Origin of the sequence: Pseudomonas sp. MWU349 (assembly GCF_017947325.1) — a bacterium.
GTDB classification, from domain to species: Bacteria; Pseudomonadota; Gammaproteobacteria; order Pseudomonadales; family Pseudomonadaceae; genus Aquipseudomonas; species Aquipseudomonas protegens.
The window spans coordinates 57249-287934 of the sequence record NZ_JAFEVP010000001.1; the positions used below are offsets into that span (position 1 = coordinate 57249).

General features: G+C 63.6%; 189 protein-coding genes, 3 tRNA genes and 3 pseudogenes (2 of these 195 only partly in view). 90 read left to right on the forward strand and 105 right to left on the reverse strand.

The window, feature by feature from the left end:
- The 4 genes from KCG88_RS00230 to KCG88_RS00245 form a co-directional block, all read left to right on the forward strand.
- A protein-coding gene (locus KCG88_RS00230) for a non-ribosomal peptide synthetase (protein ID WP_210711462.1) crosses the window boundary here: on the forward strand, positions 1-5707 show its 3' portion. It extends 3593 nt beyond the left edge of the window; 5707 of the gene's 9300 nt are visible here — the last part of the coding sequence; its start codon lies beyond the left edge, outside the window; the stop codon is at positions 5705-5707.
- 70 nt (positions 5708-5777) lie between these two features.
- The gene (locus tag KCG88_RS00235) at positions 5778-6836 is read left to right on the forward strand and encodes a TauD/TfdA family dioxygenase (RefSeq protein WP_047288044.1); all 1059 of its coding nucleotides are present in this window, start codon (positions 5778-5780) and stop codon (positions 6834-6836) included.
- Positions 6837-6846: 10 nt separating this feature from the next.
- The gene (locus KCG88_RS00240) at positions 6847-9918 is read left to right on the forward strand and encodes a non-ribosomal peptide synthetase (RefSeq protein WP_210711463.1); all 3072 of its coding nucleotides are present in this window, start codon (positions 6847-6849) and stop codon (positions 9916-9918) included.
- Complete coding sequence (locus tag KCG88_RS00245; protein WP_210711464.1) at positions 9918-20480, forward strand: non-ribosomal peptide synthetase; 10563 nt, start codon at positions 9918-9920, stop codon at positions 20478-20480. The genes KCG88_RS00240 and KCG88_RS00245 overlap by 1 nt, the downstream gene beginning before the upstream one ends.
- A gap of 412 nt (positions 20481-20892) precedes the next feature.
- On the opposite strand, the gene KCG88_RS00250 is transcribed toward KCG88_RS00245, so the two are convergent.
- From KCG88_RS00250 to pvdM, 6 genes are all read right to left on the reverse strand, one after another.
- The gene (locus KCG88_RS00250; protein ID WP_210711465.1) at positions 20893-23274 is read right to left on the reverse strand and encodes a TonB-dependent siderophore receptor; all 2382 of its coding nucleotides are present in this window, start codon (positions 23272-23274) and stop codon (positions 20893-20895) included.
- 210 nt (positions 23275-23484) lie between these two features.
- Positions 23485-25140, reverse strand: a complete 1656-nt coding sequence (locus KCG88_RS00255) for a cyclic peptide export ABC transporter (protein WP_047337369.1) — start codon at positions 25138-25140, stop codon at positions 23485-23487.
- A gap of 329 nt (positions 25141-25469) precedes the next feature.
- Positions 25470-26489, reverse strand: a complete 1020-nt coding sequence (locus KCG88_RS00260; RefSeq protein ID WP_210711466.1) for a GNAT family N-acetyltransferase — start codon at positions 26487-26489, stop codon at positions 25470-25472.
- A gap of 32 nt (positions 26490-26521) precedes the next feature.
- Complete coding sequence (locus tag KCG88_RS00265) at positions 26522-27412, reverse strand: formylglycine-generating enzyme family protein (protein ID WP_210711467.1); 891 nt, start codon at positions 27410-27412, stop codon at positions 26522-26524.
- 47 nt (positions 27413-27459) lie between these two features.
- Positions 27460-28746, reverse strand: a complete 1287-nt coding sequence (locus KCG88_RS00270; RefSeq protein ID WP_210711468.1) for an aminotransferase class V-fold PLP-dependent enzyme — start codon at positions 28744-28746, stop codon at positions 27460-27462.
- 33 nt (positions 28747-28779) lie between these two features.
- Positions 28780-30129 carry a pyoverdine-tailoring dipeptidase-like protein PvdM gene (pvdM, locus tag KCG88_RS00275; protein ID WP_210711469.1) on the reverse strand — a complete coding sequence of 450 codons (1350 nt, stop codon included), beginning with the start codon at positions 30127-30129 and terminating at the stop codon, positions 28780-28782.
- A 173-nt stretch (positions 30130-30302) separates the two neighbouring features.
- Here pvdM and KCG88_RS00280 point away from each other — a divergent pair, with 173 nt between their 5' ends.
- On the forward strand, positions 30303-31934 hold the full coding sequence (locus KCG88_RS00280) for a PvdJ/PvdD/PvdP-like protein (RefSeq protein ID WP_210711470.1): 1632 nt from the start codon (positions 30303-30305) through the stop codon (positions 31932-31934).
- Positions 31935-31986: 52 nt separating this feature from the next.
- Here the strand turns inward: KCG88_RS00280 and KCG88_RS00285 are convergent, their stop codons facing one another.
- The 5 genes from KCG88_RS00285 to KCG88_RS00305 all read right to left on the reverse strand — a co-directional run bounded on the left by KCG88_RS00285 (position 31987) and on the right by KCG88_RS00305 (position 37205).
- Positions 31987-32214 (reverse strand): hypothetical protein, encoded by a 228-nt coding sequence (locus KCG88_RS00285; protein ID WP_210711471.1) that lies wholly within the window; start codon positions 32212-32214, stop codon positions 31987-31989.
- Positions 32215-32242: 28 nt separating this feature from the next.
- Positions 32243-32542, reverse strand: coding sequence for a DUF3349 domain-containing protein (locus KCG88_RS00290; protein WP_047337364.1), 300 nt, complete (start codon positions 32540-32542; stop codon positions 32243-32245).
- A gap of 117 nt (positions 32543-32659) precedes the next feature.
- Positions 32660-34051, reverse strand: coding sequence for an efflux transporter outer membrane subunit (locus tag KCG88_RS00295; RefSeq protein WP_210711472.1), 1392 nt, complete (start codon positions 34049-34051; stop codon positions 32660-32662).
- Between the two features lie 7 nt (positions 34052-34058).
- Positions 34059-36032 (reverse strand): MacB family efflux pump subunit, encoded by a 1974-nt coding sequence (locus tag KCG88_RS00300; protein ID WP_210711473.1) that lies wholly within the window; start codon positions 36030-36032, stop codon positions 34059-34061.
- Positions 36033-37205 (reverse strand): efflux RND transporter periplasmic adaptor subunit, encoded by a 1173-nt coding sequence (locus KCG88_RS00305; RefSeq protein ID WP_047288033.1) that lies wholly within the window; start codon positions 37203-37205, stop codon positions 36033-36035.
- A gap of 275 nt (positions 37206-37480) precedes the next feature.
- Here KCG88_RS00305 and KCG88_RS00310 point away from each other — a divergent pair, with 275 nt between their 5' ends.
- The 5 genes from KCG88_RS00310 to KCG88_RS00330 all read left to right on the forward strand — a co-directional run bounded on the left by KCG88_RS00310 (position 37481) and on the right by KCG88_RS00330 (position 44700).
- Positions 37481-38014, forward strand: coding sequence for a sigma-70 family RNA polymerase sigma factor (locus tag KCG88_RS00310; RefSeq protein WP_277814379.1), 534 nt, complete (start codon positions 37481-37483; stop codon positions 38012-38014).
- A gap of 208 nt (positions 38015-38222) precedes the next feature.
- Positions 38223-39560, forward strand: a complete 1338-nt coding sequence (locus KCG88_RS00315) for a SidA/IucD/PvdA family monooxygenase (protein ID WP_210711474.1) — start codon at positions 38223-38225, stop codon at positions 39558-39560.
- Between the two features lie 679 nt (positions 39561-40239).
- Entirely contained in the window at positions 40240-43005 is a 2766-nt protein-coding gene (gene mgtA, locus KCG88_RS00320; protein WP_047288031.1) for a magnesium-translocating P-type ATPase, read from the forward strand.
- Positions 43006-43209: 204 nt separating this feature from the next.
- A complete protein-coding gene (locus KCG88_RS00325) occupies positions 43210-43926 on the forward strand; it encodes an MgtC/SapB family protein (RefSeq protein WP_047288030.1) in 717 nt (238 codons plus the stop codon).
- 327 nt (positions 43927-44253) lie between these two features.
- The gene (locus KCG88_RS00330) at positions 44254-44700 is read left to right on the forward strand and encodes a response regulator (RefSeq protein ID WP_047337361.1); all 447 of its coding nucleotides are present in this window, start codon (positions 44254-44256) and stop codon (positions 44698-44700) included.
- A gap of 76 nt (positions 44701-44776) precedes the next feature.
- On the opposite strand, the gene dkgB is transcribed toward KCG88_RS00330, so the two are convergent.
- Positions 44777-45580 (reverse strand): 2,5-didehydrogluconate reductase DkgB, encoded by an 804-nt coding sequence (gene dkgB, locus KCG88_RS00335; RefSeq protein WP_210711475.1) that lies wholly within the window; start codon positions 45578-45580, stop codon positions 44777-44779.
- A 222-nt stretch (positions 45581-45802) separates the two neighbouring features.
- Positions 45803-46711, reverse strand: coding sequence for a LysR substrate-binding domain-containing protein (locus KCG88_RS00340; RefSeq protein WP_210712119.1), 909 nt, complete (start codon positions 46709-46711; stop codon positions 45803-45805).
- A 97-nt stretch (positions 46712-46808) separates the two neighbouring features.
- Between KCG88_RS00340 and KCG88_RS00345 the strand changes: the two genes are divergently transcribed.
- The 3 genes from KCG88_RS00345 (at position 46809) to KCG88_RS00355 (ending at position 50033) form a co-directional block, all read left to right on the forward strand.
- A complete protein-coding gene (locus tag KCG88_RS00345; RefSeq protein WP_011062355.1) occupies positions 46809-47684 on the forward strand; it encodes a pirin family protein in 876 nt (291 codons plus the stop codon).
- A gap of 146 nt (positions 47685-47830) precedes the next feature.
- Positions 47831-48457, forward strand: a complete 627-nt coding sequence (ycaC, locus tag KCG88_RS00350; protein WP_047288026.1) for an isochorismate family cysteine hydrolase YcaC — start codon at positions 47831-47833, stop codon at positions 48455-48457.
- Positions 48458-48590: 133 nt separating this feature from the next.
- Complete coding sequence (locus tag KCG88_RS00355; RefSeq protein WP_047288025.1) at positions 48591-50033, forward strand: mechanosensitive ion channel family protein; 1443 nt, start codon at positions 48591-48593, stop codon at positions 50031-50033.
- A 328-nt stretch (positions 50034-50361) separates the two neighbouring features.
- Here the strand turns inward: KCG88_RS00355 and KCG88_RS00360 are convergent, their stop codons facing one another.
- On the reverse strand, positions 50362-51126 hold the full coding sequence (locus tag KCG88_RS00360) for a helix-turn-helix transcriptional regulator (RefSeq protein ID WP_210711476.1): 765 nt from the start codon (positions 51124-51126) through the stop codon (positions 50362-50364).
- A gap of 99 nt (positions 51127-51225) precedes the next feature.
- Here KCG88_RS00360 and KCG88_RS00365 point away from each other — a divergent pair, with 99 nt between their 5' ends.
- The 3 genes from KCG88_RS00365 to KCG88_RS00375 all read left to right on the forward strand — a co-directional run bounded on the left by KCG88_RS00365 (position 51226) and on the right by KCG88_RS00375 (position 54584).
- On the forward strand, positions 51226-52359 hold the full coding sequence (locus KCG88_RS00365; RefSeq protein ID WP_210711477.1) for an MFS transporter: 1134 nt from the start codon (positions 51226-51228) through the stop codon (positions 52357-52359).
- 149 nt (positions 52360-52508) lie between these two features.
- Positions 52509-53582: an NAD(P)-dependent alcohol dehydrogenase gene (locus KCG88_RS00370; RefSeq protein WP_047288084.1), complete on the forward strand. Its 1074-nt coding sequence runs from the start codon at positions 52509-52511 to the stop codon at positions 53580-53582.
- Between the two features lie 90 nt (positions 53583-53672).
- Positions 53673-54584 carry a universal stress protein gene (locus KCG88_RS00375; protein WP_011062349.1) on the forward strand — a complete coding sequence of 304 codons (912 nt, stop codon included), beginning with the start codon at positions 53673-53675 and terminating at the stop codon, positions 54582-54584.
- A gap of 14 nt (positions 54585-54598) precedes the next feature.
- Here KCG88_RS00375 and KCG88_RS00380 read toward each other — a convergent pair.
- The 5 genes and pseudogenes from KCG88_RS00380 to KCG88_RS00400 all read right to left on the reverse strand — a co-directional run.
- Positions 54599-54847, reverse strand: a pseudogene (locus KCG88_RS00380) (helix-turn-helix domain-containing protein); the annotation flags it as partial.
- Entirely contained in the window at positions 54829-55770 is a 942-nt protein-coding gene (locus tag KCG88_RS00385) for a T6SS immunity protein Tli4 family protein (protein WP_246882526.1), read from the reverse strand. The gene KCG88_RS00385 and the pseudogene KCG88_RS00380, both read right to left, overlap by 19 nt.
- A 123-nt stretch (positions 55771-55893) precedes the next feature.
- A complete protein-coding gene (locus KCG88_RS00390) occupies positions 55894-57174 on the reverse strand; it encodes a T6SS immunity protein Tli4 family protein (RefSeq protein ID WP_210711479.1) in 1281 nt (426 codons plus the stop codon).
- Between the two features lie 239 nt (positions 57175-57413).
- Positions 57414-58727: pseudogene (gene tssI, locus KCG88_RS00395) on the reverse strand (type VI secretion system tip protein TssI/VgrG); the annotation flags it as partial.
- Positions 58728-58880: 153 nt separating this feature from the next.
- A complete protein-coding gene (locus tag KCG88_RS00400; RefSeq protein WP_210711480.1) occupies positions 58881-59399 on the reverse strand; it encodes an Hcp family type VI secretion system effector in 519 nt (172 codons plus the stop codon).
- A 439-nt stretch (positions 59400-59838) separates the two neighbouring features.
- On the opposite strand from KCG88_RS00400, the gene KCG88_RS00405 reads away from it, so the two are divergent.
- The 4 genes from KCG88_RS00405 to KCG88_RS00420 all read left to right on the forward strand — a co-directional run bounded on the left by KCG88_RS00405 (position 59839) and on the right by KCG88_RS00420 (position 64705).
- Positions 59839-60222, forward strand: a complete 384-nt coding sequence (locus tag KCG88_RS00405) for a DUF2946 family protein (RefSeq protein WP_047288012.1) — start codon at positions 59839-59841, stop codon at positions 60220-60222.
- A 117-nt stretch (positions 60223-60339) separates the two neighbouring features.
- On the forward strand, positions 60340-62508 hold the full coding sequence (locus KCG88_RS00410) for a TonB-dependent receptor (protein WP_210711481.1): 2169 nt from the start codon (positions 60340-60342) through the stop codon (positions 62506-62508).
- 53 nt (positions 62509-62561) lie between these two features.
- Positions 62562-64040, forward strand: a complete 1479-nt coding sequence (locus KCG88_RS00415; protein ID WP_210711482.1) for a PepSY domain-containing protein — start codon at positions 62562-62564, stop codon at positions 64038-64040.
- Between the two features lie 134 nt (positions 64041-64174).
- On the forward strand, positions 64175-64705 hold the full coding sequence (locus tag KCG88_RS00420; RefSeq protein ID WP_047288010.1) for a DUF3087 domain-containing protein: 531 nt from the start codon (positions 64175-64177) through the stop codon (positions 64703-64705).
- A 25-nt stretch (positions 64706-64730) separates the two neighbouring features.
- Here KCG88_RS00420 and KCG88_RS00425 read toward each other — a convergent pair whose 3' ends face one another.
- Positions 64731-67331, reverse strand: a complete 2601-nt coding sequence (locus tag KCG88_RS00425; RefSeq protein WP_210711483.1) for a hypothetical protein — start codon at positions 67329-67331, stop codon at positions 64731-64733.
- Between the two features lie 331 nt (positions 67332-67662).
- Between KCG88_RS00425 and KCG88_RS00430 the strand changes: the two genes are divergently transcribed.
- On the forward strand, positions 67663-68445 hold the full coding sequence (locus tag KCG88_RS00430; RefSeq protein WP_047288008.1) for a sulfite exporter TauE/SafE family protein: 783 nt from the start codon (positions 67663-67665) through the stop codon (positions 68443-68445).
- 16 nt (positions 68446-68461) lie between these two features.
- On the opposite strand, the gene KCG88_RS00435 is transcribed toward KCG88_RS00430, so the two are convergent.
- Complete coding sequence (locus KCG88_RS00435; protein WP_047337349.1) at positions 68462-69082, reverse strand: LysE family translocator; 621 nt, start codon at positions 69080-69082, stop codon at positions 68462-68464.
- Between the two features lie 203 nt (positions 69083-69285).
- Between KCG88_RS00435 and KCG88_RS00440 the strand changes: the two genes are divergently transcribed.
- Positions 69286-71733: a PAS domain-containing protein gene (locus KCG88_RS00440; protein ID WP_210711484.1), complete on the forward strand. Its 2448-nt coding sequence runs from the start codon at positions 69286-69288 to the stop codon at positions 71731-71733.
- 116 nt (positions 71734-71849) lie between these two features.
- Here KCG88_RS00440 and pcsA read toward each other — a convergent pair whose 3' ends face one another.
- Positions 71850-72566, reverse strand: a complete 717-nt coding sequence (gene pcsA, locus KCG88_RS00445) for a phosphatidylcholine synthase (RefSeq protein ID WP_047288006.1) — start codon at positions 72564-72566, stop codon at positions 71850-71852.
- A 284-nt stretch (positions 72567-72850) separates the two neighbouring features.
- Positions 72851-74023, reverse strand: coding sequence for a class C beta-lactamase (ampC, locus tag KCG88_RS00450; RefSeq protein WP_047337347.1), 1173 nt, complete (start codon positions 74021-74023; stop codon positions 72851-72853).
- A 227-nt stretch (positions 74024-74250) separates the two neighbouring features.
- Here ampC and KCG88_RS00455 point away from each other — a divergent pair, with 227 nt between their 5' ends.
- A complete protein-coding gene (locus KCG88_RS00455; protein ID WP_210711485.1) occupies positions 74251-75126 on the forward strand; it encodes a LysR substrate-binding domain-containing protein in 876 nt (291 codons plus the stop codon).
- 3 nt (positions 75127-75129) lie between these two features.
- Here KCG88_RS00455 and KCG88_RS00460 read toward each other — a convergent pair whose 3' ends face one another.
- The 5 genes from KCG88_RS00460 to KCG88_RS00480 form a co-directional block, all read right to left on the reverse strand.
- Positions 75130-75348 carry a YXWGXW repeat-containing protein gene (locus KCG88_RS00460; protein ID WP_011062335.1) on the reverse strand — a complete coding sequence of 73 codons (219 nt, stop codon included), beginning with the start codon at positions 75346-75348 and terminating at the stop codon, positions 75130-75132.
- Positions 75349-75439: 91 nt separating this feature from the next.
- On the reverse strand, positions 75440-75919 hold the full coding sequence (locus KCG88_RS00465; protein WP_047288003.1) for a periplasmic heavy metal sensor: 480 nt from the start codon (positions 75917-75919) through the stop codon (positions 75440-75442).
- On the reverse strand, positions 75916-76347 hold the full coding sequence (locus KCG88_RS00470; protein WP_047288002.1) for a hypothetical protein: 432 nt from the start codon (positions 76345-76347) through the stop codon (positions 75916-75918). Before KCG88_RS00470 ends, KCG88_RS00465 begins: the two co-directional genes overlap by 4 nt.
- A complete protein-coding gene (locus tag KCG88_RS00475; RefSeq protein ID WP_047288001.1) occupies positions 76344-76925 on the reverse strand; it encodes an RNA polymerase sigma factor in 582 nt (193 codons plus the stop codon). The genes KCG88_RS00470 and KCG88_RS00475 overlap by 4 nt, the downstream gene beginning before the upstream one ends.
- A gap of 48 nt (positions 76926-76973) precedes the next feature.
- Positions 76974-77291, reverse strand: a complete 318-nt coding sequence (locus KCG88_RS00480; RefSeq protein WP_210711486.1) for a YXWGXW repeat-containing protein — start codon at positions 77289-77291, stop codon at positions 76974-76976.
- Between the two features lie 540 nt (positions 77292-77831).
- Between KCG88_RS00480 and KCG88_RS00485 the strand changes: the two genes are divergently transcribed.
- Together KCG88_RS00485 and KCG88_RS00490 are read left to right on the forward strand one after the other, a co-directional pair.
- A complete protein-coding gene (locus KCG88_RS00485) occupies positions 77832-78647 on the forward strand; it encodes a helix-turn-helix transcriptional regulator (RefSeq protein ID WP_011062330.1) in 816 nt (271 codons plus the stop codon).
- Positions 78648-78849: 202 nt separating this feature from the next.
- Positions 78850-79266 (forward strand): hypothetical protein, encoded by a 417-nt coding sequence (locus tag KCG88_RS00490; protein ID WP_047287999.1) that lies wholly within the window; start codon positions 78850-78852, stop codon positions 79264-79266.
- 17 nt (positions 79267-79283) lie between these two features.
- On the opposite strand, the gene KCG88_RS00495 is transcribed toward KCG88_RS00490, so the two are convergent.
- From KCG88_RS00495 to KCG88_RS00505, 3 genes are all read right to left on the reverse strand, one after another.
- Entirely contained in the window at positions 79284-79730 is a 447-nt protein-coding gene (locus KCG88_RS00495) for a GNAT family acetyltransferase (RefSeq protein WP_047287998.1), read from the reverse strand.
- 41 nt (positions 79731-79771) lie between these two features.
- Positions 79772-80218 (reverse strand): hypothetical protein, encoded by a 447-nt coding sequence (locus KCG88_RS00500; protein ID WP_047287997.1) that lies wholly within the window; start codon positions 80216-80218, stop codon positions 79772-79774.
- A 70-nt stretch (positions 80219-80288) separates the two neighbouring features.
- Entirely contained in the window at positions 80289-80864 is a 576-nt protein-coding gene (locus KCG88_RS00505) for an XRE family transcriptional regulator (protein WP_210711487.1), read from the reverse strand.
- A 124-nt stretch (positions 80865-80988) separates the two neighbouring features.
- On the opposite strand from KCG88_RS00505, the gene KCG88_RS00510 reads away from it, so the two are divergent.
- From KCG88_RS00510 to KCG88_RS00525, 4 genes are all read left to right on the forward strand, one after another.
- Positions 80989-81141, forward strand: coding sequence for a hypothetical protein (locus tag KCG88_RS00510; RefSeq protein ID WP_011062326.1), 153 nt, complete (start codon positions 80989-80991; stop codon positions 81139-81141).
- A 93-nt stretch (positions 81142-81234) separates the two neighbouring features.
- Positions 81235-81735: a sigma-70 family RNA polymerase sigma factor gene (locus KCG88_RS00515; protein ID WP_047287995.1), complete on the forward strand. Its 501-nt coding sequence runs from the start codon at positions 81235-81237 to the stop codon at positions 81733-81735.
- 43 nt (positions 81736-81778) lie between these two features.
- On the forward strand, positions 81779-82762 hold the full coding sequence (locus KCG88_RS00520; protein ID WP_210711488.1) for a FecR family protein: 984 nt from the start codon (positions 81779-81781) through the stop codon (positions 82760-82762).
- Positions 82763-82895: 133 nt separating this feature from the next.
- Positions 82896-85313: a TonB-dependent receptor gene (locus KCG88_RS00525; RefSeq protein ID WP_210712120.1), complete on the forward strand. Its 2418-nt coding sequence runs from the start codon at positions 82896-82898 to the stop codon at positions 85311-85313.
- Positions 85314-85680: 367 nt separating this feature from the next.
- Here KCG88_RS00525 and KCG88_RS00530 read toward each other — a convergent pair whose 3' ends face one another.
- Positions 85681-86832, reverse strand: coding sequence for an MFS transporter (locus KCG88_RS00530; RefSeq protein WP_047287992.1), 1152 nt, complete (start codon positions 86830-86832; stop codon positions 85681-85683).
- A gap of 232 nt (positions 86833-87064) precedes the next feature.
- On the opposite strand from KCG88_RS00530, the gene KCG88_RS00535 reads away from it, so the two are divergent.
- Entirely contained in the window at positions 87065-87535 is a 471-nt protein-coding gene (locus KCG88_RS00535; protein ID WP_210711489.1) for an Lrp/AsnC family transcriptional regulator, read from the forward strand.
- Positions 87536-87708: 173 nt separating this feature from the next.
- Positions 87709-88698 carry a diaminopimelate epimerase gene (locus KCG88_RS00540; RefSeq protein ID WP_210711490.1) on the forward strand — a complete coding sequence of 330 codons (990 nt, stop codon included), beginning with the start codon at positions 87709-87711 and terminating at the stop codon, positions 88696-88698.
- 83 nt (positions 88699-88781) lie between these two features.
- Here the strand turns inward: KCG88_RS00540 and codA are convergent, their stop codons facing one another.
- The 16 genes from codA to KCG88_RS00620 form a co-directional block, all read right to left on the reverse strand.
- Positions 88782-90038, reverse strand: a complete 1257-nt coding sequence (gene codA / locus KCG88_RS00545) for a cytosine deaminase (protein ID WP_047337342.1) — start codon at positions 90036-90038, stop codon at positions 88782-88784.
- Between the two features lie 171 nt (positions 90039-90209).
- Positions 90210-91481, reverse strand: coding sequence for a cytosine permease (codB, locus tag KCG88_RS00550; RefSeq protein WP_210711491.1), 1272 nt, complete (start codon positions 91479-91481; stop codon positions 90210-90212).
- A 172-nt stretch (positions 91482-91653) separates the two neighbouring features.
- Positions 91654-91851 carry a helix-turn-helix transcriptional regulator gene (locus KCG88_RS00555; RefSeq protein ID WP_011062315.1) on the reverse strand — a complete coding sequence of 66 codons (198 nt, stop codon included), beginning with the start codon at positions 91849-91851 and terminating at the stop codon, positions 91654-91656.
- Positions 91848-92222 (reverse strand): hypothetical protein, encoded by a 375-nt coding sequence (locus KCG88_RS00560; RefSeq protein ID WP_047287987.1) that lies wholly within the window; start codon positions 92220-92222, stop codon positions 91848-91850. The genes KCG88_RS00555 and KCG88_RS00560 overlap by 4 nt, the downstream gene beginning before the upstream one ends.
- 86 nt (positions 92223-92308) lie before the next feature.
- Positions 92309-92932 carry an NUDIX hydrolase gene (locus tag KCG88_RS00565; protein ID WP_047287986.1) on the reverse strand — a complete coding sequence of 208 codons (624 nt, stop codon included), beginning with the start codon at positions 92930-92932 and terminating at the stop codon, positions 92309-92311.
- A gap of 101 nt (positions 92933-93033) precedes the next feature.
- Entirely contained in the window at positions 93034-94005 is a 972-nt protein-coding gene (locus KCG88_RS00570) for an oligopeptide/dipeptide ABC transporter ATP-binding protein (RefSeq protein WP_210711492.1), read from the reverse strand.
- Positions 94002-94997, reverse strand: coding sequence for an ABC transporter ATP-binding protein (locus tag KCG88_RS00575; RefSeq protein WP_210711493.1), 996 nt, complete (start codon positions 94995-94997; stop codon positions 94002-94004). Before KCG88_RS00575 ends, KCG88_RS00570 begins: the two co-directional genes overlap by 4 nt.
- The gene (gene ddpC, locus KCG88_RS00580) at positions 94994-95893 is read right to left on the reverse strand and encodes a D,D-dipeptide ABC transporter permease (RefSeq protein ID WP_210711494.1); all 900 of its coding nucleotides are present in this window, start codon (positions 95891-95893) and stop codon (positions 94994-94996) included. Before ddpC ends, KCG88_RS00575 begins: the two co-directional genes overlap by 4 nt.
- 1 nt (position 95894) lies before the next feature.
- Entirely contained in the window at positions 95895-96911 is a 1017-nt protein-coding gene (locus KCG88_RS00585; protein WP_210711495.1) for an ABC transporter permease, read from the reverse strand.
- Positions 96912-97029: 118 nt separating this feature from the next.
- On the reverse strand, positions 97030-98604 hold the full coding sequence (locus KCG88_RS00590) for an ABC transporter substrate-binding protein (protein ID WP_210711496.1): 1575 nt from the start codon (positions 98602-98604) through the stop codon (positions 97030-97032).
- Positions 98605-98752: 148 nt separating this feature from the next.
- Entirely contained in the window at positions 98753-99310 is a 558-nt protein-coding gene (gene ddpX / locus KCG88_RS00595; RefSeq protein ID WP_015636370.1) for a D-alanyl-D-alanine dipeptidase, read from the reverse strand.
- Between the two features lie 32 nt (positions 99311-99342).
- Positions 99343-100203 (reverse strand): MurR/RpiR family transcriptional regulator, encoded by an 861-nt coding sequence (locus tag KCG88_RS00600; RefSeq protein ID WP_015636369.1) that lies wholly within the window; start codon positions 100201-100203, stop codon positions 99343-99345.
- Between the two features lie 128 nt (positions 100204-100331).
- Entirely contained in the window at positions 100332-100850 is a 519-nt protein-coding gene (locus KCG88_RS00605) for a nucleoside 2-deoxyribosyltransferase (protein WP_047337337.1), read from the reverse strand.
- 17 nt (positions 100851-100867) lie between these two features.
- Entirely contained in the window at positions 100868-101320 is a 453-nt protein-coding gene (locus tag KCG88_RS00610; RefSeq protein WP_210711497.1) for a GNAT family N-acetyltransferase, read from the reverse strand.
- Positions 101321-101403: 83 nt separating this feature from the next.
- Positions 101404-101760: a 6-carboxytetrahydropterin synthase QueD gene (queD, locus tag KCG88_RS00615; protein WP_011062303.1), complete on the reverse strand. Its 357-nt coding sequence runs from the start codon at positions 101758-101760 to the stop codon at positions 101404-101406.
- 130 nt (positions 101761-101890) lie between these two features.
- On the reverse strand, positions 101891-102970 hold the full coding sequence (locus tag KCG88_RS00620) for a patatin-like phospholipase family protein (protein ID WP_210711498.1): 1080 nt from the start codon (positions 102968-102970) through the stop codon (positions 101891-101893).
- 162 nt (positions 102971-103132) lie between these two features.
- On the opposite strand from KCG88_RS00620, the gene KCG88_RS00625 reads away from it, so the two are divergent.
- Genes KCG88_RS00625 through KCG88_RS00640 form a run of 4 tightly spaced genes read left to right on the forward strand, consistent with a single transcriptional unit; the run spans position 103133 to position 105736 of the window.
- Entirely contained in the window at positions 103133-103441 is a 309-nt protein-coding gene (locus KCG88_RS00625) for a PepSY domain-containing protein (protein ID WP_011062301.1), read from the forward strand.
- Positions 103441-103758, forward strand: coding sequence for a PepSY domain-containing protein (locus tag KCG88_RS00630; RefSeq protein ID WP_011062300.1), 318 nt, complete (start codon positions 103441-103443; stop codon positions 103756-103758). Before KCG88_RS00625 ends, KCG88_RS00630 begins: the two co-directional genes overlap by 1 nt.
- Positions 103758-104426, forward strand: coding sequence for a response regulator transcription factor (locus KCG88_RS00635; RefSeq protein WP_015636364.1), 669 nt, complete (start codon positions 103758-103760; stop codon positions 104424-104426). Before KCG88_RS00630 ends, KCG88_RS00635 begins: the two co-directional genes overlap by 1 nt.
- Complete coding sequence (locus KCG88_RS00640) at positions 104423-105736, forward strand: sensor histidine kinase (protein WP_210711499.1); 1314 nt, start codon at positions 104423-104425, stop codon at positions 105734-105736. Before KCG88_RS00635 ends, KCG88_RS00640 begins: the two co-directional genes overlap by 4 nt.
- A gap of 63 nt (positions 105737-105799) precedes the next feature.
- Here KCG88_RS00640 and KCG88_RS00645 read toward each other — a convergent pair whose 3' ends face one another.
- Positions 105800-107947, reverse strand: coding sequence for a methyl-accepting chemotaxis protein (locus tag KCG88_RS00645; protein WP_210711500.1), 2148 nt, complete (start codon positions 107945-107947; stop codon positions 105800-105802).
- Between the two features lie 347 nt (positions 107948-108294).
- Here KCG88_RS00645 and KCG88_RS00650 point away from each other — a divergent pair, with 347 nt between their 5' ends.
- Together KCG88_RS00650 and KCG88_RS00655 are read left to right on the forward strand one after the other, a co-directional pair.
- On the forward strand, positions 108295-109611 hold the full coding sequence (locus KCG88_RS00650; protein WP_210712121.1) for a Na+/H+ antiporter NhaC family protein: 1317 nt from the start codon (positions 108295-108297) through the stop codon (positions 109609-109611).
- 189 nt (positions 109612-109800) lie between these two features.
- Complete coding sequence (locus tag KCG88_RS00655; RefSeq protein ID WP_210711501.1) at positions 109801-111480, forward strand: methyl-accepting chemotaxis protein; 1680 nt, start codon at positions 109801-109803, stop codon at positions 111478-111480.
- A gap of 148 nt (positions 111481-111628) precedes the next feature.
- Here the strand turns inward: KCG88_RS00655 and yegQ are convergent, their stop codons facing one another.
- Complete coding sequence (gene yegQ / locus KCG88_RS00660) at positions 111629-112954, reverse strand: tRNA 5-hydroxyuridine modification protein YegQ (RefSeq protein WP_047287973.1); 1326 nt, start codon at positions 112952-112954, stop codon at positions 111629-111631.
- Positions 112955-113113: 159 nt separating this feature from the next.
- Between yegQ and KCG88_RS00665 the strand changes: the two genes are divergently transcribed.
- Positions 113114-114175 carry an AI-2E family transporter gene (locus tag KCG88_RS00665; protein ID WP_011062293.1) on the forward strand — a complete coding sequence of 354 codons (1062 nt, stop codon included), beginning with the start codon at positions 113114-113116 and terminating at the stop codon, positions 114173-114175.
- On the opposite strand, the gene KCG88_RS00670 is transcribed toward KCG88_RS00665, so the two are convergent.
- The 3 genes from KCG88_RS00670 to KCG88_RS00680 all read right to left on the reverse strand — a co-directional run bounded on the left by KCG88_RS00670 (position 114172) and on the right by KCG88_RS00680 (position 115273).
- On the reverse strand, positions 114172-114354 hold the full coding sequence (locus tag KCG88_RS00670) for a hypothetical protein (protein WP_210711502.1): 183 nt from the start codon (positions 114352-114354) through the stop codon (positions 114172-114174). The two genes, KCG88_RS00665 and KCG88_RS00670, sit on opposite strands and share 4 nt — an antisense overlap.
- 107 nt (positions 114355-114461) lie before the next feature.
- On the reverse strand, positions 114462-114656 hold the full coding sequence (locus KCG88_RS00675; protein ID WP_011062291.1) for a hypothetical protein: 195 nt from the start codon (positions 114654-114656) through the stop codon (positions 114462-114464).
- Positions 114657-114904: 248 nt separating this feature from the next.
- A complete protein-coding gene (locus tag KCG88_RS00680; protein WP_015636359.1) occupies positions 114905-115273 on the reverse strand; it encodes a hypothetical protein in 369 nt (122 codons plus the stop codon).
- A 249-nt stretch (positions 115274-115522) separates the two neighbouring features.
- Between KCG88_RS00680 and KCG88_RS00685 the strand changes: the two genes are divergently transcribed.
- Positions 115523-116341, forward strand: a complete 819-nt coding sequence (locus KCG88_RS00685; protein ID WP_047337332.1) for a shikimate 5-dehydrogenase — start codon at positions 115523-115525, stop codon at positions 116339-116341.
- A 103-nt stretch (positions 116342-116444) separates the two neighbouring features.
- On the opposite strand, the gene KCG88_RS00690 is transcribed toward KCG88_RS00685, so the two are convergent.
- Together KCG88_RS00690 and KCG88_RS00695 are read right to left on the reverse strand one after the other, a co-directional pair.
- A complete protein-coding gene (locus KCG88_RS00690) occupies positions 116445-117095 on the reverse strand; it encodes a DUF480 domain-containing protein (protein ID WP_011062288.1) in 651 nt (216 codons plus the stop codon).
- Between the two features lie 220 nt (positions 117096-117315).
- Positions 117316-119835 carry an alpha/beta hydrolase fold domain-containing protein gene (locus KCG88_RS00695; protein ID WP_210711503.1) on the reverse strand — a complete coding sequence of 840 codons (2520 nt, stop codon included), beginning with the start codon at positions 119833-119835 and terminating at the stop codon, positions 117316-117318.
- A 177-nt stretch (positions 119836-120012) separates the two neighbouring features.
- On the opposite strand from KCG88_RS00695, the gene KCG88_RS00700 reads away from it, so the two are divergent.
- The gene (locus KCG88_RS00700) at positions 120013-121035 is read left to right on the forward strand and encodes an AraC family transcriptional regulator (RefSeq protein ID WP_210711504.1); all 1023 of its coding nucleotides are present in this window, start codon (positions 120013-120015) and stop codon (positions 121033-121035) included.
- A 72-nt stretch (positions 121036-121107) separates the two neighbouring features.
- Positions 121108-121617, forward strand: a complete 510-nt coding sequence (locus tag KCG88_RS00705; protein WP_047337329.1) for a DUF1993 domain-containing protein — start codon at positions 121108-121110, stop codon at positions 121615-121617.
- 63 nt (positions 121618-121680) lie between these two features.
- Here the strand turns inward: KCG88_RS00705 and sstT are convergent, their stop codons facing one another.
- Complete coding sequence (sstT, locus tag KCG88_RS00710) at positions 121681-122910, reverse strand: serine/threonine transporter SstT (protein ID WP_047287966.1); 1230 nt, start codon at positions 122908-122910, stop codon at positions 121681-121683.
- Between the two features lie 341 nt (positions 122911-123251).
- Here sstT and KCG88_RS00715 point away from each other — a divergent pair, with 341 nt between their 5' ends.
- Positions 123252-124409, forward strand: a complete 1158-nt coding sequence (locus KCG88_RS00715) for an MFS transporter (RefSeq protein WP_210711505.1) — start codon at positions 123252-123254, stop codon at positions 124407-124409.
- On the opposite strand, the gene nhaR is transcribed toward KCG88_RS00715, so the two are convergent.
- The gene (gene nhaR, locus KCG88_RS00720) at positions 124410-125315 is read right to left on the reverse strand and encodes a transcriptional activator NhaR (RefSeq protein ID WP_210711506.1); all 906 of its coding nucleotides are present in this window, start codon (positions 125313-125315) and stop codon (positions 124410-124412) included. It lies immediately after the preceding gene.
- Positions 125316-125449: 134 nt separating this feature from the next.
- Between nhaR and KCG88_RS00725 the strand changes: the two genes are divergently transcribed.
- Both KCG88_RS00725 and KCG88_RS00730 read left to right on the forward strand, forming a co-directional pair.
- Entirely contained in the window at positions 125450-125701 is a 252-nt protein-coding gene (locus tag KCG88_RS00725) for a hypothetical protein (RefSeq protein ID WP_011062281.1), read from the forward strand.
- A 30-nt stretch (positions 125702-125731) separates the two neighbouring features.
- On the forward strand, positions 125732-126487 hold the full coding sequence (locus tag KCG88_RS00730; RefSeq protein WP_210711507.1) for a TerC family protein: 756 nt from the start codon (positions 125732-125734) through the stop codon (positions 126485-126487).
- A gap of 79 nt (positions 126488-126566) precedes the next feature.
- Here the strand turns inward: KCG88_RS00730 and KCG88_RS00735 are convergent, their stop codons facing one another.
- Positions 126567-126737 (reverse strand): hypothetical protein, encoded by a 171-nt coding sequence (locus KCG88_RS00735; RefSeq protein ID WP_199521985.1) that lies wholly within the window; start codon positions 126735-126737, stop codon positions 126567-126569.
- A 222-nt stretch (positions 126738-126959) separates the two neighbouring features.
- On the opposite strand from KCG88_RS00735, the gene KCG88_RS00740 reads away from it, so the two are divergent.
- On the forward strand, positions 126960-127634 hold the full coding sequence (locus tag KCG88_RS00740) for a peptidase C39 family protein (RefSeq protein WP_210711508.1): 675 nt from the start codon (positions 126960-126962) through the stop codon (positions 127632-127634).
- A gap of 53 nt (positions 127635-127687) precedes the next feature.
- On the opposite strand, the gene pbpG is transcribed toward KCG88_RS00740, so the two are convergent.
- On the reverse strand, positions 127688-128626 hold the full coding sequence (gene pbpG, locus KCG88_RS00745; protein WP_047287961.1) for a D-alanyl-D-alanine endopeptidase: 939 nt from the start codon (positions 128624-128626) through the stop codon (positions 127688-127690).
- A gap of 283 nt (positions 128627-128909) precedes the next feature.
- Positions 128910-129764, reverse strand: a complete 855-nt coding sequence (gene folD / locus KCG88_RS00750; protein ID WP_210711509.1) for a bifunctional methylenetetrahydrofolate dehydrogenase/methenyltetrahydrofolate cyclohydrolase FolD — start codon at positions 129762-129764, stop codon at positions 128910-128912.
- Between the two features lie 280 nt (positions 129765-130044).
- Between folD and KCG88_RS00755 the strand changes: the two genes are divergently transcribed.
- From KCG88_RS00755 to KCG88_RS00795, 9 genes are all read left to right on the forward strand, one after another.
- Positions 130045-130121: transfer RNA gene (locus KCG88_RS00755), tRNA-Arg, on the forward strand.
- Between the two features lie 32 nt (positions 130122-130153).
- Positions 130154-130229, forward strand: a tRNA-His gene (locus KCG88_RS00760).
- 57 nt (positions 130230-130286) lie between these two features.
- Positions 130287-130371: transfer RNA gene (locus tag KCG88_RS00765), tRNA-Leu, on the forward strand.
- A 411-nt stretch (positions 130372-130782) separates the two neighbouring features.
- Entirely contained in the window at positions 130783-132093 is a 1311-nt protein-coding gene (tig, locus tag KCG88_RS00770; protein WP_011062275.1) for a trigger factor, read from the forward strand.
- A gap of 92 nt (positions 132094-132185) precedes the next feature.
- Complete coding sequence (gene clpP, locus KCG88_RS00775) at positions 132186-132821, forward strand: ATP-dependent Clp endopeptidase proteolytic subunit ClpP (protein WP_011062274.1); 636 nt, start codon at positions 132186-132188, stop codon at positions 132819-132821.
- Positions 132822-132933: 112 nt separating this feature from the next.
- Complete coding sequence (gene clpX / locus KCG88_RS00780; RefSeq protein WP_011062273.1) at positions 132934-134217, forward strand: ATP-dependent Clp protease ATP-binding subunit ClpX; 1284 nt, start codon at positions 132934-132936, stop codon at positions 134215-134217.
- Positions 134218-134379: 162 nt separating this feature from the next.
- Positions 134380-136776, forward strand: coding sequence for an endopeptidase La (gene lon / locus KCG88_RS00785; RefSeq protein WP_011062272.1), 2397 nt, complete (start codon positions 134380-134382; stop codon positions 136774-136776).
- Between the two features lie 148 nt (positions 136777-136924).
- Positions 136925-137197 carry an HU family DNA-binding protein gene (locus tag KCG88_RS00790; RefSeq protein WP_011062271.1) on the forward strand — a complete coding sequence of 91 codons (273 nt, stop codon included), beginning with the start codon at positions 136925-136927 and terminating at the stop codon, positions 137195-137197.
- 226 nt (positions 137198-137423) lie between these two features.
- Positions 137424-139295 (forward strand): SurA N-terminal domain-containing protein, encoded by a 1872-nt coding sequence (locus tag KCG88_RS00795; protein WP_047287960.1) that lies wholly within the window; start codon positions 137424-137426, stop codon positions 139293-139295.
- Positions 139296-139364: 69 nt separating this feature from the next.
- Here KCG88_RS00795 and KCG88_RS00800 read toward each other — a convergent pair whose 3' ends face one another.
- On the reverse strand, positions 139365-140330 hold the full coding sequence (locus tag KCG88_RS00800; RefSeq protein WP_210711510.1) for an AraC family transcriptional regulator ligand-binding domain-containing protein: 966 nt from the start codon (positions 140328-140330) through the stop codon (positions 139365-139367).
- Positions 140331-140396: 66 nt separating this feature from the next.
- Between KCG88_RS00800 and KCG88_RS00805 the strand changes: the two genes are divergently transcribed.
- Positions 140397-141260 (forward strand): sterol desaturase family protein, encoded by an 864-nt coding sequence (locus tag KCG88_RS00805; protein WP_210711511.1) that lies wholly within the window; start codon positions 140397-140399, stop codon positions 141258-141260.
- Positions 141261-141318: 58 nt separating this feature from the next.
- Here the strand turns inward: KCG88_RS00805 and KCG88_RS00810 are convergent, their stop codons facing one another.
- Positions 141319-142524: an MFS transporter gene (locus KCG88_RS00810; protein ID WP_210711512.1), complete on the reverse strand. Its 1206-nt coding sequence runs from the start codon at positions 142522-142524 to the stop codon at positions 141319-141321.
- Positions 142525-142648: 124 nt separating this feature from the next.
- On the opposite strand from KCG88_RS00810, the gene KCG88_RS00815 reads away from it, so the two are divergent.
- Positions 142649-143545 carry a LysR family transcriptional regulator gene (locus tag KCG88_RS00815; RefSeq protein WP_210711513.1) on the forward strand — a complete coding sequence of 299 codons (897 nt, stop codon included), beginning with the start codon at positions 142649-142651 and terminating at the stop codon, positions 143543-143545.
- Between the two features lie 95 nt (positions 143546-143640).
- On the forward strand, positions 143641-144486 hold the full coding sequence (locus tag KCG88_RS00820; RefSeq protein ID WP_210711514.1) for a DUF2242 domain-containing protein: 846 nt from the start codon (positions 143641-143643) through the stop codon (positions 144484-144486).
- Between the two features lie 5 nt (positions 144487-144491).
- Here KCG88_RS00820 and aceE read toward each other — a convergent pair whose 3' ends face one another.
- A complete protein-coding gene (gene aceE, locus KCG88_RS00825; protein WP_210711515.1) occupies positions 144492-147167 on the reverse strand; it encodes a pyruvate dehydrogenase (acetyl-transferring), homodimeric type in 2676 nt (891 codons plus the stop codon).
- Positions 147168-147327: 160 nt separating this feature from the next.
- Here aceE and KCG88_RS00830 point away from each other — a divergent pair, with 160 nt between their 5' ends.
- Positions 147328-147798, forward strand: coding sequence for a MarR family transcriptional regulator (locus KCG88_RS00830; protein WP_011062263.1), 471 nt, complete (start codon positions 147328-147330; stop codon positions 147796-147798).
- Between the two features lie 11 nt (positions 147799-147809).
- Here the strand turns inward: KCG88_RS00830 and KCG88_RS00835 are convergent, their stop codons facing one another.
- Positions 147810-148898: a pyruvate dehydrogenase gene (locus KCG88_RS00835; RefSeq protein WP_210711516.1), complete on the reverse strand. Its 1089-nt coding sequence runs from the start codon at positions 148896-148898 to the stop codon at positions 147810-147812.
- A 214-nt stretch (positions 148899-149112) separates the two neighbouring features.
- Between KCG88_RS00835 and KCG88_RS31065 the strand changes: the two genes are divergently transcribed.
- Entirely contained in the window at positions 149113-149238 is a 126-nt protein-coding gene (locus KCG88_RS31065) for a hypothetical protein (protein WP_011062261.1), read from the forward strand.
- A 29-nt stretch (positions 149239-149267) separates the two neighbouring features.
- Here KCG88_RS31065 and KCG88_RS00840 read toward each other — a convergent pair whose 3' ends face one another.
- Both KCG88_RS00840 and KCG88_RS00845 read right to left on the reverse strand, forming a co-directional pair.
- Positions 149268-150308 (reverse strand): AraC family transcriptional regulator, encoded by a 1041-nt coding sequence (locus tag KCG88_RS00840; protein WP_210711517.1) that lies wholly within the window; start codon positions 150306-150308, stop codon positions 149268-149270.
- Positions 150309-150312: 4 nt separating this feature from the next.
- Entirely contained in the window at positions 150313-151443 is a 1131-nt protein-coding gene (locus KCG88_RS00845; RefSeq protein ID WP_210711518.1) for a carbon-nitrogen hydrolase family protein, read from the reverse strand.
- Positions 151444-151986: 543 nt separating this feature from the next.
- Between KCG88_RS00845 and KCG88_RS00850 the strand changes: the two are divergent.
- From KCG88_RS00850 to KCG88_RS00860, 3 genes and pseudogenes are all read left to right on the forward strand, one after another.
- Positions 151987-152367, forward strand: a pseudogene (locus KCG88_RS00850) (EstA family serine hydrolase); the annotation flags it as partial.
- A gap of 159 nt (positions 152368-152526) precedes the next feature.
- A complete protein-coding gene (locus KCG88_RS00855; RefSeq protein ID WP_210711519.1) occupies positions 152527-154566 on the forward strand; it encodes an NADPH-dependent 2,4-dienoyl-CoA reductase in 2040 nt (679 codons plus the stop codon).
- Positions 154567-154772: 206 nt separating this feature from the next.
- Positions 154773-155702, forward strand: a complete 930-nt coding sequence (locus KCG88_RS00860; protein WP_210711520.1) for a 1-aminocyclopropane-1-carboxylate deaminase — start codon at positions 154773-154775, stop codon at positions 155700-155702.
- On the opposite strand, the gene KCG88_RS00865 is transcribed toward KCG88_RS00860, so the two are convergent.
- The 3 genes from KCG88_RS00865 to KCG88_RS00875 form a co-directional block, all read right to left on the reverse strand.
- Positions 155693-156247 carry a cytochrome b gene (locus KCG88_RS00865; protein WP_047287946.1) on the reverse strand — a complete coding sequence of 185 codons (555 nt, stop codon included), beginning with the start codon at positions 156245-156247 and terminating at the stop codon, positions 155693-155695. The two genes, KCG88_RS00860 and KCG88_RS00865, sit on opposite strands and share 10 nt — an antisense overlap.
- A 199-nt stretch (positions 156248-156446) precedes the next feature.
- Positions 156447-157274 carry a phosphonoacetaldehyde hydrolase gene (gene phnX / locus KCG88_RS00870; protein WP_210711521.1) on the reverse strand — a complete coding sequence of 276 codons (828 nt, stop codon included), beginning with the start codon at positions 157272-157274 and terminating at the stop codon, positions 156447-156449.
- A 102-nt stretch (positions 157275-157376) separates the two neighbouring features.
- Positions 157377-158486 (reverse strand): 2-aminoethylphosphonate--pyruvate transaminase, encoded by a 1110-nt coding sequence (locus tag KCG88_RS00875; protein ID WP_210711522.1) that lies wholly within the window; start codon positions 158484-158486, stop codon positions 157377-157379.
- Positions 158487-158596: 110 nt separating this feature from the next.
- On the opposite strand from KCG88_RS00875, the gene KCG88_RS00880 reads away from it, so the two are divergent.
- On the forward strand, positions 158597-159457 hold the full coding sequence (locus tag KCG88_RS00880; RefSeq protein ID WP_210711523.1) for a LysR substrate-binding domain-containing protein: 861 nt from the start codon (positions 158597-158599) through the stop codon (positions 159455-159457).
- A gap of 169 nt (positions 159458-159626) precedes the next feature.
- Here the strand turns inward: KCG88_RS00880 and KCG88_RS00885 are convergent, their stop codons facing one another.
- Positions 159627-160514 carry a LysR substrate-binding domain-containing protein gene (locus tag KCG88_RS00885; RefSeq protein ID WP_047287942.1) on the reverse strand — a complete coding sequence of 296 codons (888 nt, stop codon included), beginning with the start codon at positions 160512-160514 and terminating at the stop codon, positions 159627-159629.
- 287 nt (positions 160515-160801) lie between these two features.
- On the opposite strand from KCG88_RS00885, the gene KCG88_RS00890 reads away from it, so the two are divergent.
- The 3 genes from KCG88_RS00890 (at position 160802) to KCG88_RS00900 (ending at position 164430) form a co-directional block, all read left to right on the forward strand.
- Positions 160802-162127 carry an MFS transporter gene (locus KCG88_RS00890; protein WP_019095130.1) on the forward strand — a complete coding sequence of 442 codons (1326 nt, stop codon included), beginning with the start codon at positions 160802-160804 and terminating at the stop codon, positions 162125-162127.
- Between the two features lie 98 nt (positions 162128-162225).
- Entirely contained in the window at positions 162226-163617 is a 1392-nt protein-coding gene (locus tag KCG88_RS00895) for an FAD-dependent oxidoreductase (RefSeq protein WP_210711524.1), read from the forward strand.
- Between the two features lie 108 nt (positions 163618-163725).
- A complete protein-coding gene (locus KCG88_RS00900; RefSeq protein WP_011062247.1) occupies positions 163726-164430 on the forward strand; it encodes a YebC/PmpR family DNA-binding transcriptional regulator in 705 nt (234 codons plus the stop codon).
- Between the two features lie 65 nt (positions 164431-164495).
- Here KCG88_RS00900 and KCG88_RS00905 read toward each other — a convergent pair whose 3' ends face one another.
- From KCG88_RS00905 to zapE, 4 genes are all read right to left on the reverse strand, one after another.
- Positions 164496-165809 carry a leucine-rich repeat-containing protein kinase family protein gene (locus KCG88_RS00905; RefSeq protein ID WP_047287940.1) on the reverse strand — a complete coding sequence of 438 codons (1314 nt, stop codon included), beginning with the start codon at positions 165807-165809 and terminating at the stop codon, positions 164496-164498.
- Positions 165810-165898: 89 nt separating this feature from the next.
- The gene (locus KCG88_RS00910) at positions 165899-166171 is read right to left on the reverse strand and encodes a hypothetical protein (RefSeq protein ID WP_246882528.1); all 273 of its coding nucleotides are present in this window, start codon (positions 166169-166171) and stop codon (positions 165899-165901) included.
- 82 nt (positions 166172-166253) lie between these two features.
- Entirely contained in the window at positions 166254-166868 is a 615-nt protein-coding gene (locus tag KCG88_RS00915; RefSeq protein ID WP_047287938.1) for a hypothetical protein, read from the reverse strand.
- Positions 166865-167995, reverse strand: a complete 1131-nt coding sequence (zapE, locus tag KCG88_RS00920; protein ID WP_210711526.1) for a cell division protein ZapE — start codon at positions 167993-167995, stop codon at positions 166865-166867. Before zapE ends, KCG88_RS00915 begins: the two co-directional genes overlap by 4 nt.
- Positions 167996-168235: 240 nt before the next feature.
- Here zapE and KCG88_RS00925 point away from each other — a divergent pair, with 240 nt between their 5' ends.
- The 7 genes from KCG88_RS00925 (at position 168236) to KCG88_RS00955 (ending at position 174767) form a co-directional block, all read left to right on the forward strand.
- Positions 168236-168736: a spore coat U domain-containing protein gene (locus tag KCG88_RS00925; RefSeq protein WP_210711527.1), complete on the forward strand. Its 501-nt coding sequence runs from the start codon at positions 168236-168238 to the stop codon at positions 168734-168736.
- 102 nt (positions 168737-168838) lie between these two features.
- The gene (locus tag KCG88_RS00930) at positions 168839-169375 is read left to right on the forward strand and encodes a spore coat U domain-containing protein (protein ID WP_047287935.1); all 537 of its coding nucleotides are present in this window, start codon (positions 168839-168841) and stop codon (positions 169373-169375) included.
- Positions 169376-169395: 20 nt separating this feature from the next.
- Positions 169396-169932 (forward strand): spore coat protein U domain-containing protein, encoded by a 537-nt coding sequence (locus KCG88_RS00935; RefSeq protein WP_047287934.1) that lies wholly within the window; start codon positions 169396-169398, stop codon positions 169930-169932.
- 4 nt (positions 169933-169936) lie between these two features.
- Positions 169937-170437, forward strand: a complete 501-nt coding sequence (locus tag KCG88_RS00940; RefSeq protein ID WP_210711528.1) for a spore coat U domain-containing protein — start codon at positions 169937-169939, stop codon at positions 170435-170437.
- Between the two features lie 39 nt (positions 170438-170476).
- A complete protein-coding gene (locus KCG88_RS00945; RefSeq protein ID WP_210711529.1) occupies positions 170477-171268 on the forward strand; it encodes a molecular chaperone in 792 nt (263 codons plus the stop codon).
- Positions 171269-171387: 119 nt separating this feature from the next.
- Positions 171388-173745, forward strand: coding sequence for a fimbria/pilus outer membrane usher protein (locus KCG88_RS00950; protein WP_210711530.1), 2358 nt, complete (start codon positions 171388-171390; stop codon positions 173743-173745).
- A gap of 32 nt (positions 173746-173777) precedes the next feature.
- A complete protein-coding gene (locus tag KCG88_RS00955) occupies positions 173778-174767 on the forward strand; it encodes a spore coat U domain-containing protein (RefSeq protein ID WP_047287930.1) in 990 nt (329 codons plus the stop codon).
- A gap of 3 nt (positions 174768-174770) precedes the next feature.
- Here KCG88_RS00955 and KCG88_RS00960 read toward each other — a convergent pair whose 3' ends face one another.
- Both KCG88_RS00960 and KCG88_RS00965 read right to left on the reverse strand, forming a co-directional pair.
- The gene (locus KCG88_RS00960; RefSeq protein ID WP_047287929.1) at positions 174771-175496 is read right to left on the reverse strand and encodes an anti-sigma factor; all 726 of its coding nucleotides are present in this window, start codon (positions 175494-175496) and stop codon (positions 174771-174773) included.
- On the reverse strand, positions 175493-175999 hold the full coding sequence (locus tag KCG88_RS00965; protein ID WP_047287928.1) for an RNA polymerase sigma factor: 507 nt from the start codon (positions 175997-175999) through the stop codon (positions 175493-175495). The genes KCG88_RS00960 and KCG88_RS00965 overlap by 4 nt, the downstream gene beginning before the upstream one ends.
- Before the next feature lie 167 nt (positions 176000-176166).
- Between KCG88_RS00965 and KCG88_RS00970 the strand changes: the two genes are divergently transcribed.
- Positions 176167-177252, forward strand: coding sequence for a catalase family peroxidase (locus KCG88_RS00970; RefSeq protein WP_047287927.1), 1086 nt, complete (start codon positions 176167-176169; stop codon positions 177250-177252).
- Entirely contained in the window at positions 177249-177788 is a 540-nt protein-coding gene (locus tag KCG88_RS00975) for a cytochrome b (protein WP_019095139.1), read from the forward strand. The genes KCG88_RS00970 and KCG88_RS00975 overlap by 4 nt, the downstream gene beginning before the upstream one ends.
- A gap of 21 nt (positions 177789-177809) precedes the next feature.
- On the opposite strand, the gene KCG88_RS00980 is transcribed toward KCG88_RS00975, so the two are convergent.
- Positions 177810-179030 carry an MFS transporter gene (locus KCG88_RS00980; RefSeq protein ID WP_210711531.1) on the reverse strand — a complete coding sequence of 407 codons (1221 nt, stop codon included), beginning with the start codon at positions 179028-179030 and terminating at the stop codon, positions 177810-177812.
- A gap of 104 nt (positions 179031-179134) precedes the next feature.
- Between KCG88_RS00980 and KCG88_RS00985 the strand changes: the two genes are divergently transcribed.
- Positions 179135-179590, forward strand: a complete 456-nt coding sequence (locus KCG88_RS00985) for a helix-turn-helix domain-containing protein (protein ID WP_011062230.1) — start codon at positions 179135-179137, stop codon at positions 179588-179590.
- A 38-nt stretch (positions 179591-179628) separates the two neighbouring features.
- On the opposite strand, the gene KCG88_RS00990 is transcribed toward KCG88_RS00985, so the two are convergent.
- Together KCG88_RS00990 and KCG88_RS00995 are read right to left on the reverse strand one after the other, a co-directional pair.
- Complete coding sequence (locus KCG88_RS00990; RefSeq protein WP_210711532.1) at positions 179629-180783, reverse strand: M14-type cytosolic carboxypeptidase; 1155 nt, start codon at positions 180781-180783, stop codon at positions 179629-179631.
- Between the two features lie 486 nt (positions 180784-181269).
- Complete coding sequence (locus tag KCG88_RS00995) at positions 181270-181617, reverse strand: DUF3077 domain-containing protein (protein WP_047287925.1); 348 nt, start codon at positions 181615-181617, stop codon at positions 181270-181272.
- A 131-nt stretch (positions 181618-181748) separates the two neighbouring features.
- Between KCG88_RS00995 and KCG88_RS01000 the strand changes: the two genes are divergently transcribed.
- Entirely contained in the window at positions 181749-182414 is a 666-nt protein-coding gene (locus tag KCG88_RS01000; RefSeq protein ID WP_047337307.1) for a LexA family transcriptional regulator, read from the forward strand.
- Between the two features lie 53 nt (positions 182415-182467).
- On the opposite strand, the gene KCG88_RS01005 is transcribed toward KCG88_RS01000, so the two are convergent.
- From KCG88_RS01005 to KCG88_RS01020, 4 genes are read right to left on the reverse strand one after another with little or no spacing between them, the layout of a single operon-like run.
- Entirely contained in the window at positions 182468-184414 is a 1947-nt protein-coding gene (locus KCG88_RS01005; RefSeq protein WP_210711533.1) for an acetyl/propionyl/methylcrotonyl-CoA carboxylase subunit alpha, read from the reverse strand.
- Positions 184414-185229 (reverse strand): gamma-carboxygeranoyl-CoA hydratase, encoded by an 816-nt coding sequence (locus KCG88_RS01010; protein WP_047287922.1) that lies wholly within the window; start codon positions 185227-185229, stop codon positions 184414-184416. Before KCG88_RS01010 ends, KCG88_RS01005 begins: the two co-directional genes overlap by 1 nt.
- Before the next feature lie 17 nt (positions 185230-185246).
- Positions 185247-186854 carry a carboxyl transferase domain-containing protein gene (locus KCG88_RS01015; RefSeq protein ID WP_015636317.1) on the reverse strand — a complete coding sequence of 536 codons (1608 nt, stop codon included), beginning with the start codon at positions 186852-186854 and terminating at the stop codon, positions 185247-185249.
- An 11-nt stretch (positions 186855-186865) separates the two neighbouring features.
- Complete coding sequence (locus KCG88_RS01020) at positions 186866-188029, reverse strand: isovaleryl-CoA dehydrogenase (RefSeq protein ID WP_041119085.1); 1164 nt, start codon at positions 188027-188029, stop codon at positions 186866-186868.
- Between the two features lie 228 nt (positions 188030-188257).
- Between KCG88_RS01020 and KCG88_RS01025 the strand changes: the two genes are divergently transcribed.
- A complete protein-coding gene (locus tag KCG88_RS01025) occupies positions 188258-189961 on the forward strand; it encodes an AMP-binding protein (protein WP_047287921.1) in 1704 nt (567 codons plus the stop codon).
- Between the two features lie 6 nt (positions 189962-189967).
- Complete coding sequence (locus tag KCG88_RS01030) at positions 189968-190189, forward strand: hypothetical protein (protein ID WP_144417773.1); 222 nt, start codon at positions 189968-189970, stop codon at positions 190187-190189.
- Positions 190190-190572: 383 nt separating this feature from the next.
- Here KCG88_RS01030 and KCG88_RS01035 read toward each other — a convergent pair whose 3' ends face one another.
- The 3 genes from KCG88_RS01035 to KCG88_RS01045 form a co-directional block, all read right to left on the reverse strand.
- On the reverse strand, positions 190573-191472 hold the full coding sequence (locus KCG88_RS01035; protein ID WP_047287920.1) for a hydroxymethylglutaryl-CoA lyase: 900 nt from the start codon (positions 191470-191472) through the stop codon (positions 190573-190575).
- A 63-nt stretch (positions 191473-191535) separates the two neighbouring features.
- Entirely contained in the window at positions 191536-191940 is a 405-nt protein-coding gene (locus tag KCG88_RS01040; protein ID WP_011062220.1) for a MerR family DNA-binding transcriptional regulator, read from the reverse strand.
- Between the two features lie 125 nt (positions 191941-192065).
- A complete protein-coding gene (locus KCG88_RS01045; RefSeq protein ID WP_011062219.1) occupies positions 192066-193001 on the reverse strand; it encodes a LysR family transcriptional regulator in 936 nt (311 codons plus the stop codon).
- Positions 193002-193180: 179 nt separating this feature from the next.
- Between KCG88_RS01045 and KCG88_RS01050 the strand changes: the two genes are divergently transcribed.
- A complete protein-coding gene (locus KCG88_RS01050) occupies positions 193181-194410 on the forward strand; it encodes an acyl-CoA dehydrogenase (RefSeq protein WP_210711534.1) in 1230 nt (409 codons plus the stop codon).
- Between the two features lie 46 nt (positions 194411-194456).
- On the opposite strand, the gene KCG88_RS01055 is transcribed toward KCG88_RS01050, so the two are convergent.
- Positions 194457-195839: a phosphate ABC transporter substrate-binding/OmpA family protein gene (locus KCG88_RS01055; RefSeq protein ID WP_210711535.1), complete on the reverse strand. Its 1383-nt coding sequence runs from the start codon at positions 195837-195839 to the stop codon at positions 194457-194459.
- 294 nt (positions 195840-196133) lie between these two features.
- On the opposite strand from KCG88_RS01055, the gene KCG88_RS01060 reads away from it, so the two are divergent.
- Complete coding sequence (locus KCG88_RS01060) at positions 196134-196466, forward strand: YegP family protein (RefSeq protein WP_011062216.1); 333 nt, start codon at positions 196134-196136, stop codon at positions 196464-196466.
- A 47-nt stretch (positions 196467-196513) separates the two neighbouring features.
- Here KCG88_RS01060 and xthA read toward each other — a convergent pair whose 3' ends face one another.
- On the reverse strand, positions 196514-197326 hold the full coding sequence (gene xthA, locus KCG88_RS01065) for an exodeoxyribonuclease III (RefSeq protein ID WP_011062215.1): 813 nt from the start codon (positions 197324-197326) through the stop codon (positions 196514-196516).
- A 176-nt stretch (positions 197327-197502) separates the two neighbouring features.
- Here xthA and KCG88_RS01070 point away from each other — a divergent pair, with 176 nt between their 5' ends.
- From KCG88_RS01070 to KCG88_RS01080, 3 genes are all read left to right on the forward strand, one after another.
- Positions 197503-198153, forward strand: a complete 651-nt coding sequence (locus KCG88_RS01070; RefSeq protein ID WP_011062214.1) for a GNAT family N-acetyltransferase — start codon at positions 197503-197505, stop codon at positions 198151-198153.
- A gap of 65 nt (positions 198154-198218) precedes the next feature.
- Positions 198219-199946 carry an autotransporter assembly complex family protein gene (locus KCG88_RS01075; RefSeq protein WP_047287918.1) on the forward strand — a complete coding sequence of 576 codons (1728 nt, stop codon included), beginning with the start codon at positions 198219-198221 and terminating at the stop codon, positions 199944-199946.
- Positions 199943-203620 carry a translocation/assembly module TamB domain-containing protein gene (locus tag KCG88_RS01080; protein WP_210711536.1) on the forward strand — a complete coding sequence of 1226 codons (3678 nt, stop codon included), beginning with the start codon at positions 199943-199945 and terminating at the stop codon, positions 203618-203620. The genes KCG88_RS01075 and KCG88_RS01080 overlap by 4 nt, the downstream gene beginning before the upstream one ends.
- A gap of 4 nt (positions 203621-203624) precedes the next feature.
- On the opposite strand, the gene KCG88_RS01085 is transcribed toward KCG88_RS01080, so the two are convergent.
- The 5 genes from KCG88_RS01085 to KCG88_RS01105 all read right to left on the reverse strand — a co-directional run bounded on the left by KCG88_RS01085 (position 203625) and on the right by KCG88_RS01105 (position 211546).
- Positions 203625-206105, reverse strand: coding sequence for a fimbria/pilus outer membrane usher protein (locus KCG88_RS01085; RefSeq protein ID WP_210711537.1), 2481 nt, complete (start codon positions 206103-206105; stop codon positions 203625-203627).
- 85 nt (positions 206106-206190) lie between these two features.
- Positions 206191-206940 (reverse strand): molecular chaperone, encoded by a 750-nt coding sequence (locus tag KCG88_RS01090; RefSeq protein ID WP_047337298.1) that lies wholly within the window; start codon positions 206938-206940, stop codon positions 206191-206193.
- A 72-nt stretch (positions 206941-207012) separates the two neighbouring features.
- Complete coding sequence (locus tag KCG88_RS01095) at positions 207013-207594, reverse strand: fimbrial protein (RefSeq protein ID WP_047287914.1); 582 nt, start codon at positions 207592-207594, stop codon at positions 207013-207015.
- 109 nt (positions 207595-207703) lie between these two features.
- Positions 207704-208351: a response regulator gene (locus KCG88_RS01100; protein WP_047287913.1), complete on the reverse strand. Its 648-nt coding sequence runs from the start codon at positions 208349-208351 to the stop codon at positions 207704-207706.
- A 21-nt stretch (positions 208352-208372) separates the two neighbouring features.
- Entirely contained in the window at positions 208373-211546 is a 3174-nt protein-coding gene (locus tag KCG88_RS01105; RefSeq protein ID WP_210711538.1) for a hybrid sensor histidine kinase/response regulator, read from the reverse strand.
- Between the two features lie 617 nt (positions 211547-212163).
- Between KCG88_RS01105 and KCG88_RS01110 the strand changes: the two genes are divergently transcribed.
- From KCG88_RS01110 to KCG88_RS01125, 4 genes are all read left to right on the forward strand, one after another.
- Entirely contained in the window at positions 212164-212646 is a 483-nt protein-coding gene (locus KCG88_RS01110; protein ID WP_210711539.1) for a MarR family transcriptional regulator, read from the forward strand.
- Positions 212636-214105 (forward strand): efflux transporter outer membrane subunit, encoded by a 1470-nt coding sequence (locus KCG88_RS01115; protein ID WP_210711540.1) that lies wholly within the window; start codon positions 212636-212638, stop codon positions 214103-214105. The genes KCG88_RS01110 and KCG88_RS01115 overlap by 11 nt, the downstream gene beginning before the upstream one ends.
- 14 nt (positions 214106-214119) lie before the next feature.
- The gene (locus tag KCG88_RS01120) at positions 214120-215322 is read left to right on the forward strand and encodes an HlyD family efflux transporter periplasmic adaptor subunit (RefSeq protein ID WP_210711541.1); all 1203 of its coding nucleotides are present in this window, start codon (positions 214120-214122) and stop codon (positions 215320-215322) included.
- A 77-nt stretch (positions 215323-215399) separates the two neighbouring features.
- Positions 215400-216929 carry a DHA2 family efflux MFS transporter permease subunit gene (locus tag KCG88_RS01125; RefSeq protein ID WP_047287908.1) on the forward strand — a complete coding sequence of 510 codons (1530 nt, stop codon included), beginning with the start codon at positions 215400-215402 and terminating at the stop codon, positions 216927-216929.
- Between the two features lie 193 nt (positions 216930-217122).
- On the opposite strand, the gene KCG88_RS01130 is transcribed toward KCG88_RS01125, so the two are convergent.
- Entirely contained in the window at positions 217123-217875 is a 753-nt protein-coding gene (locus tag KCG88_RS01130) for a UDP-2,3-diacylglucosamine diphosphatase (protein WP_011062202.1), read from the reverse strand.
- Entirely contained in the window at positions 217872-218375 is a 504-nt protein-coding gene (locus tag KCG88_RS01135; protein ID WP_011062201.1) for a peptidylprolyl isomerase, read from the reverse strand. Before KCG88_RS01135 ends, KCG88_RS01130 begins: the two co-directional genes overlap by 4 nt.
- Positions 218376-218645: 270 nt before the next feature.
- On the opposite strand from KCG88_RS01135, the gene KCG88_RS01140 reads away from it, so the two are divergent.
- Together KCG88_RS01140 and cysS are read left to right on the forward strand one after the other, a co-directional pair.
- On the forward strand, positions 218646-220346 hold the full coding sequence (locus KCG88_RS01140) for a glutamine--tRNA ligase/YqeY domain fusion protein (protein WP_047287907.1): 1701 nt from the start codon (positions 218646-218648) through the stop codon (positions 220344-220346).
- 18 nt (positions 220347-220364) lie between these two features.
- Entirely contained in the window at positions 220365-221747 is a 1383-nt protein-coding gene (cysS, locus tag KCG88_RS01145; protein ID WP_016965725.1) for a cysteine--tRNA ligase, read from the forward strand.
- Positions 221748-221815: 68 nt separating this feature from the next.
- On the opposite strand, the gene KCG88_RS01150 is transcribed toward cysS, so the two are convergent.
- The 10 genes from KCG88_RS01150 to nuoG all read right to left on the reverse strand — a co-directional run.
- The gene (locus KCG88_RS01150) at positions 221816-222133 is read right to left on the reverse strand and encodes a transcriptional regulator (RefSeq protein ID WP_210711542.1); all 318 of its coding nucleotides are present in this window, start codon (positions 222131-222133) and stop codon (positions 221816-221818) included.
- Positions 222120-222470, reverse strand: coding sequence for a toxin (locus KCG88_RS01155; RefSeq protein WP_210711543.1), 351 nt, complete (start codon positions 222468-222470; stop codon positions 222120-222122). Before KCG88_RS01155 ends, KCG88_RS01150 begins: the two co-directional genes overlap by 14 nt.
- 237 nt (positions 222471-222707) lie before the next feature.
- Positions 222708-224171 (reverse strand): NADH-quinone oxidoreductase subunit NuoN, encoded by a 1464-nt coding sequence (gene nuoN, locus KCG88_RS01160; RefSeq protein WP_210711544.1) that lies wholly within the window; start codon positions 224169-224171, stop codon positions 222708-222710.
- A gap of 7 nt (positions 224172-224178) precedes the next feature.
- Entirely contained in the window at positions 224179-225711 is a 1533-nt protein-coding gene (gene nuoM / locus KCG88_RS01165) for an NADH-quinone oxidoreductase subunit M (protein ID WP_210711545.1), read from the reverse strand.
- A 39-nt stretch (positions 225712-225750) separates the two neighbouring features.
- Complete coding sequence (nuoL, locus tag KCG88_RS01170; protein WP_011062194.1) at positions 225751-227604, reverse strand: NADH-quinone oxidoreductase subunit L; 1854 nt, start codon at positions 227602-227604, stop codon at positions 225751-225753.
- A complete protein-coding gene (gene nuoK / locus KCG88_RS01175; RefSeq protein WP_016964784.1) occupies positions 227601-227924 on the reverse strand; it encodes an NADH-quinone oxidoreductase subunit NuoK in 324 nt (107 codons plus the stop codon). The genes nuoL and nuoK overlap by 4 nt, the downstream gene beginning before the upstream one ends.
- A 4-nt stretch (positions 227925-227928) precedes the next feature.
- Positions 227929-228429 (reverse strand): NADH-quinone oxidoreductase subunit J, encoded by a 501-nt coding sequence (gene nuoJ / locus KCG88_RS01180; RefSeq protein ID WP_011062192.1) that lies wholly within the window; start codon positions 228427-228429, stop codon positions 227929-227931.
- A 9-nt stretch (positions 228430-228438) separates the two neighbouring features.
- Positions 228439-228987 carry an NADH-quinone oxidoreductase subunit NuoI gene (gene nuoI, locus KCG88_RS01185; RefSeq protein WP_003223795.1) on the reverse strand — a complete coding sequence of 183 codons (549 nt, stop codon included), beginning with the start codon at positions 228985-228987 and terminating at the stop codon, positions 228439-228441.
- A gap of 11 nt (positions 228988-228998) precedes the next feature.
- On the reverse strand, positions 228999-230006 hold the full coding sequence (gene nuoH / locus KCG88_RS01190) for an NADH-quinone oxidoreductase subunit NuoH (RefSeq protein ID WP_011062191.1): 1008 nt from the start codon (positions 230004-230006) through the stop codon (positions 228999-229001).
- Positions 230003-230686 carry the end of an NADH-quinone oxidoreductase subunit NuoG gene (gene nuoG, locus KCG88_RS01195; RefSeq protein ID WP_210711546.1) on the reverse strand. The gene runs 2031 nt beyond the window's last position, so 684 of the gene's 2715 nt are visible here — the last part of the coding sequence; its start codon lies beyond the right edge, outside the window; its stop codon occupies positions 230003-230005. The genes nuoH and nuoG overlap by 4 nt, the downstream gene beginning before the upstream one ends.

Below are 230686 nucleotides of genomic sequence, written 5' to 3' on the forward strand. Positions count from 1 at the left end.
GGCCCAGCGCAGCCTGGACCTACAGGCTGGCCCCCTGATGCGCGCAGTTCTGCTTGCGCACGAGTCCGGCCGCCAGCAACTGCTGTTGGTGATCCACCACTTGGTGGTGGATGGCGTGTCCTGGCGTGTGCTACTGGAAGACCTGCAACAGGTCTACCGGCAGTTGGCAGAGGCTCGGCCACTGCAACTGCCGCCCAAGACCAGCGCCTATCAGGCATGGGCTCGCCGTCTGCAGGAACATGCGCCACAGTGTGAGGCCGAGCTGCCCTACTGGCTGGCGCAGCACACCGGGGCGGTCGATCTGCCCTGCGACAACCCCGCGGGCGGTTTGCAGAACCGGCATGGGCGCAAGATCGAGTCGCGATTGCCGACGGGCTTGACCCAGCAACTGCTGCAACAGGCCGCGAGCGCCTATCGCACCCAGGTCAACGACCTGCTGTTGACCGCCCTGGCTCGCGTATTGTGCCGCTGGACCGGACAGCCTTCGGCGCTGATCCAGCTGGAGGGGCATGGGCGTGAGGACCTGTTTGATGAACTGGACCTGACCCGCACCCTGGGCTGGTTCACCAGCCTGTACCCGGTGCGCTTGCAGCCTGCAGAGCAGGTCGGAACCGCGATCAAGGGCATCAAGGAACAATTGCGCGCGATTCCCGGCAAAGGGCTGGGCTACGGCTTGCTGCGCTACCTGGGCAGTCCGGCCCAGCGTCAGGCCCTGGCGTCTTTGCCGGAGCCGCGGATCACCTTCAACTACCTGGGCCAGTTCGATCGCCAGTTCGACGAGCAGGCGCTATGGACACCGGCCCGCCAGAGCTGCGGCCAGGCCCAGGACCCACAGGCTCCTCTGGCCAACTGGCTGACCCTGGAGGGGCAGGTCTTTGGTGGCGAATTGGCTTTGCAATGGGGCTACAGCCAGGAGATGTTCAGCGACGCCAGTGTACAGCGGCTGGCTGATGACTACCTTGCCGAGCTGCATTCGCTGATCGAGCACTGCTGCGGCCTGGCCCAGGCCCAGGCTACGCCCTCGGACTTCCCGCTGGCGCGGATTTCCCAGCAGCAGCTCGACGAGCTGCCGGTGCCCGCGGCCGCGATCGAGGACCTTTACCCGCTGACGCCAATGCAGCAGGGCATGCTCTTTCATACCCTCTACGAACCCCAGGAGCAGGCGTACATCAACCAGTTGCGCCTGGACATCCAGGGCCTTGATCCGCAGCGCTTTGCCGATGCCTGGCAGGGCGCGCTGGACCGCCACCCGATCCTGCGCAGCAGCGTGCACTGGGAAGGGCTGGACACGGCTCATCAATTGGTCAGAAGCCAGGTCAAGGTACCGTTGCAGATACTGCAGGCGGCCCCGGTGGATCTCGACCTGTTGGCCGAGCAGCAGCGCCGCCAAGGATTCGAGCTGCACCGGGCGCCGCTGCTACGCCTGTTGCTGGTGCCACTTGGAGATAACAGCTGGCACCTGATCTACACCTGCCATCACCTGCTGTTGGATGGCTGGAGCAACGCCAGCCTGCTGGCCGAAGTGATCCAGTTGTACGCCGGCGCGCAGTTGCCGGTTGCCCCGGGTCGCTATCGTGACTATCTGGGCTGGTTGCACAAGCAGCCGGCCCAGGCTGCGCAACAGTTCTGGAGCCAGCGGCTGCAAACGATGGACTCGCCGACCTTGCTGGCCGATGCGGTACGCAAGCCGGTATCGGGCAGTGGCCATGGACAGCACCTGGAAGGGTTCGATCAAGCCATGACGCAGCGCCTGGCAAGCTTCGCCCGGCAGCAGAAGGTCACCCTCAACACCTTGCTGCAGGCCGCCTGGGCGTTGTTGCTGCAGCGTTACTGCGCGCAGCGGTGCGTGATCTTCGGGGCCACCGTGGCGGGGCGTTCGGCGCCGCTACCGGGTATCGAACAGCAGTTGGGGCTGTTCATCAACACCTTGCCGATCATTTGCCAGCCCCGCTCGGAGTGCAGCGTGGGGCAATGGCTGGAGCAGATGCAGGAAATCAATCTGGGCCTGCGCGAATACGAGCATGTGCCGCTTTACGAGGTCCAGGGCTGGGCCGGGCAGCAAGGCACGCCGTTGTTCGACAGTCTGTTGGTGTTCGAGAACTTTCCGGTCGCCCAGGCGCTGAAGGAGGGGGCGCCAGCAGGTCTGAAGTTTTCCGGCCTGGCCAACCACGAACAGACCAGCTACCCGCTGACCCTGGGCATCGAGTTGGGCGAGCACCTGAGCCTGGACTTCAGCTATGAGCGCAGTCGTTTCAGTGCCGATCAGGTCCAGGGCTTTTGTGCCCAGTTGCGGCATTTGCTGGAGCAGTTCATGGATGATCCCGGCACGGCGCTGGGGGCGCTGCAATTGCTCACCGAGCCGGTACGCCAGGACCTGCTGCAGCGCAGCGAAATGGGCGAGCTGATGGGCTCGCAGGCCTTGCTGGTGCACCAGAGGATCGCGGCGCAGGCTGCGGCCACGCCCGAGGCGCTGGCACTGGTGGTCGATGCCGAACGTCTGGACTACGGACAGTTGAACGCCCAGGCCAACCGCCTGGCTCATTGCCTGCAGGCCCAGGGGATTGGCCCGGGGGATCGGGTCGGCCTGGCGCTCAAGCGCGGGCCGCAACTGATCGTCAGCTTGTTGGCAGTGCTCAAGAGTGGCGCGGCCTATGTGCCGCTGGACCCGCAATACCCGCAAGAGCGCCTGGCGTTCATGATCGCCGACAGCCGCCTGAGCCTGCTGCTCAGCGATACCGGTTCCTGGGCCGCGAATCTGTTGCCCGACAGCGTGTTGCACTGGGACCTGCCGAGCCTTGCGCAACGATTGAGCCAGTGCTCTAGCGCCGATCCGCAGAACAGGGCCTGCCCGCAAGACCTGGCCTACGTGATCTACACCTCGGGCTCCACCGGGGTCCCCAAGGGCGTGGCCATCGATCACCGGGCCTTGTCGGCGTTCTGCGAGGCAGTGGCGGATTACTCGGCGCTCACCGCCACCGACAAGGTGCTGCAATTCGCCACCTTCAGCTTCGACGGTTTCGTCGAGCAGTGTTACCCGGCCCTGTGCCTCGGCGCGGCCCTGGTAATGCGCGGTGACGAGCCCTGGGCTGTGGAGCAGCTGGCTGCGGTGATCGTCAGCCAGGGCGTGACCCTGGCCGACCTGCCGGCGGCTTACTGGCACTTGCTGGCCAAGCAATGCATGGCTGACGGTATCCGCAGCCTGGGGCGCCTGCGCCAAGTGCATGTTGGCGGCGAGGCGATGTCGGTGGAGGGCTTGCGCCTGTGGCACGCCGCAGGCCTCGGGGCCGTGCGCCTACTCAATACCTACGGCCCGACCGAGGCCACGGTGGTCTCCAGTGTCCACGACTGCCGGGAACAGGATGCCAGCGAGGTCTACGGCATCCCGATCGGCCAGCCGATCATCGGCCGCGCCCTGCGGATCATCGATGGCGATGCCAATCTGCTGCCCGAAGGCGGCACCGGCGAGCTGTGCATTGGTTCTGCGTCGAGCCTGGCCCAGGGCTATTTCGATCGCCCCGGGCTGACCGCCGAACGCTTCATCCCCGACCCCTTTGCCCGTCAGCCCGGCGCCCGGCTGTATCGCAGTGGCGACTTGGCGCGTTACAACCCACAAGGGGCGATCGAGTACATCGGCCGCATCGATCATCAGGTGAAGATCCGCGGCTTCCGCATCGAACTGGGGGAAATCGAGGCGCGCCTGTCGGCTCGGCCGGATGTGCGTGAGGCGGTGGTGTTGGCCGTGCCGGCCAACAACGGTATGCAACTGGTGGCCTATGTGGTGCCCTCTGCGTTGCCTGGAGATACCAACGACGGCCTGGGCGATGCTCAGGCACAGGCCGAGCGTTGCGCGCTGATCAAGGCCGGGCTCAAGGAAAAGCTGCCGGATTACATGTTGCCGAACCACGTTCTGCTGTTGCCGCGCCTGCCGCTCAATCCGAACGGCAAACTGGACCGCAAGGCCTTGCCCAAGCCTGATTTGAGTGCCCTGCAACAAGCGTATGTGGCCCCCCGCAGCAAGCTGCAGCAACAAGTGGCGGCGATCTGGCAGAAGGTGCTTGAGGTTGAGCAAGTCGGCTTGCAGGACAACTTCTTCGCTTTGGGCGGGCATTCGCTGCTGGCCACTCAGGTCATCAGCCGGGTGCGGCATGAACTGGGCTTGCAGGCCGCGCTGCGGACCTTGTTCGACGCGCCGGAACTGCAGGCCTTTGTCGCCGCCCTGAGCGCCGGCGATGTTCCAGCATCGGCTCCGGCCCTGCTGCGGGTGGATGACTCGCGACCGCAGCCGTTGTCTTTTGCCCAGCAGCGCTTGTGGTTCCTCTGGCAGTTGGAGCCGCAGAGTTCGATGTACAACATTGCCCGGGCCCTGGAGCTGCGTGGAGAGCTGGATATCGGCGCGGTGCGGCAGGCTTTTGATTCGCTGATGCAGCGGCATTCGGTATTGCGCACTACCTACAGCGAGGTCGAAGGCGAGAGCTGGCAGCACGTCCATCGCTACCTGCCGCTGTCGTTCGCGTTCGATGACCTGTGCGCCTTGCCATTGGCCGAGCGCGAAGCCACGGCCCAACGGCATCTGCAGCAACAGGCCGGGGAGCCTTTTGACCTGATCGCCGGTCCGCCGATGCGTGTACGCCTGCTGCGGCTGGAGCCGCAACGCTACCTGCTGCTCATGACTGTGCATCACATCGTCGCCGACCATTGGTCGTTCGGCATTCTGCCGGCCGAGTTCGTGAGCCTGTACCAGGCTCATCGAACCGCCATTGCCAGTCCGTTGCCGGAGCCGGCCCTGCAATACGTGGATTTCGCCGTTTGGCAGCGCAAATGGCTCGAAGGCGGTGAACTGCAGCGCCAGCTCGATTACTGGCGTGAAGTCCTGGGCGATGACCATCACCTTACGCGCTTGCCCGCCAGTGCCACGGTGCAGCCCGGGCAGGCGCCTTCACCCTTGTGCGATCTCCATGAGTTCCATTTTTCGGCTGCCCAGAGTGAGGCGCTGCGCACCTTTGCCAGTGCCCAGGGCGTGACTCTGTACATGCTGTTGCTGGCAGGTTTTGCCTTGGTGGTGGGCCAGCGCAGTGACAGTTCACGGGTTCGTCTGGGGACCGATATCGCCAACCGCAATCACGCTGGCGTTGAAGATCTGGTGGGCTTCTTCGTTAACCAACTGGTATTGCAGATAAGTGTCGAGGAACAGCAGTGCGTCAGCGATTTGCTGCAGGTGACACGGAGTACGGTGATCGGTGCCTCGGATCACCAGGACCTGCCTTTCGAGCGCCTGGTGGAGGCGCTGCGGGTGGTCCGGCGCGCCGGTCGTTCGCCGTTGTTCAGCATCAAGTTCATCTATCAGGAAAGCCTTGACCAGCCGTTGTCGATCGACGGCCTGGACGTGCAGCCGGTGGCTGCCGGCAGGGCCGCGGCGGAGCTGGACCTGGTGGCCGAGTTCGTCAATGCGCCACAGGGCATCTACCTCGGCCTGAAATGCGATGCAGGGCTCTATACCGCGCCAGACATGGCGTGCCTGTTCGAGCAGTTGCAGGCGGTGTTCGAGCTGATGGTGGTCGATACCCAGGCGCCGTTGGCGGCGTTGCTGAGCAAGGCACGGGATATCCAATACCTGCGTGAGCGGGACCAGTTGCAGCAGCGCCAGGCCTTGCTCAAGCAACAGCACCCGATCCAGCGCCGCCGTCCAGGGCGCGTGCCGGTCGAGTGAAGCCAGTTATTGAAGAGTCATGCAGGCGCGTGCGATCGCCGCGCCTGATACCGCGAATCGGAGGTGGGTAATGTCGAAATTCGAGTCTCAAGCCATACCGGCATTGGGCAAAGGACGGCGCAAGAGCTTGAGCCTGGACCAATCCAGCCTGGTGACGTTCACGCCGCTGTTCGAGAACAGTTCGATTCCTCTGTTATGTACGCCGAACGTTCCCGGCGTGGGCCTGGCGCAGTGGGCGGGGGAAAACCGTGAGCTGCTCCAGGAAAAGCTCGATCGGCACGCGACGTTGTTGTTCCGCGGTTTCGCGGTGCAGGACATCAACGAATTCAACCAGTGCGTCGATTCGATTTCCGGTGGTGCCCTGGAGTACCTGTTCCGGGCTTCGCCGCGGACCCAGATCACCAAGAAGCTGAATGTCTACAGCTCCACCGACTACCCGGCCGTGGAAAAGATCTTCCCCCATAACGAGCACTCCTATTCCCCGGTATTTCCACTGCATCTGTATTTCTACTGCGATGTGCCATCGACCACCGGCGGCGAGACGCCATTCGGCGACACCCGGCATTTGCTGGCACGAATCGATCCGCAAGTGCGCGAGGAATTCCAGCGCAAGCGCGTGCTCTATGTGCGCAACTACGGTGATGGCATGGGGCTGCCCTGGCAGACCGTGTTTCAGACCGAAGACCGCGCCGAGGTCGAGGCCTATTGCGCGAAGATCGGAGTGGCCCCGGAGTGGAAATCCGGCAACCGCTTGCGCACTCGGCAACAGGGCCCGGCCATGGTCCGGCATCCACGTACGGGGGAGAGCGTGTGGTTCAACCACGCGACTTTCTTCAATGCCCTGACCCTGCCAGAAAGCATCCGCGACAGCCTGCTGGCGGAGTTCGCGCCCGAGGACCTGCCGCAAAACACCTTCTTTGGCGATGGCAGCCCGATCCCCGATGACTACATCACCCATCTGCAACAGCTCTATCGCGAGGTGATGGTGGAGTTTCCCTGGGAGAAGGGCGACGTCGTGATGCTCGACAACATCCTCACCCTGCATGCCCGCAACGAATATTCAGGCCCGCGCAAAATACTCACAGCCATGGCCGTCCCGCTGAAAAGCATCGACGTGGCCATTGGTTAAGGACATCAGCATGACCGACTTTTCCCCAGTAGAGACTTTTCAGATTTCGGCCCAGCAGGCCGCGATTCTTTCCCAGCAGCAGTACCTTGGCCACCCCCTGGCTGCCCAGGCGATCTTGTCTTTCGACACGCCTCCCGAGCGCGCAGTGTTGGAAGCCGCGCTAGGCGAACTGTGCCAGCGCCACGAAATTCTGCGCACGAGCTACCGCCAGATGCCCGGGTTCAAGCAGCCGGTGCAGGACATCGCCGCGCAGGTCCGTATGCGCCTGTCGATGGAGCCGGGGCGTAGCCTGCAACAAGCCCGTGCCGAGGATCGCCTGGCCCTGGCCGAAGTGCCCCTGGTGGCATCGCTGCTGGATCGTCAGTTGCTGATCAGCGTGGCCTTGGCCAGTTGTGACCGGCAGGCTCTGGCATTGCTGGTGACCGAACTGCAGCAGCTCTGTGCGGGGGTGCAGTTGCCACCGTTCGACAGCCTGCAGTACGCCGATTACGCCGCGTGGCAGGGCGAGCTGGGAGAGGAGGCAATCGGGCGCGAGGGCCTGCAATTCTGGCGCACCCTGTATGCCGAGCAGCCTAAGGGCGTGCGCCTGCCCTTCGAGCGGCGGCTGGATTTCGCCCCGCAGTTGCAGGAATGCCGCCTGGACACCGATCTGGCGCCGGCATTGCGCCAACTGGCCAGTGCGGCCGAGCTGAGTGTCGAGGACAGCCTGCTGTTCCTCTGGGCCGGTTTTCTCGCCGGGTTGAGCCAGCGGGACTCGCTGCTGGTGGCCCTGACCGTCGACGCTCGCAGCGATCAGTTGCAGCAGACCCTGGGGCATTTCAGCCGGCGACTGCCGGTGGCCGTCACGTTGCAGCCTCAAGCCACACTGCAGGACAACCTGCAGGCGTTCCGTCATCAGCTGGACCTGAGCCGTTCCTGGCAGGATTGCCTGAACGAGTTGGAGGTGTTCGGCGCCGAGGAGCCACGCCCCCTGGACCTGGGTTGCTCCTACAGCGAAGGCGCCGAGGCGCAGGCGTTGTTCCTCGATCAAGCGTACTTCGAGAAGCTGCACCTGCAGGCCCGGGCCGAGGCCGACCAACTGTCGCTGCAACTGAGCTGGCAGCCCGATCTGCTGCCTGACGGCCTGCCTGAAGCCTGGCTTGAACAATTCGCCCAGTGGCTCAAAGCGGCCGCTGCGGACAGCAGCCTGAGCCTTGAGCAATTGCCGTTGGTCAGCGCTGATCAGGCGCAGCGCCTGTTGCAGGATTTCGATCGCAGCGCGGACCTGAGCGCCGCCGATGCACCACTGCTGCACCAGCTGTTCGAAGAGGCGGCCCGGGCCTATCCCCAGCGTGCCGCGATCCATGTCGATGGCCGGGAAATCACTTACGCCGAACTCGACCGTCAGGCCAATCAGCTGGCCCACGCCTTGCGCGAGCAAGGGGTCGCCAGCGACGCCATCGTTGGCGTGTATGGCGCGCGTTCCATCGAGATCGTGGTGGCCCTGCTGGGGATTCTCAAGGCCGGTGGCGCCTACCTGCCGCTGGATCCGGCCTATCCCAGCGAGCGCCTGTCCTTCATGCTCGAAGACGCGGCGGTGCGCTGCCTGATCAGCCTGCAGCCCTTGCACCCGGACCTCGTCCTGGCGGCCGACCTGCCCCAGATCAGCCTGGACCCGCAGCTGTTGAGCGGCAACGCCCAAGCGCTGCAGAGCGGCAGCACTGGCGATAACCTGGCGTATGTCATCTACACCTCGGGTTCCACCGGCAAGCCCAAGGGCGTGATGGTGTCCCATGCCAATGCCAGCACCTCGACCCTGGCCCGGGGCTCGTTCTACCAGGCGCCCCTGAAGCGTTTCCTGATGCTGTCCTCGTTCTCCTTCGACAGTTCCGTGGCGGGGATTTTCTGGACCCTGAGCCAGGGCGCTACCTTGTACCTGCCTAGCGAAGAGCAGCACAAGGACCCGCAGCAGGTCGCCGAACTCATCTGTGCGCAACAGATTTCGCACTTCCTGGCCCTGCCGTCGTTCTACGCGCAGATCCTCGAAGCCCTGCAGCAACCGCAACTGCGCTGCGTAATCGTGGCCGGCGAGGCTTGTCCGGTGGAGCTGGCTCTGCGGCACCGAGAGTTGCTGCCCGGGACCTTGCTGGTCAATGAATATGGCCCTTCGGAAAGTGCTGTCTGGTGTTCGGCCTTCGCCGTGGCGCAGGCGCCTTTGGATGAGCGTGTGGCCATTGGTGGCGCCATCGCCGGTACGCGCCTGCGGGTGCTGGATGAAGAGGCCGGGCTGGCCGGTATCGGTCGCGAGGGCGAGTTGTTCATCGGTGGCCCGGGCCTGGCCCGTGGTTACCTCAAGCGTCCGGCCCTGACTGCCAGCCGCTTCCTCCCGGACCCGTTCGCCACTACGCCGGGCGCTCGTCTGTATCGTACCGGGGACCGGGTCAGCAGCCTGCCCCAAGGGGAACTCGATTATCTCGGACGGATCGACTTCCAACTGAAGATCCGCGGCTTCCGCATTGAGCTGGGTGAAATCGAGAGCCTGCTGGGACAAGCCGCCAATGTGCGCGAAGCCGCTGTAGTGGCGCGGGACACGGCCGCCGGCAAACAGTTGGTGGCGTATGTGGTGCTGGCCCGGGCCGACGATCGCGAGGCCCAGGAACAGGCATTGCTGGCCCAACTGCGCGAACAATTGCCCGAGTACATGGTGCCGTCTTTCCTCAGTGTCCTGGAGCGTTTCCCGCTGACCCCCAACGGCAAGCTGGATCGCAATGCCCTCAGCGCCTTGGAGTTGCAAGGCAGCGCCTACGTGGCGCCGCGCAACGAGCTGGAGGCCACCCTGACCGCCATCTGGCAAGAGGCTCTGCAACTGGAACGGGTGGGTGTGCATGACAACTTCTTCGCCCTGGGCGGCCACTCGCTGCTGGCCACGCGCATTCGCTCCAAGGTTCAGAGCGAGCTCAACCTGTCCTTGCCGCTGCGGGTGTTCTTCGAAGGCGAGACGGTGGAACTGCTGGCCAGGCAGGTCGAGCTGCATCGTGATTCCGGGGTGACAGGGGACAAGGTCGATGCCTTGGAAGCCCTGTTTGCGGAGGCCCAGGAGTGATGAATCCGTTACCCGAGCGCATGCTGGCGCTGTCCAAGCGGTTCGCCGCGTTCAGCCCCCAGGAGCGTAGCGCCTTGCAGCGCAAGATGATCGCGCAGGGGCTGTCCCTGGACCTGTTGCCGATCCCTGGGCGCAGTGAGGCCCAGACGCTGATGTGCGCTTCCTATGCACAGCAGCGCCTGTGGTTTCTCTGGCAACTGGAACCGACCTCCAGCGCCTATAACCAATTGGCGGTGCTGCGCTTGCAGGGCGACCTGCAGGACGCTGATCTGCAACGCAGTATCCAGTACCTGATCGATCGCCATGAAGTGCTGCGCAGCACCTTCAGCCTGCACGGCCAGCAAGTGATGCAGGTGATTCATCCCCAGCGTGAATTCCTCCTGCAACGCCTGGATTACAGCCACCTTGAGGACGCCGGCCCGCAGGTGTCCGAACAGGTGGCGGAGCAGGGCGAACACCCCTTCGATTTGGGGCACGATCTGCTGTTGCGGGCGACCCTGATCAAGCTCGGGCCCCAGGAGCATGTGCTGCTGTTCTGCACCCATCACATCATCAGTGATGCCTGGTCGCTGCCGATCCTGGTGGGCGAGGTGACCCGCGCCTATGAGCACTGGCGCCAATACCAGCGTGCGCCGGAGCTGGCGCCGCTGGCGGTGCAGTACGCCGATTTCGCCGTTTGGCAGCGCCTGTGGCTGGAAGCCGGTGAAGCCGAGCGGCAGTTGCAGTACTGGCGCGAGCGCCTGGGCAGTGAACCCTTGACCCTGGAACTGCCCCTGGACCGTCCGCGGCCGCCCGTGCGCAGTGCCCGGGGCGGACGTCACACCCTGGTCTTCGAGCAGGATCTGGACCGTGGTTTGCGGGAACTGGCCGCGAGTGCCGGCTGCACGCTGTTCATGGTGCTGCTGGCCTCCCTGCAGGTGCTGCTGCAGCGCTACAGCGGTGCCCGCAGCATTCGCGTGGGCACGCCTGTGGCCAACCGCACCCGGGCTGAAGTCGAGGGGCTGATCGGCTTTTTCGTCAACACCCAGGTGTTGCAGGCCGAGATCGACCCGCAGCAGTCATTCAGCGCCTTGCTGGCCCAGGTCAAGACCCGGGTGCTGGAGGCCCAGGCTCATCAGGATTTGCCGTTCGAGCAACTGGTCGATGCGCTGCAGCCTGAGCGCAGCTTGAACCAGAGCCCGTTGTTCCAGGTGCTGTATAACCACCTGGCGGGGGACAACGAAGGGGCGCGGGTGGAGATTCCAGGGCTGCGAATCGAGGCCCTGGCCAGCGACAGCGAATCCGTGCGGTTCGACCTGACCTTCAATACCCATGAAGAAGGCGGGCGTCTGCATGGGGCGCTGGTCTACGCCAGTGACCTGTTCGATCCGCAGACCATCGAGCAGATGGCCCGGCATTGGCACAACCTGTTGCAAGCTGTAGTTCGCGAGCCGCAGCGTCGCCTGGGCGAACTGCCCATGCTGGATGCGGCGGAGCGCGAACAGATATTGGAACACTGGAATGTCGGCACCGCCTTCGAGCGTCCACCCTTGTCGGTACCGGCCTGCGTCGAGGCGCATGCAATGCGCAGCCCGGATGCGCTGGCCGTGGTCTGCGCCGGGCGGCAACTGACGTATCAACAGCTCAACGCGCAGGCCAATCGTCTGGCCCGTCAGCTGCGTGGGCGCGGCGTGGGGCCGGATGTGCTGGTGGGTATCGCCGCGCATCGTTCGATCGAGATGATCGTGGGCCTGCTGGCGGTGCTCAAGGCTGGCGGCGCCTACGTGCCTCTGGACCCCGAATACCCGCAGGAACGCCTCAACGGCATGATCGAGGACAGCGGCATTACCCAGTTGCTGGCCCAAGAGCAGTTGATCGCGCGTTTTGCCGATCTTCCCGGGCTCTGTGTCGAGCCCCTCGAGGATTCGCCGGTGCGCCAGGCCCTGAGTGCCGACAACCTCGACCCGCTTACGGCCCCCGGGCACCTGGCGTATGTGATCTTCACCTCCGGCTCTACGGGCCGGGCCAAGGGGGTGACCATCAGCCACGGCGCCCTGGCCAACTACGTGGCGGCCATTCACCAGCGCCTGCCGCTGGCGTCGGCCCGCAGCATGGCGCTGGTGTCCACGCCGGCGGCGGACCTTGGGCACACGGTGCTGTTCGGTGCCCTGTGTGGCGGCCAGGCGTTGCATGTGATCAGCGCCGATCTGGCGGTGGACGGTGCGGGCCTGGGCCAGTACCTGCAACAGCAGCAGATCGATGTGTTGAAGATTGTCCCTTCGCACCTGGCGGCCCTGCTGGGCGAGGACAACGCTGCGGTGCTGCCTCGTCAATGCCTGGTATTGGGTGGCGAAGCCTGCCCGGTGAGCCTGGTGGAGCGCATCCAGCGCCTGGCGCCGCAGTGCCGGATCGTCAACCACTACGGGCCGACTGAAAGCACCGTGGGCGCCCTGACCCAGGCCGTGGACGGTGACTGGTCCCAGGCCGCGTCGATTCCCATGGGCCGGCCGCTGACCAATGTCCGTGCCTATGTGCTGGACAGCGAAGGCCAGCCGGCGGCCATCGGTAGCCTGGGCGAACTGTATCTGGCCGGTGCCGGGCTGGCCCGTGATTACCATCGGCGCCCCGAGCTGACCGCTGCGAGCTTCATCCCCGATCCTTTCGACCTGCAGGGCGGCGCCCGGCTGTACCGCACTGGCGATCAGGTGCGCTACCGCCGCGACGGCAGCATCGAGTTCTGTGGCCGCATCGACCAGCAGATCAAGATTCGTGGCTTCCGGGTCGAGCCGGGAGAAATCCAGGCCTGCCTGCATAGCCATCCCTGGGTTCGCGAGTGTGCGGTACTGGCGCTGGATGGCCCTCAGGGCAAGCAACTGGTGGCCTATCTGGTATGTCAGCCTGGGCTCGACCCGGAGCACTGCAAGGACGTCCTCAAGCAGCACATGAAGGCCCACCTGTCGGCCCATCAGGTTCCCAGCCATCTGCTGTTGCTGCCGGCGCTCCCCCTTAGCCCCAACGGCAAGCTCGATCGCCAGGCCCTGCCGCGCCCTGAGCAGGGTCCTGCGCAGGATCTCTACCGTGCGCCACACAACCCCGTGCAGCAGACCCTGGTGGATATCTGGCAGGAGGTCCTGAACCAGCCGCGGATCGGTATCAACGATAATTTCTTCGAACTGGGTGGCGACTCGATCATTGCCATCCAGATGGTCAGCCGGGCCCGTCAGGCTGGCTTGCAGATTTCCTCCAGGGACGTATTCCGTTGTCAGAGCATTCTTGAACTGGCGGCGGTGGCCAAGCAGGGCACGGCCTTGCGCATCGATCAGGGACCGGTGCGTGGCACGATGCCGCTGACGCCGATCCAGCAGGTGTTCTTTGCCAGCGACATTCCCCAGCGCCATCACTGGAATCAGTCGCTGCTGCTGACTCCGCGCGAGCCGCTGCAGGTACCGCTGTTGGAGCTAGCCCTGAACCAGCTGCAGGTGCAGCATGATGCGTTGCGCCTGAGGTATCGGCAGCACGCCGGCCTGTGGCAGGCCGAACATCTGGATCAAGCCGAACCAGTGCGCGTCTGGCAGCGGCGGGTAGCGGATGCCGGAGCGATCCAGGCCTTGGGGCAAGAGGCCCAGAGCAGCCTCGACCTGGAACAGGGGCCGTTGTTGCGCGCGGTGCTGATGGACCTGGCCGATGGCAGCCAACGCTTGCTGCTGGTTATCCATCACCTGGTGGTGGACGGGGTGTCCTGGCGGATTCTGCTTGAAGACCTGCAAAGCCTTTATCGGCAGTTGGCCGAGGGTGCAGCAGCGGTCCTGCCTTCCAAGACCAGTGCTTTCCAGGATTGGGCCGTGCACCTGCAAGACTGGGCGCAGCGCCTTGGGCACACCGACGAACTGGATTACTGGTGCCGACAACTGGAGCAGGCGCCTCAGGGCCTGCCTTTGGACTATCCCGCCGGGGCGAACCTGGCGTGTCATGGCACGGCGATCAATGCCCGACTGCCCCGGGAACTGACCACCCAGTTGTTGCAAGAAGCCCCCAAGGCCTACCGCACCCAGATCAATGACCTGTTGCTGGCCGCCCTGGCGCGAGTGATCTGCCGTTGGACCGGGCATTCGCAGATGCTGGTGCAGTTGGAAGGCCACGGACGCGAGGAGCTGTTTGCCGATGTCGACCTGTCGCGTTCGGTGGGTTGGTTCACCAGCCTCTATCCGTTGTGCCTGACTCCTGCGCAGCCACTCGCGGATTCGATCAAGGCGGTCAAGGAGGACTTGCGCCGGGTGCCGGCCAATGGTCTGGGTTATGGCGCGTTGCGTTACCTGGGAGAGGACGCGGCCCGCGAACGCTTGCAGGGGCTTGCGCAGCCGCGGATCACCTTCAACTACCTGGGGCAGTTCGACCAGAGCTTTGACTCGCAGTCACTTTTTGCGCCGGCCGCAGAAGCAGCCGGTGACGAACGTCACAACGAGGCGCCACTGAGTAACTGGTTGACGGTCAATAGCCAGGTCTATGGGGGCGAACTGTCCCTGAGCTGGACCTTCAGCGATCGGTTGTTCAAGCCGCAGACGGTTCAGCGCCTGGCTGATGATTACCTTCTGGAACTGCAGGCGCTGATCGAGCATTGCACCCTGGACACCTCGGCTGGTGTCTCGCCATCGGACTTTCCCCTGGCCGGGTTGAACCAGGCTCAGCTGGATGCGCTGCCGGTGGCTGCACGAACCATCGTCGACCTGTACCCCTTGTCGCCGATGCAGCAGGGCATGTTGTTCCACACCCTCTACGAGCAGGCCAGCGACGATTACGTCAATCAGGTCCGGGTGTCGGTGCAGGGCTTGGACCCGCAGCGTTTCCGTCGGGCCTGGGAGGATGCTCTGCAGGCCCATGACATTCTGCGCACCTCTTTTCACTGGCAAGCGGAGCTGGAGCAACCGGTGCAGATTGTCCAGCGTCAGCTGGCGCTGCCGTTCCGGGTGCTCGACTGGTCGGACGGGCAGGCCAGCGAGCCGGCCCTTGACGCGCTGGCCGGCGAAGAGCGCAGCCTGTGTGCGCATTTCGATCGTGCACCGCTGTTGCGCCTGTGCCTGGTGCAGACCACGGCCCAGGACTATCAACTGTTCTACACCAACCACCACATCCTGATGGATGGCTGGAGCAGTTCGCAGTTGATGAGCGAGGTCCTGCAACGCTACGCCGGGGTGGTGCCACAGCAGGCTCCGGGGCGTTATCGCGACTACATCCAGTGGCTGCAACGCCAGGATCTGGAGGCCTGTGAAGGTTTCTGGCGCGAGCAACTGGATCGCTTGGCGACCCCGACCCGCCTGGCGGGCAGCATTGCCCGGGAAAACCCTGGCACGGATTCCGGCCATGGTGAGTTCCACCATGACTGGACACAGCCGTGGACCGAGCGCCTGGTGGCCTTCGCCCGGCAGCAGAAAATCACCGCCAACACCCTGTTGCAGGCGGCCTGGCTCCTGCTGTTGCAGCGCTACACCGGACAGAGCACCGTGGCCTTTGGCGCGACGGTGGCGGGGCGTCCTTCGGAGCTGCCGGGGATCGAGCAGCAGATCGGTCTGTTCATCAATACCTTGCCGGTGATCGCCACCCCCGATGCGCAGATGACTGTGGCCCAGTGGCTGCAACAGGTTCAGGCGCAGAACCTGCAACTGCGCGAATACGAACATACGCCGCTCAACGATATCCAGCGCTGGGCCGGCAGCAGCGGTGACGCGCTGTTCGATACCCTGCTGGTCTTCGACAACTACCCGGTGGCCCAGGCCCTGGAGCAGGAGGAGGCTTCCAGCGTGCGTTTCGGTGCCGTGCACAGTCGTGAACGCACCAACTATCCGTTGTCGGTGGCGGTAGCGCTGGAGCAGCGCCTGAGCATCAGCTACGGCTATGCCCGGGAGGCCTTCAGCGCGGCGGTGATCGAGCGCCTCAACGGCCATCTGCTGCACCTGCTGGCGCAGTTGATCGATAACCCCCAGTTGCAACTGGGCGCCATCGAGCTGCTGACCCCGGCCGAGACGGCGAGCCAATGCGTAGCGCCCGTCGCGCCGGGGATCGAGCCGGCGGTACACGAGCGCATCGGTGCCCTCGCACAACGTTGGCCGGAGCGTCAGGCGGTGCTGTTTGCCGGGCAGCGCTTCACTTACGGAGAACTGGACCAGCGGGCCAACCGCCTGGCCCATGAACTGGTGGCCCGCGGGGTCGGGCAGGAGGTCCGGGTTGGCGTCGCATTGCCCCGGGGTGAAGGGCTGCTGGTGGCCTTGCTGGCGGTGCTCAAGGCCGGAGGAGCCTTCGTTCCGCTGGACCTGAGCTACCCGGCCGAGCGCCTCGCGTACCTCATGGCGGACTCCGGCATGGCCCTGTTGCTCAGCGACACCGAGTCGTTGCAGCGCCTGCCTTCGGCCGCGGGCCTGGCGGTCCTCGATCTGTCGGGCCTGGATGTCCGGCACCACGCGCCCACTGCTCCGGCGGTGACGGTGGCCCCCCAGAGCCTGGCGTATGTGATCTACACCTCGGGCTCCACCGGGCAGCCCAAGGGGGTGACCGTGGCCCATGGTCCGCTGGCGATGCACTGTCGCACCACCGGCGAGCGCTATGGCATGACCCCCGAGGACTGTGAACTGCACTTCCTCTCGTTTTCCTTCGACGGCGCCCATGAACGCTGGCTGACCGCCTTTGTCTGCGGCGCCAGCCTGCTGCTGCGTGATGACAGCCTGTGGACCCCGGAGCAGACCTGTGAAGCGATTCGCAGCCATGGTGTGACCATGGCCGGTTTCCCGCCGGCATACCTGCATCAGTTGGCTGAACATGTGCAGCGGGTTGGCAATCCACCACCTATGCGCCTCTACAGCTTTGGCGGCGATGCGATGCCTCAGGCCAGCTTCGAGCTGGTCCAGCAGGTGTTGCGCCCTCAGTACATGATCAACGGTTACGGTCCCACCGAAACCGTGGTCACGCCGCTGGTATGGAAAACCGCTGCCGGTGAACCCTGTACGGCAGCTTATGCGCCCATCGGCCATTGCGTCGGCGAGCGCAGTGCCTATGTCCTGGATGCCGATCTCAATCCCTTGCCGGTGGGTGTTGCCGGGGAGCTGTACATCGGCGGCAATGGCTTGGCGCGAGGCTATCTGAATCGTTTTGCGCAGACTGCCGAACGCTTTGTGCCCGATCCTTACAGCCCCCTTGGGGGGCGTCTGTATCGCACCGGGGATGTGGTGCGCCAGGGCAGTGATGGTGTGTTCGAATACCTGGGGCGTATCGACAACCAGGTGAAGATTCGCGGCTTCCGCATCGAGTTGGGTGAAATCGAAGCGCGGCTGATGGCCCATGAGCAGGTCAGCGAGGCGGTGGTCCTGGCCCGGGACACCGCCCATGGCCGGCGTCTGGTGGCTTATCTGGTGACGGCCGCGACCGCGCGTGAGGACGAGCAAGACCAGGAAAGGCTGCGTGAAACCCTGCGCCAGACGTTGAAGGCCTGCCTGCCCGACTACATGGTGCCGTCCTATTGGCTGTTCCTCGAACGCTTGCCGCTGTTGCCCAATGGCAAGCTGGATCGCAAGGCGCTGCCCATGCCGGAAATGGCCCAGGCCAGCCACGCCTATGTGGCACCGCGCAGCGATCTGGAGAAGCATCTGGTGCAGATTTGGCAAGACGTGCTGAAAGTGCCGCAGGTTGGTGTGAGCGACAACTTCTTCGAGCTGGGCGGGGACTCGATCATCTCCCTGCAACTGGTCAGTCGTGCGCGTCAGGCCTCGATCCGCTTCACCCCCAAGGACCTGTTCGAGCAACAGACCATCCAGGGGCTGGCCGCGGTCGCGCAGTGTGGGACGCAGGACGACATCGACCAGGGACCGGTGACCGGCGACATGCCGCTGCTGCCGATCCAGCGCCTGTTCTTTGCCGAGCCGATTCCCCAGCGGCACCATTTCAACCAGTCGGTGCTGCTGATTCCGGCTACGCCCTTGAACCCCCACGCGCTGGAGCGTGGCTTGCGCGCCTTGTTCGAGCATCACGACGGGTTACGTCTGCAATTCCAGCAGGGGAGCGCAGGCTGGAGTGCCAGCCATGGTTCGCTGGATCAGGCCGGGCCGGGCCCGGACCTGCTGTGGCAGGCCGAAGCCGCCGACGCCGATGAGCTGGAGCAGCTCTGCGAGAAGGTCCAGTGCAGTCTTGATCTGCAGCGCGGGCCTTTGTTGCGGGGGCTGTTGGTGACCCTGGCGGACTCGACCCAGCGCTTGTTGCTGGTAGCTCACCACCTGGTGGTGGATGGCGTGTCCTGGCGCCTGCTGTTCGAAGACCTGCAAAGTGCCTACACCCAGGCGTTGACCGGGCAAGCTGTGCAGCTGCCCGCCAAGAGCAGTTCTTATCAGGCCTGGGGGCGACGCCTGCAAGCGTATGCCCGTGGGCCCGAGGCACGGGCCGAACTGGCCTACTGGCGCGCGCAGCTGGAAGGCGCGCAGGCATCGTTACCTGGGGTTGAACCTGGCACCCAGGCCTTGAGCCGCGACGCCGGCAGCGTGCAGGTCCAGCTCGATGCCGCGACCACCCAACGCTTGCTGCAACGGGCTCCGGCCGCCTACCGGACCCAGGTCAACGACCTGTTGCTGGCGGCCCTGGCCCAGGTCATGGGGCAGTGGACCGGACAGTCCTCGACCCTGATCCAGCTGGAAGGGCACGGTCGTGAACAGCTGTTCGAGGATCTTGACCTGAGCCGCACCGTGGGCTGGTTCACCTCGGTGTTCCCGGTGCGCCTGAGCGCCGCGGACAGCGCCGAGTCTTCGATCAAGCGGATCAAGGAACAGCTGCGGGCGATTCCCAACAAGGGGATCGGCTACGGTGCCCTGCGTTACCTGGGCGACACCGCCAGTCGCGAGGCGTTGCAGGGGCTCGCCCAACCTCGGATCACCTTCAACTACCTGGGCCAGTTCGATGGCAGTTTCGACGATCCCCAGGCGCTGTTCATTCCAGCGCCAGAGGCCCATGGCGCGGATGCCAGTCTCGATGCGCCCCTGGGCAACTGGCTGTCCATCAGCGGCAAGGTGTACGACGGTCAGTTGCGCCTGGACTGGAGCTTCAGCCAGCGCATGTTCGACACAGCGCAGATCGAGTCGCTGGCCCGGGACTATGTCCAGGCGCTGCAGGCCCTGGTGGAGCATTGCTGCCAGGCTCGCGGCGGCGTCACGCCATCGGACTTCCCGCTGGCACGACTGAGCCAGGAACAGCTCGACGCCCTGACGCTGGTGCCAGCGCAGATCGAGGACATCTACCCATTGGCGCCTATGCAGCAGGCCTTGTTGCAGCATGAGCTGCATGCGCATGAGCAGGGCGATTTCGTCAACCAGATGTGCATGGACGTGCAAGGTGTCGACCCACAGCGACTACGTCAGGCTTGGCAGCAGGCCATGGATACCCATGAAATCCTGCGCAGCCGTTTTGTCTGGGGCGAGTCTCTGGCGCAACCGCTGCAGGTGGTTCACAAGCAGGTCGAGGTGCCGTTCCAGGTGCTAGACGGCATGGCGATGAGCAGTGATGAACTGGAGCGTCTGGCCCTGGCCGAACGACTCAAGGGGTTCGACCTGGCCCAGGCGCCGATGCTGCGTCTGCAAGCGATCAAGCTGGGCGAGGGACGCTACCGGCTGATCTGTACCAACCATCACATCCTGTTGGATGGCTGGAGCGGCTTCCAGTTGTTCAATGATGTGCTGGCGGCCTACACCGGGCACGCCATCAATCACCGGCCGGGTGGCTACCATGACTACATTGCCTGGCTGCAGGCCCGTGACCAGCAGGCGGACGAGCGCTTCTGGCGTGAACAGCTCCAACCCCTGAAGGTGCCGACATTGCTCAGTGCCTGCACGATGGCCCAGGGCGATCGGCAGCGGGGTGGGCATCGTCAGCATTACTTCGAGTTCGACGAGGCCCAGACCGAGCAACTGACCGCTTTCGCCCGGCAGCAGAAGATCACCGCCAACACCCTGGTGCAGGCGGCCTGGCTGTTGCTCCTGCACCTCCATTGCGGTCAGTCGACGGTGGCCTGCGGCGCGACCATCGCTGGGCGCCCGCCCCAGCTCAAGGGCATCGAGCAGCAATTGGGCCTGTACATCAATGACGTGCCGCTGGTGGCCAGTATCGAGCCAGAGCAGAGCGTGGGGGACTGGCTGCAGGCGCTGCAAGGGCGCAACGTGCTGATGCGTGAGCATGGCTACAGTGCCTTGAACGATATCGAGCGCTGGGCCGGTTTGCCGGGCGGGGAGTTGAGCGACACGGTGATCGTGTTCGAGAACTATCCGGTCAGTGCGGCGTCGGCCGGTGGTGATCTCGGTGATTTACGTCTGGAGAGCATGCACAGCTTCGAGCAGACCAGTTCGGCGCTGACCTTGTATGTCGAGCTCAAGGGGCAGTTGCAGTTCCACTACGACCATCGTCTTTCTGCCTTTAGCGAGGCGGCGGTAGAGACGTTGAACCTGCAGTTGGTGCAGTTGCTCTGGCTGTTGGCGGACGGTTCGCCGGGGCGCTCGTTGGCGCAGTTGCTGGCGCAGCCGGGTGGGGCGCGGGTTCAGCGGGAGGTGCGTGTGGAGGCTTAGGCACAGGAAGTTGGAGTGAAGGGCGGGAGGGCAGGTGACTGTTCTCCCGTTTTTTTTGGCGGTGGGGGTATATCCGGTGCTGCGGGTGTGGCGGGTGGCGGTTCCGCCCTCACTCCGGCCATCGCGGTCAACGGGGCGTTCAGATCAAGATCTAGAGCCAGACGGCGGCCTTGCGGCCGGCCTGAAGAGGGAGCGGTGCGTACCGCCACCCGTGTAGGAGCTGGCTTGCCAGCGAAGGTGTCGGCCCAGGCTCTGTATGGCGTGCGGGCCTTTTCGCCGGCAAGCCGGCTCCTACGAAAATCCAACGCCAACGCCGAAGACCGAGGGCGAAACATCAGGTCGATGCTGGCGCTGCGGGCAAAAAAATCCCCGCCGCGGTGACCGGGGCGGGGAGGGGTTCAAGCAGGGGGAATCAGAAGCTGTATTTGACGTTGAACATGACGTTGCGCGGGTCGCCGTAGTAGATCGAGTTGTAGGTGCCGATTCCGCTGTAGTAGGTCCGGTCGAAGACGTTGTTCAGGTTGACCGTGGCCTTGAGGTTCTGGTTGAAGTCATAGCTGCTCATCAGGCCCACCACCGCGTAGCTGGCACGGGTGAATTTGTGGCTGGGCAGAGGGTTGTAGTCGGCATCGACGAAGCTGTTGTCGACGAACGAGGTCGCGCTCTGCCATTGCATGTTGCCGCCCACGGTGACCTTGTTCAGCTCGGCAGGCAGGCGATAGGTGGTGGCGATTTTGAACAGATGCTGTGGCTGGGTGGTCGCCACACGCTTGTTCTTGGCGTCGTAGGACTCCTGATAAACGTAGCCGGCGTTGACGTTCCAGTCCGGCAGCACTTCACCGGCCATTTCCAGTTCGATGCCGTTGGTGGTGGCGCCCTTGATCGCGCGCATGGCCTCGAAGCCGTCAACGCCCATCACACCAGTATTCTCGCCAAGGTTGTCCTGCTTGAGCTGGAACAGCGCCAGGCTGGCGTTCAGGCGACGGTCGAAGTATTCACCCTTGATCCCCACTTCGTAGCTCTGCCCGGTCAGCGGCTCCAGGGACTTGCCGCTTACGTCCAGGCTGTAGGGCTGTGGCTTGAAGATGTCGGTGTAGCTGGCATAGACCGTGTGGTAGTCGTCCAGGTCATAGGTGACGCCGGCATAGGGAATGACTTCCCCGGAGTTGGTGGTGGAGATGCGTGGCAGTTGACGCAGGGCGTTGATCCGATCGATCTGCCAGTCGTAGTCGGTGACCCGGGCGCCGAGTATGAAGTTCAGGGCGTCGGTTGGCTTGAGGATCACCGCCGCGTAGGAGACTTTCTGGGTGCTCTTGATGTCGAAGGTCGACCACCAGGCCCAGTCGGTCGGGTAGGGCATGCTGTTGTTCCAGTTCAGCACGTCGTCGATGACTTTGGTGGTGGTGCCGTCGATACGCTTGGAGCGGGTGGTGGCGTGGGAATAGTTGTAGCCCAGCACCAATTCATGGGTACGCCCAAACAGTGAGAACGGGCCCTTGGCATAGGCATCGAAGGACTTCTCGTCGCTGTTGGAGCCGAAGTTGGCCACGCCACCCGGCGGCAGGTAGCCATAGTCCTGGCTGTTGTCGAGATTGACGTGCTCGCTGGACATGCCGGCGATGATTTCCCGCGAGGTGTACTTGCGCGTGTTGACCGTCGCCTTGAAGGTCCAGTCGTTGTCGAACTGGTGATCGAGGCCGACAAAGGCGTGCTGGGTTTCCTGGTTGCGGTAGGCGAACTTGTCCGCCGGGTTGGTGGAACGGGAAAACTTGATCCGATTCCCGTTCTTGTAAAACACCGGCAAGCTGGTGTTGGTCGTGGCGTCGTTGTTGTTGTTCTGGAAGTCGTAGCCGACGCTGAGGGTGGTGGAATCGCTCAGGTCGCCTTCGAGAATGCCGTAGAAGACGTTCTGTTCACCTTTCTGGTAGTCGATGAAGCTGTTGCGCTTGCCGGTCCCGGCCACCATCCGTCCGCGTATCGCACCGCCTTCCACCAGCGGGCCGGAGACGTCCACTTCGCTGGTGTAGCGGTCCCATGAGCCAGCGCCTGCGGCGATGTGGCCCTGGAATTCCCGGGTTGGGCGCTTGCGCACCATGTTGATCACCCCGGACGGATAACCGATGCCGTTGACCAGGCCGGTGGCGCCCTTGAGCACTTCGATGCGGTCGTAGATCAGGGTATTGCCGATGCTGTAGTTGTCGCGGATGTTGCCGCCGTCGGTGCCCAGGCTGGGAATACCGTCGTATTGGAAGTTCTGGATTTCAAAGCCGCGCGAGTAATACACGTAGCCTTCGGAACTCTCGCGGTTAACCGTGATACCGGGGGTCTGTTGCATGACTTGCGCCAGTTCGGTCAGCCCTTGATCATCCATTTGCTGGCGGGTGATGACGCTCACCGACTGTGGCGTTTCGCGCAGCGAAAGGTCCAGACGGGTGGCCGAATTGCTTTGCCCTGTGGTGTAGGAACCGGTCCCCTCAGTGGTGCTCCCCAGCCCCTGAGTGGAAATGTTCATGGTCCCCAACTGCACGGACCCGCCGCTTTGCCCCAGGGTCACGGTGTTGCCTTGCCGCTGGTAGGTCACCCCGGTTCCCTGTAGCAGCTGTGTCAGGGCCTGGTCGGGTTGCAACGAGCCCTTGATTGCCGTGCTGCGTTTGCCCTGAACGCTGTCCTGGTTGTAGAGCACCTGCAGGTCGGCTTGCTGGCCGAACGTCTGCAGGGCGTTGCCCAGGGACTGTGCAGGAATATCAAAGTTGGCTTGCTGGGCTTGTACCTGGGCGGCACAAGGCAGCGCCAATACGGCCCCAAGCAGATACGACCGCAAGTTCGGCCGCAGCGCATGACGCATGAGCAGGGCTTTTTTAAGGGGGGTGAGTCCAAGAGGTGCTGGCATGTTCATTTGCTCTTATTAAAGCGGCAATGGGAATTGATTTTAAATGTGAATGTTTCTCAAACTTACTATGAGACGTTCGACTTCCCGAAAACCGGAAAGCCGATACGTAAAAAATCAGGCGGGTTCGAGTTCGCAACTGACCTTGCCTGCCTCCATTCGGACCAACTGGTCAGCAATGTCGAAATAGCGATCGTCGTGGGAAATGACAATGATGGTCTTGCCCATGCGCTTGAGATCCGGCAGCAGCTCGGTGTAGAAAATGCGCCGGAAGGTCGGGTCCTGGTCAGCAGCCCATTCGTCGAACACCAGCACCGGGCGCTCCTCGATCCAGGCGTTGACCAGTGCCAGTCGCTTGCGTTGCCCGGTGGACAGGTCGGTGGTGGTGAAAGCCCCGTCGCGGATGCTCACCTTGTGCCCGATCTCCAGGCGCCGCAGGTACTGTTCGGCATCCGCGGGCAGTTGTTCGCCGCCCTGGACCAGGTCGTCGAACAGGTAGTAGTCGGCAAAGATGGTGGTGAACAGTTGCCGATAGTCGTCGCGGGTCTGGGCGGTGACCGCGCTGCCGTTAAGCCGGATCTCGCCTTCCTGGGGGCGGTACAGGCCCAGTAGCAGCTTGATCAGGGTGGTCTTGCCGCAGCCGTTTTCGCCGACGATGAAGACGATGTCGCCCTGCTTGATCCGCAGGTTCACCGGGCCCAGGGCAAAGGGCGCACAGCCTTCCACGGCAGGAAAGGCATAGCGCACATCGTGCAGTTCCAGGCTGTGCACCACCTGGGGCTGGGCCTCGGTTTCACTGAGCAGCAGGTGCGGTTCGGGCGAGGAGAAGCGCTCGGACAACTCGGCGATGCGGCGGAAGGCCACCTGGGCCCGGCTGACAATCGGCAGGTTGCCGATCAGCAACTCCAGGGGGCCCTTCATGTACAGCAGCACCAGGACGAAACCGCTCATCACCGCGCGGTCGTTGTTGGGCCAGAAGGACTGCAGGGCCAGCGCCAGGCCGATGACCACGAAAAACAGCATGGAGCCGAAGGTCTTGGCGACGATGAAAATGTTCACCGACTCGATCTGTTTGTTGCAGATGTGCTCGGCGCTGTGCCTGATCCGCTGGTTGAACATGCGGTTGCGGCGTGGCCGGTGGATGCGCAGTTCCTTGGCGCCGTCGGCAATGGCGTTGTAGTGCTTTTGCAGGTTGTCCTCTTCATCCCGGGCGTCCATGAAGCCCTTGATGCCCTTAGTCTGGGCGACAAACTGCACGCTGCAGCCAATCACGATGGCCACCAGCATCAAGAGGAACATCGGCCATGAGAGCAAGGCCAGGTAACCCAGGCAGCCCAGGGTCACGGTCAGGGAAATGGCCAGTGGCGCAAAGGCGAAGGCGAAGTCGCTGATGGTGTCGATGTCGTGGGTCAGTACCGGGATCAGGCGATGGCTGCGATAGCGTTCGATCTGCTCGATGGGCGCGCTGAGGACTTTCTCCCCCAGGTCTTTGCGCAGCTTGCTGATGATGTGCTGGCCGACGTAGTTGCTGCCGATGTCCGACAGAATCGAACACAGCAGCGCCAGCAGGCACAGCCCGGCGAAGGTCAGGACCACGCCGCGGCTGAGGCCGTCGGCGCCGTTCAGGGCCTGGTTGATGGTGGCCAGCAGGACAGTGATGCTCAGGCCACCGATGATGCCCAGCACGATCGAGACGGCCACTGTGGGCCAGAAAGGTTTGAGCAGGCCCAGCAGGTCACGGATGGCGCTGCGGCTACGCGGAGGGCTGTTCATGATGACTCCTGGTTCAAGCACGGATAAGGGCGGGTGAGAGGCGGTTGGCGTTGGTGCATGAGGGGCGGGGTGCAGCCGTCGGGTTCATCTGGTGCGCTTCCTCTGGAATAGATCGAAATACGGGCAATGGTCCGGGGTGCACAGCGCTGTGCGGCGTGCAGTGCTAATTGCTTCAGTGCCAGGCTTGAGGAGGCTGTCGCGCTCGGGGCGGGGCTTGACTCAAGACCGTTGCAGAGAAGACGAAGTGGCGCTGGGGGGATTTAGCGCCGGCCATGCGTTGGGCCATGCGCCGGTCGCTGCAGGGGGGCTGCAGCGACCGTGCGATCAGGTCAAAGTGGCCGATCGAAGAAGAACTCGCGCTCCAGGCGCAGCAGCGCCGCCTTCTTGTGAGCCAGCTGGATGTCCTTCAAGTGACCGAAGCCCTGGGACTTGAGGAAGTCGATCTGCCGGTCATGGTCGATGCGCGGTTCGCCGAGGATTCGTTGGGTGCGCGGGTCATCCAGAAACATGTAGTGCATCAGCGAATTGAACCAGCCCTTGAGCTTGCCGATGCCCTGGTGCTTGCTCTCGCCCACCACCACGTGCCAGCCGCGGTCATGGTCCTGCACGTCGTAGTAGGGGGCGATGCGGTCTTCCTTGCACCAGTAGACTTCGAAGTAGGCGAAAGGCTCGTCGTCGTAGCAGCCGATCAATGGGTGCACCCGTGGGTCGGCGAGCATGTCCTGCAGGTAGGCGGCGTGCTCGTCGAGGCTGCCGGCCTGCTCCCAGAAGAACGCCACCTGTTCCAGGTTCATCCAGCGGTTGAAGGCTTGCAGGTCACGGTCAGGGTCGATGGTGCGCAGGCTGAATTCGGTGTTCAGCCCTGGTAGCCGGCGACGGTAGACCTCGCCCTGGGGCAGCGGCGGGCGTTGCGGGTGACGTTTCTCGCCGCTGAACTGGTAGAAGGGCGCGGTGTGGGCGCTGGCCGGAGCGCTGAGCCAGGGCAGCGGGTGCTGCCAGAAGGTGCTGCGCCGGCACTGCAGTTCCACCTGGTGGGCGTCGGCGGCGAGCAGGGTGTCGAAGATCCCCAGGCGAATGGCCGAGACTGCAAAGTCGCGGCTGGCCCGCAGGCGAACCCGCACCTGGGCGGATTTCTTCCGGTAGCAGAAGTGCCCGCCCAGCAACGCCAGCAGCGCGCTGGCGGGGTAGTTGGGCGGCACTTCGCCGAGGATCTCGATCAGCTCGCCATCGCTGCGAAAGTTCAGCGCTGCGCAGCCCTCGGTGTGCAGGCTGCCCTGGTTCTCTTCGGCCTCATGCACGCTGGCGGTGGAACCGTCGCTTAGCGTCAGGGTGAACAGTGGGGCTTTCATGGTGTGTCTCCGTCAGGCGATGAGGGGGAAGTTCAAAGGTCGCGGGCAACTCGGAACCCCAGCCAGTCACCACGATCGGTGGGGTAGATGTTGTTGCGGTTGCCTGAGCGGGAAAAAATCGGCGCTTCGGTCCAGTCGTTGCCGCGCATCTGCAGGACGCTGCAGTTGGGCTCGGTCCAGGCGCTGCCATCGGTGGGGGCGCCGACATAGTTTTCATGCCAGCAGTCGGGGGTGAACTCGTAGACATTGCCGTGCATGTCGTAGACGCCGAAGGCGTTGGGGGGGAAGGAGCCGGCGGGCGAAGTGAAGCTGAAGCCGTCTTCCGGGCCGTAGGTGTTGGCGTGCTTGGCGATGCTGTACTCCTTGCCCTCGTCGAAAGGGAAGGGGAAGGGGCCAGTGCTGCCGGCGCGGGCCGCGTATTCGCGCATGGCTTCGCTGACGATGAAGTAATGCTGGCCGGTGCGCTTGGACAGCCAGGCGGTGTAGGCCTGGGCTTCGTTGAAGTCCATGCACACCGCTGGTTGGCGTGGGCCGACTTCGTAGCGGGGTTTGCCGGCCTTGCATTCACGACCGGGGCGAGTGTCGCCGTCGGGCATGCGGTAACCGGTTTCCCGCAGGTAGGTCGCCCATTCGCCGGCCAGGACCTGGAAACGCCCGATGGCGAAAGGTTTGGCGAAGGTCACTTCATGCATCGGACCTTCATCCTCCTGGCGGCCGACCTCGTCAGCGGGGGTGCCCATGGTGAAGGTGCCAGCGGGCAGCACCACCATTTCCGGGCAGTCCTTGCAGTCCTTGAACACCTTGCCCGGCTGGGGCGAGGTGGCGGCCTGGGCGGCGGTCGGCAGGAACAGGCTCAGCAGCAGGGCCAGGGAGAGGCTGGCCAGGGCCGGGCGGTGGGCGGTGCTCAGTGAATGCTGTTTCATCATGATTCTCTTTTTAGAAGTGACACAGGGCGCAAGAGGGGGCGGTTTCAACCCTTTTTGCGCAGCAGGTCCATGAGGCGATCGATCTGTTGTTCGTCGTTGAGCAGGCCAGGCGCGGTACGGATCACTGGGCCCACATCGCGGTCCACGGCATCGACCACCACCCGATTGGCCATCAGGTAGGCGGCGACCTTGTCGCAGTCCTGATTCTTGACCCGGAAGAAGGTGAAACCTGCCGACAGCTCGGGGCTCAGGGGCGTGACCAGTTCCACGTGGGGCAAGCCCTGCAGGCGCTGCTTGAGGTAGCTGTTGAGGGCGTGGATGCGCGCCTGGACCTCGGCCTTGCCCAGTTCCAGGTGCAGCTTGAAGGCTTCATCCAGGGCCCAGCGATGTTCAAAGGCGTGGTAGCCGCCGGGGGTCATGCTGGTGCCGAAATTGTTGTCCTCGGAAAAGGTCGGCACGCTGGGAGTGACGTTCTTGAGCTCCTCGGAGCGGGCACAGATGATCCCGGTACCGCGGGGGCCGAACATCCACTTGTGGGTGCCGGCGATGAAGAAGTCGCAGTGCATGTCGGGAAAGCTCAGGTCCTCCACGCCAAAACCGTGGACCCCATCGACCACGTAGAGGATCTGCTGCGGTTCATCACGCTGGCGATTGAGTTCCTCCACCAGTTTGCCAATCTCGCCGATTGGCAGTTTCACGCCGCTGCCCGACTGCACCCAGGTCATGCCCAGGACCCGGGTATTGGGGCGAATGCTGCGCTTGATCGAATCCAGGATTTCATCGCTGGAGACCCGGTGCGGGTCCTTGAACAGGCTGATCTTGCGCACCTGGGTGCCCTGTTTGCGTACCCGGTATTCCAGGCTGTACTCGGTGGCGTAGTGCTCGTGCACCGTGGTCAGGATTTCCTGCTCGGGCCTTACGTGAATACCGCCATAGATCATCGCCAGGCCTTCGCTGGTGCTGCCGGTGAGGGCGATCTGCCCGGGCTTGGCGTACAGGTAGCGGCCCGCCCATCGGCGCACCTCGGCCTCGCGTTTCCAGGGTTCCTGCAGGTCCCAGTCCATGGCCAGCCCCGGGTTGCGGTCGATATTGGCGCGATGGCGCGCGATGGCTTCACGCACGGGCCTTGGGTGCGAGGTCACCAGGAAGTTGGAGAAGTGCAGGTAATCCGGATCTTGGTCGAACAGCAGGCGCAGTTGTGCCCATTTGTCGCTGGGCATAGGGCTCGGGGTGCTGGTGCCGGAGCCGGATGCGGCCAGGGCACTGGCACCCAGGGGCAGCCCGGCGGCCAGGATGCCGGCCTGTTTGAGAAATGTACGGCGATCGGTCATGGGCTCAGTTCACTGGTTGGCAAAAGGGAAGCATCAACGGTTGGCCACAGGCTTGGCGGACTGCTGCACCTGTGCCCAGACCCGCAGGAAATTGCCGCCCCAGAGCTTGGCGATGTCCGCTTCGCTGTAGCCGCGCTGCAGCAGTTCGGCGGTGACGTTGCGGCCTTCGCTGACGTCCTTCCAGCCGTCCAGGCCGCCGCCGTCGTTGAAGTCCGAACTGATGCCGACGTGGTCGATGCCGATCTTCTTCACCGCATAATCGATGGCGTCGCCGAAGTCCTTGAGGGTGGCCTTGGGTTCCGCTTCGACAATGCTGTACAGCTCGCCGGCGTATTCGCCGAAGCGCTGCTCGGGCCACACGGTGATGATGGCGTCGCCGGGCATCAGGGCCATTTCCAGGCCGTTCAGGGGTTGCAGGTCGAAGCGGGCGCGCAGGGCGTTGAGCTTGTCCCGGGTCGCTTGGCTCAGGGGGCGCAGGTAAGTGGGGAAACCGACGATCTGCACCACGCCGCCGCTGTCTTTGATCAGCTGCATTTCCTTGTCGCTGAGGTTGCGCGGGATATCCACCAGGGCCCGGGGGGCTGAGTGCGAAGCGACGAAGGGCGCGCGGCTGAGCTGGCTGACCTGCTCCAGGGCCTTGGTCGACATCTGTGACACGTCGATGATCACCCCCAGGTCATTGAGCCGGTGCACCGCCTGCTTGCCGAGGTCGGACAGGCCACCAAGAGCATCCGGCGTGTCGTTGAAGAACGGCAGCGGACGCGAGGAGTCGGCCCAGGCGTTGTTGCCCACGTAGCTGAAACCGAACATGCGCATGCCACGGGCAGCCCAGTGATCGAGCTGGTCGAGATCGGTGCCCAGGGGGTAGGCGTTGAGCATGCTGAGGAACACCGCGAACTTGCCTTCGCCGTTGAGGCGGCGGAAGTCGTCCGGGGTATAGGCAATGCCCACTTGGTTGGGGAAGTCGCGGACCATGCCGGTGAGGATCTTGTAGCGTGCTTCCTGCTCGTTGCGCGCGGCGTCGACAAAGCCCGCCGTGGGGCGATGGGGGGCATTGGGCCCGTTCCAGATTTCCGGCCAGCCAAAGATCGTCAGGGCCGCGCCGGACAGGCGTCCGCGCCCGGCCTTGGCCAGGTCGAACTGGCCGCTGCCGTCCTTGTCGGCTTCGTTGCCGGCGCTGCCGAAATCCAGAGGCACGGTGATGTGGCTGTCGAAGGAGAGGATGCGCTCCTGCAGTTCTTCAGCCTGCTTCATCACCTTGATCGGGTAGCCGGGGTTGTCCCTGAACCAGTAGTCCCAGGCCAGGAAACCGACGCCGGCGCCAATCGCCAGGGCCAGCGGCAGGCCGATGTAAAGAGCCTTCTTCGAACGTGGTTTTGTCATTGCCATCTCAGTCGGGTTCGCCGTCAAGGTGCAGGCACGGGGGCCTTTGCTATCTGGGAGGAACGAGCGACGGTTGGGGAAATTTAACCGGCCTTGCAGGGCGGTAAATTTCCTTGGGCAACAAACGTCCTAGCTTGGATAAGGCCTGCATCAGGGCTGACACAGGTAGGGCAATGACGATTTCTCGACGAGGGTTCATGGCGGGCTTGGCGCTGACGGGCGCAGCCGTGCCGGCGGCGTTTTATGTGCATCGCGAGTTGACGCGCGAGGAGGCGTTTCCCATCACCCCGGGCGAGGCCACGGTGGATCTTGCCGATACCGACGGACAACGCCTGGCGGACCGCCTGCGGGGCATCTGGAGCATTCGTTTCGAGGGCGCCGATGCAGGGCTCGACGGCTTGCCGCAACAGGAGCTGGAGCTGTTCCTCGACATCGCCCAGCGCGGTCGCGGCCTGCGCGGCTACCTGGATACCGCCGAAGGTCTGCGTGGCGCGGCCGAGCCGCGTTACCGGATTGTCGGTGATCTGGTGAGCCCGCAGCCGGGTGAAATGTACTGGCGCCTGGTTCCGGTATCAGCGCTGGACGGTGCCGCCGCCTATGAATTCAGGATGACCCTGGATGAGGTCTGGGCCGATTTTGCCAATGCCGGCAGCGGCACCCTCAGTGGCCGTGTCGAGCGCCTGGACCGGCCTCTGGCGTTGCCTGCCCTAGATAACCGCTTTGTCGCCACCAAGCAGATGTTTCCCGAAGCCCGCCAGCGTATTGGCTTGAACCCGACGCTGCTGGCCTGGCTGGTGTCGCCCGAGCATCGGTTGTTCCACCAGCTGTGGCACGCGACCCGGGACAAGTGGCACCGGCTATCCGAGGACAAGCGCGACGCCCTGCGTGGCATCGGCTGGCAGCCCGGCCCCCGGGGGCAGGAGCGCGATGCGCGCGGGCCGAAGAAGGACCGCAACGGCTCGGGCATCGACTTCTTCTTCATGCACCGGCACATGCTGGGCACGGCGCGTTCCATGCAGGATTTGCCGTCCTGGCAGCATTTCCCCCTGCCGCAGCCGGAACTGCTGCGGGATCGCCTGGGGTTCGCCCGCTATTTCGACAACCATGACGGCGGTTCCCTGCCGCCGGCGTGGCTGGCCGATGACGATGACGACTACAGCCAGTGGGTCAGCGACATCAAGGCCGGCGAGACCTACCACAGCAACTTCCAGGTTTGGGAGTCGCAGTACCGCGACCCGCGCTACCTGGCGAAGCTGACCCTGGGCCAGTTCGGCTCGGAAATCGAACTGGGCCTGCATGACTGGCTGCACATGCGCTGGGCCTCGGTGCCCCGCGACCCTTCCAGCGGCGCTCCAGTGCCCATGGCCCGCGATCCGGCGGACTTTTCCCCGCGCTGGTACCAGCCGGAAAACGACTTTCTCGGCGATCCGTTTTCGTCCCATGTCAGCCCGGTGTTCTGGCGTTTCCATGGCTGGATCGATGACCGTCTGGAGGACTGGTTCCGCGCCCACGAGCGTTTTCACCCGGGCGAGCTCAAGCGCCTGGAAGTCAACGGCGTGCCCTGGTTCGCCCAGGGGCGCTGGGTCGAGGCCGGCGACCCCTGGCTGGGGCCGGTGACCCACGGTTGCAGCACTATCCCTGGATTGCAGACCGGCAAGACCGTGGAGATGGACCCGGAAACCATGAAGCTGGCCCTGCGCATCACCTTTATCGATGACGAGAAGCAATTGGCCGATCTGCTGCGCAAGGTGCCGCGCCGGCCCTGGTATGCGCGGCATCTGAAGGTCAGGCAGCGGCTGCTGTAGCCGCGCCGGACTGATCGTGAACTTCGAGTCTGGAGGTCGTTGCTAGGGGTGTTCAGATCGAAAGGGCCACTTCGGCCAGGAAGCTGAGCAGTTCTGGGTATCCGGTCTGCTGCCATGCTTGGGTTTCATGATCAAAAAAGCACACCTCTGCCAGGCATTGGTTATTTTCAATCCGGAATCCGTAGAAGTCGCCGCAGCCGTTCTCTGAAAACAACAGATGACACTTGCCAATCAGTAGGTGTTGTCGATTGATTCTGGCCAGGTTGAAACTGAAGTTCATTGTCCTGGTCTTCTTGAGGGGCGAGGCATCAGGTGTCGGCCAGTGTTTCAGACGCTCCGTGATGGTTCAGGAGCCGAGCTAGCGATTCTATGTCCTGAGCTTTCGGTTTCTTGCAGGTCATGGCCTCGTAGATCTCGTTGAGCACCAGATCCGGGTCCTTGTGGGTGAGCTGCGAGATGACATTCGCCAGGTTGCGATCTGACAGATGTTCATACAGCACTGCCAGAAGAGGAGGGTAATCGGTTGGGCTGACTCCGTTCGGGAATGCTCTTTTCAGCATCGACAGCACGTCTGCCAGGGCGGCGTCCAGCTCGGTTGCGAGGGGCATGGTGGGGGCGTTGCTCGCGTCTGTGGGTGGTCGGACGATTCTAGGTCATCAGCGCCCTGGCCGTCGCTGTGACGATGGCCAGTGGTGATACCGCTGGCCTTGCGAGCCTTTGGTGATTCATTGATTCCAGCCGCCACCCAGGGCCTTGTACAGGGCAATGCTCGACTGCAGCCGTGACAGCCGCAGTTGCACGTTCTGATCCTGGGCGGCGTACAGGGTGCGCTGGGTTTCCAGCACGGTCAGCAGGTCTTCGGCGCCTGCCTGATAACGGCTCTGGGCGATCTCGAAGGCCCGTTGCGCCTGATTCAACTCCTCGCTCTGCCACTGGCGTTGCTGGTCCAGGCCGCGAATGCTGTTGAGGGCTTTCTCCACATCGGCAAAACCATTGATGATCGCCCCGCGATAGCTTTCCAGCAGTTCTTCCTGCCGGGCTCTGGCCTTGTCCCGTTCGGCGCCCAGGCGCCCGGCATTGAAGATGGGCGCCACCAGCCCAGCGCCAAGGTTGTAGAAGGGGCTGCGCAGTATGTCCGGGGCGTGGCTTGCGCCCGAGCCGAGGCTGGCGGTCAGGGTCACGCTGGGCAGCATCGCCGCTCGCGCCACTTTGACGTCGGCCTGGGCTGCAGCCAGTTTGGCTTCGGCGCTGGCAATGTCCGGGCGCCGGGTCAACAGGTCGCTGGGGACTCCGGCGTTTATGTTCGGCCATTGCAGCTCGGCGAAGCCCAGGTTGCCCAGGCGCAGGTCCTGCACCGGTTGCCCGAGCAGGGCGGCCAGGGTGATCCGTGCTTCCTCGGCCTGTTGCTGCACCAGTGGCAACTGACGTTGCTGGGCGGCGACCAGGCTGCGTTGCTGGGCCAGTTCCAGGGCCGTGGCCGAGCCCGAGTCGTAGCGGGTTTGCACCAGTTTGAGCACGCTCAGGGCGTTGTCCAGGTTCAGCCGGGCGATTCGGCTTTGTTCGCTCAGCGCCAGCGCCTGCGTGTAGCTGTTGGCCACGCCACTGAGCAGGGTCAGTTCCACCGTGGCCTGGTCGAATTCGCTGGCCTTGACGCCCAGGAGGGCGCTGTCGCGGGCGGCGTGGCGGCCGCCCCAGAAGTCGATTTCGTAGCTGGCGCTGAGGCTGACGTCGAAATAGTCCACGGCCTTGCTGTCGCTGGTGGCGTCCAGTTGGCTGTAGCCCTTGCCGCGCAGCAGTTTCTGCCGGTTGGCGTTGAGCCCGCCCTTGAGCTCAGGCAGCAGTGCCGCGCCGGCGATCACCGCGCTGGCCTGGGCCTGGCGCACCCGCGTCATGGCTGCGGCGAGGTCGAAGCTACCATCGCGGGCCTGGGCGATCAGGCGGTCCAGGTCCGGGCTGGCGAACTGGCTCCACCATTGCCGGTGGTCGGCCTGGGCCGTGGGGGAGGCACTTGCATGCCAGGTGGTGGGGGCTTGCAGGCCGCTGTCCGGGCGTGATCCGGGGGAGCTGCAAGCCGCCAGCAAGATGCTGGCGGCAATAAGGGTCAGGGATGCTTTCATCAATCGATCATTCACTGGTAAGGGCCGTGACCGGGTCGAGCCGGGCAGCTTTGCGGGCCGGCATGAAGCCGAAGATGACACCGGTGGCCAGGGCGCAGGCGAAGGCGCCGAGCACTGCGGCCAGGGAGAAGGCCACCGCCACTTCGCTGAGGATCAGGATGCCGCCGATGATCAGGGCTACGCCGATGCCGGCCAGGCCGCCGACCACCGAGAGCATCACCGCTTCGGTGAGGAACTGGCGCAGGATGTCACGCTGGCGGGCACCGGTGGCCATGCGGATACCGATTTCCCGGGTGCGTTCGCGCACGGTCATGAGCATGATGTTCATCACCCCGATGCCGCCCACCAGCAGCGAGATCGCGGCGATGGCGCCGAGCATCAAGGATAGGGTGTTCTGGGTCCGGGCCTCGGCCTGGATCATCGCGGCGTTGTTGGTCAATTCATAGTCGCGCTGGCCGTTGTGCAGGCGCAGCATCAGTTGGTCGATGGCTTGTTCGGCTTCCTTGACCTTGCCGGCATCGGCGGCGGCGATGGCCACGTATTCCGGGTTGCGACTGCCAAACAGGCGAGTGCTGGCGGCGGAATAGGGCACGGCGATACGGTCGTCGCTGTCCTGGTCGCCGGAGCTTGCACCTTTGCCCATCAGCACGCCGACCACCTGGAAGGGCGCGTTTTCGATCAGGATGTACTGGCCGATGGGGTTGGCGACATCTTTTAGCAGTTTCTCCCGGACCTTCTTGCCGATCACTGCCACTGCGGCGCCGGCCTGTTCGTCGGCCTCGGTGAAGTAGCTGCCTTCCACTACCGGCCAGTTGAAGATATGCGGGAAGTTGGTGTCGTTGCCGCCGACATAGCTCATGTGATCGGCATTGCCGAAGCGCACGACGGCTTCCGATCCATTGACCGGCATGATGCGCTTGACCTGGGGCAGGGTGGCCACAGCGGCGACGTCGTCGAGGCTGATGATGCCTTGCGGCGCGCGCGGGTTGGGCGCGTGCCCACTCAGGTAAATGATGTTCGAGCCAAACGCCCCCATCTGCGCCATCACCTGGCGCTTGCTGCCTTCGCCCACCGCCAGCATCACCACCACCGAGGCGACGCCGATGATGATCCCCAGCAGGGTCAGGGCGGTGCGGAAACGGTTGATCCACATCACCCGCCAGGCGGCCTGTATGGCTTCCAGCAGTTCGCCTTTCCAGGCACCGGTGGGCTCGCTGCCGTCTGCCAGGCGCTGGCGCAGGTCCACCGCCTGCAGGGCGCCGGGGTTGGCGCTGGTCTGTACCGACGGGTCGTGGTGGGCGGTGTCGCTGATGATCTCGCCGTCGCGGATTTCGATGATGCGCTTGGCCCGTGCCGCCACTTCGCGGTCGTGGGTGATGAGGATCACCACGTGGCCCTGGCTGGCCAGTTCGTCCAGCAGGGCCATGACTTCGGCGCCGCTGTGGCTGTCCAGGGCGCCGGTGGGTTCGTCGGCGAGGATGATGTGGCCGCCGTTCATCAGGGCGCGGGCGATGGACACCCGCTGCTGCTGGCCACCGGACAATTGATGCGGGCGGTTGCCGCTGCGGCTGGCCAGGCCCAGGCGCTCCAGCAGGGCGGCGGCGCGGGCGTGGCGTTCGGCGGCCGGGGTGCCGGCGTAGATGGCCGGCATCTCGACGTTTTCCTGGGCCGAGCCGGAAGGGATCAGGTGGTAGCCCTGGAACACGAAGCCGAAGGCCTCGCGGCGCAGCCAGGCCAGTTCGTCGCTGTCCAGGTGAGCCACGTTCTCCCCGGCGAACAGGTACTCGCCCGAGTTCGGGCGGTCCAGGCAGCCGAGGATGTTCATCAGCGTCGACTTGCCGGAGCCCGAGGCGCCGACGATGGCAACGAACTCGCCGGCGTGGATCGACAGGTCGATGCCCCGCAGGACATCGACCTGCGGGCTGTCGCCGCCGCCGTAGGATTTGCGGATGTTCCTGAGGTCGATCAGAGGCGTCTGCATTCAACCCCCGCTGCTGTTGGCCGGGCCGATCAGCAGATGATCACCTTCGTTCAAGCCGTCGAGGATCTGGATGCGCAGGCGGTCGCTGATGCCGACCCGGACCTTGCGTTCGTCGATGGAGCCGTTCTTGGCCACTACCCGAGCCGTCTGCAGGTCCGGCTCGGTACTGCCGTGCAGGGCGGCGATGGGGGCGGTGAGTACATTTTTTGCCTGATTGGCGACGAAGAACACCTGGGTGGTCATTTCCGCCATCAGGGCATTGTCGGCGTTGTCCACGTCCAGCAGCACGGTGTAGAGCACCACCCGGCCGCTGCCGCTCTTGCTGGTGCTGTTGGGGCTGCCGCTGCCCTGGCTGGATTCGTTGAGGGGCTTGGGCGGGATCGGCAGGATCTGGCGCACGGTGCTGGTCCAGCGCCGGTTGCCGCCGCTCAGGGTGGTGAAGTAGGCGTGCATGCCGGGTTTGACGTGGCCGATATCGGCTTCCGAGACTTCGGCCCAGACGGTCATGGGCGAGAGCTTGGCGATGCGCAGGATCAATGGGGTCTGCTGCTGGGCGTTGAGGGTCTGGCCCTCCCGGGCGTCCACCGCGACCACGGTGCCGGACATGGGCGCATAGATGCGCGTGTAGCCCAGTTCGGCCTGGTCGCTGCGCAGGCTGGCCTGGGCCTGGCGGATCTGCGCCTTGTACATGTCGATCCGCGCCTGGGTGGCCTTGAGTTCGGCCTGGGCGGTCTGTACGTCTTCCTCGCGGGTGGCGCCGCCGGCCTTGAGGTTCTGCTGGCGCTGGTATTTCTGTCGGGCCAGCTGGTTCTGGGCGTATTGCTCCTGCAACTGGGCCTGCAGGTTCTCGATGGAGAAACGGCTGGCGTCGAGTTTCGCCTGCTGGGTGGAGGGGTCGATCTCCACGAGCAACTGGCCTTCCTTGACTTGATCGCCGGATTCGACGTGGATCTTGCGGATCTGCCCGGACGCCTGGGCGCCCACATCCACGTAGCGTCGTGGCTGCAGGGTGCCCAGGGCAGTGACGCTGCTTTCTATATCGCCGCGGCTCACTTGCACGGTGGCGAACTGGTCACGGCCCGCCGGAATGAACTTCCAGGCAGCGATGGCGACAACGGGGATCACACACAGTGCGGCAAGCAGGGCGCGTCGGGTAGGGCGAGGACGTTTCATGCAGGGTTCCGGCCAGGGGATATCGGCCCGTCACAATGGCCAGCCGCACAAGGGGCAGCCAGGCTTGCGGCTGCCGCAGGAACGGCAGAGACGGGGAGCTGTCAGGTAAACGAGAGGCCGGAGGCAGAATTTAACTGCCGACACATGGCGTTACAGCTGTCGGAATGCTGAAAATAAACCCACCGCGGTGCTGCGCTACTTTAAATCTATATGAGAATTACTATAAATTACGCCGCTACTAAACAGCCATCACGAATGACCGGGTGCAATCGGCCATTGCCGCCCTTGTTCAAGGACAGAATCGCCCCAGCGGGCGGTCGGGAGCCCTGTTGGAAAACTACTATCGCGAGCTGATGTGCTTCCTCAACGCCAAGCTGGGCAATCGCCAGGTGGCCGAGGATGTGGTGCATGACGCTTATGTGCGGGTCCTGGAGCGCTCCAGCGATACCCCCATCGAGCAGCCGCGGGCGTTTCTCTATCGCACGGCCCTGAACCTGGTGATCGACGGCCATCGGCGCAATGCCTTGCGCCAGTCCGAGCCCCTGGAGGTGCTGGACAACGAAGAGCGTTACTTCAACCCTTCGCCGCAGACCAGCCTGGATCACGGCCAGCGTCTGGAAATGCTGCAGCGGGCCCTGGCCGAGCTGCCCCGGCTGTGTCGCGAGAGCTTCCTGCTGCGCAAGCTCGAAGGCTTGTCCCATCCGCAGATCGCCGAGCAACTGGGGATTTCCCGCAGCCTGGTGGAGAAACACATCGTCAATGCCATGAAGCATTGCCGGTCGCGCCTGCGCCAGTGGGATGCCCAGTGATGAGCGGTGTTCGCCAACCGGGCAGAGCCCTGCACTGAATCTGACATACCGGCGGCTTGCTTTTGCCTGAAGCCAGCACCACCAGACGGTTAAATTTTTTTTCATCGTCCTCGTTCCTACTCAACAGACGACCTACTGGCCTGCATGGGCCGGCAAGGTCACCGGCGTAACTCCCCACGTTGAGGGGCTTCTCCAGAGGACACTGGAAATGACACAGGCAATGGCATCGGCCATCGTTCACGATTTGATTGGTATCGGTTTTGGTCCCTCTAACCTGGCGCTTGCTATTGCACTGGAGGAGCGTGGGCAGGTTCAAGGTCCTCTGAACGTGCTATTTCTCGACAAACAGGCCGATTATCGCTGGCACGGCAATACCCTGGTGGCCCAGAGCGAGTTGCAGATTTCCTTCCTCAAGGACCTGGTCACCCTGCGCAACCCCACCAGCCCCTATTCCTTCGTCAACTACCTCAAGCACCACGGGCGCCTGGTCGACTTCATCAACCTCGGGACCTTCTACCCGTGCCGAATGGAGTTCAACGATTACCTGCGCTGGGTAGCCGCGCAATTCAAGGATCAGAGCCGCTACGACGAAGAGGTCCTGGCTATCGAGCCGCTGTTGCACAACCACCAGGTCGAGGCGCTGCGGGTCATCTCGCGTAATTCCCAGGGGGAAGAGTTCGCCCGCAGCACCCGCTCGGTGGTGGTCAGCGCCGGCGGTACCCCGCGGATTCCCGACACCTTCAAGGCGCTCAAGGGCGATCGTCGGGTCTTCCATCATTCCCAGTATCTGGAGCGCATGGCTGAACAACCTTGTGTGGCCGGCAAGAAGATGAAGGTCGCGATCATTGGTGGTGGCCAGAGTGCGGCAGAAGCCTTCATTGACCTGAATGACAGCTTCCCTTCGGTACAGGTGGACTTGATTATCCGTGGTTCGGCACTCAAGCCCGCAGACGACAGTCCCTTCGTCAACGAAGTGTTCTCTCCGGAGTTCACCGACCTGGTGTTCCAGCAAGCGAGCAGCGAGCGTGAGCGCCTGGTCAACGAGTATCACAACACCAATTACTCGGTGGTGGACATCGACTTGATCGAGCGCATCTACGGAATCTTCTATCGCCAGAAGGTTTCGGGTATCGCCCGCCACACATTCCGTACCCTGACCCTGGTGGAAAAAGCCGCCGCTACCGATCACGGCATCGAGCTGGTACTGCGCAATAGCGCCACCGGAGCCTGCGCCACTGAACACTACGACGCAGTAGTGCTCGCCACCGGCTATGAACGCCAGATGCACCGTCAATTGCTGGCACCGCTCCAGGAGTACCTGGGTGATTTTGAAGTGGATCGGCACTATCGCGTGATTACCGACGAACGCTGCAAGGCCGGCGTCTACATGCAGGGCTTCAGCCAGGCCAGCCATGGCCTGAGCGACACCTTGCTGTCGGTGCTGCCGATCCGTGCCCAGGAGATTGCCGACTCGCTCTATGAACACGGCAAGAGCCGCGGTCACAGCCGTTCCGTACGCGATATGCTGCTGGCCACCGCCAGTTGATTGACCGCCGCTGCCGCAGTGTTGCGGCAGCGGTGGCTACTGCCACGAAAACGTCATGTTTTGCCTGTTCCTGAACCTTGGCTGAAGAACTTTTCGATTCTCCCTGCCAGGGTTTTCCCCCGGTTTACTCTGCAAATAGTGCGGCGTAAGCTTCGCGCGTTTTCAATCAGTGGAGACCCAGTGTGGGTACTTGTTCGAGTGACAGGAGTCGGCCGGTCTTGACCACCGGCGCAGTCCCGGCAAGATAGCGCGCAGCCTTTTTCCTGCCGCTGTCTCGCCGTACAGCGAGATTCGGCATCCCGATCGCGGCCCTCTGCGGCTCGCCTCCCGACGTCAATTCTTGATGACTCTGTTTCCCCCGGTTCGGCCTTGCGCCGCGTCGTGGTGGCATCGACGCGTGGGTCCTGTCGACCTGCGGGCCGGTTTTGCGTGGACGCTTGAAGCGTTGCGCAGTGTCCGGCCGTACCTGCCTGTGGTTGTCCTACGTCGTCCTTGCGGGGGAGCAGTCATGGGTTACATCAGCCAGCGTCACCATCGCCAGCAACATCGTCCTTCGCTCACGGCGCGATTGCCCCGGGCGTGAGCCCTGTCTCGTCCTTTTACCTACTACCCTGACTGTTTCGTTGCATCACTGACGCTCCCGTGCCCTTGGCCGGGCGTTTGTGCAGGAGTCATCACCATGAAGCTCACCCTGTTGAAAGAGTTCTTTGCCGGATTTCTCCGGACCCGGCATTTCTCCCGGCATTTTCGCCGCCTGGCACTGCTGGAAAGTTTCAGCGACGCCAGCGTCAGCCGCGATGTGCCGCCGACCCTGGCGCAAACCCTGGTGGAGGCGGCCAACAGCGACGCCGCGCAACTGCTCGACCGGCTTGGCAGCCACACCGACGGCCTGAGCACCGAGGAGGCCGATGCCCTGCGTGAGCGTCACGGTCTCAACGAGGTCGAGCACGAGCAGGCACTGCCCTGGTGGACCCACCTGTGGCACTGCTACAAGAACCCCTTCAACCTGCTGCTGACCCTGCTGGCGGTGATTTCCTGGCTGACCGAAGACATGAAGGCGGCCACGGTGATCTTCTCCATGGTGGTGCTCTCGACCCTGCTGCGCTTCTGGCAGGAGGCCAAGTCGAACAAGGCCGCCGATGCCCTCAAGGCCATGGTCAGCAACACCGCCACGGTCATGCGCCCAGGGTCGGCGCCCCAGGCCGCGCCGATGCTCGGTCGCCTGCTGGGGGCCGCCGCCGAGGTCAAGGGCGCTCAGCGCATCGAGTTGCCGATCAAGCAATTGGTGCCCGGCGACCTGATCGTGCTCTCGGCCGGCGACATGATTCCCGCCGACTGCCGCGTGCTCAGCGCCAAGGACTTGTTCGTCAGCCAGGCGGCCATGACCGGCGAATCCATGCCGGTGGAGAAATTTCCTCGCCAGCAGGACGCCGACACCAGCAACCCTCTGGACCTGGACAACATCCTGTTCATGGGCACTAACGTGGTCTCCGGTTCCGCCACGGCGGTGATCCTGACCACCGGCAACAGCACTTATTTCGGCGCCCTGGCCCAGCGTGTCAGCGCCACCGACCGCGCGCCCACCTCGTTCCAGAGCGGGGTCAACAAGGTCAGCTGGCTGCTGATCCGCTTCATGTTCGTCATGGCGCCCCTGGTGCTGTTCATCAACGGCTTCACCAAGGGCGACTGGATGGAGGCGCTGCTGTTCGCGCTGTCGATCGCCGTCGGCCTGACCCCCGAAATGCTGCCGATGATCGTCACCTCGACCCTGGCCAAGGGCGCGGTGTTCCTGTCGCGCAAGAAAGTCATCGTCAAGCGCCTGGACGCGATCCAGAACTTCGGCGCCATGGATGTGCTGTGCACCGACAAGACCGGCACCCTGACCCAGGACAAGATCTTCCTGGCGCGGCACGTGGACGTCTGGGGCGAGGATTCGGACGACGTGCTGGAAATGGCCTACCTCAACAGCTACTACCAGACCGGGCTGAAGAACCTGCTGGACGTGGCGGTACTGGAGCACGTCGAGGTGCACCGCGAGCTCAAGGTCGGCACGGCGTTCCAGAAAGTCGATGAAATCCCCTTCGATTTCACCCGCCGGCGCATGTCGGTAGTGGTGGCGGAACAGGACCGGCCGCACCTGCTGATCTGCAAGGGGGCGGTGGAGGAAGTGCTGGCGGTGTGCCGCAACGTACGCCACGGCGAGGCCGAGGAGGCCCTGACCGAGAACCTGCTGGCGCGGATCCGCCAAGTGACCGCCGACCTCAACGAAGAGGGGCTGCGGGTGGTGGCGGTGGCCGCACGGCCGATGATCGACGGGCGCGATACCTACAGCCTGGCGGACGAGTGTGAGCTGACCCTGATCGGCTACGTGGCGTTCCTCGACCCGCCCAAGGAAAGCACCGCGCCGGCCCTCAAGGCCCTGGCCGAACATGGCGTGGCGGTGAAAGTGCTGACCGGTGACAACGAACTGGTGACGGCGAAGATCTGCCGCGAAGTGGGCCTGGAGCAGCAAGGCCTGCTGATGGGCAACGACATCGAGCGCATGAGCGACGAGCAACTGGCCAAGGCGGTGGAAACCACCAACGTGTTCGCCAAGCTGACCCCGACCCACAAGGAGCGCATTGTCCGCCTGCTCAAGGCCAACGGCCACGTGGTGGGCTTCATGGGCGACGGCATCAACGACGCCCCGGCGCTGCGCACCGCCGACATCGGCATTTCCGTGGACAGCGCGGTGGACATCGCCAAGGAAGCAGCGGACATCATCCTTCTGGAAAAGAGCCTGATGGTGCTGGAGGAGGGCGTGCTGGAAGGGCGCCGGACCTTCGCCAACATGCTCAAGTACATCAAGATGACCGCCAGCTCGAACTTCGGCAACGTGTTCTCGGTGCTGGTGGCCAGTGCCTTCATTCCGTTCCTGCCGATGCTGCCGATGCACCTGCTGGTGCAGAACCTGCTGTATGACATCTCCCAGATCGCCATTCCCTTCGATAACGTCGATGAGGACATGCTGAAAAAGCCCCAGCGCTGGCAGCCGGCGGATGTGGGGCGGTTCATGCTGTTCTTCGGGCCTATCAGCTCGATCTTCGACATCACCACCTTTGCCCTGATGTGGTACGTGTTCGACGCCAATACCCCGGACCACCAGACGCTGTTCCAGTCCGGCTGGTTCGTGGTGGGGCTGCTGACCCAGACCTTGATCGTGCACATGATCCGCACGCCGAAGATTCCGTTCCTGCAGAGCCGTGCGGCCATGCCGTTGATGGTGATGACCGGCGTCATCATGGCGGTGGGGATCTTCCTGCCGATGGGCCCGCTGGCGCACTACTTCAAGTTGCAGGCGCTGCCTTCGCTGTACTTCGTGTTCCTGCCGCTGATCCTGCTGGCCTACATGGCCCTGACCCAGGCGGTGAAGGGCTTCTACGTGCGGCGCTTTGGCTGGCAGTAATGCCGCCCTGTAGGAGCCAGCTCGCTGGCGAAGGCGTCCTCACGGGCCTCTTCGCTGGCAAGCCAGCTCCTACGGTCAGCCGTGCGTCCACGGCAAGCCAGCTCCTACGGTCAGCCGTGCGTCCATGGCAGGCCACGAGACGTTCACAGACTGTTGCTAAAGTCCTTGGGCACCCTCCAACCGCCCCGCTCAAGGACCGTTGCCATGCAAGCCCTGCACACCATCAACCTGGACTCGCTGGTCGACACTCTGGTCAGCCTCAGTGCGGCCTTTATCCTTGGGGGCCTGATCGGCTTCGAACGCCAGTACCGTCAGCGCACCGCGGGTTTGCGCACCAATGTGCTGGTGGCGGTGGGGGCCGCGATCTTCGTCGACATGGCCAACCGCCTGGGGGGCGCCGAAGGGGCGGTGCGGGTGGTGGCCTACGTGGTCTCAGGCATCGGCTTTCTCGGCGCCGGGGTGATCATGCGCGAGGAGGGTAACGTCCGCGGGCTCAATACCGCCGCCACCCTCTGGGCCTCGGCAGCGGTGGGGGCCTGCGCCGGTGCCGACCTGGTCCTCGAGGCACTGCTGGGCACCCTGTTCGTGCTGGCCGCCAATACCCTGCTGCGGCCCATCGTCAACAACATCAACCGCCAGCCCCTGGACGTGGTGTCCGCCGAGGTCACCAATATCGTCTACGTGATCGCCCACCGCTCGAAGCAGAAGGCAGTGTTCGCCCTGCTGGAAGCGGAGCTGGCACGCTGCAACTACCCCGCCAGCGACGTTGATGTGCACGCCTTCGGTACGGAGGATGTGGAGATCGAGGCGACCCTGGCGACCACCTCGGTGGACGGTGACGAACTGGACGCACTGGTGGCTCGGCTGTCCACATCGCCCTGGGTGCAGCAGGCGTTCTGGAGCCCGAGCACCACCGACTGAGCATTTTTCGCCTCCGCCAGGGGAGGCATGAGATACGGCTCGGCTTCTCTCGGAAGGGGCTTACCGGACAACAAGACTTTTCCGCGGGCTGGCCCCTGCTAAAAGTCGTGGCCGGTGGTTATGGTAGGGCACGGTTGCACAGCGGGGCTGGAGGACGAGCCGCGAGCGCCAGGCGGCCGGGGTAGAGCGCCGTCCACCGGGGCGCCCTTGGCAGGGACTTTCAGGTTGTTCCTAGAGCCAACCTCCACGCACTGGCTTAGCCTTCCAGCGGCCCGGGAGTAGGGCCGGTATTCGCAGTGCCGAAGTCTTGTCAGCAGGATCAGAAAAATGTCCAACAGAGCATTGCGCATATTGATTGCCGATGATCAGCACTTTCGTCGCATGCAGATCGAAAGAGCCCTGAATCAACTGAACTATTACCGAGTGGCCCCGGTGCACAGGCTGGAGGAGCTGCTGACGCTGGTGGAGTATTCCAGCGAGTCGTTCGACCTGCTGATCATCAACGCGAACCTGGCTGTCCGCAGCGATTTCGACCTGCTGGCTTTCTGCCTGGACCACCCGCACATCGAGCATGCGCTGATCTACGGCAGCGAGCAGATTGCCGCCACTTCCGGCAGCCGGCGGTACAAGGTGCATGTCAGCCCGGCCGAATGGCCGGACAGTGCGGCGATCAAGCGCCTGATGCGGTGGGTGGACCCGCCATTGCCCGATGCCGCCGGGTCTTCCCGGCAACGGCTGGCGCATTTGCATGGCCATTGGGGCTGCCCGAACTGACCGAGCCCTGCGCACCCCACGCCAAACGGCATCCCCAGGGATGCCGTTTGGCGTTTTTGTCAGCGCCGTTCGCGCTTCAGTCCCACTGCGGGGCAATGCCTGCCGGGCTGGTCAGGCGTTGGCCGCGCTCCAGGCCGGCGATGCTCTCAAGCTCCGCGCTGCTCAGGGTCAAGGCGCAGGCGGCGAGGTTGCCTTGCAGGTTGGCCCGGCGGGTGGAGGAGGGGATCACCGCATAGCCCGATTGCATGGCCCAGGCCAGCACCACCTGGGCCGGGGTGGCCTGGCGTGCCTGGGCGATCTGCAGGATCAGTGGGTCCTTGAGCACTTCGCCATAGGCCAGGGTCATGTAGGAGGTGATGTGAATGCCCTGGCTGCGGGCGAATTCCACCACCTTGCGGTTCTGCAGGTAGGGGTGCAATTCCACCTGGTGGCTGGCGATCTGCTCGGCCCCGACGGCGTCAATGGCTTGCTGCAGCAAGGCGTTGCTGAAGTTGGACACGCCGATCTGCCGGGTCAGGCCCTGGGTCTTGGCTTCCAGCAGGGCCTGCATGAACTCCGCCACCGGCACCTGGTTGTCTGGCGAGGGCCAGTGGATCAGGGTCAGGTCCAGGTAATCGGTGCGCAGCTTGTGCAGGCTTTCCTTGAGGCTGGGGATCAGGCGCTCCCGGGACAGGTTGGCGATCCAGATCTTGCTGGTGATGAACAACTGGTCGCGGGCAATGCCGCTGGCGGCCACCGCGGCGCCGACATCGGCTTCGTTGTCGTAGATCTGCGCGGTATCGATGGCGCGATAGCCCAGTTCCAGGGCGCTGCTCAGGGAATCGATGAGCACCTGGCCCTGAAGGCGGAAGGTGCCGAGGCCAAAGGCGGGTACAGACATGGGGTCACTCCGGGCATTGCAGTGGGATTGGCCGGCAGTATCCGTACCTGCGTCGCCGAGAAAAACCGCCGCTGGCACAAAGGAGTAGTGCCCCGCGTTCACGAATCCACCTGCCTCCGTAGGAGCCGGCTTGCCGACGAACCGCGCAACCCAGGCACGAACCCCACAGGAAAGCTGCACAGCTGCCACAGCCTGGCCGTTCCAGGCGCTGGCTTCTGAGCCTCAGGCCATGTCGCTGTGGCTGAATTCCTCCCCGAGAAAGTCGATCAGGCTGCGTACCGAAGGCAGCAGCCCCCGGCGCGAGGGGAAGATCGCGTGCACGATGCCGCACCTTGGCGCCCAGTCGGGCACCAGTTCCAGCAGTCGCCCGGCCTCCAGGTCTTCACGCACTACCACCTTGGGCAGGTGGGCGATGCCGATGCCCGCCAGCACTGCATAGCGCAGCGCCAGCAGGTCGTCGGTGACCATCCGCGGTCGGTGGCGGATCAGCGCCTCGGCGCCGTCCGGGCCCAGCAATTGCCATTGATATTCACGTTGCGCCGCACCCCAGTGCACGCTCGGCAAACCGCTGAGGTCGGCCGGTGTTGCCGGGCCCGACAGGCGCTGGAGAAAATCCGGGTGGCCCACCAGGCACTGGGTGCTGTTGCCCAGCACCTTCATCACCAGGTCGGTGTTTTCCAGGGGCGGGAAGCGCACCCGCAGGGCGATATCGAACCCCTCGTGGATCAGGTCGACCCGGCGGTTGGTGCTCTCGATGAACAGTTCCACCAGGGGGTACTTGAGCATGAAGCGGGTAAGCATCGGCCCCACCCAGGAGTTGAGCAGGGCCGTGGGGCAAGCCACACGTACCAGCCCCTGGGGTTCGGAGCGGTTGCGTTCTATGACTTCCGCCGCGCCCTCGGCTTCCACCCGCATGGCCAGGCAACGCTGGTAGTACTCCTGGCCGATCTCGGTCAGCGAACAGTGGCGGCTGGTGCGATGGATCAGGCGTACTCCAAGGCGTTCTTCCAACTGGGAAATCCGCCGGCTGAGCTTGGACTTGGGCATGTCCAGGGCCCGTCCCGCGGCGGCAAAGCCACGGTGCTCCACCACCTGGGTGAAGTAGTAGAGGGTGTTCAGATCTTCCAAGATCGTTCTCCAGATAGAACGCTAAGGGTGATTTTTGCAGTCTAGCGCGGCAAAGGTCTGAGTTTTAAGGTGTGTCCATCAGATAGTTCTGGAGGACGACATGAAAAACATCATCGGCATCTACACCAGCCCACGGCCCCATTGGGTCGGTGACGGCTTCCCGGTCCGTACCCTGTTTTCCTACGACAACCTGGGCCAGCACATCAGCCCGTTCCTGCTGCTGGATCACGCCGGCCCCGCGCAGTTCAGCCCCACCAGCGCCCGGCGCGGTGTCGGCCAGCACCCCCATCGCGGTTTCGAAACCGTGACCATCGTCTATGACGGTGAGGTGGAGCACCGGGATTCCACCGGCAGCGGCGGCAAGATCGGCCCTGGCGATGTGCAGTGGATGACCGCGGCCTCGGGGATTCTCCATGAGGAGTTCCATTCCACGGACTTCGCCCGGCGTGGCGGCAACCTGGAAATGGTCCAGTTGTGGGTCAACCTGCCGGCGAAGGACAAGCTCGCGGCGCCCGGTTACCAGACCATCGTTGCGGCGGACATCCCGCAGGTCCCGCTGCCGGGCAATGCCGGCAGCCTGCGCCTGATCGCCGGCGAGTTCGATGGCCACCGGGGCCCTGCACGGACCTTCACCCCGATCGACGTCTGGGACATCCGCCTGCAAGCCGGCAAGCACCTGGACCTGCCTCTGCATTCGGGGCGTAACAGCGCCCTGGTGGTATTGCGCGGCACGGTGCAGGTCAATGGCCAGGAGCTGGTGCGCGAAGGTCAGCTGGCGCTGCTGGAGCGTGACGGCCAGGACATCAGCCTGGAGGCCAACAACGACGCGATCGTGCTGTTGCTCAGCGGCGAGCCCATCGACGAACCCATCGTCGGCCACGGCCCGTTCGTGATGAACAGCGAAGAAGAGATTCATCAGGCCTTCGTCGATTTCCAATCGGGACGCTTCGGCCAGATGGACGCAACCGGTCACTGACCGTTTGCACTGGCGCGGCTGGCACCGGCAACTAGGCTTTGCCAGTCGCGTGCAACTCCCCGGCGCCCGCCGTTACCCCGGCGGAGCGTGCCACGGGTTTCATCCAAGCCGGGTCTTCCGGCATCGATCATTAGCGAGGACTTCACATGACCACTGCATACAAGCGTCTGGACAAGGATAACGCCGCCGTTCTGCTGGTAGACCACCAGGCCGGCCTGCTGTCGCTGGTCCGCGATATCGAGCCCGATCGTTTCAAGAACAACGTGCTGGCCCTGGCCGACCTGGCCAAGTACTTCAAGTTGCCGACCATCCTCACCACCAGTTTCGAAACCGGCCCCAACGGCCCGCTGGTGCCGGAGCTCAAGGCGCTGTTCCCCGATGCGCCGTACATCGCCCGCCCGGGCCAGATCAATGCCTGGGACAACGAGGACTTCGTCAAGGCGATCAAGGCCACCGGCAAGAAGCAACTGATCATCGCCGGCGTGGTTACCGAAGTGTGCGTGGCATTCCCGGCGCTCTCGGCCCTGGAGGAAGGCTTTGAAGTGTTCGTGGTTACCGACGCTTCCGGCACCTTCAATGCCTTGACCCGCGACTCGGCCTGGAACCGCATGTCCAATGCCGGCGCCCAGTTGATGACCTGGTTCGGCCTGGCCTGCGAGCTGCACCGCGATTGGCGCAACGACGTCGAAGGCCTGGCGACCCTGTTCTCCAACCACATCCCGGACTACCGCAACCTGATGACCAGCTACAACACCCTGACCCAGGGCCGGTAACCCCTGAGTCGCGGCGGGCCCTGCGCCCGTCGCCCGATCCTGGCCCGGGGCGCATGCCCCGGGCTTTTCCAGCTATACCTGCTCCTGCGTCTTTCGTGCGATCGTGCCGTCTTCGTCATGCCGGAGTGCCTCGATGTCTTCCCTGTTCAGCGATCATCCGTTGTTGGCCGCGCTGTTCCTGCTGTTCCTGGATATGCTGCTCTGGCGCCTGATCGGCAGCCGTGGCGACTACTGGAAGCTGGCGGTACGGGTGCTGATCTTTTCCCTGTACAGCCTGATGCTGTTCAACCAGGGCATGAACCCGATGCAGGCCGCGCCCTGGCCCGACGATGTGCCCCTGCACCTGGCCGCCACCGGCCTGGAAATTGGCTGGTGGCTGTTTGGCGCGCGGACCCTGACGGTGTTGCTGGGCACCCTGATGATGCAGCGGGTAGGGCATACCGGGCGCCTGCTGCAGGACCTGATGGGGGCGGTGATCTTCCTCATCGCCATCATCGCCGCCCTGGCCTATGTGCTGGAACTGCCGGTCAAGGGGGTGCTGGCCACCTCCGGGGCCTTGGCGATCATCGTCGGCCTGGCCCTGCAAAGCACCCTCAGCGACCTGTTTTCCGGGATCGTCCTCAACACCACCAAGCCCTACCAGATCGACGACTGGATCGCCATCGACGGCACCGAGGGGCGGGTGCTGGACATCGACTGGCGCGCCACCCGGCTGCAGACCTCCCAGGGCAGCATGGTGGTGATCCCCAACTCCCTGGCGTCCAAGGCCAAGATCACCAACTTCAGCCGGCCGGTGGATGTTCATGGCCTGTCGGTGAGCGTGCAGGTCAGCCCCCACGCGCGCCCGCAGAAAGTCATCGAGGCCCTGGAACGGGCCACCCTGGGTTGCCGCCTGCTGTTGAGCACCCCGGCGGCCAGCGTGGCGATGAAGAGCACCAGCAGCAGTGGCGCGGAATACGAGATCAGCGGTTTTGTCGCCGACATGGGGCACAAGCGCGAAGTGCGCAACCAGCTGTTCGACCTGGCCTTCCGCCATTTGCAGGCCAGCGGCATCGGCCTGCTGTCCGCCGCCGAGCCGGTCCAGGCGGCGACCCTGTCGCGGCCCCGGGCGCTGCTGGACGCCTCGAGCATCTTTTCCACCCTGCGCCAGGATGAGAAGGACACCTTCAGCCAGAACATGCACCTGCAGACCTACCGTGCCGGCGAGACCATCCTGGCCCAGGGCGAGGTCAGCGATCACCTGTTCATCATCGAATCCGGGGTGGTTTCGGTGACCATGCAACGCGACGGCAAGCCCTTCGAGGCCGGGCGCATGGGGCCGGGGGAGGTCATCGGCGAAGCCGGCGTGGTGGCCGAGCAAGCCACAGTGGCGCAGTTTGCGGCCAAGACCTTCTGCAGCCTCTACCGCATCGACAACGAGTTCCTCAAGCCCTGCCTGGATGCGCGCCACGACATCAACGAGGCCATGAAGAACCTCCTGGATTTTCGCCGGCACATGGCCCAGACCCTGTCCCAGGCTGCGCCCAAGCCAGTGCCCAGGAAGGGCTTCCTGCAATGGCTGCGCAGCCGCACCTGAGGCGCCGGCCACCCCAAGCCAATATCCCTGATATTGCCGCGTCTGCGCGCAGCCGTTCGCCGCCTGCGGCAGCGGCTACAAACATCTCCGAACAGCACGGGCCCTGTAGCCGCTGCTGAGCCTGCGAAGCTGCGCAAAGGCCCGCAGGGCCTTGCCTGGCGATTTTCCGCCCTGCCTCGCCAAGGCGCCGGGCCGCGACGGCATTGGTTTCCTCAAGCTCCCCGGTAGCGGTCATGGGCCTGGGCGGGTGCAGCACGTAACGCCCCACCTCGACCGGTGCTATAGCGGTGGGCTTTCGCCACGTCCCCCAGGAATGAAACGTGCGGCCTTACTTCAAATACGCCCGCGGCGTGGTGCCGGTCATGGCCTTGAAGAAGGCGATGAAGATGCTGTCGCTGGCAAAGCCCAGTGCGCAGGCGCTGTAGCCGATGCTGCGGCCTGTGGCGAGCAGTTCGATGGCGCGCATCAGCCGCCACTGCTGGCGCCATTGCTGGTAGCTCAGGCCGGTTTCACGCTGGAAGATGCGGCCGATGGTGCGGCTGCTGGCGCCGACCCGGGTGGCCAGTACCTGCAATTGCGGCGGCAGTTGCTCCAGGTCCGCCAGCAGCGGTTGCAGGCGTTTGTCCCGCGGCAGGGGCAGCGACAGGGGCTGGTGCAGGGCCTGGCGGATTTCCTCGATGCACAGCCCCAGCAGGTGCGGGTAGCGGCCCTGGCTCCAGTCGCAGTCGAAGGCGGCCTGGGCCATGGGTTCCAGCACGGCCTGGAGCAGCGGGCTGACCTCGATCACCGCCACCTCGGCCGGCAGGCGCCGGCTCAGTTCGGCGTTGAAGTACAGCGAACGGTAGTCCACGCTCTGCTGCATTTGCGCGCGGTGCATGACCCCCGGTGGAATCCACGCCGCCCGCGAGGGCGGCAGCAGGCACAGACGATGGTCCAGGGTAATCCGCGTGCAGCCCTGGCGGGTGTACAGCAGTTGCCCGCGGCGGTGGCGGTGCAGGCCGGAGTCGTGGTCGCCGAGGGTCGCGGCGATGCCCAGCAGGGGGGCGTCGAAGCGGTCGGGGTCGAAGAGTGCCTGAGGTTCGAGCCAGGCCATGATTGGCGTATTTCCGATGTTTGTTGGCAAGGTTGCGATAATACGCCAGGCGCCGCTGCCTAGAATCGCCGGCATGTTTTTTTTGCCGAGCACTGCCTGATGAATCCCCATTCCCTGTTGCCCCTGGCCCTGGCCCTGCTGATGTTCCCGCAGCTCGCCCAGACCCTCTACAGCCCGGCCCTGGCCGATCTTGGCCGGGCCTTTGGCGTGGCCCCCGCCCAAGCGGCCCAGAGCCTTTCGGTGTTTGTTCTGGGGTTCGCCCCGGGGGTGCTGCTGTGGGGGCGCTTGAGCGATCTTTGGGGCCGGCGCCCGGCCTTGCTGGGGGGCCTGACGCTGTACGTCCTGGCCATCGGGCTGCAATTGCAGGTGCAGAGTTTTACCGCGCTGTTGCTGTACCAGGCCCTCGCCGCCCTGGGCGTGGCGGCGGGCTCGGTGGTGACCCAGACCCTGCTGCGCGACCTGTTTCGCGGCAGTGAACTGGTGCGGGTGTTTTCCCAGGTGGGCATGGTCCTGGCGGCCAGCCCGGCCATTGGCCTGTTCAGTGGCGCCGGGCTGGTGCGGGCCTGGGGCTACCAGGGCGCACTGGCCGGGTTGCTGGTGCTGGCCCTGGCCTTGCTCGGCTGGTGCGCCCGGGCCTTGCCGGAAACCCGTGCGCCGGCGCAGCACTTGGCGCCCCTGGCCGGGACCTTGTGGCACATGCTCAGGGACCCGGGCATCTGGCGCTCGGCGCTGCTGGTGGCGTTGTTCAATGTGGCCTTGCTCAGCTACTACAGCCTCGGGCCGTTCCTGTTTCGCGACCTGGGGTGGGGCGAGCAGGGCTTTGGTTACAGCGGTGCGGGCCTGGCCCTGGCTTCGGGGCTGGGGGCCTGGCTCAATCGCCGGCTGCTGGGGCGGGGCTGGTCCGGTGACACCCTGCTGCGGCTGGCGGCCCTGGCGGTGACCCTGGGTGGCCTCGGGGTGACCGCGCTTGGGCACAGCCTGTGGTTGCTGCTGCCCATGCTCGGCGTGGTGCTGGGCTTCGGCCTGGCCATTCCCAATATTCTCGGCTCGGCGCTGGCGGCCTACAGCGACCGGCTGGGCAGCGCCGGGGCCGGGTTCGGCCTGTTCTACTACCTGCTGATTGGCGCCGGGTTGCTGCTGGTGGGCTGGGGCCAGGCCCTGGGGCCGACCCTGGGCCTGTGCGGGGTTGCGGCGCTGTTGTTGTGCCTGGTGCGGCGCCGGCAGCAGGGCTGAAGGGCGAGTTTGCGACACACGGTCGCCCCAGCGGCCGCCAAGGGGCCATTGTTTGACCATGATCAAACCCTTCCCCGGGGTATCCGCGCAGTCTGTCAGCAGACCTGCGGATTCGCGCAGACCCCTTCCCGGCAATGGAGATCGGCAACATGGCCAAGATGAAAGCAGCGGTATTCGTGGAGAAGAACCGCATCGTGCTGGAAGACAAGGACATCCCCGAAATCGGTCCGCTGGACGCCCTGGTGCGGATCACCACTACCACCATCTGCGGCACCGACGTGCACATCCTGCGGGGTGAATACCCGGTGGCCAAGGGCCTGACCATCGGCCACGAGCCGGTGGGGGTGATCGAGCGCCTGGGTTCCCAGGTGCGCGGCTTCCATGAGGGCCAGCGAGTGATCGCCGGGGCCATCACCCCCAGCGGCCAGAGCTACGCCTGCCTCTGCGGTTGCGGCTCCCAGGACGGCCCGGACACCCGCCACGGCTTCCGCGCCACGGGCGGCTGGAAGTTCGGCAACACCATCGATGGCTGCCAGGCCGAATACGTGCGGGTGCCGGACGCCCTGGCCAACCTGTGCCCGATCCCCGACGGCCTGAGCGATGAAGAAGTGCTGATGTGCCCGGACATCATGTCCACCGGTTTCTCCGGCGCCGAGCGTGCCGAGGTGAACATCGGCGACAGCGTGGCGGTGTTCGCCCTGGGCCCCATCGGCCTGTGCGCGGTGGCCGGAGCCAGGCTCAAGGGTGCCACCACCATCATTGGCGTCGACACCGTGGCTGCGCGCATGAGCGTGGCGCGCGGGCTGGGGGCGACCCATGTGGTGGACTTCAAGCAGGGCGACGTGGTCAAGCAGATCATGGACCTCACCGACGGTCGCGGGGTCGATGTGTCGATCGAGGCCCTGGGCACCCAGGGCACCTTCGAGTCGGCGCTGCGGGTGCTGCGCCCGGGGGGCAAGCTGTCGAGCCTGGGGGTTTATTCCAGCGACCTGCGCATTCCCCTGGATGCCTATGCCGCCGGCCTGGGCGACCTGAGCATCCTCAGCACCCTGTGCCCGGGCGGCAAGGAACGCATGCGCCGGCTGATGGAGGTGGTCGCCAGTGGCCAGGTGGACCTCAAGCCGCTGGTGACCCACCGCTTCAAGCTCGACGATATCGAGGCCGCCTACGAGCTGTTCGCCAGCCAGCGCGACGGCGTGATGAAAATTGCCGTGACGCCATGACCCGCGCGCGGTGGGGCCTTGATGCATATCAAGGCCCCACCGCGCGTCTGCCTCGACACTCAGGCCCATCATCGTCCAAGGAGGTCCACCATGAGCCAGTACCAGCGTCTGTTGCTGATCGCCGATCCCCAGCAGCATCAGTCTCCCGCGGCGCGCCGTGCCGTTGCCCTGGCCCGGGCCAGCGGCGCGGCGCTGCACGCCCTGGTGTTCGTCGAACCGCCGGCGCGCACCTACCTGTGGGAAGAACACCTGGAAGACAGCGAGCGCGAAGCCTACCTGCAGCGCCACGAGCGCTGGTTGCAGGTGGAAGCGCAGTGGATGGCCGAGGAGGGCGTGCAGGTCACCACCCAGGTGATCTGGAGCACCCAGGTGCTCAAGGACATGCTCGCCTACATCGACGAGTTCCGGCCCGACCTGCTGATCAAGGACGTGACCCTGGAGTCGGCCCTCAAGCGCGTGTTCGTCACCCCGCTGGATTGCCACCTGCTGCGCGAGGCGCCGGTGCCGGTGCACCTGGTCAACGACGCGCCGCACAAACTGCCCCGGCGGATTGTCGCCGCGGTGGACCCGGCCCAGTCCGACACCCAGATCCGCGGGCTCAATACGCAGATCATCCAGACCGCCCACGCCCTGGCCCTGCAATGCGACGCCCAGTTGCACCTGTTGTACGCCTACGACCTGATGCCAATGCTCGATGGCGTGGCGCCGGTGGCGTCCACCGCCTGGAGCGTCAACTGCCTGGACGAGCTGCGCGACTCCCTGCACAAGGAATTCGAACGCCTGGGGGATGAGCACAACGTGCCCCAGGAATTCCGCCACTTCATCATGGGCCCGCCGGTGCCGGGCATCGCCCAGTTCGTCGACGAATACCTGGTGGACGTGGTGGTGATGGGCACGGTGCACCGCACCGGCTTTGGCCGCTTGATCGGCAGCACCACCGAACGCGCCTTGTACTCGATGCCGGGGAGCATCCTGGCGGTGAAGGCGTCTGGCGCGGCCTGACACCCACGCCCGTTTCAGTCCGGATCGGCGCGCTTGCTGCCAGGCAGGTACGGCAGCAAGCGCTCGGTTTCCTTGCGCACCACCCCATAGCACTCGCAGCTGTGCTGTTCCAGCCGCGGCCGGTCAAGCCCATTGATCCGGCCGCGGCTGTATTCGATGATGCCCTGGCGCTGCAGTTTGCCCGCGGCTTCGGTCACGCCTTCGCGATGCCCCCTGAGCATGTTGGCGATCAGTTCCTGGGTCATCACCAGCTGGTTGCCCGGCTGGTGGTGCTTTCGCCGCCCGTTACCGGACGCAGGCGAATCGAATCGATGATGGCGTCCCACAGTTCCAGTGCGGCTTTATCGGACTTGAAAGCAGGAGCCGGGGGAGCGGCATCGTCATCGATGTCAGCTTCCTCCACGCTCAGTTCTACCTTGAGATGGGGTTCGTTGATCGACTTGTCCTTGCCCTGGGCTTCCCAGAGGAAGGTGTAGGTACGTTGCCCCTTTGCGCTGCCTGCCAGCAGGTACTCATCGGCGGGAATGGCACCTCCGCGCTCTCTTTTGCGCAGGGTCTCGATGCCTGCAACCATCTTCGCCGCGCCCATCAGAAAGCCACTTACTCGATCCAGTAACCGATCTCGTTCGGCTCCGGTGCTGGATCTGAATGCCAAAAAGGCTCTAGGGTGTTCCGGGAAGGTCACGCCAATTCCGAAGTTTTCACTTTGAAAGCTGTCACCCGCAATGTAAGCCCGGTCGATACAGAATCCTGGTTCGGTGGGGATTTCGTTGGGGGCACGAGAGCGTAAGTTACGGGCCAGAGAGTTAGATATCTCCATAGCTCGACGCTCTCTATCCTCTGATATCTTTCCTGTCCAGCGATAAGCACGCCATGTTGGCTTCGAGATAACATAGGTATCAAGCAGATATACCTTGGAGGCAACTTCAGTAGACCAAGACATTAGTCCTACTGAGCCTTCACCAAAATCTATTCGCCGAAGAAACATACTGCCTTTCGTATCATGTTGCTGAGCTCTTAATTTTTGTTCGCGTCGATCAATCTGACTAGCAAGGGCCTCAGGGGTATCGTCGAGCGCTTCGATGTTGTCGCCCCACAGGTAGTACCCAGCGTTGATCTCTGCCTGGGGCGGTAAATCAATCAAAAAACGTCCGTAGCAATGAGTAACCCATCCACTCTTGTCCATGGCCGGGCTCCGAGAGGAAAAAATCGATGTGCAGCTGATAACGCTACCCAGGGCGATGAGGCCCAGGAGGGTTATTAGGCAACGAGCGCGCTTCATAAGCCCCTCTTTGGTTTTTTAAGTCTCTTACAATTCATCCATCCAATTCGACGATATTTGAGAGTTAATCAGGAACTCCTCTAGAGCATAATCATCCACTACTGGGGTAGGGGCATAAGAAGAGATCATCGGGCTCGAAGGTTTATTAACAGGGTTACCTCCACTTGGAGGTGGTGCTAGCGCTTCAGGTCGAAAGCGCACACTCTCAATGATGGCATTCCAGATTTCAAAGAACTGCTCTTCATTTGGTCCATCGGACAAATCATCATGAACGGGAAAGCCACCGCCAGGAATTGGAGCGCTTGTGGTGGAGTATTCAGGTGTAGTCAGTCGAACACTTACTCGAGGTTGGGGGCTTGGCATAATTAGTCCGGGAAACTCCCATACTCCGCTTATAGACGTCTTATATCCGAATTTTGATTCACCTTCAGTTGCTCCTGATACCCCTTCCTCTCCCTTAAGATCACCAACCTGACGCTCAGCACGACGGAATTCGTGTTGCTTGTACTTATCCTTAGACTCAGGTGTGAATGCCATATAAGAAATTGCTTCGCCGAGCGAGCGTTTATCACGTTGTAATAGTGACTCGGTAGGCTGCCAGATTTTGCTGTGATGGACAATTAAGTTGAGATTCAGAGGCAGAGAAAACCGCCAGCTCACCTCTTCCTTTCCACTATATGAAACATCATAGTAATCATCGACAAAAGCACCGCTTAGGCACAGTCCGGGACGAGTTGGGAATTCGTCGTCGGCCCTTGCATGCAAGCGTGGAAATAACTCTGGAATAATATCTTTGCTGTTGTTTGATTGTGTGAGTTTAAATAAGGTCTCGTTGCGTAGAAGAAACCCTTCTGCCTGATGAAATAGCTTCTTTACAACCGTTTTGTCATCCTCGGCCAAGCCGTCTATGTTTTCAAATTCATAAGCAAAGACAACTCCTCCCCCGGGTATCGCAACGCGCTCGGAAGGCCGTAAATAAGGAGTTCCAAAATTATCTAACTTAAGGATTTGAACCTCCTTCCAACGCGACTCTATTAATTCGTTGTATTGCTGAGCGCTCACTCCAGTTGTTACAGATAGTGTTAAGTTTGCCAGCTGCGCACCACTTGCTTGTGCGGCCCATGTAGTACCCGCAGGCAGATCAATGAGCAGCCGGCCTACACATTGAGTATGCATGCTCTGGGTTAACTTGCTCACGGTATGAGTTTGATCTGGAGGGGCCGGGTTCAATTGCTCCAAAGTGTAAAAGCAGGCCCATGCCGTCAATGCAGTAAGAATAGTAAATAGTTGATTGCGCCGAGCAATCATTGAACTAGCTCCTTGGCGGGTGTTGCCCTATGCAGAAACGAAGATGTCGATTGTTTAAGGCGCTTACTGTCTTAAGAGTTTTGATGCTCGTATCCACTTTTTTACACAGCGAAAATGGCGTGTTTAAGTTTCTACTCACGGTCATCGATTCTGATCGCTAGGGCTGTAGAGGGCGTCATCTGTTACTGACGTGTTGGCTACAAGGCTATTAGGATCGCTGGTAGTTTCACCTCCCTTGGGTAGTCGACTATGACTTCCTGGCCAATGCGCGGGATCGCCATATGGCCCCAGTCCGCCCCGGCCCAATTCTGTGAGACCCGGACCCAGCAGGAGCTGAAGCCGTTGTGCTTGCCCTCGCGGTCCCAGGGGAACTGGATTTTTACCCGGCCATATTCATCGGTGTGGATTTCCTCGCCTTCCGGGCCTACCACTGTGGCTATCTGCGGCCCGTCAATGACCGGCTTGGGCAGCGGCATCGGCCGCCATTCGCAGTCCTCGGCAATGATCTGGGCGCTGAAGTCGTAACTCACGCCCATCTCGGCGCCAGCGGCCTCCTCCTGCTGGCTGGCGTGCTGTATCCCTTTGTGAATGATGCGCACCGAGCGCCACCAGCGGTTGAAGTCGCCCCGGGGGTGCCCGGTCAGTTGAAAGGAAAACCCCGGAATCAGCCGCGGATCATCCCCTTGCACCGTCGCCACCCGGGCATCGCGACGATGGCCCAATAGGCGGTTTTCGGTGAAGTTCTTGCCGACGGCGCTGCGCTTGTAGCGGCCTGGGTAGTCGTAGCGCTCATAGCGCTGAGCCTGATGCCCAAGGTCATCGCCAAGCCGTCGCTGCTGCTGGTCGAAGGCCGGGCGCTTGAAGCTGTAGTCGCGTTGCGTCTGCTCGGCGGTACGCACGTTTTCCGTGTAGCTGAAGGCGTACAGCACAGGTTGGGTGGCATCCCCGGCCGGTTGGGTGCTGTACAGCACCGGCCCGCCCTGGATGCGCTCCTGGACGTACAGCTTGTCACCCTGGACCAGGGTGTGGGCATTGGCATCGTGTTTGAAGAAATAGAACAGGCCTTCCTCGGTGGACAGGCGGTTAAACAGATAGAGGTCGGTGTCTGCGGCCTGGACGCAGTATTCACGAGGCGCATGTTCGGTGTGGATGTAGGGTTGGTAGTCAAGAACGCCGTGCTCGTCGAGCACCGACTTGAGGATCTCGGGCACCGTTTTGTGCTGAAAAATGCGCCAGTCGGAACTCAGCGCCAGCCGGGCCAGTTGCGGCTCCACCAGCAGGCGGTAACGGGTGCGGCGAAAGCCGCTTTTACCCTGGGTGAAGCTGCTGACCCATCCATGGACATGCCGCACCTGCAGGCCGCCTTGCCAGATCGTCAGCAAGGCCGGCTGGTCGAGGATCTGGCCGAAGTCGATCGCACCGTTGTCGCTGGCCAGCTCAAGCGTCAAGCGAAAAGGCTCGGACAAGGCTTCTTCCAGGGTGAACTCTACGACCTCGAACGCCACCTGCGCGGTCAGCACAGAAAAAGTGAACTTCAAATCCATTTGCCGCATGACACACATCCCCACCCTGTGAAGTACACACTGCACGCTCTTGTTTGATCCCCACCCTATCCGGCTGAGGACCTGGGCGCCTTCGCTCTACCGCCCAAGAGCGCCCCCATCGACCCGCCTGGCTGGCCGATGGGTTGCAACGTTTCGCTGGAGTTAGCCGGCGACCGGGGTACGCCAGTCATCGGAGCCCGAAGTATCGGACACTTCGTGGGTCCAGGTGATCTTGCGGTAGGTGAACTCGACGTCCTCCAGGTGGGTGAAATGTGCGTTCGACGGATCCTGGCAGTTGTGCATGTAGTCCTTGATGTCGACGATGATCGCGTCTTCCAGGGTGGTGGTGAAGTAATGCTCCTGGGTGTCGGCGGCGGAGGTGCGGAACCACTGGATTTCGATCTTGCTCAGGCGCTCACCGGAGGTCAGGGCGGCGAGCAGCAGCGGCGAAGCCTTGTCGAAAACCTTGGTGATCTTCACCGGCTTGTGTACCCGCTGGCCGGTGGGCTGACCGGACTGCGGATCGCGGGGAATGATCACTTCATGGCTGAAGCCCTGGACCATGACCTGATCTTCGTGCCCTTCCTGGTAGGTGTTGCCAACGGAGTCAGCGGTGAAGGCACCGGCGGTGATCAGACCTTGTTTGGTACCGGTGACGGACATGTACGCTGGGGTTGCCATTGTTGCTCTCCTTGCTGGGATATACGGAAAAACCGGGGCCTGAATGGCCGGCCGGGCTCCAGGGCTATCTCAAGAGTCATGCCAACTTTCCAATACTCCTTGCCAATCAATGACTTGATAGAAATTCAAGGTTCAACAGGCGGTTTCCAGCCTGATTTCCCACTGAAAGTGCGCAAGAAGTTGCGCAGTACTGTGCAACTTCTTGCGCACTCCTCTGTACAGTCCTGTCCGCACTGCTTACAGCCATGTGTCCACAGGTTTATCCACATTGGAGTGCGCAACTTCTTGCGCATCAAGGCAAAAAGCCATTAGGGGCAATGCAGGTCGCCGCAAGTCGGCTATAAATCTCGCCACAACCTCACCGCTGGCAGGCCCATGAGTGTCGTTTGCCCTGCATGGGTGATTTTCCGCCGCTTTTTTCGCTGTTAATCTTGCCGCCATGACCCATGCCTCCCTCCATCGCCCCCACATTGCCTGGACGCTGTATTTCTGCGTGCTGTTCAACGTGTTCGTCTGTGGCCTGGGCCACGGGCAGATGGCCGGGCTGGAGCTCAATGGCGTCGGCGGGCAGTTCTGTTCCGCCATGGGCAACCCGGGCCCGGCCCTGGACGGCGACTTCAGCGATCAGGCCGCCGCCGGTGGGCTGAGCACGTTCATGTGCCCATTGTGCTCGGCCGTGAGCCTGGGCATCGCGCTGCTGTTTTGCCTGGGCTGGATGCTGCGCCGCCAACGCCCGCCACGGCTGGGGGGCGAGCAGCGCAGCAAGGCGCCGCCGCGTTCTTGCTGGCCTGCGCTCAATCCCCGGGCACCTCCTCTGGGCTGACTCGCTCCGGCGACCGTCATTGGCGGTCGCGCTTTCTCGTCCTCCGGCACTAGCTGCACGGTCGCTCCGGCGACTGCTGCCGGACGCTGTTCGATGATTTTTTTCGAGTCCGAGTCCATGAAACACCTCAATCGCTCCCCCCACTGCGCGGCGCTGTGCTGTGCCCTGTCGTTCAATGCCCTGGCCGACTCCCCGCTGGAGTTGCCGCAGATGCGCATCAGCACCGACGAAGAACGCAAGGTCGGCCTGCAACTCGATACCCAGGGCAGCACCGGCTCGCGCCTGGGCCTGACGCCCCGGGAAACCCCGGCTTCGGTCAGTGTGGTCAACCGCCAGCAGATCGAGCAGCGCGGCGCCGCCAATACCCAGGACATCCTGGCCAGCGTGCCGGGGATGAACGCGGCCTCGTCCCCCGGGGTGCCGGGCTTCGTGTCCTATCGCGGCTTCTCCGGGGCGCAGATCACCCAGTTGTTCAATGGCATCAGCGTGCAGTACGACTCCATCGCCGCGCGCCCGGTGGATAGCTGGATCTACGACCGGGTCGAGGCCGTCGGCGGGCCGTCGAGCTTTCTCTACGGCGCCGGCGCGGTGGGCGGTTCGATCAACTACATCACCAAGCTGCCGTCGCGCACCGAGTCGTTCAACGAAGGGCGGGTCAGCTATGGCTCCTACGACAGCACTGAAACCTCCTTCGGCTTCAACCACGCGCTGAACGAGGGGGCCGGCCCGCGCCATTACGCGCGCCTGGACCTCAGCCACACCACCAGCAACGGTTATGTCGACCGTGAACAGCGCGACGCCTGGACCACGGCCTTCTCCCTGCTGACGGACTTCAACGACCAGCTGTCCCACACCCTGGCCTACGAGTACCAGGACGAGCGCGTCGACAGCCCCTACTGGGGCACCCCGGCGCTGAACCCGTTGGGGGGCAAGATGGAGGTGGACAAGAGCCGGCGCTTCGAGAATTACAACGTCCGCGATGGGCGTTACGAACAGCGGGTGCAGTGGTTGCGCTCGATCATCGACTATCAGGTCGATGACCGTACTTCGCTGCGCAACACCCTGTACCACTACAACGCCGACCGCGAATACCGCAACCTGGAGACCTACGCCTACAAGAGCGACAACAGCCAGGTGGTGCGTTCCGGCATCCTGCTCCAGCGCCACGCCCAGGAACTCAATGGCAACCGCTTCGAGCTGCTGCATCACAACACGCTGTTCGGCCTGGACAGCCAATGGTCGGCGGGCATCGACTACAGCCACAACGTGATGAGCAACTTCCCGCGCTCGGTGTCGGGCTCACTGCCCGGCGTTGATCCGGGCGATTTCGACCCGGGCAGCTTCTGGGACTTGCCCGGCATGCAGCGCGGCTTCGACAAGAACCGCCGCAACCAGGTGGACACCTGGGCCCTGTTCCTGGAAAACCGCCTGCAACTGAGCGAGCGCCTGTCCCTGCTCAGCGGCCTGCGCCACGACCAGATCGACCTGCAAGTGACCAACTACCGCGCCGTCACCGAGGCCAACCCGGCGTTCTTCCAGCGTAAATACCGCCCGACCACCGGGCGCCTGGGGCTGGTCTATGAGCTGACCCCGGCGGCCAACGTGTACGTGCAATACAGCACCGCCGCCGACCCGCCGGCGGGCATCCTGACCACCGCCAGTTATGGCCAGGTGCGCGACTTCGACCTGAGCACCGGCAACCAGTGGGAGGTCGGCAGCAAGTTCGATTTCCTCGACGGCCGCGGCTCGGCGACCCTGGCCGCCTACCGCATCGAGCGCAAGAACCTGTCCACCGCCGACCCGAGCAACCCCGGCAGCAGCCAGCCGGTGGGGCAGCAGTCTTCCCGGGGCGTGGAACTGGCGGCGTCGCTGCGGGTGACCCCTAAGTTGCTGGCCGAAGGCAACTTCGCCTACGTCGATGCCCAATACGACGAATTCTATGAAAACGTCGGCGGGCGCCCGGTATCGCGCAAGGGCAACAGGCCCACCAACACCCCGGACAAGGTCGGCAACCTGTGGCTGACCTATGACCTGGCGCCGTCCTGGCAGGTGGGCAGCGACGTCCGCTACGTGTCTTCGATGTACGCCAATGCGGCCAACAGCCGCTACGCGCCGGCCTACACGATCTTCGGGGCCTTTGTCGGCTATCAGGTGAACGCCGATACGCGGATCACCGGGCGGGTGCGCAACCTCACCGATCAGGTCTACGCCCGCACCACCGCGCCGAGCCAGCTGTACCTGGGGGCGCCGCGGACCTTCGAACTGGCGCTGCAAACGCGCTTTTAACCTGAGCCAGCGGGGCGCCCGGTGGCGCCCCGCGCATCTGCGAGTTGCCTGTGATGAAGCGTTACCTGTACCTCTGGCACCGTTGGCTGGGCATCGTTGCCTGCCTGTTCATGGCCCTGTGGTTTATCTCCGGGGTGGTGATGCTGTATGTCGGCTATCCCAAGCTGACCCCGGCCGAGCACCTGGCCCACCTGCCGGTGCTGCAACTGGAGCCTGCCCCAGCCGACCTGGGGCAGGTGCTGCACGCCGCCGATCCGCACCAGCCGCCCACGAGCATCCGCCTGACCACGGTGGCGGGGCTGCCGCGCTACATCCTTGAATACCCCGGGCCGCGCAAGGTGGCGGTCGACTACCAGAGCGGCCTGCCGGCGGCGGCCCCCGATAGGGTCGAAGCCCTGGCCGCGGCCCGCCAGTTCGCCCCCGAAGCGGTGGCGCGTGATCGTGGCGTCGTGCAGGAGGACATGTGGAGCCTGTCCCGGGCCCTGGATGCCGACCGGCCGCTGCACCGGGTGGCCATTGCCGATGCCGACCGGCGCTTGCTGTATATCTCCGGCACCACCGGCGAGGTGGTGCGCGACGCTACTGCCAGCGAACGCGCCTGGAACTGGATCGGCGCCTGGCTGCATTGGCTGTACCCGCTGCGGGGCATCGGCATCGATGGCGCCTGGGGGCCGATCGTCACCTACCTGTCCCTGGCCGCCACCCTGATGGCGGTGCTCGGCCTGGCGGTGGGCGTGCTGCGCTGGCGCTTCAAGCGCACCTACCGCAACGGCTCGCACTCGCCGTACCAGGGTTTTGCCCGCTGGCATCACCTGGGGGGCATGCTGTTCGGCGTGCTGCTGATCACCTGGATCTTCAGCGGCCTGATGTCGATGAACCCGTGGAAGCTCTTCAGCAGCGCCCAGCCCTTGTCGGTGGCGGCATACCAGGGTGGCCCCCTGGGCGCCTCGGCGTTCCCGCTGAATGCCGGGCAGGTCCTGCAGCGCTTTGCCGATGACGGCCTGCAGGCCCGGGAACTGGAGTGGCGGATGATCGCCGGCAAGGGGTATGTGATTGGCTATGACGGCGCCGGGCGTACGCGGATCTTCGACATGGCCGGGGATCGGGTCCAGCGCCGGTTCCACCCCGACACCTTGCAGCAGGCGGCCTGGGCCATCCGGCCAGGGCAACCGATGCTCGTCGAGCAACTTGCCGCCTACGACTTCTATTACTACGCCCGGGAACCGCAAAGCATGATGGGCCACCTGCAGCAGCGCCTGCCGATGCTGCGGGTGCGTTTCGACGACCCGGCGCAGACCTGGCTGCACCTGGACCTGCACACTGGCGCCATCGTCGGTCAATTGGACCAGCCGCGCCGCGCCTCGCGCTGGCTGTTCGCCCTGCTGCACAGTTGGGACTGGTTGCCGCTGCTGGCCAACCGGCCGTTGTGGGATCTGTGGATGATCGCCTTCAGCGCCGGAGGTTTGCTGGTCAGCGCCAGCGGGGTAGTGCTGGGCTGGCGGCGCCTGGGGCGGTCGTTGCCGCGGCGTTGACGCGGGCGCAGGGGAATACACCGACCTGGATCAGCCTAATGGGATATTTTTCCCGTTTAACCCACCGGCGGCCGGTCCAGCGGTGATAATGCGCGCCAGCCACTCACGTTCAGCCATTGGAGCCCGTCGCGCCCATGTTCGTCATCACCCCGCAGGACCCTGAGACTTACCGTCGGCAAACCCGGCGCAGCACCTTGATCATCGCGCTGGTGTTCATTGCCCTGGCCATGCTGTTTTCCAGCGCTGCGGTGGCGCTGTTCGGCCAGCCCGGCGGGGACAACCTGCTGTGGAACGCGGCAGGAGTGTTCACTGGCCTGCTGATCAGCGCGGCGTTGTTGCGCAGTGTGTTCTGGAACAAGCCGTGGATGGCGGCGGCGGTCTATGGCTGGCGCCTCAAGCGCAGCCTGATGCGGGTGACCAACGTCATGCACCAGGTCACCGCCGGGGTTGCGGCGGGGGATCCTGCGGCCCTCAAGCTACTGCGCTTCTATCACCTGGGGCTGATCCAGATGCACCAGCTGGACGCCAACTCCAGCGCCCACGGGCAGATGCACGGTGAGGTGGAGCGGCATCTGGCGCTGCTGGCCGAGCATGGCATCGACCCGCACCAGGAACGCCTTGAAGCGCAATGGCTGGAAGCGGTGAAGCGGCACAAGACCCCTTGACCGGCAGGCCCCGGCGTTGCCGGGGCTATTGCAGATACCGCCACAACGCCTGGGCAATCTCGCTGGGCTGGCACTGGGTGCCGAAGACGGTCTGGCCAATGCTCAGGCCCAGTTGCCGGTAACTTTCGAACTGCGCCTCGTCGAAAAACTGATCCACGGTGCTCTGGTTGGGAAAGCCCGGATTGGCCCGGGCGTAGTTCAGTACGTCCGGCGTCAGCCCGGCGATCAGCCGGGGCTTGAGCACCAGGATCCGGCAGTGGGGCGTCTGGCACAGGTCATCGTCACTGCCCGGGGAGTGAGCATGGACGTTGAGCAGCAGGGCGCATTTCTGGTTCTCGGTGCTCGGTGGCTGGCGGAATTCCTCAAGGCTGGCAAACACCGTCTTGAGCTGCGGATGGCTCAGAACCCCCAGGTCTTCGCGGATCTCCAGCGCCTGGTCGATGCGCGCCAGGCGCACCAGGTTGGCCAGGTCGTCGAACTGGTAGTCGGGGTCGCAGCCGGCGTCGCAGGTGACGATCAATTCCACCTTGCGCTCCTTGCGCAGCAGTTCGTAGGTCCCGGTGTTTTCGAAGTGCCCGCCGTCTGACAGGTACTGGTAGTCGCGGCGGTAGCCGTGAAAGCGCGCCGTCAGTTCATAGAACAGGTAGGCCTGGGTGCCGTAGTGGGTCCAGGGCTTGAGGTCCCGCGGCACCCAGTGCTGTTGCCCGGGGTCGAGGAAGTGGCTGGGCCACCAGATGCCCAGGCGCACGTTGGCCAGCCCCAGCACCAGCGACATGCCGAGGCTGGTGGCGCGACCCAGGCCGGTGCTGAAGGCGGCGCCGGAGACGCCGATCCACTGGCCCAGGGTCAGCGGGCTCATGATCTCCGAGGCCGGGCCGTGGTCGAGGTCGCGACGATAGGCCGTGCCATCGAGAATGTAGCGTTCTGCCGGGCATTCGGCGCTGGGGGCCGGGCTGTCGGGGGCCCAGTTCGGCGCAATGCACAGCGGCTTGCCCTTGCGGTCGCGCTGCACCAGTTGTTCGGCCGGGTCGACGGTCAGGTTCATGGTGACGTTGATCAGGTGCACCGGGCCGGCGCTGGGGCTGGCGTAGTACTGCTGCAGCGACAGGTCGTCGCTGGACATGGGCTCGGCCACGCTCATGTAGGTGCGGCGCTGTGCGGCCGGGCCGTTGAAACGCCGGCCATTGGAGGCGCCCAGGTAGGCGCGGATCAGCCGCGCCGAGTAGAAGGCCTGCAGCGATGAGGTATTGAGGAAACCGATGAAGCGCCCGCTGATGTGGGTCAGCACGGCCGCCAGCAGGCTCAGCGCCGCCAGCCGCCAGGCCACCGCGTGGTCGCCGGACACCACCCCGCCGTCGTGGGCGATCCACTGCACCAGCAAGCCCCAGCACAGGCACAGCAGGCTCAGCAGCAGGCCGCCGGCAATCAGCGCGAGCACGTCCAGCGGCAGTTTGTGCATCCAGCCCGGCAGGTGCTTTTCATCCTTGAGCAGGGCCAGGCGCCGCACCAGCCACACCACGCTCACCAGCAACAGCAGGCTGCCCAGGGCTCGCAGGTCGTGCAGGTAGCTGTACAGCGCCTGGGCCGCAGTCACCAGCAGGGCGAGGAACCCCAGCACCGCCACCGCGGCCATCGCCCGGCCCAGGGCGCGGGTGATCTGCACCCGATAGTTGCGCACGCTGTTGGCGCAGGCATTGTCCTTGGCCGGGTCGCGGTTGTCGGCCAGGCGCCGCACCAGTTGCCGGGTGATCAGCAAGGCGCAGCTGCCCACCAGGGCACAGCCCAGGGTCAGGGCGCCCACCGCCTGCCACTGTGCCAGCCAGTAAGCCAGGGCGCCGCTGAGCCACAGGCTGATGACTATGCCGAGCATGATCCGGTACGCCGCGTTGCCCATGCTGGGCGGCCGGTCCAGGTCGCCCTGGGGAATGACCAGCCAGTACGCCACGGCGCAGGGCAGGGCGAACAGCACGCCGGCCATCAGCGGCCAGAGCAGCAGGCTGGCCTGGCTCAGGACCTGGAACAGGCTCAGCAGGCTGAGCAGCAGCACGATGGGCAGGCCGATCATGGCCTGCAGCGACAGCCAGTTGCGCCAGGTCATGGCCAGGGCGTAGAGCATGTCGCCGGAGCCGGTGGGGGTCAGGTAGCGGCCGTTTTCCCGCAGCCAGGCCGCGGGGCCCTGGCCCGGTGGCCGGGTAGCGTAGTCGACGCCGGTGCTGATGCGCCCCGGCGGCTCGAAGCGCAGCGCCTGGTAGGCGCTGTGGGCGGCATGGGCCACCGGGTCCTGGGGAGCCTGGGGTTGCAGGCGCCCGGGGAGGAACAGGCTGCTGAAGAAACTGCCGATATAGCCACCGCCGCTGACCGTGGACAGGTAGTCGATGCGCGACAGCAGGCTGTGTTCGCGTGCGCCCGCAGGCTGTGGTTGCGCCTCGGCGGGGGCCGGGGCCCGGGCCATGGCTTGCAGCACCCCAAGGCCGAAGGTTGCACTGCGAATGCCGCCACCGGACAGTGCCAGCCCCCAGTTGCCCCGGCCGGGTGCGCCGGTTTCGGGGGCTTCCTGTTGCAGGCTCAGGCGTCTGAAGCGGATGCGTTGGTGCTCGATCTGGTACGAGGTGTCGGCAGAGGTCATGGGCCTTCCTTGGAATCGGGTGTGGGGCACGAGCCAGGGGGAGTGCCAGGCCGGGGGCCCCGGCAAGCAACGGGCAGAATACCGGATGCCGTGGCCCTGATGTGCAGCACAGAGCGTTCGGCGTCTGCCGGCACGTGCTTTTTTAGCCGCGTGCCAGGGGCTCCATGGCATGTGGCGGCTGCAACTGCGCAGGGCCTGCCATGCGCCTTGTGCATGAAAAAAATGGGGCTGGTTATAACGTTAGATTTTATTCATATAAATGGACATAAGCTTTAGCCGCTATGCTGCCGCCAGTTTTTGACCTGGCCGCGTGATTTGTAGGGCTTTATTGATGGATGTGGGTAACTTCGGTTTTGTAGTCGCGGGCCTGGTAGTGGGTTTCATCGTGGGCATGACGGGTGTGGGAGGCGGTTCGCTGATGACCCCGATCCTGCTCTGGTTCGGCATCAACCCGGCCACGGCCGTGGGCACCGACCTGTTGTACGCGGCCATCACCAAATCCGGTGGGGTGCTGGTGCACCAGAAGAACCGCAACATCGACTGGCGCATCACCGGCTGGCTGACCCTGGGCAGCGTGCCGGCGGTGGCGGTGACCCTGTGGTTCCTGAAGAATCTCGACACCGACCCCCAGGCCCTGAACGCGGTGATCAAGCAGGGGCTGGGGTTCGTCCTGCTGCTCACGGCCCTGGCCATTGTCTTCAAGAAGAAACTCATGGCCTTCGCCCAGCGCCATGGCAGCGACTACCAGCCCAGCCCCGGCGGGCTCAATGGCCTGACCGTGGTCACCGGGGTGATCCTGGGCACCATGGTCGCCTTGACCTCCATCGGCGCCGGTGCCCTGGGCACCGTGGCGCTGTTCATCCTCTATCCGTTCCTGGCCACCAAGCGCCTGGTGGGCACTGAAATCGCCCACGCCGTCCCCCTGACCCTGGTGGCAGGCCTGGGCCACGCCAGCATGGGCAACATGGACTGGCACCTGCTGGGTTTCCTGCTGATGGGCTCGTTGCCCGGGATCTGGATCGGCAGCCACATGACCGGGCGCGTTTCCGACGAGATCCTGCGCCCGTGCCTGGCGGTCATGCTGTTTTCCATCGGTTACAAGCTGGCCTTCTGAAACCTGGCGCAGCCTTTCAGCTGCGCCGGTACAGCGCCAGAAACCCCGCCAGCGCCAGCATCGCCGCACCGCAGCATTGATTGAGCCGGCGCATGCCGCTGGCGGTCAGGAACTTCGCCGCCTGTACGCCACCGGCGGCGTACAGCCCCATCACCAGCACCTCCACCACCGCAGTGACCAGCGCCAGAGTGGCGTATTGGATGAAGACCGGCTGGGTGGGGTCGACGAACTGTGGCAGGAACGCGGTGAAGAACAGCAGCACCTTGGGGTTGGTCATGGCCACCGAGAAGCTGCGCCGGAACACCTCTGCGCGCCGTGACCCGGCCTGCACCTGCTGGGCTCCGAGGCCCTGGGGCGCACTGCGCCAGAGCTGGATGCCGAGCCAGGCCAGGTAGCACACCCCGAGCCATTTCAAGGCCATGAACCACTGCTGCGAGGCCATCAGCATGGCCCCCAGCCCGAGGCCCACGGCAGCGATTATCAGTACATCCGAGAGCGCCGCCCCGGCCATGCCCACCGCCACCAGCTGGCGATTGCGCGAGGTGCCGTTGGCCATGGCCAGGAGTGAGGTCGGCCCGGGAATCAGGGCACCGATAAAGCAACTGGAGGTGTAGAGCACCAAGGTGGTGGTATTCATCGCGCGGTTCTCGGCGGGCAGGTGGCAATGCCGATGCAGAATGCCCCAGGCCGGCGCGGGTTTAAAGGCATTCGCCGGGTACTTTGGCCGCTGTTGTCGAATCAGCGTTGCCGCTTGCCAACTTCTGCGGATCCACGGGGTCAGTTATCCTGCGCTGGCCATTGGATGGCAGTGTTGTCTTTTTCCTTTTCTGTGATGTGTTCATGACTACTTCCCCACCTCGTGGTGCAGCGCCCAAGACCTCCCGCGGCGGCGAGATCGGTGCTGCAATCCGTCGCTTCGACTGGTCGCAGACTGCGGTGGGCCCTCGTGAGGGCTGGCCCGGCCTGCTGCGCAGCACCTTGAGCCAGATGCTCGAATCCCCGGAGAGCCTGTACCTGCTGTGGGGGCCGCAGATGCAGTTCTTCTTCAACGATGCCTACCGACCGGTCCTCGGCCCGCGCCTGGCCAATGCCCTGGGGCAGACCATCCAGACCCTCTGGGCCGATGCCTGGCCAGATGTCCAGCCGATGGTGGAGCAGGCGTTTCTCGGCTACTCCTGCCGCCACGAAGACCTGCCGGTGAACATGCAGCGCTACCCCGGCGAAGAGCTGACCTGGTGGTCGTTCTCCATGAGCCCGGTGTATGACGAGGACGACGAACAGGTGCTGGGAGTGCTGTGCCACACCGTGGAAACCACCGATCGCGTGCTGCTGGCCCGGCACGCCCGGCAGACCGAGGCGCACCTGCGCGAAACCCGCGAGCTCAATACCCGGGTGCTGGCCGCCAGCAACGACTGCATCAAGGTGCTGGACCTCGATGGCCAGCTGTCGTTCATGAGCGAAGGTGGCCTGCGGGTCATGGAAGTCAGTGATTTCAATGCGGTGCGGGGCTGCCCCTGGCCGGACTTCTGGCAGGGCCAGGGCCACCAGGAGGCCCAGGATGCCATTGCCGCCGCGCGCCAGGGCCGTTCGGTGCGGTTCCAGGGCGCCGCCGATACCCTCCAGGGGCGCACCAAGTGGTGGGATGTGCAGGTTACGCCGATGCTCGACGCGGCCGGCCAGCCGGAGAAGATCCTCTGCATTTCCCGGGACATCAGCGCCACCCGCGAGGCGCAGGAGGAGTTGCGGCGGCTCAATGAGTCTCTGGAGCAGCGGGTCCAGGAGCGTACCCAGGAGCGCGACCGGATCTGGCAGCTGTCCACGGACCTGATGCTGGTGGCGGACTTCAATGGCCGCATCGTCGCCGTCAACCCGGCCTGGACCCAGCTCCTGGGCTGGCAGCGCGAGGAACTGGAAGGCAGCAGTTTCTACGATTTCATCCACCCCCAGGACAGCCTGGCCGCAGCGGGGGCGGCGGCCGATCTGTCTCGGGGCGAGAGCTTTTCGCGCTTCGAGAACCGCTTTCGCCACCGCGACGGTTCCTATCGCTGGATGGCCTGGAGCGCCGTGCCGGACCCGCACCACATTCACGCCGTGGGCCGTGACATGCAGGCCGAGCGCGAGGCCGCCCAGGCGCTGCGCAAGACCGAGGACATCCTGCGCCAGGCGCAGAAGATGGAGGCGGTGGGGCAACTGACCGGTGGCGTGGCCCACGACTTCAACAACCTGCTGACGGTGATCCGCTCTTCCACCGACCTGTTGCGCCGCAACCTCAGCGAAGAGCGCCGGCAGCTGTACATCAAGGCGATTTCCGACACCGTCGACCGCGCCAGCAAGCTCACCGGCCAGCTCCTGGCGTATGCCCGCCAGCAGAACCTGCGCCCGGAGACCTTCGACGTCGGCGCCAGCGTGCAGTTGCTGGCGCAGATGATCAATCCACTGATCGGCGCCTGCATCGAACTGCGTATCGAGTTGCCGCAGCAGCCTTGCTACATCCACGCCGATGCCGGCCAGTTCGACACGGCGCTGATCAATATGGCGGTCAATGCCCGGGACGCCATGCAGGGCGAAGGCTTGCTGGTGGTGGCCGTGGAGCGGGTGGCGCAGATTCCCCCCAGTGCCAGCCAGGGGGCCCAGGCCGGGGACTTTGTCGCAGTATCCCTGACTGATACCGGCGCCGGCATCGACCCCCAGCAGATCGAACGGATCTTCGAACCCTTCTTCACCACCAAGGAGGTGGGCAAGGGCACCGGCCTGGGCTTGTCCCAGGTGTTCGGTTTCGCCCAGCAGTCGGGCGGCGGCCTGGCGGTGCACAGCCAGCCGGGGCAGGGCACGCGCTTTACCCTGTACCTGCCGCGCGCGGAAGCCCTGGCCGGCTTGCCGGCGCCAGCCCAGGCGGTAGTGCCCATGATCGACGGCCAGGGCATGACCCTGCTGGTGGTGGAGGACAATCCCGAAGTCGGCGTGCTGCTGGCCCAGTCCCTGAACGAACTGGGCTACCAGACCGAATGGGCCACCAGCGCGGCCGAAGCCCTGCGCCGCCTGGGCGAGGAGCGGACCCGATTCCAGGCGGTGTTTTCCGATGTGGTGATGCCGGGCATGAGCGGCATCGAACTGGCCAGCCGGATCCGTCGCGACTACCCGCGGTTGCCGGTCATCCTCACCAGCGGCTACAGCCCGGCCCTGGCCCAGGGCCAGACCCGGGAGTTCGTGTTCCTGCAAAAGCCCTACTCGGTGGCGGAACTGGCCCTGGCCCTGAGCGCGGCGATCAGCCAGCCCGAGGTGCCCTAGGCACCCGTTCCCCCTCATCGGGCGGGCAAATAGTCATCAAGCCCCTGTTGCAGAGGCTTGGGCGCAGCAGTCTTGCATGCTCGCCGGGCCCCGGCATTTGTTCGCGGGGCACTGGTTCAACTGGCCTTGCTGAACCATTCCTGGGCCGAGCGCCACAGGCACACGCCGAGAAAGTAGGCCGAGGCCGCCAGCCACAGGCCCATGATCGACGGGCTGTGCAGCGGGTGGCTGAGAATCAGCAGCGCGCCACTGAGCAGCCAGACGAAGGTCACGATGATGTTCAGCCCCATCCACTTGCGTACCCGGAACGGATGCAGGAACTGCACCCGGGTGGCGGTCAGCAGGGCCAGGGCGAAGATGCTCAGCAGGCTCAGCCAGGGGCCGGGTTCGATCAGGTAGAAACACAGGGCAACCACGTTCCAGGCCGCGGGAAAGCCCTGGAAGTAGTTGTCGTGGCTCTTCATGTTGACGTTGCAGAAACACAGCAGCGACGACAGCAGGATCAGCGAAGTGGCCAGCAGCGCGCTGTATTCCGGCAGGGGAATGTAGCGGTAGATGAACAGCGCCGGGATGAACACGTAAGTCAGGTAGTCGATCACCAGGTCCAGCACCGAGCCGTCGATGTTGGGCAGCACCGAGCTGGTCTTGACCTTGCGCGCCAGGGAGCCGTCGACGCCATCCACCAGCAGCGCCACCCCCAGCCATAGCAGGCAGGCCTTGGGCTGGTTGTCGAACAGTGCCAGGGTGGCGAGCAAGGCACTGACCACCCCGGTGGCGGTGAAGCCATGGGCGCCCCAGGCTTTGATTCTGGCGATCTGCAGGGTCGATATCACGGACGTTTCTCCAGCGGCTGTGGTGCCCGGGCGATGACCGGCGCAGCAGCGCCGGCAAGCCTGGCCAGGTTGCAGTTATCGACCGGAAAGCCTGGCAGAAGGTTCAGCGCGAACCTTGAATCAGGCCCGGCGCCGCAAGCGCCGGGCCAGTGGCTGGCCTGGCCCGAGTGCGCGGTCGAGGGGCTGGTTTGAGTCTAGGCGCCACTTTGGCCGAGGCAACAGAAAAAACGCCACGTGACCGAAGGTCAGGTGGCGTTGCGGGCAGGCGCAGGCACCTGGGTTGATTACTTCCCGGTCTCCAGGGCCGTGAGGATGGCGTGGGCGGCCTTGATCCGTTCCTCGTTGGGGTAGTTCTTATTGGCCAGCAGGACAATGCCGATCTGTTGGCTCGGGATGAACATTACATAGGCGCCGAAACCGCTGGTGGAACCGGTCTTGTTGTACAGCGCGTCGGCCTTGGGGGCGGCGGCCGGGGTCAGCCATTGCACCGGGTGCGGCTCAAGGGCCATGGCCGATGAGTTGCCCGCCAGCAGGCGCGCCAGGGGCACCGGGTAGGCGTAGCGCTCCCAGCCCAGGCCCTGGGTCATGTCGCCGACCTGGTAGTAGCCGCTCTGGGTCGCCACCATGGCTTGTTGCAGGGGGCGCTCGAACTGGCCCGGTTGCAGGTTGCCGGCAATGAATTGCAGCAGGTCCGGGGCGCTGGTCTTGACCCCGTAGGCTTCGGCGTCCAGCGGCCCGGGGCTGAGGCGGATCGGCCGGTTCTGCTTGTCGTAGCCCTGGGCGTAGTGCCCCAGCTGGTCCTTGGGCAGATGGATGTAGCTGTGCTTGAGGCCGAATTTGGGGAACAGCGTCTGCTCCATCAACCGGTCGAACGGCTGGCCCAGGCTGCGGGCCGCCAGGTAGCCGAACAGCCCGAGGCTGGGGTTGGAATACTGGCGCTGGGTGCCGGGGCTGAAGGTCGGTTTCCAGGTGTTGTAGTAGTCCAGGGTCTTGTCCTCGCCCTGCACGTCATCGGGGAACTGCAAGGGCAGGCCGCCAGCGGTATAGGTGCCCAGCTGCAGCAGGCTGATGCCGTCCAAGGCACTGCCGCGCAGTGCCGGCAGGTACTGGCTGGCGTGGTCCTCAAGGGCCAGCTTGCCGCTGGCCTGGGCGTAGCCGGCGAGGGTGGCGGTGTAGGTCTTGCTTACCGAGCCCACCTCGAACAGGGTGTCGTTGTCCACCGGCTGTTGATTGTCCTTGGAGGCAACCCCGTAGTTAAAGTAATGTCGCTTGCCGTTGGCGATGATCGCCACCGCCATGCCGGGAATGCCCTGCTGGTGCATCAGAGGGCGGATGGTGGCGTCCACGGTGGTTTTCAGCGCGCTGTCCGCAGTGGTCTCGGCGAAGGCGCTGGAGGCGCCCAGTAGCAGTGCGCAGGCGCTGATGACGCCTAGTCCGGTCAAGGTTGTGTGCCGCATGATTGGTTGGTTTCCCTGGGTTCTGGTTATATGCGCCGCGTTTGTCCCAGCGGCTTTGCGGCCTGGGCGTTCTTCGCGGGAACGCTCCGGGCGGCCTGCCCGCGAAGCCTTCCTGGCACGGGAGGGCGTGGCCGATGCTGCGCGAGCGAGGCCAATGTAGGCAGTTTACGGCGCATCGACAAACGACCATATTTCGCACGAGCCATTAGAAAAACTAGGGAATACCCATGCTCCGTCCCCATCTGCCCCTGAATGCGCTGCGGGCGTTCGAAGCCTCGGCACGGCACTTGAGTTTTACCCGTGCGGCCATCGAGCTGTGCGTGACCCAGGCGGCGGTCAGCCACCAGGTCAAGAGCCTGGAGGGCCAGCTCAACGTCACCCTGTTCAAGCGCCTGCCCAGGGGCCTGATGCTCACCAGCGAAGGCGAGACCCTGCTGCCGGTGTTGCGCGAATGCTTCGACCGCATCGCCCAGACCCTGGGACGATTCGAGGGCGGGCACTATCGCGAAGTGCTGACGGTGGGCGCGGTGGGCACCTTCGCCGTGGGCTGGCTGTTGCCGCGGCTGGGGGACTTCCAGGCGCGCCATCCCTATGTCGATCTGCGCCTGAGCACCAACAACAATCGGGTGGATGTGGCAGCGGAGGGCCTGGACTACGCCATCCGCTTTGGCACCGGGGCCTGGCACGGCATCGAGGCGCTGGCGTTGTTGCAGGCACCACTGTCGGTCTTGTGCGTGCCGGAACTTGCCCGCCAGCTGCACAGCCCGGCGGACCTGCTGGGGCAGACCTTGCTGCGCTCCTACCGCACCGACGAATGGCCGCAGTGGTTCCAGGCGGCGGGGCTGGGGGCCAACAGCCTGTTGCCCCAGAGCGTGGTCTTCGACTCGTCCCTGGGCATGCTCGAAGCGGCGCTGCAAGGCCTGGGCGTGGCCCTGGCGCCGCCCTTGATGTTCCAGCGCCAGTTGGCCAGTGGCGCGGTGGTGCAGCCCTTCGACATCGGCATTGTCACCGGCAGCTACTGGTTGACCCGCCTGCAGTCCCGGGCCGAAACCCCGGCCATGGGCGCCTTCAAGACCTGGCTGCTGGAGGCGGTGGCCGGCTAGGCATCAATAGCGCCAATGCCCCGGTGTCCAGACCCATTGGCCGGCGTGCCAGCGGTAATGCCCGGCGACCCAGTGATAGCTCGGCGCGGGCGCCATCGGAATCACCTCGACAATGGGCGGCGGCGGTGGCGGCCGGCGAGGATGGGCCGGGGCCACTACACAGCCTGCCAGAGTGGTGCCAAGCAAGGTGGCAATGAGGATGCTTTGGATCGTGCGAAGCATGGTCGGTTTCCTGAGGTGGGCAGTGGGCCCGCGGCTATCGCGGGCGATCAAGGGTTGAACGTGGCCCGGGGCGAAATCCGTCGCCGGGCCTTCAATCTCTATTGGTTGCGCGGTTCTTTCCCGGGCCCCGCAGGTACATGGCCTCCACCAGTTGCTGGCGCTCCTTGAGCGACAGGTTGCCGGCAAAGTCGGCCAGGGCTTCGTCGACCCGGGCCCGCAGGGCGATGTCGGCATCCCGGGACTTGCCCAGTTGGGCATCCAGGGCATTGCGGTCCAGTGGTTCGGCCCCCAGTTCACGCACCACCGCCTGGCGCGCCTCGCGCCCGGCGATGATCAGCGGCTGGCTGTCGATGCGGGTCTGGCGCAGCAACTGGCGCAACTGGCGCCGGCGTTCTTCCGGCATCTGCGCCATGGCCTGGCGCAGGCCGTGCTGGGGCACGGCCAGGGCCTGGGCCGGCTTGGGGTGGCCAAGCCACTGATAGAGGCCGCCGGCCACGCCGCCGATGAGGAACACGTTGAACAGCAGCGACAGCACCAGGCAGGTTTTCAGCGTACGGATGGACAGGCTCACTGTTCGGCCTCCTCGGCATTGATGCTCAGGACGAATTCCGCGTCGCTCTGGTCGAACACGCTGGGCAGGGCCTCGGGGGAGGTCGACAGCGGCAGGCTCAGGGCCACCGCGAGCATGCCGGCGGCGACCCCGGTAAGGCCGACCCCGACCCAGCCCAGGGAGGCCAGCCAGCCGGCGTAGCGGCTCCAGAACGGCGCGCCGGGCTGCTGCGCGGCGGCGATGATGCGCTGGGCCAGGGCCGGGCTCGGTGCGGGCACCTGGTAGCGGTCCAGCTGGCTGTCGAGCCAGTGCGCCTGGCGCAGGGCTGCCACGGCCTGGGCATCACCGGAGCCGAGCAGGGCCTGGGCGGCGGCGCGTTCAGCGCTGGGCCAGCGTTGCAGGTCGGCGCCATAGGCATCGGCCAGGTGCACGAAGCGTTCGGGGGTCATGGTTTTCTCCTTCCTGAGAGGTCCGTGCCGGGGGCCTCGGCGAGGTAGCTGCGCAGGTTGCGCCGGGCCCGCGACAGCAGGCTTTCCAGGGCTTCGACGCTGATCTGCATCAGCGCCGCGGCCTCGGTGTTGGACAGTTCCTGGTAGTACTGCAGGACGATCGCTTCGCGCTGGCGATCCGGCAGTTGGTCCAGGGCCTGGGCCATGCGCCGGCTCTGCGCGCTGGCCTCCAGTTGTTCATCGGGCGCCGGGCGGGTGTCCAGGGCCTCGCAGGCGTGCTCGCTATCGACCGGCACATGCTCCTTGCGCCGGCGCAGGCGGTCGTAGCACAGGTTCAGCGCTACCCGGTGCAACCAGGTGTCGAACCGTGCCTGTTCGCTGCGCCAGCTGGCGGCCTGTTTCCAGATCCGCAGGAAGCTCTCCTGGGCGATGTCCCGGGCTTCGTCGGCATCCCCCAGCAGCCTGCTGGCCAGGGCCAGCAGGCGCGGCAGCTTGCGCGTGACCATTTCCTTCACGGCCTGCGCGTCGTTGTTGCCGATGCGTTTAAGCAACTCCAGATCCGGGTCGGTTTCGTTCAAATGGGCAGGTCTCGGTGCGCTAACGGGGTAGTCCAGGGCATCACGGCATCAGCGCACCCAGCGACCTTCGACCCAGTACCAGTGCGGCCCGTGGGCCTGCCAATGGCCGGGCATCCAGTGCCCGCGCTGCATGACCGGTTGCCAGTGGCCGGGTACCCAGACGTAGCCGTGCCCGCGCCAGCGCCAGTGGCCGCGGTCCCAGGCGTAGCCGGGGCGGGCCACGGGCATCGGCTCATAGCGCATGGGCGGTGGTGCCTGCTGGATGATGATGGTTTCGGCATAGGAGGGCGTACTCGCCAGCGCACCAAGTGCCAGGGGGATCAGCAGCAACGTGCGCAGACGCAGCAGGGAACGGACAAGCTTCATGATGACTCCTTCAGGCCTGCGTTCGCTGATGAACGCAGCTGATGGGTTCAACGATAGATGGGCGGGGAATCCGTCGCGGGCAAATGAAATTTTTATCCGCGCCTGGTTCAACCCGGGTTCAGCTGGCGGGGGCAGGGCGCTGGCAGCGGCGGCTGGAAATATTTGTGCAGGGGCGGCGACGGATCTCTGCGCGCTGCGCCGTTGAATCAGTAACCGTGCAGCCACGGCTGGCGATGGTCGCCAGCGGCGCTTGCCGGTCGTATCACTGAACCCATGAGGAATTCACCATGTCCCGTCGTATTGCACTGCTGATTGTCATGGCCACCATGCTCTCCCTGGGCGGTTGCGTGGTTTACCCCGGGCACTACCACGGCTGCTGCTATCGCTATGGCTACTACCGCTAGGGCGCAGGGATGAAGAGCCCCGTGCCCCGTGGTTCTTGGCTAACCCCCAGGGGCCCGGCACAATCCTCGACCTTGCAGGGCATGCCTGGCCGTCGGCTTGATGGCGGGCATGGCCCGATGCCGTGGAGGAAGGTGGATGCCCGTCTTGAACGAACAGGATCAGCCCCAGGATCCGGATGCGATTGCGCGCCCGGTGTGCGCCTTGCGCATCTCGACTCAGGAACAGCGCTGGGAGCGGCCGTGGCACAGCCACCGCAAGGCCCAACTGCTGTTCCCATTGTCCGGCGTGCTCAGTTGCGAGAGCGCCGAGGGCCTGTGGCTGGCACCACCGCAATGCGCGGTATGGATCCCCAGCGCCACCGACCATCGGGTCCAGGGGTTGGAGAACGCCCTGGGCTATTGCCTGTTCGTCGAACCCGAGCATGCCCGCTCACTGCCGCAGGCCTGCTGCACCCTGGCAGTGTCGCCCCTATTGCAGGAGCTGCTGCAACGCTGCGCGCAATTGCCCTATCTCTATGACCAGCAGGGTGCCGAGGGGCGGTTGATGGCTGTGGCTCTGGACGAGCTGGCGGCGGCGCCCCGGGAGCAGATCCACTTGCCCATGCCCCGGCATGAACAGCTGCGGCGCCTGGCCGGGCAGATCCTTGAACAGCCGGAACGCCGCCTGAGCCTTGGGCAATGGGCCGAGCAGATCGGCCTCAGCGAACGCAGCCTGAGCCGTCTGATTGTGGCCGAGACCGGCCTGAGCTTCGGTCGCTGGCAGCGCCAGTTGCACATTCTTCTGGGGCTCAAGCAATTGGGCCGGGGCGACTCGGTTGAGCGGGTCGCGCTGACCCTGGGCTATGACAGCGCCAGCGCCTTTATCCGCATGTTCAAGAAAGCCGTTGGCCAGCCGCCGGGGCGCTTCTTTGCCGAACGCCGCCAGGCCCTGGAGCACGACCTACCCCTGTAGCCGCCGAGCCCGCGAGGCTGCGCAAAGGCTCGCAGGGCCTTGCTTGACGAACACCAGCGCCTTCAAGGCCACCACGGCCACCTCCATCACTGCGGTCGTTTGGCCGGATTGATCAATAACTTGTCAATCTCGGCTGATGCGGACAGGTTTATACGGGAAGATGATAACCATTCTTGTTTATCGGCTTTCTGGAGGTGTTCCCATGTACTTCGATCATCAGCATTTTCCCCTGGTCTGGATGCGCCCCGCCAAAGGCGCCGGGCAGCCGGGAGTCGAGCCGTTCCAGCAGTTGGAGGCGCTGATGCAGCGCGGTCAGGCCTTTGTCCTGATGAGCGATGCCATGCCCGACCCTGCGCAGCGCAACACCGAGCAGAGCAAGGCATTGCTCAAGCAGGGGGCGTTATGGATGAAACGCAACAAGGCGGCGATCCGTCGCTGGATCAAGGCCATGATCGTCATCGCCCCGGAGCCCGAGGCCCAGGCCGGGGTCGAAGCCTTTGCCGAAACCTATGAAAAGTTCTGGGGTTATCCGCTGTTGCACAGTGCCTCGCCGCTGGCGGCCGCCAGCCTGGCCCAGCAACTGCTGGCGCCACCGCGCAGCAACCGGCACAACTGGTGAGGGCGGTGCGGCGGCCCCTAGCCACGCAGGTGTTCGGGGACGTTGGCGCGGATCACCTTGCCCATGCTGATCCGCGGTTCGACCTGGTAGCCCAGAGCCTGGTAGAAGCTTTGCACGGCGGCGTTGCTGCTGAGGATCTGCAGGTTGATCTTCAGGCAGCCGCGGCCCTGCAGGGCCTGTTCGCCATGGCGCACCAGGGCCCGGCCGGTACCGAGCCGGCGCTGTTGCGGGTCCACCGCCAGGGCGTAGAGCCAGCCACGGTGGCCGTCATAGCCGGCCATCAGGGTGCCTATGACCTGTCCTTGGTCCAGGGCGACGAAGAACAGAGCGTCATCCACCGCGAGCTTGCGGTCGATGGCCAGGCTCGGGGTGTTGTGGGCCGTGTCGTAGCCGAAGCTGCGGTTCCACAGGTCGATCACGGGCTGGCGATGGTGGGGGTTGCTGTATTCGACGATCTGGATCATGGCGTGGCTCGCTGAAGTGGGGGAGCACTGAGGGGCGGGTTTCAGTCTTGATGGCCGGGCCAGGTTTCGGTGGGGAAATAAGCCTCCAGCCCCGGTTCCTTGTGGTCCACCCCGTTCTGGGTCCAGTAGCAGCTCAAGCGTGCGTAGTTGTCCAGGTCGCCGCGTACCAGGCAGGTGGCGCCGTGCCCTGGCCAGCTGAAACGCAGCACATCGGCCTCGGCCATGGTGGCCCGCTCCACTTTGCCGGTGGCGGTGGTGGTCTTGCCGTCGATGGTCTTGACCAGGGTCAGGGCCTGGTTCTCGTAGCGGATCACCGCGGTGCCCGAGTAGGTCGGCCCGCCATCGGGCTCCTTGCCGATCAGCATGAACTGGCCCGGCACCATGCTGTAGTAGATGTGAAGGTCCTGGTCCTGCTTGGGCGCGGCCTGGGCGGCAAGGCTGGCCAGCAGCAGGCCGAGGAGGGGCGCGCGGCGGGAGAAATACGGCATTGATGCTCACTCCTGTTGAGGCGGGGGGGCCATGATTCCAGACTTGGCCCTGCAGATAAATGCCCGGGCTCTAGCGATGTTCGATGACCAGGATTGCCGTGGTGTCGGCCTCCAGGGCTTCGAACACGTGGGGCAGGTCGGCGCCGTAGCGGATGTAGTCGCCGGCCTCCAGGCTCACCGGGCTGTCCGCAGGCCCGGCCAGGGCCCGCCCGCTGCAGATCACCAGGTGTTCCACGGTGCCCGGCAGGTGGGCCTTGGACTGGCGCGCCTGGCCGGGTTGCGCCTTCAGGCGATACAGGTCGCGCTGCGCCCCCGGGGGGCAGTCATCGAGCAGGGTCGCCGCGTAGTGGGCATCCTCGGCATGGGCGGTGGTGCCTTCGTGGGCACGGATGAGCTTCAGCTGATGCGCCGGTTGCTGGAAAAACCGCGTCACCTGCAAGCCCATGGCCTGGGCCAGGGCCCACAGGGTCTCGATGCTCGGATTGCCCAGCCCGGCTTCCAGCTGGGACAGGGTGGACTTGGCCACCGCAGCCCGCTTGGCCAGTTCCGAAACGGAGAAACCAGCGTTCAGGCGCTCGCGCTTGATGGCCATGGCCAGCAGGCCGATGGGCGACAGGGCGGTTGGATCGTTCGTTTTATCGTTCATATCTCTATTAAATCATCCTTGATTATCTTGACGCTGATAAATTTTGCTGTTCATTATATCGGATAAATGTTCGGTATAAATAAAACAAGGGCGCCGAGATGAACCGATTGTACAAGGCGGACCCATGGGCCTGAGCCTGCGCCTGATGGTTATTCCGTACCACGAAATCTACCTGGCCGTGCATTGCCTGGCCCACCTGCAACAGTGCCTGGGGGACTGGCTGGTGGCGGGGCAGACCCACCTGTTTGTCGAGTCGCCGCGCTGGTACAGCCGCTAGGGCCGACCGCCGGGCAGGTGGTGGGCGGTGAATCCATTGCTTGCATTAATGCGAAGCATTACTATTCACGCTCCACTTCCCCAGCGCCCCGCGATGACAGCCAAGCCGCCCCGCAGACCAGGCTTTTTCGAGCACTACGAAGAGTTGATCGGCACCTGGACCCGGCGCTTGCGCAATCGCCAGCAGGCCGAGGACCTGGCCCACGACACCTTTGTCCGGGTGCTGGAATCCGACGCCGCCACGGTGCAGCAGCCGCGGGCCTACCTGCACCAAACCGCGCGCAATATCGCCGTGGATGCCTTTCGCCGAGAAGACCGGCGCGGTGCCCTGGAAGAACAGGGGGCCCACCTCAGCGTGTCGCCCAGCGGCGACCCGGAGCATTTCATGCACGCGATCCAGTTGGCCGATTCCATCGAACGGGCGCTTGGCGAGTTACCGGTGAACTGCCGCAAGGTGTTTGTCTGGCAGAAGATCGAGGGCCTGACCCAGGCCGAGATTGCCGAGCGCCTGGGGCTGTCAAAGAACATGGTGGAAAAGTATATGATCCGCACCCTGCGGCATCTGCGCGACCGTCTGGACGGGTCGGCCCCATGATCAGTCGTGGCGATTTCTCACCCTCTGCCAAACAGGAATTTGCATGATGGACAGCCGCGATTGCGCCAGCGCGCAGGCCAGGATTCGTGACGAGGCGGCGGCCTGGTTCACGCGGTTGCAGGAGCCCGATGTGAGCCCGGAGCAGCAACTGCAGTTCCAGCAGTGGCTGGCCGAGGATCCGCAGCACCGGCACGAGTTCCAGGTGCTTAAAGCCCTGTGGGCGGCCACCGACCTGGTGCCCAGGGCACGCCTGCAAGCGCTGTGCGCCCCCCCGCCGGCCAAGGCCCGGCGGCGCCCGCTGCTGCGCTTTGCCCTGGCTGCCGGGGTGGCGACGCTGGCCGTGAGCCTGGGGCTGTTCAGTGGCCTCAACCAGCCGGTTTCCTACAGTGCGCAATTCGTGACCGCCCTGGGCGAGCGCCGCCATGTGGCCTTGCCCGATGGCTCGCAGATCGACCTGAACAGCCGCAGCCACCTGCAGGTGCGTTATGCCAGGAACCAGCGGCTGATCGAGCTGGTGGAAGGCGAAGCCCTGTTCAACGTCGAGCACGACACGGATCGGCCCTTCGTGGTGGCGGCGGGAGCGGGCAAGGTCACGGTCACCGGCACCCGCTTCGATGTGCGCCGCGATGAGCGCCAAACCCGGGTGGCGGTGGAGCAGGGCCGGGTCAAGGTGCAGGGGCGCGACGCCGCGGCGGATGATTTCATTGCCCTGACCCCGGGCCAGGGCACCCATGTCGATGAGCACGGCAAGGTGGCTCAGGCCTACGCGGTGAACCCCGAGGCGCTCACGGCCTGGCGCAGCGGCAAGCTGGTATTCAACAACGCCTCCCTGGCCGAGGTGGTGGCCGAAGTCTCGCGTTATCGCGAACAGCCCCTGCGGGTGGCCAGCGCCGCAGTGGGTGAGCTGCGCCTGACCAGCGTGTTCAAGTCCGACGACACCCAGGCCCTGCTCAAGGCCCTGCCGAGCATCCTGCCGGTGGAGGTGCGGACCCTTGCCGACGGTAGCCAGGAAATTTTTTCACGTTAGATTCAGGTTTTTTTTCAGTTCATCGTCTTCTTGTCCAACTGCAACTGGTTTGCATTAACAGACGCACCTTAGTGTGATCGACAGGACTGCCGCCGACGTGAAAAAAATAGCCGTTTCTCCCGCCGTATCCCCGTTGCCCGCGCGCCGCTGGCTGCCCCTGCCCCTGGCCCTGGCCCTGGCCCTGGCGGTCAGTGCGGCCTTGCCCCAGGCCCAGGCCGGGCAAGCCGCCGCCATTCACATCCAGGCCCAGCCGCTGGGCCAGGCCCTGAGCCAGTTGGGCCTGCAGACCTCGTTGCAGGTGTTCTTCAGCCCCGAGCTGGTGGCCGGCAAGCAGGCCCCGGCGGTGGACGGCAACCTGTCCCCGGAACAGGCCCTGGGCCAGTTGCTCCAGGGCAGTGGCCTGCAATACCGGATCGACGGCGGTTCGGTGACCCTGAGCCCGGCTCCGGCAGCCACGGGCGGTGCCCTGGAACTGGGCACCAGCAGCATCAGCGTGGTGGGCGACTGGCTGGGCGATGCCGATGTGCAAAAGGTCCAGAACCACCCCGGTGCACGTACGGTGATCCGCCGCGAGGCCATGGTGGAGCAGGGCGCGATGAACGTCGGCGACGTGCTGCGCCGGGTGCCCGGGGTGCAGGTCCAGGATGCCAACGGCACCGGTGGCAGCGATATTTCCCTGAACGTCGGCGTGCGCGGTCTGACCTCGCGCCTGTCGCCGCGCTCCACGGTGCTGATCGACGGCGTGCCGGCGGCCTTTGCACCCTATGGCCAGCCGCAGTTGTCCATGGCGCCGATTTCCTCCGGCAACCTGGACAGCATCGATGTGGTGCGCGGCGCCGGTTCCGTACGCTACGGGCCGCAGAACGTCGGCGGGGTGATCAACTTCGTGACCCGGGCGATTCCGGAAAAGGCCACCGGGGAAATCGGCACCACCCTGGAAACCTCCCGGCAGGGCGGCTGGAAGCACATCGACACGGCTTTCCTTGGCGGCACTGCGGACAACGGCCTGGGGGTGGCGTTGCTGTATTCCGGGGTCAACGGCAATGGCTACCGCGAGGGCAACAACGGCAACGACATTGACGACGTGATCCTCAAGACCCACTGGGCACCCACCGAGCAGGACGAGTTCTGGTTCAACCTGCATTACTACGACGCCACCGCCGACATGCCCGGCGGCCTGACCCAGAAGCAGTACGACGCCAAGCCCTACGACTCCGATCGCGACTGGGACAACTTCAGCGGCCGGCGCAAGGATGTGTCCTTCAAGTACCAGCGCCAGGTCGACGACCGCACCCAGTTCGAAGTCCTGACCTACTACTCCGACAGCTTCCGCGGCAGCCACATTGCCGCCCGCGACCAGAAGACCCTGGTCTCCTACCCGCGCACCTACTACACCTTCGGCATCGAGCCGCGGGTGTCCCATGTGTTCGACCTGGGGCCCACCACCCAGGAGGTCAGCGTGGGTTATCGCTACCTCAAGGAAGGCATGCATGAACAGGCCAGCCGCGTGGCCCTGGTGAACAACCAGCCGGTGCTCACCGCGGACTCCGACGGCCATGTCTATCAGGACCGTACCGGCGGCACCGAGGCCAATGCCTACTACATCGACGACAAGATCGACGTCGGCAACTGGACCATCACCCCGGGCATCCGCTTCGAGGACATCAGCACCAATTGGCACGACCGGCCGGTTCTCGGCACCAACGGCGTGCGGGTGCAGGAGAAGCGCCGCAGCATCGACAGCAACGAGCCGCTACCGGCCCTGAGCGTGATGTATCACCTGTCCGATGCCTGGAAGCTGTTCGCCAACTACGAGACCTCCTTTGGCAGCCTGCAGTACTTCCAGCTGGGCCAGGGCGGCAAGGGCGACCAGACCGCCAACGGCCTGAGCCCGGAAAAAGCCAAGACCTACGAGATCGGCACCCGCTACAACGATGACGTGTGGGGCGGTGAAGTGACGCTGTTCTACATCGACTTCGACGACGAGCTGCAATACATCAGCAACGACGTGGGCTGGACCAACCTGGGCGCCACCAAGCACCAGGGCCTGGAAGCTTCGATGCATTACGACCTGGCAGCCCTGGACCCGCGCCTTGACGGCCTGACCGCCAACGCCGGCTTCACCTACACCCGCGCCAGCTATGAAGGGGACATCCCCGGCTTCAAGGGCCGTGACCTGCCGTTCTATTCGCGCCAGGTGGCCACTGTCGGCCTGCGCTACGACATCGACCGCTGGACCTACAACATCGACGCCTTCGCCCAGTCCAGGCAGCACTCGCCGGGCACCGGGGTGAACGCCAACGGCAGCTTCAATGGCAACTACATCACCGAAGGCAGCGCCGACGGCCAGTACGGCGACATGCCGGGCTATGTGTTGTGGAACATCCGTGGTGGCTATGACTTCGGGCCGCAGTTGTCGAACCTGAAGCTGGGGGCCGGCGTGAAGAACGTCTTCGACCGTCAGTACTTCACCCGTTCCAGCGACAACAATTCGGGAATTTACGTGGGCGCGCCCCGGACCTTCTTTGTCCAGGCCAGCGTCGGCTTCTGACCCCCGCAACAGGCGCCGGCTTGCCGGCGAATTCCCAGGGCGGCGCAGGTTCGGGGGGATGGGCCATGGCTGACGGCCTCTTCGCTGGCAAGCCAGCTCCTACAGGGAGGGTGGCGCTGTAGGAGCCGGCTTGCCGGCGAATTCCCAGGGCGACGCAGGTTATGGGGGATGGGCCTTGGCGGGCGGCCTCTTCGCTGGCAAGCCAGCTCCTGCAGGGAGGATGGCGCCTGTAGGAGCCGGCTTGCCGGCGAATTCCCAGGACGACGCAGGTTCTGGGGGATGGGCCATGGCGGGCGGCCCCTTCGCTGGCAAGCCAGCTCCTGCAGGGAGGGGGTGAATCCCTGGTGCAATGCTGTGCTTGAGTGGCTCAGACCTTGAGCACCTTGCCGCTGGCGGCCACCGCCAGCAGCAGGACGGCGATCAGGCCGAAGGCCGCGCTCAGGCTGCTGCCATGGGCAATGAAGCCGATCACCGCCGGCCCGGCCAGGATGCCGGCGTAACCCAGGGTGGTGATGGCCGGCACGGCGATGCTTTCGGGCATGACGTTCTGCTTGCCCACGGCGGTGTAGAGCACCGGCACTATGTTCGAGCAACCCGCGCCCACCAGGGCATAACCCACCAGCGCCGCTTCCCAGGCCGGGGCCAGGGTCGCCAGCAACAGACCAGCGGCGGCCGTGGTGCCGCCGATGATGATCACCCGGCGCGCACCCAGGCGATGGACGATGGCATCGCCCGTCAGGCGGCCCAGGGTCATGGTCAGGGCGAAGGCGGCGTAGCCCAGGCCGGCGTAGGCGGCATCCAGGTCGCGCTCGGCGGTGAGGAACACCGCGCTCCAGTCCAGCACCGCGCCTTCGGCGAGAAACACCACGAAACACAGGCAGCCGATGAACAGCACCACGCCATGGGGTACGGCAAAGGCCGGGCCCGAGCTCTGGCTGCCATAGGGCAGCATGTGCGGCGCGGCCTTGAGCAGCGCCAGCAGCATCAGGGCGATCACCACCAGGGTCGCACCCAGGGGCGCCAAGCCCAGGCCGAGCAGGGCACTGACCCCCGCGGCGCCGACGATCCCGCCCAGGCTGAACAGCCCGTGAAAGCCCGACATCATGGTCTTGCCGCTGGCCCGCTCGACAATCACCGCCTGCAGGTTGACCGTGGAATCCACGCCGCCCAGCCCGGCGCCGAACATGAACAGCGCGGCCATCAGCAGCGGAATCGAGGTCAGGGTGGCCAGCAAGGGCAGGGCCAGGCAGATCAGCAGGGTGCCGCCGGCCATCACTTTGCGGCAGCCGAAGCGCCCGGCCAGGGCGCCGGCAATCGGCATCGCAAGGATCGAGCCCACCCCCAGGCACAGCAGCAACAGGCCCAGGGTGCCTTCGTCGAGCCCGGCCCGGGCCTTGGCGTAGGGCACCAGCGGGGCCCAGGCGGCAATGCCGAAGCCGGCGATGAAAAAGGCGATGCGCGTGGACATCTGTTCGAGGCGGCCGGGGGTGGCCTGGAAGTGGGTGTTGCTGGCAGTCATAAAAATCCTTGGCGATCGAACTCGCTGCCGGCCGCCTGATGCCCCCATGGCGTGATGGCGGCCGGGTCGGGGATTGTGACAAATCCCGCCGGTGAAGGTTGCAGTAATCGCCGTGGCGGCGGGCCAGGGCGGCAAATAATCCTGCGCAAGCCGGTGGTTTGTTTCGCATAATCGAGCGCTTTGCACAAAAACATTGCAGTGCATGCCATTCCTTCCCGGAGTTCTCCTGCCCATGAATGCCAGCCTCGACGCCTACGACCTGAAGCTGCTCGCCGAGCTGCAGCGTGACGCCAGCACCGCGCAAAGCGAGCTGGGGTTGCGGGTCAACCTGTCCACCGCGGCGGTCAACCGGCGGCTCAAGCGCCTCTGCGACGAGGGGGTGATCGAGCGCTACAGCGCCATCGTCGCGCCGGATGCCCTGGGGCACGAACTGAGCATCATCGTCGAGGTGGAAGTGGAGAGTGAGCGCATCGACCAGATCGACGCGCTCAAGCGCTGTTTCCAGGCCTGCCCCCAGGTCCAGCAGTGCTACTACGTGGCCGGCGAGTGCGACTTCGTGCTGATTTTTTGCGTGCGCAACATGGCCCAGTACACCGAGCTGACCCGCGAGCTGTTCTTCGGCAACCCCAACGTCAAGCGCTTCAAGACCCTGGTGGCGATGAACCGGGTCAAGGTCGGCCTGGACGTGCCCACGACCGATTGACGTTCGGGGCGTTTGCCCGAGAAAAGCCACGGGCCCCGGACCTGCTGCGGCAGGTGGCGTTGGCTGGGGTACCGCGCACAGGTCGTCTTGCCGGCCTGTGCCGGCGTTGCCCTCTGGTGGAGCCGCTGCATTCTCCGTAATGTCAGCGGCTCGGTTTTCCAGGAGGCGGTGTGATGGCGGCGTTCTACGATGCACGGGGCAACATCTATGGGGTGGTGACACCCGCGCGGTTGCGCAGCCTGGGGGTCGCCTTGCCCGGCAGCGCCGCCCAGGCCGCGCGGGCCCGGCGCTTGTGGAGCGAGCAAGCCATCGCCGCCCTCTGTGACTGGGCTCCGGGCACCCGCCCGCCGGGGGCCAAGGCCCACCGTAGCGACGGTCTGCTGGTGGGGCCGTTCCAGGATGTGGCGCCCTTCGATCTGCTGATCGTCAACACCGATGGCACCCTGGCCGAGCGCAGTGGCAATGGCCTGACCATCTTTGCTCAGGCCCTGGCCGAGCAGGGGTTGCTGGCCGAGCAGGGGCCAACCCTGTTGCAGGTGCACCATGACCAGCCCACCGGTACCTCGCCGGTGGCCACCGTGGTGGAGTCGGCCCGGGTGGCGGGGGTGCCAGGGTTCTGGCTGGACCTCGGCCAGCCGTCCTTCGGGCCCGAGGCGGTGGCCGCCATTGGCGTCGAGACGGTGACCCTGAACGGTCGCGAGCTGAGCCGGGTGGCACCGTTGCAGGCACTCGACCCGCTGTGGGAGCACAGCCAGTTCGTGCGCATCGGCAACCCGCACTGCGTGACCCTGCTGGAAGATGCCGAGGCCTTGCCCAGCAACCCGCAGATGCTTGAAGCGCCCCTGGCCGAAGGGCTGACGGCCACTGCTTTTGCCTTGCCCCTGGGCAGCGGCGAACCCTGCCCGGCGGGGGTCAACCTGCAATGGGCGGCGCGGGAATCGGCGCAGCGCATCGTCGCCCGGGTGTTCGAACGGGGCGAAGGGCCGACCGCGTCGTCCGGCACCAGCGCCAGCGCCGTGGCCAGCGCGGCGTGGCGGGTGGGCTGGGTCAAGGCTGGCGAGGTGCAGGTGGTGATGCCCGGCGGCACCGCGCCGTTGCGCCTGGAGGAACAGGATGGCGAGCTGCGCCGGGTCTGCCTGTTTGGTCAGGCCGTGCGCTTGTAGCTTCTTGCAGGAGCCGGCTTGCCGGCGAAAGCGATCTGACGGGCGCCTTCGCCGGCTGGCCTGCGCCTACGGTTTTTTGCAGGTCATGCGTCTTGCCATTGCACCTGGGCCATCTGCCGTTGCATCAGCACTTTGCCGTGGCGGATGGAGTACAGCGCCAGGCCCTGGCTGCGGATCATTTCGTAATCGCTGTCGGCAGACAGGATCAGCAGGTTCGCCGGGCGACCTTCTTCAATGCCGTAGCGCTCGCCCAGGGCCAGGGCCTTGGCGCTGTTGTCGGTGACCAGGTCCAGGGCATTCTGCAAGTTGCGGTAGCCGAGCATGTGGCAGATGTGCAGGCCGGCTTCCAGTACCCGCAGGATGTTGCCGTTACCCAGGGGGTACCAGGGGTCGACAATCGAGTCCTGGCCAAAGCACACGTTCATCCCGGCCTCCAGCAGCTCATTGACCCGGGTCACGCCGCGGCGTTTCGGGAAGCTGTCGAAGCGCCCCTGCAGGTGGATGCTTTCGGTGGGGCAGGAGACGAAGCTGATGCCCGAATGCCCCAGCAGGCGGAACAGCTTGGCGCAGTAGGCGTTGTCGTAGGAGCCCATGGCCGTGGTGTGGCTGGCGGTGACCCGGGAGCCCATGCCCCGGCTGCGCGCTTCTTCGGCCAGCACTTCGAGAAAGCGCGAATGCGGGTCATCGGTTTCGTCGCAGTGCACGTCCACCAGGCACCCGCTGCGCTCGGCCAGGTCCATGAGGAACTTCACCGAGCTTACGCCCTGGTCGCGGGTGTATTCGAAGTGCGGAATGCCGCCCACCACGTCGGCACCCAGGCCAATGGCCTCTTCCATCAGTTCGCGGCCGTTGCGGAACGATTCGATGCCTTCCTGGGGGAAGGCGACGATCTGCAGGTCGATCAGGTGCGCGCTTTGCTCGCGTACTTCGAGCATGGCCTTGAGGGCGGTGAGGTCCGGGTCGGTGACGTCGACATGGGTGCGCACATGCTGGATGCCGTGGGCGGCCAGGGCGCGGATGGTCTTGTGGGCGCGGGCGCGGGTGTCTTCGGCGGTGATGGTGGCCTTGCGTTCGCCCCAGCACTCGATGCCTTCGAACAGGGTGCCGCTCATGTTCCAGCGCGGCTCGCCCGCGGTGAGGGTGGCGTCCAGGTGAATGTGCGGTTCGACGAAGGGTGGCACCACCAGGTTGCCGCCGGCATCCAGGTGCTCGGGGCCGAAGGCCGGCGCGGCGGTGGGGGCGTCCGGGCCCTGCTGGATGATGCGGGCGATGCGGCCGTTTTCCAGGTGCAGTTGGTGCAGGCCTTCACGGTGGCGCAGGCGGGCGTTGGTGATCAGCATCGGAGCGGTTCCTCGGGTCGGGCAATCAGCGTTTCAGCCGTGGGATCCGGGCGGAGGCCCTTGTCCCTCGGTCATTGGGCTGTGCTTCAACCGGTACCGGTCGAAGCAGGCAGGTGGTTCGGGGGCGGGTCATGATAGACCCGGAACGCGGCGGGAGGGCAAGGCCCGGGTTCAGGCCCGGGCGTCGAGGGTGGCGCTGGTGCGGGCGCCGAGCCAGGCGCTGAGCAGGACGTAGCTCAGGCTTGCCACGCCGATGCCCACCAGTGGCGCGACCCAGAGCGAGCAGAAGGCCGCCAGGGTGCCCAGGCCGTAGGCGGCCAGGCCCGGCCAGTTCCAGGCCGGCAACTGGCTGTCGGCCAGGCGCGGGTAGCGGCCGCGCCAGCGGTAGAAGAAGTCCGCCATGATCACCCCGCCGATCGGCGGAATCACCGTGCCCAACAGGATCAGGTAGGGCACCAGCAGGTCGTACATGCCGAGCATCGCCAACAGGGTGCCGATCAGCGCGCCCACCAGGGTCACGGTCTTGCGCCGGTCGGTGCGCAGCAGGTTGCAGCCGGCCACGGCGAAGTTGTAGATGGTGTTGTCCTGGGTGCTCCAGATGTTCAACAGCAGCATGGCCATGGCCGCCATGGCAAAACCCTGGAGCAGCAGCACTTCGACCACGTCCGGCTGCTGGTAGACGATGGCGCCGTAGGCACCGATCAGCACCATCAGGCCGTTGCCGATAAAGAAGCCGATCAGGCTGGCGCTCACCGCCACCCGTGCCGAGCGGGAAAAACGGGTCCAGTTGGTGGCCTGGGTGGCGCCGCTGACGAAGGTGCCGAACACCAGGGTGATGGCGCTGGAGAGGTCCAGGCTGGCGCTTGGCATCACCCCCAGCAAACCGTCGAGGCCGCCGATCTGCCGGGTGGCCACCCACATCGACAGCAGCAACAGCAGGCCCATGGCCGGCACCGCGATCCAGGACAGGATCTCCAGGCCGCGATAACCGATGTAGGCGGTGGCGCAGAAGGCCATGCCGAACAGCAGCATCAGCCCCAGTACCGCACCCGGATCCAGCTGGAAATACTTGCCCAGCACCACCGCGGCGGTGGCGGTGCCCCAGGCGTACCAGCCGATCTGGGTGAAACCCAGGATCAGGTCGCTGAGCTTGCTGCCCCGTTCGCCGAAGCAGAAGCGCCCCATCAGCACCGTGTTCAGCCCGCTCTTGAAGGCGATGTAGCCCAGGCTCGCGGCGTAGATCCCCAGCAGCAGGTTGCCGACGAGGATCACCGCCAGCAGGGTGGTGAAGTCGAAGGCCACCCCCAGCTTGCCGCCGGCGAACATGGTGGCAGTGAAGAAGGTGAAGCCCAGCAGCACCATGGCCATGGAGGCCAGGCCCTTGCGGGCGTGCTGCGGAACTTCGCTCAAGGGGTAGTCGTTGCCGGGTTCGTGCTGGGTCATGGGCCTGTCCCTGGTCGCAGTGATGCCACGCTATTGCAGGCGCCGTGCCAATCCTTGACGGCTGGGCCGGGCGCCCCAGCAGTTATAGCCGATGCCCATGCTCCTGCACCGGGTGCCTGTGGCCCAGGGGCGAAAGCGGTGCACCCTTGGGCCAGATTGGTTCACCGGCGGTTCAGTCCTCGTCGGGGCTGAAAATGCTTTCGATGGGCATCTCGAAGGCCCGGGCAATCTTGAACGCCAGGGGCAGGCTGGGGTCGTAGCGCCCGGTCTCGATGGCATTCACCGTCTGCCGTGACACCTCCAGCCGGGTGGCCAGTTCGGCCTGGGACCAGCCTTGCCGGGTGCGCAGTTCGCGCAGTTGGTTGTTCACCGGTAGCGCCGCACGCCGGCCACCGTGGCCAGGGCCCACACCAGGCCCATCACGGGCCATACGTAGAACATCGAGAGCCGGGGCAGGCCGGCGGTTTCCAGGAAGCCGTAGCTGAAGGTGATCAGCGCGGTGCAGACAAAGGACAGGCCCAGGGCTTCGAGCTGGATGCGCCGGGCCAGTTCGTCCATGCGCCGCAACTGGCGCACCACCGCCAGGGCCATGGCCACCATGGGGATCACCGGCACCAGGGCCAGGGCGATCTTGCCCGGGCCCGGGTTCAGGTCCGCCAGCCAGTGGCTGCTCAAAATCACACAGGCGATGTAGGCCAGCAAGGCCAGGCCGAATTCCCTGAAATAGCGTTTGGTGCCCATGGGCGATCTCCTTTTAGTAAAGTGTCCTTTACATTAGGCGGGGCGCTTTTTCGTGTCAAGGGTGCTTTACATCGGCGCCGTCACGCTCAGTCGAAGAGGGCCATGCTGCGCCGGCCTTCGTGGAAGTCGAAGGCTTCCTGTATATCCCGTTCCACGGTGCGTCCCTGGGACAGCGGCGGCAACTGGTCCGGGGCGAAGAACGCCGCGTCGCTGGTTTCGCTGCCGGCCATCGGGGCCTCGGCGTCTTGCCGTTCGCAGAGGAAGTAGAGTTTGTAGAAGTCCCGGTGATCGGGCTTGTAGGGCCCCTTGGCCTTGTGCCGCAGGCCGTACAGCTGGCGCACCGAAACCTGCAGCCCGGCTTCTTCGTGGATTTCCTTGATGATGTTCTGCGCCGCCGACAGGCCCACATCGGCGTAGCCCCCGGGCAGGGCCCAGAGGCCGTCGTGCTGCTCGCGCACCAGCAGGATCTTGCCGTTTTCGATCAGCGCGCCGCGTACTTCCACCATCGGTGTCGAGTAGCGCTGGGCGAAGTCCGAGACCAGTTCGTTGATGCGCTCCAGGGGCACGTTGCCCAGTTGCGCGAGCATGTCGTGGGCGATGTCGGCGACTTCCTGGTAGCGCTCGCGATCATGCACGTCGCGGCAAAAATGCAGGCCGGTGGAAGCGATGGCTTGCAGGCGTTTGGCGTGGGTCAGCCAGCGGCTTTCCATGAGAGAGGTTCCTGCGACGTCAGAGAGAAGGCGCTTGTTTTAAGCCCTTGGCACGCAGGGAGCAAGCACCACGCCGTGGTCGGCGGCGTGGTGCGGTGCAATCACCCGGGGAGCGGTTGCCGATGGCAACGCACTTGCTGCGTCGCATCGCCCAGCAGCTGTTGCGGCAGCTCGCAGCCCGGGCCGCGGCGGCTGCAGCGGTCGAAGAAGAAACAGCCGCTGGGCAGCTTACGGTTGCCCGGCAGCTCGGTGGGTGCCGACACCTGGCTGTCCGCCAGCGGCGCGCCGAGGCGTGGCACCGCCTCCAGCAGCAGTTGGGTGTAGGGGTGGCGCGGGCGCTCCAGCACCTGTTCGGCGCTGCCCAGTTCGACGATCTGCCCCAGGTACATTACCGCTACCCGGTCGGCCATGTGCCGCACCACCGAAACGTTGTGGGAGATCAGCACGAAGGTCAGGCCGCGGCTGCGTTGCAGGTCCGCCAGCAGGTTGAGGATCTGCGCCTGCACCGAGATGTCCAGGGCCGAGGTCGGCTCGTCGAGGACGATGATGTCCGGGTTCGACGCCAGGGCCCGGGCAATGGCGATGCGCTGGCGCTGGCCGCCGGAGAACTGGTGCGGGTAGCGCTCCAGGTATTCGCCGCGGATGCCCACCTGCTGGGCCACCTTGGCGGCGATCTCGCGCATCTGCGCCACCGGGGTGTTGCCCAGGGCGAACAGCGGCTCGGTGATGATCTTCCAGATCGGCAGGCGCGGGTCGAGGGACGACTGCGGGTCCTGGAACACGATCTGCACGTGGCTGTGGCGCTCGCGGTCGCTGGCGTAGGCCCAGCGCAGGTCGCCGCTGCTGGGCTTGACCAGGCCCATGAGCAGTTGCGCCAGGGTGCTCTTGCCGCAGCCGGATTCGCCGACGATGCCCAGGGTTTCCCCGGGGCGCAGTTCCAGGTCGATGCCGTTCAGCGCGTGGGCAAAGGCCCGGGGCCGGCCAAGCCAGTCGTTGCTCAGGGGGAAACGGACTTGCACGTCGTTGAGCCGCAACAGCGGCTCGTTGCCGGTGTGCGAAGCGGTGGTAGTCATTGGGCGGACTCCGGGGCGGCCAGCCAGCAGGCACTCTTGCGCTGCTCGCCGGCGTTGATCGAATGCAGCGGTGGCCGTTGGGCACACACCGCCATGGCCTGCGGGCAGCGCTCGCGGAAGGTGCAGCCAGCGGGCAGGTGGGCGAGGTTGGGCACCTGCCCGGGAATGGTCAGCAGCGGCGCGCCGGGGGCCACTTGCTCGGGCAACCCGCTGAGCAGGCCGCGGGTGTAGGGATGCTGCGGGTCGAGCATGACCTGGGCGGTGCTGCCTTGCTCCACCACGGCGCCGGTGTACATCACATAGACCCGGTCGCAGAACTGCGAGACCACCGCCATGTCGTGGGTGATCAGGAGGATCGCGGTGCCCCGTTGCCGCGCCTTCTCGCGCAGCAACAGCAGCACCTGGCGCTGCACGGTCACGTCCAGGGCGGTGGTGGGTTCATCGGCGATCAGCAACTGCGGGTTGCAGGAAAACGCCAGGGCGATCATCACCCGCTGGCGCATGCCGCCGGACAGCTCGAAGGGGTACGCCTGCAGCACCTGCTCGGGGTCGGCGATGTGCATGTCGCGCAGCAGGTCGATGGCCTTGGCCCGGGCCTCGTCCTGGCTCAGGCGCTGGTGATGGATGATCACGTCGAGCATCTGCCGGCCGATGCGCCGGGTCGGGTTGAGGGCAGTCATCGGCTCCTGGAAGATCATCGCCGCGTCGCGGCCGCGGATCTGCAGCAGCTGTTTTTCCGGGGTGGCGAGCATGTCGCGGCCCAGTAGGCTCAGGCTGCCGGAGGTGATGCGGTAGCTGCGCTCGGGCAGCAGCCGCAGGCTGAGCATGGCAGTCACCGACTTGCCCGAGCCGGATTCGCCAACCACGCCGACGATTTCCCCCGGGTTGACGTGCAACGAGACGCCGTTGAGGGCCTGCACATTGCTGCGGTAGGCGGGGAATTCCAGGCTCAGGTTGTCGATGTTGAGAACGGCGGATGAGCTCATGGTCATTTCCCCTGTTGCCGTGGGTCGAGCAGGTCACGGATGCCGTCACCCAGCAGGTTGAAACCGGTGGCGGTGAACAGGATCGCCAGCCCGGGAAAGGTCGAGTACCACCAGTTGTCGAGGATGAAGTTGCGCCCGGTGGCCACCATCGCCCCCCATTCGGCGGTGGGCTGTTGCGCCCCCAGGCCAATGAAGCCCAGGGCCGAGGCCATGAGGATGGCGCTGCCGATGTCCAGGCTCAGTTGCACCAGCAGCGGCGGCATGGCGTTGCGCCCCACATGCCAGCTGACGATGTGCCAGCGCCCGGCGCCGTAGGTCTGGGCCGCCTTGACGTAGCCCATCTGGCGGATGCTCAGGGCCTGGCCCCGGGCCAGGCGCACGTAGAACGGAATGCGCACCAGGGTGATCGCCAGCATGGCGTTGAACAGGCTCGGGCCCAGGGCGGCGGCCAGGGCCATGATCAGCACCAGCGACGGCACCGAGAGCATGATGTCCATCAGGCGCATGATCAGGCTGTCGAAGCGCCCGCCGATGATTCCCGACAGGCAGCCCAACAGGCCCCCGGCCAGGCACGAGGCGAAGGCCACGAACAGGCCCACGCCCACCGACTGGCGGCTGCCGTGGAGCACCCGGCTGAACAGGTCGCGGCCCACTTCGTCGGTGCCGAACCAGTGGCTGGCGCTGGGGGCGGCCAGGCGCTCGGCCAGGTTCAGGGCATTGGGGTCATGGCTCGACAGCCAGGGGGCGAAGGCCATGCACAGCAGCACCAGCAGGGTCATGCACAGCCCGGCGATGGTCAGCGGGCTTTGCCGCACGCGGTAGCCCAGGTAGGCCAGGCGGGTGCGCCAGCCGCTGGCCTGGGCGGTGGGTTGTGGCAGGGGAATGTTCAAGGGAGCGGACATCTCAACTTACCTCGCCAATGCGCGGATCGATCACCCGGTACAGCAGGTCGATCGCCATGTTCAGCAGCACATAAATGAACGACACCAGGATGGCGAAGCCCATCACCGCCGGGAAATCCAGGGCCTGGATCGACTTCACCACGTAGGCGCCCATGCCCGGCCAGGCGAATACCGTCTCGGTCAGTACCGCGCCGTACAGCAAATCGCCCAGGGTCAGGCCGAGCACCGTCACCGAGGGGATCAGGGCGTTGGGTAGGGCGTGGCGCAGGATCACCGCCCAGCGCGACAGGCCGTAGGCCCGGGCGGTGCGGATGTAGTCTTCGCCCAGTTGGTCGAGCATGGCCGAACGGATCTGCCGCGCCACCACCCCGAGGTTGACGAAGCCCAGGGTCACTGCCGGCAGGATCAGGTGCTGCAGGGCATTGAAAAACAGCGGGATGTCCCCGACCAGCAGCGAGTCGATCAGGTAGAAGCCGCTGACCGTGGGCGGCGGCTCCAGGCCTTCGTCCAGGCGCCCGCTGCCGGGCAGCCAGCCCAGGTGGCCGTAGAACAGCACGATCAGCCCCAGGCCCAGCCAGAACGCCGGGGTGGAAATGCCGGTGACCGCCAGGGTGCGGGCGATCTGGTCGATGAAGCGGTTGTGATAGACCGCCGACAGCACCCCCAGCGGCACCCCCACCAGCACCGACAGCAGCAGGGCGGCCAGGGCCAGCTCCAGGGTCGCCGGGAAGAAGCTCTGCAGGTCCTCCAGCACCGGGCGGCTGGTGCGGATCGAGGTGCCCAGATCGCCGTGCAGCAGGTCGAGCATGTAGCGCCCGTACTGCTGGTACAGCGGCAGGTCCAGGCCCAGCTGGTGGCGGATGTTCTGCACGATGGCATCGCTGGCCCGGTCGCCGGCGATCAGCCGCGCCGGGTCACCGGGAATCAGGTGCGAGATGGTGAAGGTAATCAGCGAAACCCCGACCACGACCAGCAACAGGCCGAGCAGGCGTTTGCGCAACATATTCAGGAAGGCCATGAGGCAACCTCGTTAACGCTTGACGAACGGCAGGGGGCGCGACGGCCCCTCGCCGGGGACACGGCAACCCGGCGCCGCCCCGTTTCAGGGGCCGACGACGGGGAATGCAGGGCCGGTCCTACTTGCTGATTTCAGCGATGTTGAACACCTGTTCCAGCATCGGATGGAACACGTAGCCCTTCACCGAATCGCGCATCGGCAGGCTGTAGTTCTTCTGGTACAGGTAGGCGTAGACGTTGTCCTTGAGGACGATCTTCTGCGCCTTCTGGTACAGCTCGATGCGCTTGGCGGTGTCGTTGGTGGCCGCCGCCTCGCGGATCAGGCTGTCCACCTCGGGGTTGCTGTAGAACGAGCGGTTGCCCGGCAAGCCCTGCAGGCTGGAGTCGAACCAGAAGTTCATGAACATGTAGGGGTCGGCGAAGTCCGGGCTCCAGGAGCCGATGGCCACGTCGTAGTCGCCCTTGCCGACCCGTTCACGCATGGTGGCGTTGGCCAGTTTTTCCATCTTCAGGTTGATGCCCAGCGGCGCCAGGCCCGCTTGCAGGGTCAGGCCGATGGACTCCCAGTTGGCGTCCTTGTCCGAGTACAGGTAGGTCAGGTTGCTGATCTTCTGCGGGACCTTGGCCAGGCTGGCCTTGGCGCCGTCGAGGTTCTGCTGCATCAGCGGCAGGCTCGGGTCGTGGGCCCACATGCCGTCGGGGATCGGCCCGTTCATCAGCTTGGCCTGGCCCTTGAGGATGCCGTCGACGATGCCCTTGTAGTCGATGGCCTGGACCAGTGCCTGGCGCGCTTCGACATTGTCCAGGGGCGCACGCTTGTTGTTCAGGTACAGGTAGTTGACCCGCAGCGAGGGGAAGGTCTGGATCACGATGCCTGGCTTGCCGGCCAGGGTGCCGAGCTGGTCTTCGGGCATGTCCTCGATGATGTCCAGGTCGCCGCGTTCCAGTTGCAGGCGGCGCACCGAGGCCTCGCTGATGATCTTGATCACCACCTTGTTCAGGCTCGGCTTGGGGCCGGCGTAATAGCTGTTGGGTTCCAGCGTCAGCGCCTGGCCCTTCTGCCAGTTGCTCAGGCGGAAGGCCCCGGAGCCGGCGGTGTGGGTCGAGAGGTAGGCGTTGACGTCCTCGCCCTTGTTGGCCACGTCCGGGTTGATGATGCCGCCGCCGTTGTGGGCCAGGGTGTAGAGGAAGGGCGCGTAGGGTTGCTTCAGGGTGAAGCGCACGGTCAGTGGGTCGACCACGGCCACGCTCATGTCATCCGGGAAGGCCCCGGACGGGCCTTGCTTGAGCTGCATCAGGCGGTCGAAGGAGAACTTCACCGCGGCGGCGTCCACCGGCTTGCCGTCGTCGAACTTGTTGCCCGGCTTGAGCTTGAAATCCCAGGTCAGGTTGTCGGCGGAGGTGCTCCAGCTCTCGGCCAGGTCGCCCTGGACTTCGGTGCTGCCCTTGCCGTTCTCGACCTTGTAGGTCACCAGCTTCTGGTAGGCCGGGTAAGTCACGGCCCAGTCGTTGTTGTCGATGGTCACGGCCGGGTCGAGGGTCTGCGGGTCGGCGGCCTTGCCGATCATCAGGGTGTCCTTGGGCGCGGCGGCGCTGGCCGCCTGCCACGCGCCCAGGCTCAGGGCGGCGCACAGCAGGGACAGGGCGACACGGGTGGACAGACGCACATCAGGGTGATTGCGGTTAGGGGTCATGCCGGTTTCCTTGATCATTCGATGTTGGGAAGTTCGTCAGGTTTTTTATAAAAGCTATAACCGGGCAGTTGTTGCTGAAGCAGTGTTGCAGTACGACCGGCTTGGGGCAGTTAGCTGCCTGTTGTTGTGGCCGGTGGGGAGCGGGACATCAGTGTTCGAAGGGCTGGTCGTGCTCCTGGATCAGGGGGAAGTCCTCGGCGTTGGGCAGCTCGTAGTGCCACCACTCGGTGGGGATCGCCTCGAAGCCGGCGCTGAGCATGATCCCCAGCAGCATCAGGCGGTTGCGTTGCACCTGGGGCGGCAGGTCGCTGTAGAACTGATGCGACTTGGGCTCCATGGCGTCGAAGGCGGTGCCCATGTCCAGCGGCTCACCGGTTTCATCCACCAGGGTCAGGTCCACGGCCACGCCCCGGGTGTGGTGCGAGCCCAGGCGCGGGTCGCGCACGTAGTCCGGGTTGGGCAGGGCCTGCCACAGCAGGTGCTGGGCGTAGGCCGGGCGGTAGGCGTCGTAGATGCGCAGGCCCAGGCCGGCCATGCGTGCCAGCTGGCTGGCCTTGTACAGGCAGGCTGCGGCGTCCTTGTGCAGCAGGCAGCGGGCGTTGCGATAGATCACCTGGCCGGCCAGGTTGTCGGCGCTGGCGTAGATCAGGTCGATCTGAAGCTGATGGCGCTGGGCGTCGATTTCGACAAGGGGGCTGTTGTTCACTCACTCACTCCATCTGGGTTAACGCTTGAAGGTCAGGACTCGAACTGGCCGAAGGCTTCCTGCAACTGTCGGTTCTTGGCCAGGCGCTGGTCCAGGCGCTCGCCATAGCCCTCGGCCACGGCGGACACCATCAGGTTGAACAGGCAGGTCAGGGGCGCGAGGGAATCCCAGAACTGGCCGACATCGGTTTTCAGTTGCAGCAGGTCCAGCGGGTAGTCCCGGGCCCAGGGGCATTGCAGGTCGGTGACCAGGGCCAGGGGCAGGGCGTTGGCATTGGCCACTTCGCAGAAGGTCTGGGTGATGCTGGAGTAGGCGCGAAAGTCGGAGATGATCGCGTAGGGCTTGGCAAAGCCGGAGTTCAGGGTCTCGGCGTAGATGCCTGAAAGCCCGTCCACGTAGTAGACCTTGGGCCGGATGTATTCCAGGTGGCTGTGGAAGGCGTTGAGGATGCCCCGGGTCGACTGGATGCCGATGATGAACACCGCGTCGGCCTCGACGATCTGTTGCACGATGGCGGCGAAGGGCTGGCTGCGGGCCAGGCCATAGACATGCTGGATGGCCTCGATCTCGCGATGCATCGAGCGCTCCAGGGCATCGTCCTGATGGGCCTCGCTGCGAAAGGCGCCGAGCCGGTCGGTGATCAGCCAGGAGGCCGGGGCATCGCCGCGCAGGCCTTGCTTGACGTCATCCAGGTTGCGATAGCCCAGCGAGCGCAGGAAGCGCCCCACGGAAATCCCCGTGGTGCCGGCTTGCTGGGCGATGCTGTCGGCAGTCTCGAAGGGCAACTGCTGGAGGTTGGCCAGCAGGTAGGTGGCGATACGCTTGCCGGTGGGGGTCAGGCTTGCAAACTGCTGTTCCAGGGTGACTTGGAAACTGTTCTTGTCCATGACCATCTCGCCGGGCGTATGCTGGAAATGTTAGTTATGTTTCATTTTTGCATTCAGTGTTAGAAACATAACATCGGCTTTCGCGACAAGACAAGGCTTTTGTCCGGGGTGGTCGTTTTCGGCAGAAAGTGACGTTACTGGCTATCTCTGCCCGATGGAGGGGAAGCGCCCAGCCAGCGCCCGAGGTCGAAGATGGCGGCTTCCACACTGTTGCTGCGGCCGCTCCAGCTGCAGGCCAGCATCAGGTTGCGCGGCAGGTTGAAGTCCTCCACCGCAAAGCCCTGGGCATCGCGTCCGGCGGCGTCGTGGGGCACCTGCCGGCGCAGGGTGGCGGGGCCTTGGAAGTAGGCCCACACCGGTTTGCCCAGGGCGACCGCCGCGCCCACTTCGAAGGCGGTGCCGGAATCCGGCTCCAGGCCGCGAAAATCATTCAGGTTGGCCAGCAATGCATCGCAGCCGCGGATCATCTGCAGGTTCTGCCGGTAGATCCACTGTGCGGTGGCTTCTGGCGTGAGGCGAGGTGGCGCCTGGTTATCCAGGGGAAACAGGCCGTGCAGGCCCTGAGCGCGGCACAGTTGCTTGAGGTATTCGCCATGGGCCGGGGCGTCGGCGCGAAACACATCGAAGCCGGCGAGGTAGATACGGGGGGGCATGGAGAGGGTTCCTGGGTTCAGGCCAGTGGCTTGCTCATGTACACCCGGTGCAGGCCGTGCTCCACGGCGCGATGGGTTTCCACGTAGCCGTGGCGGCTGTACAGGGCGATGTTCTCGCTCATGGCTGCGTTGGTGTACAGGCGCACGCAACGGTGACCGGCGGCCGCGGCCTGTTGTTCGGCAAAGGCCAGCAGTTGCCGGCCATGGCCCCGGCCCTGGGCCTCGGGGTGGACCGCCAGGTTGTCCAGCAGCAGGGCTTGCTGGGCGTCCAGCAGGACAACGAAACCGGCGATTGCCTGCTGCTCCTCCAGGACCCAGACCTGCCGGGCCAGCACCAGGCACGAATAGTCTTCGAGCATGGGCGCCGGTTCCCGGCCGATCCGCGCGATATAAGGTGCATAGGCGCGCTTGGCGATGCCTTCGATGGCGGCGAGGTCGGGCAGGGCAGCGGGGCGAATGGTCGGCGGCATGGGCGCGAGTGCTCGGGTAACGGCGGGGTGGGGCCATCATAGGCATAAAAAAACCACCCCGTGGGGTGGTTTTTTCGGCGGGCTTATTCGCCGCGGTAGATGCAGCCGCTGGTGCAGGTTTCGTGGATGCGGATCGCCGAGAGTTCCGGCAGCAGGGGCTTGAGCTCATTCCAGATCCATTTGGCCAGGACTTCGCTGGTGGGGTTTTCCAGGCCGGGAATGTCGTTCAGGTAGTTGTGGTCCAGGCGCTCGTACAGCGGCTTGAAGATCGCCTTGATTTCCGAGAAGTCGCGGATCCAGCCGGTGTGTGCGTCGACCTCGCCACTGAGGTGGATCGCCACCTTGAACGAGTGGCCATGGAGGCGGCCGCACTTGTGGCCCTCGGGCACGAAAGGCAGGCGGTGGGCGGATTCGAAGGTAAATTCTTTGAAGATTTCCACAGTGTCGGTCAGCTCTGTCAGATGGCTATCGCCCGGGGGCGAGTTGAGGCAGGCGGCGAGTTTATCAGCTTGCCCCGGCGCTTGCGGAAAAACCCTGACTAAAGGGTCAGTGCGCAGCGGCGGGCCTTCTCTAGAGGCTCTGCAGGCGCTCGCCGATGCGGTTCTGCGCGGCCAGTTCGAGGAACTCGTCCCCCAGGCGCCGGCTTTCGTCCATGGCGCTGCGCCAGTATTTCTGCCGGCTGGCATCGTCGCCCATGAAGCGCTTGAAGTCGTTGCGGTCCGGCAACTTGCCGTAGGGCAGGCGCGCCAGGTATTCCTTCGACGGCGCCAGCAGCAGTACGTCGCGCAGGCGTTCGGGGCTGGCCCGGCGCCAGGGCAGGGTCTTGTCGAACCAGCCGGGAATCACCCGGTCGGTGAAGTGCGGGTAGAGCACGATGTCGCTGCCGCTGTAGGGCAGGTCCAGGTGGTAGTCCAGCAGGCCGCCGTCGCGGAAGGTGCCGGCCCCGGCGCCGGGCAGTTCGCGCACGCCCTGCATGACCATGGGGATCGAGCCCGAGGCCAGCAGCGCCTGGCGCAGGTTGCCGCGGTCCAGGGGTACGAAGCGCGAGGGGAAGTCTTCCAGAGCGTGCAAAGGCGGGGCCAGGCGCGGGTCGTGCAGCACCAGGCGCTCGAAGTGCCGGGCCAGGCGCGCGCGGCCCCGCAGATTGTCGGCGATCACCGAGGACAGCCCCAGGCCGAGGCGCCCGCGATGGTCGTCGGCGAGCAGGCCGTGGCTTTTGACCACCATGATGTTCAGCCGGTAGTGAGGGTTGCCGAGGATCGAGGCGTCGCGGCCCTCCAGCAGCTCCTCGAGCATGCGCCGGGAGCTCTGGCTGATCTGCGCCATGGTCACGCCCTTGGCAAAGCTCTGGGCGTTGTACAACTGGCCGAGGCGGCGGATGCCTTCGGCGGCGTCCGGCAGGCAGGCGCTGGCGAAACGCCAGGAACCCACCGAGGCGCCGATCAGCGAGCGTTCCCGGGGCGCCGATGGCAGCCATTCACCGAACAGCGCCAGGTCCAGGCCCTGGATGCCCAGGGCCTTGGGGCCGCCGGCGGCGCCGGGCAAGGTACCGACTTCACGGGGGTGCAGGCCTTGCTGGCGGATGCGGGCCAGGGCGCGGGGGCCGGCCTTGAGGGTCAGGGCGGGAAACTTGATATGGATGGCAGTCATACCGGGCTCACTCTTGAATCAGCCGCCGAGTATAGAGAACCCAGGAGCCGGGGGCCGAGTGAAACTTATGTCGGGGGCCATGATGGCGATTCAGTTTCAATTAAGTTGCCTTGGGTATGGTCTGCGGCATCGGCCTTTGGCCATCGACTTTGGAGAACTGCCATGAAGACCCTTGCCGCGCTGTTCGGCGCCAGCCTTGTCGCCCTGACCGCCAGCCTGGCCCACGCTCGCGACCTGGGGCCGGACGAAGCCCTCAGACTGCGCGACGCTGGTACCATTGTGTCCTTTGAAAAACTCAATGCCACGGCCCTGTCCCGGCATCCTGGGGCGAGCATCAGTGAAACCGAGCTGGAAGAAGAGTACGGCAAGTACATCTACCAGGTTGAACTGCGCGACCCGCAGGGGCTGGAATGGGATCTGGAACTGGACGCGGTGAGCGGCCAGGTACTCAAGGATCATCAGGACACCTAATGAACCGCACTCTGCGCACCGCCGGTAGCCGTGCAGCCCTGGCGCTGCTGCTGTTCTGCTCCCTGGCCATGGCCCGCGACCTGGACCAGGACGAGGCCCTGCGCCTGCGCCAGCAAGGGGTGATCCTGCCCCTGGAGCAACTGCTCAAGCAGGCCATGGACCGTTACCCCGGGGCCAAGCTGCTGGAGGCCGAGCTGGAAGAAAAGCACGATGTGTACATCTATGAAGTGGAGCTGTTGACCGTGGACGGGGTGGTTCGCGAGCTGGACCTGGAAGCCGCCACCGGGCGTTTGTTGAAAGATGAGGAAGACGACTGATGCGCCTGCTTGTGGTGGAAGACCACGTATCCCTGGCCGATGAACTGCTTGAAGGCCTGAACCGCCAGGGCTACGCCGTGGACTGGCTGGCCGACGGCCGCGACGCGCTGTACCAGGGCGCCAGCGAACCCTATGACCTGATCATCCTCGACCTCGGCCTGCCCGGCGTGCCGGGCCTGGAGGTGCTGCGAAAGTGGCGCGCCGATGGCCTGGCCACGCCGGTGCTGATCCTCACCGCCCGCGGCTCCTGGGCCGAGCGCATCGAGGGGCTCAAGGCCGGCGCCGACGATTACCTGAGCAAACCGTTCCATCCCGAAGAGCTGCACCTGCGGGTCCAGGCCCTGCTGCGCCGCTCCCATGGCCAGGCCAACCAGCAGACCCTGCAGGCCGCCGGGCTGCACCTGGACGAGGGCCGGCAATGTGTGGTCCGCGACGGCCAGGATGTCTTGCTGACCGCCGCGGAGTTCCGCCTGTTGCGCTATTTCATGCTGCACCCGCAGCAGATCCTTTCCAAAAGCCACCTGGCCGAACACCTCTACGACGGTGAAACCGAGCGCGATTCCAACGTCCTCGAAGTTCACGTCAACCACCTGCGGCGCAAGCTGGGCCGCAGTGTGATCGAAACCCGGCGCGGCCAGGGCTATCTGTTCGGCGGAACCACTTCGTGAGATCGATCCAGCGCCGCCTGAGCCTGGGCCTGGTCACGGTGCTGGTGGTGGTCGGGCTGGTGCTGGCGCAGACCAGCCTCTGGCTGTTCGAGGTGGGCCTGCAACGCTACCTGGAAGCCGGCCTGCGCAACGACAGCGAGAGCCTGCTGCTGGCCCTGGTGCGCGGCCCTCAGGGGCTGCAGCTGGATGAGCGACGTCTGTCGCCGGCCTACCAGCGGCCGTTTTCCGGGCACTACTTCCGTATCGATTTTGCCGATGTGCACTGGCGCTCGCGCTCGCTGTGGGACCAGGAACTGCCGCAACTGGAGCGCGCCGGCCTGCAGGGCAACCTGCAACTGGGGCCAGAGGGCCAGCAACTGCTGGTGCTGCGCAGCGACTACAAGCGCCTCGGGCAGTTGATCTCCATCAGCGTGGCCCAGGACTACACCCCGGTGCGTGAAAGCTTCCAGCGCATGCGCCAGATCGGCCTCGGGCTGGGGCTGGCCGGGCTGCTGCTGATCCTGCTGCTGCAACGCCTGACCGTGCGCCGCGCCCTGCGCCCGCTGGAAACCGCCCGCGAGCAGATCGCCCAGTTGCAACAGGGCCAGCGTTCGCAACTGGATGCCCAGGTGCCGGTGGAACTGGAGCCCCTGGTGGCGCAGATCAACCACCTGCTGGCCCATACCGAAGACAGCCTCAACCGTTCCCGCAATGCCCTGGGCAACCTGGGCCATGCCTTGAAGACCCCGCTGGCGGTGCTCCTGAGCCTGGCGTCGAGCCCCAGGCTCGACGGCCACCCCGAGGTGCGCAGGATGCTCCAGGAACAGTTGGAGCAGGTGCAGCAGCGCCTCAATCGCGAACTCAACCGCGCGCGGCTGGCGGGGGATGCGTTGCCCGGGGTGCTGTTTGAGTGCGATGCCGAACTGCCGGGGCTCCTGGCGACCTTGAACATGATCCATGGCCAGCACCTGGATCTGAGCTACCAGGCGCCACCGGGGCTGCGCCTGCCCTGGGACCGGGAAGACCTGCTGGAGCTCTTGGGCAACCTGCTGGACAACGCCTGCAAATGGGCCGATGCCCAGGTGCGCCTGAGCGTGGAGGAGCGGCCCCAGGGCTTCTGCCTGGCGGTGGACGACGACGGCCCGGGCATTCCCCAAGCGCGGCGCGACGAGGTATTCGGCCGGGGCACGCGCCTGGATGAACAGACCCACGGCCACGGGCTGGGCCTGGGCATCGTGCGCGACATCGTCGACGCCTGCGGTGGCACCCTGAACCTGGGGGACAGCGAGTGGGGCGGCTTGCGGGTAGAGATCGAGCTGCCCAGGCGCTGAACTTGCCGGGCGCCAGGTTCGGCGCCCGTGAGGGCTATCGCAGCCTGCGGCAGCGGCTACAGGTCAGACGCGGAACTGGTCCATCAGGCTCTGTTGCTGGTTGGCCAGGCTGTTGAGCGACTGGCTGACCCGCGCCGATTCATTGGCCTGCTCCGACAGCGATTCGGTGACATCGCGAATGGTCGCCACGTTGCTGTTGATCTCTTCGGCCACCGCGCTCTGCTGTTCGGCGGCGCTGGCGATCTGCAGGTTCATGTCGCTGATCACGGTCACCGCATCGCCGATCTGGCGCAGGGCGGTGACCGCCTGGCCCACTTGTTCGACGCTGCCCTGGGCCTGGCGATGGCTGTTGTTCATCGAACCCACCACCTCCTGCGTGCCGTTCTGCAGTTGCTCGATCACCTGGCGGGTTTCTTCCACCGACTCCTGGGTGCGTTGGGCCAGGTTGCGCACCTCATCGGCCACCACCGCGAAGCCGCGGCCGGCTTCCCCGGCGCGAGCGGCTTCGATGGCCGCGTTCAAGGCCAGCAGGTTGGTCTGCTCGGCAATCGAGCGGATCACTTCCAGTACCGTGCCGATCTGCTCGCTGTTGGCGGCCAGGCCTTCGACCTGGGTCATGGCGGCGCTCATGTCGGCGGCCAGCTGGTCGATGCTGCGGGTGGTGCGGTCGATGACCGTCAGGCCCTGTTGCGTGGCCTGGTCGGCGTCCCGCGCGGCCTGGGCGGCCTGGGCTGCGCTGCGGGCCACGTCCTGGGCGGTGGCGCTCATTTCGTGGGAGGCGGTGGCCACCTGGTCCACCTGGCGATACTGCTGCTCCATGCCGGCGCTGGTCTGGGTGGCGATGGCCGAAGACTGGTCGGCGGTGCCGCGGGCGTCCTGCACCGAGCGTTTCACCTCGGCGATGATCGGTTGCAGCTTGTCCAGGAAGCGGTTGAACCAGCCGGCCAGCTGGCCCAGCTCGTCCTGCTTGTCGTAGGCCAGGCGCCGGGTCAGGTCGCCTTCGCCGCTGGCGATGTCTTCGAGCATGTGGGCCACGCCGAGGATCGGCCGGGTCACGCTGCGGGCCATCAGCCACACCAGCAACAGGCCCACCACCGCGGCCAGCAGGCCCAGGCCGAGTTCGATCAGGGTGCCGCTGTTGTTGCGTGCGTCCAGCTCGCTTTTCAGGGCTTCGGCCGGGCCTACCAGGACTTTTTCCGGCACATCCAGCAGTACGCCCCAGGCCTTGCCACCGGGGATTGGGGTGAAGGGCGCCAGCACCTTGAGTTCACGGTTGCTGTGCAGGCTCTGGGTCTGGATGCTGTTGGCCAGCAGGCGGATCAGCTCGGCGCCGTTGGTGGTGTCGACGCTGTCCAGGCGCTGGCTGAGTTTGCTGGCGTCCGGGCTGTAGCCGGCCAGCAGGCCCACCGGGCTCAGGATGCTGACGTTGGTCTGGCCGGCATAGAGGCGCTTGCTGGCGTTCTGGCTGATGGCCTGGAGGCTGTTGAGGTTGATGTCCACCGACAGCGAAGCGATGACTTTGCCGTCCACCATCAGCGGGAAGACGATGCTGGTCATCAGCACCTTCTGGCCGTCGATGTCATAGAAGTAGGGTTCGATCACGCAGGGCTTGAGGGTGCTGCGCGGGCAGGTGAACCAGGCGTTGGCCGGCTGGCCGCTGGGGCCGGTGCGGGTGTCGCTCATGTCGCTTTCGGGCAGTGACATGGAGGTCAACTTGCCCGGGGTGGGTTGGGACCAGTACAGGGCGAAGCGGCCCTTTTCGTTGCTGCCCAGTTCGCTCTGGCCGCCGAACAACTCGTCCTTGCCGTCCAGGGCGTTGGCTTCGAACACCAGGGACAGGCCCAGCAGGTCGGGGTTGGCCTGCAGCGCCGACTTGACCTGGCGGGTCAGGTCCTCGCGCAGGTCGAAGGCGTCGAGGAAGCGTTTCTCGGCCTGCTCCCGCAGGAACAGCACCTGGCGGGAGAAGCCGTGGCCGTATTGATAGGCGTCCATGAATTGCTGGCGAATGCCCAGTGCCTGCACCTCACCCTGGGCTTCGATCCGCGCCTGGGCGGCTTCGTTGAGCATCTCCATGCTCGAGGCCTTCACCAGCTCGGAGCTGTGCTCCATGCGATACAGCGAAAGCCCCACCAACAGCGACACGATGCCCAACAGGCAGAGTCCGGCCAGCAAGGTGATTTTCCATTGGATGGAAAGTTGTCTGAGCGACATGGAGACGTCCTTTATTCGATAAATATCTGAGACTTTGCACTGTAGCGGCCGACCAGCGGCGTTCTTTAAACGCTTGTTCGAAATAAACCGCGAGGCTCCGGGGCTGCTGTGCAGCCCGGCACGAGCAAGCTCCCTGGCCACGGGTACCGGGCGGGGCTTGGGGGCTTGGCGAGCCAGCTCGCTCCTGGGGGCGGCAGGGTGCGGGGTTTTGACAAGCCGGGTCGGCTGCTGCAAAGTGCGCCCCCCTAATAAGAACCTCTTTCATTTCGATGTCGGCAGCCCGCTGCCTTCCGGTCGGTCACAGGCTTTTGCGCCATTTTCAGCGGCGCAGTAACGAGGTAACGATGATTAACGCAGTAATTGCCGCGGTTGGCGTGATGTTGGTGCTCAGCCTGTCCCGCGTGCATGTAGTGATCGCCCTGATCGTTGGCGCGCTGGTGGGCGGCCTGACCGGCGGCCTGGGGATCGAGGCCACGCTCAAGGCGTTCAACAGCGGCCTGGGCGGTGGCGCCACCGTGGCCTTGTCCTACGCCTTGCTCGGCGCGTTCGCCGTGGCCATTGCCAAGTCCGGGCTGGCCCACGCCCTGGCGGACAAGATCCTGCTGCTGGTGGATCGCCAGGACGCCCACGGCGGCGGCCGGGTCAAGTGGCTGCTGATCGGCCTGCTGTGGGTGGTGGCGATTGCCTCGCAGAACATCCTGCCGATCCACATTGCCTTTATTCCGCTGCTGGTGCCGCCGCTGCTGTATGTGCTGACCAAGTTGCAACTGGACCGGCGGCTGATCGCCTGCGTCATCACCTTCGGCCTGGTCACCCCCTACATGTTCCTGCCGGTGGGCTTCGGCAACATCTTCCTCAACGAGATCCTCCTGGCCAACGTGGCCCGCAGCGGGGTCGATGTCAGCCAGATCAACGTCACCCACGCCATGGGCATTCCCGCCCTGGGCATGCTTTGCGGCTTGCTGCTGGCGTTCTTCAGCTACCGCAAGAAGCGCGTGTACGACCTGGACCGGATCGAGAAAGTCGAGCAGGTGGCGGTGCAGTACAACCCGCGGACCCTGCTGGTGGCCGCGGCGGCCATAGTCGCGGCGTTCGTGATCCAGCTGCTGCTGGACTCGATGATTATCGGCGCCTTGTGCGGTTTTCTGATTTTCTCGGTGTCGGGCATCGTGCGCTGGCGCGAGACGGACGAGCTGTTCACCGAAGGCATGAAGATGATGGCCATGATCGGCTTCATCATGATCGCCGCCTCGGGGTTCGCCGAAGTGATGAAGGCCACCGGCGAGGTCAATTCCCTGGTCCAGGCCTCGGCGGCCTGGATCGGCCACAGCAAGGGCGTGGGCGCCTTGCTGATGCTGCTGGTGGGCCTGCTGGTGACCATGGGCATCGGTTCGTCGTTCTCCACGGTGCCGATTCTCGCGGCGATCTTCGTGCCTTTGTGTGTGCAACTGGGCTTTAGCCCGCTGGCCATCGTCTGCATCGTCGGCACCGCCGGTGCCCTGGGCGATGCCGGCTCACCGGCCTCGGATTCGACCCTGGGACCGACCTCGGGCCTGAACATCGACGGCCAGCACCACCACATCTGGGACACCGTGGTCCCGACCTTCCTGCACTACAACCTGCCGCTGCTGGCCTTTGGCTGGGTGGCGGCCATGGTTCTCTGATTATCTTGCTCTCGTAGAAGCCGAGGGTTCTCGTAGGCGCTGGCTTGCCAGCGAAGGCATCGGCAAGGCCGGTACAAGGCGCGAGCCCCTTCGCCGGCAAGCCGGCTCCTAGGGGTTCAGGCTCAACTTTTTTTTTGGCGTGCCGTTAACGGCATATCACGCCAATAAAAAACCAAGAGTGAGCCCCCTATGCGCTTGAGCCTGAAGGCCAAAGTCCTGTCCCTGGCAGTACTCCCGGTATTGCTGTTCGCCCTGGTGATCAGCCTGAGCACCGTGCTCATGCTGCGCCAGCAGGCACAGAAGGAAGTCGAGGAAACCCGTCACCGCTTGCTGGACGAGGCCAAGGCCACGCTGCAGAGCTATGTCGAGGTGGCCCTGAACACGGTCAAGCCGTTGTATGACGCCGCCGCACCGGGGGATCAGGCGGCCCGGGCCGAGGTGGTCAAGCTGCTGTCCAACATCAGTTATGGCAAGGACGGCTACTTCTTCGCCTACGACTCCGAGACGGTGCGCCTGTTCAAGGGCAACAGCCCGGACGGTGTGGGCAAGAGCTTCAAGGACAACCGCGATCCCAATGGTGTGTACGTCAACCGCGAGCTGGTGCGGGTCGGCAAGGACGGCAGCCACTACGTGCAATACAGCTCGACCCAGCCGGGCAGCGACGTGCTGGTGCCCAAGCTGGGCTACACCGAGTACCTGCCCAAGTGGGACATGGTGCTGGGCACCTCGGTCAACCTCGATGGCATCGACGCCCAGGTCGCCGCAGTGCAGAGCAGCGTCAACCAGCGCATGGAAGGCATGGTCCTGAGCATCCTCGGGATCGCCACGGTGGTGCTGGTGGTGATCGCCGCCCTGGGCATGCTGGTGGCCAACACCATGCTGCGCCCGCTGAACCTGATGAAAGCCAACCTTGACGATATCGCCGCCGGGGAGGGCGACCTGACCCGGCGCCTGGCCATTACCAGCCAGGACGAACTGGGGCAGTTGGCCGGCTCGTTCAACCGCTTTGTCGACAAGATCCACGGCCTGGTGCGGCAGATCACCGAGATGACCGGCCAGCTCACCGAGCTGGTGACCCAGGTCTCGGATCAGGCCCAGCGTTCGGAACAGGCCATGGAGCGCCAGCGCCACGAGACCGATCAGGTGGCCACGGCGATCAACGAAATGTCTTCCGCAGCCCACGAGGTGGCCCGCAGTGCCCAGGGCGCAGCCGTTGCCGCCCAGCAGACCGATGAAGAGGGCCAGGCGGCCAAGCGCGTGGTGGACGGCAGCATCCAGCAGATCCATGCGCTGGTCAGCGATATCCGCAACAGCGGTACTTCCCTGGACAGCCTGCAGCAGGACGTGACGTCGATTGTCAGCGTGCTGGACGTGATCCGCTCGATCGCCGAGCAGACCAACCTGCTGGCCCTGAACGCCGCCATCGAAGCGGCTCGGGCCGGGGAGGCCGGGCGCGGTTTTGCGGTGGTGGCCGACGAAGTACGGGCCCTGGCCAGCCGCACCCAGCAGAGCACTCAGGAAATCCAGGGCATGATCGACCGCCTGCAGCAGGGCACTCGGGTGGCGGTGGACGCCATGCGCCGTTCCAGCGATGCCGGCGATGGCACCTCGGTGAAGGCCAATGAAGCCGGGGCGTCGCTGGACACCATGGCCCAGCTGATCGGTACCATCAATTCGATGAACGCGCAGATTGCCAGTGCGGCGGAAGAACAGACCGCGGTGGCCGAAGAGATCAACCGCAGCGTGCACCAGATCGCCGTGGCGGTGGACAGTGTGGCCGATGAAACCCAGCGCGGCGCCCAGACTTCCCGCAGCCTGGCGGACCTGGGCCAGCGCCTGGGGCGGTTGGTGGGGCAATTCCGTATCTGAGGGGCGCCGGGGCTGGTGTAGCCGCTGCCGAGCCTGCGAGGCTGCGAAAAGGCCCGAAGGGCCTTGTGTGATGGTCTTTTTAGCGGTCCATCAGAATGTCCCACCCCCCCCGCGTCAGCAGTTACATCAGGGGGGGCGCCTGCACGGCTCAGGCGCTGATATCGCGCATCAGCAGGCCAAAGCGCAGGTCCACCTGGTCAGGGATCGGCAGGTACACCGTATGGCCGTCGCCTGGCGCCACTTCGATGGCTTCGCCCTTGGCGTTCTGCAACTGGTGCAGGTCGAAGTGGAAGTTGCCCCGAGGGGTCATCAGTTCCATGTGATCGCCCAGGGCGAAACGGTTTTTCACCTTCACTTCGGCCAGGCGGTCGCGGCGTTCACCGGTCAGTTCACCGACGAACTGCTGGCGCTCCGACACCGAGCTGCCGTTCTGGTAGTTCTGATATTCGTCATGCACATGCCGGCGCAGGAAACCCTCGGTGTAGCCGCGCTGGGCCAGGGACTCCAGATCGCTCATCAGCTGACGGTCGAACTCGCGGCCAGCGGCGGCATCGTCGATGGCCCGGCGATAGACCTGGGTGGTGCGTGCGCAATAGAAGTGCGATTTGGTGCGCCCCTCGATCTTCAGCGAGTGCACGCCCATGCGGGTCAGGCGCTCCACGTGCTGCACCGCCCGCAGGTCCTTGGCATTCATGATGTAGGTGCCGTGCTCGTCCTCGAAGGCCGGCATCAGCTCGCCCGGGCGATTGGCTTCCTGCAGCAGGAATACCTGGTCGGTGGGGGCGCCCAGGCCCAGGGTCGGCTCCGGCTGGTAGCTCTGCACGATGTCGCCCACGGCATTCTCGGTGGCCGCCTGGGCGCTGTATTTCCAGCGGCAGGCATTGGTGCAGGTGCCCTGGTTGGCGTCGCGCTTGTTCATGTAGCCCGACAGCAGGCAACGCCCGGAGTAGGCCATGCACAGCGCGCCGTGGACGAAGACTTCCAGCTCCATGCCCGGCACCTGCTGGCGGATTTCCTCGATCTCTTCCAGGGACAGTTCCCGGGACAGGATGATCCGGGTCAGGCCCTGCTGCTGCCAGAACTCGACGCTGGCCCAGTTCACGGTGTTGGCCTGCACCGAGAGGTGGATCGGCATCTGCGGGAAGTGCCGGCGTACCAGCATGATCAGCCCTGGGTCGGACATGATCAGCGCATCCGGGGCCATCTCGATCACCGGCGCCAGGTCCTTGAGGAAGGTCTTGAGCTTGGCATTGTGCGGGGCGATGTTGACCACCACGTAGAAACGCTTGCCCTGGCCCTGGGCCTCGCGGATGCCCAGGGCCAGGTTGGCATGGTCGAATTCGTTGTTGCGTACCCGCAGGCTGTAGCGCGGCTGGCCGGCGTACACCGCGTCGGCGCCGTAGGCGAAGGCGTAGCGCATGTTCTTCAGGGTGCCGGCGGGGGCCAGGAGTTCGGGTTTGGCGAGGAGCGTCATGGGGCTGTCGGTCGCAAAAGGTCGCGAGGGTAAGCCAGTGCGCTAGGGTATTCATTGATCTGGATCTATGCCGACAGCAGAAAAAACGGCACTCGGCGCCGCGGCCGGGGACTAAGCCTCAGGACGCTGATTTTCCGCGTGACAGACCTGGACCTGTAGATGAACCAAACCAACCTGCAAAACAAAAGCCTGCTGCTGTTGCTGGCACTGGTGACCCTGGCCTTTATCTGGATTCTGCTGCCGTTCTACGGTGCGCTGTTCTGGGCCGTGATCCTGGGCATTGTCTTCGCCCCCTTGCAACGCCGGCTGCAGGCCCGCTTCGGCTGGCAGCGCAACTTGACGTCCCTGTGCACCCTGTTGATCTGCCTGGTGATCGCGATTCTGCCGGTGATCATCACCAGCGTGCTGCTGGTGCAGGAGGGGGCCGAGCTGTACAAGAAAATCGAAAGCGGCCAGCTGGATATCGCCGCCTACCTGGCTCAGTTCAAGCACAGCCTGCCGCCGTACTTCCAGCACCTGCTGGACCGCTTCGGCCTGGGTGAGCTCAAGGGGCTGCAGGAGAAGGTGGTCAAGAGCGCGATGCAGGGCAGCCAGTACCTGGCGACCCAGGCTTTCAGCTTCGGCCAGGGCACCTTCGAGTTCGTGGTGAGCTTCTTCATCATGCTCTACCTGCTGTTTTTCTTTCTGCGCGACGGCCCCGAGCTGGTGCGCAAGATCCGCACCGCCGTGCCCCTGGCGGAATACCAGAAGCGCCGCCTGCAATTGAAGTTCAACCGAGTGGTGCGGGCCACGGTCAAGGGCAATGTGCTGGTGGCGGTGACCCAGGGCGCCCTGGGGGGCTTGATCTTCTGGTTCCTCGACATTCCCAGCGCCTTGCTCTGGGCGGTGCTGATGGCGTTCCTGTCACTCTTGCCGGCGGTGGGGGCGGGGATTGTCTGGGGGCCGGTGGCGGCCTACTTCCTGATCAGCGGAGCGATCTGGCAAGGGGTGGTGCTGGGGCTGTTCGGGGTGTTCGTGATCGGCCTGGTGGACAACCTGCTGCGGCCGATCCTGGTGGGCAAGGACACCAAGATGCCGGATTACCTGATCCTGATCTCGACCCTGGGAGGGCTGGCGATCTTCGGCCTCAACGGCTTTGTCATCGGGCCCCTGATCGCCGCGCTGTTCATGTCCAGCTGGGCCCTGTTCGTCGAGACCCGGCCCCGGGTGCAGTTGCCTTAGGGCTGGACGGCGCGCAGCGCCAGTTGCCTGGACAGGGTCTGGGCGGCGGGCAGGGAGGTCAGCGGACCGCTGACCATCTCGCCGTCGCGCACCAGGTACCAGCAAGCCAGCAACCTCAGCTCCCTGAGCGATGCGGGGACCGCACTGCCAATGACGGACATGATCTGAACCTTGGGCATGACAACCTCCTCGATCTGAGGGGGTTACCTTACAAAGCCCCAAGTGCTACGAAAAATCACCCAACCTGATAGTGGACATTGATGTCGGTGCTACCGCAGACGGCACTTCAGTCCACCACCTGGTCGAGCATGTGCAGCACTTCCTGCTCGTTGAGCAGGCCCTTGCGCACCAGGTTCTGGGCCAGCAGCGAGAGGAACTTGGCGCTGCGGTGGCCTTCCAGGTGCTTGAGTTCGGTCAGGGCGTCGTACACCCGGCTGGAGGTGCAGAGGCCGGCGACGCGGTGCGGGTTTTGCGTGGGCATGGATTCGTCCTTGTTGTTATGGGCCTGTGGCGAGCGGACTGTGTCGATCTTGTCGTCCTTGAATGACACAAACATGACAGTCGCATGTCGCTCACGGCAGCCGTGGGATCAGTACACTATTGCCGGATTTAAACGCAAATACTGTTCCAGCCACGACATGTTCGAGAATTATTCAGACATTCGGATAGTGGCAAAATGCAACAAGCCCCGCTTTGGGGGCGGGGCCTGTTGTTTGATTCTGCTTGCGCTTACCAGCGGCCGGGACCCGGTCCGTAGTAGTAATGCGGATGGCCGTAGTAGCCGCGAGGTGGCCCGTAGTACACCGGTGCCGGGCGGTAGTAGACCGGTTGCTGCACATAGACCGGTGCCGGCTGGTAGTAGACCGGTGGCGGCGGTGCGGCATAGACCGGCTGCGGTTGGACATACACCGGCGCTTGCTGCACATAGACCGGGCGATCCTGGTTGGCGATCACCGAACCCACTACGGCAGCGCCGACAACAGCACCCAAGGCGGCGGGCCCGACCCAGCCACCACCACCGTGGGCTGAAGCCTGGCCTGCGACAGCGAGTGCACCAATGAGCAAGGCTATCTTGGGGATTTTGGAGATCATGGTCATTCCTCGGTTCAACCCCAGCGTTTATGGTCTGCACCAGACTCAAGAACTGACGCGGGGATACTTCTAAGACAGCGGTTCCTGCGAAATCTGCACAGGCGCTGAGTAAATATTGTGTAAGGTCTGTACCGGTCTCTTTACCGTCATCCCTGGGCGGTGGCGAAGGCCGGTGAGCACGCGCCGATATGATCAGGCCAAGCGGCGCGCCAGACCAATCCCGTCCATCTGAAAGTGCTGAGCGAGGAAACCGATATGCAAATGAACCCCAACAAAGACACTCAGTTGTGCATGTCCTTGTCCGGGCGCCCGGGGAATTTCGGCCTGCGTTTTCACAACCACCTGTATGAGCAGTTGGGGCTCAATTTCTACTACAAGGCCTTCAGCAGCCAGGACCTGCCCGGCGCCGTCGCCGGGATCCGGGCGCTGGGCATCCGCGGTTGCGGGGTGTCCATGCCGTTCAAGGAAGACTGCATCGCCCTGGTGGATGAGCTGGACGCCTCGGCCCGGGCCATTGCCTCGATCAATACCATCGTCAACACCAACGGCCATCTCAAGGCCTACAACACCGACTACATCGCCGTGGCGCAATTGCTCGCGGGCCACGGGGTGCCCCGAGAGTCGAGCTTTGCCCTGCGCGGCAGCGGCGGCATGGCCAAGGCCGTGGCCAGTGCCTTGCGTGATGGTGGTTATGCCAACGGGGTGATCGTGGCCCGCAACGAAGTGGCCGGGCGCGCCCTGGCCAGCTCCCTGGGTTATGAGTGGCAGGCCGAGTTGGGCAGCCTGCGGCCGCAGATGCTGATCAACGTCACCCCGATCGGCATGAGCGGCGGGCCAGAGGCGCAGCAGCTGGCGTTCGACGCCGAGGCGATCACGGCTGCGCGGACGGTGTTCGATGTGGTGGCGGTGCCACCGGAGACGCCGTTGATCCTGCGGGCCCGGGCCGAGGGCAAGCAGGTCATCACCGGGCTGGAAGTGATTGCCATCCAGGCCCTGGAGCAGTTCGTGCTTTATACCGGGGTGCGCCCGAGCGAAGAGCAGTTCCAGAAGGCCGTGGCCTTCGCCCGCCCCTGAGCCCGCAACCCTGTCGCCGCTGCCGCGGGCTGCGACAAGGCCCGCAGAGTGAAAGCGGCGCCCCCTTCGAGGTCGATCGCCGCCTGCGCAGCGGCTCCAGGGTTCAGCCTTCGAGTTGGGCCAGGCGCTCTTCCAGGGCAGCGATCCGCGCTTCCAGTTCTTCGATGCGTTCCACCGAAACCGCGCCGCCGGCGCTGCGCTCCACCGGGTTGCTGCGGGCGGCGAGGATTGCCTCGATGTCCGCCGGGTCACCCAGGGCGTGGGTATAACGGTCTTCGCGCTGGCCGGCCTGCCGCGGAATGTGCAGGGCCAGGCCCCGGGCAATCAGGCGTTCGAGCTGGTGCAGTACCTGCTCGCTGTCTTCGAAATCATGCATGCGCCCGCTACGGGTCAGCAGTTCGTTGACCGTCTGCGGGCCGCGCAGAAACATCAGGCCGCACAGGATCAGTTGCGCCGGCACCAGTTCCAGGGCCTTGTCCAGGCGCTGTTCCCAGCGGTCGGCGCGGCTGCCCATCACCAGGCGGGTGAAGCCCCGGGCTTCGAGGGCACGCAGGCTTTGCCCGACCTGGCCCTGGGTCAGGTTCATCACCGGTTCGCGGCTGGTTTTCTGATTGCAGGCAATCACCAGGGCGTTGAGGGTCAGGGGGTAGGTTTCCGGGCTGGTGGCCTGCTTTTCGATCAACGAACCCAGGATGCGGATATCGGTACTGCTCAAGCGCAGTGCTTCACCGGGTGTGTCGTGCTCGCTGCTCATAAGTGCTGGTCCCTTGGTCACTGATGGATGGATCGTGAAAAAAACGCCACCGGGCGCTGGAACAGCGTCCGGGTTTTCCGCGTGGCCGGGTCGGCCACTTTCGAGGGGCTCTGTTTTACCTCCAGAACCCGGATCTTGCCATCAGAACTTGGCGCGCCCCGCGCCGGCACTGGTTGACCGGGGCGCCCCCGCTACCATGCTTTGGGCGAGGGCGGCCGGTTCAGCTGGGTTGCGGATCTGTTGCAGGTTGTGACGTACGGGGTGAGTCGGCGGCCTGCGAGGTTTTGCCCGCGGTCTCCAGGCACTGGCGGGCAAACCGGGAGAGGCCCAGCAGGGCGTTTCTCGCCGAGCGCAGGTAGAACGCCTGCAACTGGAATACGTGCCAGCGGCCCTGGTGGATTTCCAACTGGCAAGCCACCCCGGATTGCCGGGCACGCTCGGCCAGGCGCGTGGAGTCGGACAGCAGCAGTTCCTGGTCGCCCACCTGGATCAGCATCGGTGGCAAGCCGCGCAGGTCTGCTTCCAGGGGGCGGTGGCTCAGTGCTTGAACGGGCGCTGCGTAGGCCTTGAGGGCTTGCTCCAGCCAGTCGCGGCGGATCATTGGGTCGGCCTGCTGGCGCGATTGCAGGCTGGCGCCGCCCAGGTCCGGATCGGTGACCGGCGACAGCAGCATCAGCCCGGCGGCAATCCCGTCACCACGCTCCTTCAGGGCCAGGGCCAGGGCCAGCACCAGGGCGCCGCCGGCGGAGTCGCCGGCGATCAGCAGCTTGTCCGCCGGGCACAGCTGGGCGCGGATCGCGTCATAGCAGGCCAGGCAATCCTCCAGCGCGGCGGGGTAGGGGTGTTCCGGGGCCAGCCGGTAGTGCGGCACCCACACCGCACAGCCGCTGTCCCTGGCCAGGCGGCTGGTGACGCTGTAGTGAGAGCGCGGGCTGCCCAGGCAGAAGGCGCCTCCGTGCAGGTAGAGAATCACCCCCCTGGGCGCCGTGCTTGCCGGTTCGACAATCTGCACCGAGAGCCCGTCCAGCGGCATGCTCCGGCGGTTCACGCCCAGGCAGCCGGGCATCAGCCATGACAGCAGGTCGACTATCTTGCGCTGGCTGGCCAGGGCCCGGGGCGGGCCGATCAAGGCCCTGAAACTGGCCCGCAGGAAAACCCGCAGGAAGGCTGCGTTGGCCCGCTCCAACCAGTCCCGGGGGGCGGCGATGCGTTGCCCGTCGCTGGCTGGGGACTGGGTGCCCAGCGGGCTGGACAGGCGATAGGCCGCCAGCCCGGCATAGCGCGCCAGCCAGCGGTAGGACCAGGTGAAGCCTGGCCAGTTGGTGCTGTTGTGCCCCCGTTCGTCGACATACCAGCTCTTGCAGCCGCTCCACACCGAAGTGGCCAGGCGGCGCTGGATGCCCAGTTGAAAGCGCTGGTGGCGGTGTTCATCCACTTCCACGTGGCTGGCGCCGCTGTCCAGCAGGGCCTGGCGGGCCTGCATGACGTGGGAGATCTGGCTTTCCAGCATATGGATGATGGAGTTGTGGCCCAGGTTGGTGTTGGGCCCGTAGAGCATGAAGAAGTTGGGAAAACCCGGCACGCTGATGCCCAGGTAGGCCGCCGCGCCACCTTGCCAGGCCTGGTTCAGGTCGAGCCCGTCGCGTCCGGTGATGCGCATGGGCGAGAGGAACTCGGTGGCGGCAAAACCGGTGCCATAGATGATCGCGTCCACGGCGTGTTCTTCGCCGTCCAGGGTTTCGATGCCGTGCTCGGTGATCTGCCGGATGCCTCGGGTCAGCAAGTGCACGTGGGGCTGGTCGAAGGTCTTGAGGTAGTCGTTGGACAGCAGGATGCGCTTGCAGCCGATGGGATAGTCCGGGGTCATCTGCCGGCGCAGTTCGGGGCTGGCGACCGAGGTGTGCAGTAGCTTCTTGAACGGACCGCCGACCACCCACTTGGTCAGGCCCTGCAGGCGCGTGAAGCCCAGCGCCCGGGATTCGAAGTGCAGGTAGTGGGCCGCACGCACCAGCTTCATCTTCCAGGGCTGGCGCAGGAAGCGCTGTTTTTCCTCGGCGCTGTAGGGGCGGTCGGCCTTGGGCATGATGTAGGCCGGTGAGCGCTGGAAGACCTTGAGTTCGGCCACCTGCCTGGCAACCTCCGGGACGAACTGGATGGCCGAGGCGCCGGTGCCGATCACCGCCACCCGCTTGCCCGCCAGGGGATAGTCATGATCCCAGTGGGCGGAGTGGAAGACCTGGCCGCGGAAGTGGGCCATGCCCGGCAGGTCGGGCAGGGCCGGGCGGCTCAACTGGCCGGTGGCGCTGATCAGCAGGCGGGCGGCATGGTGCTGGCCATCGGCGCAGGTGACGTGCCAGCAGGCACTGGCGGTATCGAATTGGGCATGGCGCACCTCGGCGCCGAAGTGGATATGGGGTGTGAGCTCATAGACGCTGGCGCAATGTTGCAGGTAACCATGGATTTCTGCCTGGGGCGCGAAGACCCGGGACCAGTGCGGGTTGGGTTCGAAGGAAAACGAATACAGGTGCGAGGGCACGTCGCAGGCAGCGCCGGGATAGCTGTTGTCGCGCCAGACGCCGCCCACGTCCTGGCCTTTTTCAAGAATGACGAAACGGTGCACGCCCGCCTTGCGCAGGGCAATGGCCATGCCCAGGCCGCCAAAGCCGCTGCCGATGATGATGGCCTCCAGCGGTGCGGCCGAGTGGGGGGCGGGGTGTGTCGCAGGTGCGAATTCGGGCATGACGACCTCGTTGTTATTGTTGTGCGGCGTAGGGTTGATGCTCCCGGGGCCACTTCCTTGTTTCTGCGGTGCAGCCCCGACCAGTGAAGCATGCGGGGAATAAACCGTGGACCCCATGCTGCAACGGGACAAGTGCTTTAGTATTTGGGCCAACACCTTTCTTCGTGAGCCGCGCCCATGAGCACTCAGTCGTTCACCCGGGGACCGTCCAGCGCCTTGCTGCTGCTCGGTTTCGGCTGCGAAAAGGGCTTGGCGCCAGCGCGGTTGCTGGCCGGTTGCGGGCTGTCCCGGGAGCAGTTGCAAAACCCCAACAGCCTGCTGCCGGCGGCCCAGGAGTTGCGCCTGGCCAGTAACCTGCTGGCGCTGCTCGGCCAGCCCCGGGGCCTGGGGTATGCAGTGGGGGCGCGTTATCACTTCTCCACCTATGGCCTGTTCGGCTACGGCCTGATCAGCAGCGCCACCCCGGCGGATGCCCTGGCCCTGGCCTTGCGCTTCCTGCCGCTGACCTATGCCTTTGCCGAGATCGGCTACCGGGTGGAGCCGGGGCTCGGGGTGCTGACCTTTGCCGAGCCTCGGGTGGCGGACCCCTTGTTGGCGCAGTTCCTGTTACAGCGGGACATGGCGGCCGCCGCGACGCTGATGCAGGAAATAGTCGGTGCGGATTTTCGCCTGCTGCGTTTCGGCCGCAGTGTCAGCCCTGAGCTGGAAGGGGACGAGCCGGCGCAGATTCTTGGGGTGCCCGCCGACTATCGGGCCGACGCCAATACCCTGGCCTTCGACCGGCGTTTCCTGCACCGGCCCTTGCCCCAGGCCAACCCGCTGACGGTGGCCATGTGCGAGCAGATGTGCGCGCAGTTGCTGGAGCGGCGACAGGCCCATCAGGGAGTTGCCGCGCTGGTCCGCCAGCACCTGGATGCCCTGCCGGCGGCAAGCGTACCGGACTTGCCGGCCATGGCCCGGCTGCTGTGCATCAGCGTGCGGACCCTGAAGCGACGCTTGCAGGAGGAGGGCACCTGCTATCGGCAGGTACTGGCCGGGCATCGAGGCGCCCGGGCCCTGGAGTTGCTGGGCAATCCGCGGCTGAGCCTGACCCAGGTTGCCGAAAGGCTTGGCTTCAGTGATTTGTCGAGTTTCTCCCAGAGCTTCAAGCGCTGGTTCGGCGTGGCCCCCAGCGTATATCGCCAGGAGCGCTGCGGATAAAGGCCCCGTGCTGGCGTGCTGTGGCTATAATCGCTGCTTGCTGTATTCCCGCCATTCCCTGTCGAGACTGTCATGACTATTTCCCTGTACGCCGCTTCCGTTCCTGTCTTCAAGCAAATGCTCAATGCCTTGAGCGACGTGCTGCACAAGGCCGAAGCCCACGCCACGGCCAAGAACATCGAGCCCAACGCCCTGCTGCAGGCGCGCCTGTACCCGGACATGTTCCCGCTGGTGCGCCAGGTGCAGATCGCCGTGGACTTCGCCAAGGGCGTATCGGCGCGCCTGGCCGAAGTCGAGCTGCCCAAGTACGACGACACTGAAACCACCTTCGCCGACCTGCAGGCGCTGATCGCCAAGGTCCTGGCCTTTATCGACGGCCTCCAGCCGGCGCAGATCGATGGCAAGGAAGGCATCGAGATCGTGACCCGTCCGGGCACCCCGAAAGAGAAACGCTTCAGTGGCCAGTCCTACCTGTTGACCTACGGCCTGCCGCAGTTCTTCTTCCACGTCACCACCACCTACGCGATCCTGCGTCACAACGGTGTGGAAGTGGGCAAGCGCGACTACATGGGCGCGTTCTAAACCCCAGGCGATAAAAAAGCCCGGCCAGGGTCAACCTGGCCGGGCTTTTTTGTGGCCGTTGGATCAGGCGGCTTGCGCCTTGTCTTCCTGGGCCATGCACGCGGCGGCGGTGAAGAGTACGTCGGTGGAGGAGTTCAACGCGGTTTCCGCCGAATCCTGCAGCACGCCGATGATGAAGCCTACGGCCACCACCTGCATGGCGATTTCGCTGGGAATGCCGAACAGGCTGCAGGCCAGGGGAATCAGCAGCAGCGAACCGCCGGCCACGCCGGAAGCACCGCAGGCGCAGATGGCGGCGACCACGCTGAGCAGCACCGCGGTGGGCAGGTCGACGGCGATACCGAGGGTGTGCACGGCGGCCAGGGTCAGCACGGTGATGGTGATTGCCGCGCCGGCCATGTTGATGGTGGCGCCCAGCGGGATCGACACCGAGTAGGTGTCTTCATGCAGGCCCAGGCGCTTGCTCAGTTCCAGGTTGACCGGAATGTTGGCCGCCGAGCTGCGGGTGAAGAAGGCGGTGATGCCGCTTTCGCGCAGGCAGGTCAGCACCAGCGGGAAGGGGTTGCGGCGGATCTTCCAGAACACGATCAACGGGTTCATCACCAGGGCCACGAACAGCATGCAGCCGATCAGGACCGCCAGCAGGTGCAGGTAGCCGAGCAGGGCGTCGAAGCCCGAGTTGGCCAGGGTCGAGGCCACCAGGCCGAAGATCCCCAGCGGCGCGAAGCGGATCACCACACGCACGATGACCGTTACTCCGTTGGACAGGTCGTCGAGCACGGTACGGGTGGTCTCGCCGGCATGGCGAATGGCCACGCCCATGCCAATGGCCCAGGCCAGGATGCCGATGAAGTTGGCGTTCATCAGGGCGCTGACCGGGTTGTCCACCACGCTCAGTACCAGGCTTTGCAGCACCTCGCTGATACCGCCGGGCGCGCTGATGGCCACGTCGTGGGTCGACAGCACCAGGGCGGAAGGGAACAGGCTGCTGGCGATCACCGCTACCGCGGCGGCGGCGAAGGTGCCCAGCAGGTAGAGCACCAGGATCGGCCGGATATGGGTTTCCTGGCCGTGCTTGTGGTTGGCGATGGAGGCCATGACCAGCACGAACACCAGGATCGGGGCCACGGCCTTGAGCGCGGAGACGAATACCTTGCCGATAAAGGTGGTGGATTTCGCCACCTCCGGTGCCAGCAGTGCCAGGGCGATACCGGCGATCAGGCCGATAACGATCTGCGTGACCAGGCTCAGGCGTTTGAGGGAATGCAGGAAGGAAGGGGGTGAAGCGCTCATAGCGGTATCTCTGTTTTTTTTAATGTGCGGAGCCTGCCGGCCGCCAGTGCTGGTGGTTGAACCGCCAGGCACAGACACAGTCTGAAAAGGCGACGGGCGATCGAGACGTTTGAAGGGTAGACGAACTCGATAGGGCCTGTTTTTAGCAGGGGGCGGACTTTATCACAGCAGGCCGGGGTTACCGCGTCGATGTGACGATCTGCCACTTGCCCCTTGCAGAGCCGTGCACGCGGTGGTTGCCCGCAGCCGGGCGCACTCTGTTAAGATTCGCCATCCCCTTTTTCTATCCAGTCAGCGGGCCCTTCGGGCTGTCGCTGCTGTCGCTGTTTCTGGAGTTCTGCATGCTGTTGCCCATCCTGCTGTTGTCGGCCGCCGGTTTTACCGTGCTGACTACGGAGTTCATCATCGTCGGCCTGTTGCCCTCGATTGCCCGCGACCTGCAGGTCAGCGTGTCCCAGGCCGGGCTGCTGGTGACCCTGTTCGCCTTTACCGTGGCTGCCTTCGGGCCATTTCTGACCGCCTACTTCGCGCGCTTTCCCCGCAAGAAGCTGTTTATCAGCGTGCTGGTAATGTTCGGCCTGGCCAATACCCTGGCGGCGCTGGCACCGAACATCTGGGTGATGTCCCTGGCGCGGCTGGTACCAGCCCTGGGGTTGCCGGTGTTCTGGGCCCTGGCCAGCGAGACGGCGGTGGACATCGTCGGCCCGGACTACGCCGGGCGAGCGATTGCCAAGATTGGCTTCGGCATTGTTTGCGCCACGGTGTTCGGGATTCCCGTGGGCACCCTGATTGCCGATGCGTTCGGCTGGCGCAGCGCCTTCGGCATCCTGGCGGTGGTGGCGTTCGCCAAGGCCCTGTTGCTGTTTATCTACCTGCCGCAAACCCGCCAGCACAACGAGCAGGTGAGCCTGCGGGCGCAGTTTCGCATCCTGCGCAGCCCGCTGATGCAAGGGCATGTGCTGCTGTCGATCCTGGTATTTAGCGGCATGTTCACCGCCTACACCTACCTGGCGGACATACTCGAGCGCTTGGCCGGGTTCGACGGTGCGTTGGTGGGCTGGTGCCTGATGGGCTTTGGCGCCGTGGGCCTGATTGGCAATTCCCTGGGCGGCCGGGCGGTGGACCGTCACCCGCTGATCGCCTCCATGGTGTTCTGCGCACTGATGATCGGCGGCATGGTAGCCCTGGTGCCGAGCATTCATTCGACCCTGGGGCTGGCAGCGGCCATGGCCATCTGGGGCGTGACCCAGGCGGCGATGTTCCTGGTCAGCCATGTGCGCTTGATCAAGGCGGCCCCTCAGGCGCCGGCCTTCGCCGCTTCGTTGAACATCGCCGGGGCCAACCTGGGCATTGGCCTGGGGGCAATGGTCGGCGGCCGGGTGATCGATACCCTGGGCCTGGGCAGCCTGGGGTTCGCGGCCTCGGGTTTCATTCTGCTGTCGATCGCCTTGGCGCTGCTGCTGATGAAGCTCAAAGCGCCGAGTGCCTGCACTTCCTGATCAGGGATTGAGGGGGGTGAACAGTTCCCGTCGCGCCCCTTCGGTAATGGCCACGATGCCGGGGTGCTTGACCTTGCGCTCCACGGAAATGGCGTAGAACGACTCGGCCACGGCATCGGTCTGGCCAATCAGTTGCACCCCGTACTGTTGCATGACCTCGTCGGCAATCACGCTGGGGGCGATGAAGATTCCACTGCCGGATTGGCCAAAGGCCTGTATCAGGGCGCTGTCGTCGAATTCACCGATGATCCGTGGTTGCAACTGTTGCTCGGCGAACCAGCGCAACAGGCGGCTGCGGACCACGGTTTCCTGCCCGGGAATCAGCAGTGGCGCGCCGTGCAGGCCCCGGGGGAAGTCAGCGCCGTGCCGCCGCGCCAGCTCTTGGGTGGCGAAGAAACTGATGCCGCATTCCCCGAGCTTCTGGCTGTAGCCCTTGATGTCCAGGTGCGAGGGCATCGGGCTGTCGGAAATCACCAGGTCCAGGCGCTGGATGGCCAGGTCTGCCAGCAGGCGCTCGAGCTTGTCTTCGCGGCAGGTCAGGCGGATCGGTTCGCTGAGCTCCATGGTCGGGGCGATCAGGCGATAGACGATGGACTTGGGCACCACATCCGCGACGCCGACCCGGAACTGGATCTGCTGTTCGTCGGGGCGGGCGCGGAGCATGGCTTCCAGTTCGCCCCCGAGCTGGAACATCTGCTCGGCGTAGGGCAGGGCCTGGCGTCCGGCTTCGGTCAGCTCCAACTGGCGGCCAACCCGGCGAAACAATTCGATGCCGTAAGTCTGTTCCAGCAGGCTGATCTGGCCGCTGATGGTTTGCGGGGTCAGGTTCAGCTGGTCGCAGGCACGCACGATGCTGCCGGTCTTGGCCACAACCCAGAAGTAATGCAGTTGGCGGTAGTTGAGCATGGGTGCATTCAGTTCGTAAAAAACGAAGTATAACTGCTAAAAAAACGAATTTTCCTGAAGTATCACTCTCCTTAGAATGCGTCGCTATCGCCGGGGCCCTGCTGGGTCCCGTCCGTTCTATCGAGGAATACGGCATGTCATTCAAAACCTTGGGCGCAGCGTCGCTGCTGGCCCTGTCTATGCTGACCCTGGCGGGTTGTGACCAGGCGGAAAAAAGCGCGCAGCAGATGCTGGGCAAGGCGGCGGAGTCGGCCAAGCAGGCTATCGACGATACCCACAAAGCGGCAGAACAGGCGCTCAGCGATGCGACACAGAGCGTGACCGGCAAGGAAAAGCCAGAGGACGACAGCGAGAAGAAACCAGCGCCTGCGTCCCAGGAAATCTGATCTTTCATACAACCGAGTCAGGATTGACCCATGGATTACCTTTTACAGCTCGCTGCAAGCCCCACCGCCTGGGTCGCCCTGGCCACCCTGGTGGTGATGGAGATCGTGCTTGGCATCGATAACCTGATCTTTATCTCCATCCTCACCAACAAGTTGCCGCAAAAGCACCGGGCCAAGGCACGGCGCATCGGTATCGGCATGGCCTTGATCCTGCGCCTGGCGCTGCTCAGTACCATTGCGTTCATCGTCCAGCTCACTGAGCCGGTGATTGAAGTGATGGGGCAGAGTTTCTCCTGGAAGGACATGATCCTGATTGCCGGTGGCCTGTTCCTGGTGTGGAAAGCCACCACGGAAATCCACCACAGCATGGACCCTGAACCTGAGCAGGCCAAGAACGAGACTCCGGGCGTGGCGATCGGCTTTGCCGCGGCGATCGGTCAGATCCTGTTGCTGGACATGGTGTTCTCCATCGACAGCATCATTACTGCAGTCGGCATGACCGAGCATTTGCCGATCATGATCATTGCCGTGGTGGTGTCGGTGCTGGTGATGCTGCTGGCGGCCGAACCGCTGGCCAAGTTCATCAATGACAACCCGACTGTGGTGATGCTGGCCCTGGGCTTCCTGATCATGATCGGCATGACCCTGATCGCCGAAGGTTTCGGTGCCCATGTGCCCAAGGGCTATGTGTATGCGGCGATGGCCTTCTCGGCGGCCATTGAGAGTCTCAATATGCTGGCCCGCCGTGCCCGGCAAAAGCGCCAGGCGGCCCATGCCGACGCTTGATCCGCAGCCATGACTGGCGGCCGCCTGTACTCCTTGGAGTCGGGCGGCCGCTTTGTTTCAGGGGTAGGGGAAACCAGGATCAGTGGGCAGCGGCAGGGCGCCGGGCGCTCTTTTCGGCCTTGATGAGAGGGGCTGGCTGCTGGGGCTGATGATGGTGGCGGCGGGTAATGCGCAGCACGCCCCAGAGCATAGCGGCGGCTACCGCCAGCCAGCCGAGGATCAGCATCAGGATGGTCGTTGTCAGGCTCATAAGTGCCTCCTTTATGCCCCGTGCGGGGCACACACTCTTAACAATCGACAGTCTAGTAGCCTGTGTGTTTCAAGCTATTGACCAATAGTCGAGAGTCTTCGAACACTTCGCTCTATGGTTTTCAATTAACTGGCGCCTAACGCTATACCCTTGCCCGCGGGGGCCCTATTATCAGGGCCCCAGCCGGAGGCGGGTCGCCCGGTGTCTGAATAGAGAGCAAAGATGGTGCGGGTATTTCCTCGGTTTCGAGTGGCGCTGCTGGCCAGCGCCTGTGTCTTGGCCCTGGCCGGTTGTGCCGGTAGCGTGCAGCCCGACATCCAGCGCCTGCCGGAACGTGTCGAACTCAACAGCGTGCCGTCTTTCCGTGGCCAGATGTACCACAGCGGCCCAGGTGCACTGGCCAGCATGCTGTCACAGCAGGGCGTGGTGATCACGCCCGGTCTGCTGGACAAGCCATTGCATCTGCCGGGTGCCGAGGCGCAGTTGCAGCAGAACATGCAGAACCTGGCGCGTGAATACGGCATGGTCGTCTATCCCCTGGATAACCAACTGTCGGCGTTGCTGACGCAGGTGGCGGCGGGTTACCCGGTGCTGGTGCGCTTTACCGAGGGTTCGACATTCTGGGCTGAGCCGCGCTATGCGGTGCTGGCCGGCTATAACCGCGACAAGCAGACAGTGCTGTTGCGGGGGGCGAAAAGCCGTCGGCAACTGATGAGCTTCAGCGACTTCGAGTCATCCTGGAAGAGTGCCGGCAGCTTTGCGGTATTGATCCAGTCCCCCAACCAATTGCCGGCCAAGGTGGATCGCCAGCGTTGGTTGAAAGCCGTCAATGAACTGGCACGGGCCGGCCAGGAGCAGGCGGCAACCCGGGCGAGCAAGGCACTGGACGGTCAGTGAGTGTGCCACAGACAACAACGGCGCCTGAGGGCGCCGTTGTTTTTTACCGGGTATCAGTGTGAGGCTTGGGGAGCGGCGACCTGACGGTTCTTCAGATTCTTGTCCGCTTTGTAGCGCAGGGCGACGTCCGGTACCGAGCCGCTCTTACCGGTTTCGACCCAGTTGCGGATGCGGCTGGCATCGGCGAAGTGGGTGTATTTGCCGAAGGCATCGAGAATCACCAGCGCTACCGGGCGATTACCCATGCTGGTGACCAGCACCAGGCAGTGGCCGGCCTGGTTGGTAAATCCGGTCTTGGTGATCTTGATGTCCCATTTCTCCTTGTTCACCAGGTGGTCGGTATTACGGAAGCCCAGGGTGTAGTTGGGCTTGCGAAAGGCTACGGTCTTTTCCTTGGTGGTGCTCAGTTCGCTGAGCAGCGGGTACTTGCGCGAAGCCACCAGCAACTTGCTCAGGTCTCGGGCAGTGGAAACGTTGTGGATCGACAGGCCTGTAGGCTCCACATAGCGGGTGTGGGTCATGCCCAGGGACTTGGCCTTGGCGTTCATTGCGGCGATGAACGCCGCGTAGCCGCCCGGGTAGTGATGGGCCAGGCTGGCGGCAGCGCGGTTTTCCGAAGACATCAGGGCGATCAGCAGTGTGTCCCGGCGGCTCAGCTCACTGTTGAGCTTGACCCGGGAGAACACCCCTTTCATTTCCGGGGTATCGCTGATGTTCATGGTGATGTACTCGTCCAGGGGCAGCTTGGCGTCCAGGACTACCATGGCGGTCATCAGCTTGGTCACCGAGGCGATGGGGACTATCACGTCCGGGTTGCTGGAATAGATGACTTTGTTGGTCTGCAGATCCAGCAGCAGGGCGCTGCCGGACGCGATATGCAATTGTGAAGTGTCTCTTGGCGCCGCGGTGGTTTCGCTGGCGTCGACGCTGTGCACGATCAGTGTGCCGGACACAGCAAACAACAAGCTGAGAATGGAGAGACGAATTTTCACGCGGGCGGACTCGATAGAGAATGGATATGCCGTTGGGTAACGGGCTTTCTGGGAAAAACGTTACATTTTATGAGTATGGCTGAAGAACTGTCGATTGTTCTTCCACGGTCAGCCGAAAGCCCTTAAAAATAAAGAAAAAACACGTTTTTTTCCTGAACGGTAGGGCTTTGTGCAGCAATGGGCGTGGGCTAAGAGTCTGGGGTGATAAAGAGCCCGGAGCGGCCTTTAATTTCAGAATAAAAAAACCCGCCATTGGCGGGTTTTCTGTTGCTGGGCGGCAAACTCAGCTGTGCAGCGATTCGGCTGCATACAGTGTGTTTTCCAGCAGGCAGGCGCGGGTCATGGGGCCGACGCCGCCAGGTACTGGAGTGATCCAGCCGGCGCGGGGCTGGGCGGTTTCATACACCACATCACCGACCAGCTTGCCGTCGTCCTGGCGATTGATGCCAACGTCGATGACGATAGCGCCTTCCTTGATCCACTCGCCCTTGACCAGGCCCGGCTTGCCGGCGGCGACTACTACCAGGTCGGCACGGCCGACATGACCTGCCAGGTCCTTGGTGAAGCGGTGGGTCACGGTCACGGTGCAACCGGCCAGCAGCAGTTCCATGGCCATCGGGCGACCCACGATATTGGAAGCGCCGACAACCACTGCATCCATGCCGTACAGATCGGCACCGGTGCTTTCCAGAAGGGTCATGATGCCCTTGGGGGTGCAAGGGCGCAGCAGTGGAATGCGCTGGGCCAGGCGACCGACGTTATAAGGATGGAAACCGTCCACGTCTTTGTCCGGGCGAATACGCTCCAGCAATAGAGAAGCGTCCAGATGCTCGGGAAGCGGCAACTGCAGCAGGACGCCATCGATGTTCGGGTCATCGTTGAGGCGGTCGATCAAGCCGGCCAGGTCCTCTTGAGTGGTGTTGGCGGGCAAGTCATAGGCTTGGGAAAGGAAGCCGACCTCTTCGCAGTCTTTACGCTTGTGCGAGACATAAACTTGAGAGGCCGGGTCGCTGCCGACCAGAATCACCGCGAGGCCTGGAGTACGCAGGCCTTGCTGGCGACGCTCGGCGACGCGTTTGGCGATCTGCTGGCGCAGGCTAGCGGCGATCGCCTTGCCGTCGATTAGTTGTGCAGTCATGACGCGTGATTAACCATCGAGAGGGTGAGAAAAAGAGAACGCATTCTCGCATGTCGGAACGTGAGGGCAAAGGCGCTTGGTCTGCAAATTCCCCTAAGCCCTTTAATTAAATGAATTTTTTTCAAAAAAGAGTTGACGACCTAACGGACCGTCTATAACATTCGTCGCACTTGTCGGGCACAGCCTAGCACTGGTTAAGAAGGTCGGGCAGAGTTGATGTTTAACTCGTAACGACTGAAAGCAATTAGTTTGTAATCGTTAAAGAATACAGATTAATAAGGCGCCCGTAGCTCAGCTGGATAGAGCATCCGCCTTCTAAGCGGATGGTCGCAGGTTCGAGTCCTGCCGGGTGCGCCATTAGGCAGCTTTGGCACAAGTAACGCAATATGGTGGGCGTAGCTCAGTTGGTAGAGCACAGGATTGTGACTCCTGTTGTCGTGGGTTCGATCCCCATCGTCCACCCCATATTCGAAGAAGGCGCCAGATTAATAGTCTGGCGCCTTTGCTTTAAAAGCTTGTTACGCGGACGTGGTGGAATTGGTAGACACACTGGATTTAGGTTCCAGCGCCGCAAGGTGTAAGAGTTCGAGTCTCTTCGTCCGCACCAATAAAGTAGCTAGTTAATAGCAGATAACGGCGCAGCACCTGAAAAGGGCTGCGCCGTTTTCGTTTCTGGATTCGATACCTCTAAGTGGCTGCATCCGATGAGCTGGTTGAGTGGCAGGATGTTGTCCTTTGGTCGTTGAAGGTTCCGGGCTTCAGCTATTGGCTGGTGTTTTTCAGGGGTGTGCTGAACGACGCCTTCTATATATAGAAGGGTTGAAGTAGAGGCCCTGGTTTGGTTCGCAATATTTGCTCTCATGGCGAGGCTCAATCCTTTGTCCCCGCCTTCACATTGCCGGCGGTTTTTTACCCGTTTTCAGTAGGGTGACTTCTTGAGTTTGACCCTCTAGAATGCATGCCCTTGATTCTGGGGTCGGAAAACGGCCGGCTAACGTCTGTGCAACGAGGAATATCCATGCAAGTTTCTGTTGAAAATACTTCTGCTCTTGAGCGCCGCATGAGCATCACCGTGCCGGCTGAGCGCATCGAGAGCCAGGTCAACAAGCGTCTGCAGCAGACTGCCCAAAAGGCCAAGATTCCAGGCTTCCGTCCTGGCAAGGTTCCAATGAGCGTGATCCGTCAGCGTTATGAGGCTGATGCGCGTCAAGAAGCAGTAGGTGATGTGATCCAGGCTTCCTTCTATGAAGCCGTTGTCGAGCAGAAACTGAACCCTGCCGGCGCTCCTTCGGTCGAGCCTAAAGTGCTGGAGAAGGGCAAGGACCTGGAGTACGTTGCCACTTTTGAAGTGTTCCCAGAATTCACCGTTGCCGGTTTCGAAAACATCGCCGTTGAGCGCCTGAGCGCTGATGTGGCTGATGCCGACCTGGACAACATGCTGGAAATCCTGCGCAAGCAGAACGTGCGTTTTGAAGTGGCCGATCGTGCTGCGCAGAACGACGATCAACTGAACATCGATTTCGTTGGCAAGGTCGACGGTGAAGTCTTCGCTGGCGGTTCGGCCAAGGGTACTCAGCTGGTGCTGGGCTCGGGTCGCATGATTCCTGGCTTCGAAGAAGGCCTGGTAGGCGCCAAGGCGGGTGAAGAGCGCGTCCTGAATCTGACCTTCCCTGAGAACTATCAGAACCTGGACCTGGCCAACAAGGCCGCCGAGTTCACTGTGACTGTCAACAGCGTTTCCGAGCCTAAGCTACCAGAGCTGACCGAGGAGTTCTTCGCTCAGTTCGGTATCAAGGAAGCAGGTCTGGAAGGCTTCCGCGCCGAAGTTCGCAAGAACATGGAGCGCGAACTGCGTCAGGCCATCAAGTCCAAAGTGAAGAATCAGGTCATGGATGGTCTGCTGGCCTCCAACCCGATCGAAGTGCCGAAGGCGCTGCTGGACAACGAAGTTAACCGTCTGCGCGTTCAAGCTGTCCAGCAATTCGGTGGCAACATCAAGCCGGATCAACTGCCAGCCGAGCTGTTCGAAGAGCAGGCCAAGCGTCGCGTGGTACTGGGTCTGATCGTTGCCGAGGTTGTTAAGCAGTTCGATCTGAAGCCTGATGAAGACCGCGTTCGCGAGCTGATCCAGGAAATGGCTTCGGCTTATCAGGAGCCTGAGCAGGTCGTGTCCTGGTACTACAAGAACGAGCAGCAATTGAACGAAGTTCGTTCGGTTGTGCTGGAAGAACAAGTTGTGGATACTGTTCTGCAGAAAGCTAGCGTGACCGACAAATCGGTCTCCTACGAAGAAGCGGTCAAGCCGGTAGAAGCGCCTCAAGCCGACTGATTTTCTTCTCGTTCGAAGCACACACCATAAGCCAGCCTTCGCGCTGGCTTATGCGTATTCAAGACGTGACTATTTGGGAGTGACTGCAGAGCATGTTCCGTAATTCGTATATTCAGCAGAACTCTGATATCCAGGCCGCAGGCGGCCTGGTCCCGATGGTTGTCGAGCAGTCCGCTCGTGGCGAGCGCGCCTACGACATCTACTCGCGCCTCCTCAAGGAGCGAGTGATCTTTCTGGTGGGCCCTGTAGAGGACTACATGGCCAACCTGATCTGTGCGCAACTGCTGTTCCTTGAAGCGGAAAACCCGGACAAGGACATCCATCTCTATATCAACTCCCCGGGCGGTTCGGTGACAGCTGGCATGTCGATCTACGACACCATGCAGTTCATCAAGCCTAACGTTTCAACCACTTGTATTGGCCAGGCATGCAGCATGGGCGCGTTCTTGCTGACAGCCGGTGCTCCAGGCAAGCGTTTCTGCCTGCCAAACTCCCGAGTGATGATTCACCAGCCACTGGGCGGTTTCCAGGGCCAGGCATCGGATATTGAAATCCATGCCAAGGAAATCCTCTTCATCCGTGAGCGTCTCAACACGCTGATGGCCAAGCATAGCGGGCGCACCCTGGAAGAAATCGAGCGCGATACCAATCGCGATAACTTCATGAGCGCCGAAGCTGCGCGTGAGTACGGGTTGATCGACGAAGTCATCAACCAGCGCCCCGCTTAAAATAAGCAGCTCAAAATAGGCATGGTCGGTTGTTCCGATCAGTGGCGGGCTTGAAAAAGCCCGCAATAGCCTTCATCTTGTGTTGCAAGCCTATCGGATTTGGATCGAACGAATGACTGACACCCGCAACGGCGAGGACAACGGCAAACTGCTTTATTGCTCCTTCTGTGGCAAAAGCCAGCATGAAGTGCGCAAATTGATTGCCGGCCCCTCGGTCTTTATCTGCGACGAGTGCGTCGACCTGTGCAATGACATCATCCGTGAGGAGGTGCAGGAAGCACAGGCCGAGAGCAGCGCGCATAAATTGCCTTCGCCTAAAGAAATCAGCGGCATCCTTGACCAATACGTGATTGGCCAGGAACGTGCAAAAAAGGTTCTAGCAGTAGCGGTGTACAACCACTACAAGCGTCTGAACCAGCGTGACAAGAAGAGTGACGACGTCGAACTTGGCAAGAGCAACATCTTGCTGATCGGCCCTACAGGTTCGGGTAAGACGCTGTTGGCCGAAACCCTGGCTCGCCTGTTGAATGTACCTTTCACCATCGCCGATGCCACTACCCTGACCGAAGCCGGTTATGTGGGGGAGGACGTCGAGAATATCATTCAGAAGTTGCTGCAGAAGTGCGACTACGACGTAGAGAAGGCCCAGATGGGCATTGTCTACATCGATGAAATCGACAAGATTTCCCGCAAGTCTGACAACCCTTCGATTACCCGGGACGTTTCCGGCGAAGGCGTTCAGCAGGCCCTGTTGAAGTTGATTGAAGGCACGGTTGCCTCCGTTCCGCCACAAGGTGGTCGCAAGCATCCGCAGCAGGAATTCCTGCAGGTCGATACCCGTAACATCCTGTTCATCTGTGGTGGTGCGTTCTCCGGTCTGGAAAAGGTTATTCAAAACCGTTCCACCAAGGGCGGCATCGGTTTCAACGCAGAAGTGCGCAGCAAGGAAGAAGGCAAGAAAGTCGGTGAATCCCTGCGTGAAGTCGAGCCTGACGATCTGGTCAAGTTCGGTCTGATCCCGGAATTCGTCGGTCGTCTGCCAGTCCTGGCGACCTTGGATGAGCTGGATGAAGCGGCATTGATTCAGATCCTCACCGAACCGAAGAACGCCTTGACCAAGCAGTACGCCAAGTTGTTCGAGATGGAAGGTGTTGACCTGGAGTTCCGTACCGATGCCTTGAAGTCCGTCGCCAAGCGAGCCCTTGAACGCAAGACTGGTGCTCGTGGCCTGCGCTCCATTCTTGAAGGTGTTCTGCTCGACACTATGTATGAAATCCCCTCGCAGTCCGAGGTGAGTAAAGTAGTGATCGACGAAAGCGTTATTGAAGGCAAGTCCCAGCCACTGTACATCTATGAGAACAGTGAGCCGACGGCCAAGGCGGCGCCAGACGCGTAAGCGTCGCGCTGTTGGAATGAAAGAAGGGGCCTTCGGGCCCCTTTGTTTTTAGCGCCTTAAAGTGCTGTCTTTGAGCTTGTTTTTTTTCCAGGCAGCCCCCATCTTGGTTTCAAGCTTACTTCCATCTGTTTACGGCCTTACGGCCGCCGTAGAGGCGAAATCATGAAGACAACCATCGAATTGCCTCTCCTGCCATTGCGTGATGTTGTGGTTTATCCGCACATGGTTATCCCGCTGTTCGTGGGGCGCGAGAAGTCGATCGAAGCCCTCGAGGCAGCGATGACGGGCGACAAGCAGATTCTCTTGCTGGCGCAGAGAAACCCTGCTGATGACGATCCCGGTGAAGATGCACTCTATCGCGTAGGTACCATTGCAACTGTCTTGCAGTTGCTCAAATTGCCTGATGGCACCGTCAAGGTATTGGTTGAAGGCGAACAGCGTGGTGCTGTTGAACGCTTCAGCGAAGTTGATGGCCATTGCCGTGCCGAAGTTTCCCTGATTGACGAAGTCGATGCTCCTGACCGTGAGTCGGAAGTGTTTGTTCGCAGTCTGCTGTCCCAGTTCGAGCAGTACGTGCAACTGGGCAAGAAAGTCCCTGCCGAGGTGCTGTCGTCCCTCAATAGCATCGATGAGCCAAGCCGCCTGGTGGATACCATGGCTGCGCACATGGCGCTGAAGATCGAGCAGAAGCAGGAAATCCTCGAGATCATCGATCTGTCCGCTCGGGTCGAGCATGTCCTGGCATTGCTGGATGCCGAGATCGACCTGCTGCAAGTGGAAAAGCGCATCCGTGGTCGCGTCAAGAAGCAAATGGAGCGCAGCCAGCGCGAGTACTACCTGAACGAGCAGATGAAGGCCATTCAGAAAGAGCTGGGTGATGGCGACGAAGGGCACAACGAAATCGAGGAGCTGAAAAAGCGTATCGATGCCGCAGGCCTGCCAAAAGACGCGATGACCAAGGCTCAGGCCGAACTGAACAAGCTCAAGCAGATGTCGCCGATGTCTGCCGAGGCGACTGTGGTTCGCTCCTATATCGACTGGCTGGTTCAGGTGCCGTGGAAGGCACAGAGCAAGGTTCGTCTCGATCTGGCACGTGCCGAAGATATTCTCGATGCCGACCACTATGGCCTGGAAGAGGTCAAGGAACGGATTCTCGAATACCTCGCTGTACAGAAGCGGGTGAAAAAGATTCGTGGTCCGGTGTTGTGCCTGGTGGGGCCTCCTGGGGTGGGTAAAACCTCCCTGGCTGAGTCGATCGCCAACGCCACCAACCGCAAATTCGTACGCATGGCCCTGGGTGGCGTGCGTGACGAGGCGGAGATTCGTGGGCATCGTCGGACTTACATCGGTTCGATGCCAGGAAGATTGATTCAAAAGATGACAAAAGTGGGGGTGCGCAACCCACTGTTCTTGCTCGACGAAATCGACAAGATGGGCAGCGACATGCGCGGTGATCCGGCCTCGGCACTGCTCGAGGTGCTGGACCCCGAGCAGAACCACAATTTCAACGATCACTACCTGGAAGTCGATTACGACTTGTCCGATGTGATGTTCCTCTGCACCTCCAACTCGATGAATATTCCGCCAGCCTTGCTGGACCGGATGGAGGTGATTCGTCTGCCTGGCTACACCGAGGACGAGAAGATCAACATCGCGGTCAAGTACCTGTCGCCCAAGCAGATTCAGGCCAACGGCCTGAAGAAGGGCGAGCTGGAGTTCGAGCCGGATGCGATCCGCGACATCATTCGCTACTACACCCGCGAGGCCGGTGTACGCGGCCTGGAACGGCAGATCGCCAAGGTTTGCCGCAAGGCGGTGAAAGAGCATGCGATGGAAAAGCGTTTCTCGGTGAAGGTCACTTCCGACCTGCTGGAGCACTTCCTCGGCGTGCGCAAATTCCGCTACGGCCTGGCCGAGCAGCAAGACCAGATCGGTCAGGTGACCGGGTTGGCATGGACTCAAGTGGGCGGTGAACTGCTGACCATCGAAGCCGCTGTGGTTCCGGGCAAGGGCCAGTTGATCAAGACCGGTTCCCTCGGCGATGTGATGGTCGAGTCGATCACTGCAGCACTGACCGTGGTGCGTAGTCGGGCCAAGAGCCTGGGCATTCCCCTGGACTTCCACGAGAAGCGCGATACCCACATTCACATGCCAGAAGGGGCGACCCCGAAAGACGGCCCCAGCGCGGGTGTAGGCATGTGCACGGCGCTGGTTTCGGCGCTGACCGGCATTCCGGTGCGGGCTGATGTGGCAATGACGGGGGAGATCACTCTGCGCGGTCAGGTATTGGCTATCGGCGGGTTGAAAGAGAAATTACTCGCCGCTCATCGGGGTGGAATCAAGACAGTGATCATTCCGGAAGAGAATGTTCGCGATTTGAAAGAAATTCCTGACAATATCAAGCAGGATCTGCAGATTAAACCGGTTAAATGGATTGACGAAGTCCTGCAAATTGCGCTGCAATACGCGCCGGAGCCCTTGCCGGATGTGGCTCCCGAGATAGTCGCAAAGGACGAAAAACGCGAGTCTGACTCTAAGGAAAGAATTAGCACGCATTAGTACGCATTAGCCTGGGGGGCTTCCTTGACAGCTTTTTAGAGCCCTTGTTATAAAGCGGCTCTTAAGTGTCTGTAGGCCATTCAGCACTCGTTTTTGCTTTCACCAAAAAACTTAGAATCATACTCATAGATATATAAGGGGACTTAGAGTGAACAAGTCGGAACTGATTGATGCTATCGCTGCATCTGCTGATCTCCCGAAAGCTGCTGCTGGCCGTGCGCTGGACGCAGTAATCGAATCCGTTACTGGCGCTCTGAAGGCCGGTGACTCTGTGGTGCTGGTTGGTTTCGGTACTTTCTCCGTAACTGATCGTCCAGCGCGTATCGGTCGTAACCCACAGACCGGTAAGACTCTGGAAATCGCTGCTGCTAAAAAGCCAGGTTTCAAAGCCGGTAAAGCACTGAAAGAAGCCGTCAACTAAGTTTCTTCAGGGTCTTTGCCCATCCGGGTCGGGGTCATGCCTGATCTGGCAGCGGGGCGCTAGTCAACCGGTCTGACACCGGTTCACGCCGAGGGTCGCGGGTTTAACCTTCGTCCGCTCCGCCAGTTACGAGAAGGCGCATCCTCGGATGCGCCTTTCTTCTATCCGGACTCTACCCACGCTCCACGGTTGCTCAAATTGAAGTACAACCGTTTCTGGGGGACGCATGCTGCAGAATATCAGGGACAATTCACAAGGCTGGATTGCCAAAACCATCATCGGGGTCATCGTCGCGCTGTTGGCGTTGACGGGATTCGATGCCATTTTCAAGGCCACTACCCATAATCAGGACGCGGCCAAGGTCAACGGTGAGGAAATCACTCAGAACGAGTTGAGCCAGGCCGTCGACATGCAACGTCGTCAGTTGATGCAGCAGTTGGGCAAAGACTTCGATGCCTCCCTGCTGGACGAGAAGATGCTGCGCGAAGCTGCCCTCAAAGGGCTGATCGACCGCAAGCTGTTGCTGCAAGGTGCGCAGGATTCCAAGTTCGCGTTTTCCGAAGGTGCGCTGGACCAGGTCATTCTGCAAACGCCGGAGTTCCAGGTTGATGGCAAGTTCAGCCCCGAGCGTTTCGACCAGGTGATCCGTCAACTGGGTTACACCCGCCTGCAATTTCGCCAGATGCTGACTCAGGAAATGCTGATCGGCCAGGTACGCGCCGGTCTGGCGGGCAGCGGTTTTGTCACCGACGCCCAGGTGCTGGCATTTGCCCGTCTGGAAAAGCAGACCCGTGACTTTGCTTCCCTGACCATCAAGGCCGACCCGGCAGCCGTCAAGCTGACCGACGACGAGGTCAAGGCGTACTACGACCAGCACGCCAAGGAGTTCATGACGCCGGACCAGGTGGTGATTGATTACATCGAATTGAAGAAGGCCGCCTTCTTCGATCAGGTCAGCGTCAAGGACGAGGACCTGCAAGCGCTGTATCAGAAGGAAATTGCCAACCTGTCCGAGCAACGCCGCGCCGCTCACATTCTCATCGAAGTCAATGACAAGGTGAATGAGGCCCAGGCCAAGGCCAAGATCGAAGAGATCCAGGCACGTCTGGCCAAGGGCGAAAGCTTCGAGGCACTGGCCAAGGAGTTCTCCCAGGACCCAGGTTCGGCCAGCAACGGCGGCGACCTGGGTTTCGCAGGTCCTGGCGTCTATGACCCAGCCTTCGAGAAAGCCCTGTATGCCTTGAACAAGGACCAGGTATCGGCGCCGGTACGTACCGACTTCGGTTTCCACCTGATCAAGCTGCTGGGCGTCGAAGCGCCGGAAGTACCGAGCTTCGCCAGCCTCAAGGACAAGCTGACCCGGGATCTGAAGACCCAGCAGGTCGAGCAGCGTTTCGTCGAGGCCACCAAGCAACTGGAAGACTCGTCGTTCGAAGCGTCCGATCTGGCGCAACCGGCCCAGGACCTGAAGCTGACTGTTCATACTTCCGCGCCATTCGGCCGTGAAGGCGGCGATGGCATCGCAGCCAACCGCGCCGTGATACAAGCGGCGTTCAGCACCGAAGTCCTCGATGAGGGTGCCAATAGCACCGCCATCGAACTGGACCCGGAAACCGTGGTAGTGCTGCGTGCCAAGGAGCATCGCAAACCTGAGCAACTGCCGCTGGAAAGCGTTGCCAGTGCCATTCGCACGCAATTGGCCAAAGAGCACGCCAGTGCCGCGGCCAAGACCAAGGCTGAAGAGCTGATCGCCAGCCTGCGCGACGGCAAGACCGCGCTGAACAAACCGGTGGATGGCCAGGACTGGAAAGTCGCGCACGCCGTGACCCGTAGCCAGGAAGGGATCGATCCGACCGTGCTGCAGGCGCTGTTCCGCATGACCAAGCCTGAGTCCAAGGACAAACCGACCTTCACCAGCGTGACCCTGCCTAATGGCAACCTGTTGGTGCTGCAGCTCAATGGTGTCAACGAAGCCGCTGCGCCGACCGAGGAAGAGAAGGCTCAATACCGTCGCTTCCTGGCCTCGCGGGTAGGGCAGCAAGACTTTGCCGCCTACCGCAAGCAGCTGGAAAACCAGGCGGACATCAAGCGTTACTGATGCCTGACCCACAGTGTTGAAAAGACCCCGGCCGCCATGCCGGGGTCTTTTTTTGGGCTGGAAAAAACCTCAGCCAAGGGCGTTCTTCCAGCGTTTGCGTGCATGCAGGTAGGCCGCCTGATCGCTGTAGCCCAACTGCAGGGCAATCTGCGCCCGGGATTCGCCTTGCAGCTGCAGATGCATTTCCAGCTCGGCGCGGGTCTGGTCGAGCAATTCGCGAAAGCTCAACCCCTGTTCCTCCAGGCGTCGCCGCAGCGTTCGCGGGGTTTGATGCAGTTGCGCGCAAAGGCTTTCCAGGGTTGGTGAGTGGCCGGCGGCCAGGGCCTGGCGACAAGCCGCTGCCACCTTGGCGGCCCAACCGCTCTGTCGTCGGTGCAGGGCCACCCGTCGATCCAGCTCCTCGCTCAGCAGTTCCAGCATGCCGGCGTGGCGGGTTTGCAGCGGCAGTTGCAGGGTTTGCGGGTCGAAGTAGAAACGGTTGGCCGGGCAATCGAATTCGATCCGCTCGCCGAACCAGTGGTGGTACTGCGCGTGATAGGCCGGGCGCGGATGGCTGAAGCAGGCCAGTACCGGCTGCACCGCAACGCCGGTGCCACGGCGCAACTGAGTGATGGACATGACGCCATAGTGCTCGATCAGGTAGCGGCCGAGTGGCGCCGACGTGTCGATATCAACCTCGACACCGGCCCCCCGGGCATCCGCCACCGGCTGTACCCGGTCGGTATCCGAACCCAAGGGCGCGTAGCGCACCCAGAATGCCATGGCCGCGGCGACATCCGGGCAGTACAGGCTGGCGTGGGCGATCACGTGCCAGTCCTGGGGGGTGAAGCGTTCGAACAGCTTGAGGCCGATGGCCGGCTCCAGCGCTGCCGCGGCGCGCCACAGCTGCTCCAGCTGCAGCAGGTTGTAGTCCTGCTGGGGGCCGGAGTTCCGGTCATCGAGAAAGCGTTGCAGGACTTCACCCAGGCGCCCGCGATGAAAGCGCGGGGCCATGCCCTTGGCCGGATCTCGCGGAATTCTGTCCAGTTCGCGCATAGAGCGGGCTGCCTTGCTGATCTCTAATGGTGGGGCGTTGCCCATAAGGATAAGAGCGAGAATGCCATGAACCACGACCTGCTGACCAACAACCCGCTGCTGATCGTTTCGGCGATCTTTGTGTTTTTCATCCTCCTGGAAATCGCCTGTTCAGCTTTTCGCCAACCCCGCGGCCAGCGCCGTGATGTGTTGATCGAGGCAGTGGGCTCAAGCCTGTTGCTCGGTGTGACCTTTCCCCTGGTGATGTGGGCCAGCGGCGCGCTCATGCAGCTATCGCTGCCCGAAGCAAAGGGAGCGCTGTCACAGATCCCCTGGGCACTCGGCCTGCTGCTGTTCCTGATCTTCGATGACATGACCCAGTACTGGTGGCACCGCTTGACCCATCGCGTACCGGCGCTGTATGCGTTGCACCGCGCGCACCATTCCGCGCCCTACATGAGCATTCGCATCGTCTACCGCAACAACAGTTTCTATTACCTGCTGATGCCCGGCATCTGGTTCTCGGGAGTGCTGATTTATCTGGGGCTGGCGCCGGTCTACTACGGTTACCTGATCCTCAAGATGACGGTGATCTTCGCTGCTCACAGCAGTGTGGCCTGGGATGACAAGCTGTACCGCATCGGTTTTCTGCGGCCGCTGATGTGGTTGCTGGAGCGGGTCTTTTCTACGCCGTCCACCCATTCGGCGCACCACGGCCTGAGCGCCGAGGATGGTGTGACCCATTACAAGGGCAACTTCGGCAACTTGCTGTTCCTCTGGGATGTGCTGTTTGGTACGGCGAAGATCACTCGGCGCCGGCCCGTTGCCTATGGCATCGAACACTTGGCACCCGTGAGCTGGACGCAAGAGTTGTTCTGGCCGCTGGTACGCAGCCGTAAAGCCCGCTCCAGTGCAGGGGCGAAGGTGGCGAACCCTGCTGCGCAAGGCTAGCCATTCTTTCATGTGTCCCAATGCTGTAGCCCCGGCCACCCGAGCCGGAAGCCGGATTTTAAGCCCGGGCAGGGAAGCCCTGGCGCCGGGCGTTCATCGCCACTAGCAGGGTTACCAGCAACAGGGCGGCAATCACCCAGGGGAAGGTGGCCACGCCCGGCCCCTGCAGCAGCAACGCGCCGCCCAGGCCGCCACCGGCGATTGCCAGGTTCCACAGGGTTACCAGCATCGACTGCGCGGTATCGGCGTGTTCGCCGGCGGCCTTGGCCAGCGCAGTCTGCAGCAAGGTGGCCATGCCACCAAAGGACAGCCCCCAGATAGCGATTGCCCCATAGATTGCCAGTGGCCGGTCGCCGAGCAGGCCCAGCAGCAGGGTCGAGCCGATAAACAGCAGACAGCTGGCCAGTACCAGTTCGCGCAGCCAGCGGTCGATCAGCAGGCCCACCAGCCAGATGCTCAGCAAGGCGGCCAGGCCGAATACCAGCAACACCCGCTCGATTTCCCCGCCAAGCCCGGTCGGCTCAAGAAAAGGCGCGATGTAGGTGTAGAGAATGTTGTGGCCCAGCACATAGGCGAAGGTCACGAACAGCACCGGCCGGATCCCCGGCAGGGTCAGGACACGACTCAGCGACAGGCGCTTCTGCGCCCGCAGCCCGGGGAAATCCGGTACTTGCACCAGTACCCAGCCGATCAGGCCCAGGGTCAGTAGAGTCATCACGGCGAAACTCATGCGCCAGCCCAGCAGGGCGCCCAGCCAGGTCCCGGCAGGCATGCCCACCGACAGCGCCAGCGGCGCGCCGAGCATGGCCAGGGTAATCGCCCGGCCCTGCAAGTGTGGCGCCACCATGCGGCTGGCATAACCTGCCACTAGGGCCCAGAGCAAGCCGGCGAAGACTCCGGCAAAAAAGCGCGCCACCAGGATCAGGCTATATTCGGTGGAGAGGGCCGTGATGCTGTTGACCACGGCGAAACCGCCAATGGCGATCAGCAGCAGGGGCCGGCGCCGCCAGCCCTGGGTGAGAAGGATCAGCGGAATGGCCGCCAGCAGCGAGCCCAGGGCGTAGACGGTCACCAGTTGGCCGATCAGCGCTGCAGACACGCCCAGGTCGGCACTCATCTGCGGAAGTAGGCCGGCGGGCAGGGTTTCGGTCATCAGGGTGATGAACCCGGCAGTGGCCAGGGCCAGCAGGCCGCCGACAGGCAGGCGTTCGTGGGTGGTGGCAGGTGCTTGCAAGGGTTCGCAGGCATTGGCGCAATTGGTCATGGAAAGGCCCCGATGGGTGGGTGCGGAAGTGAGGGGCCTAGGGTAGGGCGCTGTTCATGGCGGAAAAATAGGCTAAGGTTCCGAACTTATCGGACACAGGTGTCCTTAATTTCGGAGCGGCGCGATGGACTGGCTCGGCAGTATCCCGGTGTTTATGCAGGTGGCGGAAACCCGCAGCTTTACCGAAGCGGGGCGCCTTCTGGGGGTCTCTTCTTCGGCGGTTGGCAAAAGTATCGCCCGTCTGGAGGAGCGCCTGGAGACTCGTCTGTTTCATCGCACCACCCGCAGCATCAGCCTCACCGCCGAAGGCGCCGGATTCCTCGAACGCTGCCGCAGGATCGCCGCCGAAGTCGAGGCGGCGGAGTTCCAGCTATGTGATTCTTCCAGCGCACCGGTGGGCAAGCTGCGGGTCAGCGCACCGCAGGTCCATGGGTTGTTGATGCCGGTACTGGCCGAGTTCATGCAACGCTATCCGCAGATCGAGCTGGATATCGACCTCTCCGATCGCATGGTGGATGTGGTGGAAGAGGGGTTCGACCTGGTAGTGCGCACCGGCCACCCCAAGGACTCTCGGTTGCTGGCCCGGCAGCTGGGGCGCTTTCGCATGGTGCTGGTGGGCAGCCCCGGTTATTTTCAGCAGCGCGGCGTGCCGCACACCCCGCAGGAGTTGCGCAGTCATTCCTGCCTGCGGCATACCTTTCATCACACCGGCAAGCTTGAGGCCTGGCCCTTCAAGATTCAGGCGGATGCGCCGGAGCCGGTGCTGCCCACTCGCCTGACCAGCAGCTCCATCGAGGCCGTGGAGCACGCGGCGCGCAGCGGGCTGGGCATTGCCTGCCTGCCGGACTTCATGGTCCAGGCCGCGGTGCGCCGTGGCGAGTTGCAAACCGTGCTCGACCCCTACCTGGAACACAACGGCGCCTTCTGGGTGTTGTGGCCCTCCAGCCGGCATGCAGCGGCCAAGCTGCGGGTGCTGATCGAGCACTTGAGCGAGCGACTTTTTCCGGCAAACAGTGGTTAGTAAACTGATGAGAAATTTAAGGCACCAATTACCCGCGCTGCGGGACGCTGATCTGTTGCACAATACGCGCCGGAGCGTTTTCCTCAGGATTCTCGATGTTTAAATCATTTCATCTGCGCGCCACGGCCGGGGCGTTGCTGCTGACTGCGGTGGCCGGCTGTTCGTCGCACAAGACCGCCATCTACGAGCACGAAAGCTTCGATGATTCCGGCACGTTTTCGCGCAATTATCCGGTGAGCGCTGCCGCCTCTTGTGAGGCCGCACGGCGTGCCCTGCTGAGCCAGGGCTACATCATCACCAGCAACGATCCGAAGCTGGTCAGCGGTCACAAGAGCTTCCAGCAGACCGGTGAGACCCACCTGGAAATCAGCTTCAACGTGGTTTGCGCCCAGGACGGCAGCGGTGACCATCGTTCGACGATGTTCGCCAACGCCCTGCAGGACCGCTATGCGCTGAAGAAGGTGAACAACTCGGCCAGCCTCGGCGTGGGCGTGCTGGGCTCGGTGTCGATGCCGATCGGCTCTACCGACGATTCGATGGTCAAGGTGGCCAGCGAAACCGTGTCCTCGGCCAAGTTCTATGACCGCTATTTCGCTCTGGTGGAGCTGTTCCTGCCCCAGGAAGCGAAGAAGGCGGCGCATATCGAAGAGAAACCCAAGGCCGACCTCGGGGTTCCCGAGAACAAGCCCGAGGCGCCAGCCAAGCCCGAGCCCAAGGCGCAGCCCGTGGTCGAGCCTGCTCCTGTGGCCGCGCCGGCACCCGTCACAGAGCCTGAGCCTGCGGTCTCGCAACCCCTGGCTCCTCCGGCCGAGGCGGCGCCGATAGTGCCGGCAGCCAGCAGCGAGCCAGCGCCCGCCACGCAAACCGTCACGCCGCCACCGGCCAGCAACCTGCCGCCGCCCAGCGAGCCGATTCCGGCCCTGCCGAGCAGCGGGCACTAAGGCACCTAGACCGAGCTAGGGTCGACTTTTTCAGCGTCGATCCGATAACGGCTCAAGGCTTCGCCGACCTGGCTGTAGGGAATCTCCCCGTCATCGGCCAGGGCTTTCAACGCCGCCAGGGCGATGAAATGCCGGTCCACCTCGAAGAACTGCCGCAGGTTTTCCCGGGTGTCGGACTGGCCGAAGCCGTCGGTGCCCAGGGCGACGAAGCGCCGACCCTCGACGAAGGGGCGGATCTGGTCGGCGAACAGTTTCATGTAGTCGGTGGCCACCACCAGCGGGCCTTGATGGCCTTCCAGGCATTGCTCGATATAGGCCGCTCGCCGAGGCTGCTGCGGATGCAGCAGGTTCCAGCGCTCCGCCGCCAGGCCCTGGCGGCGCAGTTCGGTGAGGCTGGTGGCGCTCCAGATGTCGCTCTGCACCCCGAAGTCCTTCTCCAGCAGCTGCCCGGCGGCGATCACCTCGCGCAGGATCGAGCCGCTGCCCATCAGTTGCACCCGCGGGGCTTTGGCGCCCTGGGCGGTGCTTGAGCTGAAGCGGTACAAGCCCTTGAGAATACCTTCGCGAGCGCCTTCGGGCATGGCCGGTTGCGGATAGTTTTCGTTGAGCAGGGTGATGTAGTAATACACATCCTCCTGCTGCACATACATGCGCTGCATGCCTTCATGGATGATCACCGCCAGTTCATACGCGAAGGTCGGGTCGTAGGAGACGCAGCAGGGGATCACCGAGGCGAGGATATGGCTGTGGCCGTCGTCGTGCTGCAGGCCTTCGCCCATCAGCGTGGTGCGCCCGGAAGTGGCGCCCAGCAGGAAGCCCCGGGCCCGCGCATCGCCGGCGGCCCAGGCCAGGTCACCGATCCTTTGGAAGCCGAACATCGAATAGAAGATGTAGAAGGGCAGGGTCATGACCTGGTGGTTGCTGTAGGAGGTGCTGGCGGCGATCCATGAGGAAATCGCCCCGGATTCGTTCAGGCCCTCCTGCATGATCTGGCCGTCCTTGCTCTCCTTGTAGTAGCTCAGTTGCCCGGCATCCTGCGGGGTATAGAGCTGGCCCACCGCCGAGTGGATGCCGATCTGGCGGAACAGGCTTTCCATGCCGAAGGTGCGCGACTCGTCAGGCACGATCGGCACCACCCGCTTGCCGATCTGCGGGTCCTTGAGCAGGGTGCCGAGGATGCGCACGAAGGCCATGGTGGTGGAGATCGCCCGGTCGCCGGTGTCCTTGAGCTGGGTGGCGAAGGCGTCCAGGGGCGGGATCTGCAGCGGTGCGCAGTCGTTGTAGCGAGCCGGCACATAGCCCCCCAGGCGGCTGCGACAGGCCGCGAAGTAACGGCCTTCAATACTGTCTGCCGCGGGCTTGAGGTAGGGCATTTCAGCCAGTTGCTCATCGCTGACCGGCAGTTCGAAGCGGTCGCGGAAGGCCTTCACTGCCTCGGCCCCCATCTTCTTCAGCTGGTGGTTGATGTTCTGGCCTTCGCCGGCCTCGCCCATGCCGAAGCCCTTGACGGTTTTTGCCAGGATCACTGTGGGCCGGCCGCTGTGGCGTACGGCGGCGGCATAGGCGTTGTAAACCTTGAGCGGGTCGTGGCCGCCCCGGGAGAGCTTCCAGATCTGCTCGTCCGAGAGGTCGGCCACCAGCTCCAGCAATTGCGGGTACTTGCCGAAGAAATGCTCGCGCACATAGGCGCCGTTCTGCGACTTGTAGTTCTGATAGTCGCCATCCACGCACTCCATCATGCGCTGGCGCAGCAGGCCGCTGCGGTCCTTCTCCAGCAGCGCGTCCCAGCCGCTGCCCCAGATCACCTTGATCACGTTCCAGCCGGCGGCGCGGTACAGGCTTTCGAACTCCTGGATGACCTTGGCGTTGCCCCGTACCGGGCCATCGAGGCGTTGCAGGTTGCAGTTGACGACGAAGATCAGGTTGTCGAGTTTCTCCCGCCCGGCCAGGGAAATCGCCGCCAGGGATTCGGGCTGGTCCATTTCACCGTCGCCGAGGAAGGCCCAGACCTTGCGCCCCTGGTGCTGCTTGAGCCCGCGCAGTTCCAGGTAGCGCATGAAGCGCGCCTGGTAGGCCGCGGTGATCGGCCCCAGGCCCATGGACACAGTGGGGAACTGCCAGAAGTCCGGCATCAGCCTGGGGTGCGGGTAGGAGGAAATGCCCTGGCCGTCGGCCTCGCGGCGGAAGTTGTCGAGCTGGGCGGCGCTGATCCGGCCTTCCAGGTAGGCGCGGCCGTAGATGCCTGGGGAGGAGTGGCCCTGGATGTACACCATGTCACCGTCGAAGCTGTCGCTGCGGCCGCGGAAGAAATGATCGAAACCCACGTCGTAGAGTACGGCTGCCGAAGCATAGGTGGCGATGTGGCCGCCCACGCCCGAATGCTTGCCGGCGCGCAGCACCATGGCCATGGCGTTCCAGCGGATCATCGCGTTGAGCTTGCGCTCGGTCTCCAGGTCGCCGGGGTAGGGCAGCTGCCGCTCGGGGGCAATGGTGTTGATGTAGGGCGTGGTCACCCGGCCATGGAAGTCGCCGTGGCGTGCCACGTCGAAATCCAGCAACTGGTCGATCAGGTAATGGGCCCGCGGGCGACCTTCCACCGTCAGCACCGACTCCAGAGAGTCGAGCCATTCGCGGGTTTCCTGGGGATCGTTATCGAGGGTTGCACTGTGGTTCTGGGTCATACCTGGCTCCGTGTTGGGCGGGGTTCCAGCGCACGGATTCTTGTGGAATCGGAGGGTATTCGGCGCCGGGAAAAGTAATTGCAATTGCAACTACGTGGCCGAATCTATCCCGGCATGCGCTACTATTGCAACCCTTCTTCAAACCTTCGGATGGTGTGGCATGTCTTCAAAAGAGCCCGATGTCTGGTTCCGTTTTGTCAGGGCTCACCGGACGGTGATTCGCGAAATCGAGCGCCGCCTGGCCCAGGCCGGCTTACCGGCGTATGCCTGGTACGACGCCCTCTGGGGCCTGGAAAGCGGCGCCGAAGGTACCCGGCGCATGCACGAATTGGCCGACGTGCTGGCCATCGAGCGCTACAACCTCACGCGCCTGGTGGACCGCCTGGAAAAAGACGGCCTGGTGCAGCGCTCGCGCTGCGAGGGCGATGGTCGCGCGGCCTTTGTCAGCATCACCGACGAAGGCCGAAAGCTGCGCAAGAAGATGTGGAAAATCTACGAGGCGACAGTGGCCGAGCTGTTTCTCTCGCAACTGGACAGCGAGCAGAAACACGCCTTTGCCGATGCCCTGGAACGCACCGCGACCCTGGCCCGGGCGGCGGCCAACGGTGGCGACACAGGCTCCAAAAGCTGAGCCCGGTACCGTCAGGGCAAGCCATAGGTCGCCATGGCCTGTTCCACGCAGCGCATGGGCAACTGCCCAGCGTCTGCCAGGCTCTTGAGCGCCAGCACGGCGATCCAGCGTGCCTCGGGGCAGCGGCCGCGTCGCGGATCGCGGGCGGCATCGAAGGAGTCGGTGCCCAGGGCCACCAGCTCGGCCTTGAGGTGAGGGCGTAGCTGTTCGGCCACCGCCTGGCCGTAACCGGTCACTGCAATCACCGGAGCCGAATCATCCGCCAGGCAGCGCAGCAGGTGTGAGTCGCGCTTCTCCTGCCCAGGATGCAGCCGGTTCCAATGCTGCGCCGCAGCCGCCTCCCGCGCCAGGCGGGTGTAGCTGGGGCAACTCCAGAGCTGGCTGGCCACTTTCCAATCACGCTGCAGCAGATCCGCCGCGGCCCTGACCTGGGCAAACGCCCGGCCGGCGCCCAGCAGTCGCACGCGCCCCGCCGCTGGGTGGGCAGTGGTATCCGTCACCTTGTACATGCCCTGCAATGCGGCTTGCCTTTGCTCGGGCGTCAGTTCCAGTTGCAGCTCATGGTCATGCAAGGCCAGGTAGTAGAAGCCTGGCTGGCCCTCGACATACAGGCGTTGCAGGGCCTCCAGGACAATCGCCTCGGCCTCCGCGCCAGTGGCCGGGTCGAAGGGCAGGCAGTGCGGGTTGTGGGCCAGCCATAACGCCAGTGACGGGTCGGCACCCTTGGGCCATGGGGAGGTTTGGGTCTCACTGTCGTTGCACAGGATGCCCCGCGCCGCGGTCTCGGCGCTGACCGCGCACAACTGCGCCGAAGAACTGCAGCGGTGCAGATAGAGCAGGGGTTTTTCCGTGCTATCGGTGGAGAACCACAACGGCCAGGCGCTGATCCGGGTACTCCTTTGTGGAGCGCCGTGGCTGCGCACCACAAAGGACTGGCGTGCGGTGCGCCCGTCCAGCTCCAGGATATTGGCCATCTCCAGCACGGTGTTGAGTGGCGAACCGCCAGGGTGGCGGGCGCTGCTGAGCAGGTCCAGGCAGGCCTGGGCCGCCTCTTGTGCGAGGGCCTTGTGGCGAGTGTTGAAAAGTGAGGGTGGGTTCATGCTCGGCGCCGTCCGCAAGGGGGGAGAGCGGCTACCCTAACGGATTGGCAAATATAATTGCAATTGCAATCGTTGCGGTTGCATCTGTATCCGAGGGCTAAATTCCTCACGGGCTGTTACGTTTTAATGATAGAAATCCTGACCTGGGGGGTAGTATTTTTTCTGTCATCCCGGCACTTTATGCTGATCCCGATGGTCATTAGGCACAGGGCTATTGAACAAGGTCTTTCAACAACGGAAAAAGGAGTCCGCCATGGACGAATACCAAGAGGAACTGCTGGAGTATCAGGCTTTCGAGCTGGATCCTCTGGAACCTGCAGAAGACGCCACCGAGCTGTAACGCCGGTGGCGTTTTTTTTTGCCGTTTCTCTAGCCGAACTGTCGGTGGCTGCGGCGAAAATCCCCGGGGGTCTGGCCATTCCAGCGCTTGAAGGCCCGTTGAAACGCCTCGGCTGAGGCAAAGCCCAGCAGATAGGCAATCTCCCCGAACGCCAGTTCAGTATCGCGAATGTAGGTCATGGCCAGGTCGCGGCGGGTGTCATTGAGAATCGCCCGGAACTGCGTCCCTTCTTCCGCCAGCTTGCGCCGCAAGGTCCAGGTCGGCAGCTTCAGGCGCATCGCCACTTCTTCCAGGTCCGGCTCGCGGCCGCCATTGAGCAACGGCCCCAGCATCTGAATGATGCGTTCGCGCAGGCTACGGGTGCGGGTCAGTTGTTCCAGTTCTCTCTCGCACAACTGCACCAGATGCCGCCAGGTGCTCGGGCAATGCTCCGGGTTGCGCAGGCCCAGGCTGGCCTGGCTGAGGCGCAACTGGTTCTGTTCGGCGCCGAACTGGATAGGCGTGGGGCCCAGCACCGCATAGGCCTCGTGGTAGTCCGGGCGCTGGAATTCGATATCGATCTGTTCGGCGTGGATCGCCTGGTCGGCGATGCTGGACAACTGCTGCAGCCAACCGGAGATGATCGAGTCCACCACGAAGCGGTTGTAGGCGTTGTACGGGCTGATGGAGTAGAAGCACAGCCAGGCGCCGCTGGCATCCTCGTGAAAGCTCGACTGGCCGCGATAGTTGGAGCCATACAGAGCTTCGAAGCGGGTCAGGCAGCGGGCGGCTTCGCGCACGGTGGGGGCCTGGGCTGCGGTCACTCCGGCCAGGCCGGCCTGGCTCAGCCGGCTCAGGCGGCCCATGCGCAAGCCCAGGGCCGGGTCACCGGTCAGCTGGATCGCCCCGTGGCCCAGGCGCATGTAGCGCGGGATTGACAGCCGGGCTCCGGCTTCGGCCAGGCGCGCGGCGTCCAGGGCGTACTGTTCCAGCAAGGGGGTGGGGTCCTGCCCGTAGCTGCGGACCGCGTCCACCAGGCTATGGACGAAGCCCACCGACAAGTCGCCCAGGCGCATCGGTGGGGTTTTCATTGGCCTACAACCAGATGTTCAGCAGGCGGGCGCCGCGGTTGCCGTCGTCGGCAAAGGTCTGGCCGTTGCTGTTGATGAAACTCTGGCCACTGCTGCGTTGGTCCCAGAACTGGCCGCGCAGGAACACGCTGACCCCGGCGCTGGCCAGGCTGCTGGGTGCACGGGCAGTCAGAGTCAGGCGATGCCAGGCCTCACCCTCGCTGACTTCCTCGGGCTTGAGGCTGACTTCGCTGGGGGTGGCGATGCTCTTGTATCCGCGCCAGGGTTTGTCCCAGCCATCACGGCCCATGACAAAGGCCGGAACCGCCACCAGTTGGGCGTGCTGGTCATTGAGCTTGCGGTAGTTGTCGGGGTACCAGCTGTCGCTGCCGATCAGTACACCGAGGCGCCCGGCCGGGGTGTCGATAACCTCCAGCGCTTTGCCGGCATCGCCCTTCACGTAGCCGCTTTCGGCATAGGTCGGATAGATCTGCCGCTGGGGCTGGCCCATGGGCAGGCCATCGCTGCCAAACACCAGGCTGCTGTTGTACAGGGCGCCGCTGCCGATCTGCAGGTTGCCCTGGCTGACACTGGGTTCTGGAAGAATGATGCTGCCGGCCACCAGGGTCACATGAAACTCCTTGGCCAGACCGCCGAATAGCACCTGATAGTCCCGAGCCATCCTCTTGGCCTTCATGCGCAGGTACGCATCGTCCAGGCGGCTGTCACCCCTGGCGCTGATCAGCGCCTTGAGAAACGGCAGCGGGTTGCTCACCGCCAGCCAGTTCATTGCCTCTTTCAGAGAGGTGGCCTGATACAGCTCATTTTTTTCGCCACTGACCATCAGCCAGGTGCCGACATGCTCGGGCAGCACGACGATGGTCTTGTCATTGACCAGGCCCTTGTCACGGGCTTGCTGCAAGTAGGCCGCAAGCTTGCGGTGCAGGCGCTCGATGCTCTGGTAGTCGGTGGGGAACAGCTCGGGCTGGATCGCCAGCAGGTTGCCGTGGTCGGCAGGCACACCCTGGTCCACCGCGAGCTGGATACGCAGGTCCGACAGGTAGTGCGCCCCTGGACGATCACGGGTCCAGATGGCGTAGCTGGTGATGGCGGCAAGCAGGGCCAGGGTGAGGGTGATGTAGAGAAGTCTGCGCATGGGAAAACAGTCAGCGGCCGTGTGCTGGATCGTGACATTTCTCGGATATTTGGGCCAAAGGTACAGGAAAACAGTGTGTTAGAGCGGTTTTTTACATGAAATGGGTCATTTTCCGTGGCGTCTCGGGCTTTTCCCTGGGCTGCGCCTGCGATGTCACCTCAGGGGGGAGAGGGCTAGCAGGTTGCTTCGTCCCAGCGTCGAGTGCGTCAGGTTCAGTGCAACTGCCCCTGCTTCGTTGAAGTTCCAGGTTTTGCAAGTTGACGGTTTGTTCGACAGTAAAGCAATTTTGAAAGTTCTTCGGGATTCATCCGGTTTTGCGTAACAGTGGCGAACTGGTGGTTCCCAAAGGGACCCCTGGGTCATTCATATCGTTTCAAGTTGGATACGGCCCAGTTTCAGTCCAGAGGCTGAAGGTCTTTTGCACCTCTATTGTTCTTGTTATTACAGGTTTGCATTGCCGTTGACGAATGCAACCGGTCTCTTGGTTTGGGTTTTCAACTCATGCTGACCCTGGCCGACTCTCGCCAGGGCGGCAAGGGGCGGGTCACCCGGCCCCATGACCTGGAGGTCGAGGAACAGGATTTTGAGCGTATCGCGCATTTCGATGCCGCCGGGGGGCGGGTGGGCGACTACTACTCGGAGGACCTGCGCAAGGTGATCATTGCCGAGCCGGAGCATGTCGCGGCCCTGGCCTTTACCAACCCGGACAGGGTGCCCCGGCGCACCCGCGCCCCCCGCTGGTGGGCCTATCGGCAGCCGGGGGACAGCGGCCACAGCACCGCCCATGGCCTGGGCGGCCCGATCAGTTTTGCCGACCCCGAACGCGAGGTGAGCTTGGGCTTTGTCGCCACCACCTCGGGCCGGCACACCATGATCGATCCTCGCCCGCAGCAACTGGCCGCGCTGGCCTACGCGGCACTTTAAGAGGAAGGGAGGATGGTAGAAGGGTGTTCGTTTTGATCATTAAGTTGTCAGTTACGGTCATTGAGTGCCCGATGTTCTGCTCTTAGTCTGTGCAGCACTACTGATGGAAGCCGCAGAGCTTCCGCATTTTTCCGTGATTGCCCGATCTGGAGTGACACCATGGCTGGAGCACCTTACCCGCATTTGCTGGCCCCCCTCGACCTGGGTTTCACCACCCTGCGCAACCGCACCCTGATGGGGTCGATGCACACCGGTCTGGAAGAAAAGCCCGGCGGCTTCGAGCGCATGGCGGCGTACTTTGCCGAGCGTGCCCGGGGCGGCGTGGGCCTGATGGTCACCGGTGGCATCGGCCCCAACGATGAGGGCGGGGTGTATTCCGGCGCCGCCAAGCTGACCACCGAAGAAGAGGCACTCAAACACCAGATCGTGACCCGTGCGGTGCACGAGGCCGGCGGCAAGATCTGCATGCAGATCCTCCACGCCGGGCGTTATGCCTACAGCCCCAAGCAGGTGGCGCCCAGCGCCATCCAGGCACCGATCAACCCGTTCAAGCCCAAGGAGCTGGACGAGGAAGGCATCCAGAAGCAGATCCGCGATTTCGTCACCTGCTCGACCCTGGCCCAGAAGGCCGAGTACGACGGTGTCGAGATCATGGGCTCGGAAGGGTATTTCATTAACCAGTTCCTGGCCGCCCACACCAACCACCGCACCGATCGCTGGGGCGGCAGTTATGAGAACCGCATGCGCCTGCCGGTGGAAATCGTCCGTCGGGTACGTGAGGCGGTAGGCCCGAACTTCATCATCATTTTCCGCCTGTCGATGCTCGACCTGGTGGAAGGCGGTAGCACTTGGGAAGAGATCGTGCAGTTGGCGCAGGCCATCGAGCGGGCCGGCGCGACCATTATCAACACCGGGATCGGCTGGCACGAAGCGCGGATCCCCACCATCGCCACCAAGGTGCCGCGTGCCGCATTCAGCAAGGTGACGGCCAAGCTGCGCGGTTCGGTGAGCATTCCGCTGATCACCACCAACCGCATCAACACCCCGGAAGTCGCCGAGCAGATCCTCGCCGAGGGCGATGCCGACATGGTCTCCATGGCCCGGCCATTCCTGGCCGACCCGGACTTCGTCAACAAGGCCGCCGAAGGCCGTGCCGACGAAATCAATACCTGTATCGGCTGCAACCAGGCGTGCCTGGACCACACCTTCGGCGGCAAGCTCACCAGTTGCCTGGTCAACCCGCGCGCCTGCCACGAGACCGAGCTGAACTACCTGCCGGTCAAGCAGATCAAGAAGATCGCCGTGGTCGGCGCCGGGCCGGCGGGCCTGGCTGCGGCTACCGTGGCCGCCGAGCGTGGGCATCAGGTGACCCTGTTCGATTCCGCCAGCGAGATCGGCGGCCAGTTCAACGTCGCCAAGCGAGTGCCGGGCAAGGAAGAGTTCTTCGAGACCCTGCGCTACTTCAAGCGCAAGTTGCAGACCAGCCATGTCGAGCTGTGCCTCAACACCCGCGTCGATGTGCAGCAACTGGTGGCCGGCGGCTTTGACGAAATCATCCTGGCCACCGGCATTGCCCCTCGCGTGCCGGCGATTCCCGGGGTGGAGCACGCCAAGGTCCTCAGCTACCTGGACGTGCTGCTGGAGCGCAAGCCGGTGGGCAAGAGCGTGGCAGTGATCGGTGCTGGCGGCATCGGCTTCGATGTTTCCGAATTCCTCGTGCACCAGGGTGTGGCCACCAGCCAGGATCGCCAGGCGTTCTGGAAGGAGTGGGGCATCGACACCCAGCTCCAGGCCCGTGGCGGCGTGGCTGGGATCAAGCCCGAGCCCCATGCACCCGCGCGGCAGGTGTTCCTCTTGCAGCGCAAGAAGACCAAGGTCGGCGACGGCCTGGGCAAGACCACCGGCTGGATCCATCGCACCGGTCTGAAGAACAAGCAGGTGCAGATGCTCAACAGCGTCGAGTACCTGAAGATCGACGATGCCGGCTTGCATATCCGTATCGGTGAGGCCGGCGAACCCCAGGTGCTGGCGGTGGACAACATCGTCATCTGTGCCGGCCAGGATCCGCTGCGCGAGCTGCAGGACGGTCTGGTGGCGGCAGGGCAGAACGTGCACCTGATCGGTGGTGCCGATGTGGCCGCCGAACTGGACGCCAAGCGCGCCATCAACCAGGGTTCGCGTCTGGCGGCCGAGCTGTAACGGCCTGCCATCCTGTAGTCGCTGCCGTAGGCTGCGCACGAGGCCGCAGGACTCGCCCAGCGGGCATTCGCGCTGCAACGAGCGAGCGTGGTGGCCTGTCTTGCGGGTTCTGCGAACCCGTTCGCAGCCTGCGGCAACGGCTACAAGGATGAGCCTGGGCCTGGAGCTGATAGACTGCGCAGCTTCTTTCCTGACCCCCGCTGCCGATGTCCATTCCCGAATCCTTCGACTGGTTACCCCACGCCCCGCTGCAACGGCTGGAGCTGGACTGGCTGTCGCGGGCCGGGGTCGAGGTGGCGGTGCTGCGCCTGGACCTGATCGACCCGCTGATCAGCGGCAACAAGTGGTTCAAGCTGACCGAGCACCTGGCGGCGGCACGTACCGCTGGTGCCCACGGCATCATCAGCCTGGGGGGCGCCCATTCCAATCATCTGCATGCGCTGGCCGCTGCTGGACGGCGTTTTGCCTTTCCCACCGTGGGTCTGTTGCGTGGCCATCCACAGGACACACCGACGGTGCTCGACCTGCAAGCCTTCGGCATGCGCCTGCACTGGCTGGGCTATGGCGGTTATCGCGCGCGCCACGAGGCGGGTTTCTGGACGCCCTGGCAGGCCCGGTATCCGGAGTTGTACCCGGTGCCCGAGGGCGGCGGTGGCCTGGCCGGCGCAGCGGGCTGCATGACCCTGCGCGATCAGGTGCGGCACCAGTTGCCGAGCCTGGGCTGGAGCGACTACCACGGCTGGTGGCTGGCCGCCGGCACGGGCACTACCCTGGCCGGGCTGGTACTGGCGGAGGCCGGAGCGCACCCGGTCTACGGCGCCCTGGCGGTCCCCGAGGATCACGGGGTGGCGCAGCAGGTCGAGGGGATCTTGCAAGAGGCCGGGCAGGGCCCTGGCGGTTATCAACTGCTGGACAGCAGCCGGGGCGGTTTCGCCAAGGTCGATGAAGTGTTACGCGGGTTTATCCAGCTCACCGAACAACAGTGCGCTCTGCCGCTGGAGCCCTTGTACACCGCCAAGGCCCTGCTGGCTTTGCAGGAACAGGTCCAGGCCGGGCGTTTCGCCCCGGGTTGCCGGTTGATCTTCGTGCATACCGGCGGCCTGCAGGGCCGCCGCGGGCTGCTGGCTCAGGCCTGACCGCGCTGGCGCCACATGCGTTGCAGAGTGTTGTCGCGCATCACGTAGTGGTGATAGAGCCCGGCCAGGGCGTGCAGCCCGATCAGCCAGTAGCCGACCGTGCCCAGCAGTTCGTGCCAGCCCTGGAGCTGCTTGGCCAGTGGTTTGTTCTCGGCCAGCAGCAGCGGCAGGTCGAGGCCGTAGAACATCACCTGATGGCCCTTGGCGCTGGTGGTCAGCCAGCCGAGGATCGGCATGGCGATCATGAACAGGTACAGCGCCCAGTGCATCAGGGTCGACAGCAGCCGTTGCCAGTGGGGCGGGGTGGGCAGGATCTTCGGCGCTACGCCCTGGGCACGAGCGAACAGGCGCAGCCAGACCAGGGCAAACACTGTCAGGCCGAGCATGAAGTGGGCTTCGACAATCAGCGTGCGACCACCGCTGCCCTTGGGGAAGATGCCGCGAAATTCGATACAGGCGTAAACCACGGCCAGTAGCACCAGCATCAACCAGTGCAGGGTGATCGTCATGGTGCTGTAGCGAGACTCAGTGTTTTTCCAGGGCATACGGGACATCCTCGGTCATCAGGTCTGAAGCCTCCGTTCTTGAGCGACGGAGTGCTTTAACTGTAATCCGCTTTATGCCGGTTTGCCTGGAGCTGTGGCGGCTTTTATCGCATCCCTGTGCAGCGCTTGGGCGGTGGGCGGGTAAAAAAAACGGCGGCCCCGAAGGCACCGCCGTTTTTGTTGTTGCCCTGCGCCTGAATCAGTTGCCCTGGGGCATTTCCCCCCGGGCCAGGCGCTGGTTGATGTCGGCGATCACTTGGGGCAGGTCGGCGATGGTGTCGATCAGGTAGTGCGGGCGCGAAGCCTCGAACAGCTTGTGGATGCGCTTGCGCTCGCTGGCCAGGGTGTCGCTGGCCAGGGCCCGGTAGCCTTCGTAGGTCAGGCCCAGGGCATTGCCCGAGCAGGTCAGCGCCACGGTCCACATGCCGGCGCGGCGGCCTTCAAGAATGCCCGGCACGGTGTCGTCGATCTTCACGCAGGCGGCCACGTCGTCGATGCCCAGGGCGATCACGTTGGCCAGGGCCTGGGCTGGCCATGGGCGGCCGTTGGGCACTTCGTCGGTGGCCACCACGTGGTCGGCGGTGTAGCCATTGGTGGCGGCCAGGGCTACCACCTTGTCCATCACCTGCTTGGGGTAGCCGGAGCAGGAGCCGATCTTGATCCCCTGTTCGCGCAGCTTGGCGATCACCTCCAGGGCGCCGGGGATCAGCGCCGAGTGCTCGGCGATCTTCTCGATCTGCAACGGCATGAAGCGTTCGTAGATGGCGGTCACATCGGCGTCAGTCGGGGTGCGGCCGAAGACCTTGTGATAGCGCTCGGCCACCTCCGGCAGGTCGCACAGGGTGCGGATGTGATCCCACTTGCCCATGCCCATGGGGCCGCGGGCTTCTTCGATGGAGACCTGCACGTCGAACTCGGCGAAGGCTTCGACAAAGATCTGGGTTGGCGCAAAGGAGCCGAAGTCGACCACGGTGCCGGCCCAATCGAGGATCGCCGCTTGCAGCTGAGAAGGGTTGCTGTAGTTCATGGTTTCGATGCCTGTGTAGGAGCGAGCTTGCTCGCGAAAAAAGGTTCGGTATCGCGTCGCCTGATTCGCGAGCAAGCTCGCTCCTACAGGCTCGGTGGGGAGTCAGATGTCGAGGACTTCCATCTCTTGCAGCACCTGGGCGATGGCGGCGACGGCCGCCTGCATGCCGCGGCGGTCGACATGGCCGATGCAGCCCACGCGGAAGGTTTCGACCTGGGTCAGCTTGCCCGGGTAGAGGATGAAACCCTTGGCCTTGACCCGCTCGTAGAAATCCTTGAACTGGTAGCGAGGGTCTTTCGGGGCGTGGAAGGTGACGATGATCGGCGCCTGGATCGCTTGCGGCAGAAAACTGCGCAGGCCCAGTTCGCCCATGCCATCGAGCAAGGTCTGGCAGTTGTCGGCGTAGCGGGCTTGGCGCGCCGGCAGGCCACCTTCCTCGGTGTATTGCAGCAGGGCTTCGTGCAGCGCGGCGACCACGTGGGTCGGCGGGGTGAAGCGCCACTGGCCGGTCTTGGCCATGTAGCTGTGCTGATCGTGCAGGTCCATGGCCAGGGAATGGGCATTGCCGCCGGCCTGGGCCAGGGACGCCTTGGCAGCGAAGACAAAGCCCATGCCGGGCACGCCTTCCAGGCATTTGCCGGAGGCGGCGATCAGCGCGTCGAAGGGGATTTCCCGGGCATCGATGGGCAATGCGCCGAAGGAACTCATGGCGTCGATGATCAGGCGCTTGCCATGGTTGGCCACCACCTGGGCGATTTCCGGCAGCGGATTGAGGATGCCAGTGCTGGTTTCGCAGTGGATCAGCGCCACGTGGCTGATGCTGCTGTCGGCCCCCAGCAGGCGCTCGACATCCGCGGCCGTGGTGGGCTGGTCCTCGGCGGTTTCGAAGGTGCTGAAATCCCGGCCGAGCACTTCGCAGATCTTCGCCAGGCGCTTGCCGTAGGCACCGTTGATCAGCACCAGGACCTTGCCGTCGCGGGGCACCAGGGTGCCGATGGCCGCTTCCACGGCGAAGGTGCCGCTGCCTTGCAGGGGCACGCAGTGATGGCTGTCGGCGCCCTGGATGATGGCCAGCAGCTGTTGGCACAGGCTGGCGGTCAACTGGTTGAAGCGGTCATCCCACGAACCCCAGTCCACCAGCATTGCCTGGCGGGTGCGGGCGGAGGTGGTCAGGGGGCCGGGGGTAAGCAGGATTGGCTCGGCGATGCTCATGCTGTGTCCTCGAAAAGGTGGGGATGACGCTACGGGGACTAAATTGCAGTTTGCCTTGTCATCAATCAAATTGTTTGTTGTTATGCCAGCCATCAGTGAGGCCGATAGCTATGAACCTGTTTCAACTCCGCGCATTCGACGCGGTGGCCCGGGAAGGCAGCTTTACCCGGGCCGCCGGGCGGCTGTTCATCAGCCAGCCGGCGGTCACCGGGCATATCAAGGCCCTGGAAGAGCACTACCAGATCACCTTGCTGCGGCGCACTGCGCGCCGGGTGGAATTGACCGAAGAGGGCACCAAGCTGGCCGCCATCACCCGAGCCATGTTCGGCCTGGCGGAAGAGGCCCAGGCCATGCTCGAGGCCAACCGGCAATTGCTCACCGGGCGCCTGGAAGTGGCAGCGGACGGCCCCCATCTGGTCATGCCGATGCTGGCCAGCCTGCGGGCGCGCTACCCGGGGGTGACGGTCAACCTGCGCCTGGGCAATGCCCAGGAAACCCTGGCGGCGCTGTTGTCCGAGCATGCCGACGTGGCGGTGCTGACCGAGGTCGAGCCGCGCAAGGGCCTGCACCTGCAAAGCCTGGGCGAGTCGCGGATCTGTGCGCTGGTGCCCGATGGGCACCCTTGGCTGGCGCTGGCCGAGGGCGTCGCCATCGAGCAACTGGACCAGGTGATCATGGTGCTGCGCGAACCGGGTTCGATCACCCGCCGCACGTTCGATGAGGCCTGTGGGCTGGCCCGGGTCCAGCCCCGGGTGCTGCTGGAGCTGGACAGCCGCGAAGCGGTGACCGAGGCGGTGGCGGCGCACCTGGGGGTGGGCATTGTCAGTTCGGTTGAGGTTGGCCACGACCCGCGGGTGCGCACGGTGCCGATCCGCGGTGCGGGGCTGGTCAACCGGCACATGATCGGCTGCGTGGAGCGGCGTCGTGACCTGCGCTTGATCCAGGCGTTTTTCGCCCTGGCTCCAGCCTGAGCCCACCTCCACTCTTGTAGGCGCTGGCTTGCCAGCGAAGAGGCCCGAAAGATCGCTTTCGCCGGAAAGCCAGGCTCCTAGGTAGTGGTGCCTGGGAGATCGCTTTCGCCGGCAAGCCGGCTCCTACGGTAGTGGTGCCTGGAGATCGCCTTCGCCGGCAAGCCGGCTCCTACAGGGCGGTGGGGGAGGCCAGGCTTTCGCGTACCAGGTCGAGGAAGGTGGCGACGATCCGTCGTGAACTTTGTTCGCGCAGGCACACCAGGGTTTCGGTCAGGCGCCGCTGGCAGTCGACGATCGGCAGGGCGCAGACCCTGGCGTCGGCGCCGAACTCCGCCGCCGAGACCACCCCCACGCCAATGCCCACCACCACCGCTTCGCGCGCGGCTTCGCGACCTTCCACCTGGATGGTCGGGCGGATGCGCAGGCCGGCGCGGTTCATTTCCTCTTCCAGGGTCTGGCGGGTTACCGAACCGACCTCCCGCAGCACCAGGGGCGTGTCGTCCAGGTCGGCGAGGCAGATGGACTGGCGGCCGGCCCAGGGGTGGTGACGGGAGACGAACGCCACCATCGGGTCGTTGCGCAGGGTCAGAGACAGCAGGCGCTCGTCGTCCACGTCCCGCCCCAACAGGGCCAGGTCGGCCTGGTAATTGAACAGGCGCAGCAGCGATTCATCGGTGTTGCCGGTTTCGATCTTCACATTGATCCCGGGGTACAGCTCGCAGAACCGGGCGATCTGCGGCAGCACATGCACCGGGGCATCCACCGCCAGTACCAGGCTGCCGGTCTGCAAGGCTCGGGACTCCTGCAGCAGCTCCTTGGCTTCGGCTTCCACCACGAACAGGCGCTGGGTGATGGCCAGCAGGCGCTCGCCCAGGTCGGTCAGGCGCACCGAGCGCTTGTTGCGATGAAACAGCAGCACCCCGAAGCGCTCTTCGAGCTTGCGCACCTGGTCGGAAATCGCCGGCTGCGTCAGGTACAGGCGTTCGGCCGCCCGAGTGAAGCTGCCGTGCACCGCCACGGCGTGGAAGGCTTTCAATTGGGCGTGGGAAACCGACATGGGCCAATCCTCTTACAACCTGAGCTTATATTTGAAATACGATAAATCGATTTCATTTATTAGTCAGTAATTGCTTCCATCCCTGCAAGCCCAGTGACCGGTCGGTCGACCGGCACCGGGCCCTGATGCCTGTGCGTGCAGCTCCGGTCCCCGAAAGGGGCCGGCAACAGGACTCATCTGACCAGCAGCGCCCGCCGCGAGGGCCCTGCTGCAGTGCTCAAGAATAAAAAAACACAGGCGCTTGCTTCGCATCCTGCCGGCACACTCACCCTGAGGTCAGAACCACAATGAACAAGCAGATCGGCACCATCAAACGTTGGCGCGTGCAGATTTTCGCCATCACCTGGATCGCCTACGCGGCGTTCTACTTCACCCGCAAAGCCTTTTCCGTCGCCAAGCTGGGGATCGCCGACGATCCCGACTTCACCCTCGACAAGATGGCCATGGCCAACCTCGACGCCATCTACCTGGCGGCCTACGCCGTGGGGCAGTTCACCTGGGGCATCTTCGCCGACCGCTTCGGCCCGCGGGTGGTGGTGCTGGGTGGCTTGCTGATTTCGGCCGCCGCAGCGCTGGTGATGGGCAGCTTCGCCACCTTGCCGGTGTTCGCCACCTGCATGCTGGTCCAGGGGCTGGCGCAGTCCACGGGTTGGTCGGGGCTGTGCAAGAACATCGGCAGTTTCTTTCCCGCCGGGCAGCGCGGCAGGGTGCTGGGGCTGTGGAGTTCCTGCTACGCCTTCGGCGGCCTGGTGGCCTCGCCCTTTGCCGGCTGGTGGGCCTATACGCTGATCGGCACCTGGCACGCGGCGTTCATTTCCAGTGCGGTGGTGGTGGGCCTGACCGCGGTGCTGTTCTTCATCTTCCAGCGCAATACCCCGGAGGACGTGGGCCTGCCGGCCGTGGAGCCGTTGCCCCCGCAGAGCGCCGAAGAAGACGCCGCCGAACGGCGCATGAGCGTCTGGGAACCGCTGCGCGAGATCCTGCGCAACCGCACGGTGCTGATCCTCGGGCTGTCGTACTTCCTGCTCAAGCCGGCGCGCTACGCGATCCTGCTGTGGGGGCCGGTGATCGTCTACGAACAGATGCCGTCGGTGGGCAAGGTGGGGGCGGCGATCGTGCCCACCAGCTTCGAACTGGCCGGGCTGCTGGGGCCGGTGATGATCGGCCTGGCCTCGGACAAGCTGTTCGGCGCCCGGCGCATGCCGGCCTGTGTCATCAGCCTGCTGGCGCTGACCCTGTCCCTGGCGCTGTTCATGGGGGCTCTGCATACCGGCAGCGTCGTGCTGGTGATGGCCCTGCTGTTTTTCATGGGCCTGACCCTGTACGGGCCTGACTCGATGATCTGCGGCGCAGCAGCCATTGATTTCGGCTCGGCCAAGGCCGGGGCCACCGCGGCCGGTTTCGTCAATGGCTGCGGCTCGGTGGGCGCGGTGCTGGGTGGCCTGCTACCGGGTTATTTCGACACGGTCACGGTGTTCATCGTGTTTGCCGCCTGCGCCCTGGTCTCGGCCCTGGTGCTGGTGCCGTACTGGAACAGCCGGCCCCAAGGGCTCGAGCCGGTGCGCGCACTCGTTCCCAATGGACCGTTGCTGATCAAACCGCTGCGTACCTGACTTTCGGGCTTCTTCGCCGGCAAGCCGGCTCCTACGAAGGCTTGTAGGCGCCGGCTTGCCAGCGAACCCACTCGCCGTTTTTTACCTGGAGACTCACCATGCGACCTTTCTGGCTGGAACAGGCCCTGCAACAGCAACCCTCATCGGCGTGCCCGCCACTGTCGGGCGATACCAGCTGCCAGGTGGCGATTGTCGGCGGCGGCTACACCGGGCTCTGGACCGCCATCATGCTCAAGGAGCAGAACCCCGGGCTGGATGTGCTATTGATCGAGGCGGATATCTGCGGCGCCGGTGCCAGTGGGCGCAACGGCGGCTGTGCGCTGTCCTGGTCGGCCAAGTACTTCACCCTGGAGCGGTTGTTCGGTGTCGAGGAGGCCGTGCGCCTGGTCAAGGAATCCGAGCAGAGCATCTATGCCATCGGCGCCTTCTGCGAGCGTTACGGTGTGGATGCCCAGTACCGCCTCGACGGCACTTTGTACACGGCCACCAACCCGGCCCAGGTCGGCTCCACCGATGGCGTGATCGCTGCGCTGGAGCGCCGCGGCATCAACTCCTTCGACAAGCGCCCCCTGGCCGACGTGCAGCGCATGGCCGGTTCCAGCCAGCATCTGGAGGGCTGGTATTCGCCGGCGGCGGCCAGCGTACAGCCGGGCCTGCTGGTGCGCGGGCTGCGCCGGGTGGCCCTGCAACTGGGCGTGAGGATCCACGAGAACACCGCCATGACCGGGCTGGAGGAGGGGCGCCCGGCGCTGTTGCGCACACCCATGGGGCAGATCCGCGCCGAGCGCGTGGTACTGGCGATGAATGCCTGGATGGCCCGGGCCTTCCCGCAATTCGAGCGCAGCGTGGCGATTGTTTCCAGCGACATGCTGATCACCGAGCCGCGCCCCCAACTGCTGCAGCAGATCGGCCTGACCAGCGGCGTGACGGTGCTGGATTCGCGGATCTTCGTGCACTACTACCACAACACCCCGGACGGTCGGATCATGCTCGGCAAGGGCGGCAACACCTTCGCCTACGGCGGTCGGATGCTGCCAGTGTTCGACCAGCCGTCGCCCTACGCCGGCTTGCTCAAGCGCAGCCTGGGGCAGTTCTTCCCGGCCTTTGCCGACGTGCCGGTGGCGGCCACCTGGAATGGCCCGTCGGATCGCTCGGTGACCGGCTTGCCGTTCTTCGGCCAGATGAGCCGCGCGGGCAATGTGTTCTACGGTTTTGGGTATTCCGGCAGCGGCGTCGGCCCCTGCCATATGGGTGGGCAGATCCTCGCCTCCCTGGTGCAGGAGCTGGACAACCCCTGGACTCGCTCGCCACTGGTCAATGGCCCCCTGGGCTACTTCCCGCCGGAGCCGATCCGCTACCTGGGTTCGCTGGTGGTGCGCAACGCCATCCGCCGCAAGGAACGGGCCGAGGACCACGGGCGCCGGCCGCGGCACCTGGATGTACGCCTGGCGCGTTTCGCTGCGGCGGCCGGCAAGGCCGACAAGGGCTGAAGCCTGCCGGCCACTGACTTTTTGGTCGATCAGGGCCTTGAGGACGTATAAACTTGCCCATCGCGTCGGCCAAATCCAACTCGACGCCATAGATCAAGAGAGTGAGTAATGGGCGCACAGTGGAAGGTTAAACACAAAGAAGCGGCAGCCAATGCCAAGGGCAAGATTTTTGGCAAGCTGGTCAAAGAGATCACCATCGCCGCACGTAACGGCGCTGACACCGCCACCAACGCCCACCTGCGGCTGGTGGTGGAACAGGCGAAAAAGGCTTCGATGCCCCGCGAGACCCTGGAGCGTGCCATCAAGAAAGGCTCGGGCCAGCTGGGCGAGACCGTGCAGTACCACCGCGTGACCTACGAAGGTTTTGCCCCGCACCAGGTACCCCTGATCGTTGAATGCGTGACCGACAACATCAACCGTACCGTGGCGGAAATCCGCGTGGCGTTCCGTAAGGGCCAACTGGGCGCTTCGGGTTCGGTGTCCTGGGATTTCAACCACGTGGGCATGATCGAAGCCTCGCCGGACAGCCCGGACGCCGATCCGGAGTTGGCCGCCATCGAGGCTGGAGCCCAGGACTTCGAGCCGGGCGAAGAGGGCGCGACCCTGTTCCTGACCGAGCCTGCGGACCTGGATGCGGTACAGAAAGCCCTGCCCGAGCAAGGTTTCACCGTGCTGTCGGCCAAGCTTGGCTACCAGCCGAAGAACCCGGTCAGCGGCCTGAGCGATGAGCAGATGGCTGAAGTCGAGGCCTTCCTCGAAGGCCTGGACAACCATGACGACGTGCAGGACATGTTCGTCGGCCTGGCAGGCTAAGGCGATTCGAAGGCCAGCCGGATCCTGCATCAGTCTGCAGGAGCCGGCTGGCCGGCGAAGCTGTTTTAAAGCCCCGCCAATTCCTCGCAGACCTGGGTAAAGCCCGGTCGCGCCAGTACCTGCGGCTGGCAGCAGCGCTGCACCAGCGCCGCCAGTTTCTGCTGCTGGTCCAGGCTCAGCGAACCATCCCCGCGCTCCAGCAATTCCTCCAGCAAGATACCGAAGGCCCGCACTTCCAGGCGTTGCAGCGCCCGGCTTTGCACGGTGTCGTCCTGGGCATGGAAGGAGGCCGCGCCAAAATCCCCCAGCAGGCAGTCGCCCTGGGCATTCCACAAGGTGTTGTGGCCATAGAGGTCGCCATGGGTGATGCCCTGGGCGTGCAGGTGCGCGCCCACCGAGGCAATGCCCCGGGCGATGCCCAGGGTTACGTCGGCGTTGAAGCGGGCGTCGTCCGGGTAGATGTCCCGGGAGCAGGAGTCCAGGCTGGGCAGCGCGGCCAGGTTGGCAAAACTTTTGTCGATCAACTGCATCACCAGGCCGTTCTGGCCCTGGGGATGGTCGAGGATGCGGCCTTCGACGCGGATCAGGTTCGGGTGCAGCCCGGCGCTGATACAGGCGTTCATTTCGTGCAGCGGCGAGCCGTCGCTGGTCATCTCGCCCTTGTACAGCTTGACCGCCACTGCCCGCGGCGGGTGCCCGGCGGGCTGCCACTGCGCCTGGTGAATCACCCCCGAGGCGCCTTCCCCCAGGCGTTGCGCCAGGGTCAGTTCGCTCCAGGGGATGGTCGGCGTGGACTCCAGGGCTGTGGCATCGGCTTCCGATTCCAGCGGGTTGCCGGCATAGGCCAGCCAGGTCAGGCGTGGCAGGGCCAGAAGGAAGGGCGGCAGTTCGGTCAGGCGGTTGGCGGCGATCCGCAGCAGTTCCAGGCGGTGGCACTGGCCCAGGCTTTCGGGCAGGCGGGTCAGGCGGTTGCCGGCGAGCATGAGTTTTTGCAGCAGCGGGCGCTGGCCCAGTTCTTCCGGCAGCTCAGCGATGCGGTTATCGGTGAGGATCAGCCAGCGCAGCTGCGGTGGCAGGGCGGCGGCCGGCACCCGCTCGATGCGGTTGGCCTTGAAGCCGATCATGCTCAGTTGCGGGCATTGGCCGAGGCAGGCCGGTACTTCACTGAACCGGTTGTCCGAGCAGAACAGGATGCGCAGGCGAGTGAGCCGGTGCAGGTCCTCGGGCAGACTGCTCAGGGCGTTGCCACTGAGGTTGAGGATCTCCAGGGAGTCGGCCAGATCGAAGATCTCCCGGGGGAACTCGGTCAGCCCGCAGGACAGGTCCAGGCGCTTGATGCCGGCCAGTTGGCCAGCCCGCAGTTGGGCAAGGGTATCCATGAACAGCGTCAACACTCGAAAGAAGAAAAAGGCGGGCAGAATAAAGCAGTTCAGCGGTTTTTGCTGCCTGCGCGGCCATGGGATGAGTGCTATTGGGTTTCCAGCAGCCTGAAGGCCAACGCGCCCGCCCCCTGAACGTAGTCGGCAATCAGGGTCAGGTCGGTCTTGCGGCCTTTGGACCACAGCTGGCAGGCCACTCTCATGGCCGATGGCTCGGTGTCCAGCGGGTAAAGGTCCAGGGCCGCCCGGCCGCTGCGGTCCGGCTGGAATGCCTGATCAAAGGGGGCAAGGGCCAGGTCCCCGGCTCGTTCTCCCGAGCTGTCCAGCTCTTCGAGGATTTCTGCATAAATGGCCGGGCTCACGCCAACTGCCGCCAATGCCCTCGGCTGGGCATGTTCAATGGCGCGCAAAAGTGCCTCTGCCAGTCGGTAAATCTCTAGGTGGTCAAATGCTTGCATCTTGCAGTGCTCCAGCCAGCCGGCGAAATGCCACGGGGTGCCTGGAGTTCCCGGCTTCAGCCAGCATCGACTCCAGGCTGTGGTGCTCCAGGGTATTTTTTACCGATCCGGTGGCGGCTCTGCCCAGCGGGGTTTCCAGGTCGAAGTCGCTCTCCAGGGTTGCAAGCAGGTAGGCGCCCTGGTGGCGCCATTGGTTGAACCGCATGACGTGGCGGTCATCCAGAATCACCGCGCCTTCCTGCTTGTCGTCCGAGAAATGGAACGCCAACTGCGAAGGGGGCAGGTTTTGCTGGGCCGCAAGGCGTTTCCTGTACTTGAGCACGGACGCCAGGCGGGCCCCGGGGGCCAGGCTGAAGCCACTGCCGATCAGTTGCCGGTCAAGGAAGTAGCACTTGAACAGCACCTCCAGGGTTCGCTGGTGGTAGCGCGTCGTACAGCTTTTTTCATACTGGTGAAAGTCCTGGGGCTCGCCGATCCGCTCATAGCCTTTGGCCGCCAGTTCGGCTGCCGAGAAACTCGCCAGGCCAAATAGCCGGGAGTGCTGGAGGGTTGAATCTTGCAGGTGCAGGCACACCAGCTCGCAAAAGCTGATCGAGCTCATGTAGCTACTCGCTCAAGCGGGTGCTCGGGGCCGATTTCCTGCAATTGCCCGAGGCGGCTGCGGGTGCGGGCCAGATCGATGGCTTGGCCGCCCAGGCTTTCGGCCAGCGGTCGTTGGCCTATCAGCAGCAGGCGCTTGTCCTGGTCGTAGAGCACGTCGATCAGGTTGACGAAGCGCTGCTGGGCGGCGATCGAGCACTCCGCCAGGGGCGGCAGTTCATCGATGATCCAGGTGTCGAACTGGCGGCTCAGTTCCAGGTAGTCCATGACTGCCGTGGGCTGCTGGCACAGGTCGTTGAATTCGAAGCGGATGCTGCGCTGCTGGCGCTGACGGGTGGTCAACTGGCGGTTGCCGACCTGCAGCAGCGTTGCCGGGGCATGGCGTTCGGGCAGCTGGAGCGCCTGGCGCTGGGCCGCGGTGCCGGGCCAGAGGTACTGCCCCCGGGTAAAGGCCTGTTGTTCGTGGGTTTGCGCGTGGGTCCGGTAATCCTCGGCGCCACCGACTTCCATGACCTGCATGCGCGCGTTGATCAGTTCGATCACCGGTTTGAAGCGGGCATGGTACAGCGGGTTGGGCAGCAGGCCTTCGGGGGCGTAGTTTGAGGTCACCAGCAGCACGATGCCGCGCTTGAACAGGGCCTTGAACAGCCGGGTGATGAGCATGGCGTCGCCGATGTCGTGGACATGGAACTCATCGAAACACAGTACCCGGCACGGGTGGAGCAACTCGTCCAGGGTGGCTTCCAGGGCATCGGCCTGCTGCTGGTGGCGAAACATGCCCTGGTGCAGTTGGGCGAAGAAGTCATGGAAATGCAGGCGTTGTTTCTCGGCGATGGGCAGGGCGCGGAAGAAGCCGTCCAGCAACCAGCTCTTGCCCCGCCCCACGGCGCCATACAGGTACAGGCTCGGCGCCTGCGGGGTGGCCTGCTCCAGGGCGTCGGCCAGTTGCCCCATGCGCTCGATCACCTGCAACTGGCCATGGCTCAGGGTGTAGCCCAGGTCCAGGGCCTTATGGCGAAAGTAGTCATGGATCAGCGCGCCAGCGGCGTTCGGGCGGCGGGCGGGCCTGGCGAACAGGCGACGCCAGGGAGATCGAGTCTGTGCAGATTTTGGCGGTAAAGCGGCCAATGTTGATTACCCCGATGGTTCCAGGCCGCTCACCTTAAGAGCGGCGCGCCAATTTAACCAATAGAAAATGCCCCGGCCAGTCATCTCGAAAAGGCATGGCTGAGACGGTTTCTGCGCAGTGCTCATGCCGTGAGCAATTAATACGCTAACTGGCGGTTTCCCCGCGGGTTGCTAACCTGACTTCAGCGAATGCTCCTCATAAGGATTGAGGCCTTGAATGGATATAAGGGTGTGGCAGTGATGAGCGCATTGCTCAGCGCGACAGCAGGGGCCGCGGACTTGCAGGTGCAGGTCCGGGTCGATGTGCTGCGCGGCTGCCAGTTGGTCGGCCAGCAGCGCGAAGCGGGGATCGAACAGCTCGGTACCCTGGACTTCGGCAGCGCGGCGCGCCTGGACGATCCGGCCGGGCCCTTGTCGGCGGCGCTGCCGGGTAGCCGCCAGCCGCGGCTGGAATGCAACCCCGATACCCCCTATCAGATGCGCATCGACGGCGGCCTGCACGGGGGCGTCGGCGAAGTGCGTTACCTGGCCAGCGACACCCGGGCCGGCAAACCCATTCCTTACCGCCTCTACCAGGACCCTGCCCGGCGGATTCCGCTGCCGGTGAATGTACCGGTCAGTGGCCGGGTGCCGGATTCCGGCACGGTGGACCTGCCCTTGTACGGGCGTATCGAACCTTTGGCCGAGATCCCCCGGGCCGGCGGTTATTCCGATGTATTGAAAGTGACCCTGACCTGGTAGGGCCGGGGCATGAAGGCTGCCACCAGTAACGGGGCAGAGCAGGGAGGGCGGTTCATGGTGAACGGCCCATGTGGGAGTCCTGATGGAACTGGGATGGCTGCGATGAAAGGCAGGACCTGGACGATTGTCGCCCTGGGTTCGTTGTGCCTGTTGGCGGACGACGCCCAGGCGGCAATCAGCGGGCAGATCCAGGCACGCCTGGTGATTACCGCTGCCTGCCAGGTCAGCAGCGGCGGCGATCCGTCGGCCAGCCCGATCGGCGACCCGGGCATGCTCAACTTCGGCCAGCAGGGCCCGACCTGGGTCGCGCCGATCAAGGCCAGCCTCACCAACAGCGCCGAGGGCCCGCTGCAGGTGGCCTGCAACTCCTCGGTCACCGGCTTCACCGTGACCATCAATGGCGGCCTCAACGGCGACGGCACGACCCGGCGCTTGAGCAATGGCCGCCAGACCATCCCCTATCGATTGTTCGTCGATGCGTCCGGTAGCGACAGCTACAGCATCGGCCAGCAGCGCAATTTCGCAGTGAGCAGCGGCGGACGGATTCCCATTCCGGTGTTCGGCTCTGTGGTCGCGAATACCCGCGCGGTTCCGGCAGGGCTCTATACCGACACCCTGACCATCACGCTGGATTGGTAAACCATGAGAGGACACACATCATGCACGCGCTTGTATCCAGAATCGGCTGGCCTCTGTTGGGGCTGGTCATGGCTTCAACGGCCAATGCCGCCACCACGGTCACCGGGCAGATCAGCTCGACCCTGATCCTCACCAGCAGTTGCCAGGTCAACGGCGTCGGCGGCAGCACCGGGCTGAACTTCGGTGCCCTGAACTTCGGCACCACCAACAGCCTGTTCACCACGGCCACCGGCCAGGTGCTGGGCGGCGGTGGCGGCGCGCTGTCGATCCTCTGCTCCACCGGCACCACGCCGACCCTGACCATCCAGGGCGGGGCCAATGACGGCAAGTCCACCGGTGGCACCCGGGCCCTGTACGACGGGGTGGCCAACTATGTGCCCTATGACCTGTACACCGACTCCGGGCATTCGCAGATCGTCGCGATCAACGGCGTGATCAACCTGGCGCCAAGCACCGGGGTGGCGCAAACCGTGAACCTCTATGGCCAGGCGGTGGGCAAGGCCGGGCTGCCGGCCGGTACCTACACCGATACGGTGTCCGTGCAACTGACCTTCTGATGCCATGGCCAGCCACGCTTGTGCGCTGCTGCTCCTGGCCTGCGCGAGTGCCTGGCCGGGGTGGATCGCTGCGGCCACCAGCCAGAGCTTCCAGGTCAGCGCCACCATCACCGCCGGGTGCCTGGTGGTGGGGGGCGTCAGCAACTACGGCAGCCTGGCCTTCGGCAGCCAGTCGGCGCTGTCCACCAGCACGGTCAACGTGGCGCTCACTGGGGGCGTGCAGTTGCAGTGCACGCCGGGGGTGACCCTGAACATGACGGTGGACGGAGGCCAGTACAACAGCAGCGGCCGGCACATGCAGCTCAATAGCGGCAGTGCGCGGGTGGCCTATCAGTTGTTTCGCGATGCGGGCTACAGCCAGAGCCTGGGGATAGGCCAGAGCGTGGCCGTGGCCTACAGCGATGCCAATAACATCAGCCTGCCGATCTACGGGCAGGTGCAGTTGCCGGGCAATCAGCCTGGGGGGACGTACAGCGATGTGCTGCAGGTGCAGCTGTCGTGGTGAAGGGGCGAATCGACCATCAGGCGGACAAGGAGTAGCAGTATGCATTTACTTTTGCGGGGCCTGCAGGCCACCCGTTACTTGATACTGGCCGGGCTGTTGTCCGGTGTGTCTACGGTACAGGCCGCCAGTTCGGTGCTGATCTGGCCCATCGACCCGGTACTGGAGGCCGATCAGCAGGCCAGCGCGCTGTGGCTGGAGAACCGCGGTACCGAGACCGCCAACCTGCAGATCCGGGTGTTTGCCTGGAGCCAGAGCGGCTTTGCCGACCAGTACCAGAACCAGCGCGATGTCATCGGCAGCCCGCCGGTGGCGAAGATCGAGCCCGGGCAGAAGCAACTGGTACGCCTGACCCGCACCCGCGAGGTGCCACCGGGACAGGAGCTGGCGTACCGGATCATCATCGACGAGATTCCCTCGGCCAAGCCCATCACCCCGGAAGGGGATGCCAAGAGCGCGGCAGCGATCCGCTTCCAGATGCGCTACTCGGTGCCTTTGTTCGCCTACGGCGCCGGGCTGTGGAGCAAGGAGGACACCTCCCGTCCTCGCGATCCCAAGGGCGCCGGCGTGCCGGACCTGAGTTGGCGCAAGGTGGCAGTGGACGGCAAGACGTTTTTCGAGCTGCGCAACCAAGGTGCGGTGCACGCCCGCCTGACCGATGTGGCCTTCAAGCAGGGCGGGCAGGCCCGGCCCGTGGCACCTGGGCTGTTGGGCTATGTGTTGCCCGGGGCGGTGATGCGCTGGCCGGTGCCGGAAACCCTGACGGCGGAGTCGACCCTGCAACTGCGGGTCAACGGAGCTCCGCAGGTACAGGACCTGGCGCCTACGCACTGAGCCTTGGGCGAGACGCGGCCGCCAGTCGGACGGCCGGTGGGGAGAGGTACGCACGGATGTGAACGCGGTGGCGCATCCGCCCCGGGATGGAGATGTCCATAGATGGACTTGAGCCCGCAATGAGCCAGGACCGGGCTCGGCGTTTTCGCAGGTGGCAAGGGCTGGTGACCGGCCTGTGTAGCCTGATGCTGGCCGCAGAGATGCCGGCGGGCGAACTGCCGCCGCCACCCAGCAGCCTGGAGTCGATGGCCGATGCACAGCTGTTTCTGGAACTGGTGATCAATCAGATGAACACAGGGAAGGTGGTGGCGGTGGAGCAGCGCTCCGGCCGGCTGTTTCTGCCGGCGCAGACCCTGCGTGAAACCGGGATCAAGCTGCCCGAGGGGCTGGGCGCCGAGGTCGACCTGGACAGCCTGCCGGGCCTGCACAGCGACTACGACAGCCAGGGCCAGCGGCTGCTGCTGGACGTGCCGCCCGACTGGTTGCCGGAGCAATTCATCGGCAGCCGCCAGGCCTACCCACGGACCCCGGCCCTGAGCAGCTTCGGCGGGTTGCTCAACTATGACCTGTACCTCAACGACACCGATGACGGCGGCACCTACCTGGCGGCCTGGAACGAGGTGCGGCTGTTCGACTCCTGGGGCACGCTGTCCAACACCGGGCAGTACCGCCAGACCCTGTCGGGGGGTGGGAACAGCTCCCTGAACAACGGTTACCGACGCTATGACACCACCTGGCGTTTTTCCGACGATGAACGCCTGCTGACTTACGAGGCCGGCGACCTGATCAGTGGCGCCTTGCCCTGGAGCAACTCGGTGCGCCTGGGCGGGGTGCAACTGTCCCGGGATTTCTCGGTGCGTCCGGACCTGGTGACCTACCCCTTGCCGCAGTTCGCCGGGGAAGCAGCGGTACCGTCCTCGGTGGACCTGTTCATCAACGGCTACAAATCCAGTAGCGCCGACCTGCAGCCAGGCCCCTACACCCTGACCAACATCCCCTTCATCAATGGCGCTGGCGAAGCGGTGGTGGTCACCACCGATGCCCTTGGCCGGCAGGTGTCCACCACGGTGCCGTTCTACGTCACCAGCACCTTGCTGCAAAAGGGCCTGACGGACTTCTCGGTGGCCGCGGGCACCTTGCGCCGGGACTACACCCTGCGTGACTTCGGCTATGGCCCGGGGGCCACTTCCGGCAGCCTGCGCTACGGCCTGAGCGACAGCCTGACCCTGGAAGGCCATGCCGAAGCCTCGGACTCCCTGACCCTGGGCGGGGTCGGCGGCAACCTGCGGCTGGGGCAGTTCGGGGTGCTCAATACCGCCTTGAGCCAGAGCCGTTTCGACGGCGACGGCGGCCAGCAGTTGAGCCTTGGCTATCAGTACAGCAGCCAGCGCTACAGCGTCGCCTACCAGCGGGTACAGCGGCGTGATCAGTACGCTGACCTGACGGTGGTCGACAGCCCCTACACCAGCCTCAGCCAGCGTAGCGAGCAACTGACCCTGAGCCTCAATCTGGAGCGCTTCGGCAGCCTGGGCGCCGGCTATTTCGACGTGCGCGCCGCCGACTCGACCCGTACCCGGCTGTTGAACCTGACCTGGAGCAAGCCGCTGTGGCACAACAGCAGCTTCTACCTGTCGGCCAACCGCGAGATCGGCGACAGCCACTGGGCCATGCAGGCACAGCTGGTGATTCCCTTCGACCTGCACGGCAGCCTGAGCCTGAGCAACGAGCGCAGCAAGACCGGGGAAAACCGCCAGCGGGTCAACTTCAGCCGCTCGGTGCCGATCGAAGGCGGGGTTGGCTACAACCTTGGCTACGCCACCGGCAGTGGCGCCGACTATCGCCAGGCCGACGTGACCTGGCGCCTGCAGTCGGTGCGCCTGCAGGCTGGGGTCTATGGCACCAGCGATGCCGAGACCCGCTGGGCCGATGCCAGCGGCTCACTGGTGTGGATGGACCGCCAGGTGTTCGCCGCCAACCAGATCGACGACGCCTTCGTGGTGGTCAGTACCGACGGCTACAAGGACATCCCGGTGCGCTATGAAAACCAGTTGGTGGGCCAGACCGACAAGAATGGCCATCTGCTGGTGCCCTGGAGCAGCGCCTATTACCGCGGCAAGTACGAGATCGATCCGCTGAACCTGCCGGCCAACGTGCAGAGCCCGAATGTCGAGCAGCGGGTGGCGGTGCGGCGTGGCAGCGGCTACCTGCTGGAGTTTCCGCTGACTCGGATCATTGCCGCCAGCGTGGTGCTGGTGGATGCCCAGCAGCGCGAGCTGCCCCTGGGCAGCAACGTCACCCATGAGCAGAGCGGGGCGCGGACGGTGGTCGGCTGGGATGGGCTGGTCTATCTGGAAAACCTCGCGGCCCAAAACACCCTGCACGTGGAACTGGCCGACGGCAAGACCTGCCAGGCGCAGTTCGACATCGACATGCAACAGCAGCAGGTGCCGTTGATCGGCCCGCTGGTCTGTCAGTAACGGCGGTATCACCGGATCAAGGAGCGTGGCGCGTGAATGCGGGCAAGGGATGGCGACAGGCAATACTGGGGCTGCTGGCGAGCGTGCTGTCGTGCGCGGCCCAGGCACTGTGCACGACGGTCCCGACCGCGCCGGCAGGGTTCGGCACCGTCAGCTCGATCCTGGTGCGCACCACCTCGCAGCCGGCTTCCACCACCAATGCGGGGCTGAGTTGCACCGGCTCGCTGCTGAGCGTTCTGGCCAGCAACGATCATTTCTACGCCACCATCACTTCCACCACCAGCGGCATGGTGGGACCTACCGGGGATGTCATCAGCTACACCCTGTACGCCAACAACAGCACCAGCTACCCGATCACTCGCGGGGTGCAGTTCGACTTCGCCCGCAACTCGATCATCGACCTGCTGGGCCTGCTGGGCAGCCCGACCGTAGCCAAGACGGTTCCGATCTACCTGGGCACCCTGACTGGCAGTAACGTTGCAGCGGGCATCTACACCGAGAGCCTGAGCATCTTCTGGAGCTGGAACTATTGTGCCGGGATCGGTGCTCTGGGGGCGTGCCTGGGCCGCGACATCGGTAGCGGTACCCAGAGCCTGACCGTGAACATGACGGTGTCCAACGACTGCGTGATTACCGCGCCGAACATCAGTTTTGGCAGCGCGCCGGTGATCAGCGCCTTCGCGACGGTGACCGGGCAGACCATCAACCTGGCCTGCACTAAGGGCAGTGCCTATACCGTGGGCCTGAGCGACGGCCAGCACCCGGTGAGTGCGGGGGGGCGCCGGCAGATGATTTCCGGCAGCAACTACCTGGCCTACGACATCTTCAAGAGTGCCGGCAGCACCCGCTGGGGCAGTGTCGGCAGTGCCCGGCGCTCCAGCACCGACGCCGAGGTGAACCCCGGCAACGGCTTGGGCACCGGCAGCCAGATCTTCAACTACAACGCCCGGATCTACACCGACCAGAGCACCCCGCCGGCCGGCACCTATATCGACAACGTGGTGCTGGATGTGGGCTTCTGAGAGCTACAGGGGAATTTCCGCCGGGCCGACCATGGCGTAGTTGTAGCCCTGGCCGGACCAGTACTGCGCCTGTAACGGGCCCTCGCGGCGGCTGCCTCGGGGCAGCAGCTTGTTCTGCGGCCCTGGCGGGCGGATGTAGAAGCTGACCTTGCGCCCCTGGCGATCCTCGTACAGCACCATGGCCGCCGGGCCTTGCTCGGTACTCAACAAGCGCCCGCTGACGGCCCTGAATCCGGCCCCCTGCAGATCCGGCAATGGGCTGGCCTGGGTGAAGTAGCGGTCCAGCCAGGCCTGCATGCTCTGATTGCCCTGTACCTTGAAGTCGGCGGGGAGCACGCCCTGCTCGGCAAACAGGTGATAGGCCTGCAAGGCGTCGGTCATGGGCAGCACGCTGCTGCCGGCCAAGGTCAGTTCCCGCGCCTGCCAGCCGCTCAGGCCGCCCACGCCCACCGCCACCAAGAGCACCGCGGCACTGGCCAGGCGGCGCAGCCTGCGCTGCTTCAGGCGCGCGCGGATCCGCACCGGGTCCAGCGCCGGGTTGGCCGGTTGCAGCAGGGCGCCACCCAGGGCCGCCCGCAGGTGCTGGGCGTCCTGCTGCCAGGCCTGGACCCGGGCCGCCACCTGTGGGTGGCTGGCCAGGTAGTGCTCCAGCAGCCGGCGGTCCTGCTCATTGAGCTGGTGATCGACATAAGCGTGCAGGTCGCTGTCGCTGGGGGGCAGGCTGATCATTTGAGTATCCGTAGAGAGGGGCTGCTGATTTCGCCGTCGCTGAGTTGGCGCAGGGCCTGGCGGGCCCGGGACAGGCGCGACATCACGGTGCCGGTGGGCACCTGGAGAATCTCGGCGATCTCCTTGTAGCTCAAGCCTTCCACCGACACCCAGAGCAGCAGGGCGCGTTGTTCGGCATTCAGGCGGTCGAAGGCTTCCAGGGTCGATTGCGCCATCACCGTGCGCTCCACCGAGGGCTGGCTGTCGTCATGGCCGGTGAAGAACTCCAGCATCCGCGCGTAGCGTCGGGAACGCCGGTGGGCATCGAGGAACTGCCGGTAGAGGATGGCGAACAGCCAGGCCCGCAGGTCGCCTTCGGGGCGTTTCTCGGTCCATCCGGCGAGGGCGCGTTCCAGGCAGGCCTGCACCAGATCGTCGGCGCTGCTGGGCTGGCGCGTCAGGGACAGGGCAAAGCGGCGCAGCCTTGGAATCAGTGGGCGTAGCTGTTGGTCGAGATCGTTCATGAAATCCTGCGGATGCGGGGCCAGTCACTAGGCTTGAGGCTAGGAAGACGCGCCGCACAGCAGGTTATTCCAGGTGCAGGAAAATAAATACCGGTCGTGGAATAACCCTGGGCGAGCTGCGTCTGACAGGTCCTTGCCCTCATGGCTATGCGTATTGGAGATGTCCCATGGTTGATCCTTCATCAAAGCCTGACCGCCCACCCCTGGGGCCCGTCAGCCTGACCCTGCGCCTGGGCGCCATTGCCCTGGTGGTGGCTGCTGCTGGGGCGGCTATGGCCTATGTGCATGGCCGCCTGGATCCCGGTCGCCTGACCCCCAAGGCCCTGGTGGATGTGCTGGAAACCAACAATGGCGTGCACCCGGGGTATCGCCGCAACCACGCCAAGGGGGTGTGCGTCATCGGCTACTTCGAAAGCAGCGGCGAGGCCCGGGCCTACTCCACAGCGCAGGTGTTCAATGAGGCTCGCACGCCGGTGGTGGGGCGTTTTGCCCTGCCCAGTGGCAACCCCTATGCGCCGGACAGCAGCGTGCCGATCCGCAGCCTGGCGCTGCGTTTCCTCCAGGCCAACGGCCAGCAGTGGCGCACCGGAATGAACAGCATGCCGGTGTTCCCGGTGGGCACTCCCGAAGCCTTCTATCAGTTGCAACAGGCCGGTTCCCCCGATCCGGCCACGGGCAAGCCGGACCCGAGCAAAGTGCCGGCATTCTTCGCCAGCCATCCCGAGGCGGCGCCGTTCCTGCAATGGGTCAAGGGCGCCAAGCCTTCGGCCAGCTATGCCAGTGAAAGCTACAACGGGATCAATGCCTTCTATCTGGTGGATGGCAGCGGTAAGCGCCAGGCAGTGCGCTGGGGGGTAGTGCCCGAGACCCGTGATGGGCCTGATGCAGGCAGTGCCCCGCAAGGCGCCGACTACCTGGAGCAGGACCTGGCTCGGCGCCTGGCCCAAGGGCCGCTGCGCTGGCGCTTGCAGATCACCCTGGCGGCGCCCGGCGACCCCACGGATGACGCCAGCAAGGCCTGGCCGGCGCAGCGGCCGGTAATCAACGCCGGGACCCTGGTGCTGCAAAGCACCCAGGCGCAGAACAGCGGCGAGTGTCGGGATATCAATTACGACCCGCTGATCCTGCCCAGCGGCATCCAGGCGTCCGACGATCCCCTGCTGGCAGCGCGCTCTGCGGCCTACGCCAGTTCCTATTTGCGTCGCACCAGCGAAGTCAGCCAATTGCCCGGCGCCCAGGAGCCACGTCCATGAATAGCCAACCTCGACATTTCGCTCCCCTGGCGCGCCTGCTGCACTGGCTGATGGCGTTGCTGATCATCGCCATGCTGTTCATCGGTGCCGGCATGGTGGCGTCGGTTTCCGCGCGTCATGAATGGCTGATCCACCTGCACAAGCCCCTGGGGATCGCCATCCTGCTGTTGGTGCTGGTGCGCCTCTGGGTGCGGTTTTACACCCGACAACCGCCGTTGCCGGCAGACCTGCCGGGCTGGCAGGTGCTGGCGGCCAAGGCCTCCCATGTGCTGCTGTACGCTTTGATGCTGAGCCTGCCGCTGCTGGGCTGGGGCATGATCTCGGCGGCCGGTGACCCGGTGATGCTCGGCAGTTCGCTGCAACTGCCGGCGATCCTGCCGGCCAATGCCCAGCTGTTTGCGGTGTTGCGCAAGGCCCATGGTTATCTGGCGTACCTGCTGTTTTTCACCGTGCTGGCGCACCTGGCCGCGGCGCTGTTCCACGGCTGGGTGCGTCGCGATGGCGTGCTGCAGAGCATGTTGCGCGGCCGTGGTTGAATGAGCCCGGCGGCGCCGGGCTCAAGTGGCGCAACGAACCCTGGCCGCGGCTTTGCCCGGGGCCAGGCTCCACAGCCAGTAGATCAGCGCCACGCCGTTGATCCCGGCCCCCAGCAGGCAGACCCCGCCCCAGCCGGCCCAGGCATAGGTGGCGGTGGCGGCGATGGAGCCTGCGGCGCTGCCCAGGGAATAGAACAGCATGTAGCCGGCGGCCAGTCGGCTCTGCGCCTCGGGGCGCACGCTGTAGATCAGGCTCTGGCTGGTGACGTGCACGGCCTGCAGGCCCAGGTCGAAGCTGATCACCCCCAACAGCAGGGCCCAGAGGGACGATTGAGTGAAGGCAATGGGCAGCCAGGACAGCAGCATCAGGCCCAGGGCCAGGCCGCTGGTCCACTGCGCCAGGCCGCGGTCGGCCAGGTGCCCGGCCCGTGCCGCGCCCAGGGCACCTGCCGCGCCGGCGAGGCCGAACAGGCCGATCTCGGTGTGGGACAAGGACAGTGGCGGGGCGCTCAGTGGCAACACCAATGGCGTCCACAGCACGGTGCCGGCGGCGAAGATCAGCATCGCCAGCACCGCCCGGTCCCGCAGCACCTTTTCCTCCCTGAACAGCTGCAGCAGCGAACCGAGCAATTGCCCGTACCCCTGGGTGGCCTTGGGTTGCTCGCGGGTAGGCAGGGTTTTCCACAGGGCCAGGGCCACCAGCAGGGTCAGCCCGGCGGACAACAGATAGACCGAACGCCAGCCCGCCAGGTCGGCCATGGTCCCGGCCACGGTACGGGCCAGCAGGATGCCTACCACCACGCCGCTGGTGACCATGCCCACGGTGCGGCCGCGTTGCTCGGCCGGGGCCAGGTTGGCGGCGTAGGCCACCAGTACCTGGGTGACCACTGCCAGCAGGCCGATGCAGGCCATGCCCAGCAGCAGCCAGGCGCTGCTCGGGGCCAGGGCCACGGTGAGCAGGGCCAGCACCGAGAGCAGGGTCTGGGTCACGATCAGCCGTCGTCGGTTGTACAGGTCCCCCAGGGGCACCAGCAACAGCAGGCCCAGGCCATAGCCGACCTGGGTCAGGGTGATGACGATGCCCACGGTGGCCGGCGCCAGGTCGAAGGTATGAGCCATGGCATCCAGCAGTGGCTGGGCGTAGTAGACGTTACCCACCGCCAGACCGCAGGCGATGGCGAACAGCAGCACCACTTTGGTGGGAAGACCGGGCGAGGCATGAGGGGACGCATTGGCTGACATGTTGGGCTCCGTATTTTGGTTTCATAATGAAACCAGTTGTACGGTAAAGATCGTGGTTTTATATTGCAACCACTTTCCTTTGGCCTGATCGGAGAATGCCCAGCATGGTCAAGCGCACCAGCCTGCAAGATGCCGAGTGCCCGGTTGCCCGCTCACTGGACGCCATTGGCGACTGGTGGTCGCTGCTGATCGTGCGGGATGCCTTTGACGGAATCCGCCGTTTTGGCGAGTTCCAGCGCAACCTCGGCATGGCCAAGAACATCCTCGCCACACGCCTGCGGACCCTGGTGGAACATGGGGTGTTCGAGGTTGTCCCGGCGTCCGATGGCAGTGCCTACCAGGAGTACGTGCTGACGGAAAAGGGCAGGGGGCTGTTTCCCCTGATCATCGGCTTGCGCCAATGGGGCGAAGCGTTTTTCTACCAGGAAGGGGAAGCGCATTCGCGGATGGTCGACCGGCAGACCGGGCAGCCGTTGCGGGCGCTGGAACTGCGCTCGGCGGATGGGCGCTTGCTGGGGCCGGAGGATTGCCGGCGGGTGCCGGTCGGGGAGGGTGACTGAGGGCTGCGCAACGGGGGGCGCGCAGCCCTGAGTCGGGTTCAGCGCAGGTGATCCACCAGGTCGGCCAGGGTGCTCAGCACATCCTTGCCCAGTTGCATGGAGCGCTTGCCCGACCAGCCGGTGAGCGGGTTGGGGTTGTCATCGTGGTCCTTGAAGGGCATTTCCAGGGTCAGGGCCAGGCAGTCGTACTTTTCCCCGACGGCATTGCAAGCCAGGGCCATGTTGGCCTGGCCGGGTTTATCCCGGGTGTAGCCGTGGGTGGTCTGGAAGTCCCGGGTCTGGCGTTTCAGGTGGCTGCGGAAATGCTCCTCGAGTTTCTCCAGGCGCGGGGTGTAGCCCGGGTTGCCTTCGCAGCCGGCGGTGAACACGTGGGGAATCTCTTCATCGCCGTGCACATCGAGAAACAGGTCGACGCCGTACTGTTCCATCTGCTGCTGGACGAACAGCACTTCCGGGCTGAGTTCCTGGCTGGCGGTCTGCCAGGCACGGTTCAGGTCCTGGCCCTGGGCGTTGGTGCGCAGGTGGCCGTGGAATGCGCCGTCGGGGTTCATGTTCGGCACCAGGTATAGGTCGGCCTTGGCCAGTAGCGCGTTGAGCTCCGCATCATCGTGACGGAACAGGCGCTCGATCACGCCCTCCATGAACCATTCGGCCATGTGCTCGCCGGGATGCTGCTGGGCGATGATCCAGATCTTGCGGTGGCCTGGCGCGCCGCTGCCTTTGCGCAGCAACTGGATATCCCGGCCTTCGACGCTTTTACCCACCGCCAGCAACTCGGTGCCGGCCTTGGTCAGGGCCTGGTCGATCAGCCAGTCGTGGCGGCCACGGCTGTAGGGTTCGAAGTAGGCGAACCAGGCGTGGGTCTGGGTGGCTTCCAGGTTGAAGCGCAAGGCGTCGCCTTCGAAGATCGTCGGTACGCGAAACCAGTTCACATGGTCGTAGGAGGCCACTGCCTGGTAGCCGGTCCAGGCTTTGTTGTAGGAGGACTGGCTGGCGTTGGTCAGGCGAAACCAGTGTTCCTGGCCGACATGCAGGCCGCTGACCTTGAAATGAAACCACTGGAAGTGCGGGCTGCGGGTATCCGGGCGGATGGCCAGCAGTGCCTGCAACGGGTTGCTGATATCCAGCACGTCGATGTTGCCACTGTCGAAATCAGCGCAAATATCAAAAGAAGTGTGATTGCCCACGGTCATAATCGATTCCTTATCAGGATTGTTATGAGCGCTACTCTACACAGAAGGGGGGGTAAAAGAAGGGGGGCGTCGTCCTTGACGCAGACGAAGCTTAGTGGCTATGCGATTGATTCTCAAGCGCTACTTTTTGATTTGCGGGGCTTTTACGACGGGCGTTTACTTGCAAAAAGACATTCTTTTGCTATCATCGCCGCCATTATTTTTTGCGACACCTACAGTCTTCATTAGCCTGAAGCCAAGCCAGAAAAACTGGCAAAAAAAAGACCCGGCAAAAAGCCGGGTCAAAAACCGTGATTAGCCTGATGAGGAGATAATCCAAAGGTCCGACCTAAGGTCCTTTGGGCTATCGACTGATCTCGCGACCAGTTGCTTGCAATAATAATCATTATCATTTGCAAGTCAAATGTTTTTCCCCGCCTTCCGGAAAATATTTTTCCACTTCCGCTATTCCCGCCGTTGGCTTCAGCCCCAGCCGGGCGCGAGGCTTCAGTTGGGTTCGAGGCGCTGGCTTTCCAGTGATTTGTCCACCAGCGCCTTGGCCAGATCAATCATGTGCACCACTGAAAACGCCAGGTCGCGATTGGCTCCCCGCAGATTGTCCGCTGCATCGTAGGCGGTGGCCGCTGCACAGCGCAGCAGATCGGAAGCGTGGATCATGGCTTCCTCGCTGCTGAGGCTGCGTCTGATTTCGAAGAACTTCTCTTCCTTGCCTGATTCGGTAACGGCCGGTTTCAGGTAATAGTCCATTGCGCGTCGGGCAGCTTGGCTGTCCTTGAGTGAGCTTAATGTGGCCTCTGTATCGAGTTCCGGCACGTCCTTGCTGCTTGTGTTCATGAAGTGTTCTGCCCTGTCTGAGAAAGGAAATAGGGGTAGAGCAATGTTAATACATATTGTAATTGTGACGGAATTTCAAATACTACAAGTTGTGTGTTGAGGCTGGAAATACACAACGTATTGTTCGGCCCATGGACAAATGGATCGAGTTGGTCAAAGCCAACATGAAAGGCCGCAAGGTCACGCAAGAAAAGCTTGCCGAGCGTCTGGGCATGTCTCAGGGGGGTATCGGTCACTGGTTGAGCAAGCGTCGCCAACCAAAGATCGAAGACATGAACCGGGTGCTGGAAGAGATCGGCATGGGCTTTCTCGAAGTGGCCCTGGTGGTCCGCGAGAAACCCGTGCTAGGTGACGATGGCGAGCCCTTGGCAGACGGGCCTGCGCTGCTCAACAAATACAACCCGTACTTCCGTTACCCGGTGAGCGATTGGCGGGTGGCCGGCGAGGTTCGCGAGGACGGGCAGCCTGCCTACGTGCCGGAGCGCTACGAGCTTTCCGACTATCAGGCCCGGGGCGCGGCATTCTGGCTGGTGGTAGTCGGCGACGCCATGATCGCTCCCAGCGGCCTGAGCATCAGCCAGGACATGCTGATTTTGGTGGATCCGGCGCTTGGCGCCGAACCCGGAAAGTTGGTGGTTGTACAGTGTCCTGGTAGTGACGAGGCGATCTTCCGCAAGTTGGTGCAAGAGGGTGGTTTGCGTTACCTGGTTCCGCTCAACCCTACTTATCCGAAGATGCTCTACAGCGACAAATGCCGGATTATTGGTGTAGTCGTACAAGCTACAGCGAAGTTTTAACTATCCCCAAAAGCCCCTTCCTGCAAATAAGAAGGGGCTTTCTTACTTGGGAGTTATTCCAACTCCACCAGTGCGCTGCCTTCGCTGACCATTTCGCCTTCCTGGCAATAAAGCGCCTTGATGACCCCGGCCTGGGGGGCACGAATGCTGTGTTCCATCTTCATGGCTTCCAGCACCACCAGTTGCGCACCGGCCTCGACGCTTTGCCCCGGGCTGACCACTATCCGAACGATGCTGCCATTCATCGGCGCAGTGAGCCCGCCTTGCTGGCTGTGGCTGGCCTCGGCCGCGGCAATCGGGTCATAGGCGCTGATGGCATGCGTGTCGCCCTGCCAGTTCAGGTACAGGGTGTCGCCGCGGCGGATGGCCCGGTGCTCGCGGCGCAGTCCCTGTTGCTCTGTCCATAGGCGCTCGCCTTGCAGCTCAAAGGCCGCCGTGCGAGCGCCAAGGCTGATGGCCTGATCCTGGCCGGCGCAGCTCAGGTGCAGGCTGGTTTGCGCTGGCAGGCCGCTGCGCCAGCCGTTGATGGCGGACCATGGCGAGCCGGGATCATCGCTTCGTGTGCGTGGCGGCTGGCTCTGGCTGAAGGCGTGGGCGGCCGCTTGCCAGAAGTCCGCGCTCAGCTCGCCTGCGGCTGGCAGCAATTGCTCCTGATAGCGAGGGATAAAACCGGTATCCAGCTGCGCTTCGGCAAAGGCCGGGTGGGCAATGATGCGCCGCAGAAACGCCAGGTTGGTCTTCAGGCCGCCGATGACGAACTCGTCCAGCATGCTCAGCAGCCGCAGGCGCGCCTGCTCGCGGTCTTCGCCCCAGGCAATGAGCTTGCCCAGCATCGGGTCGTAGAAGGGCGAAACGCTGTCGCCTTCCTCCACACCGCTGTCCACCCGCCGACCGGGGCCTGCAACCGATTCGCGGTACAGCTCCAGGCGCCCGGTGGCCGGAAGAAAGTCGTTGGCCGGGTCTTCGGCATACAGTCGGACTTCGATCGCATGCCCGCGCAGTGGCACCTGCTCCTGGCTGATGGGCAGGGCTTCGCCCCGGGCCACGCGGATCTGCCAGGCCACCAGGTCCAGGCCGGTGATGGCCTCGGTGACCGGGTGTTCCACCTGCAGTCGGGTATTCATTTCCATGAAGAAGAATTCGCCACGGGCATCCAGGAGAAACTCCACGGTGCCGGCGCCCACGTAGCCAATGGCCTGGGCCGCGCGCACCGCGGCTTCGCCCATGGCCTTGCGCAGTTCGGGGCTGAGGCCCGGGGCGGGAGCTTCCTCGACCACTTTCTGGTGGCGGCGCTGGATCGAACAGTCGCGTTCGTTGAGGTACAGGCAGTTGCCGTGCTGATCGGCAAACACCTGGATCTCCACGTGCCGTGGCTTGAGCAGGTACTTTTCCACCAGCATCCGCGAATCGCCGAAGGACGACTGGGCTTCGCGCTGGGCCGAGGCCAGGGCTTCGGCCAGTTGGCTGACGTCTTCGACGACTTTCATGCCCTTGCCGCCACCGCCCGCGGTGGCCTTGAGCAGCACCGGGTAGCCGATGCGTTCGGCGGCGTTGCGGAAGGTTTCCAGGTCCTGGGCTTCACCGTGGTAACCCGGAACCAGGGGCACCCCGGCGGTTTCCATCAGCGCCTTGGCTGCCGACTTGCTGCCCATGGCGTCGATGGCCGAGGCGGGTGGGCCTAGGAAAATCAGCCCAGCGGCTTCGATGGCTCGGGCAAAACCGGCGTTCTCCGAAAGAAACCCATACCCGGGATGGATGGCCTGGGCGCCGCTGGCCCGGGCGGCGGCAATCAGCTTGTCGATCTGCAGGTAGCTGTCGGCAGCCTTGCTGCCGCCCAGGTCCACGCGGATATCCGCTTCACGGCTGTGCCGGGCGTCGCGGTCGGTAGCGCTGTGCACGGCTACGGTGGTCAGGCCCAGGGCCTTGGCGGTGCGCATCACTCGGCAGGCGATCTCGCCGCGGTTGGCCACCAGCAGGGTGTCTAGAACAGGGGCGCTCATCAACGGGACTCCTTGGACGTGGTCTCGGCCTGCCAGCTGGGCGGGCGTTTTTCCAGGAATGCCCGCAGGCCTTCCTGGCCTTCGGCACTGACCCGGATGCGGGCGATGGCGTTTTCGCAATAGCGACGCAGGGCGGTGGTCAACGCGCCGTTGCCCACTTCGCGCAGCAGGTCCTTGCTGGCGCGCATCGCCTGGGGACTGTTGAGCAGCAGGTTGTCGACCCACTGCTGGACCTGTTGATCCAGCTCGGCGGCCGGATAGCTTTCTGCCAGGAGACCGATTTCCCGCGCCCGCTGGCCGCCAAAGCGTTCGGCGGTGAGGGCATAGCGGCGGGCGGCGCGTTCGCCGATGGCCTGGACCACGAACGGGCTGATGACCGCTGGTGCCAGGCCGATGCGCACTTCGGAGAGGCAGAACTGCGCCTCGTCACTGCCAATGGCCATGTCGCAGCAACTGATCAGGCCCAGGGCCCCGCCAAAGGCCGCGCCTTGCACCACCGCCAGGGTCGGGATCTTCAGCTTGGCCAGGTTGTACATCAGCTCCGCCAGTTCCCGGGCGTCGTCGAGGTTGGTGTGGTAGTCGAGCTCGGCCGATTGCTGCATCCAGGCCAGGTCGGCGCCGGCGCTGAAGTGCCGGCCGCGCCCGCGCAGCACTAGGAAGCGCAGGCTCGGATCGCCCTGCACCTGATCCAGGGCGAGGATCAGTTCACGGATCATTTCGGCGTTGAAGGCGTTGTTCTTGTCTTCGCGGCTGAGCCACAGGGTGGCGAAGCCTCGAGGGTCACGCAGCAGTTCCAGGGTATTGAAGTCGCTCATGTTCTTCTCGCGCAGGATTACATGCGGAACACGCCGAAGCGGCTCTGTTCGATGGGGGCGTTGAGGGCCGCAGACAGGGCCAGGGCCAGTACGTCGCGGGTTTGCGCCGGGTCGATGACCCCGTCATCCCAGAGCCGCGCGCTGGAGTAGTAGGGGTGCCCCTGATGCTCGTACTGGTCGAGGATCGGCTGCTTGATCTGGGCTTCCTGTGCGGCGTCGAAGCTTTGCCCGCCGCGCTCGGCCTGTTCGCGCTTGACCTGCACCAGGACTCCGGCGGCCTGCTCGGCCCCCATCACGCCGATGCGCGCGTTGGGCCACATCCACAGGAAGCGCGGGTCATAGGCCCGGCCGCACATGCCGTAGTTGCCGGCACCGAAACTGCCGCCGATGATCACCGTGAACTTCGGTACCTGGGCGCAGGCCACTGCGGTCACCAGCTTGGCGCCGTGCTTGGCGATGCCGCCGGCCTCATATTTCTGCCCCACCATGAAACCGGTGATGTTCTGCAGGAACAGCAGCGGAATCCCGCGCTGGCAGGCCAGCTCGATGAAGTGCGCGCCTTTTTGCGCGGCTTCGGCGAACAGGATGCCGTTGTTGGCGAGGATGGCCACCGGATAGCCGTGCAGGTGGGCGAAACCGCAGACCAGGGTGGTGCCGAACAGGGCCTTGAACTCATCGAATACCGAACCGTCCACCAGCCGGGCGATGACTTCACGTACATCGAACGGTTGCTTGGGATCGGCCGGGACCACGCCATAGAGTTCGTCGCGGGCATACAGCGGAGCGATCGGCGTGCGTTGTTGCAATTGGCCCTGTTTGTGCCAGTTGAGGTTGGCCACGCTGCGCCGGGCCAGGGCCAGGGCGTGCTCGTCGCTCTCGGCATAGTGGTCGGCGACCCCGGAAATCTTGCAATGCACATCGGCGCCGCCCAGGTCTTCGGCACTTACCACTTCGCCGGTAGCGGCTTTCACCAGGGGCGGGCCGGCGAGAAAGATAGTGGCTTGTTCACGGACCATGATGGCTTCGTCGGCCATGGCCGGAACATAGGCACCCCCAGCGGTGCAGGAGCCCATGACCACGGCGATCTGCGGGATGCCCTGGGCGCTCATGTTGGCCTGGTTGAAGAAGATCCGCCCGAAGTGCTCGCGGTCCGGGAACACTTCATCCTGGCGCGGCAGGTTGGCGCCGCCGGAGTCCACCAGGTAGATGCACGGCAGGCGGTTCTGCTGGGCGATGGTCTGCGCCCGCAGGTGCTTTTTCACCGTCAGCGGGTAATAGGAACCGCCTTTCACCGTGGCGTCGTTGGCCACGATCATGCATTCGACGCCTTCCACCCGGCCGATACCGGCAATCACGCCAGCGGCGGGTACGTCTTCGCCATAGACCTCATAGGCGGCCAGGGCACTGATTTCCAGGAACGGCGAGCCGGGGTCGAGCAGGCGGTTGATGCGCTCGCGGGGCAGCAGCTTGCCTCGCGAAGTGTGGCGCTCCTGGGCCTTGGCGCCGCCGCCTTGCTGGACCTGGGCGAGCAGGCTGTGCAAGGCGTCGACCTGGGCCAGCATCGCCTCGCTGTTGGCCACGAACTCCGCCGAGCGCGGGTTGAGCTGGGTATGCAAGATAGCCATGGACAGCTCCGTTAGCGGGTTTCGTTGAACAGTTCGCGACCGATCAGCATGCGGCGGATCTCGCTGGTGCCGGCGCCGATCTCGTAGAGCTTGGCGTCGCGCAGCAGGCGACCGGCGGGGAATTCATTGATGTAGCCGTTGCCGCCCAGGATCTGGATTGCGTCGAGGGCCATCTGGGTCGCGCGCTCGGCGCTGTAGAGAATCACCCCGGCGGCATCCTTGCGGGTGGTTTCGCCGCGCTCGCAGGCTTGGGCCACCGCATACAGGTAGGCGCGGCTGGCGTTGAGCTGGGTGTACATGTCGGCGATCTTGCCCTGGATCAGCTGGAATTCGCCGATGCTCTGGCCGAACTGCTTGCGATCGTGGATGTAGGGCACTACCAGGTCCATGCAGGCCTGCATGATCCCGGTGGGGCCGCCGGAGAGCACCACGCGCTCGTAGTCCAGGCCGCTCATCAGCACTTTGACGCCACCGTTGAGCGCGCCGAGGATGTTTTCCTCCGGTACTTCCACGTCATCGAAGAACAGCTCGCAAGTGTTGGATCCGCGCATGCCCAGCTTGTCGAACTTGTTGCTGCGGCTGAAGCCTTTCCAGTCGCGCTCGACGATGAACGCGGTGATGCCGTGAGGGCCTTTCTCCAGGTCGGTCTTGGCGTAGATCACGTAGGTGTTGGCATCGGGGCCGTTGGTGATCCAGGTCTTGCTGCCGTTGAGGACGAAATGGTCGCCGCGTTTGTCGGCCCGCAGCTTCATCGACACCACGTCGGAGCCGGCATTGGGTTCGCTCATGGCCAGGGCGCCGATGTGTTCGCCGCTGATCAGCTTGGGCAGGTATTTGCTCTTCTGTTCGTGGTTGCCATTGCGATTGATCTGGTTCACGCAGAGGTTGGAGTGCGCGCCGTAGGACAGCGCCACCGAGGCCGAGCCGCGGCTGATCTCTTCCATAGCCACCACATGCGCCAGGTAACCCAGGCCCGCGCCACCGTATTCTTCCGCCACGGTGATGCCCAAGAGGCCCATGTCGCCGAATTTGCGCCACATGTCGGCGGGGAACAGGTTGTCGACATCGATCTGGGCTGCCCGGGGTGCCAGCTCCGCCTTGACGAAGGCCTGGACCTGTTGGCGCAGCATGTCGATGGTTTCACCGAGGGCGAAGTTCAGGGTCGGGTAACTCATGGCGGGGCACCTTCAAACTTGTTTTTATTGAGGGAATAGGATGTCGAGAGCGGCGCGGCCTGGCTCTCACCTTTACGTTAACGTAAACCTGCGACCGATGGCTGTCAATCGCCCTTTACGTAAACGTCAACTTGCGCCAGAGTAGCGAGGCTTTCGATTGGAGCCAGGTTGTTTTGCACCTTTCGCCTGGCTCCTGCACACCCACTAATAAAGACAATAGGGGTCGTCATGGAACACTCGGGTTTCCAGCCGGATCGCAGTTACACCCGTGGTACGCAAGACCAGCCGCTGCTGGCGTTGACCATCGGCCAGGCTTTCGATAACACCGTCGCCGCCTATCCCCAGGGCGAGGCTCTGGTGGTGCGCCACCAGCAGTTGCGCTACACCTGGCAGCAACTGCGCGAGGCGGTCGACCTGCATGCCCGGGCGCTGCTGGCCCTGGGGCTCAAGACCGGCGATCGCCTGGGGATCTGGGCCCCCAACTGCGCCCAGTGGTGTATCGCCCAATTCGCCAGCGCCAAGATCGGCGCGATTCTGGTGAACATCAACCCGGCCTACCGCAGTTCCGAGCTGGAGTATGTGCTCAGGCAGTCCGGCTGCCAGTGGCTGATCTGCGCCGGAGCCTTCAAGACGTCCGATTACCACGGCATGCTCCAGGGCCTGGTGCCCGAGCTGGCGGAACAGTCCATCGGCCAATTGCACAGCGAGCGGTTACCCGAGCTGCGCGGGGTGATCAGCCTGGATGCTCAACCCCCCTCCGGCTTCCTGCCCTGGTCGCAACTGACGGCCCTTGCCGCTGGAGCCACCGCCGAGCAATTGCAGGCGCGCCAGGACAGCCTGGATTTCGACCAGCCGGTGAATATCCAGTACACCTCCGGCACCACCGGTTTCCCCAAGGGCGCGACCCTGAGCCACTACAACATCCTCAACAACGGTTACATGGTGGGGGAGAGCCTGGGCCTGACTGCTGCCGACCGTCTGGTGATCCCGGTGCCGCTGTACCACTGCTTCGGCATGGTCATGGGCAACCTGGGATGCATCACCCACGGCACCACCATGATCTATCCCAATGACGCCTTTGACCCGCTGCTGACCTTGACCGCGGTGGCCGAAGAGCGCGCCACCGGCCTGTACGGCGTACCCACGATGTTTATCGCTGTGCTCGATCAGCCCCGACGCAGCGAGTTCGACCTGTCGAGCCTGCGGACCGGGATCATGGCCGGGGCCACCTGCCCGATCGAGGTGATGCGCCGGGTGATCAGCGAAATGCACATGAGCGAAGTGCAGATCGCCTACGGCATGACCGAAACCAGCCCGGTGTCGCTGCAGACCGGGCCGGACGACGACCTGGAACTGCGGGTGACCACCGTGGGCCGGACCCAGCCACATCTGGAGAGCAAGATCATCGACGAAGCCGGCAATGTGGTGCCCCGCGGCACCATCGGTGAGCTGTGCACCCGGGGCTACAGCGTCATGCTCGGTTACTGGAACAACCCTGAGGGCACTCGCGAATCCATCGATCAGGCCGGCTGGATGCACACCGGTGACCTGGCCACCATGAACCAGCAGGGGTATGTGTGCATTGCCGGGCGCAACAAGGACATGATCATTCGCGGTGGCGAGAACATTTACCCGCGAGAGCTGGAAGAATTCTTCTTCACCCATCCTGCGGTGGCCGATGTGCAGGTGATCGGCATCCCCTGCGACAGGTATGGTGAGGAGATCGTCGCCTGGATCAAGTTCCACCCCGGCCATTCGGCCAACGAGCTGGAGCTGCAGACCTGGTGCAAGGAGCGTATCGCGCACTTCAAGACGCCGCGTTACTTCAAGTTCGTTGAAGAGTTTCCCATGACCGTGACCGGTAAGATCCAGAAGTTCCGCATGCGCGAAATCAGCATCGAGGAGCTGCGTGAGCGTATGAACAAGGGGTGAACCCGGATGGAGCGTGCATCGGCGACGGTGCACGCTTTAGAGGCAGCAAAGAGGGATTGCAGAAAGCACAAAGGGGAGCCGAAGCTCCCCTTTAATTTTGTCGTTGCGTGCTCTTTTTTTATTATTGAGGGGCGGTCTGTTGTTGTTTTTGGCAACCGTTGCCCTTTACTGCTGTTTTTGGCGATCCCCATCCGGGATCAAGAGCAAACGTATTTTTTTGAGCGCTGATTCAATGTGTCGCCAGGGCGATCCAACCAGTTCGGGAGCTACCTCAGGGTAGTTTTATTGTTCTCTGACCGGTTGCGGGTGGCTCTTGCAAGCCCTCCTGCACAGTGCATCCTCTCCAAAAAAATCTGTTAGCTGCGTCTCTGCCGTGTTGTTTTTGTTATCTCAGAGTCGTTACGTCTTATTTTTATTAGGTTTGCTGCTTTTTATTCTTGTTATGCCATAGAGATAGCAGAAGCCGTGCCAACTTTTTGAAATCCTTTAAAATCAACGGTTTGATAATTTTGTAGGACAATCTGTACCGCAACAAATTCGACAAACTGTTTCCGTGTTACTCGTTCCCGCCCCAGATCGGAGTGGCCGGTAACACCCGGCCGCACATTGCTTCAACTGGCGTTACGCGCCTTGGCCACGCGGGAGCCGGTGGGGCGTCCCAGCACGTTGCAGATCTGCCGGCCGGCGTCGATCAGGCGGTCCATGTCGACACCGGTATGGATGCCCAGGCCATTGAGCAGGTAGAGCACGTCTTCAGTGGCGACGTTTCCGCTGGCGCCCTTGGCATAGGGGCAGCCGCCGAGGCCGGCGATCGAGCTGTCGAACACCGCGATGCCTTCCAGCAGGCTGGCGTAGACATTGGCCAGGGCCTGGCCGTAGGTGTCGTGGAAGTGCCCGGCGAGTTTTTCCCGTGGTACCTGGGCGCCCACCACCTCGAACATGCGCCGGGTGGCACCGGCGGTGCCGGTACCGATGGTGTCGCCCAGAGAGACCTCGTAACAGCCCATGTCATGCAGCTCGCGGGCGACCATGGCCACCTGTTCCGGGGCCACTTCACCTTCGTAAGGGCAGCCCAGCACGCACGACACGTAACCGCGCACGCTGATGCCGTGCTGCTTGGCGGCGTCCATGATCGGCACGAAGCGCTCCAGGCTTTCGCTGATGGAGCAGTTGATGTTGCGCTGGGAGAAGGCTTGCGAGGCCGCGGCGAACACCGCCACTTCCTTGACCCCCGCCGCCAGGGCATCTTCGAACCCCCGCAGGTTGGGCGCCAGTGCGCCATAGACAACCCCGGGCTTGCGCTGGATACGGGCGAAGACCTCGGCTGAACCGGCCATCTGCGGCACCCATTTGGGAGACACGAAACTGCCGACTTCTATGTAGCCCAGGCCGGCGGCGGTGAGGGCATCCACCAATTGCACCTTGTCTTCGACGCTGATGGGCTGGGCTTCGTTCTGCAGGCCGTCGCGGGGGCCGACTTCGATCAGGCGTACATGGCTGGGGAGTGACATTCAGGTTCACCTTCTTATAAGGAGTGGCGGATACCGGCGCTCGGGGCGCAGGTGTGCCGATGATTATCGGGCGGTGCTTTTCTGGTTCAGGATGGTCTGTTCCAGCGCCTGGGTGCAGCGCTCTTCGGCGGTGTCCAGTTCCAGCTTCATCTGTTCGATGTCGAGCAGTTGCTGTTCGAGCTGTTCGCGACGCTCGGCGATTTTCGCCAGCATGCTGTGCAGCTGCTTCAGGTTGCCGCTGCTCGGGTCGTAGAGCTCGATCAGTTCGCGGCACTCGGCCAGGGAAAAGCCGATGCGCTTGCCCCGCAGGATAAGTTTCAGGCTGACCTTGTCCCGGGGCGAATAGATGCGCTCCTGGCCACGGCGTTCGGGTGCCAGCAGGCCCTGCTCTTCATAGAAACGGATGGCCCGGGTGGTGATGTCGAGCTCGCGGGCGAGGTCGGAAATGCTGTAGGTCTGGCTGCTCATGGAGGCGCTCAAGAGGGGGCTTGGCGCTAAGCTAAAGGCAGGTTGACGTATACGTCAAGCAGTCCGAGCCGATCCCGTTCGCCGGCAAGCCGGCTCCTGCAGTGAGGGCTTGCCGGCGAAAGGGCTCAGGCGGTCTGCTGGTCGAGCTTCTTTTCGTAGGCCGTGACCTGCTGGCAGAGCTCGATCATCTGCTCGCGCATCCAGCGGTTGGCCGGGTCCTGGTCGGTGCTCTCGTGCCAGTACAGGTGGGTTTCCACCGGCGGGACATCATTGACCGGCAGGTTGAACGCGTGCAGTTCATGGCGACGGGCAAAGCGCTCCGGCACGGTCATGACCATGTCGGTCTGTTGCAGCACCTGGGAAGCCATCAGGTAATGCTGGGAGCGCAGGGCGATCTTGCGCTGGATACCCATCTTGCCCAGGGCCAGGTCGACATGCCCGAGGCCGCTGCGGCGGCTGGAGATATGGATATGGGTCAGGGACAGGTAATCGTCCAGGCTGAATTTTTCCTTGCCCGCCAGCGGGTGGCCCTTGCGCATGGCGCACACATAGCGGTCTTCCATCAGCTTGACGTGACGCACCTGGGGGTCGGTATTGAGCGGTGCGTCGACGGCAAAGTCCAGGCGCCCGGCTGCCAGCTCCTTGGTGGTTTCCCGGCGCTTGGAGAGAAAGCTTTCGATGATCACCGCCGGCGCCAGGCGCCGCAGGCGCTGGAACAGCGGTGGCAGGATCACCGCTTCGGTGAGGTCGGTCATGCTGATGCGGTAGGTCTTGACCGCTTGCAGGGGGTTGAAAATACGACTTTCCTGGACCGAAACCCGCAGCAGCGACAGGGCATTGCGCACCGGCCCGATGATGTTCTGTGCCATGGGCGTGGGCACCATGCCTTGGGCGGTACGCACAAAGAGCGGGTCATTGAAGGTCTCGCGCAGGCGTGCCAGGGCGTTGGATACCGCCGGTTGGGTGATGCCGACGATCTGCCCGGCGCGGGTCAGGTTGGCTTCGGTGTAGATCGCATCGAAAACGATGAAGAGGTTGAGATCGACCTTGCTCAGATTCATTGCGCTGCACTCTTATTGTTAGGGCCTGTGGGAGGGCTCGGAAGCCTGTCGGATCAGCCGATCATATATCGGTGATGAATGTTAATACACGCCGAGAATAGGCTAGGTAAATTTTCGTAGCTGATCTAGCATCGATTTCAGTCTTCCAACACCCGATCGTCACAAAGGTAGAGCTGCCCATGGAATTCGCCTATTCCCCCAAGGTTCAGGAACTGCGTGAGCGTGTCACCGCGTTCATGGATGCCTATGTTTATCCGGCCGAAGCGGTCTTCGAGCGTCAGGTTGCCGAAGGCGATCGCTGGCAGCCGACCGCCATCATGGAAGAGCTGAAACTCAAGGCCAAGGAGGCCGGGCTATGGAATTTGTTTCTGCCTGAGTCGGAGTTGGGGGCAGGCCTGACCAACCTTGAGTACGCGCCGCTGGCGGAAATCATGGGGCGTTCGTTGTTGGGCCCGGAACCCTTCAACTGCTCGGCACCGGATACCGGCAACATGGAAGTGCTGGTGCGCTACGCCAACGAAGAGCAGAAACAGCGCTGGCTGGAGCCATTGCTGCGTGGCGAGATCCGCTCCGCGTTCGCCATGACCGAGCCGGACGTGGCCTCGTCCGATGCCACCAACATGGCGGCCCGTGCGGTACGCGACGGCGACCAGTGGCTGATCAACGGCAAGAAATGGTGGACCTCGGGCGCCTGCGACCCACGCTGCAAGATCCTGATCTTCATGGGCCTGAGCAACCCGGATGCGCCGCGCCACCAACAGCACTCGATGATCCTGGTGCCGGTGGATACCCCCGGGGTGAAGATCGTTCGCCCGTTGCCGGTGTTCGGCTACGACGACGCCCCCCATGGCCACGCCGAAGTGCTGTTCGATAACGTCCGGGTGCCCTACGAGAACGTGCTGCTGGGCGAGGGCCGTGGTTTCGAGATTGCCCAGGGCCGCCTTGGCCCGGGCCGGATCCACCACTGCATGCGCTCCATCGGCATGGCGGAGCGGGCGCTGGAACTGATGTGCAAGCGTTCGGTGAGCCGCACTGCCTTTGGCAAGCCGCTGGCGCGCCTGGGGGGCAACATCGACAAGATCGCCGACTCGCGGATGGAGATCGACATGGCCCGGCTGCTGACGCTCAAGGCCGCGTACATGATGGACACCGTGGGCAACAAGGTGGCCAAGAGCGAGATTGCCCAGATCAAGGTCGTGGCGCCGAACGTGGCCCTGCGGGTGATCGACCGGGCGATCCAGATTCACGGCGGGGCCGGGGTCTCCAACGACTTCCCGCTGGCCTACATGTATGCGATGCAGCGCACCTTGCGCCTGGCCGACGGTCCGGACGAAGTGCACCGCGCGGCGATCGGCAAGTATGAAATCGGCAAATATGTGCCCAAGGAACTGATGCGTAGCGGGCATTGAGGGCGATGCGGCCGGCCTGTCGAAAGGCAGGCCGGCCGCTGTGAGCTCAGTACACCCAGACCTCCACGCGGCGGTTCTTGATCCGCCCTTCGTCGGCACTGTTGGCTGCTACCGGCAGCTCGGCGCCAAAGCCGCGAATCTCGCGAAACACCACGCCGCTCTTCACCAGTTCCCGGCGTACCGCCATGGCCCGCAGTTTGGACAGCAGGGCCGCGCGGGCCGGATCGTTCTTGGCGTCACCGAAGCCGGCCAGGGTTACCTGGCGGTTCATCTTGCCGTGCTGGCGCAGGTAATCCAGTACCCGATTGAGGTCCTGGCGGGCCTTGTTGTCCAGGCTGGCGCTGCCTTCCTCAAAACGAAAGTTGACCGTCAGACGCTGCGCCTGGCGGGTGAGCGCCTGATAAGCCTCCGGCATCTGCGGGCTGGGAGCGACACGCATGGCCTGCACGGTCTGGGCGATAAAGCCGTTGGCGGCGACGATGGCCTGGCCCTTGCTGCCCTGGGCAAAGCTCACCAGGGCATCGGCCCAAGGGTTCTGCCCATTGGGCGGCAGGTACAGATACAGGCGCCGTGACAGCGGGTAATCCTCGGTGGCGATCAGGCTGTTGAGCGGCAGCATCGGCTGTGAGTCGCCGTCGACAATGGCCACCGCCTTGGCCTGGCGCACATAGGGCAGGCCGATGAAACCTATGCCCTGGGGGTCTTGGCTGACTGCGTCGGATAACTGTTCGCTGGATTCGAAACGTTTCGCGCCGGGGCTCAGGGCCTTGCCGCGACGGCTGAGTACCAGTTCCTTGAAGGTGTCGTAGGTGCCGGACTGATCATCCCGGGCATAGAGATGTACCGCGCCGCCGATGCCACCCAGTTCTTCCCAGGTCTTGGCTTCGCCGCTGAACAGCCGGGCCAGTTGCTCGGTGTCCAGTTGGTTCAGCGGGTTGCGCGGATGCAGGATGATTGCCAGCCCGTCGATGGCGATCACCTGTTCGGCGCTGGGGCTTTTCAGGTCCCCCAGGCTTTCAAGGTCCACCAGCTCGCTGTCCTTGATCGGTCGTGAAGCGGCAGCCAGGTCGGCCTGGGCGGTTTTCAGAGCGGCAAAGCCGGTACTCGAACCGTGGGCGGCCACCTCCACCCGCACCGTTCGGCCCTGGGCGGTTTGCCCCACCACCTGTTGTTCATTGTCTTTGCCACTGGCGGTGATCCTGATATCGCGCAGGCCCTGTTCTTCCATCAGGCCCTTGACTAGGGCCGGGCCCAGCCGGGCGCCGATGGTATTGGAGCCTTGGATGCGCAGGACCGGCGTATTGTCCGGGGCAAGGGGCAGGGCGGCGAATACCGACCAGGGCAGGGCGTAGCAAACGAAACCGATCAGAAACAGGCTGATGGTCCGGCACCAGATATCTCGTTCGCTGACGGTGGAAGCGCGGGGCATGGCGGCACTGGCCTTCTATATAGAGGGAGGAGGTAAGTGCTGGGGACATTAAGTCAGGGAGGTGACAGGGATGTGACGGACGGGGCTATTTGCAGAGAAATGGCGAAAGTCCTACATCATAAATAGCTGTTTTCTCTAGATTTTTTGAGATTTGTCCTAAAGACCAACCCCGGAACGGTGCGTAGAGTGGGCAACTTTGTCTGGCGGGGATTGGGGCGACTGCCAACGCGTCATCCCCCGCGGATGCCTCGGCAGTGTTGAGCTGCTATTTCGTAGTGTGCAAAGGAGTTACAAATGAGTGCCTGGTTCGAGCTGAAGCAGTATGGCAGTGGTGCATGCAGATTCTTGCTGAAGACAAAGGAGGCGCAGACCATGCTTCAAAGCGACCGCTACCCTTGCCGGGACAGTGCCGAGGCGGCTCTCGGCCTGTTCCGCGCACACTGCGCTTCCCCGGAACGCTACGTCAAGAAAATTTCGTCGGGCGGCAAACCTTTTTTCAAGCTCAAGTCCGGTAAGGAAGTGATTCTGGTCAGCCACTTGTACGATTCGGAAGCCACCCTCGAGAGCGCCATCAGCGCTATCGCCAGTGCCGGTACCACGGAGCGGGTCGAGCACATACAGCTGTAACCGCAAAAAAAAGCCCATCGGCAGATGGGCTTTTTTTTGCCTGTCGATCAGCCCAGTTCGAGCCAGATCGGCGCATGGTCCGAAGGTTTTTCCATGCCCCGCAGTTCATAGTCGACCCCAGCGTCCTTGACCCGTGGCAACAACCCCTGGGAGGCCATGATCAGGTCGATGCGCAGGCCGCGCTTGGGCTCATCCTCGAAGCCGCGGCTGCGGTAGTCGAACCAGCTGAAGCGGTCGTTTACCTCGGGGTTCAGGTGACGGAAGCTGTCCACCAGGCCCCAGTTCTTCAGGCGGGCCATCCACTCGCGCTCTTCCGGCAGGAAGCTGCACTTACCGGTCTTCAGCCAGCGCTTGGCATTCTCGGCGCCGATGCCAATGTCGCAATCTTCCGGGGAAATGTTCACATCGCCCATCACCACCAGGGGCTGGTCATTGCTGAAACGGCTTTCCAGCAGGTGCTGCAGATCCTGGTAGAAGCGCTCTTTGGCCGGGAATTTGGTGGGGTGGTCGCGGCTTTCGCCCTGGGGGAAGTAGCCGTTCATGATAGTTACCGGGGTGCCGTTGGCATCGGCGAAGGTGCCCCAGATAAAGCGCCGCTGGGCGTCCTCGTCGTCACCTTCAAAGCCTTTATGCAGGGCCAACGGTGCCTGGCGCGAGAGCAGGGCTACGCCGTAATGGCCTTTCTGGCCGTGGTAATGCACGTGGTAGCCCAGGGCCTGGATGTCGGCAAGGGGGAACTGTTCGTCGGCGACCTTGGTTTCCTGCAGGCCGATCACGTCCGGCTGGTGTTTGTCGATCAGCGCCGCCAGCTGATGGGGGCGGGCACGCAGCCCGTTGATATTGAACGAGACGATTTTCATGGTCGGCGGTCCTGGCAAAACAGCGATGCTAGCTGACAACGCCCGGGCCGGCCAGCGTGGCGGCGTGGCGGATGCGCTGCTAATGTCCCTGGGGCGCGGGAACGATCAGCGGCGCGCAGGGCTCGTACTAACAAGAACGCGGCCATTTGAGCCGGGTCCAGGGGAGAGTGACCGTCATGCCTGATTCCTCCAATGTCATCGCCGATATTCACCAGCTCGACAGCGGCTATTCCCGCGAAGCGCGGTCGCTGCTGTACCAGGCTTACCGCCATGAGCCGACCTTCGGTTTCATTTTCGAAGCCGATCGGCCCGGCTACGAACAGCGGGTACGGGCCACGGTGCGTGAGTTGGTGAAGCAGCATTTTCTTCAGGACCTGCCGGCCATCGGCCTGCTGGTCAATGACCGGCTGATCGGCATCGCCCTGATCGCGCCGCCGCAACGGCGGCTGGGCATCACCGAGAGTTGGGCCTGGCGCCTGCGCATGGTGCTCAGCACCGGGTTTCGCTGCACCCAGCGCTATCTGGAGTATCACCAGGCGGTGCAGGCCTGCCTGCCCAACGATGCGGTGCATGTGTTGCCGCTGCTGGGGGTGCATCCGCAGTTTCAGGGCCAGCATTTCGGCGAGCAATTGCTGGCGGCGGTGCACAACTGGTGCGCCGTGGACGAACATTCCCAGGGTGTGGTGCTGGACACCGGCAATCCGCGTTACCTGGAGTTCTACAAGCGTCAGGGCTATGAGGAGATCGGTGAGATTGCGGTGGGGCCGGTGCGTGAGCACGTATTTTTTCACCCCAACCCGCAGCACTTACAAAGAGCAACAGCCTGATATAGAACTTTCCGTGTACCTGAGCGCTCTATCGCCCTCCCAAGCTCGTGATAGCATCCGCGCCTATGAAGTTTCCAGGAAGATTTACCAGCGGCTTTTTGCTGTTGTTCACAAGCTGTGCGGCGCTGGCGCAGAGCGAATTGGATGTCAGGGTCAAGCCCGCCAATGATGAGCTGAAGGCCAATGTGGAGGGTTACATTGGCAGTGTCGGCGATCGCGATGAAGAAGCCTTGCTGCGGTTCAGCCGGGGTGCCGAGGAGCAGGCGAAGAAAGCCGCCCAGGCCCTGGGCTACTACCAACCGCATATCCAGAGCGAGGTGCGTGGCGGTGACAAACCGCGCCTGACGTTGCGGATCGATCCCGGCGAACCGGTGCACCTGCGCAACGTGACAGTCCGGGTCGAAGGCCCGGCGGCCTCCCTCAAGTCATTTCGCCTTCCCGACAGCGACCAGCTCAAGCCTGGCGCCGTGCTCAATCATGGCCATTACGAAGACGCCAAGCGCCTGATCCAGAACCAGGCTTCGCGCTATGGCTTTTTCAGCGGGCGCTTTACTCAGCAGAAACTGTCGGTGGACCCCCAGGCCGGTGTCGCGGACATCGACCTGGTCTATGACAGCGGCCCGCGCTACGCGCTGGGCAAGGTCAGCTTTAGCGGCGACTCCCTGTTCGATGAAGACCTGTTACGGCGCATGGTGCCGTTCAAGGCCGGCGCGCCCTATGACTCCGAACTGATCGCCGAACTCAACCAGGCCCTGCAGTCGAGCGGCTACTTCGAGGGCGTGCGGGTGGACGCCGCGCCTACTGCCGCCGAGCACGAGGTGATTCCGGTGGTGGTCCAGCTGGAAACCCGCAAGCCCCGGACCATGGGCCTCGGCCTCGGCTATTCCACCGACGTGGGGCCGCGGGTCAAGGCCAACTGGACCCGGCACTGGGTCAACCCCCAGGGCCACAGTTACGGCTGGGAGGCGGAAGTTTCTGCCCCGCGGCAGAACGTCGGCCTGTGGTACGACATTCCCCTGGACCCGCCTCTGACCGACAAGCTGCGGTTCGCCGGGGGTTACCAGAATGAAGAGATTGCCGGCACCGATACCCTGAGCAAATTGCTCACCATCGGTCCCGAGTGGCACAGCAAGCTGCCCAGCGGCTGGCAGCGGGTGCTGTCGCTGAAGTATCAGCGAGAGGAATATCGTCTCGGGGATGACTCGGGCCTGAGTAATCTGCTGATGCCTGGCCTGACTTATTCCTACCTGCGCAGCGACAATCGCATCGACCCGCATAACGGCTATCGCATTCAATTCGACACCAAGCTGGCCAAGGAAGGGGTCGGCTCCGACACCAACCTGCTGTATGGCACAGTGCTGCTCAAGGGCCTGACCACGGTCTGGGACAACCACCGCTTTCTCGGGCGAGTGCAGTTCGGTGGCAGTGCCACCAATGGCTACAAGTCGATTCCGCCGTCCTTGCGCTTCTTTGCCGGTGGCGACCAGAGCGTCCGGGGCTACGACTATCAGACCCTGTCACCGGAAAACTCCGAAGGCGATCGTATCGGCGGGCGCTACATGGTGGCCGGTAGTGTTGAGTACCAGTATTCGATCGCCGAGAAATGGCGGATCGCGACCTTTGTCGACCAGGGCAACTCTTTCAACAAGCTGGAACTGCCTAACCTCAAGACCGGTGTGGGCGTCGGCGTACGCTGGGTTTCGCCAGTGGGACCGATCCGGGTCGACCTGGCCCACGCCATGAATGACGACGGCGGCATCCGCTTGCACTTTTCCATGGGGCCAGAGCTTTGAAGCGTGGTTTGAAGATAACGCTGCTGGCGATTCTTGCGCTGGTGATCCTGATCATTCTGGCCGTGGCCAGCGTACTCGGAACCCAGGCTGGCAGCCGTTGGGCCCTGGCACGAGTGCCGGGGCTGAGCCTGGACAATTTCGAAGGCCGCCTTGGCGGGCACTGGAGTGCCGATCATCTGCTCTGGCAACAGGGGGGCAACCGGGTCGAGCTCAATGCCGTGCAGTTCGCCTGGTCGCCCGGCTGCCTGCTGCGCATGACCCTGTGCATCGAGCAGTTGGAAGCCGATCAGGTCAGCCTCCTGTTCCCTCCGAGCGGCGAACCCGAAACCAGTTCGGAGCCCCTCAGCCTGCCGGAACTGAAGCTGCCGTTGGCCATCGAGTTGGGCCAAGTGCGTCTTGGCAGCCTGCTGTTCAATGGCAGTGAAGAACTCAAGACCCTGCAACTGGCGGCGCACTGGACTGCCCAAGGCCTGCAGATCGACTCTTTGCACCTAAAGCGCGATGACCTGAGTCTGGACCTTTCCGGGCTGCTGCAACCCAGTGGCGACTGGCCCCTGACCGCCCAGGGCAACCTCGGCTTGCCCGCTCCCGGCGGTGGCCCCTGGTCCCTGGCGCTGAAGGTTGAAGGCGACCTGCTCAAGACTCTGCGGCTCAATGCCGACAGCAGTGGCTACTTGCAAGGACAGTTGAGCGGCCAGGTACAGCCCCTGGTGGAGAACCTGCCAGCCCAGGTGCGGATCACCGCCGATGGGTTCAAGGCCAGCGCCGATCTGCCGGACACCCTGCAACTGGATCAGCTGGAGCTGACTGGCAAGGGCGACCTGAAAAGCGGCTACCAGCTCGTCGGCAAGGCCAGCCTGCCGGCGGAGCAGGGCCCGGTGGCCCTGTTGCTGCAAGGCAAGGTCGACGCCAAGGGCGCACAGATTGCCGCCCTGGACCTGAGCGCCAACGACAAGCAGCAGCTCAAGCTCAGTGGGCAACTGGACTGGAGCGAAGGTTTCGCCGCCGAGGCCAAGCTGGCCTGGCTGGACTTCCCCTGGCACCGTCTGTATCCGCTGATTGACGAGCCGGCGGTGCAGGTCCGCAGTTTTGATGCTGAAGTGGCTTACCGTGACGGTAACTACCTGGGCAACTTCAAGGGCGAGCTGGACGGCCCGGCAGGCGCATTCAGCCTGAGCAGCCCGTTCAGCGGCGACCTGACGAAAGTCTATCTGCCGCAGTTCAAGCTGGCGGCGGGCCAGGGCAAGGCCGAGGGCCACCTGAACCTGCAGTTCGCCGACGGCATTACCTGGGATACCGCCCTGGATCTGTCGGCCATCAACCCCGCGTACTGGGTGGCGGAGCTGCCAGGAACCCTGGCCGGCCCCCTGCGCAGCCAGGGCGAAATGAAGAACCAGCAACTCAAGCTCAATGCCAACCTCGACCTCAAGGGACGCTTGCGCGGACAGCCGGCGGTTCTCCAGGCCAAGGCCGACGGAGCGGGCGAGCAATGGACCCTGGGCGCGCTGGACATCCGCCTGGGAGACAACCGGATCAACGGCTCCGGCAGCCTGCAACAGAAGATCGCCGGCCAGCTGGAGATCAAGATGCCGCGCCTGGGTCAGCTCTGGCCCGAGTTACGTGGGCAGCTCAACGGTCGGCTGGACCTGGCCGGCACCCTCAAGGCGCCACAGGGCAAGCTGGACCTGGCCGGGCAGCAACTGGCCTTTGCCGAAAACCGCCTGCAGAACCTCAAGTTGGACGCCACTCTGGATGGTGCGCAAAAGGCCCAGGTGGACCTCAAGGGCAGCGGGATTCAACTGGGCGACACGCAGTTGGGGACCCTGACCCTGGCCGGCCAGGGCGACATCAAGAAACAGAAACTGCAACTGGACCTGCAAGGGCCGCTGTTGAAGCTGGCCCTGGGGCTGGATGGCGCCCTGGACCAGGGCAACTGGCGCGGGCGCCTGGCCAGCGGTGATGTACAGACCGGCGGCCAGGATTGGAAGCTGCAGAGCCCGGCCCGGCTTGAGCGGCTGGCCAACGGCACGCTGAACTTCGGTGCCCACTGCTGGGCCAGCGGCGATGCCAGCCTGTGCGGTGAAGACCAGCGGCTGATGCCGGACCCGAAACTGCGTTATCACCTCAAGCGTTTCCCCCTCGACAGCCTGGCGCAATGGCTGCCCAAGGATTTCGCCTGGAAGGGCATGCTCAATGCCGATGTGCAACTGGACTTGCCGGCCAGCGGGCCGCAGGGCCAGATCATGCTGGACGCCAGCGGTGGCACCCTGCGGGTCAAGGAAAAGGACCAGTGGCTGGATTTCCCCTATCAGGCGTTGAAACTCAATACCCGCCTCACCCCGCGGCGCATCGACACGCAGTTGCAGTTCGATGGCGGCAAACTGGGTGAGCTGATGCTTCAGGCGCAAATCAATCCGTTGCCGAAAAGCAAACCGCTGTCTGGTGATTTCCGCCTCAGTGGCCTGGACCTGTCCGTGGCTCGGCCGTTCGTGCCCATGGTGCAAAAGCTCAGCGGTAGCCTCAATGGCAGCGGTCGCTTGTCAGGCGGCCTGCTGGCGCCTCAGGTCAACGGCAACGTGCAGTTGTCCGGGGGCGAGGTGTCTGGCTCCGAGTTGCCCATCAGCCTTGAAGACCTGCAACTGAGCGCGCAGATCGCTGGCGAAAGCGTACAGCTCAACGGCGGCTGGAAAAGCGGCAAGGCCGGGCAGGGCAGTCTCAATGGCAACATCGCTTGGGGCCGGGCGCTCTTGGTGGACCTGAGCCTCAAGGGCACCCAACTGCCGGTGACGGTGGAGCCCTATGCGGCGCTGGAGGTGGCGCCGGACCTGAAGATCTCGCTGCAGGATGAAAAGCTGGCGATTGCCGGCAAGGTGCTGATCCCCAAGGGCCAGATCACCGTGCGCGAATTGCCGCCCTCGACGGTCAAGGTCTCCGACGACACGGTGATCGTCGGCCAGCAGACCGACGAGGGTAAAAAGCCCATGGCCATGGCCATGAACATCGACGTGGAAGTGGGCCAGGACAAGCTGGCCTTCAGCGGTTTCGGCCTGACTGCCAACCTGCAGGGGCACGTGCACATTGGCGACAACATGGATACCCGCGGTGAGCTGTGGCTCAACGACGGTCGCTATCGGGCCTACGGCCAGCGCCTGACCGTGCGTCGTGCGCGGCTGCTGTTTGCCGGCCCCATCGACCAGCCTTACCTGGACATCGAGGCCGTGCGCCAGACTGACGACGTGATTGCCGGCATCCGCCTGAGCGGCAGCGCCGAGCAACCGGCAACGCAGATCTTCTCGGAGCCGGCCATGAGCCAGGAGCAGGCACTGTCCTATCTGGTCTTGGGGCGCCCGCTGACGTCCACGGGTGAAGACAACAACATGCTGGCCCAGGCGGCTCTCGGGCTGGGGCTGATGGGCAGCTCGGAGCTGACCGGCGGCATTGCCAAGAACCTGGGCATCCAGGACTTCCAACTCGATACCCAGGGCAGCGGCAACAACACCAGCGTGGTGGCCAGCGGCGCCATTTCCGAAAGGCTCAGCCTGCGCTATGGCGTCGGGGTCTTTGAGCCGGCCAGCACCATCGCTCTGCGTTACAAGCTGAGCAAGAAGGTCTACCTGGAAGCGGCGAGCGGTTTCGCCAGCTCCCTGGATATCTTTTACAAGCGCGATTTCTGAGGAATCAGGGGCGGCACACCAGTGTCGCCCGCTCATAGTTCAGCGCCTTGTTGCGTTCGGGCAACGCATAAGGCGCTTCACAGCGCTGGCCCTGCCAATTGATGGTCAGGGTCCCAGCGTCGGCTTCAACCAGTGCCAGAGCGTTGCCACCGGGGTCAGAGATCGCCAACTGTTTGCCGGTACTGTCCTCCAGGGACGCGCCAAACGGAATCGGCTGGTGTTGGGCGTCGAACAGCGCAAACTGCACCCGCCTTCCGGTCTTACCGGTGTAGCGCGCCAGCACCACGGCACCACGACGTGGCACCACTTGCCGAGTCGCACTGTCGATCTCGATATCGGCGCCCAGGTCACGAGTGTCGAGGTTGATCCAGTTCACGCGATAGGGCTGCGCGTTGGGTACCACGGCGAAGCCATTGCTGCCGGTCCTGGCTCCGGAGAAGCTGCCGATTTTCACCCCTTCCACGCCTTCGACCTGCGCCAGCGCGAACGTCTCGCCCAGGGTTTGTCCCAGGTTGATCCCGCCACCATGGCCGACGATCGAGCCTGACAGGTTAAGGTTTTGCGAGTTGTAGCCGCGCCCCTGGCTGTAGCCGGCATTGATATCCATTACCGAGGTGCGGGTGCTGAGGTTGACCGAGCCGGAGCGGCCGCCAGTGCTGCTGTTGCCGGCTTGCACCGAGTAATAGGTGTCGCTGTCTTGCGACAGATAGCCATTGATGCCCATTTGCGTGGTATCGCTGGATTTCTGCGTGCTGGCCGAGACGAAGGCGCGGGGTGCGCGAGGCTTGGAGCCCAGCGGGAACGATACGGACAGGTTCACCAGCGTGTCATTGTTCGCTGGCCCGTAGTTGCCGACATCCCTGGAGTAGGTGGCGCCGAGGTTGTAGCTCACATCGCCCCAATAGTTGCTGTAACCCGCCGACAGGCTTTGCGATCCGCCGCGTCCCCAGTAACGCTGGTCGCTGGCGTTGATGTAGACGCTGCCGTATCGCTGGTTTCGGCCCAGGCTTTGGTTAACGGTCAGGTCGGTGCGGGTTTTCGAGTTGCCGGTGAGCTTCCGGCCGTCGTTGCTCAGTTCCTCGACGTGCTCGGTGAGGGTCCGATAGCCCTCGGTCGAGTAGCGATAGGCGGCGAGGGTGAAGTTGGTGTCGGTGCCGGTGAACGTCTTCGCATACAGCGCGCGCAGGCTGTTACCGGCGATGGTTTCGCCGAAAGTGCTGCTCAGGGAGTGGGTCAAATCCAGGGATATGGCACCGATAGTTGTATTGCGGCCAGCTCCCACGGACAGCGCCTTGAAGTTTTCCGAGGCCTGCACCCCGACGATCCCGGACAGGTTACTGCTGATGCCGTACGCCACGCTGCTGCTGACAAACTGCGGAGTCTTCTGATCATCGCTGTTGCTGTTGTACTGGCCGACCGAGACGCTGTACTTCAACTGGCCCTCACGGACCATGATCGGCAGGCTGGAAAATGCCTGCACCGTCACCCGGCGGCGACCATCGGCTTCGATAATCGTCACTTCCAGGTCGCCGTTGGAGCCGCTGGGGTAGATATCGCTGATCTCGAATGGCCCCGGCGGCACATTGGCGCTGTAGAGGAGGTAGCTGTCCTGGCGAATCTCCACGGTGGCGCTGGACTGCGCGATGCCGCGAATGATTGGCGCATAACCGCGCTCGCTGTCGGCACGCATGCCGTCGTCGGACGCCAGTTTCAGGCCGCGATAGCGCACGCTGTCGAACAGGTCGGCATCTGAAAAAATATCCCCGGCGCTGAACTGGCCTTTCAGGGCAGTCACATCATGTTGCAGGTAGCTGCGGTTGCTTTTGAATATGCTGGGGCGGCCGGTGCTGCTGCTGAAGTTCGATTCATTACGCAAGCGCCAGGCACCGAGGTTGAGGCCGTTGCGCAAGCCGACGTTGTTGGACAAGGTGCTTTCACCCCGAGTGCTGCTACGGTTGCTGCTCAATTGATAGTTGATGAATGCGGCGCGAACGCCTTCGTCCCACAGGGCCGGGTCGACATAACCACGTCGGCCGCGCGCCATGGCGCTTTGCGGAACACTGACCATCAAGCGCAGACGGGGCATGTCGTAGCGCACGCTGGCATGATCAATCAAGGCGGGCAGGTCGAGGCAGGCATCGGGATCATCGCTGCTCAGTTTGCCGCTGGCTTGCAGCTTGCCGATGTCGACCCCCAATTGCTGCACCATCTCCAGAGTCAGGCAGGCCTGGACCTTGCTCGTGCCGGAAGGGCGACGAAAATCGATGTCGCGGCGGCCAACCAGCGTTTCGTTGCCGTACAGATCCATACGGTAGACCCCGGGCAGCACGCGACTGCTGGCGAGCAATGATTGCAGATCGACAGCAGACGGTGCGCCTTGCAGAAAAGAGGTATTGAACTGTTCATCACCCTCGGCCGCGCAGGTGGTGCTGAACAACAGGGCAATCGAAAATGGCGCCCATCCGTCGCGCTTGAGTAAAAACATGCAGGAACCCCATATCACCTCCGATACGAACTAACGGAGCGAAGAGAAATACAGTGGAAGTTCAACCGTCACTGCGGCATGTAAATTAGGGGGTTTCTTTATTCAAACTGGCTCGGGTGTCAGCGCTGTTGGAAAGTTGCGCGCTATAACTATCTTGTGCGCCATAGTCATTAATGCTTCTGAATGAAAGATGGGCTGTATTGGCGTTGTGAAGTTGCTTGAGGCTGAAGTCTTTTTGTTCGCCTGGGGCAATCATCATCGAATCAAAGGGATGTTCATTGACGGCGCCGGATTGCAGGGTGATATCGGCAATCGACACGTGATACTGGCTTGGGTTGTTCACCACCAACAAGCTCTTGCCGGCTCGCTCTGTCAGGCGCCAGGTCAGTTCGCTCGGTGCCAGATAGGCGTTGTTTTTCAGGCCTGCCGGGCGAAAGAACACCTTGATGCGCTGGCGCACGGCCAGTTGCAAGGTGTTGGCGGATTTCGCCGCTTTAGGGATCTCTTGCACATTGAGCCACACCACCGACTCGCGGTCGCTTGGCATGCCTGCGCCTTCGTAGATCACCCGCAGTATTTGCTGTTCGTCACCGCTGACGCGCACCAGTGGTGGCGTCACGGCAAAGGGGACTGCTGCGGTTTCGCTGGAGTCGGCGTCGATCCAGGACTGGATCAACACATCTTCACCGCTGTTACGCACGGTGATTCCGGCCTCCTTGTGCTGGCCGTCGAAAATCAGACGGGTGCTGCTCAAGGAAATTCCGGCCACGGCCTGATTGACCGCGAGCAGGCCAAGCAGGCCTGCACAAAAGGACAGTGAGTGACGATAAAACATGAGGGCTACCGCGCAAGTGAATGAGGATGCAGGGCCGAGCGGCCCCGCACCAGGCTTGTGTGCTCGCGCGGATTATTCGTATTGCAGCGTGAACGGCAGGGTGGCGTCGCCGCGACCGGCAACAGCCAGTTTCGGGTCTACGGTGGTTACGTAGGCTGCCGAGAATTTGAGGGTGGTGTTACTGTCCTGCAGAGTGTTTTCGATCTTTGCGGTGCTCGGCGAGCTGAGGTCGATCACGGCGCCATTGGAATCAAGCAGTGCAATGCCGATACCTTTCGCAGCCCCCAGGCCATCGATCAGGCGCAGCACTTTGGTGCCGGGTTCAAGGCCCGAACCTGCGCCTTTGGTCGGCTCGAAGATCATCGCAACCTTGGTGCCGGCGTTGCAGTTGATGTTCATGTTGAAGTTTTCGACGTTCAGTGTGCCGTTGCCTTTAGGCGCGCTGGCAGTACCCATATCTTTGATCGACACTTCGCCCATGTTGACCGCAATGGTCTTGTTTTTGCCGGCGCCCTCAACGGAGCAGGCATCGTTGTTGATGGTCCCGGTGAAGTTGATAGTGCCGCTACCGGCTTTCACCGGATCATCTGCCAGTGCGTTGCCAGTGGCGGCGATGATTGAAAGTGCGAGAAGTGCGCGAGTCAGTTTTTTCATGTTGTTTTCCAATGGTTGGACTTAAAGCGACAACACGATATAACGCGCATTTCTGATGGTACATCAGACGAATCCTAGAAGTTGCTTATGGCTCAGGCGTAGTTGTCTGTTAGTTGAATAAATTGCGCTCTATGCAGTAAGTCAATAGTTCTTGGTCGCTGCTGACTTCAAGTTTGCGCATGGCTGATATTTTTTGAGTGCTTATTGTCTTGGCACTTCTATTCAGATTCCGGGCAATCTCGCTGACGCCCATCCCCGAAACAAATAAACGCAATATTTCGTGTTCTTTGGGCGACAGTCGGGTAAAGCGCTCGTCGAGGTCGACATTGCCGGCGGCCACCGAGGTCCGCGACGGCCCGTTGCGGCGTACTGGATTGCCCCGGGCAACGGCCTTCAGCGCCGTTTCGATTTCCTTGCGCAACTGGTTTTTCTGAATGATGGCCAGTACCCCGAGTTCTTGCAGGCGCGTCAGGATCAGGGGGTTGGAAATCATCGTCAGTACCAGCACTCGTACATCGGGGAAGTGCCGCGTCAGGTATTCCACCAGTTTCAGGCCGTCGCCGTAGGTCGAGTCGCCGGGCATGTTGAAATCGGTGATGACCAGGTTCACCTGGCGGGTCTCGAGCAGGTTGATCAGTTCGCTGGAGCAAACGGCTTCGCCCACCACGCGAAAGCGCTGGTCACGCTCGACCAGCTCTCGTACCCCCACCAGGACGATGGGATGGTCATCGGCAATGACTACGTTGAGGTTTTCCATGATTGATTATTCGCAGTGAAATTATTCAAGGGTATCGAGCAGGTCTTTCAGTCGAGCCAGATTCTGGCGGACCTCCAGGTCCAGGGCACGGGTCACGCTCATACCGTTCAAGCGGCATTCCAGCTCGACAAAGGTTGTGGCAAGTGCCTCAAGCCGTACGGCCCCCAACGCACCGGCCATGCTGTGCAGCTGATGCGCCACGCGATTGGCGTCGGCGTGGTCCAGTGCCGTGAGCGTGGTCTGCATGCCCTGGCGTAGCGTCGTGACAAACAGTTCGCGCATGTCCGGTGGCAGCTCTAGAGGCGCAGCGCTGGTCGCCGGTAGGGCGATTTTGCAATGTCTTTCCAGGTGTACGCGCAAGGTGGAAAGGTTCAGCGGCTTGACCAGCCAGGCGTTCATGCCGACGCCAGCGCAGCGCTCGCCTTCTTCGGGCAAGGCGTTGGCGGTGACGCCAATGATCGGCAAGGTCTGATCCAGTTGTCGCAGTTCAGCGGCCAATTGGTAGCCGTTCATGACCGGCATGTTGACGTCGGTCAGCAGCAGATCGAAACGTCCGGGCGACCACTGCTCCAGGGCCCGCTCGCCATTGGCCGCGACCACCACCGAGCAGCCCAGCACTTCCAACTGCTCCTTGATGATCGCCGAGTTGATCACGTTGTCTTCCGCCACCAGCACTTGCAGATTCAACTGCCGGGGCCTTTCCGGTGACGAAGGAAGGCTGTCGGTGCTGGCGCCGTGCTGGGCCTGGTAAATCGCCCAGGCGATCGCGCGGACATCATGGACGTCGACTTCCAGGTCGCTCCCGCGTAACTGCGAAGGGTTGGGGCCATCGGCCCTGGCGACGACCTTCGGACCGGGCCAGGCCGCTGTATTGGCCGGCGAGCAAAGCTCTACCAGCAGTGCCGATGACACCGGTGTACTGGCCGTCAGTGGGCGGCAGTCGAGGCCAAAACGCTTGAGCCAGGCCATCAGGTGTTGTGCTTGCTCAGTGATTTGCCCGCGCACATAGACAGTGGCGCTGCCGGGGCTGAACACAGGGCAATCGGCCAGGTCGCCGGGGGCGTGTTCCAGTGCGAGTTGAAGGATGAAGCTGCTGCCGAGTCCGGGCTCGCTGACCACGTTCAACTGACCCGCCATCAACTCGCAGAGCCATTTGCAAATGGCCAGTCCCAATCCGGCACCGACTTGCTCGGTGGCATCATTGGCCTGATAGAAAGGTTCGAACAGTTGCTGTTGTTGCGCTAGGGCAATCCCCCTTCCCGAATCGCTGACCTGCCACTGGACATGGGCGCGATTGTTGTCGCTTGCCAGTAATTGAGCCCGCAATACGATGCGACCGTTATCGGTGAACTTGATGGCGTTGCTGAGCAGGTTGTTGAGGATCTGGCGAATCCGTATCGGATCACCGCGCAACCGGTCCGGCAGCGCCGTGTCGATGCAGGCATAGAGCTGCAGGCCCTTGGACCGGGCGAAGGCACTATAGGTGCGCACGGTGTCTTCGGTCAGTTCCAGCGGACAGAAATCCTGAAGTTCGAGGGTCATCTGCCCGGCTTCGATTTTCGATACATCCAGCACATCGCTGATCAGTTGGAACAACGTAGCGCAGGAGCGCTGGATGGTGTGCAGGTAATCCTGCTGGCGCGGGGCGAGCGAGGTTAGGCCGAGCAGCTCCAGAGTTCCCAGGACGCCGTAAAGGGGCGTACGGATCTCGTGGCTCATGGTGGCGAGGGAACGGCTCTTGGCCCGGTTTGCCGAGTCGGCGGCCTGGCGCGCCTCTTCCAGCGTCGCCGCATCTTCCACATGTCGGGTCACGTCATGCAACGCACATAACCAGGCGTCCTGGCCCTGATAGCGGGTGGGCACAAAGGCGACGTGCAGGTGGCGCCCATTGATTTCAAGTTCGGCATGACCGGAGCCCGTAAGGGGCGTGAGCAAACGTATCAACTGGCCGTTATCGTGCCATTGCTGGGCGCGCTGGTTTTCCAGCAGTACGTGATGATCGCTGCGGCGAATCACGCTCAGGCCGGTCGGCGCCGTATCGATCACCGTGCGGCTGAACGCCTCGCTTTCGGCGATGCTGGCATGGGCGCTTTGCGCGGGCAGGATGACCCGGGCCTGGTACCAGCGATTGACCGCCCGACTGCAACCAAGCAGCCCCAGCACCAGGGCGACCAGGCACAGCAATGGCCACAGCGCGTAATCGAGGAAGCTGCGCAGGCTGATGACGTAGATCGCTGTCCAGTGTTGCTCCCCGGGGCTGCTCAGTTTGAACACCAGGCCGTCGCGGTTGAAATTCACCCCTTCATCCAGCACCTGGCCGGGTTTCAGAGCACCGGTCAATACCACGCCACGGGGGGTGATCAAGGTGAAGTCATCGTAGATCGACCACCGCATCAACCGCTCGATGTTGTTGACCTGGGACAGGTTCATCAACGAGCCCAGCACCACCCAGGTATCGGCGCCCTCGACGCTCAATGCGGTTTTCGCCAGGTTGATACTCACGTAGGCCAGCAGGGTGGGTGCGCTCTTGTCGTCCTTGGAAGAGACATAGGGTTCCCAGCGCACCTGGAGATCTGGCGATGGCGAGTCCTGCCCGCGCAGGCGCTTGTTCAAACGGGTCATCGCGTCGATCAGGTCGCTCATCTGCATCGGTAGCTGCCCGGTACCGCGCAATCGCCCGGCGGAGGGTACGGCCAGGTCAAAATTGTCGGGGCCATTGATCAGGACGACTTGGGGCGACTGATAGTGCGAGGCCGACCAGAACGCGCTGTAATAGGCCGCCAAATGCGTGCCCAGCGCGAAGATTTTCGGGTATTGGCTGGGGGCAATCCTGTCCGTATTGATCTTCAAGCCATAGGGCAGCGAAAACGGCAGGCCACGGCCCTCGTAAATGTTCGGCCCTTCCTCGGGCAGGGGTTTTTCTGAGTAGGGTGGCAACATGGCATTGGGCAGCCGTTCGCCCTTGGCGCTTTCTCGGGCGATATCCTGCAGGAACACTTCCTGTTCGTGGACATTTTCCATCAGCCGCGCGAAGTGAAACTGCAAGGTTTCGCGCCGCTCCTCGATCATGCGCGTCACCCCCACATAGCTGATGCCCAGCAACAGCAACACCAGGGCGCCGAGCACGAGCAGGCTCTTGTTCAGGCGCGAGGAACTGCTGGCACGTTTCTCCAGAAAGGCATTGGGAGGTGGCATTAGAGGACCTGGGCAGCAGTGATGAAAGAGCCGTTGGACACACAGACCTCGATGGCAAGTCACGGGCGTCAACACCCGCTTGCGAATCCGTAAGCGTTTGCCGGCCCGCCATGGGACAGCAACTGCCGGAATTGATTCGAATACAGGGCGTGGAAGATCAGGAAACCCTGAATCTGAGTGCAGTCGATTTTACTCAACAGATCAAGTTCTTGCCCGGTCTCCAAGCTTCCCTGCACCACCGTCAGACCCAACGAGTGACCGAGCCGGGCAATGCAGGTCGGCGCCTGCGCCAGTTCCTCGTTGTGCTGCAGTCATGCACCTGTATGCGGTTCATCTTCAATTCGCTGACGGGTGGCATACCGGGTGCAGGTGCGAGCCGTAGCCCTGGTCCAAGGCATCGTGAAATAGGCCAGCTGCGTTGATTTACAGGCAGCAGGCAGAGGTATGGAAACTACCGATCGCCAGCAGCTTGGCGATGCCGCTCGGCTGTTCAACATAAAAACCCAGTCCGTTGGTCAACTAATTACAAAGCAACCTAACTATTGCGTTGACATTCGCTGCCTAGGCAGTAACATCTCGACATACATTCACTGCCTAGGCAGTTATTAGGTGCGCACATGAAGCATTTCACCCCGGACGAATTCAAAACCTGCCACCTCGGCCTGTTGCTGGGCCGCGCCGCATTGCTCAAGGACCGGATCATCGACACCCACATGGAACCCCATGGCATCACCGCCGCGCAGTTCAAAGTGTTGATCATCATGGCCCAGTTCGGCGTCGATACCCCGGCCGAGCTGTGCCGGCACCTGTCGCTGGACAGCGGTTCGATGACTCGCATGCTCGATCGTCTGGAGCAGAAAGGTTTCCTGGCTCGCCAACGCAGCGAGGGTGATCGCCGCCAAGTGCGACTGACCCTGACCGAACAGGGCCAGCAACTGACCGATCGGCTGCCGCAGATCGGCGTCGATGCGATGAATGAACTGGCTGGCGCGATCTCCCCGGACGAGTTGAAGACCCTGGAATACATCCTCAAGAAAATCCTGCTGGCCGCCGGTGACCCGATCACCATCCAGCGCTTAGGTGAACACAATGAGCAGTAAAACCCTGCGCAGCAGCCTGACGCTGGTGCTGTCGGCGATGATCCTCGCCGGATGCGCCAATTACAGCGGCCTCGATACCCAAGGCAAAAATCTCGACGCGAAAAGCCTGAAGGCCGGCCAATCCCTCAACGGTGTGACCCTGTCGCCCGCGGCATGGCCGAAAAGCGACTGGTGGACCAGCCTCGGCGATCCACAGCTCGATGCTCTGATCCGCGAAGCGCTGCGCGACAGCCCGGACATGCAGATCGCCGCGGCCCGCGCCCATCAGGCCAGCGCCGCCGCATATGCCGCCGATGCCGAACGCTATCCGACCCTCGATGCCAGCGCCGGCATCAGCCGTTCGCGCCTGGCCAAGGATCAGGATCCGCTGGGGCAGGGCGATGCCTACGCCACCGTGCGTAACATCAGCGCCGGCTTCAATTACAACTTCGACCTGTGGGGCGGCCAGCGTGATGCCTGGGAAGCCGCACTCGGTCAGGCCCGTGCTGCCGAAGTCGACCGTCAGGCCGCGCAATTGACCCTCGCCGCCGATGTGGCCCGGGCCTACAGCGATCTGGGGCAGGCGCACATCGTCTATGACCTGGCCAGCGACGACCTCAAGCGCACCAGACAGATGCTCGATCTGAGCCAGCGTCGCTTGAGCGCCGGGATCGACAGCCAGTACCAGTTCCAGCAAACCCAGAGTCTGGAAGCCAGTTCCGAGGCCAGCCTGATCGACGCCGAAAAACGTCTGAGCAGTGCGAAAATCGCCCTGGCCGTGCTGCTCGGCAAAGGCCCGGATCGCGGTAGTGAAATCGCCCGGCCCAAAGTATTGCAAGCCAGCGCCGTGGCAGTGCCCTCGGTTCTTCCGGCAGAGCTGCTTGGCCGTCGCCCGGACCTGGTCGCCGCCCGCTGGCGTGTAGAGGCGGCGAGCAAAGATATCGATTCGGCGAAAACCCGCTTCTATCCCAACCTGAACCTTACGGCGTCCGCCGGTGCCGAATCCTTGCTGGGTGACGCAATGTTCGGCTCGGCCAGTCGCTTCTTCAGCATCGCTCCGACCATTTCGCTGCCGATCTTCGATGGCGGGCGCCTGCGCGCCAACCTCGATTCGCGTGACGCCGATTACGATCTGGCGGTGGCGCAGTACAACAAAAGCCTGGTGAAAGCGCTGAGTGATGTCAGCGACACGATCAACCAGTTGCGTGACATCGGCCGGCAAATCGGCGCGCAACAGCACGCCACCGACATTGCTCAGGATTCCTATAACACCGTGGTCCAGCGTTACGGTTCCGGCATCGGTAACTACCTGGACGTGCTCAGCATCGAGCAGCAACTGCTGCAGGCCCAACGTCAGTTGGCCAACCTCAATGCCGAGCAGATCGATCTGTCGATTCAACTGATGCAAGCGCTGGGCGGGGGCTTTCAGGGCGAGACCCTGAGCGCAGCCAATGCCATCCCAGCCACGCCGCACAACTAATTCAGGTATTTGTCATGGCCACTGCCGAAAACACCCAAACTCAAGATAACTCGCAAGACACCGGCAATCCGCGCAAGCGCAAAGTGATGTTGCTGGTGCTGGCCATTGTTGTGGCCCTCACCGGAGCCGGCGTCTGGGCTTATTACGAATTCATCGGGCGCTGGAATGAGAGCACCGATGACGCCTACGTCAACGGCAACGTCGTTGAAATCACTCCGCTGGTGACCGGTACCGTGGTCAGCATCGGCGCCGACGATGGTGACCTGGTCCATGAAGGTCAGGTGCTGATCAACTTCGACCCCAACGATGCCGAAGTCGGCCTGCAAAGTGCCCAGGCGAAACTAGCGCGTACCGTGCGTCAGGTTCGCGGCCTGTACAGCAACGTCGATGGCATGAAAGCCCAGGTCAACGCGCAACAGGCCGAAGTGCAGAAGGCTCAGGACAACTTCAACCGTCGGAAAAACCTCGCCGCTGGCGGCGCGATTTCCCAGGAAGAACTGTCCCACGCCCGCGACGACCTGACCTCGGCGCAAAACGCCCTGGCCAACGCCAAGCAGCAGTTGAAAACCACCAGTGCGCTGGTCGATGACACCGTGGTCTCGTCGCACCCGGACGTGATGTCGGCGGCTGCGGATCTGCGCCAGGCCTACCTGACCAATGCGCGCAGCACCCTGATCGCGCCGGTCACCGGTTACGTTGCCAAACGCACCGTGCAGCTGGGCCAGCGAGTGCAACCGGGTACGGCGTTGATGGCGGTGATTCCGCTGGATCAACTGTGGATCGATGCCAACTTCAAGGAAACCCAACTGCGTGACATGCGCATCGGCCAGCCCGTGGACATCGAGGCCGACATCTACGGCAGCAGCGTGAAATACAGTGGCACCGTCGACAGCCTAGGCGCCGGCACCGGCAGTGCGTTTGCTCTGTTGCCCGCGCAGAACGCCACCGGCAACTGGATCAAGATCGTGCAGCGTGTGCCGGTGCGGATTCACATCAACGCCGAAGAGTTGGCCAAGCACCCATTGCGGGTTGGGCTGTCGACCAATGTTGAAGTGAACCTGCATGACCAGAGCGGCCCGGTACTGGCGCAGCAACCGCAGCAAAAGGCCTCGTTCAGCACCAACGTCTACGACCGGCAACTGGCCGAAGCCGACGCGATGATCGCTCAGCTGATCCATGACAACAGCGCTGTGGTCAGCAAAACCGCGCAACGCTGATTCGCCACTGACCCTGTGGGTGCGAGCACGCTCGCCCCGCAGGGGCGCAGCGCCACCCCGGTTCCAAAGGATTCGCGATGAGCAATAACGCTTCTTTCACGCCGCCCAGCCTGTTGCTCAGCACCATCGGCCTGTCGCTGGCGACCTTCATGCAGGTGCTCGACACCACCATCGCCAACGTGGCGTTGCCGACGATTTCCGGCAACCTTGGTGTGAGTTCGGAGCAGGGCACCTGGGTGATCACCTCGTTCGCCGTGAGCAATGCGATTGCGTTGCCGCTGACCGGCTGGCTCAGCCGGCGCTTTGGCGAGGTGAAACTGTTTCTCTGGGCGACGATGCTGTTTGTGCTGGCCTCGTTTCTCTGCGGCATCTCGACTTCGATGCCTGAGTTGATCGCCTTTCGTGTGCTGCAAGGCCTGGTGGCCGGGCCGTTGTACCCGATGACGCAAACCCTGTTGATCGCCGTTTATCCACCCGCCAGGCGCGGCATGGCCCTGGCGTTGCTGGCAATGGTCACGGTGGTGGCGCCGATTGCTGGCCCCATTCTCGGTGGCTGGATCACCGACAGTTACAGCTGGCCGTGGATTTTCTTCATCAACGTTCCGATCGGCATTTTTGCGGTGATGGTGGTGCGTTCGCAGCTGGCCAAGCGCCCGGTGGTCACCAGCCGCCAGCCGATGGACTACGTCGGGCTGATTTCGCTGGTCATTGGCGTCGGCGCGTTGCAGGTGATCCTCGACAAGGGCAATGACCTGGACTGGTTCGAGTCGAACTTCATCATCATCGGTGCGGCGATTTCGGTGATCGCGCTGGCGGTGTTCATCATCTGGGAAATGACCGATCAGCATCCGGTGGTCAACCTGCGCCTGTTCGCGCACCGCAACTTCCGCATTGGCACGATAGTGCTGGTGCTGGGCTACGCCGGGTTCTTCGGTATTAACCTGATCCTGCCGCAATGGTTGCAGACCCAGATGGGTTACACCGCGACATGGGCGGGGCTGGCGGTGGCACCTATCGGTATCCTTCCAGTGCTGTTGTCACCCTTTGTCGGCAAGTACGCGAACAAGTTCGACCTGCGCCTGCTGGCCGGGCTGGCGTTCCTGGCCATTGGCCTGAGCTGCTTCATGCGTGCCGGTTTCACCAATGAAGTGGACTTCCAGCACATCGCTCTGGTGCAACTGTTCATGGGCATCGGCGTGGCACTGTTCTTCATGCCGACCCTGAGCATCCTGATGTCGGACCTGCCACCGCACCAGATCGCTGACGGCGCTGGCCTGGCGACCTTCCTGCGGACTCTGGGGGGGAGTTTTGCGGCGTCGCTGACCACCTGGATCTGGATTCGCCGGGCAGACCAGCATCACGCTTACATGAGCGAAAGCATGAGCATCTTCGATTCGGTCACTCGGGATGCACTGAACAATCTTGGAGGCGCGAGCACCAAGGCTTACGCGCAGCTGGATCAAGTCCTGACCAGCCAGGCATACATGCTCTCGACCGTGGACTACTTCACCTTGCTGGGCTGGGGCTTCATGGGCCTGATTCTGCTGGTCTGGCTGGCCAAGCCGCCATTTGCTGCCAAGGCCGGCCCGGCCGCGGCGGGGCATTGATGCCCTTCGTCGCAGGCGCTGGCGTCCGAAAGGGCCATGCAAGGCTTGCTGCCCCCTTCGCCGGCAAGCCGGCTCCTACGGTAGGGCATCTGTTGTAGGAACGGGCTTGCCAGGGAAGGCGTTCAACAGCGCCATGCAAGGCTTGCTGGCCTCTTCGCCGGCAAGCCGGTTCTACGGTAGCGAGGGCGTCGGTTCAGGGGGAACCGGGCAGCGCCAGTTGCGTCGGTACGAAATCGAACGCCGCCAGTTGGAAACCCTGTTCATCCACCTGCAGCGCCCAGCCCTGACGGTCCCAATCCCCCAGCACAATGCGCTTGGCGGCTTGCTCGCCGATCTGCAGCTTGTGGATCGCCGGGCGATGGGTGTGGCCGTGAACCAGGGTGCGCACCCCGTGTTCCTGCATGACCTGCGGTACCTGGTCCGGGGTCACGTCGACAATGTCGTTGGCCTTCATGCGGGTCTGGGCCCGGCTTTCGTTGCGCAGCTTGCGTGCCAGCTTGCGCCGGGTGCCCAGGGGCAGATGGCGCAGAATCCACAGGCTCAGCGGGTTGCGCAGGTAGCGGCGCATACGCATGTAGGCTTCGTCACGGGTGCACAGGCTGTCACCGTGCATCAGCAATACCGGCTCGCCGTAGAAGTCGACGACGCTGGGATCCTTGAGCAGGGTGGCGCCCGCCGCCTTGCAGAAGGCCTTGCCGAGCATGAAGTCGCGATTGCCATGCATCAGGAAAATCTGCGTGCCGCTGTCGCTGAGCTCGCGTAATGCCTGGCAAATGGAAAGTTGGTAGGGGGTCATGGCATCGTCGCCGATCCATACCTCGAAAAAGTCCCCGAGGATGTACAGCGCCTCGGCGGCGCGGGCGCGCCCACCGAGTAATTCCAGAAACGCCCGGGTGATGTCCGGGCGCTCCTCTTCCAGATGCAGATCTGAAATCAGCAGTATCACTCAATGATCTCGGCTTTCTCGATGATCACGTCGTCTGCGGGTACGTCCTGGTGGCCGGATTTCATGGTGGTGGCCACGCCCTTGATCTTGTCGACCACCTCGGTGCCGGCGATCACTTTGCCGAATACGGCGTAGCCCCAGCCTTGAACGGTCTTGCCACTGTGGTTGAGGAAGCTGTTGTCGGCAACGTTGATGAAGAACTGCGCGGACGCCGAATGCGGCTCCATGGTGCGGGCCATGGCGACGGTGTACTTGTCGTTGGAAAGGCCGTTGTCAGCTTCGTTCTGGATGCTTGGGCGCTTGTCTTTCTTTTCTTTCATGCCAGGTTCGAAGCCGCCGCCCTGGATCATGAAGTTACCGATGACGCGGTGAAAAACGGTGTTTTCATAGTGACCGGCTTTCACGTATTCGACGAAGTTGGCCACGGTCAACGGGGCTTTCTCGGCGTTCAGTTCCAGCACGATCTCGCCGTGGTTGGTGGTCAGTTTGACTTGGGTCATGGTCGGTACTCTTTATAAGGAAAAGCGTTTTCAAGAAAATCCTGGGTGGCGGTGCACGCATGCGGTCCGCACCGATTTGGCCATCCTGCGGCCAAGGAGCGCAGTTTAGCGTGACAACCGCGAAATTCGAGGCTGTTTTTTCACTGCCGGGCCATTAATCGCCGCAGTTTTAAAGCTGCGCTCTGTCAGGCACTTGACAGCATCGGCTATGATACCCGTTTTGATTTATCAGGCCGCGTCCGGCCGCGCACTTGTACGTTCAAGGATCCTATGAGCAAGCCCACTGTCGACCCTACCTCGAATTCCAAGACTGGACCGGCCGTGCCGGTCAACTTCCTGCGCCCGATCATCCAGGCGGACCTGGACTCGGGTAAGCACACACAGATCGTGACCCGCTTCCCTCCGGAGCCCAACGGATACCTGCATATCGGTCACGCCAAGTCGATCTGTGTGAACTTCGGTCTGGCCCAGGAGTTTGGCGGCGTCACGCACCTGCGTTTCGACGACACCAACCCGGCCAAGGAAGACCAGGAATACATCGACGCCATCGAGAGCGACGTCAAGTGGCTGGGTTTTCAGTGGTCCGGCGAAGTGCGTTACGCCTCGCAGTATTTCGACCAGTTGCATGACTGGGCGGTGGAGCTGATCAAGGCGGGCAAGGCCTATGTCTGCGACCTGACCCCTGAACAGGCCAAGGAATACCGCGGCAGCCTGACCGAGCCTGGCAAGAACAGCCCGTTCCGCGAGCGTTCGGTGGAAGAGAACCTGGACTGGTTCGCCCGCATGCGCGCCGGTGAGTTCCCGGACGGCGCCCGCGTGCTGCGGGCCAAGATCGACATGGCCTCGCCGAACATGAACCTGCGCGACCCGATCATGTATCGCATTCGCCACGCTCATCACCACCAGACCGGTGACAAGTGGTGCATCTATCCCAACTACGACTTCACCCACGGCCAGTCGGATGCCATCGAAGGCATCACCCACTCGATCTGCACCCTGGAGTTCGAAAGTCATCGTCCGCTGTACGAGTGGTTCCTCGAGCACCTGCCGGTGCCGGCGCACCCGCGTCAGTACGAGTTCAGCCGCCTGAACCTGAACTACACCATCACCAGCAAGCGCAAGCTCAAGCAACTGGTGGACGAGCAGCACGTCAATGGCTGGGACGACCCGCGCATGTCGACCCTGTCGGGCTTCCGTCGTCGTGGCTACACGCCGGCGTCGATCCGCAACTTCTGCGAGATGGTCGGCACCAACCGCTCCGACGGCGTGGTCGACTACGGCATGCTGGAATTCAGCATCCGCCAGGACCTCGACGCGAATGCCCCGCGTGCCATGTGCGTGCTGCGTCCGTTGAAAGTCGTGATCACCAACTACCCGCAAGGCCAGGTCGAGAACCTCGAACTGCCGCGCCACCCTCAGAAAGAAGAGCTGGGCGTGCGCCAGCTGCCGTTCGCCCGTGAAATCTACATCGACCGTGACGACTTCATGGAAGAGCCGCCCAAAGGCTACAAGCGCCTGGAGCCCAACGGCGAAGTGCGCCTGCGTGGCAGCTACGTGATCCGTGCCGATGAAGCGATCAAGGACGCGGAGGGCAATATCGTCGAGCTGCGCTGCTCCTACGATCCGGACACCCTGGGCAAGAACCCTGAAGGCCGCAAGGTCAAGGGCGTGATCCACTGGGTGCCGGCTGCCGCCAGCGTCGAGTGCGAAGTGCGCCTGTACGATCGTCTGTTCCGTTCTCCGAACCCGGAGAAGGCCGAGGACAGCGCGAGTTTCCTGGACAACATCAACCCTGACTCCCTGCAAGTGCTCACTGGTTGTCGTGCCGAACCCTCGCTGGGCAACGCACAGCCGGAAGACCGTTTCCAGTTCGAGCGCGAAGGCTACTTCTGCGCGGATATCAAGGACTCGAAACCAGGCGCTCCGGTATTCAACCGTACTGTGACCCTGCGCGACTCCTGGGGTCAGTGATTCAGTCAAGGAACTAACGTGCTAACGATCTACAACACGCTCACCAAGAGCAAAGAAGTCTTCAAGCCGCTGGATGGCAACAAGGTGCGCATGTACGTGTGCGGCATGACCGTGTACGACTACTGCCACTTGGGGCACGGCCGCAGCATGGTGGCCTTCGACCTGATTACCCGCTGGCTGCGTTTCAGCGGCTATGACTTGACCTATGTGCGCAACATCACCGATATCGACGACAAGATCATCAATCGCGCCAATGAGAACGGTGAGTCTTTCGAGGCCCTGACCGAGCGCATGATCGCGGCGATGCACGAGGACGAGGCGCGGCTGAATATCCGCAAGCCGGACATGGAACCGCGCGCCACCGACCATATCCCCGGCATGCACGCGATGATCCAGACCCTGATCGACAAGGGCTACGCCTACGCCCCGGGCAATGGCGACGTGTACTACCGCGTCGGCAAGTTCATGGGCTACGGCAAGCTGTCGCGCAAGAAGATCGAAGACCTGCGCATCGGCGCACGGATCGAAGTCGACGAGTCGAAACAGGACCCGCTGGACTTCGTCCTGTGGAAAGCCGCCAAGCCGGGCGAGCCGAGCTGGCCATCGCCTTGGGGTGACGGTCGTCCGGGCTGGCACATCGAGTGCTCGGTGATGTCCACCTGCTGCCTGGGCGAGACCTTCGACATTCATGGCGGCGGCAGCGACCTGGAGTTCCCGCACCACGAGAACGAGATCGCCCAGAGCGAGGCGGCTACCGGCAAGACCTACGCCAACGCCTGGATGCACTGCGGCATGATCCGCATCAATGGCGAGAAGATGTCCAAGTCCTTGAACAACTTCTTCACCATTCGCGACGTGCTCGACAAGTACCATCCGGAAGTGGTGCGTTACCTGCTGGTGGCCAGCCACTACCGCAGCGCCATCAACTACTCGGAAGACAACCTCAAGGACGCCAAGGGCGCCCTGGAGCGTTTCTACCATGCGCTCAAGGGCCTGCCGAAAGTGGCGCCGGCCGGTGGCGAAGCCTTTGTCGAGCGTTTCACCCAGGTGATGAACGACGACTTCGGTACTCCGGAAGCCTGCGCCGTGCTGTTCGAGATGGTGCGCGAGATCAACCGCCTGCGTGAGAGCGATATCGATGCGGCGGCGGGCCTGGCAGCTCGTCTGAAAGAGCTGGCCAGCGTGCTGGGCGTGCTGCAACTGGAGGCCGACGACTTCCTGCAGGCCGGTGCCGAAGGTCGGGTTGATGCGGCAGAGGTCGAGGCGCTGATCCAGGCCCGCCTGGCGGCCCGTGCCAACAAGGATTGGGCCGAGTCCGATCGGATCCGCGACCAGATCACCGCCATGGGCGTGATCCTGGAAGACGGCAAGGGCGGTACGACCTGGCGCCTGGCTGACTGAGCCTGCGTTCGCTGCAACAAGAAACCCGCCTGGCGCGGGTTTTTTGTTGCCCTTCGAACAGTGCCGGATCAGGCCAGCGAGGCGAGGCGCTCCACTGTATCGGGGTAGCGCTCCACCAGGCGTATCAAGGTCGTGGCCTGGGCGTTGGGTGTGGCGCGGCCCTGTTCCCAGTTCTCCAGGGTGCGGGTGTTGGTGCGCAGGTACATGGCGAACACCGAGCGCGAGAGGTTGAGTTGCTGGCGGATGTTCATCACCTCGGCGGCGGTGATGGGGGGCAGCTTGTCGAGTTTCACTTTATGGCTGCGCAGGGTGATCTTGCCCTGGCGTTCCTGGGTGAGGGCGTCGATGCCTTCTATCAGTTCGGAAAAGATGTCACGTTTGGTCATGTCTTCTGGCCTCGATTTCACGTTCCAGCAGTTGTTTGAGCTGTTGTCGCTGCTGCGGTAGCAGGTCGTCCATCTGCTCCTTGTCGAACAGGGTGAAGAGCCAGAACTGCGCCCCTCCGGACCACCAGTAATAAATCACCCTCAACCCGCCACGCGTGCCCTTGTGGCGTCGCTCATCGACGAAACGCATCTTGCGCAAGCCGCCAGTGCCCTGAATCAGAACACCCGCGTGCGGGTGGCGCAGCAACTCGATCTGCAGTTCGCAGAACAATTCGTCGTCAAGGAAGTCCCTTCGGTATCGTGCAAATGCCGGCAGTTCAATAAACAGAGCATTCATTCCATACGCTTCCTGCGTATAGACTGGGTGACGCTACAGCTTTGGTCAAGGTCCGCTGAGCGCCGCGTTTGGTCTGGCAACAGTTTATGCCCGTGGCGTCGGGCTGAATGTCGGAGCGGGTCGACGTGACAGGAAGGGCGATTCCGAGTTTCGCCGGGAAGAGGGGAGGGCAGGGCCCTGAAATGCAAAACGGCACCCGAAGGTGCCGTCCTGTGTATTGCGCTGAAGCTTAAGCGATCAACCGGCCAGGCCCGAGTGCTGGACCAGGGTCAGCAGCGGCTGTGGGTATACGCCGAGGAAGAACGCCAGGACCGCGATGGCCAGCAGCATGACGCCACCGGCTTTCTGTTCCCAGTGCAGTTGGGCATCGACGCGACGCAGGTTAGGTTCGATCAGGTACAGGGTGACCATCACCCGCAGGTAGTAGAAGACGCCGATGGCGCTACCCATGACCAGGGAACCGACCAGCCACCATTGGTGCGCTTCGACACCGGTAGCGATGATGTAGAACTTGCCGATGAAGCCGGCGGTCAGCGGGATACCGGCCAGGGACAGCATCATCACGGTGAGCACGGCGGTCAGGTACGGACGGCGCCAGAACAGGCCGCGGTACTCGTACAGAGCGTCAGCGTCACGGCCCTTGTACGGCGAGGACATCAGGGTGATCACGCCGAAGGCGCCGAGGCTGGTGATCACGTAGGTGACCAGGTACACGCCGATGGCTTCCATGGCCAGGCCCTTGCTCGCCACCAGGGCGATCAGCAGGTAGCCAAAGTGGGCGATGGAGGAGTAACCCAGCAGACGCTTGAGGTTGCTCTGGGTCAGCGCCAACAGGTTGCCCACGAGGATCGAGGCAATGGCGATCACGGTCAGCACGTTGCTCAGGACGCCGCTGCTGGCCACTGGCGACAGCTGGAACAGACGCACCAGCACCGCGAATACCGCCACCTTGCTGGCGGTGGCCAGGAAGGCGGCCACCGGGGCCGGGGCGCCTTCGTAGACGTCCGGGGTCCACAGGTGGAACGGCACCAGCGACAGCTTGAAGGCCAGGCCGATCAGCATCAGGCCCAGGCCCAGTTGGGCCAGCGGGCTTGGCAGGCCGGTGGCGGCCAGGGCATGACCGATACCGCTGAAGCTCAGGCTGCCGGCTTCTGCGTAGAGCAGGGCCATGCCGAACAACAGGAAGCCCGAACCGGCTGCCGACAGCACCATGTACTTGATGCCGGCTTCCAGGGAGCGCTTGTTGAAGAAGGCATAGGCCACCAGGCCGTAGACCGGTACCGAGAGCAGTTCCAGGCCGATGAACAGGCCGGCCAGGTTCTGCGCGCTGACCAGTACCAGGCCACCAGCGGCGGCCAGCAGGATCAGCAGGTACAGCTCTTCACGGTTGCCCGGGTAACCGCTGCTGCCATCGCCCAGGTAGGCGTGGGCCAGGGTGACGCAGGCCAGGGTGGCCACCAGGATCAGGGCCATGTACAGGCAGGCGAACTGGTCGATCTGCAACAGCGGGGTGACCGCCAGCGGTGCCACTTTCAGCACCGGGAAGATCGACAGCAATGCCAGGTTCAGACCGGCCACCGATAGCAGGAAGGTCTGGGCGTGGTTGCGCCGCCAGGCGATCGCCAGCATCACCACCACAAGGGTGGCGCTGGTGATCAGCAGCGGCGCCAGGGCTATAAAGTGTTGAATCGTAAAGTCCATAGCGCTCTTACCGGGCCGAAGCGAGTTGAGTGAAGGCGGTGCTGAGCCATTGCTGCACGCCATGCATGGTGGCGGCAGAGGTATCGAGGAACGGTTGCGGGTACACGCCGATGTAGATCAGCAGGACCGCCAGCCCCAGCACCATGATCAGTTCGCGAGCATCCATGCCGTGCAGCACCGCGTCCGACTTGGACGGGCCGAAGTAGGCACGGTGGATCATGATCAGCGAGTAGACCGAACCGAACACCAGGCCCGAAGTCGCGATCGCGGTGATCCATGGAGCGCTGACGAAGGTACCGATCAGGATCAGGAACTCGCCGACGAAGTTGCCGGTGCCCGGCAGGCCCAGGGAAGCGGCTGCGAAGAACAGGCTGATGGCCGGCAGGTAGGCGATACGCGACCACAGGCCGCCCATTTCACGCATGTCGCGGGTATGGGTGCGCTCGTACAGCTGGCCGCTGAGGATAAACAGCGCGGCTGCCGAAACACCGTGGGCCAGCATCTGGATCACCGCGCCCTGCAGAGCCTGCTGGCTGCCGGAGTAGATACCGATCAGCACGAAGCCCATGTGGGAAACGCTGGAGAAGGCGATCAGACGCTTGATGTCGGTCTGGGCGAAGGCCAGGAAGGCACCGTAGAAGATCCCGATCAGACCCAGGGTCATGGCGATCGGGGCGAACTCTACCGAGGCATTGGGGAACAGTGGCAGGGCGAAACGCAGCAGGCCGTAGGCCGCAGTCTTCAGCAGGATACCGGCCAGGTCCACGGAACCGGCGGTCGGTGCCTGGGCGTGAGCGTCAGGCAGCCAGGAGTGGAACGGCACCACGGGCAGCTTCACCGCGAAGGCGATGAAGAAGCCGAGCATCAGGATGTACTCGGTGGCGGTGGACATCTTGGTCTTCAGCAACTGGGCGTAATCGAAGGTGATGACCCCGGTGTTGTTGAAGTTGACCAGCACCAGGCCCAGGATCGCCACCAGCATGATCAGGCCGGAAGCCTGAGTGAAGATGAAGAACTTGGTCGCTGCGTAGATCCGGGTTTTCTTGCCGTCTGCCGAGCTGTGACCCCAGAGCGCGATGAGGAAGTACATCGGCACCAGCATCATTTCCCAGAAGAAGAAGAACATGAACAGGTCCAGCGCCAGGAACACGCCGACCACACCGCCCAGGATCCACATCAGGTTCAGGTGGAAGAAGCCCACGTGGCGCTGGATCTCTTTCCAGGAGCAGAGTACCGAGAGGATACCCAGCAGGCCGGTCAGCAGCACCATCAACAGCGACAGGCCGTCGAGGGCCAGGTGCACGTTGATGCCGAAGCGCTCGATCCACTGGTGCTTGAACTCGATGGCCCAAGTCGGATCGACGCCAGGCGCCGGAGCATATGAATAGTTACCGTGGGCCCACAGCCAGAGGCCGAGGGCGAGTTCCAGGGTCATGGTCAACAGCGCAATCCAGCGGGGGAGGGTGGCGCCGAAGCGCTCACCCAGCCAGCACAGCAGGCCGCCGATGAAGGGGATCAGGATTAGCCAAGGCAGAATCATGACGGGCTCAATTCCTTTCGCAAGTTCGCAAGGTTCATATCAGACCGCTACCAGCACAATGGCGCCGATGACCAGCACGGCACCGGCTGCCATCGAGGCGGCGTACCAACGCAGTTGACCGGTCTCGGTACGGCTCAGGGAGGTGTGACCTCCTTTGGCCATACGCGGGATCAAACCGATGGTCTGATCGAGCGGGTCCTTGCGCAGTACATGGCTGATGGCCAGGTATGGCTTGACGAACAGTTTGTCGTAGATCCAGTCGAAGCCCCAGGCGGCGAACCACCAGGCCGAGAGCAGACGCCCGATGCCGCTGTTGGCGATGGCGGTCACAACGCGACGCTTGCCAAGGAACAACAGGGCGGCCAGCAGGATACCGGCCAGGGCGATGGCACCCGAGGCGATTTCCAGGCTGTGCTTGGCTTCGCCACCGGCATGGCCGACGCTTTGCGGCAGCACGCCATGCAGGGGCGGGGTGATCATCGCGCCGATCGCAGTGGACAGCACGATCAGTACCACCAGCGGCAGCCAGTGGGAGATCCCGTGGCCGGCGTGGGCTTCGGTCTTGGCTTCACCGTGGAAGGTGATGAAGATCAGGCGGAAGGTGTACAGCGAGGTCATGAACGCACCCACTAGGCCGGCGTACAGCAGGCCATGGTTGCCGCTGGCGAAGGCTTCCCAGAGGATCTCGTCCTTGGAGTAGAAGCCTGCGGTCACCAGAGGCAGGGCCGCCAGGGCCGCGCCGCCGACGATGAAGCTGGCGTAGGCCAGAGGCAGTTTCTTCCACAGGCCGCCCATCTTGAAGATGTTCTGCTCGTGGTGGCAGGCAACGATCACCGCACCGGAAGCCAGGAACAGCAGGGCCTTGAAGAAGGCGTGGGTCATCAGGTGGAAGATCGCGCCGTCCCAGGCGCCAACGCCCAGGGCCAGGAACATGTAGCCGATCTGGCTCATGGTGGAGTAGGCGAGGATCCGCTTGATGTCGGTCTGTACCAGTGCAGCGAAACCGGCCAGTACCAGGGTCACGCCGCCGACCAGGCCCACCAGGTGCAGGATTTCCGGCGCCAGGGTGAACAGGCCGTGGGTACGGGCGATCAGGTAGACGCCGGCGGTGACCATGGTTGCGGCGTGGATCAAGGCCGAAACCGGGGTCGGGCCGGCCATCGCGTCCGCCAGCCAGGTCTGCAGTGGCAACTGGGCAGATTTACCCACGGCGCCACCCAGCAGCATCAGGGTTGCCAGGGTGATCCAGAAGTCGCCGGCCTGGAATTTCTGCGGGGCCAGAACCAGCAGCTCCTGGACGTTCAGCGTGCCCACCTGTTGGAACAGGATGAACAGGCCGATGGCCATGAACACGTCGCCGATGCGGGTAACGATGAAGGCCTTGAGTGCGGCGTTACCGTTGTTGCGGTTGCTGTAGTAGAAACCGATCAACAGGTAGGAGCACAGGCCCACGCCTTCCCAGCCGAAGTACAGGAACAGCAGGTTATCGCCCAGCACCAGGAACAGCATGCTGGCGATAAACAGGTTGGTGTAGGCGAAGAAGCGCGAGTAGCCGGCTTCACCACGCATATACCAGGACGCGAACAAGTGGATCAAAAAGCCCACGCCCACCACCACACCCAGCATGGTCACGGACAGACCATCCAGGTACAGGGCGAAGTTCGGCGCGAAACCGTCCACCGACATCCACTGCCACAGCACCTGGGTGTAGTGGCCACCCTCGGGCGGCGCGACGTTGAATTGCCAGATCACGTAGGCCGCAACGATGGCCGACAGGCCAATGGAGCCGACACCGATCAGGGCCGAGAGGTTTTCCGAGAGGCGTCCACGGGAGAACGACAGCAGCAGGAAACCGATCAGGGGGAATACGAAAGTCAGAAAGAGAAGGTTCATCCGCGCATCTCGCTGGCTGCATCGATATCGAGAGTGTGGAAGCGGCGGTACAGCTGCAGCAGGATCGCCAGGCCGATACTGGCCTCGGCGGCTGCCAGGCTGATCACCAGGATGAACATCACTTGTCCATCCGGCTGCGCCCAGCGGGCGCCTGCAACGATGAAGGCCAGTGCAGAGGCGTTCATCATCACTTCCAGGCTCATCAACACGAAGAGGATGTTACGGCGGACCATCAGGCCGACCAGACCGAGGCAGAACAGGATGCCGGCAACCGCCAGGCCATGTTCCATCGGGATAGTACCGAGAGGGATAGTAGGCATCGTATTACTCCTTCGCCTCGTTGCGGCCCAAGTGGAACGCCGTGACGGCTGCAGCAAGCAGCAGCATCGAGGCGAGTTCGACCACCAGCAGGTAAGGGCCGAACAGGCTGATGCCCACGGCCTTGGCGCTGACGGTGGTTTGACCGATACCGGCACCGCTCTGATGGCTGAACAGTACGTACAGCAGTTCAGCCAGCAGCAGCGCGGCCAGGATGACCGGGCCGATCCAGATGCCGGGCGTGAGCCAGATGCGCTCTTGCTGAGCCGCGGCCGGGCCGAGGTTCAGCATCATGACCACGAACACGAACAGCACCATGATGGCGCCGGCATAGGCGATCACTTCCAGGGCTCCGGCGAACGGCGCGCCAAGGCTGAAGAAGGTCATGGCCACGGCGATCAGCGAAATGATCAGGTAGAGCAGGGCGTGCACAGGGTTGGTGTTGGTGACCACACGGAGTGTGGAGACAACCGCAACACCTGACGCGAAATAGAAAGCGAATTCCATCTTTCTTCCTTAAGGCAGCAAGCTCTTCACGTTGATCGGCTCGGCTTCGTTTTGCGCGGAGCCTTTTGGCTTACCGGCAATGGCCATACCTGCAACACGATAGAAGTTGTAATCAGGGTTCTTTCCGGGGCCGGAGATCAAGAGATCTTCTTTCTCGTAAACCAGGTCCTGACGTTTGAACTCGGCCATCTCGAAATCCGGTGTCAGTTGGATCGCGGTGGTCGGGCAGGCTTCCTCGCAGAGGCCACAGAAAATGCAGCGCGAGAAGTTGATGCGGAAGAAGTCCGGGTACCAGCGACCGTCTTCGGTTTCAGCTTTCTGCAGCGAGATGCAACCCACGGGGCAGGCCACGGCGCACAGGTTGCAGGCTACGCAACGCTCTTCGCCATCGGGGTCGCGGGTCAGGACGATGCGACCACGGTAGCGTGGTGGCAGGTAGACCGGCTCTTCCGGGTATTGCAGGGTGTCGCGCTTGCGAAAGCCATGGCCGAAGACCATGACCAGGCTGCGCAACTGGGTACCAGTACCCTTAACGATGTCGCCAATATATTTGAACATGGGTCAAATCCTCACTGAACCGCAACCGCAGGTGTGTTCCACAACACAACCGCAGCGGTTATCAGCAAATTGATCAGGGTCAGTGGCAGGCAGAATTTCCAGCTGAAGTCCATCACCTGGTCATAACGCGGACGCGGGATGGAAGCGCGCAGCAGGATGAACAGCATGATGAAGAACGCGGTCTTCAATGCGAACCAGACGAAGGACAGTTGCGGCAGGATGCCGAACGGACCGTGCCAGCCACCGAAGAACAGGGTGACCAGCAGCGCCGAGATCAGGATGATGCCGATGTATTCACCGACGAAGAACATGCCCCATTTCATACCGGCGTATTCAATGTGGTAGCCGTCGGCCAGTTCCTGCTCCGCTTCCGGCTGGTCGAAGGGGTGACGGTGAGTCACGGCCACGCCAGCGATGAAGAAGGTACAGAAGCCGAAGAACTGCGGAATGATGAACCACAGGTTCTGCGCCTGGTACTCGACGATGTCGCGCATGTTGAACGAGCCGACCTGTACCACGATGCCCATCAGGGCCAGGCCCATGAACACTTCGTAGGACACGGTCTGCGCCGAGGCACGCAAGCTACCGAGCAGGGCGAACTTGTTGTTGCTCGACCAGCCGGCGAACAGTACCGCGTAGACCGACAAGCCGGCCATGGCGAAGAAGAACAGCAGGCCGATGTTCAGATCCGCCACGCCCCAGGTCGGGGTGATCGGGATGATCGCGAAGGCGATCAGCAGGGCGGACATCGCCACCACCGGTGCCAGGGTGAAGATCACCTTGTCGGCAAACGGCGGAGTCCAGTCTTCCTTGAAGAACATCTTCAGCATGTCGGCTGCGATCTGGAACATGCCGAACGGGCCCACACGGTTCGGACCGTAACGGTCCTGCCACCAGCCCAGCAGGCGACGTTCGACGAAGCTCAGCAGCGCACCGGCGATCACCACCGCCAGCAGGATGACGATGGCCTTGACGACCGTCAGGATCACGTCGATCACTTCAGGGGTAAACCAACTCATTGTGCTGCCTCCTGCAGACCATCAACGGAAGTGCCTGCGATCGCCGGAGGAATACCCGCCAGGCCGGCAGGCAGGCCCACCAGGCCAGCCCCCAGCTCTTCGTTGATGCGCAGCGGCAGACGCAGGGTCTGGCCAGCCACGTTCACCGCGAGCAGGGCACCGTCGTTGACACCCAGGCGATCCGCTTCGGATTTGGCCAGAGCAACGTACGGAGCCGGGATGCGCTCCTGCACCGGAGCGGCTTTCGAAGAGTTTTCCTCGCTGCCGAACAGGTGATAGAACGGCACGGCCTGCCAGGTGCCCGGGGCCGGGGAAAAGGCCCGCGGCACGCTGGTGAACCAGCTCAGGCGGTCGCCCTGGGTTTCGATCAGGCGAGTGCCCGGGTCACCGGCGCGCAGGTGGCCACCGACTTCGTCCTGGAACTTGTTCCAGGCCTGTGGCGAGTTCCAGCCCGGCGACCAGGCGAACGGCACTTGCGAGCGTGGTTCAACGGAGCCCGAGTAACCTTCCATGGAGTAGGCGAAGGCGGTATCCGGATCTTGCGGGGTACGTGGCTCGTGCACGCTCTGGTTGGCGCGCATGGCGGTACGGCCACTGTAGCGCAGCGGTTCGCGCGCCAGTTTCAGGCCCTTGATGCGGAACGCCGCGGAAGGGGCGGCATCGACGATGCTGGCCAGTTG

Excerpts from the sequence above, each read along its gene's own strand:
- KCG88_RS00235 (WP_047288044.1), top strand. The coding sequence starts at position 5,778 with ATGTCGAAATTCGAGTCTCAAGCCATACCGGCATTGGGCAAAGGACGG.
- KCG88_RS00240 (WP_210711463.1), top strand. The coding sequence starts at position 6,847 with ATGACCGACTTTTCCCCAGTAGAGACTTTTCAGATTTCGGCCCAGCAG.
- KCG88_RS00245 (WP_210711464.1), top strand. The coding sequence starts at position 9,918 with ATGAATCCGTTACCCGAGCGCATGCTGGCGCTGTCCAAGCGGTTCGCC.
- KCG88_RS00255 (WP_047337369.1), bottom strand. The coding sequence starts at position 25,140 with ATGAACAGCCCTCCGCGTAGCCGCAGCGCCATCCGTGACCTGCTGGGC.
- KCG88_RS00260 (WP_210711466.1), bottom strand. The coding sequence starts at position 26,489 with ATGAAAGCCCCACTGTTCACCCTGACGCTAAGCGACGGTTCCACCGCC.
- KCG88_RS00265 (WP_210711467.1), bottom strand. The coding sequence starts at position 27,412 with ATGAAACAGCATTCACTGAGCACCGCCCACCGCCCGGCCCTGGCCAGC.
- KCG88_RS00270 (WP_210711468.1), bottom strand. The coding sequence starts at position 28,746 with ATGACCGATCGCCGTACATTTCTCAAACAGGCCGGCATCCTGGCCGCC.
- pvdM (WP_210711469.1), bottom strand. The coding sequence starts at position 30,129 with ATGACAAAACCACGTTCGAAGAAGGCTCTTTACATCGGCCTGCCGCTG.
- KCG88_RS00280 (WP_210711470.1), top strand. The coding sequence starts at position 30,303 with ATGACGATTTCTCGACGAGGGTTCATGGCGGGCTTGGCGCTGACGGGC.
- KCG88_RS00285 (WP_210711471.1), bottom strand. The coding sequence starts at position 32,214 with ATGAACTTCAGTTTCAACCTGGCCAGAATCAATCGACAACACCTACTG.
- KCG88_RS00290 (WP_047337364.1), bottom strand. The coding sequence starts at position 32,542 with ATGCCCCTCGCAACCGAGCTGGACGCCGCCCTGGCAGACGTGCTGTCG.
- KCG88_RS00295 (WP_210711472.1), bottom strand. The coding sequence starts at position 34,051 with ATGAAAGCATCCCTGACCCTTATTGCCGCCAGCATCTTGCTGGCGGCT.
- KCG88_RS00300 (WP_210711473.1), bottom strand. The coding sequence starts at position 36,032 with ATGCAGACGCCTCTGATCGACCTCAGGAACATCCGCAAATCCTACGGC.
- KCG88_RS00305 (WP_047288033.1), bottom strand. The coding sequence starts at position 37,205 with ATGAAACGTCCTCGCCCTACCCGACGCGCCCTGCTTGCCGCACTGTGT.
- KCG88_RS00315 (WP_210711474.1), top strand. The coding sequence starts at position 38,223 with ATGACACAGGCAATGGCATCGGCCATCGTTCACGATTTGATTGGTATC.
- mgtA (WP_047288031.1), top strand. The coding sequence starts at position 40,240 with ATGAAGCTCACCCTGTTGAAAGAGTTCTTTGCCGGATTTCTCCGGACC.
- KCG88_RS00325 (WP_047288030.1), top strand. The coding sequence starts at position 43,210 with ATGCAAGCCCTGCACACCATCAACCTGGACTCGCTGGTCGACACTCTG.
- KCG88_RS00330 (WP_047337361.1), top strand. The coding sequence starts at position 44,254 with ATGTCCAACAGAGCATTGCGCATATTGATTGCCGATGATCAGCACTTT.
- dkgB (WP_210711475.1), bottom strand. The coding sequence starts at position 45,580 with ATGTCTGTACCCGCCTTTGGCCTCGGCACCTTCCGCCTTCAGGGCCAG.
- KCG88_RS00345 (WP_011062355.1), top strand. The coding sequence starts at position 46,809 with ATGAAAAACATCATCGGCATCTACACCAGCCCACGGCCCCATTGGGTC.
- ycaC (WP_047288026.1), top strand. The coding sequence starts at position 47,831 with ATGACCACTGCATACAAGCGTCTGGACAAGGATAACGCCGCCGTTCTG.
- KCG88_RS00355 (WP_047288025.1), top strand. The coding sequence starts at position 48,591 with ATGTCTTCCCTGTTCAGCGATCATCCGTTGTTGGCCGCGCTGTTCCTG.
- KCG88_RS00360 (WP_210711476.1), bottom strand. The coding sequence starts at position 51,126 with ATGGCCTGGCTCGAACCTCAGGCACTCTTCGACCCCGACCGCTTCGAC.
- KCG88_RS00365 (WP_210711477.1), top strand. The coding sequence starts at position 51,226 with ATGAATCCCCATTCCCTGTTGCCCCTGGCCCTGGCCCTGCTGATGTTC.
- KCG88_RS00370 (WP_047288084.1), top strand. The coding sequence starts at position 52,509 with ATGGCCAAGATGAAAGCAGCGGTATTCGTGGAGAAGAACCGCATCGTG.
- KCG88_RS00375 (WP_011062349.1), top strand. The coding sequence starts at position 53,673 with ATGAGCCAGTACCAGCGTCTGTTGCTGATCGCCGATCCCCAGCAGCAT.
- KCG88_RS00385 (WP_246882526.1), bottom strand. The coding sequence starts at position 55,770 with ATGGACAAGAGTGGATGGGTTACTCATTGCTACGGACGTTTTTTGATT.
- KCG88_RS00390 (WP_210711479.1), bottom strand. The coding sequence starts at position 57,174 with ATGATTGCTCGGCGCAATCAACTATTTACTATTCTTACTGCATTGACG.
- KCG88_RS00400 (WP_210711480.1), bottom strand. The coding sequence starts at position 59,399 with ATGGCAACCCCAGCGTACATGTCCGTCACCGGTACCAAACAAGGTCTG.
- KCG88_RS00405 (WP_047288012.1), top strand. The coding sequence starts at position 59,839 with ATGACCCATGCCTCCCTCCATCGCCCCCACATTGCCTGGACGCTGTAT.
- KCG88_RS00410 (WP_210711481.1), top strand. The coding sequence starts at position 60,340 with ATGAAACACCTCAATCGCTCCCCCCACTGCGCGGCGCTGTGCTGTGCC.
- KCG88_RS00415 (WP_210711482.1), top strand. The coding sequence starts at position 62,562 with ATGAAGCGTTACCTGTACCTCTGGCACCGTTGGCTGGGCATCGTTGCC.
- KCG88_RS00420 (WP_047288010.1), top strand. The coding sequence starts at position 64,175 with ATGTTCGTCATCACCCCGCAGGACCCTGAGACTTACCGTCGGCAAACC.
- KCG88_RS00425 (WP_210711483.1), bottom strand. The coding sequence starts at position 67,331 with ATGACCTCTGCCGACACCTCGTACCAGATCGAGCACCAACGCATCCGC.
- KCG88_RS00430 (WP_047288008.1), top strand. The coding sequence starts at position 67,663 with ATGGATGTGGGTAACTTCGGTTTTGTAGTCGCGGGCCTGGTAGTGGGT.
- KCG88_RS00435 (WP_047337349.1), bottom strand. The coding sequence starts at position 69,082 with ATGAATACCACCACCTTGGTGCTCTACACCTCCAGTTGCTTTATCGGT.
- KCG88_RS00440 (WP_210711484.1), top strand. The coding sequence starts at position 69,286 with ATGACTACTTCCCCACCTCGTGGTGCAGCGCCCAAGACCTCCCGCGGC.
- ampC (WP_047337347.1), bottom strand. The coding sequence starts at position 74,023 with ATGCGGCACACAACCTTGACCGGACTAGGCGTCATCAGCGCCTGCGCA.
- KCG88_RS00455 (WP_210711485.1), top strand. The coding sequence starts at position 74,251 with ATGCTCCGTCCCCATCTGCCCCTGAATGCGCTGCGGGCGTTCGAAGCC.
- KCG88_RS00460 (WP_011062335.1), bottom strand. The coding sequence starts at position 75,348 with ATGCTTCGCACGATCCAAAGCATCCTCATTGCCACCTTGCTTGGCACC.
- KCG88_RS00470 (WP_047288002.1), bottom strand. The coding sequence starts at position 76,347 with ATGACCCCCGAACGCTTCGTGCACCTGGCCGATGCCTATGGCGCCGAC.
- KCG88_RS00480 (WP_210711486.1), bottom strand. The coding sequence starts at position 77,291 with ATGAAGCTTGTCCGTTCCCTGCTGCGTCTGCGCACGTTGCTGCTGATC.
- KCG88_RS00485 (WP_011062330.1), top strand. The coding sequence starts at position 77,832 with ATGCCCGTCTTGAACGAACAGGATCAGCCCCAGGATCCGGATGCGATT.
- KCG88_RS00490 (WP_047287999.1), top strand. The coding sequence starts at position 78,850 with ATGTACTTCGATCATCAGCATTTTCCCCTGGTCTGGATGCGCCCCGCC.
- KCG88_RS00495 (WP_047287998.1), bottom strand. The coding sequence starts at position 79,730 with ATGATCCAGATCGTCGAATACAGCAACCCCCACCATCGCCAGCCCGTG.
- KCG88_RS00500 (WP_047287997.1), bottom strand. The coding sequence starts at position 80,218 with ATGCCGTATTTCTCCCGCCGCGCGCCCCTCCTCGGCCTGCTGCTGGCC.
- KCG88_RS00505 (WP_210711487.1), bottom strand. The coding sequence starts at position 80,864 with ATGAACGATAAAACGAACGATCCAACCGCCCTGTCGCCCATCGGCCTG.
- KCG88_RS00510 (WP_011062326.1), top strand. The coding sequence starts at position 80,989 with ATGGGCCTGAGCCTGCGCCTGATGGTTATTCCGTACCACGAAATCTAC.
- KCG88_RS00515 (WP_047287995.1), top strand. The coding sequence starts at position 81,235 with ATGACAGCCAAGCCGCCCCGCAGACCAGGCTTTTTCGAGCACTACGAA.
- KCG88_RS00520 (WP_210711488.1), top strand. The coding sequence starts at position 81,779 with ATGATGGACAGCCGCGATTGCGCCAGCGCGCAGGCCAGGATTCGTGAC.
- KCG88_RS00530 (WP_047287992.1), bottom strand. The coding sequence starts at position 86,832 with ATGACTGCCAGCAACACCCACTTCCAGGCCACCCCCGGCCGCCTCGAA.
- KCG88_RS00535 (WP_210711489.1), top strand. The coding sequence starts at position 87,065 with ATGAATGCCAGCCTCGACGCCTACGACCTGAAGCTGCTCGCCGAGCTG.
- KCG88_RS00540 (WP_210711490.1), top strand. The coding sequence starts at position 87,709 with ATGGCGGCGTTCTACGATGCACGGGGCAACATCTATGGGGTGGTGACA.
- codA (WP_047337342.1), bottom strand. The coding sequence starts at position 90,038 with ATGCTGATCACCAACGCCCGCCTGCGCCACCGTGAAGGCCTGCACCAA.
- codB (WP_210711491.1), bottom strand. The coding sequence starts at position 91,481 with ATGACCCAGCACGAACCCGGCAACGACTACCCCTTGAGCGAAGTTCCG.
- KCG88_RS00560 (WP_047287987.1), bottom strand. The coding sequence starts at position 92,222 with ATGGGCACCAAACGCTATTTCAGGGAATTCGGCCTGGCCTTGCTGGCC.
- KCG88_RS00565 (WP_047287986.1), bottom strand. The coding sequence starts at position 92,932 with ATGGAAAGCCGCTGGCTGACCCACGCCAAACGCCTGCAAGCCATCGCT.
- KCG88_RS00570 (WP_210711492.1), bottom strand. The coding sequence starts at position 94,005 with ATGACTACCACCGCTTCGCACACCGGCAACGAGCCGCTGTTGCGGCTC.
- KCG88_RS00575 (WP_210711493.1), bottom strand. The coding sequence starts at position 94,997 with ATGACCATGAGCTCATCCGCCGTTCTCAACATCGACAACCTGAGCCTG.
- ddpC (WP_210711494.1), bottom strand. The coding sequence starts at position 95,893 with ATGTCCGCTCCCTTGAACATTCCCCTGCCACAACCCACCGCCCAGGCC.
- KCG88_RS00585 (WP_210711495.1), bottom strand. The coding sequence starts at position 96,911 with ATGGCCTTCCTGAATATGTTGCGCAAACGCCTGCTCGGCCTGTTGCTG.
- KCG88_RS00590 (WP_210711496.1), bottom strand. The coding sequence starts at position 98,604 with ATGACCCCTAACCGCAATCACCCTGATGTGCGTCTGTCCACCCGTGTC.
- KCG88_RS00600 (WP_015636369.1), bottom strand. The coding sequence starts at position 100,203 with ATGGTCATGGACAAGAACAGTTTCCAAGTCACCCTGGAACAGCAGTTT.
- KCG88_RS00605 (WP_047337337.1), bottom strand. The coding sequence starts at position 100,850 with ATGCCCCCCCGTATCTACCTCGCCGGCTTCGATGTGTTTCGCGCCGAC.
- KCG88_RS00610 (WP_210711497.1), bottom strand. The coding sequence starts at position 101,320 with ATGCCGCCGACCATTCGCCCCGCTGCCCTGCCCGACCTCGCCGCCATC.
- KCG88_RS00620 (WP_210711498.1), bottom strand. The coding sequence starts at position 102,970 with ATGACTGCCATCCATATCAAGTTTCCCGCCCTGACCCTCAAGGCCGGC.
- KCG88_RS00625 (WP_011062301.1), top strand. The coding sequence starts at position 103,133 with ATGAAGACCCTTGCCGCGCTGTTCGGCGCCAGCCTTGTCGCCCTGACC.
- KCG88_RS00630 (WP_011062300.1), top strand. The coding sequence starts at position 103,441 with ATGAACCGCACTCTGCGCACCGCCGGTAGCCGTGCAGCCCTGGCGCTG.
- KCG88_RS00635 (WP_015636364.1), top strand. The coding sequence starts at position 103,758 with ATGCGCCTGCTTGTGGTGGAAGACCACGTATCCCTGGCCGATGAACTG.
- KCG88_RS00645 (WP_210711500.1), bottom strand. The coding sequence starts at position 107,947 with ATGTCGCTCAGACAACTTTCCATCCAATGGAAAATCACCTTGCTGGCC.
- KCG88_RS00655 (WP_210711501.1), top strand. The coding sequence starts at position 109,801 with ATGCGCTTGAGCCTGAAGGCCAAAGTCCTGTCCCTGGCAGTACTCCCG.
- yegQ (WP_047287973.1), bottom strand. The coding sequence starts at position 112,954 with ATGACGCTCCTCGCCAAACCCGAACTCCTGGCCCCCGCCGGCACCCTG.
- KCG88_RS00665 (WP_011062293.1), top strand. The coding sequence starts at position 113,114 with ATGAACCAAACCAACCTGCAAAACAAAAGCCTGCTGCTGTTGCTGGCA.
- KCG88_RS00670 (WP_210711502.1), bottom strand. The coding sequence starts at position 114,354 with ATGCCCAAGGTTCAGATCATGTCCGTCATTGGCAGTGCGGTCCCCGCA.
- KCG88_RS00675 (WP_011062291.1), bottom strand. The coding sequence starts at position 114,656 with ATGCCCACGCAAAACCCGCACCGCGTCGCCGGCCTCTGCACCTCCAGC.
- KCG88_RS00680 (WP_015636359.1), bottom strand. The coding sequence starts at position 115,273 with ATGACCATGATCTCCAAAATCCCCAAGATAGCCTTGCTCATTGGTGCA.
- KCG88_RS00685 (WP_047337332.1), top strand. The coding sequence starts at position 115,523 with ATGCAAATGAACCCCAACAAAGACACTCAGTTGTGCATGTCCTTGTCC.
- KCG88_RS00690 (WP_011062288.1), bottom strand. The coding sequence starts at position 117,095 with ATGAGCAGCGAGCACGACACACCCGGTGAAGCACTGCGCTTGAGCAGT.
- KCG88_RS00695 (WP_210711503.1), bottom strand. The coding sequence starts at position 119,835 with ATGCCCGAATTCGCACCTGCGACACACCCCGCCCCCCACTCGGCCGCA.
- KCG88_RS00700 (WP_210711504.1), top strand. The coding sequence starts at position 120,013 with ATGAGCACTCAGTCGTTCACCCGGGGACCGTCCAGCGCCTTGCTGCTG.
- KCG88_RS00705 (WP_047337329.1), top strand. The coding sequence starts at position 121,108 with ATGACTATTTCCCTGTACGCCGCTTCCGTTCCTGTCTTCAAGCAAATG.
- sstT (WP_047287966.1), bottom strand. The coding sequence starts at position 122,910 with ATGAGCGCTTCACCCCCTTCCTTCCTGCATTCCCTCAAACGCCTGAGC.
- KCG88_RS00715 (WP_210711505.1), top strand. The coding sequence starts at position 123,252 with ATGCTGTTGCCCATCCTGCTGTTGTCGGCCGCCGGTTTTACCGTGCTG.
- nhaR (WP_210711506.1), bottom strand. The coding sequence starts at position 125,315 with ATGCTCAACTACCGCCAACTGCATTACTTCTGGGTTGTGGCCAAGACC.
- KCG88_RS00725 (WP_011062281.1), top strand. The coding sequence starts at position 125,450 with ATGTCATTCAAAACCTTGGGCGCAGCGTCGCTGCTGGCCCTGTCTATG.
- KCG88_RS00730 (WP_210711507.1), top strand. The coding sequence starts at position 125,732 with ATGGATTACCTTTTACAGCTCGCTGCAAGCCCCACCGCCTGGGTCGCC.
- KCG88_RS00735 (WP_199521985.1), bottom strand. The coding sequence starts at position 126,737 with ATGAGCCTGACAACGACCATCCTGATGCTGATCCTCGGCTGGCTGGCG.
- KCG88_RS00740 (WP_210711508.1), top strand. The coding sequence starts at position 126,960 with ATGGTGCGGGTATTTCCTCGGTTTCGAGTGGCGCTGCTGGCCAGCGCC.
- folD (WP_210711509.1), bottom strand. The coding sequence starts at position 129,764 with ATGACTGCACAACTAATCGACGGCAAGGCGATCGCCGCTAGCCTGCGC.
- tig (WP_011062275.1), top strand. The coding sequence starts at position 130,783 with ATGCAAGTTTCTGTTGAAAATACTTCTGCTCTTGAGCGCCGCATGAGC.
- clpP (WP_011062274.1), top strand. The coding sequence starts at position 132,186 with ATGTTCCGTAATTCGTATATTCAGCAGAACTCTGATATCCAGGCCGCA.
- clpX (WP_011062273.1), top strand. The coding sequence starts at position 132,934 with ATGACTGACACCCGCAACGGCGAGGACAACGGCAAACTGCTTTATTGC.
- lon (WP_011062272.1), top strand. The coding sequence starts at position 134,380 with ATGAAGACAACCATCGAATTGCCTCTCCTGCCATTGCGTGATGTTGTG.
- KCG88_RS00795 (WP_047287960.1), top strand. The coding sequence starts at position 137,424 with ATGCTGCAGAATATCAGGGACAATTCACAAGGCTGGATTGCCAAAACC.
- KCG88_RS00800 (WP_210711510.1), bottom strand. The coding sequence starts at position 140,330 with ATGCGCGAACTGGACAGAATTCCGCGAGATCCGGCCAAGGGCATGGCC.
- KCG88_RS00805 (WP_210711511.1), top strand. The coding sequence starts at position 140,397 with ATGAACCACGACCTGCTGACCAACAACCCGCTGCTGATCGTTTCGGCG.
- KCG88_RS00810 (WP_210711512.1), bottom strand. The coding sequence starts at position 142,524 with ATGACCAATTGCGCCAATGCCTGCGAACCCTTGCAAGCACCTGCCACC.
- KCG88_RS00815 (WP_210711513.1), top strand. The coding sequence starts at position 142,649 with ATGGACTGGCTCGGCAGTATCCCGGTGTTTATGCAGGTGGCGGAAACC.
- KCG88_RS00820 (WP_210711514.1), top strand. The coding sequence starts at position 143,641 with ATGTTTAAATCATTTCATCTGCGCGCCACGGCCGGGGCGTTGCTGCTG.
- aceE (WP_210711515.1), bottom strand. The coding sequence starts at position 147,167 with ATGACCCAGAACCACAGTGCAACCCTCGATAACGATCCCCAGGAAACC.
- KCG88_RS00830 (WP_011062263.1), top strand. The coding sequence starts at position 147,328 with ATGTCTTCAAAAGAGCCCGATGTCTGGTTCCGTTTTGTCAGGGCTCAC.
- KCG88_RS00835 (WP_210711516.1), bottom strand. The coding sequence starts at position 148,898 with ATGAACCCACCCTCACTTTTCAACACTCGCCACAAGGCCCTCGCACAA.
- KCG88_RS00840 (WP_210711517.1), bottom strand. The coding sequence starts at position 150,308 with ATGAAAACCCCACCGATGCGCCTGGGCGACTTGTCGGTGGGCTTCGTC.
- KCG88_RS00845 (WP_210711518.1), bottom strand. The coding sequence starts at position 151,443 with ATGCGCAGACTTCTCTACATCACCCTCACCCTGGCCCTGCTTGCCGCC.
- KCG88_RS00855 (WP_210711519.1), top strand. The coding sequence starts at position 152,527 with ATGGCTGGAGCACCTTACCCGCATTTGCTGGCCCCCCTCGACCTGGGT.
- KCG88_RS00860 (WP_210711520.1), top strand. The coding sequence starts at position 154,773 with ATGTCCATTCCCGAATCCTTCGACTGGTTACCCCACGCCCCGCTGCAA.
- KCG88_RS00865 (WP_047287946.1), bottom strand. The coding sequence starts at position 156,247 with ATGCCCTGGAAAAACACTGAGTCTCGCTACAGCACCATGACGATCACC.
- phnX (WP_210711521.1), bottom strand. The coding sequence starts at position 157,274 with ATGAACTACAGCAACCCTTCTCAGCTGCAAGCGGCGATCCTCGATTGG.
- KCG88_RS00875 (WP_210711522.1), bottom strand. The coding sequence starts at position 158,486 with ATGAGCATCGCCGAGCCAATCCTGCTTACCCCCGGCCCCCTGACCACC.
- KCG88_RS00880 (WP_210711523.1), top strand. The coding sequence starts at position 158,597 with ATGAACCTGTTTCAACTCCGCGCATTCGACGCGGTGGCCCGGGAAGGC.
- KCG88_RS00885 (WP_047287942.1), bottom strand. The coding sequence starts at position 160,514 with ATGTCGGTTTCCCACGCCCAATTGAAAGCCTTCCACGCCGTGGCGGTG.
- KCG88_RS00890 (WP_019095130.1), top strand. The coding sequence starts at position 160,802 with ATGAACAAGCAGATCGGCACCATCAAACGTTGGCGCGTGCAGATTTTC.
- KCG88_RS00895 (WP_210711524.1), top strand. The coding sequence starts at position 162,226 with ATGCGACCTTTCTGGCTGGAACAGGCCCTGCAACAGCAACCCTCATCG.
- KCG88_RS00900 (WP_011062247.1), top strand. The coding sequence starts at position 163,726 with ATGGGCGCACAGTGGAAGGTTAAACACAAAGAAGCGGCAGCCAATGCC.
- KCG88_RS00905 (WP_047287940.1), bottom strand. The coding sequence starts at position 165,809 with ATGGATACCCTTGCCCAACTGCGGGCTGGCCAACTGGCCGGCATCAAG.
- KCG88_RS00915 (WP_047287938.1), bottom strand. The coding sequence starts at position 166,868 with ATGAGCTCGATCAGCTTTTGCGAGCTGGTGTGCCTGCACCTGCAAGAT.
- KCG88_RS00925 (WP_210711527.1), top strand. The coding sequence starts at position 168,236 with ATGAGCGCATTGCTCAGCGCGACAGCAGGGGCCGCGGACTTGCAGGTG.
- KCG88_RS00930 (WP_047287935.1), top strand. The coding sequence starts at position 168,839 with ATGAAAGGCAGGACCTGGACGATTGTCGCCCTGGGTTCGTTGTGCCTG.
- KCG88_RS00935 (WP_047287934.1), top strand. The coding sequence starts at position 169,396 with ATGCACGCGCTTGTATCCAGAATCGGCTGGCCTCTGTTGGGGCTGGTC.
- KCG88_RS00940 (WP_210711528.1), top strand. The coding sequence starts at position 169,937 with ATGGCCAGCCACGCTTGTGCGCTGCTGCTCCTGGCCTGCGCGAGTGCC.
- KCG88_RS00945 (WP_210711529.1), top strand. The coding sequence starts at position 170,477 with ATGCATTTACTTTTGCGGGGCCTGCAGGCCACCCGTTACTTGATACTG.
- KCG88_RS00950 (WP_210711530.1), top strand. The coding sequence starts at position 171,388 with ATGAGCCAGGACCGGGCTCGGCGTTTTCGCAGGTGGCAAGGGCTGGTG.
- KCG88_RS00960 (WP_047287929.1), bottom strand. The coding sequence starts at position 175,496 with ATGATCAGCCTGCCCCCCAGCGACAGCGACCTGCACGCTTATGTCGAT.
- KCG88_RS00965 (WP_047287928.1), bottom strand. The coding sequence starts at position 175,999 with ATGAACGATCTCGACCAACAGCTACGCCCACTGATTCCAAGGCTGCGC.
- KCG88_RS00970 (WP_047287927.1), top strand. The coding sequence starts at position 176,167 with ATGGTTGATCCTTCATCAAAGCCTGACCGCCCACCCCTGGGGCCCGTC.
- KCG88_RS00975 (WP_019095139.1), top strand. The coding sequence starts at position 177,249 with ATGAATAGCCAACCTCGACATTTCGCTCCCCTGGCGCGCCTGCTGCAC.
- KCG88_RS00980 (WP_210711531.1), bottom strand. The coding sequence starts at position 179,030 with ATGTCAGCCAATGCGTCCCCTCATGCCTCGCCCGGTCTTCCCACCAAA.
- KCG88_RS00985 (WP_011062230.1), top strand. The coding sequence starts at position 179,135 with ATGGTCAAGCGCACCAGCCTGCAAGATGCCGAGTGCCCGGTTGCCCGC.
- KCG88_RS00990 (WP_210711532.1), bottom strand. The coding sequence starts at position 180,783 with ATGACCGTGGGCAATCACACTTCTTTTGATATTTGCGCTGATTTCGAC.
- KCG88_RS00995 (WP_047287925.1), bottom strand. The coding sequence starts at position 181,617 with ATGAACACAAGCAGCAAGGACGTGCCGGAACTCGATACAGAGGCCACA.
- KCG88_RS01000 (WP_047337307.1), top strand. The coding sequence starts at position 181,749 with ATGGACAAATGGATCGAGTTGGTCAAAGCCAACATGAAAGGCCGCAAG.
- KCG88_RS01005 (WP_210711533.1), bottom strand. The coding sequence starts at position 184,414 with ATGAGCGCCCCTGTTCTAGACACCCTGCTGGTGGCCAACCGCGGCGAG.
- KCG88_RS01010 (WP_047287922.1), bottom strand. The coding sequence starts at position 185,229 with ATGAGCGACTTCAATACCCTGGAACTGCTGCGTGACCCTCGAGGCTTC.
- KCG88_RS01015 (WP_015636317.1), bottom strand. The coding sequence starts at position 186,854 with ATGGCTATCTTGCATACCCAGCTCAACCCGCGCTCGGCGGAGTTCGTG.
- KCG88_RS01020 (WP_041119085.1), bottom strand. The coding sequence starts at position 188,029 with ATGAGTTACCCGACCCTGAACTTCGCCCTCGGTGAAACCATCGACATG.
- KCG88_RS01025 (WP_047287921.1), top strand. The coding sequence starts at position 188,258 with ATGGAACACTCGGGTTTCCAGCCGGATCGCAGTTACACCCGTGGTACG.
- KCG88_RS01030 (WP_144417773.1), top strand. The coding sequence starts at position 189,968 with ATGGAGCGTGCATCGGCGACGGTGCACGCTTTAGAGGCAGCAAAGAGG.
- KCG88_RS01035 (WP_047287920.1), bottom strand. The coding sequence starts at position 191,472 with ATGTCACTCCCCAGCCATGTACGCCTGATCGAAGTCGGCCCCCGCGAC.
- KCG88_RS01040 (WP_011062220.1), bottom strand. The coding sequence starts at position 191,940 with ATGAGCAGCCAGACCTACAGCATTTCCGACCTCGCCCGCGAGCTCGAC.
- KCG88_RS01045 (WP_011062219.1), bottom strand. The coding sequence starts at position 193,001 with ATGAATCTGAGCAAGGTCGATCTCAACCTCTTCATCGTTTTCGATGCG.
- KCG88_RS01050 (WP_210711534.1), top strand. The coding sequence starts at position 193,181 with ATGGAATTCGCCTATTCCCCCAAGGTTCAGGAACTGCGTGAGCGTGTC.
- KCG88_RS01055 (WP_210711535.1), bottom strand. The coding sequence starts at position 195,839 with ATGCCCCGCGCTTCCACCGTCAGCGAACGAGATATCTGGTGCCGGACC.
- KCG88_RS01060 (WP_011062216.1), top strand. The coding sequence starts at position 196,134 with ATGAGTGCCTGGTTCGAGCTGAAGCAGTATGGCAGTGGTGCATGCAGA.
- xthA (WP_011062215.1), bottom strand. The coding sequence starts at position 197,326 with ATGAAAATCGTCTCGTTCAATATCAACGGGCTGCGTGCCCGCCCCCAT.
- KCG88_RS01070 (WP_011062214.1), top strand. The coding sequence starts at position 197,503 with ATGCCTGATTCCTCCAATGTCATCGCCGATATTCACCAGCTCGACAGC.
- KCG88_RS01075 (WP_047287918.1), top strand. The coding sequence starts at position 198,219 with ATGAAGTTTCCAGGAAGATTTACCAGCGGCTTTTTGCTGTTGTTCACA.
- KCG88_RS01085 (WP_210711537.1), bottom strand. The coding sequence starts at position 206,105 with ATGTTTTTACTCAAGCGCGACGGATGGGCGCCATTTTCGATTGCCCTG.
- KCG88_RS01090 (WP_047337298.1), bottom strand. The coding sequence starts at position 206,940 with ATGTTTTATCGTCACTCACTGTCCTTTTGTGCAGGCCTGCTTGGCCTG.
- KCG88_RS01095 (WP_047287914.1), bottom strand. The coding sequence starts at position 207,594 with ATGAAAAAACTGACTCGCGCACTTCTCGCACTTTCAATCATCGCCGCC.
- KCG88_RS01100 (WP_047287913.1), bottom strand. The coding sequence starts at position 208,351 with ATGGAAAACCTCAACGTAGTCATTGCCGATGACCATCCCATCGTCCTG.
- KCG88_RS01105 (WP_210711538.1), bottom strand. The coding sequence starts at position 211,546 with ATGCCACCTCCCAATGCCTTTCTGGAGAAACGTGCCAGCAGTTCCTCG.
- KCG88_RS01110 (WP_210711539.1), top strand. The coding sequence starts at position 212,164 with ATGAAGCATTTCACCCCGGACGAATTCAAAACCTGCCACCTCGGCCTG.
- KCG88_RS01115 (WP_210711540.1), top strand. The coding sequence starts at position 212,636 with ATGAGCAGTAAAACCCTGCGCAGCAGCCTGACGCTGGTGCTGTCGGCG.
- KCG88_RS01120 (WP_210711541.1), top strand. The coding sequence starts at position 214,120 with ATGGCCACTGCCGAAAACACCCAAACTCAAGATAACTCGCAAGACACC.
- KCG88_RS01125 (WP_047287908.1), top strand. The coding sequence starts at position 215,400 with ATGAGCAATAACGCTTCTTTCACGCCGCCCAGCCTGTTGCTCAGCACC.
- KCG88_RS01135 (WP_011062201.1), bottom strand. The coding sequence starts at position 218,375 with ATGACCCAAGTCAAACTGACCACCAACCACGGCGAGATCGTGCTGGAA.
- KCG88_RS01140 (WP_047287907.1), top strand. The coding sequence starts at position 218,646 with ATGAGCAAGCCCACTGTCGACCCTACCTCGAATTCCAAGACTGGACCG.
- KCG88_RS01150 (WP_210711542.1), bottom strand. The coding sequence starts at position 222,133 with ATGACCAAACGTGACATCTTTTCCGAACTGATAGAAGGCATCGACGCC.
- KCG88_RS01155 (WP_210711543.1), bottom strand. The coding sequence starts at position 222,470 with ATGAATGCTCTGTTTATTGAACTGCCGGCATTTGCACGATACCGAAGG.
- nuoN (WP_210711544.1), bottom strand. The coding sequence starts at position 224,171 with ATGGACTTTACGATTCAACACTTTATAGCCCTGGCGCCGCTGCTGATC.
- nuoM (WP_210711545.1), bottom strand. The coding sequence starts at position 225,711 with ATGATTCTGCCTTGGCTAATCCTGATCCCCTTCATCGGCGGCCTGCTG.
- nuoL (WP_011062194.1), bottom strand. The coding sequence starts at position 227,604 with ATGAACCTTCTCTTTCTGACTTTCGTATTCCCCCTGATCGGTTTCCTG.
- nuoK (WP_016964784.1), bottom strand. The coding sequence starts at position 227,924 with ATGCCTACTATCCCTCTCGGTACTATCCCGATGGAACATGGCCTGGCG.
- nuoJ (WP_011062192.1), bottom strand. The coding sequence starts at position 228,429 with ATGGAATTCGCTTTCTATTTCGCGTCAGGTGTTGCGGTTGTCTCCACA.
- nuoI (WP_003223795.1), bottom strand. The coding sequence starts at position 228,987 with ATGTTCAAATATATTGGCGACATCGTTAAGGGTACTGGTACCCAGTTG.
- nuoH (WP_011062191.1), bottom strand. The coding sequence starts at position 230,006 with ATGAGTTGGTTTACCCCTGAAGTGATCGACGTGATCCTGACGGTCGTC.